Source organism: Pyxidicoccus sp. M6 (assembly GCF_055568925.1).
Window position 1 is genome coordinate 4,965,750 of record NZ_CM145714.1, and the last position, 223,943, is coordinate 5,189,692.

A 223,943-nucleotide genomic window follows, 5' to 3' on the forward strand; every position below is an offset into this window, starting at 1 on the left:
ACCACCAGGCGGGTGATGGCCTCCAGCAATTCGTCCAGCTCCAGCGTGGCGTTGAGCGAGCGCGCCACCTCGAAGAGCAGCGACAGCTCGCGCAGGCGCACCTCCAGCGCCTCCTTGAGGACCAGCTTCTCCCTCACCACCTCGAGGTCGCGGTGGGTGTCGATTTCCTCCGCCTTCATCGCGGTGAGCCGCGCCAGCATCTGGTTGAAGGCCGCGCCCAGCCGCGCCAGCTCGTCCGTGCCTCGCGCGTCCGCGCGCACCAGCAAATCACCAGCCTCCGCGCGCCCCATCGCCGCGCTCAGCTTGCGCAGGGGGCGGGTGAGGTTGAAGTGCAGCGCCAGCGCGGTGAGCACCGCCAGCAGGACGATGAACAGCACCATGGCGCCCAGCGCGCCGCGGAACATCTCCGACAGTTGCTGGTGCAGCGCCGGCTCCGCCACCCGCATCTGCAGGACGCTCGCGCCCGGCACGTCGCCCTCGGAGTGACAGCTTCCACACTCGGGCCCGCCGAGCGGCCGCACCACCTCCGTCACGCCGTTCACCGAGCGCGCCGCCTCCGGCCCGGGCGCCGTCAGCCGGCTGGCCTCCGCGTGCACATGGCCCACCTCGTCCGGCTGGCGAGACCAGCGGATGCGCCCGTCCGGCGTCAGCACCCGCGCGTCCTCCACGGAGCGGAACAGCCGCGTGTCCGAGCGCAGCACCTCGGCCACCGCCTCGTGCGCCCGCGACGCGCCCGGCGACTGCGGCAGCGTGAAGGTGGAGGCCACGAACTCCGCCAGTGCGAGCGACTCCACCTGCGTCGCGTCCTGCACCGCCACCCGCGCCTCGCGCCAGAAGTGGCCCATACCCACCAGGGCCACCACCAGGCCCGGCAGGGCAATGCTCCACAGGAGCTTCCTGCCAACAGTGTCGGGACCCAGGGGCATGCGCTTGTTCGCAGCTCGCTGCAACGGTGGCTTAAACTTGTTTCACGAAGTTCCTACGGAATTGTCAATTGGCTGACGCGGACTGTCAAACGTACTTGCACAAGAATTTTCCTGTTTCGTTGGTGTTGCTTACTTGCCGCGACTCGTCACCGGAATGTTGCTGTTGTCTCCAGGAGTCCCATGTCGACCGCGTTCCTGATGTCCACGCTGCTGCCCGTTCCCCATGGCTTCGCCACCCGCGCGGGAGGCGTCTCGGAGGGGCCGTTCGCGTCGCTCAACCTGGGCTTCTCCACGGGCGACACGCGGGAGCACGTGCTGGAGAACCTGCGCCGGCTGGCCACCGCCGCCGGGGCGCCGCTGGGCGCGCTGGGCCGCGTGTCGCAGGTGCACGGCGACAGGGTGGTGGAGTCGCGGGGCGGGGAAGGGGAGGAGCTGAAGCCCGTGGAGGGCGAGGCGGACGCGCTGTGGACGGAGTCCGCGGGCGCGTGGGTGGCCGTGGGCACGGCGGACTGCGTGCCGGTGCTGCTGGTGGACCCGGACGGGCAGCGCGTGGCGGCGGTGCACTCCGGGTGGAGGGGCACGGACGCGGACATCAGCGCGCGGGCGGTGGAGGCGCTGGTGGCGAGGGGCGCGCGGCCGGAGCGGCTGCTCGCGGCGGTGGGCCCCTGCATCCAGCGCTGCTGCTACGAGGTGTCCGGCGAGCTGGGCCAGCGCTTCACCGGCCGCTTCGGCGCGGAGGTGGTGGAGTCCTCCGGCGGCTCGGTGAAGCTGGACCTGTCACGGGCGGTGCGGCTGACGCTGCTGCGAGCGGGGCTGAAGCCCGCACACGTGGACGTGCTACCGGCCTGTACCTCATGTGAGCCCGAGCGCTTCTTCTCCCACCGGCGAGACGCGGGGCGCACCGGTCGCCACCTCAACTACGTCGTCCACCGCTTCTAGGCCGCCGGCCGTTTTCTTGACGCTCTCCGACGGCCCTTCCTATCCTCGGGCAGACTCCCGTCCGAATCCGAAGAGGCCCGTGCCCGCGCGCTCCGTCATCTTCCGCCTGCTCGCCGCCGCGCCGTTGTGCGTGCTGAGCGCCTGCGCGTCCAACGCCGCCAGCCAGGCGGACGTCGGGGCGCTGAGGGCGGAGCTGCAGACCCTGCGCGAGTCGCAGGCCCGCCTCACGGAGCGTTTGCAGCGCCTCGAGGCGCACGCGGCGGTGGACAAGGCCCGCTCCGGTGACACCGCCGCCAGGGCCGCTCCTGCGAATGCGAGTCCCGCGGGAGACGGCCTGGGCGTCACGCCGGAGTTGGCGGTGGTGAAGCTCAAGCCGAAGAACGAGCCCGCGCCCAAGCTGCCCACCGCGGTGCCCGTGGTGGAGCCGGACTCGGACCAGATGGAGATGTTCATCAGCGCCGTGCCGGACGGGGCGCCTGCTGCTTCGGGTGGCGAGGCCGCCACGGTGGTCGCCTCGCGCGACGACGAGGCGGACGCGAAGGACCCGGACGTGCTGGACGTGGAGTACGACAAGGCCGTGTCGCTGCTGCGCACCGGCAACGTCGAGGGTGGCGTGGAGCGCCTGCGCCGCTTCGCGGAGGAGAATCCCCGCCACCCGCGCGCCGACAACGCGCTGTACTTCAGCGGGCTCGGGCTGATCGGCCTCAGCGAGTTCAAGGACGCCGCGCGCACCTTCGAGCGGCTCATCAAGACCTATCCCGCCGGGGATGCCATGCTGGACAGCATGCTCCGGCTCGCCGAGTGCCGGATGCGGCTCAACCAGGCCGCGGATGCCCGGGCGCTCTACACCCGCGTCGTCACCCAGTTCCCGGGGACGGCCGCCGCCACGCAGGCGGAGCAGCGGCTCGCCGCGCTCCCGCAGTGAAGGCTCTTTCGAAAGGACGTCGTGCGATGCGCTCCCGGATCCTCACCTCGCTGATGTTGAGCCTCGCCGTCGCCCCGGCCTGGAGCGCGCGCGCCCAGCAGGAGGGCAGCGAGGAGCAGGACCAGGACACCGGCAACGAGACGGAAGGCGCCGAGGTCATGGACGAGGCACCCGAGCAGCCCCGCGGCACCGCGACCGTGCCGCCGGGCGCCCCCAGGGGCCGCGAAAGCGCCCCGGGCGAGGTACACCAGGTGCAGGAGGGCGACACGCTCTGGGATTTGTCCCAGCGCTACCTGGGCAGCCCCTGGTACTGGCCCAAGGTCTGGTCCTACAACCCCGAAATCGCCAACCCGCATTGGATCTACCCGGGCAACCAGGTGCGCTTCTTCGGCTCGGGCGAGGAGGTACCCACCCAGGTGGCCACCGAAATCGCCGCCGAGGACGTGGAGGCGCCCACCGAGCTGAGCGGCGCCAACGCGGTGACGGTGACGGGGAAGATTGGCTACGACGTGTCGACCTCGCGGCCCATCACGACGCAGGGCTTCGTCACCCAGCGCGAGCTGGACGAGGCCGGCCGCATCGAGGGCTCCTCCTCCGGCGCGCTGATGCTGTCCTACCCGGACAACGCCTACGTCCGCTTCAAGAAGAAGGGCAACGCCAAGGTGGGGGACCGCTACGTCGTCTTCCACACCACCCAGGCCGTCACCCACCCGGTGACGAAGAAGAAGCTGGGTTACCTCACGGACTTCCTCGGCACCCTGCGCGTGATTCGCGTCAGTGAGAACGTCGTCACCGCCCAGGTGGTGGACACGTGGGACGGCATGGAGCGCGGCGACCTGGTGGGCCCCGTCGGCGAGCGCCTCACCGAGCGCGTGGCGCCCAAGGCCAACGCCAAGGAGGTCCAGGCCACCGTCGTCACCGCGCTGGTGCCGTACCTGACGCTGCTCGGCGAGCACCACACGGTGGTGTTGGACCGGGGCAGCGCGGACGGCGTGCAGCTCGGCAACACCTTCACCATCCTCCGCCAGGGGGACCCGTCCCTCCAGGTGCTCGGCCAGGAGGCCAAGCCGCTCACCGCGCGCGAGAAGCGCTTCCCCTGGGAGAACATCGGCACCTGCATGGTGACCGAGGTGAAGGAGCGCACCTCCAACTGCCTCCTGCTGCGCTCGATGGAGGAGCTCAACCCCGGCGACCGCGCCGTCATGCGGGTGGGCGAGCCCACCGCCAGCCGCTGAAATTCCAGGGCTTCCAAGGGCCCGGAATCCGGCAGGAAATGTGCATCCCCTCCGGCAAAGGAGGGGATGGGTGCTTGACCGGTGGCGGTCGGGTGTCTATGTGTCGCGCCCCTCCTGGGGACCCATCTTCTATATAGGTGGGAAACGGGCAGGGGACGGTATGGCGGACGCTGAGACGGACAGCCTCACGGCGGAGCAGCAGGCGTGCCTGGCGCTCTGGACCGTTCCCGGCCTGGGGCCGAGGACGCTGGCCGCCCTGCGTGTCTTCGCGGATGGAAGCCTCGCGGCGCTCGCCTCCGTCCCTGTACGGGACTGGGTGTCTCGGGCGCCGGTCTCCCCACAGGTGCGCACGCGGCTGGCGGCGGTGGACGCGCTGCCTCCGCTGGCGGAGCGGGTGCTGGAGGCCTGCCGCCGGGGGGGCATGGGCGTGGCCTTCGCCGGGCAGCCCACGTATCCGGACCGGCTGCGGGAGGTGGAGGACGCGCCGCCGTTGCTCTTCTACCGGGGGCGTCCCGGGCTGCCCCGGCGCCGGGTGGCCATGGTCGGCAGCCGCCATCCGGACCATGGCTTCCTACCTTTTGCCCGGGACTTCGCGAGGCGGGTTGCGTCGGCGGGGGTGGGGGTGGTGTCCGGGGCGGCCATCGGCGTGGACCAGGCGTGCCACTGGGGGGCGCTGGACGTGGGCGGGGAGACGTGGGCCTTCCTGGGCTCGGCCCTGGATGCGTTGGATCCGGCGCAAGCCCGCCTGCTTCCTCATGTTTTGGGGCAGGGGGGCGTGTTCTTCAGCGAGCTGCCGCCCGGGGTCCGGGCGAGCGTCACAACCTTCCCGCGCCGCAACCGACTCATCTCCGGCGCATCGGACGTGGTCCTGGTGTTGAGGGCGGGGAAGGACTCCGGGGCGCTGTACACGGCGGAGGCGGGGCGGGCGCAGGGGCGGCCGGTATTCGCGCTGCCCGGGGACGTGAGGCAGGCGGCGGCGTTGGGGTGCAACGAGTTGCTCCGGGACGGGCATGCGAGCGCATGCCTGGGTCCGGAAGATGTGTGGAGGGTGGTAGGCGTTCAGCCGGGGAAGTCGGTTGCTCCGGACCCTTCGGCCTCGTGGGACGGGCTCTCCGCGGAAGCGAAGGGCACCTATGCGGTGTTGGACCGGGTTCCCCGGACATTTGATGAGGTGCTGCTCGGCAGCACGCTTTCACCCGCGGCGCTCACCGGCGCGTTGGTGGAGTTGGAGTTGACGGGGCTGGTCATCCAGCACCCGGGCAAGCTGTACGAAAAGGTCTAGGTAGGAGAGTCATGGCCACGCGGACGAAGAAGCAGGTGGAAGAGACGGAGGCGGCGGAGGAGACGAAGTCGCCCCGCAAGGCTGCCGCCAAGAAGAAGACGGCCGCCAAGAAGAAGCCGGCGGCCAAGGCCAAGAAGACGGCGGCCCGCCGTCGCACCAAGAAGGGCGACGACGACGCGCTCCCCACCGTGGAGGCCGACGCGGAGGAGGAGGCCACGCCCCGCGGCAAGGGCCCCCACTACCTCGTGGTGGTGGAGTCTCCCGCCAAGGCGAAGACCATCAAGAAGTACCTGGGCTCCGGCTACACGGTGAAGGCCTCCGTGGGCCACGTGAAGGATTTGCCCAAGAGCAAGATGGGCGTCGACGTGGACCACGACTTCCAGCCCGAGTACGAGGTCATCAAGGGCAAGGAGAAGGTCCTCAACGAGCTCAAGAAGATGGCGAAGTCCGCCGACAAGGTCTTCCTCGCGACGGACCCCGACCGCGAGGGCGAGGCCATTGCCTGGCACATCAAGGAAGAGCTCGCGCACCCGGACGCCATGCGCGTCACCTTCAACGAAATCACGAAGAAGGCCGTCCAGGAGGCCATCGCCCAGCCGCGCGAGCTGAACCAGGACAACTACGACTCGCAGCAGACGCGCCGCATCCTCGACCGGCTCGTGGGCTACCAGATTTCCCCGCTGCTCTGGCAGAAGATCCGCCGGGGCCTGTCCGCCGGCCGCGTGCAGTCCGTGGCGGTGCGCCTCATCGTGGAGCGCGAGGCGGAAATCAAGGCGTTCGTCCCGCAGGAGTACTGGACGCTGGACGCGCTGCTGGAGGGCCCCGTGGGCCCGCCGCCCTTCAAGGCCAAGCTGTCCAAGGTGGACGGCAAGAAGGTGGAGCTGAAGGACCGCGCCACCACCGAGGGGCTCGTCGCCGAGCTGGAGAAGGCCGAGTTCGTGGTGGCCAAGGTGGACCGCCGCGAGCGCCGCCGCAACGCGCCCGCGCCGTTCATCACCTCCAAGCTGCAGCAGGAGGCCGCCAACCGGCTGTCCTTCACCGCCAAGAAGACGATGACGCTGGCCCAGAAGCTCTACGAGGGCGTGCCCCTCGGCGAGGAGGGCCAGACGGCGCTGATTACCTACATGCGTACGGACTCCACCCGTCTGTCCGACGACGCGGTGAAGTCCGTGCGCGAGTTCATCGACGGAAAGTACGGCAAGGACTTCCTGCCGGACGAGCCGGTGGTGTACCGCTCCCGGAAGAGCGCGCAGGACGCGCACGAGGCGATTCGCCCCACGTCGCTGGAGTACCCGCCCGAGCGCGTGCGTCCGTTCTTCGAGGCCATGGGCGAGACGGACATGTTCCGCCTCTACGAGCTCATCTGGAACCGCTTCGTGGCGTGCCAGATGAAGCCGGCCGTGTATGACCAGACGAGCGCGGACATCGCCGCGGGCCGGGCCACGTTCCGCGCCTCGGGCAGCACGCTGAAGTTCGCGGGCTACCTCGCGGTGTACGGCGCGGGCCTCACCCCGGAAGAGGAGGCGGAGAAGGAGAAGGCGAAGGCCGCCGGCGACGAGGGCGCGGAGGGCGCGGATGCCATCGGCGAGCTGCCCGTCCTCAACGAGGGTGAGAAGCTGGCCCTCCAGAAGCTGCTCCACGAGCAGCACTTCACCCAGCCGCCCCCGCGCTTCAGCGAGGCCACGCTGGTGAAGGAGCTGGAGGAGCGCGGCATCGGCCGTCCGTCCACCTACGCCGCCATTCTCTCCACCATCCAGGACAAGAAGTACGTGGAGAAGCTCGAGGGCCGCTTCCGTCCCACGGATTTGGGGCAGATGACCAACGAGATGCTGGTCAAGCACTTCCCCCACGAGCTGGACGTCACCTTCACCGCCACCATGGAGGAGAAGCTGGACCAGATCTCCGAGGGCGGCACGAGCTGGAAGGCCGTGCTGCACGACTTCTACGGGCCCTTCAAGGAGACGCTCGAGAAGGCGAAGGCGGAGATGCGCGACGTCAAGCGCGAGGAAATCAAGACCGACATCGCCTGCGAGAAGTGCGGCAACCCCTTCGTCATCAAGTTCGGGAAGATGGGGCACTTCCTCGCCTGCTCGAACTACCCCGACTGCAAGAACACCAAGGACTTCAAGCGGGACGCCGAGGGCAAAATCGTCATCGTGGAGGAGGAGACCACGGACGAGAAGTGCGAGAAGTGCGGCAAGCCCATGGTCATCAAGCGCGGCCGGTTCGGGCGCTTCATGGCGTGCTCCGGCTATCCGGAGTGCAAGACGTCCAAGCCCATCTCCATCGGCGTGGGGTGCCCGGAGTGCAAGCAGGGCTACCTCACCGAGCGCCGCAGCGGCCGCGGGAAGATCTTCTTCGGGTGCAACCGCTACCCGGACTGCAAGTTCGCGGCCTGGGACAGGCCCCTGGCCGAGGCATGCCCGCAGTGCGCGTCGCCGTACCTCCTGCAGAAGTTCTCCAAGCGCGACGGCGCGTACATCGCCTGCCCGAACAAGGAGTGCGACTACCGGCGCGAAGTGGTGGAGCAGGCGGGGGTTCCGGCCTCACCGGAAGCCTCCTCGGCTGCTTGAAAGCCTAGTAGTTCCAAAGGGCTGGGTCCCGTCCGTGGCTTGACACACTCGGCGGGCCCGCCCTAGAAGTCCAGGCTGCCCCCTCCTCGGGGAAAGTCCCAGTCGGTGCCCGTGAGCGACGGGCCCACCCGGGGGGACGGGCGTCGAAAGGACACCAGGCGCGATGATTCACTCGGTGAGCGAGCTGCTGCTGGACGTGACCCTTGCGGCCACGGAGGGCGGCAAGTTGGGCGTCACGGACTCCGTCATCAAGTTCTTCAAGGATGGCGGCCCGTTCATGTTCGTGAACCTGTTCTGGCTGGCGTGCTCGCTGGCCGTCGCGCTGGAGCGCATCGTCACGGTGGTGTTCCGGTACAACCTGCCGGCGCCGCCGTTCATGGAGCAGATCGCCAAGCTGGTGCGCAGCGGCAACCTGGACCGCGCGGTGAAGGTGTGCAGCATGGCGCCCAACTCGCCGCTGGCGAAGGTCATCCGCGCGGGCCTCGTCAATGCCAACCGCGGCGAGGTTGAAGTGGCCAAGGCGGTGGAAGAGGCCATCGTCGAGCACAGCCCGCACGTGTCCAAGCGGATTCCGTGGCTGTGGTCCCTCGCGAACATCGCCACGCTGGTGGGCCTCGTCGGCACCATCTTCGGCCTCATCGGCACCTTCCAGGCGCTCGGCAACGTGCCGGCGGAGCAGAAGCAGAGCCTCCTGTCGGACGGTATCTCCAAGGCGATGAACAACACCGCCTTCGCGCTCTCCATCGCGGTGCTCTGCATCGTCTTCCACCTGTTCCTCACCTCGTACGCGAAGGGGCTGGTGGAGTCGATGGAGCTCAACGCGCTGAAGCTGGAGAACCTCCTGTCGCGTCGTGGCTCGGTGGACCCGGCCACCACGGAGCTCGAGTCCCGCGCGTCGTAACGGGACGGGTGCGCGGCCATGGCGTTCCACTACTCCCGGCGCAAGCTGAAGGTCCGTGAGGAAGAGGAGACGGGCGAGCTGAACATCGTCCCGTACCTCGACATCCTCATGAACCTCATCCTGTTCATGCTGTTGTCGATTACGGGCCTGGCCACGTTCGGCATCCTGAACGTGAATGCCCCCGCCTACGGCGCGCCCAGCGCGGGCATGACGCAGGAGGGCCAGGATGAGCCGAAGCTCACGCTGTCGGTGCTCATCTCCAAGAAGGGGCACTTCATCAGCAGCCAGAACACCGTCCTCCCGCCGGTGAGTGGCCCCCCGGACGGCCCCACCATTCCCGCGTCCGCGGACGGCAGCTACGATTTCAAGGCGCTCAACGCGAAGATGGTGGAGATCAAGGCCTCGTTCCCCGACGAGACGAAGGTCATCGTCGGCGCGGACCCGGACATCCCCTACGAGTCCCTCACCCAGACGCTGGACGCCATCCGCGAGACGCAGGCGGCGCCGCACCACCTGCTGTTCCCGGACGTCACCCTCGGGGCAATCTGAGCCATGGCCGAGCCGACGACACCCGCCGCCCACAGCGACGCCGAGGAAGAGACGCTGGCGCGGCTGCGCTACCGCAAGGCCCTGGCGCGCAAGAAGCGCAAGGAGCGCGAAGCCGCGGGCGAAATCAAGGAGCTGAACATCACCGCGATGATGGACATGATGACCATCCTCCTGGTGTTCCTGCTCAAGTCCTTCGCCTCGTCCTCCGCGGCCATTACCGCGTCCGAGGACGTGCGCCCGCCCGTGTCCACCACGCGCGCCACGCCGAAGGACACCGTGGCCATCACCATCACCCCCAAGAACATCCTGGTGGGTGAGCGTGAAGTCCTGCGGCTGGTGAACGGTCAGATTCCGGCCGACAAGCTCCAGGGCCGGCTGGTGCTTCCGCTCGACGCGCAGCTGAAGAAGGAAGTGGAGAAGCTGAAGTACATCGCCGAGCGGAACCCCGCCGCGCCCTTCAGCCGGGAGCTGTCCGTCATCGCGGACAAGAAGGTTCCCTACGACATGCTGCTCACCGTGCTCTACACGGCGGGGCAGAACGAGCTGGAGAACTACCGGTTCGTCGTCCTCAAGAAGGAAGACAACTAAGGCGCTCCCGGGCGGCATGGAGAGCGCCCCTGTGTCGCGGGCGTGTGTCGGCTACCCGCTACATCGACGGCGTGGCCGCTGGCCCGCCGCGCGTCTCCAGCTCGTGCAGCGTGGCGTCCTCCTCGCAGCGGATGGCGAAGGGCAGGGCCTCCAGGCGTTCAATTGGAATCTCGAAGCCGCAGTCCACGCAGTCTCCGAAGACGCCCATGTCCATGCGGCGCAGGGCCGCGTCGATGAGCATGATTTCGCGCCGCTGCGACTCGAGCAGGCTGGACAGCGTGTAGTCCGCCAGCTCGGACTGGGCGTTCTCCTCGTATTCGGGGTCCCTCTCCTGGTCCTTGAGGGCCGTCAGCTCGCGGTGCGCGCCCGCGTTCGCCGTGAGGATTTCCCTGCGGCGGCGCTGGAGGAGCTCGCGAATCCGGTTCAGCTCGTTGCTTCGGCTCATGGCCTTGGTCTCCGGTGGTCCTTCAGCTTCGAGTTCACTTCCGCTCGCCCGGATGCAGGCCGCCCCCGAGCGGCGAACGCGAGAAACGTAGGGGTGCAACCCAGGTGGGGAAACCGCGCCTTCCGTCGGGGAGTATCGGTGGGCCGCTGGGCAGCCGTGCAGGCGTGGCGGGGCAGGCGACAGAGGGTTGACCCGGGCCGCTTTCCCTTCTGGGAAACGGCGGCCCACTGCTGCTAACAGTTCACGGACGGGCGTCAGCGCGCGCCCTTGCACGAGGAGCCGAGCCGGATGGCGGACGCGAAGCAGCAGCGGGTGACGGTGATTGGCGGAGGCCTGGCGGGCAGCGAGTGCGCATACCAGCTCGCCCGGCGCGGCGTGCCGGTGGTGCTGCGCGAGATGAAGCCGCACAAGCGCTCGCCGGCCCACAAGTCGGACCAGTTCGCGGAGCTGGTGTGCAGCAACTCGCTGCGCTCGGACAACCCGGAGAGCGCCATTGGCCTCTTGCACGCGGAGCTGCGCGCGCTGGGCTCGCTGGTGCTGGGCACCGCGGACACGCACCGGGTGCCCGCGGGCGACGCGCTGGCCGTGGACCGCGAGCGCTTCTCCGGCGCGATTACCGACTCGCTGCGGCAGATGGCCGGCGTGGAGGTGGTGGCGGGCGAGGTGGAGACGCTGCCGGAGGACGGCCCGGTGGTGGTGGCCACGGGGCCGCTCACGTCCGACGCGCTCACCCGCGAGCTGGAGCGGCACGTGGGGACGAAGCTCTACTTCTACGACTCGATTGCCCCCATCATCTCCGGGGACTCCATCGACCTGGATATCGCCTTCCGGCAGAGCCGCTACGGAAAGGGCGGCGGGGACGACTACCTCAACCTGCCGATGACGCGCGACGAGTACTACCGCTTCATCGCCGAGGTGAAGGCGGGCCAGAAGGTGGTGCCGCACGCCTTCGAGGAACCCAAGTACTTCGAAGGGTGTCTGCCGATTGAAGTGATGGCGGAGCGCGGCGACGACACGCTGGCCTACGGGCCGATGAAGCCGGTGGGCTTGAAGGACCCGCGCACGGGACAAGAGCCGTACGCGGTGGTGCAGCTGCGCATGGAGGACACGGCGGGCACGGCGTGGAACATGGTGGGCTTCCAGACGCGGCTGACGTGGGGTGAACAGAAGCGCATCTTCAGCACGTGCATCCCCGGCCTCCAGCAGGCGGAGTTCCTGCGGATGGGGCAGATCCACCGCAACACCTTCATCGACTCGCCGCGGCTGTTGTCGCGGGACTTGTCGTTGAAGTCGGAGCCGAGGTTGTACTTCGCGGGACAGATTTCCGGCGTGGAGGGCTACGTGGAGAGCGCGGCGTGCGGGTATCTGGTGGCGTTGACGCTGCACGCGAAGCTGACGGGAAGGGAGTGGGTGCCGCCTCCGGCAACCACGGCGATGGGTTCGCTGTATCGTCACGTGACGGGCGAAGCGCACCCGCCGGACTACCCGCATCAGCCGTCGAACATCATCTTCGGCCTCTTCCCGCCGCTGACGGGGCGGATGAAGAAGGCGGACAAGAGGGCAGCGTACTCGGCGCGGGCGAAGCAGGACCTTGCCGGGTGGTTGCCGCAGGCGGGCGTCCCCGTCTCGGTGACGGGGCGCCCCGAGCACGAGGAACAGAGGAGCGCATGATGCGGACGCGGCAGGGGCGACTTCTGGGTGCAGGTCTACTGGCTGCCCTCGTGGTGACGGGCGCGGGTTGCAAGAAGAGCAACGAGGGAAGCGGTGGCGCGTCGGCGCCCGCGGCCAGCAGTGGCGCGTCGGGTGGCGGCGCGGCCAGCAGTGGCGCGGCGGCGCGCGCTCCCGCTCCCAGCCGTGGTGCTCCGGAGGCGGGGCAGGGCCTGTTGCTCGCGGGGGGCCGCGCGGCGGACCTGCGCGTGACGCCGGACGGGCTGAAGGCCACGTACCTGCTGAACGGCCAGAAGCCCCAGTTGGATGGGGTGCCCCCGCAGATGCTGCTGGGCCAGCTCTATGTCGTCCCGGTGGAGGGCGGCGAGCCGCGCCTGCTGGGCGAGGGCGTCACCAACGTGCCGGGTGGGCTGCTCGTCACGAAGGACTCGAAGCACGCGCTCTACATCACCGGCTACAACGCGGCCTCGCAGTCCGGCTCGCTGAATGTCGCGGCGCTGGACGACGCGAAGGCGGAGCCCACGGTGCTGGGCACGGCGGTGAGCTACATGCTGCCCAGCCCGGACGGCACGAAGCTGGCCTTCGTGGACGCGGGCCGGCTGAAGCTGGGGCCGCTGCCCTCGGGCCCCTTCACCGAGGTGGCCGGCGAGGTGAGCACGGCGCAGTTCACCCCGGATGGGAAGACGCTGCTCATCAAGCGCCGGCTGACGGCGGCGGGAGGGCTGGCGGCGGTGTCCGTGGAGAAGCCCGAGGCGCAGCCGCGCAAGCTGGCCGACCAGGTGGGCGACTACGCGGTGTCCTCGGACGGAAAGCACGTGGCGTTCCAGGTGCGGAGCGAGTCCGTGCGCGGGCTCTATGACTTGTACCTGGCGGACGTAGCGACGCTGAAGCCGAAGCGGCTGGCGGTGGCGTCGAGCGTCTTCGCCTTCTCGCCGGACGGCAAGTGGCTGGGGCGCACGGAGAACAGCAAGCCGGACGTGCCCGGGGATTTGTATGTGGGCCCGGCGGACGGAGGCCCGGGGCGCAAGCTGGGCGAGCGCGTGGGCAGTCTGACGTTCGCCCCGGACTCGACGGCGGTGGGCTTCCTGGAGAAGTGGGACAACACGGCGAGCGCGGGGCTGATGACGGTGGCGTCGCTGCCGGACGGCGCGCCGAAGCAGGTGGGCGGGCGCGTGCCCAACTTCATCTGGGGCAGCGACGGGCGCTACGTGGCGTTCCTCTCGCGCTTCCTGAAGCCCGAGTACTCGGTGGACCTGATGCTGTACCCGCTGGGCGCGGAGAAGGCGGAGAAGGTGCACAAGGGCGTGTTTGGCTACGCGTTCATGCCGGGCAACACGCAGCTCGTGTTCCGCACCAACTGCATCCGCAACGGGCGCTCGTGTGACTTCAAGGCGCTGGGGCTTCCGCCCAACGGCGAGGCGCAGACGTGGATTCAGGGCATCTTCAGCTACAAGCTGTCCGAGGACGGTCAGCGGGTGCTCGTCTCGTACGCGCGGATGGACTCGGATACGTATGACGTGGCGGTGTACGACGTGAAGACGCAGGGGCGGAAGACGCTCGACCAGGGCGTGCAGGTGCCGGTGTCCTTCGCGGGCAAGGGCGACTCGCGTGCCGTGTACATCATCTCCCAGGGCCCCAAGGCAGGCGTGTACAGCGTGCCCGCGATGCTCGAGGCCGCGGCGCAGAAGTAGGAGTCATGGGCTCCGCTCGCGTCAGCGCAGCGCGATGTTGAACCGCACCGCGCCGTCGCTGACGCTGAAGCCCACGCGCGGCCCGAAGAGGAACAGGGTGAACAGCGCCATTCCCAGACATGCGAGCACGACCTTCCGGCCCGTCACGAGCGAGTGGAAGAAGGTCGTCTCGTAATTGATGCCCACGTAGCGAATGGCGAAGAGGAGCCCCACCGGAAGCAGCGGCGTCTCGTTGACGGTGAACCACAAGGTGGAGAGCGCCAGCAGGCGGTAGAAGGTCGCGCGGCTCAGGTGGAAGCGGTCGTCGTACGGAATGGCATTCATCGAAGGTTCCTCCGGGAGTGAGGCATTGGGTGCGAGCGCTGATTGCAGCGCCTGGGCCGATGCGGGGCTCCGTGGTTTCAGCCACTTGGCGAATGGGGCGTCCGGCGCGCGAGACACGGCGTCCTCGATGCGCGATGCGAGAGCCCCCGTGCGCTCTGGCGATGACCCTCAGAAGCGTGCAGGTCCGCGGGCGGTGTGCTTACGTCCGCCGCCCGTATGGCCACTCTCGTCTATCGCCGCTATGGCGGCTCGCTCCAGGTCGACCTTCCGTCTTTCGATGTGCTCGTGGAGGCGGTGCGCATCCCCGAGACGCAGTGGATTGCCACCGCGTGCCCGTTGGAGGGACTGAGCTGTGACCCGCGCTTCCTGACGTTCCTCGACACCGACACCAACGGCCGCATCCGTGTGGCCGAGGTGCGCGCTGCGGTGGACTGGGCGGCGAAGCAATTGAAGAACCGGAAGGGCGCGGACGAGGGCAGCTCCGTGTTGGAGCTGGACGCGCTCACCGAGGAGGCCCGGCCGCTGCGGAGCGCGGCGGAGACCATCCTCCGGACGTTGAAGGCGCCGGACCTGGCGCGCATCTCCCTGGAGCAGGTGCGGGCCAGTGAGACGGCGCTGCGCGCGGCGGGACAGAATGGGGACGGTATCGTCTCTCCCGCGCACCTGCCCGAGCGGCTGCGTCCGCTGGCGCAGGACATCATGGCCTGCTTCCCCGAGGTGAAGAACCGCGCGGGTGAGGCGGGCATCGACCCGGCCATGGTGAAGCGCTTTCGCGAGGAGCGCGCGGCGCTGCTCGGGCACGTGGATGCACGGGGGGCGGCCTTCGGTTTCGGCGACACCAGCCTGGACACGGCGAAGCGCATCCGCGAGGTGACGCCGTGGCTGGATGCGTACTTCGTGCAGTGCCGGCTGGTGGCCGCGCAGCCCGAGGCCGCGGCGAGCCTGCGCCTGCGCGCGGAGCGCGTGGAGGGCGCATTGGGAGACGTGGCCGCGTTGGGGAAGGCGGCGGGAGACCTGCCCATCGCTCCGCCCGAGCCCGCGGGCGTGCTGGAGTGGTCCCGCCTCCACCGCGGCCCCGCGTACGAGACGCTCGAGGCGTTCCGCCGCGACGTGGCGGCGCAGGTGACGGGCGACGCGCGGCGGCTCACGGACCCGGCCTGGAAGGAGATGTTGGCGAAGGCGGACGCGGTGCTGGCGTGGCAGGCGAAGCTGGACGCGAGCCCCGTGCGCAAGCTGGTGGATGCGCTCCCGAAGGTGGAGGAGGCGGACCTGGAGGCCATCGAGGCCGCGTGCGCGGCGGACCTGGCGCTCAAGCCCACGCTCGACGCCATCGTCGAGTTGGAGCGGCTGGTGCTCTACCAGCGCTGGCTGCTGGTGTTCGCGAACAACTTCATCAGCATGCCCAACATCTACCTGCCGACGCGGATGGCGCTGGTGGAGAAGGGGACGCTCATCCTCGGCGGGCGCAAGTACACGCTGTCGGTGCTGACGACGAACCGGGCGGCGCACGTGGCGCTCACGTCGCAGGGGACGACGTGCGTCCTCTACGTCCAGGTGGCCCCGAAGGACGGAGCGCCGAGCTACGAGGTGGCGGTGCCCGTCACGCGCGGGCGCAGCACGGACCTGGTGGTGGGCAAGCGCGGCATCTTCTACGACGTGGACGGCAAGGAGCACGATGCCGTGGTGACTCAAGTCATCCGCCAGCCCGTGTCACTGTGGGAGGCGATGACGATGCCCTTCACGCGCATGGGCGCGTTCATCACCAGCAAGGTGGAGGGGCTGGCGACGGCGGGCGAGAAGACGTTCGATACGACGCTGGAGAAGGGCTACACGCAGGCGGTGGCGGCACCTGCTCCCGCGCCCGGAACGCCCGCGCCCGCCGCGGCTCCGGCGGCGGGTGGCCTCGCGGGGGTGGTGGCCGCGGGCAGCATCGCGGCGGCGGCGCTGGGCTCGTCGTTCGCGTTCATCGTGACGCAGGTGAAGTCGCTGACGCTGGTGGACCTCATCTCGGCGGCGACGCTGATTGCGATTGTGGTGATGGCTCCTGCGGGACTTCTGGGGTGGCTGAAGCTGCGGCGGCGCAACCTGGCGCTGCTACTGGAGGGCTCGGGCTGGGCGCTGAATGACCGGTTGATGCTGACGCCCGCGCTGTCTTCGCTGGTGACGCGCCGGCCGAAGCTGCCCAAGGGCGCGCGAGTGGACCGGATGGACATGGTACGTCCGGAGTTGGTGCGTGCGCAGGAAGAGGACGGCGGGGCGGAGGGCCTGTCCGGCTGGGCGCGGCTGGGCATTGCGTTGGCGGTGCTGTTCGTCCTGCTCTGGCAGGTCCGCGTGCCGGTTCTTACCGCGATGTGCGGGGCACGCTGGCTGTCTGAGGACACGTGCGCGGCGGTGCTGCCGTCGTTGAGCCCGGCGCCTCCGGTGGCACCGGCTGCTACGCCCGCGGCACCGGCGACGAAATAGGCGAATGAGGGCGGCGCACGCTGCCGCTCCCTGCGCGACCGTCCGCCTCGAAACGGAGGCGGGGCGGGCTCATTCGTGCATTCACCCTCGGTGTGCCCGCCTCGCAAGCAGGGAGGCGGGTGACGTTCCGCGCGGCCGCGAATCTTGCGAGGATGGCCGGGCCCCGTAGGCTGAATACGCCATGGAGAACCTGTCCCCTCTGCTGCAGCAGTTCCGAGCCCACCTGGAGGACGAGAAGGGTGCGTCTCCGCACACGGTGCGGAACTACCTCATCGACCTGGTGGACTATGAGCGCTACCTGACGGAGCGGATGAAGCTGTCGCTCCTGGCGGGCACGCACGCGGCGATTCGCGGCTACCTGGGCACGCTGAGCACGGACCACGCACCGGCGAGCCGGGCGCGGCGGCTGGCGAGCATCAAGTCCTTCTACAAGTACCTCGTGCGGCAGAAGCTGTTACCGGCCAGTCCAGCGAAGCTGGTGAAGAGCCCGAAGCTGCCGAAGTCGCTGCCCAAGGTGCTGCCCGTGGAGGAGGTCTTCGCCATCCTCGACATGCCCGACTTGAAGACGGTGCTCGGGCTGCGGGACAAGGCGATTCTGGAGATGCTCTACGGCGGCGGCCTGCGTATCAGTGAGCTGTGCGGGCTCGACTTGCTCGACGTGGACCGGAGCGGCCGCATCGTCCGCGTCATGGGCAAGGGTAGCAAGGAGCGACTGGTGCCCGTGAATGCGCAGTCCATCCGGGCGCTGGAGGCGTACCTCGCGCGTCGGGGCGAGCTGCTGGCCACGCCGAAGCCGGCGCAGGACCCGGATGCCATGTTCCTCAACTTCCGGGGTGGGCGCCTGACGCCGAGGAGCATCGCGCGGCACCTGGACACGTACGTGCTGAAGTGCGCACTGGCTCGCAAGGTGAGCCCGCACGCGATGCGCCACTCGTTCGCCACGCACTTGCTCGGCGGAGGCGCGGACATCCGCAGCATCCAGGAGCTTCTCGGCCACTCGAGTCTGTCCACCACGCAGCGGTATACGCAGGTGACCTGGGAGCAGTTGCAGCAGGTCTACGACTCAGCGCATCCACGGGCGTGAGAAGTGGCCCGGACGACTGGAAAGACGGAAGCCTCATCCTGGCTGCCACCCAGGAAGGCGAGCACCAGCCTGTTCCAGTGAGTACAATGGCGGCGATGGCTACCGCCGATGAACTGCTGACCGATGCCTTGCGGCTCCCTTCCAAGGAGCGTGCTCGGCTTGCGCATGAGCTGTTGCTCAGCCTCGAGGGTCAGGCCGAAGAAGAGCCGGGTGCTGAATCCGAATGGGCAAAGGTCATCGAGCGCCGCGTCCACGAAGTCGTCAGCGGCAAGGTGAAGCTCGTCAGCGTCGAAGAGGCCCGTCGAAACGTCACCGAGCGGCTGGAGCGTGTGCGCAGGACGCGGTGACCTTCACGCATGCCCGTATCGCTTCATCCTGAAGCCAACGATGAGTTGGTGGTCTCCTCCGAGTGGTACGAGCGGCAGAAGCCGGGACTCGGCGCGGCCTTCGCGTCAGAAGTCTTCAGGGCCCTCGAAGTCCTGGAGGAGGAACCCGAGATGTGGCCCGAATGGCCCGGCCTCTTTCACTCGCCACCCATACGGCGCTTCGTGTTGTGGGACTTTCCCTTCGCGCTGCCCTTCGTCGTGCTGGAGAACCGAGTGGTCGTCATCGCGGTGGCGCATGTGCGCCGCCGGCCGGGGTACTGGCTCGAACGGGCGGAATCGCTGATGCCTTGACGCACCCGGCCCGTCCGTGCGCGGGAACGGTACGCGACCGGACAGCCAGGCAGTGTTCCTTGGAAATGCGGCCTCCGGCTTGTTAGGACCGGGGCCCTATGTTCCACGGCACCACCATCCTCTGCGTGCGGCGCGACGGGAAGGTCGCCATCGCCAGCGACGGCCAGGTCTCCTTCGACAAGACGGTGATGAAGAACACCGCCAAGAAGGTTCGCAGGCTCGGCGAGGGCCAGGTCCTCGCGGGCTTCGCCGGCAGCACCGCCGACGCCTTCACCCTCTTCGAGCGCTTCGAGGGCAAGCTCAAGGAGCACCAGAAGAACATGGCCCGTGCCTGCGTGGAGCTGGGCAAGGACTGGCGCACCGACCGCTTCCTTCGACGCCTGGAAGCCCTCCTCGTCGTCGCTGACCGCGAGAAGACCTTCATCCTCTCCGGCGCGGGCGACGTGATTGAACCCGACTACGGCATCGCCGCCGTGGGCTCCGGCGGGCCGTATGCGCTCGCCGCCGCGCGCGCCCTCATGACCCATACCCAGATGCCCGCCCGCGAAGTGGTGCAGCAGGCCCTCACCATCGCTGGCGAAATCGACATCTACACCAACTCGAACATCTCCATCGAAGAGCTCTAGGAGTCACCGCCGTGGCCGAACCGCGAAAGATGTCCGCCTTCACGCCCCGCGAGGTCGTCAGCGAGCTCGACCGCTACATCGTCGGGCAGAACGCCGCCAAGCGCGCCGTGGCCATCGCCCTGCGCAACCGCTGGCGCCGCCAGCAGGTGACCGATGACCTGCGCGACGAAATCCACCCGAAGAACATCATCATGATTGGCCCCACCGGCGTGGGGAAGACGGAGATTGCCCGGCGCCTCGCGAAGCTCGCGCAGGCCCCCTTCGTCAAGGTGGAGGCCTCCAAGTTCACCGAGGTCGGCTACGTCGGCCGCGACGTCGAGTCCATGATTCGCGACCTCGTCGAGGCCGCCATCTCCCTCGTCCGCGAGGAGGAGACCGAGAAGGTCCGCCCCCGCGCCGAGGAGCTCGCCGAGGACCGCCTCATGGAGTTGCTCCATGGCGGAGGCTCGCGTCCGACGTCGCCGCCGCCCTTCGGCTTCACCCCGCCGCCGCAGCCCTCGGCCAAGCCGCTCGGCGACTCCGAGCGCGAGAAGCTCCGCGCCCAACTGCGCGCCGGCACCCTGGACGACCAGTACGTCGAGGTGGAGACCACCGACTCCGCGCCCACCTTCATGCGTGGCTTCTCCGGCCAGGGCATGGAGGAGATTGGCGTCAACCTCCAGGACCTGTTCAAGAACATGCCGGGCATGAACAAGACGCGCCGCCGCCGCGTGCGCGTGCCCGAGGCGCTCCAGCTCCTGCGCCAGGAAGAGGCCGCGAAGCTCGTGGACCCGGACCGCGTGCAGCGCGAGGCCGTCCTGCGCGCCGAGTCCAGCGGCATCGTCTTCATCGACGAAATCGACAAGATTGCCAGCCGCGAGGGCGCCAAGGGCTCGGGCGGCCCGGACGTGTCGCGCGAGGGCGTGCAGCGCGACATCCTCCCCATCGTCGAGGGCTCCACCGTCACCACCAAGTACGGCATGGTGAAGACGGACCACATGCTCTTCATCGCCGCGGGCGCCTTCCACGTCTCCAAGCCCAGCGACCTCATCCCCGAGCTGCAGGGCCGCTTCCCCATCCGCGTGGAGCTGGAGCCGCTGTCCGGCGAGGACCTCGTGCGAATCCTGCGCGAGCCCAAGAACTCGCTCCTGCGCCAGTACACCGCGCTGCTCGCCACCGAGGGCGTGCGCCTGTCCTTCACCGACGACGCCGTCACGGAGCTGGCGCGCATCGCCCAGCAGGCCAACGAGCGCACGCAGAACATCGGCGCGCGGCGGCTGCACACGGTGCTCGAACGGCTGCTGGACGAGGTGTCCTTCTCCGCCACGGAGATGGGCCCGCGCGACTTCCAGGTAGATGCGGCGTATGTGCGTGAACGCCTGACCTCCATCGTCCAGGACGAGGACCTGTCGCGCTACATCCTCTAGCGCGCTATATGCGCGCTTCCAGGCCTTGAAGAAGAAGGATGACTGCCTTGTCGCAACCCCCGCCGTCCCCCGCCGCGCCGACGTCCGCCCCCTCGCCCGCCAACGACGCCATCATCCAGAAGGCGAAGCGCCACCTGCTGCAGAACTACAAGCAGCAGCCCATCGTCCTGGTGCGAGGGAAGGGGACCCGGGTGTGGGATGCGGACGGCCGCGAGTACCTGGACCTGCTCGGCGGCATCGCCACGTGTTCGCTCGGCCACTGCCACCCCGAGGTGACGGCCGCGGCCAAGGCGCAGCTCGACTCGCTGTGGCACGTCTCCAACGTCTTCTACTCGCAGCCGCAGATTGACCTGGCCGCGCAGCTCACCGAGTGGTCCGGGCTGCCGCGCGCCTTCTTCTGCAACTCGGGTGGCGAGGCCAACGAGGCGCTGCTCAAGCTGGCCCGCAAGGTGATGAAGGACCGCGGCACGCCGGAGCGCTACGAGGTCCTCTCCTTCGAGAAGAGCTTCCACGGCCGCACGCTGGCCACCGTCACCGCCACCGGCCAGCCGAAGTACCACGCCGGCTTCGAGCCGCTGCCCGCCGGCTTCCGTCACCTGCCCTACGGTGACATCGACGCCGTCCGCGCCGCCGTGGGCCCGAACACCGCCGCGATTCTGGTGGAGCCCATCCAGGGCGAGGGTGGCGTGCGCCTGGCGCCCCCGGGCTTCCTCACCGCCCTGCGCGCCCTGTGCGACGAGAAGGGGCTGCTGCTCCTCGTGGACGAGGTGCAGACGGGCATGGGCCGCACCGGCAAGCCCTTCGGCTTCATGCACGAGGGCATCCGCCCGGACGCCATCAGCCTCGCCAAGGCGCTGGGCAACGGCCTGCCCATCGGCGCCATGCTCTGCCGCGAGGAGCTGGGCGCCAGCCTCGTCCCCGGCACGCACGGCTCCACCTTCGGCGGCAACCTCGTCGCGGCGGCCGCCGCCAACGCGGTGCTGCGCATCCTCCGCCAGCCCGAGACGCTGAAGGGCGTCACCGAGAAGGGCGCGCACTTCCTCGCCCGCGCCCGCGAGCTCCAGGCGCGCCTGCCCGCCGGCCGCATCGTCGCGGTGCGCGGCCAGGGCCTGCTGCTGGGCCTGGAATTGGACCGTGACGTCGCCCCCGTCATCGCCAGCCTGCGCGAGGCCGGCCTCCTGGTGAATGCCGCCGGAGACCGCACGGTGCGCTTCGCGCCTCCCTTCGTCGTCACCACCCAGGAACTGGACGAGGGCCTGTCCATCGTCGAGCGCGTGCTGGCCGCGCTCTGACGCAACATCACCCGGAGAACCCAGGAAAACCCTGTAACGGACGTTTGACGCCCCGCGTCCGGAACCCTAGTCTGGGCACTCCCGCTGCCCAATCGCGGACCGTCCTTGTGAGCGCGCCAAACACGATCGTCGGGCTGGGGGCCCGGACGGACCACATCGCCACAGTGCCCCAACTGGACCACGCTCGCCTCCAGCTCACGGCGGAGGAGGGCGCGGTGCTCTCGCTGGTGGGCCGCGTGGAGCGCATCGACCAGGTGCTGGCGCGCTCGTCGCTCGGCGAAGCGAAGACGATTGCCGTGCTGCTGGCGCTGCGCGCCAAGGGCGCCATCGTCCCGGCCCGCGTGGTGCCCCGCAACCAGCCCGCGCCCGCGGTGGACGCGGCCCTGCTGGAGGAGGTGGACCTCGAGCCGGAGCGGAAGAAGGAAATCATCGAGCTGGAGCGCTCGCTGGACTCGATGGACCACTTCACCGTGCTGGGCGTGAAGCCGGGCGCCTTGGCGGCGGACGTGAAGCAGGCGTACTACAACGCGTCGCGGCGCTTCCACCCGGACCGCTACTTCGGGAAGAACCTGGGCAGCTTCCGCGCGCGCATGGAGCGCATCTTCCGGCGCCTCACCGACGCCCACAACGTCCTCACCGCGCCGGACAAGCTGGAGGCGTACCTCAAGGCGAACCCCGCGCTGGGGCTCGCCGTCGCGGCCGCCACGCCGCCCCCGGTGGCCCCGCGTCCGCCCGAGCCTCCGCCGCCGCTCACGCCGGAGCCGCCTCCGGTTCACGTCGCCTCCGTCCCGTCGCCGCCGCCCCGGCCCGCCCCGCCGCCCTCGCGCGTGGCGGCTCCGCCGCCGCGCCCGGCACCTCCGCCCGCGCCCGTGGCGAATGACCCGGAGGCAGAGGCTCGCCGTGCCGAGCGGCAGGCGCGGCTCGCCCGGCATCCGTACCTCGCGCGCACCGGCAAGCTGACGGAGCTGGTGGCCCGAGGAAAGGCGGCCGTCGCCCGGGGCGACTGGGAGCGCGCCTACCAGGACTTCCACCAGGTGCAGACGCTGGACCCGAAGAATCGCGAGGTCGCCGCGCTGCTGGTGGAGGCCCGCCGCCGCCACGACGCGCAGCGTGCGGCCACGGAGCTGGCCCGGGGCCGGGAGCTGGAGCAGGGCCAGGACGTCATGGGTGCGTATGCGGCGTACAAGCTCGCCAGCTCGCTGGACGACCAGAACGTCGAGGCCGCCTTCCGCGCCGCCCGGCTGGGGTATCAGCTCGGCCAGGATGCGGGAGAGGTGAAGACGCTGGCGCAGCGCGCCGTGGACCAGCAGCCGGGGCGCGTGGAGCACCATGTGCTGCTCGGAAAGGTGCTGATGGACGCTGGATCGAAGAAGCTCGCCAAGCGGGCCTTCGAGGAAGCAACGAAGCTGGACCCTGAAAACGCCGAGGCGAAGGCGGCGCTCAAGAAGCTGCGCTGGACGTTCTAGGATGAAGACGGTTGGTTCCCCATGCCTGAAGCCGAACCCCTCATAGGCATCGACCTGGGGACGACGAACAGCATCGTCGCCACCGTCCAGGACGGCCAGCCCATCGTCATCAAGAACCGCACGGGCCAGGCGCTCACCCCGTCCGTGGTGGCCGTGTCCAAGAACGGCAAGCGGCTGGTGGGGAGCATCGCCAAGCGCCAGGCGATTACGAACCCGCAGGAGACGGTGTACGCCGCGAAGCGGCTCATCGGCCGGAAGTTCTCCTCGCACGAGGTGCAGAACGCGCTGCGCTCGCTGCCGTACGAAGTGGTGGCGGGGCAGCACGACGACTTGCGCATCCGCATGGGCGGCAGGGACCTGGCGGTTCCGGAGATCAGCGCGATGATCCTCCAGGAGCTGAAGGTGGACGCGGAGGCGCACTTCGGCCGGCCCGTGAGCAAGGCCGTCATCACCGTGCCGGCGTACTTCAACGACGCCCAGCGGCAGGCCACGAAGGACGCGGGCCGCATCGCCGGGCTGGACGTGCTGCGCATCATCAACGAGCCCACCGCGGCGGCGCTGGCCTACGGCTTCGGCCGCACGGTGAACGGGCGTGTGGCGGTGCTCGATTTGGGCGGCGGCACCTTCGACGTGTCGGTGCTGGAAATCAACCAGGGCGTCTTCGACGTGGTGGCCACCGGCGGCGACACGTACCTGGGCGGAGAGGACTGGGACAACCGCATCATCGAGTGGCTGGTGTTCGGCTTCGCGAAGGAGCACGGCATCGACCTGCGCAAGGACCGCATGGCCTTGCAGCGGCTCAAGGACGCGGCGGAGAAGGCGAAGGTGGAGCTGTCCAGCGTGCGCGAGGCGCAGCTCAACCTGCCCTTCATCAGCACGCCGCCCGGAGGCGGAGCCGCGCTGCATCTCCAGTCCACGCTCACCCGCGACAAGCTGGATGACCTGACGTCGGACCTGGCCGAGCGCGTGGTGGGAATCACCACCGAGGTGTTGGGTGAGGCGGGCGTGCGCCCCTCGGAACTGAAGGAGGTCATCCTCGTCGGCGGCATGTCGCGCATGCCGAAGATCGTGGAAGCGGTGCGGGGTTACTTCCGCAAGGAGCCGTGCAAGGGCGTGCACCCGGAGGAAGTCGTCGCGCTGGGCGCGGCCATCCAGGCGCACGCGCTGGTGGCGCAGGAGAGCGAATTGCTCCTGCTGGACGTGACGCCGCAGAGCCTGGGCGTGGCGATTGCGGGCGGCTTCGTGCGGCGCATCATCCCGAAGAACACCACGGTGCCCACGTCGGCCACGGAGTCGTTCGCGACGTCGAAGGACTTCCAGCGCGTGGTGAAGATCATGGTGCTGCAGGGTGAGCATGAGCTGGCGCACCAGAACGAGCTCCTGGGCGAGTTCGTCCTCACCGGCCTGCGCGAGGCGCTGCGCGGGCAGGTGGAAATCGACGTGACGTTCGACATCAACGCGGAGGGCATCGTCTCCGTGTCCGCGAAGGACCGCGACACGGGCGGGCGCCAGTCCATCACCGTCACCGCGTCCAGCGGCCTGACGGAGGAGGAGCTGAAGCGCATCATGGACGAGCAGCGCGAGTACCTCGTGGCCGCGCGCATGTCCGAGGAGCTCAAGGCGAAGCGCGTGCAGTTGGACTCGCTGGCGCGGGATTTGGTGGACGCGCTGACGCGGGCGCGGCTCCTGCCGGGCGGTGGAGGCCTGGGGCCGGACGTGGTGCCCCGCGCGGAGCAGGCGCTGGAGCATGCGCGTCGCGTGCGTGAGAACGAGGACGTGGGAGCGCTCACCCGGGCCTGTGAGCTGTTGTCGGGCTCGCTGTCCCTGCTGCGTGGCACCAGCCAGAGCGGGATGGGCCGCTGATGAGTCCCCAGCGCGCCAATCAGCTCATCGAGGCGGGGTTGTGGCTGCGCCTCAGTGGGGACATCCGGGGCGCGCAGCGGCTGTTCGAGCGCGCGCTCCAGTTGGACCCGGGCAACACGCGCGCGAAGGAGTATCTGGACGGCGCCGCGGCCTCGTTGTCCGAGGGGAATGTGACGCCGTTCTCACCGCCTCCGGCGGACGTGGTGCCGCTGCCGGCGCAGGTGCTGGGGAAGGTGGCTCCGGCCGCTCCGTCGCTGGAGGGCGACTGGGGCGCGTGGGCGGAAGGGCAGGGGAGTCCGCAGGAAGGGGCGAGCTGGAAGACGCCCTCGCCGGTGTACCTGCCGGAGGTCCCGAGCAACAGCCGCGTGGATGTGATGGAGCTGCTCGCGCGCGAGGACGACTCCGAGGAGCCGCAGGTCTTCGCGCTGACGGACAGCGACAACGACACGCCGGAACACGGTGCTCGGAAGGGGGACACGCAGGAGTACGGCGTGCCTTCGGGCGAGGGCGAGCTGGACCTGCTGCTGCGCGGAGCGGAGGACCTGCTGGAGCTGGATGACCACTCCGGCGCGGTGGACCTGCTCTTCAAGGCGCAGGAGCTGGCGCCGGGAGACCCGCGAGTCGAGGCGCTGCGGCAGCGCAGCGAGCGGATGCTGATGGCGATGCTGGAGTCCAAGCTCGGTGACTTGGGCCGGGTGCCCCGCGTGCGCCTGCAGCCGGACGACATCATCTGGCTGAACCTGGACCACCGCGCCGGCTTCGTGCTGGCGCAGATTGACGGCGCGGTGACCTATGAAGACCTGTTCGCCCTCTCGGGGATGACGCGGCTGGATACCGCGCGCATCCTCGCTCAGCTGTTGGACGAAGGCGTCATCGTCGCGGGCTGAGGCCGCGTGCCCGGCTGTCGGGCACGCGGCACTCGCCGTGGCTACCGCACCGGCACGCCGACGGAGAAGTTGTCCGTCAGGCCCAGGTTGCTCGCGGTGCCCGTGAGCTGGCACACGTTGCCCGCGGGCGGCGTGGTCCAGTTGTAATAGACGGCGCAGTAGTCGGAGGGGCCCTCGGAGCACGAGTCATAGACGAGCTCCAGGGTGCCGCACGACGCGCTCAATCCGGCGGCATGGGTGCCCAGTTGCGTGCCGAACGAGACGAAGACCGACACCTCATACACCGTGCCCGAGCGCAGGAGGGGCAGGTTCGCGGAGCTGCCGTAGCGGTTGACGTACGTCGAGGGGAGGTAGTTCACGTTGAACGCACGGATTTCGGACACCACGGGACGGGGGATGTAGTTGCCCGTCACCTGCGCGCCGCCCGAGGCAGGGCCGCCGTCCGGGCCGGCGCCGAAGACCGACACGCTCAGGGAGAGGGACGTGGACAGGCCGCGGCTGCTCACCGTCACCGTCAACTGGCAGCCCGCCGGCTCGGGACTGGCCCACTGCGTGAACTGACTCGTCGGGGCGGAGAACCGGCTCGACGGGCAGTCGCTGGTCCACGCGTAGGTGAGCGGGTCACCGTCCAGGTCGATTGCGTCCACGGACAGGGTGATGGGCTGGTTGACGGTGGTGTTGGTTCCGGAGTTCGTCGCCGAGCGAATCATCGGGCCGATGTCCGGCTGCGGAGGCGGCGGGGTCAGGTCGAAGATGTTGATGGACACGGCCGACGTCGTGTTGGCCACGATGTCCACCGTCGCCGTGCCACTCGCCACCAGCGTCAGGGCCGTGGAGCTGCCGGCATCCGAGGACGGATCCGGCCACGGGCCTCCATCCAGTGACACCCCCGCATCCTGGGCAGGGCCCGCGTCCTGAGCAGGACCCGCATCCGAAGCAGGGCCCGCATCCGGAGCAGGACCCGCATCCGCCGAGCCGCCATCCGGAGTCACGTACGCATAGCCCTTCGCGGTCAGCGTCTGCGTGCCCACGGGCAGCACCAGCGTGCCGACGAAGGTGTCCCCGCCCGTGTACGTCAGCGTCCGGGTGATGTTGGCCGGCTGGGCCGTGATGACCATGGATTGAATCTGATACGCGGCCAGCCCCTGCACCGTGACCTGCATCGCGCCTTCGGTTCCGGGCTCCTGCGCACTGTCCTCATTGTTTCCCGCGCAGGCCACCAGCAGTGCGGCCGCACAGGCCACCGCGCTCGAGACGCGGGTGAAGCTCATCGACATGACTCCCCCTCAAGATGGGTTTGGAGGAGAATGCCGGTTATCCATGTCTGTTGCAATTGCAACAGAGGGGTGAAGACCCGCGAGAATGGGTGGGGTTTGACCTCCGCGGGCCTCCGCTCCGCTCAGCTCCGCACGACGCCGGTCCACGTCCCCTTCACCACGACCTTGCCGTGCTGGTTGCGCGACTCGGTGGTGACGATGACGAAGCCCATGCGGGCCTTCTCGTAGATGTCCGCGATGCGGCCGGTGGTCGTCATGACATCGCCGGGGCGCATGACGTCCAGGAACTCCAGTTCCTGCTCACCGTGCACGACCATCTTGATGTCGATGGCCATCTCCGGGTCCGACAGCGCGGCGCTGAAGGGGCGGATGGCGAACACGACGGCGAAGCTGGGGAAGGCAATCAGGTCATGGTACGGCCCGGCCTTCGCGAGCTGCGCGTCGAAGAGGAGCGGGCTCACGTGCGGGAGCGGCTCGCCCGGAGTGCCGGCGCCGGGCTGCGCGCCGCCGACGGCGAGGGCGAACTCGCGCATCTTCTCCGCGCCCAGGGTGTAGACGAACGGGCCGTACTCCTTGCCGATGAAGCGCTTGTCGAGGGCCATGGCGTTACTCGATGGATGCTTCGACGACGGCGCCCTTGAGGACGTCCTCGCCGCGCTGGTTGGTGGCGGAGATTTCCGCGGTGAGCCGGCCGTCCTGCACGGAGGTGACCTTGCCCTGGAAGGTGATGGTGTCGTCGGGGCGCACGGGCTTGGAGAAGCGCACGCGCACGCGGCGCACGCGGCCCGGGTCTCCCACGAAGACGGCCAGGGCCTCCACGGCCCAGCCCAGCGTGCACAGCCCCTGGAGGATGTTGCCGCCGAGCCCCACGGCCTTGGCTGCCTCGGGGTCGATGTGGATGGGGTTGAAGTCCCCGGAAGCACCCGCGTAGTAGATGGGCCGGTACCGGTCACACTCGCGCACGTGGGTGAAGGTGTCGCCTGCCTGGAAGGTGCGTGGCATCCCTCCCGTTTAGCACGCCGGGGGCCTACTCCAGGAAGGTGAACCCGTAGCTGCCCTGTCCACCATCTGGCAGGTACATCACCAGGAACGCGGTGCCGCCCGACGGCACCGTGAAGTCCACCACCGGATAGCGCCGTGTGATGAGTGGGTGCTGCAAGTCATTGGCGAGGTACACCTCCACCACCGGCAGCACGCGAGCCGACCCGCTCTCGAAGACGAGGCGGTACTGCCTGTTGCTGCTCGCGGAGAACTCGAACCAGTCCTCGTCGCGCTGGTACTCGAAGCGCCCGTAGCGGATGTCGAAGGCGTTGGGCGTCACGTGCGTGGCCGTGTCCGGGTTGTCGCCGTGGTCGTCCTCGCCCAGCTCGGTGAAGGTCACCACGTAGTTGCCGGTGGCCGCGGAGATGTCCACCGGCGAGTGGCTCACGCGCAGGAAGTAGGGCGCCGTGGTGGGCGTCTTGAAGGTCATATCCGCGCGAGGCCGGCCGTCCACCGCGTCCAGCCACACGCCGCCCTGGTCGAACGCGTCCACGCGCGGCAGCAGGCTGCCGCCCTCGGGCACCACCGTCACCGAGTAGATGCGGCCCGCCCGCGCGTCGAAGCGGTAGAAGTCCAGGTCTCCAATCGGGGTGATGCTCCGCGTGTTCGGCCGCCCGTCCGCCACCAGCGTCCGTGCGCGGGCCTGGCAGTCATCCGGCTCCGACGTGTCTCCGGCGTGCTCCGCGCAGTTGGCCTCGCTCACCAATTCACACGCGCCACTGGGCCGGGCCACGTAGCCCGAGTCGCACAGGCACCGCGCCTCGCCGCCCTCCACCACGCATTGCGTGCGGTGTGGCTCTTTGCAGGTGGACGCGGTGCAGAGCGGCTCTTCGCCGCCCGCGTCGACGACACAGCCAGCGCAGAGAAGCGCGAGCGCGAGGAGCGAGGTTCGCATGCTCAGCGCTCCTGGCGGGAGTGGGCCGCGGCCTCTTCACGCTCGGGCGAGGGCCCGTGGTCCAGCGGGTCATCCACCTGGGTGTCCTCGCGGCGCTTGCGGTACTGCTCGCGCACGTACGACACGAGCTGGTCCAGGTACGCGGAGAGGGGAGGGCACCGCACGCCCGTGCCGTCCAGCAACTCCAGCGTGTTGTGGCAGTTGTAGATGGCCAGGTGATTCACGTAGCTGATGGCCGCGCGCTGGGGTCGGGCCAGCTTCTCCAGCACGGGCAGCCGCAGCATGACGTCCGCCGCGCGCGCGGACAGGTTGAAGCGCGGCAGCTTCTTGTTGGCCTTCTCCGCGATGAGCTCGTACACGCGGCGCGCGCTCATCGGGTTCGGGTCCACCAGGTGGAACGTCCGCCCCACGGCGCGCGCGTCCTTGGACAGGCGCAGCACCGCGTCCACCACGAAGTCCACCGGCACCACGTTGAGCGGCGCCACGCCATTGCCCGGCAGCGGCAGCGGCACCACCAGCGGCGACGTGACGAGCAGGATGCCCAGGTAGTAGGGCCCCTCGAACTTGTCGATTTCCCCCGTGCGCGAGTCCCCCACCACGCTGGAGGGCCGGAAGATGGTGACGGGGAGGTTGGCCGCGGCGCGCTGCACCAGCCGCTCCGCCTGGAACTTCGTTTCCTCGTACGGGTTGCGGAAGCCCTGGCCGCGGTCCAGCTCGTCCTCGGCGATGACGCCCACCCTGTCACCGGACACGTAGCAGGTGGAGAAGTGGTTGAAGCGCGACAGGTGCGCGCAGTCCCGCGCCAGCTCCAGCATGTTGCGGGTGCCGTCCACATTCACACGCCACGCGGTGTCCTTGGGCACGCCCAGTTGCGCCACCGCCGCGAGGTGGAAGATGTCCGTCACCCGCTCGCACAGGCGCTGGTACTCCTCGCCGGACAGGCCCAGGTGCATGTCCACCACGTCGCCGGTGAGCAGCTCCACGTGGGCGCCCTTCACCTTCGCCGCGTGCTTCTGGGCGTCCTTGAGGTGCTTGGGCTGCACCAGCGCGTAGATGTGCCCCTTCGGGTCCTCCCGCGCGATGTGCTCCACCAGCCGCTTGCCGATGAACCCGGGGTAGCCGGTGATGAAGTACGTCCCGGCACCGCTGCCCTTCTTGCGCGTCTCGCTCATGCGGCGCGCAGCATACCCGCCCGTCAGCCCCGTGCGAGCATGGCCCGCCAGACGGACTCCACCTGGGCCCGGGTGGCCGCCAGGTCACCGCTGTTGTCGATGACCCACGTGGCCTGCTCCCGCTTCGAGTCCAGGGGGAGCTGGGCCGCCAGCCGGGCCTCCGCCGCCGCCGCGTCCAGTCCGTCCCGCGACATCAGCCGGGCCTTCTGCACGTCCCGGGGCACCCACACCACCGCCACGCCCTCCATCCACTCGTGCATGCCCGCCTCAATCAGCAGGGGCACGTCGTAGATGACACGGGCCACACCTCGCGCCTCCAGCGCCTGGACCTTCTCCATGAAGGCCTCGCGCACCCGGGGGTGGATGATGGCGTTGAGGGCGGCGCGCTCGTTGGCGTCCCCGAAGACGCGCGCGCCCAGCTTCACCCGGTCCAGCCGGCCATCCGGGCCCACCACGCCGGGGAAACGGGCGGCCACCTCGGCGAGGCCCGGGGTGCCGGGCTCCACCACCTCGCGGGCGAGCACGTCCGCGTCCAGCACCTCCGCGCCCAGCTCACGCAACATCCGCGTGACGGTGCTCTTGCCGGAGGCGATGCCACCCGTCAGGCCGAAGACGTGCACGGGTGGGCGCCTACTTCGCGGCCTTCTGCGTGGTGAAGGTGAACGACTGCACCGTCTTGTTGTCCTCGTTGAAGAAGATGGCCAGGCCCAGCTTCGGGTAGAGGAAGTAGGTGCGGAAGTCGTCCGTCAGCTTGCGCAGGTAGCACGGAGTGGCGGGCACCGGGCCGGAGGGGCACGCCGGGCCGTAGCTGTTCTCGATTGTTTCCTTGTCGATGACGGGCCCGGGGAACACGTCGATGCGCTCCACGAGCTGCGTGCCCGGGTCGACCTTGAACTGGGCCTGGGTGGTGCCCTTGATGGCCTCCTTGCCCAGGTAGGCGATGATCTCCTTGCCGTCCTGGGTGACGGTGCGCGAGGGCTCGCCGAACTTCTTGATGATTTCCTCACGCTTGGACACGCCGGGCTCGATGCCCTGCCACGGCTTGGCGGCGGCGGGGACAGCGAAGGCGAGCACGGCGAGCAGGGTCAGGGTTCTCATCACGATTCCTCCCTAACGGATCGGGCAGGCGGGGCTCAAGAAATCCACGGTGTTTTCAACGGATGATGCCGTCCGGCATTCAATCACGCTTCGCCTTGCCCCGTCCGGGGGGGTCTGCTAGTCGGACCCCATGCCTGCTCCTGGCTCCAGGATGTTGCTCCTGCTCGTGCTGGCCCTCGGTGGCGCGGCCGCCGCCGCCGACTTCGTCGGACCGGATAGCTGCAAGGGCTGCCACCCCGAGGCCTACGAGGCGTGGATGCAGTCCAAGCACGCCCGCGCCGAGAACTCCCTCTCCGAGCAGCAGCGCAAGGACGGGCGCTGCCTGTCCTGCCACTCGCCGGACCAGGGCGCCCAGTCCACCGCCAGCGTCACCTGCGAGACGTGCCACGGCGGCGGCCAGTACTACTCGCCCGAGTACGTGATGAAGGACTCGGAGCTCTCCCGGCTGGTGGGGCTCGTGGACCCGTCCGAGAAGCAGTGCCGCTCCTGCCACGACGCCTCCTCGCCCTCCCTCCGGCCGTTCGACTTCAAGGAGTCGCTCAAGGCCATCGACCACTGGTCCGCCGAGCGCGCCCGCCGCTCTGGTCGCACCGACGCGTCGCCCACCACCACCTCCACGGCGCCCGCGCCGGCCAGCGCCAAGAAATAGCCGCGAGATGAAGGTCCTCGACGCCCGCTTCGTCACCACCGCCGTGGAGCCCAAGGGCTACCCGCCAGGGCACACCGCGGAGGTGGCCTTCGTCGGCCGCTCCAACGTGGGCAAGTCCTCGATGATCAACGCGCTCACCGGCCGCAAGAAGCTGGTGCGTGTGTCGAACACACCGGGACGCACCCGCACGCTCAACTTCTTCGACGTGGACCTGGAGCGCAAAGGCGTGCACCACCAGGTGCGCCTGTGTGATTTGCCCGGCTACGGCTTCGCCAAGGCCAGCAAGGCGGAGAAGGCGCAGTGGGAGCAGATGATCACCACCTACCTCGAGAAGCGGCACCGCCTGGAGGCGGTGGTCAGCATCATCGACGCGGAGGTGGGGCCCACGCCGGATGACCTGGCCACGCTGGACTATCTCCAGGCCCACAACCGCCGCATCCTCGTGGTGGCCACCAAGGTGGACCGGCTCAGCAAGGCGCAGCGCAAGCCGCGCATGGTGGCGCTGTCCAAGGCCATGGACCTGCCGCTGGAGGTCATCCTTCCCTTCTCCGCCACGGAGAAACTGGGCGTGGACGAGGTCTGGAACGCGCTCCTGGGCACCTTCGGCAAGGCCACGCGCGTTCAGGACTGACCTCCCCCGCGGGCGTTGTCCTCCCTGCGCGCGAGGCGCTGTGGTAGGGACGCCGCCGTGTCTGAAAACGGCAAGGGAAATGGCAAGGACGCACAGCTCGCCCCGCGCGAGCTGCGTCAGCGGTTGATGCGGCTGTCCCCGCGGCAGCGGATGGACGCCCTCCTGGAGGCGCCGGATGCGTGGGCGGTGGTGCGCTCGCTGCCGCCGGAGGACCTCTATGTCACCATCCAGGAGGTGGGCCTGGCGGACGCGACGGAGCTGGTGCAGCTCGCGTCGCCGGGCCAGTTCCGCGCCTTCGTGGACCTGGGCGGCTGGCAGCGCGACAAGCTGGAGCCGCACCAGGTCCTCACCTGGCTGCGCGCCGCGCGCGGCGGGGTGGACGACACCGAGGAGTTCCTCCGCAAGCTGCACGCGGTGGACCTGGAGGTGCTGGAGTACCTCCTGCGCGAGTTCACCGTCGTGCACGACCTGGAGGAGAACCCGGACGTCAACCCGCCGGGCGTGACGATGGAGACGCCCGAGGGGCGCTACCTCGTCGAAATCAAGGCCGAGGGCGTGGAGATGTCCGCCGTGCGCTCGCTCCTCAATGACCTCATCGCGGAGAACCCCTTCGAGGCGGTGCGCCTGCTGGAGGCGGTGCGTTGGGAGATTCCCAGCGAGATGGAGGAGACGGCCTTCCAGTTCCGCCGCGCGCGCCTGTTGGACATGGGCTTCCCCACGCTGGAGGACGCGGTGTCGCTCTTCAGCCGCGTGGATGTGGGGCCGCCGGTGGATGTGGCGAAGGCGCCGGGCGCCGCGCTGGTGGCCACCGGCGGGCACGTGGACTACCTGGAGGCGGCCTTCCGCGGGCTGGACATGGTGGAGCGGGAGAACGCCGAGGATGAGCTGCGCGACGTGGCCAACGCGGCGCTGGTGGCGGAGCTGGCGGACCCGGGGGACTTGGACGCCGCGCGCCGCACGGGAGAGGTGGTCCACGACTACCTCTCGCTGGGGCTGGAGCACCTGACGGGCGCGGACCCGGGCCGCGCCACGGACGTGCTGCGCGACACGCCGCTGCGCCGCGTTTTCCAGGTGGGCTTCTCGCTGACGCTCCAGCTCAAGTTCCGCGCGGACCGGCTGGTGAAGTCTCCGGGCGCCATGCTGGAGGGCGTGCTGATGGTGCTGTCCGAGGAGGCCGCGGCCATCGAGGCGCTGCGGCGCAAGCGGCCGCGCCGCGCGCTGCGGGTGGAGGGCGCGGAGCCGGTGCCCTTCCGCTCCCTGCGCGAGGTGGCCGCCAGCGAGGCGCTGCTGGCCCGCGCGGAGGCGCAGGTGGCGCTGCTGCGCGGCGTGCTGGGTGGCTCCGCGGATGCCGCGCGCACGGCGGTGGCCCGCTTCGGCGTGCCGCTGGAGACGCTGGGCGTGGAGCGCCTGCTGGCCGCGGTGGTGGCCATGGCGGTGCTGGAAGAGAAGCCGGACGCGCGGCCCGTGCCGCTGGGGCGCACGGTGGAGCTGGGCCAGCGCCTCTTCGAGGGCACCCCGGAGGCGCCGCGCCTGCGTCCCTCCGCCGCCGAGCGCGCCGTGGCCGGGCTGGAGCCCGCGGTGCCACCGGAGGCCCGCGACGAGCTGCGTCGCCTGGTGGCGCTGATGCTCTGCCGCCTGCTGGACGAACTGGGCGCGGCGTGGCTCCAGGAGGGACGGTTGGATCCGATCGCCACCGCCGTTCTTCCCATGGAGAGCAGCCCGGTACCGTAGGTTTTTCAGTCCGGGGCGGCCTCGCACACGGTAGAGGCCGCCCAAGCGCTAGGAGATCCAGGCCTTTGCCCGTTGGGGTGGCTGGCATGTCCTCTGCTTCAGGCAGGGCACGCGTGATTGTGCGCGAGGCAACTGCTGGGAGGTGGAGGGAATGGTGCCGGGCGAGCAGGGGCAGCGCCGTGACTTGTGGGCTTTCTATTCGCTGACCGCGTTCGCGGCGGTGATGTACGCGGCGCCGGGTGAGTGGATTCCCGCGCTCGCGGAGCTGCGGCTGGCCCTGGTGACGTCGGGGCTGGCGGCGGGGCTGATGGCCATGCGCCGGCTGGGCAAGGCGGAGCCGCTCTACGTGGACGGCTCGCGGGGCATGGCGCTCATCGGCTTCTCCACGCTGGCGGTGGCGTCACTGGCCTGGTCGCTGAATCCGGAGGTGACGCAGGCGACGGCCATCGAGCTGCTGAAGCTCACGGCCATCTACCTCACCATCGTCAACGTCATCACCAGCCCGAAGCGGCTCGCGGTGATGTGCGGGGCCCTGGTGCTGGCGTCGGTGGTGACGTCCATCGGCGTCATCAACTGGTACATGGTGGGGGAGGACCTGGTGGAGGGCTTCCGCGCGCGGTGGGTGGGCGTGTACGCGGACCCGAACCACATGGCGATGAACCTCGGCCTCGTGGTGCCGCTGGCCGTGGCCTTCGTCGCGCGCAAGGGCAGCCCGTGGGTGTGGCGGCTGGCATGCCTCGCGGCGGCGGGGTTGGCGGTGACGGCGATTGTCTTCTCCCACTCGCGCGGCGGCTTCATCGGCCTGTCGCTGGCCATGGCGCTGTGGGCGGTGCGCGAGAAGCGCCGCATGCAGTCCGTCGTGGTGGGCTCCATCTTCGTGCTGGGCCTGCTCGTCTTCGCGCCGAAGAGCTTCTGGGAGCGCAACGAGACGGTGGCCACGTTCCACGAGGACGCGTCCGCCATGGGCCGCGTGTACGCGTGGCAGGTGGCCAGCCGCATCAGCCTGGACAAGCCGCTGCTGGGCGTGGGGCTGGGCAGCTTCCGCTACGCGTGGCCGATGTACGCGCCGCCCGAGGCGCGCCGGGCCTACGTGGCGCACAACATCTTCCTGGACGTGATTGGAGAGCTGGGCTGGGTGGGCCTGGCCTTCTTCCTCGTCTTCGCGGGAGGAGCCGCGGGCGGCGCCTTCGCGGCGTCGAAAAATTCGGAGATGGGCTGGCTGGCACGGGCGCTCTCGGCGTCCATGGTCGGCTACCTCGTGTGTGACTTGTTCTCCGGCTACATCCTGTCCGCGCACTGCTACGTCCTCTTCGGACTGGCGGCGGCGGCGCAGCGGATTGCCCGCGCGGCGGAGGCGTCCTCGGTGGCGGTGCAGAAGGTCCCGGCTCCCAGGGAGCCGGCGGTGGCGACGTGGGAGGGGTCCGGACATGCGGCGTGAGGAGGCGCGGATGGGGCAGGAGCCCCTCCGCCTGGTGCAGTTCACCCGTTCATTCCACATTGGCGGGACGGAGGTGCAGGTGCTGGAGCTGCTGCGGGGGCTGCCCTCCAGCTACCGGCTCCAGGTCTCCGTGCTGGAGGACGCGGGGCCGTTGATGGGCTCGCTCTGGAAGCTCGGCCATGCACCGGCGGCGTTCCCCCTCAAGGGCTCGGTGGCGCAGCCCAACACCGTGTACCAGGTGTACCGGATGGCTCAGTGGCTCAAGGCCCACCGCGTGGAGCTGGTGCACGTGCACGACTTCTACTCCACGCTCATCGCCGTGCCGGCCGCGAAGCTGGCGGGCGCGAAGGTCATCGTCGGCCGGTTGGATTTGTCCCACTGGCAGGGCCGGGCGCGGCGCGCGGTGCACGCGCAGCTCACGCGGATGGCGGACCACGTCATCGCCAACGCGCAGGCCATCCGCAACATGCTGGTGTCCCAGGAGGGCCTGTCCGCCTCGCGCGTCTCCGTCATCCACAACGGGCTCGACTTGCAGCGCTTCGACGCCCGCGTGCGCGAGGGCCTCAAGGGGCCGCTGCCGGACACGGGCGGCGCGCCGGTGGTGGTGCACGTGGCCAACATGAACCACCCGGTGAAGCGGCAGGAAGACTTGCTGCTCGCGCTGGCCATGCTCCGCCACGGCGGCACGACGCTGCACGCGTACCTCGTGGGTGACGGCCCGCGCCGGCCGGAGCTGGAGAAGCTGGCCGCGGAGCTGGGCGTCGGCGACACCGTCCACTTCCTCCGGCACCGCACGGACGTGCCCGCCATCTACGCGCGCGCCAGCTTCGGCGTGCTGTGCTCCAACGCGGAGGGCATGTCCAACGCCGTCATGGAGGGCATGGCCTCCGGGCTGCCCATGGTGGTGACGCGCGTGGGCGGCAACACCGACCTCGTCCGGGACGGTGAGCGCGGCCTCGTCGTCGCCCCCGAGCAGCCTGCCCAGTTGGCCCAGGCCTTTACCCAGCTCCTCTCGAATCCGGAGAAGGCGAGAAGCATGGGCCGGGCGGCCCGGGACTTCGTGGCCCGGGAATTGTCGCTGGAGAAGATGATCCGCCTGCACGACGCCCTGTACCAGCGGGTGGCCCGGGGCATCGGCGCCTGAAGAGCGCATGTCAGACCGGCGTGGATACTCCGCACGCCGTCGACGAAATCGACGGGCGGGCCCTACGTAGGGAGGGGGGACAGCTCCCTCCTACATAAGGTCCTCCCATGCACCTTGCCCTCCTGGTCCTCCTGGCTGCTGCCCCGGCAACACCTCAGACGTGGAAGTTTGAAACGGATGGCACTCCCGAGGTCCACATCAGCAATGTCGATGGCGCGGTGCGAGTGGATGCGGTAGACGGGAATAACGTGGTAATCGAGGTGGTTAGGGAAGGCCCGGACTCAGGCCGGAACAAATCCGAGGTCGAAGTCGTCCAAGAAGGCGACGTGGTGAGGGCGCAGGTGTGCTGCGGGAAGTGCGAGGAGGAGCGGCACTCCTGCAAGGGCGACGTCGGGTCGTACCGGTTCGCGGTGAAGGTGCCCCGGGGGGCGGAACTTCACGTGGGTGTCGTGAATTCCACGGTGTCGGTGGCAGGGGTGACAGGGGAGCAGGAGATTTCCGCGGTCAACGGCCGTGTGGAAGTGAACGGCTCGGAGCGAAAGCTTTCGGTCAGCTCCGTTGATGCAGAAGTGGTGTTGGCGCCGCGGAAGGTCGTGGCTAGTTCTGTGAGCACGGTGTCTGGGGACGTCCGGCTGAAGCTGCCGGCCAAGGCGGATGCGAAGGTGGAATTCAGCTCCGTCGGAGGAAGTTTCAATGGGAGTTCCGTCGCGCTCGGCTCGAAGGAGAAGAGCTACGGCGCCGGCACTCAGGAAATCGAGGTCAGCACCGTCAGTGGCTCGCTGACAGTGCAGGAATAAAAGCTTTCGAGGCCCGTCAAGCACTGGGCCCGGGGCGCTCGCCGGTGAAACTCCAAGGCGCCGGCGAGCGCTCATTTTTTCGGGAAGCCCCGGGTCGCCCTTCCTCAGGCGCCCGGGGCTTCGTCTTTTCTGGCGCCGGGGGCTTCGGCTACGCGGCGGGCGGGGAGGCGGAGGCGCCGGTGCCCCGGTGCTCGGCTCCGATGGCGTCCTTCACCTGGCTGAAGCCGTCCCGGGCGAGCAGGGCGGCGAGGCCGGGGAGGATGCGGCCCACCATGCCGGGCCCCTCGTAGATGAAGCCCGTGTAGACCTGCACCACCGACGCGCCGGCGCGCAGCTTCTCGTAGACGTCCTGCGCGGTGAAGACGCCGCCCACGCCGATGATGGGCAGCGCGCCCCCGCTGCGCAGGTACGCGCGGCGGATGACCGCGTTGGACGGCTCGCGCACGGGCGCGCCGGACAGGCCCCCCGTCTCCTTCGCCACCGGGTGCTCGAAGGGGCGGGCGATGGTGGTGTTGGTGGCGATGAGGCCCGCGAGGTTGCACGCGCGCGCCACGTCCACCACTTCATCCACGGCCTCGGGCGTGAGGTCCGGCGCAATCTTCAGGAACAGCGGCTTGCCGGGAGCCACCGACGCGAGCCGTTCCTGCACGGCGCGCAGCAGCTGGCCCAGCTGCTCCGGCTCCTGCAGCTTGCGCAGGCCCGGCGTGTTGGGTGACGAGGCATTCACCACCACGTAGTCCCCGAGCGGCGCGAGCGCGTCCACGCAGGCCACGTAGTCATCCACCGCCTGCTCCAGCGGCGTGTCCTTGTTCTTGCCGATGTTCACGCCCAGCGGGCCGGGGCGCCACGTGCGCGCGCGCAGGCGCGTGGCGGCGTCCTGGGCTCCGTGGTTGTTGAAGCCCATGCGGTTGATGACGGCCTTGTGCTCCGGGATGCGGAACAGGCGCGGCTGTGGGTTGCCGGGCTGGGGCTTCGGCGTGAGGGTGCCAATCTCCACCGCGGAGAAGCCGCAGGCGAAGAGGCCGTCCACCGCCTCGGCGTCCTTGTCCAGGCCAGCGGCCAGCGCCACCGGGTGGGCGAAGCGCAGGCCCGCGACTTCGACGGCCATGCCCGGCGTGGCGCCTCGCAGCGCCTTCGCGCGCATGGATTCACAGAGGCCGTGCGCGCGGCCGAGCTGGTGCAGCCCGGCCACGCCCAGCCGGTGCGCGCGCTCCGCGGAGAGCTGGAAGAGGAGCGAGCGGGTGAGTCCGTACATGGGCACGCTCAGGTGGCGGGGATGAACGAGGCCTGCCGGGCCCAGGCGAGCGTCTGGTCCACCTGCTCCGGCGTGAGGATGCCGTTCTGCTCGATGATTTCGATTTCGCGGCGCATGTCCGTCTCGAGCAGGTAGGGCCCGTCGGTGTTGATGGTGAACTTCACCTTGCGGTCCCAGAAGGTGCGGATGATGTGGCGCAGCTCCTCCACGCCCTCCACCGCCTTGGTGTGCAGGTTGGACGTGGGGCACAGCTCCAGGGTGATGTCGTTCTCGCGCAGCACCTTCATGGCGTGCTCGTCGTAGGCCGCGCGGATGCCGTGGCCGATGCGGTGCGGCTTGAGCTTCTCCACCACGGACATGACGCCCTCGGAGCCGGTGCCGCGCGTCTCGCCCGTGTGCACGGTGCACTTGAGTCCCGCGCGGCGCGCGCGCCCGAAGAGGTCCTCGTACTCGGCCACGCGCTCGGGGCTGAGTTCCATGGCGTTCGTCTCGGTGCCGGCCAGGTCGATGCCGTACACGCCGCGCGTGCGGTACTTGATGGCCTTGTCCACGATGATGCTGTTGAGCTTGTGGTCGAACTCGCGCGCGAGGCAGAAGATGAGGCCCATCTTCACGCCGTACTCCAGCACCGCGCGGTCCATGCCCCGCAGCGCGGCGTGGATGATGTGGTCCAAATCCAATTCGGAGTTGAGGTTGCGCTTCATCGGGTTGAAGCGCAGCTCCATCTGCGTCACGCGGCTGCCGCGGTACTCCTTGCCGATGACTTCGTAGACGGAGCGCTCAATCGCGCTGGGCGAGGACTGGATCTTCTCCGTCCACGTGTGGAGGATCTTCAGGTAGTCGTCGAGGCTCCCGACCTTGCCGGGCCGGGAGGTGATGAGCTCCACGAAGTCGAAGTAGTTCTTGACGGGGAGCTTGAAGCCCTGCTGGTGGGCGATGGACCAGAGGATGTGGGGCGCCACCGCGCCGCCCACATGGATGTGCAGGTCAATGAGTTCGCGTGCCATGGCGGCATGTATGCACAGTGCCGGGCGCGCGTAAAGGTTAGCGCCGGAGCAGGACGTACACCGCGCCGGCGCCGCCGTCCTGCGGGCGCGCGGTGGCGAACGCGAGCACCATCTGTCCGATTCGCTTCTGGCCCAGCCACTGCTTGAGGCCGTCCTTGAGCACCGGAATCTGGTCCTTCGAGTTCAAACCGCGTCCGTGAACGATGAGCACACAACGCTTCTTCGCGCGGCGGCTGTCCGACAGGAAACGCTCCACGGCGTCCTTCGCCTGCGCCGCCGTCATGCCGTGGAGGTCCAGCCGGCCCTGCACGGAGAAGTCACCCCGGCGCAGCGAGCGCAGCAGGTTCCGGTCGATGCCCGGGCCCGCGCCTTCGATGTACTCGTCGCCGGTGGTGAGCTCGAAGTCACCCTGTCCCGCGACCAATTCCGAGAGCTGCGCGAGCGCCTCGGCATTCTCGTCGATGATTTCGGGCAGGCGCGGGTTGGGCGCCGGGGCCTCTCCACGGTGGGTGATCTGCTGCACCCCGTCCATGGCCGAGTAGAAGAGGGCGGCCTCGTCGGCCTCGCTGACCTGGGCGGCCTTCTTCGCCCTGGGCGGAGCCGGCGGGGCCTTCTTCTTCGCGGCCTCGGCGGCAGTGGCGGCGGCCTTCTCCTGGGCCTCCTTCTTCTCCTGGTCCTTGATGGCCTTGATGGCGGACTTGAAGGGGTTGTTGTGGAACGCCTCTTCCTTCTTCTTCTGGCTCATGGGTGTCTCTGGGGTTTAACCCGGCGCTACAGCCCGCGCAGTCGTCGAATCTCTTCATAGGCATCCCGGACTTCCTGGAAGCGCCGGGAGGCCTGCTCGGCGGCCTGCTTGCCTTGGTGGGCGGCCTTGTCGGGATGGTACTCGGCGGCGAGCTGGCGGAAGGCGCGCTTCACCTCCGCGTCGGTGGCGTCCGGGGTGAGGCCGAGCACGGCGTAGTGCGCGTCGCCGTCACCGAGGTGCAGGGTGGCGATGGCCTGCTCGTCGTCCTCGGAGAGGCCCAGGCCCCGGGCCGCGCGGCGGAGGGCTTCCCGCTCGGAGCGCTGGAGGGCGCCGTCCACCAGCGCCAATTCGAAGAGGGCGTCGAGCAGCCGGCGGCGCTCGGAGGAGGGGAGCAATTCCCCACAGGCCCGGGCGGCGGCGTCCAGGTCCGGCGGCCGGGCGAGGAACTCCTTGAGGTGCCCGCGCACGAGGTGGAGGGACTCGGGGCCGTAGCCGAGCGCGGTATCGAAATAGCGGCGCACCTCGCGCACCTCCTCGCGGCGGACGTCGCCGTCGGCATGGGCCACCTCGATGAAGACGGCGCAGATGTCCCGGGCCAGGTCCTCGTAGGGCCCGGGCTCGCGAGGCGTTCCGAGGTGCGAGTCCTCGCGGTCCAGGTCTTGAGGCCGGTCCTCATCCCAGGTGCGGGGCGTGGGCGGGACGAAGTCTGCGAGCAGGTCCGACGTGTCGGTGAACTGGGCATGCTGATCGTCCACCCGGTGACCGATGAAGCCTCCCAGTGCGGCGAGCAGGACGATGGCGAGCGGGTGGCCGATGAGCAGCCCCACCGCGAGTCCGATAATCGCCCCGAGAACTTTTCCGGCGCCCATGTCCGAGGTTTCGCTCCCTTCCCGCCGGGGAGTTTCGCATAGAGTGCGCCGCGCTATGGCCCAGTTGATTGATGGCAAGGCAGTGGCGGCACGGGTGCGGGCGGAGGTGAAGGCGGAGGTGGACCGGCTCAAGGCGGAGCGCGGCCTCGTCCCCGGGCTCGCCGTGGTGCGCGTGGGTGAGGACCCGGCGTCCAAGGTCTACGTCGGCGGGAAGAAGAAGGCCGCCGCGGAGGTGGGCTTCAACTCGTGGGAGCACCACCGCGACGCGAGCATCACCCAGGACGAGCTGCTCGCGCTGGTGCACCAGCTCAACGAGGACCCGGCGGTGCACGGCATCCTCGTGCAGCTCCCGCTGCCCAAGCACATCGACCCGGACGTCATCATCTCCGCGGTGAAGCCGGAGAAGGACGCGGACGGCTTCCACCCGATGAACGCGGGCAACCTGCTGCTCGGCCGTCCTGCGACGCGCGCGTGCACGCCCTACGGCATCATGCGGCTGCTGGAAGAGATTGGGTGCGACCCGGCCGGCAAGCGCGCGGTGGTGGTGGGGCGCAGCAACATCGTCGGCAAGCCGATGGCGCTGATGCTCCTCCAGAAGAACGCCACCGTCACCATCGCCCACAGCAAGAGCGACGTGCGCCGCGAGGTCGAGGGCGCTGACATCGTCGTCGTCGCGGTGGGCGTGAAGGAACTGGTGAAGGGCGAGTGGATCAAGCCCGGCGCGGTGGTCATCGACGTGGGCATGAACCGTCTGCCGGACGGCAAGCTGGTGGGTGACGTGGAGTTCGCGAAGGCCGCGGAGCGCGCCGCGTACATCACCCCCGTGCCGGGCGGAGTGGGGCCGATGACGATTGCCATGCTCATCCGCAACACGCTGGAGGCGGCTCAGCGCGCAGCGAAGTGACAGCCACCGGCCCCAGGTCCGGACGTCCGCGCGTCTACTCGAACGGACAGACTGTGGGGCCGCCGTGGCTGGCACAGACGCCACGCTCGATGCACCAGCCGCCGTCGGACGTGGACCAGGCGTACATGAGCATCCCGTCGAAGCAGCCCACGTACTGCGAGGGGACGCTGCAGTAGTAGGCCGGGTCGCAGTCCGGGTACAGCTGTGCGGTGACCTGGCCGGACTCGGGGGCCTGCTGTTCACCGCCCTCCTGGGGCGCGCCGCCGCAGCCTGTGAGCAGGGCGGTAGCGCAGAGGACGGCGAGGGACGACTTCTTCAGCGAAAGACGCATCATCGTCGTGTCTCCAGTCGTGAGTCGTGGGGGCGACGATGGATTCTTGCGTGTCCTCTCGACGTGGACGCCAGCGGTGTGCGCGCTTTCCGTTATTCGTGTTGCATGTGCAATACGAGTGAGGAAGTCCGGCCGTCGATGCCGTAGCCGTCTCGCGGCACTGTTCCCTACACGGCCTGGCCGCGGAGCCAGCGCTCCAACTGGGTGCGCTTCTTCCCGCGCAGGCTGGTGCTCACGTGCATCTGGTCATGGTTCCACCGGGTGCCGAGCTTTCGGGCCACGTCCGTGAGCCAGGAGGGGAACGCAGAAGGCTGGCACGTGCCCAGCCCGAGGTCGTCACGGTTCACCTTGTCGCTGCTGAACGACGTGTTCTTCATCTGCAGCAGGTTGTCGGGGCTCGAATCGGAAACCGAGGCGTGGAACCACCTCGCCGAGCGGCTGTCGACGTCGAGGTGCGCCTGGTGGCGATAGGCGGGGCTTCCGTCGAACGCGGGCGACGAGACATGGACCTGGAACCAGAAGACCTCGAGCTCGCCGAAGCCGAGCTCCCGCGCGAGCTCCAGCGCTGGCGAACGCGCCCGCCGCGCTTCGAGCAGCGCCGTCATGCGCGAGAACAATTCATCCATCACCGGCGTGGAGCGCGCGTGCGTGCGCAGGTGCTGCAGCCGGTCCAATTGCCAATCCTGCTGTTGGACCGCCCGCTCCACGTGGGGAATGAGCGCGTCCACCGAGGACTCCGAGGCATCCGCGGCCAGCACCGCCAGCAATGCAGGAGACACCGTCTCGCATGCCACCGCCGTCGTCTGGAGCGCCTGTAGCACTCGGGGGTGGGCCGCCAGCGCCTGGAATTTGGCCTTCTTCTGCTTCGAGCCCCAGGCGTACGTCGTCTCCAGGTCGAGGAGGACTTGAAGGGCCTCGCTCCAGTCGGCGGCAATGGTGCCCGGCGGGGCCTCGCGCCGGACGTACTCGCGGAGGATGAAGGAGTGCGGCCGTGCGTCGCTCTCCATCAGCGTGAGGATGGCGCGGATGACGGGCACCGGAAGGCGTTGGCACGTTCGCGCGAAGAGCCAGATCGGCTGGTAGCGCTCCCCGATGAGCCCCACCGCGGCCCGGGCCGCGAGGTCGGGGTCCACGTCTTCCGGCAGTGCCTTCAGCACGTCCAGGACGCGTGAGTTGCGGTCCTGGTTCGGCGTCTGGAGGGCGGTCTCGATTTCCCGTGGTGTGGGGCGCTTGGGCATGTCCACGTCCTGGCGCGTTCCTGCTTCCGCGACGAGCCTCGAATCGTAGTACCCCAGGATGCCCAGGAATGGGCAGGGGGCACCTCAGGGCAGGTCGTCACCGGGCGCATTCCGCCAGGCGCGCCAGCGCGGCTCCGGGTGCCCCGCGTCACAGCCACACCCGCTTTTCGGGACTTCCGGGGCCGCTGCTCCCTCCGCGTCCAGAATCAGTCGACCCCGTCCCGCTGGGTGCCGCCGCGCGTGTACGAGCCGCCGCCGGTGTACGAGCCTCCGCCCAGCCCCGAGCCGCCGCCCATGATGGTTCCACCCGCGCCCGAGCCATGCGTGCCGGACCCGCGTGTGCCGTGCGTGCTGGCAGAGCCGCCCCGGCCCTCGCCTCCCGTGCCAGAGCCCGCGGCGCCTGACGTGCTCGCGGTGCGCGACTCGCTCGAGTCCGATGTCTGGCCCCTCACGCATCCACTGCTTGCGAGGGAGAGCGACACAACGGCTCCCAACAGCACGGCGCCTCGGATGCTCTTTGTCGTCATGACGACATGCCTCCCGACCCCGCGGGGGTCCGCGCAACGGTGGGAAGGCGCGCTCGGGACGGGTATCGCTCCCGGGGCCCTGGCATCCGATGAAGGTGGACAGAAGCTCGCGGCCGATGTCCTTGTCCTCCATGCGCGTCGGGTGGCTCAGGTCGATACGAAGCCGGCGGGACCGGACGGTGGCGGGTGGCCGCTCTACCCGGGGCCGCTCCCCGCATGCCCGTCGTGGGAGTCCGATGAATACCCACCGGTGATGGGAACGTCGGTGGCGGCGTCGCCGTGCTCCCGGGCGTCATCGTGACGGATGTCCTCGGCCATCTTCACCGCGACGGCGGCGGCGTCCTTCGCGGGGGCGCCGGCGGTGCGGCGCTCATAGGAACGCTCTGCTCGTGCGTCCCGCTCGCGCGGGTGCGTGTTCGTCAGTGATTCGCCCGGCAGCTCGACGCGCAGCTCGTGCACGGCCATGCGGATTCCCGCGGCGATGGGCAGCGCCAGGAGCGCGCCGATGATGCCCATCAGCTCACCGCCGATGTGCAGCGCGAGGATGACCACGATGGCGGGCAGTCATGGCCACGCGGCTCCCATGAGGCGGCGAGGGCTGTGCTGGGGAGCGGGCGCCGCGCCGCTCACGGCTCATGCGGCCTGGCGCCCGTCTTCAGGACTCGCAGCGGCCGGGGCACGGGCAGGTGAGGCACTGCTGTTGCTCGCAGTGTCCCTCGGAGCAGTCCGCGTCCTTCGTACACCCTTCGAGGCAGTGCGCGTCTTCGTTGGCGCAGCCCACGCACGCGAAGTCGATGGGGCACTGGCTACTGGACTGACAGACGCCGCCCGCGGGGACGCTGGGATTGTCACGGGTCCGGGACTCGCCGCAGCCGGCCATCAGACCCATGGAGAGCATGAGGAGCATGAGAGTTCGCATGGGTCGGCAGTATTTCATGGCGCATGCCATCGTCGCTTCCGACGGTATGCCGCTCGTGTGTGTCTCTGGAGACTGACACCCGGAGCCGGAAGGCTCAGATATTCGAGGTGCACGCTGATAGGTTTCGGACCCGAGCCCCGCACGGTGGGGCAGGGGAGAATCGGGACATGCCGACGCGCGAGGAGCGAATCACGGGTGGGGTGTACGGGCTGCTGATTGGCGATGCGCTCGGAGTGCCCTACGAGTTCCATGACCCGCGACAGATTCCTCCGGCCGAGGCCATCGAGTACGAGCCGCCCGCGGGCTTCCAGCGCGCGCACGACAGCGTCCCGCCCGGTACCTGGTCCGATGACGGCGCGCATGCGCTGTGCCTGCTGGATTCGCTGCTGTACCAGGGCCGATTGGATTTGGAGGACCTCGGGCGCCGGCTGGTGAACTGGTACGAGTGGGGCTACCTCGCCGTGGACGGCCAGGTGTTCGACATCGGCATCCAGACGAGCACGGCCCTCGCGCACTTCCGCGCGGGGACGCCCGCGCTGATGTCCGGGCCGAAGGGTGAGCGGGACAACGGCAATGGCTCGCTGATGCGCGTGCTGCCGCTGGCCCTCTGGCACAAGGGCGATGACGCGAAGCTCGCATCGGACGCGATGGCGCAGTCGCGGGTGACGCACGGGCACATGCGCTCGCAGGTGTGCTGCGCGCTGTATTGCCTGTGGGCCCGCCGCATCCTCGAAGGCTCAGCGGATGCATGGGCGGACGCGCTGGCCACGTTCCGCGAGCTGTACCCCGAGGGCTTCGAGGCCCGCACCGAGCTGGACACGAACATCGCGAGGCCGGACGCCGAGGAGCCGCCGGGCGCGGGCTCCGGCTACGTGGTGGATTGCCTGCGCTCCGCGCGGCAGTGCGTGGCTGCGGGGCGCGACTACGAGGCGGTGGTGAAGGCGGCCATCCGCCTGGGCCATGACACGGACACCACCGCCGCGGTTGCTGGTGGCATCGCCGGGCTCATCCACGGCGTGCAGGGCATTCCGGAGCGGTGGCGCACGGCCCTGCGTGGACAGGAGCTCCTGAAGCCGCTCATGGACAAACTGCTCGCCCGTGTCCGGGGCTGAACGGTTCAGCTCCGGAAGGCCTCACGCACGCCCTCGCGGCGCAGCGTGAAGAGCATCCACACGGCCACCGGCACGCTGACGAAGCACGCCGGCAGGGAAGGGAAGAGCGCCGTAATCGCCCCCACCGTGGCCAGGCCGTAGCCCTTGAGCCGCATCGCGCTCAGCGCGGCCCAGATGGCCAGCGAGCCGCACAGGATGGCCACCGTCACCGAGAGCACGAAGTACCACGACAGCTCGAAGACGCCGCCGGCCTGCGCCGCCTCGGCAGGCGCGAAGGGCGACGGAATCTTGAAGACGAACAGCACCACCTGCAGCACGTTGAACAGGATGGACAGCGAGCCCGCGCACAGCAGGAAGAAGGCCGGGGGCCGGATGATGTTCAGCACCTTGACGCGTGGGTCTTCCGGGGGGAGCTTGATTCCAGGACCAGTCATGAACGGGCTCGCAGGGCGCTCACAATCATCCGCGTCGCCGGGGACTTGTTGAGCGTGTAGAAGTGGATGCCGGGCACGCCGCGTGAGAGCAATTCCATGCACTGCACCGTCGCGTGCGCCACGCCGAGCTGCACCAGCGCGTCCGGCTGGTCCTTCACGCGCTCCAACTGCAGCGCCAGCCGCATGGGCACCGTGGCCCCGCACATCCGCGTGAAGCGCTGGATCTGCTCGTAGTTCGTAATCGGCATGATGCCGGGGACGATGGGCACGTTGATGCCCGCCCGCCGGGCCCGCTCCACGAAGTCGAAGTAGAACGCGTTGTCGAAGAAGAGCTGCGTCACCACGAAGTCCAGCCCCGCGTCCACCTTCTCCTTCAGATGACGCAGGTCGTCGTCGCGGGACACCGTCTCGACGTGGCCCTCCGGATAGCACGCGCCTCCGAGGCAGAAATTGAAATCCTCTTCTCGGATGAATCGCACCAGCTCCGACGCGTACTTGAAGCCGCCCTGCGGCGCCACGAAGGTCTTCTCGCCCTGCGGCGGGTCTCCGCGCAGCACCAGCACGTTGTCCAGCTTCGCGTCGGACAGCCGCTTCAGCAGCTCGCGCAACTCCTCGCGCGTGTGCCCCACGCACGTCAGGTGCGCCATGGCCTCGATGCCCGTCTCCTTCTTGATGCGGGTGACGAGCTCCACCGTCCTATCGCGCGTGCTCCCGCCCGCTCCGTACGTCACCGACACGAAGCCGGGCTGCAGGGGCGCCAGGTCCTCCAGCGTCTTGAAGAGGTTGGCCACGCCCTCGTCCGTCTTCGGCGGGAAGAACTCGAAGGAGAAGCAGGGGTTGGATGGATTCAACCGATTACGAATCTTCATGTCGCCCCCAGTGTAGACGGTCCCCGTCGGCCTTGATCGGCGAAGTCTCGCGGCTATAGTCCGCGCCGTTTTCCACACCCCTTACAGGAGAGATTGATGGCCCGGCGTACGCCACTCAACGAGGCCCACCGCAAGCTGGGTGCTCGGATGGTCGACTTCGTGGGTTGGGACATGCCGGTCCAGTACTCGTCTGTCATCGGCGAGCATGAGGCCGTGCGCAATGCCGTCGGCCTGTTCGATGTCTCCCACATGGGCGAGGTCGAGTTCCGCGGCCCCGGCGCGCTGGAGACGGTCAACGCGCTCATCTCCAACGACCTGTCGCGCATCTCGGACGGCCAGGCCGTCTACGCGGGCCTGCTCACCGAGCAGGGCACCTTCGTGGACGACATCGTCGCCTACCGCTTCAGCCCCGAGCACATCTTCATCTGCGTCAACTCCAGCAACCGCGAGAAGGACTTCGCCTGGATGAAGGAGCACGCGAAGGGCGTGAAGCCCGTGGACCGCGGTGACGACTACGCGCAGATCGCCGTGCAGGGCCCCAGGGCCTCCGGCCTCGTGCAGCGGCTGACGAAGGCGGACCTCTCCAAGGTCGGCACCTACCGCTTCACCGAGGGCGAGGTGGCGGGCGTCAAGAGCATCATCTCCCGCACCGGCTACACCGGCGAGGACGGCTTCGAGCTGTACTGCGCGCCCGACGACGCGGTGAAGCTGTGGGACGCGCTGCTCACGGAAGGGCAGCAGGACGGCGTGAAGCCGTGCGGCCTGGGCGCGCGCGACAGCCTGCGCACGGAGATGAAGTACGCGCTCTACGGCAACGACATCGACGACCAGCACACCGCGCTGGAGGCGGGCCTGGGCTGGATTGTGAAGCTCGACAAGCCCACGTTCATCGGCAAGGACGCGCTGGTGGCGCAGAAGGCCGCCGGCGTGAAGCGCAAGCTGGTGGGCTTCGAGCTGACGGGCAGCGGCATCCCCCGCCATGGCTACGCCATCCTCAAGGACGGCAAGCCGGTGGGCGAGGTGACGAGCGGCACCATGGGCCCGTCCGTGAAGAAGCCCGTCGGCATCGGCTACGTCCCCGCCGAGCTCGCCGCGGAGGGCTCCACCTTCGACGTGGACATCCGCGGGCGCCCCGTCCCCGCCGTGGTGGTCAAGACGCCGTTCTACAAGAAGCCCTGAAGCATCAGCCCCCCCTTTTTGAGGAGCAACGACATGGCCGATACGATTCCCGGCGACCTGAAGTACACCAAGGAGCACGAGTGGGCCCGCGTCCAGGGCAAGGTGGTGGTGGTGGGTGTCACCGCCCATGCCCAGGAGTCGCTGGGTGACGTGGTGTACGTGGAGCTGCCCAAGGTGGGCGCCACCGTCACCGAGGGCAAGCAGTTCGGCGTCATCGAGTCCACCAAGGCGGTGTCCGAGCTGTACTCGCCGGTGACGGGCACGGTGGTGAAGGTGAACGACGCCCTGGCGGACAACCCCTCCACCGTCAACACGGACCCCTACGGCGCGGGCTGGATTGTCGAGGTCGAGCTGTCGGACCCCAAGCAGGTGGACACGCTCCTGGACGCCACCGCGTACGCCAACCTGCTCAAGAGCGCGTAGCACGGAAACGTTGCCGCCCGGCTGTTAGTGACGGTCCTCGATTTTTTGACTCACGACTCGCACGCGAGCCCGACTGCCATGTCCTTGAATTGGAAGTACCAGGAGTCGTTCGCCGGCCGTCACAACGGACCGGACGAGCATGAGCTGAAGCAGATGCTGTCCGCGCTGGGCGTCACCTCGCTCGATGCCTTCATCGAGCAGGCCGTCCCGCCGGTCATCCGCTCCAAGGAGCCGCTCAAGCTCGCGCCGCCGCGCGGTGAGCACGAGCTGCTCGCGCAGCTGGAGGCGATTGCCGCCAGGAACCAGGTGTTCCGCTCGTACATCGGGATGGGCTACCACGACACCCACACCCCGAACGTCATCCTCCGGAACATCTTCCAGAACCCGGGCTGGTACACGCAGTACACGCCGTACCAGGCGGAGATTGCCCAGGGCCGGCTGGAGGCGCTGCTCAACTTCCAGACGCTCATCATGGACCTGACGGGCCTGGAGGTGGCCAACGCCTCGCTGCTCGACGAGGGCACCGCCGCCGCCGAGGCCATGGCGCTCGCCGTCCACCAGAAGGGTGACGGGCACGGCGCCGCCTTCTTCGTCTCCGACGCCTGCCACCCGCAGACGGTGGACGTGGTGCGCACCCGCGCCGAGCCGCTGGGCGTGGAAATCGTCGTCGGCGACCACCGCACGGTGGACCTGGGCGCGAAGAAGTACGTGGGCGCGCTGGTGCAGTACCCGGCCACGGACGGCGTGGTGCACGACTACCGCGCCTTCGGTGACAAGGTGCACGCGGCGGGCGGCCTGCTCGTCGTCGCGGCGGACCTCTTGAGCCTCACGTTGCTGACGCCTCCGGGCGAGTTCGGCGCGGACGTGGCGGTGGGCAGCGCCCAGCGCTTCGGCGTCCCCATGGGCTACGGCGGTCCGCACGCGGGCTACTTCGCGACGAAGAACGCGTACACGCGCGTCATGCCGGGCCGCATCATCGGCGTGTCCGAGGACGCGCAGGGCCGCCGCGCGCTGCGCATGGCGCTGCAGACGCGCGAGCAGCACATCCGCCGCGAGAAGGCCACGAGCAACATCTGCACCGCGCAGGTGCTGCTGGCCGTCATCGCCAGCATGTACGCCGTCTACCACGGCCCCAAGGGGCTGAAGGCCATCGCCGAGCGCGTGCACGGCCTCACCGTGGTGCTGGCGCGGGCCCTGACGAAGCTGGGCCTCAAGCCGAAGCACGAGCAGTTCTTCGACACGCTGCGCGTGGAGCTGACGCCCGCGCACGTGCGCGGGGTGCTCGCGGCCGCCGAGTCGGCGCGGATGAACTTCCGCCGCATCGACGAGAAGACGCTGGGCGTGTCGCTGGACGAGACGACGCGGCCCGCGGACGTGGAGGCCATCCTCGCGGCCTTCGCCACCGGCGTGGGCAAGGCCTCCGCTCCGTCGCTGGAGGAGGTGGGCGGTAGCGTGGAGACGCCGGTGGAGCCGGCGCTGCGCCGCACCAGCGCGTACCTCGCGCACCCCGTCTTCAACAGCTACCACTCCGAGACGGAGATGCTGCGCTACATCCGGCGGCTCGAGGCGAAGGACCTGTCCCTCACGCACTCGATGATTCCGCTGGGCAGCTGCACCATGAAGCTCAACGCCACCGCGGAGATGATTCCGGTGACGTGGCCGCAGTTCGGCAAGCTGCACCCCTTCGCGCCCACCTCGCAGGCGGCCGGCTACAAGGTCATCTTCGAGCAGCTCGAGCACATGCTCACGCAGGTGACGGGCTTCGCCGGGTGCTCGCTGCAGCCCAACGCGGGCAGCCAGGGTGAGTACGCGGGCCTGCTCGTCATCCGCGCGTACCACCAGAGCCGCGGTCAGGGTCACCGCGACGTGTGCCTGATTCCTTCGTCCGCGCACGGCACCAACCCGGCCTCCGCGGTCATGGCGGGCTACAAGGTCGTCGTGACGAAGTGCGACGAGGACGGCAACATCGACCTCGCGGACCTGCGCGCCAAGGCGGACGAGCACAAGGACAAGCTCGCGGCGCTGATGGTGACGTACCCCTCCACGCACGGCGTGTTCGAGGAGGACATCAAGGAGATCTGCTCCATCATCCACGAGCGCGGCGGCCAGGTGTACATGGACGGCGCCAACCTCAACGCGCAGGTGGGCCTCACCTCGCCGGGCTCCATCGGCGCGGACGTCTGCCACATCAACCTGCACAAGACGTTCTGCATCCCCCACGGCGGTGGCGGCCCGGGCATGGGCCCCATCTGCGTGGCGAGCCACCTGGTGAAGTTCCTCCCCGGCCACCCCGTGATTCAGATGGGCGGCTCGGAGGCCATCGGCGCCATCTCCGCCGCGCCGTGGGGCAGCGCCAGCATCCTGCTCATCTCGTGGATGTACATGACGATGATGGGCGGCGAGGGCCTCACCCAGGCCACGAAGCTGGCCATCCTCAACGCCAACTACATCGCCGAGCGGCTCCAGCCGCACTACCCGGTGCTGTACCGCGGCAAGCGCGGCAAGGTGGCGCACGAGTGCATCGTCGACCTGCGCCCGCTGAAGAAGACCTCCGGCGTGGAGGTGGAGGACGTGGCCAAGCGCCTCATGGACTACGGCTTCCACGCGCCCACCGTGTCCTTCCCCGTCGCCGGCACGCTGATGATCGAGCCGACGGAGTCTGAGTCCAAGGCGGAGCTGGACCGCTTCTGCGACGCGATGATTGCCATCCGTCAGGAGATTCGGGACATCGAGGAGGGGCGGATGCCGAAGGACAACAACGTCCTGAAGAACGCCCCCCACACCGCGCGCGTGCTGACCGCGCCGGAGTGGAACCGGCCCTACTCGCGCGAGCTGGCCGTCTTCCCGGCCCCGTGGGTGCGCGAGAACAAGTTCTGGCCGTCCGTGGGCCGCCTGAACAACGTGCTCGGTGACCGCAAGCTGGTGTGCTCGTGCCCGCCCATCGAGGACTACATGACGCCGGAGACGAAGGCCGCAGTGGCCTGACGCTCCTGAGCGCCTGAGGTACCGGGGCCGTCTCCCTTCGCGGGGAGGCGGCCCTTGTGTTTTCCACGCTCGAGTCTTCGCCAGCCCGCCTGCTCCGCGGCCGTGCGGACGGTGAGTCGTCCCCGTGCCTGGGCGACGGGCGGGATGTGACGCCTCCTTCCGCCAATGTCCATCGTCTGGTGGGTGACGGTTTGGGTGGACGAAGGAGCAACGTGTGGACCGCATCCCTCCCGACGCAGCGGAGGACACCCGGCTTTCGAGCAGCACGCCCTACCTGGACCAGATCCTCGACGGAGGCTGGTTGCGTGGGGGGCTCTACATCCTCACCGGGCCGCCGGGCACCGGGAAGACGACGCTCGCCAACCAGATGTGCTTCAACCTGGCGAAGAAGGGTGAGCCGTCCGTCTACGTGACGATGCTGACGGAGTCGCACGGGCGGATGGTGCTGCACCTGCGCTCGCTGGACTTCTTCGACGCGGAGGTGGTGGGCACGCGCGTGCACTACGTCAGCGGCGTGGACGCGCTGAGGACGGGCGGCGCGCATGGGCTGTTGGAGCTGCTCACCCAGGTGATGCGGGACAAGGCCGCGCGGCTGCTCGTCATCGACGGCTTCTCCGTGGTGCGCGAGCACATCCGCGCGCACGTGGCGCAGCGCGAGTTCCTCCAGGCATTGTCCATGCGCGCGAGCCTCCTGGGCTGCACCACCTTCCTGCTCAGCTCGGAGGAGGGGCGGGGCGCGGACGTCGAGCACGTCATGGCGGACGGCATCCTCTCCCTCAACATGGAGCGCGTGGGGCTCAAGGCCGCGCGGAGCCTGGAGGTGGTGAAGCTCCGCGGCAGCAACAACCTGCCGGGCCGGCACACCTTCACCATCGACGGGCACGGCGTGTCCGTCTTCCCGCGCTACGAGGTCCTCAACCCGAACAACTCCGAGAAGGTGGCGGACCCGGACCGGCGCTCGCGGTGGGGCATTCCGGGGCTGGATGCGCTGTGCGGCGGAGGGCTCGTCACGCTGTCGTCCACGTTGGTGCTGGGCAGCCCGGGCTGCGGCAAGACGCTGCTGGGGCTGCACTTCCTGGTGGAGGGCGCGAGCCACGGCGAGAAGGGCCTGTACTTCGGCTTCGCGGAGCGGAGCGCGCAGCTGTTGCGCAAGGCGGACGCGGTGGGGCTGCCGCTGCGCGAGTTGGTGGAAGCCGGCACGCTGCGCCTCGAAGCGCGCGCCCCGGTGGAGACGCTGCCGGACGCCATGGCGCAGGAGCTCATCGAGCTGGTGGACGAGCACCACTTCCAGCGCGTCTTCCTGGACGGGCTGGAGCCCTTCGCCCGCGAGTCCATGGACCCGGAGCGCGCTCCGCGCTTCATCGCCGCGTTGCTCAACGCGCTGCGAGACAGGGAGGTCACCGTGCTGTTGACCCAGCATCCCACCGAGCTGCTGGGGACGGAGCTGCACTCCCCCATGCGCGGCGTGGAGACGCTCTGCGACAACATCCTCTTCCTGCGCTTCTTCGAGCAGGACGACTGCCTGCACCGGCGCATCTCCGTGCTGACGATGCGCGACAGCGCGCATGACCCACGCCTGCGTGAGGTGTTCATCTCCTCGCGGGGCTTCGAGGTGCGGGAGCCGGGAAGGAAGCAGCCATGAGCCGCATCCTCGTCGTGGAGGACGAAGACATCCTCGCGGCCACCCTGTGCGAGGTGCTGGAGGACGAGGGCTACGAGGCCCTGTACGCCCGCAACGGCCTGGACGCGCTGCGGCTCCTATCGGAGAAGGGGCCGGACCTGGTGCTGCTGGACCTGATGATGCCGCTGATGGACGGCATGGCCTTCCTCACGGCGAAGGCGCTCGACGGGGGCATCCAGCACGTACCGGTGGTGGTGATGACGTCCGCGTCCCGCTCGGTGCTCCAGGGGCACGGCGTGGCGGGTTTCCTCGCCAAGCCCTTCAAGCTGGAGACGCTGCTCGACATCATCACCGGAGCGCTCGACAAGGGCAGGGCGCGCGGGCGGGGAGGGTAGGGCTACGCGCGCGCCGGCTCCACATGGACCACCACGTCCACCACCTGCGGGTAGGCGTCCTGCAGGCGTGTCTCCACCTGGTCCGCCACCTCGTGGGCCTGCGCGGTGGACAACTGCGGGTCCACCTCGATTTTGAGGTCCACGTAGACGCTCTCCTCCATGCCGCGGCTGCGCACGTCGCGGCAGGAGCGCACGCCCGTCACCTCCATCGTCCTGCGCGCCACCTCCACCGGGTCCAACCGCGCGGTGTCGGAGAGGATGCCCACCGAGTGCCGGACGATGCCGTACGCCACCCACGCCACGAAGACCATGACGCCCAGGGCGATGACGCCGTCCGCGCGCGGGTAACCCAGCCACACCAGCAACAGCGATACGAGCACGGACAGGGTGACGTAGACGTCGGACATCGTGTGGCTCGCGTCCGCCATCAGCAGAGAGCTCTTGTACTTGCGCCCGTAGTACCCCTCCACCCGCGTCACCGCGAGATTGACGACGAGGGTGAAGACCATGACGCCCGCCATGGTGGCCGTCACCTGCGGGTGCTTGTCGTGCAGCAGCGAGTCGAGCGCCATGCGCCCCAGCTCCAGCATGCCGATGCCAATCATGGCGCCGATGCCCAGCGACGCGAGCGCCTCGAACTTGCCGTGGCCGTAGGGGTGGTCCTCGTCCGCCGGGCGCGACGCCACGCCCATGGCCACGAGGCCCAGCACGTTGGAGCCGCCGTCGATGAACGAGTGCAGCCCGTCCGCCGTCACCGCCGCGGACTGGCTGATGAGGCCGAAGGCGAGCTTGGCGGCGGCCACCACCCAGTTGGCACCGAGGATGGCGAGCAGCACGAGGCGCACCTTCCGGTTGCGCTGCTGCATGGCGAGGCTGCGGTCTGTGACGGGCGTTTCCACGGCGCGGCAAGCTACCGGGAAGCACGCCCGGCCGCGAGAACGTCGTGCGTCCGGCGGAGCGCCCAGGTGCGCGCGTCAGTTCGGCTGGCGGAACAGCCGCATGCGCGGGCCGCCGCCCATCTCCATGAAGAAGCCGAACTGGAACTTCACCTCCGAGTCCTGGCTCAGCAGGCCCGGCGGCGGGTTGGGGAAGGGCTGCGCGCGCTTGAAGGAGGACACGGCCTCCAGGTCCAGGAAGTCCAGGCCGCTGCTCTTGTCCACCTGCACGTCCTTGAGCTGGCCCTTCTCGTCCAGCGTAATCGTCAGCAGCGTGTACCGGTCCTTCCCCGAGTACGTCGCGCCCGTCGGGTCCCTCCGGCGGAGCTGCTCGTTGGGGTTCCAGTGCATGCCCACGCTCTGCTTCACGCGGTTGAAGAAGCTGGCGTACTTCCACTCGCGGGTGTTGAGGAGCGTCTCGTCGCCCTCGTCCGCGTCCAGGTGGTCATTGGGCGCGGCGCCCACCACCCTGTCCATGGCGGCGCGCGAGGGCTGCAGCGCGGCCATGCCCGGACTGCCCATGCGCCCCGCGGAGCCGGCTTCCTCGGAGCCCGCGCCCGGCTGAATCTTCAGGCGCTTCGAGTTGCCCGTCAGCTCGTCGCTCTCGTTCTGCTGGTTCACCGAAATGCCCGGCCCCCGGGTGTTGGGGTCCGTCTTCACGGCGACTTCGTTCTTCCGGCGCGCGTCGGGAATCTCGAGGGAGGGCTTCTTCTGGGCCTCGGCCATGGGCTTCTCGTCGTTGCCCATTCCGTTGTTGCCAGTCATTCGCGGTGCCTGGTCCTGGCGCGAGTCCGCGCCCTCCTGGGCCTGCGGCGCCGTCCGCTGCGGCATGGCGTTGCGGTAGAAGGGCGTCTGCTCGCGGGCGCGCGTCTCCTTGTTGACGCGGTTGTCGCTCTCCGCGAGGTACTTCGCGTTCGGGTCCACCTGGTCGTTGCCCGGCGCGACGTCCACCACCTGTCCCTTGGGCTTGTCCTCGGGCTTCTTCTCCTCTTCCTTCTTCTCCTTGACCTTGGCGCGCTCGGACACCTGCGGCTTCGCGCGCGGGTCCATCTGGCCGCGATTCTTCGCCCACTGGTCGGCGGAGAGGGGACGGACGGCCACGGAGGTGGGCTTCGAGGGCCGCTTCTCCTTGGAGGACGGCGCGAGGCTGCCCGTGAGCAGCACGGCGCCCACGTAGACGGCGTGCAGCAGGAGGGCGAGCGCCACCGCGGCGACCATGCGCCACGGGGAGCCCTGCCGCTTCCGGCGGCGCCAGTCTGTAGGAGAAGAACCCGTGCTCACGGCGCGATGATAAACCTCCGGGCCGGCGGCTTACTCCCGTCCCGTTCGCGGCAGAACAGGCGGGCAGGGGAGGAGATTCGCGAGACGTGCACTGGTACGCATGAGCCGCCCCCCTCCAGGCATCAATAGATGGGGGCCACCTCGGCGCCGTTGAAGTAGTGACGGAGGATGTCCTGGTAGCGCTGCCCGGCCTCCGCCCGACCGATGGCGCCTGTCTGGCACATCCCTACTCCGTGCCCCCACCCGCCGCCACGGAAAAGCCAGCCGGTAATCTGGCCCTCGGCGTCCCGCTCGGCTTGCACCACCGCCATGCTGCTGTTCAGCATCCCGAAGAGGCGGCGGATGTTCAGCTCTCCGCGAATCTGCGTGGCCCCCTGCTCGCCGGAGAGCGTCAGCACCCGGGCCCGCCCGGACACGCCGCGCTCGGAGAAGGCCAGGGCCTGCACCCGGCCGATGCCCAGGTGGCGGGTGAGGGCGTTGACCTGCTCGGCCGTGAAGCGCTTCTCCCAGCGGAACTTGCTCGGCTGCGCGAAGCTGGACAGCCGGCAGGCGGCGGGGAGGTCGGTGGCCGCGAGCCACTCCTCCAGGTGCGCCGGCAGGGGGTAGTGGCCCGCGTTGGGCAGCACGTCCGGGCGGCCGCGCAGGCTGGGGTCCGGCGGGCCGCCCCACACCACGTCGTTGTCCTCGGTGTGGCCGCCGCAGACGGCGCTGTAGACGGAGTCCACCAGCCGCCCCCCATCATGGCTGAAGAGGGCCTCGCCCCGGGTGGCCTCCACGGCGGCGGTGGTGCTGGCCACCTCGCCGGTGCGCCCGCGGTACACGGCGCAGTGCTGCTCCGAACAGAGAAGGTACGGGTCCGCGAGGTGTTTGATTCCCACCTTCGCCAGCAGCTCGCCCCGCGCGGTGACGGCCTGCGCCTTGAGCGCCTCCGGGTGGGCGCGCGCGAAGATTTCCGAGGGCACCAGCCCCTTGAGCAGGTCCTCCAGCGGCACGACATTGACCACGGCCAGCGTGCCGGCGCGGTCCACCACGAGCTGGAGAGCGCCCCGGAAGGTGCGGTCCTCGAAGCCGTGGAAGTCGTAGCCGACGCCGTATTCGACCTGGCGCACGTCGAAGCCCGCGCCGTCCGGCGTCTCGGCGTCCAGCTTGTCCTGCGCGAGGCCCACCACCACGCCGGCCTCGTCGCGCAGCTCGAGGATGGCGCTCGCCGGGGTGCGCACCTCCTCGAAGAGGGACGTCCTGACGCCGTAGCCGCGCAGCAGCTCCGCCTGCTTGCGGCTCGCGGCCTCGGGGGTGAGCGCTTCGTCCACGAGGAGCAGGTAGCGCCGGTTGTCGATGACCTTGCCGGCGATGCCGTACACCGCGCCGAGCACGTGCGCGCGCACCGCGATTCCACGCGCCTTCCATTCCTCCATGGCCGCGCTCAGGCCCTCGCGGTCATTGATGCGGAACTCACCGAGCTGCACGCGCGCGGTGAGCACCGCGGGCTCGCCCTGCGTCACGCGCACCGTCCACCGCGTGCCGGCCGCGGCGTCCAGCACCTTGTCGACGGGGCCTCCGAAGCGGAGCTTCATGCGGCCTCGCGAGGAGAACGTCACCTCGCGTCGGCCCTCCATCAGGCGGATGGGGATGCGCGGCTCGCCGCCGCGGAAGTCGAGCCGCTTGAGGTCCCCGGGGCCTGGCAGTCCCTGGGCGAGCGGGTCCTCGGCCTCCAGGCCGGGCAGGGCAGGGCTCGCGGCGACGCCACCGTCGGTGCCCGTGCCGCTCCGCTCGTTCTCGGAGGCTTCCGGGTGGGGAGCGCCATCGCCCATCCCTCCGCGCGCATCCTCGGAGGTCGCCGTGCCTCCATCCGGAGAAACGCCTGCCTGCCCGCCCGCGGGGGAGGGGACACGTCCGGGCGCGGGCTTCGGGCTGGCGCACGCGGCGAGCAGGAGGGCGGCTAGGAGCAGCGGGACGGCGAGTCGCACGGAGGGCGCCACCGTAGCCGCGGGCCCGGTGGGCTGTCACGGCCGGATGGCCACCGGGGCGCCGGGATAGCCCGGACATGGCGTGAATACAACGCCCCCGCCCCCGCGTTGCCCTGGCTCATGCGAATTCGACGAGCTCTCCTGAAGAAGACCCCGACGGCCGCCCTGGCCGCGAGCCTGCTCATGCTCGGCGCGACCGCGCACGCCGACGGCGGGCTGTTCCCCCTTCCCGACCTCCAGCCGGGCAACCCGTCCGCTCCGGCGCCCGACACCACGGCCCCCGCCGCCCCGGGCGCGCCCACGACCGACCCCAGCGTGGAGCCGCCCCTCGGCGTGCAGCCCGTGCCCAACACGCCCGTGGAGTCGCTGCCCGCGCACGCGGACCACGCGAACATCGCCGAGCCGGGCCCCCAGCCGGGCACCAAGGCCTCCGCGCTGGCGCCCGCCGCCACGTCCAACTTCAGCCGTGAGTGGGTGGTGAGCTCCTCCGGCAACGACTCCGGCGACGGCAGCGCCGCGCAGCCCTTCCGCACCATCGCGAAGGCCATCTCCCAGGCCAACCCCGGCGAGGTCATCCGCGTCCTCGCGGGCACCTACAACGAGCGCATCATCCTCGGTGACAACGCGAAGCCCGGCACCCCGGAGGCGAAAATCACGCTCCAGGGCGAGGGCCGTCCGCGCCTCACCCCCGGCAACGGCGGAGGCGCGCTCGTGCAGGTGCGCCGTCCCAACTGGGTCATCGACGGCTTCGACCTCGACATCCAGGGACAGGCCTTCTTCGGCGTCACCTTCGAGGGCAACGTGCAGGGCTCGGTGCTGGCCAACTCGGAGCTGCACCATGGCGGCGGCGGAGCCGGCGTGACGACGTTCGGCAACGCCACCGGTGCCACCATCGAGAACAACCACATCCACGACTTCGTGCGGACCACCGGCAACAAGGACTCGCACGGCGTCGTGGTGCAGCCGACGTCGCACGACATCACCGTGCGCAACAACGACATCCACGACAACTCGGGTGACTCCGTGCAGTGCCTGGGGCCCGAGGGCTTCAGCTCGCTGCCCCCCGCGGACGGCCTGGTGGTGGAGAACAACCACTTCTACGCCAACCGTGAGAATGCGGTGGACATCAAGACGTGCCACAACGTCGTCGTCCGCAACAACCGCATGCACCAGTTCCGCCCGACGTCCACGGCGAAGGGTGACGTGGTGGTGGTCCACTACTCCGCGAAGAACGTGACGGTGGAGGACAACGAAATCTACGACAGCGCCAAGGGCATCTCCGTGGGCGGCAACCGCGAGGGGCCCATGCCCAGCGGCATCGTCATCCGCCGCAACCGCGTGCACGACATCACCAACGTGGGCGGCGGCGAGGGCACCGGCATCCGCCTGGAGAACTCCAGCAACACGGTGGTGGTCAACAACACGATTGCGCGCGTGGCCACGGCCTTCATCATCGGCCACGGCACCGGCGGGCCCACGCAGGCCCCGGTGGTGCAGAACAACATCGTGGACGCCGCGCCCCTCGCGATGGACCTGGGCGGCCAGGCCCCGGGCATGAAGATGGCGGCCAACCTCTTCCCGGCCGGCGCGCAGTTCAAGAAGAACGGGACGCTCGAGGGGCTGGACGCGTTCAAGTCCGCCACCGGTGACACCTCGTCCGCGGCCGGCGCGTCGGATTTGGGCGAGGCCTTCGCCCCCGGCACCGCGGCGGTGGACAAGGGCACCGACGTGGGCCTGCCCTTCTGCGGCGCGAGCCCGGACATCGGCGCGGTGGAGCTGGGCTGCTGACGGCGGTCCGCCCCACGCCCCGAAAATCAGGGGCCGGAAATGACAAGGCCCGATGCGGAGCTGATTCCGCATCGGGCCTTTGTCTTTGAGGCGCCACCCGGATTCGAACCGGGGAATGAAGGTTTTGCAGACCTTTGCCTTACCACTTGGCTATGGCGCCGAGAGGATGGGGTCGGCTTTATACGCAGCCGGCCACCGCCCGGTCAAGGATGCAACAGCAGCATGGACGCATTGCGTTCCGTTACCATGACGCCCGCAAAAAGGTTCCACCCCGGGTGCGCGTCGGCCCCCCGAAGAGAGAGGTGTCCTGGAGACGCTGCACGGGCATGGGCTGTACCTGGAAGCGCATGACGCATTCCGCCGCACGGTGCGGGCAGTGGTGGACAAGGAGGTCCTCCCCTTCGCGGCGGAGTGAGAGGAGCGCGAGGAGTTCCCTCGGGAGCTCTTCACGCGCTTCGGCGAGCTGGGGTTCCTCGGGCTGAAGTACCCGGTGGAGTCCGGGGGCTCGGCGGCCGGAGAGCTCTACGAGGCGGTCCTCCTGGAGGAGCTGGGGCGCTGCGGCTCTGGCTGCGTGTCCGCGGGCCTCGCGGCGCAGTTCACGATTTCGACAGGCCCCATCCACCTCTTCGGCACGGACGCGCAGAAGCGCCGCTGGCTCGCCCCCGCCATCCGCGGCGAGAAGATTGGCGCGCTCGGAATCACCGAGCCGGATGCCGGCTCGGACGTGGCCGGCCTGCGCACCACCGCGCGGCGCGACGGTGACTTCTACGTCATCAACGGCTCCAAGACGTACATCACCAACGGCGTGCGCGCGGACTTCGTGGTGCTGGCCGTGAAGACGGACCCGGACAAGGGCCACAAGGGCCTGTCCATGCTGGTGGTGGAGAAGGGCACGCCGGGCTTCAGCGTGGGCCGCAAGCTGAAGAAGGTGGGCTGGCGCGCCTCGAATACGGCGGAGCTCTTCTTCGAGGACCGCCGCGTGCCGGCGGAGAACCTGCTCGGCGTGGAGGGGCAGGGCTTCTCGCAAATCATGGGCAACTTCCAGTGGGAGCGCCTGTCCCTCGCCCTCGGCGCGGTGGGCGCCACTGGCGCGACGCGCGCCTGGGCCCCATCGGCGGCGGCACCAGCGAGGTGATGAACGAAATCATCGCCAAGCAGCTCGGGCTCTGATTGTAGGCGGGGCTCGCCTACAGTGGGTGGCGCGGTGCGGTAGGGCCGCGCCGCCCAGGTGGAGCAGGCGGCCGAGCGGGACGGAAGAGGTCCCCGGCGCTCCGGGTTCCCGGAGAAGACCCCGCGGAGGTCTTCGTGGAGCCCACCATCGTCTGTGCCGAGCTGTACATGCGCCTGGGTGACGACGAAGTGCTCGTCCTCGACTGTCGTGAGCCTTCTGATTGGGAACGCTATGGGCTGCACATTCCCGGCGCGCTGCGGATGACGCCCACGGAAGTCGCTCGCGAGCTCCACATGCTCCCGGATGACGAGCTCATCGTCCTCTGTGGATGCGCCCCGGACGGGCGGGACACCCGCCGCGTCTGCCGCCTGCTGCGCATGCGCGGGCGCGAGGCCGTGTGCCTCGAAGGCGGGCTCGGCGCCTGGGTGACGGGGGGCTACCCCACCGAGCGCCATACCGCGCCCCAGGTCGCCCTCCACCGCTGACGTGGGGTGGAGGATGCGGCGCGTCGACAAAGGGTGTATGGAGCGGCCGACTTCACCCTCCACTGGAGACATGCCCCCATGGCCAGGCTTCGCGCGGCGCTGATTGGCGCCACTGGGCTCGCTGGACAGCAGTTCATCGCGGCCTTGAAGAACCACCCGTTCATCGAGCTGACCGGCCTCGCCGCGTCGCCCCGCTCGGCGGGCAAAGCCTATGGGGACGCCCTGAAGACGGCCAATGGCATGACGGCATGGTTCGTCAACGAGCCGCTGTCCCCCGAGATTGCCCGCATGCCCGTGGTCAGCGGCGACGCGCTCCAGGCCAAGGACTACGACCTGGTCTTCTCCGCCGTCGAGGCGGACGTCGCGCGCGAGCTGGAGCCGAAGCTCGCGAAGGACATCCCCGTCTTCTCCTCCGCCAGCGCCTTTCGCTACGACGAGGACGTCCCGCTCCTCATCCCGCCCGTCAACGCCTCGCATGCGCCGCTCGTGAGGGAGCAGCAGAAGCGCCGCGGCTGGAAGGGCTACATCGTCCCGAGCCCCAACTGCACCACCACCGGCCTCGCCGTGACGCTGGCCCCGCTCGTCGAGCGCTTCGGCGTGAAGGCCGTGCTGATGACCAGCCTGCAGGCCATGTCCGGCGCCGGCCGCTCGCCGGGCGTCATTGGCCTGGACATCCTCGACAACGTCATCCCCTACATCCCCAAGGAAGAGCACAAGGTGGAGGTGGAGACGAAGAAGATCCTCGGCGCGCTCAAGCCCGACGGCGCGGCGCTCACGCCCCATGACGTCCGGGTGTCCTGCACGTGCACTCGCGTGGCCGTCATGGAGGGCCACACCGAGTCCGTCTTCGTGTCGCTCGGAGCGAAGGCCACCGTCGCCGAGGTGGTCCAGGCGATGCGCGAGTGGAAGGGGGCCGAGGTGGCTCGCGGCCTGCCGTCCGCTCCTCCGCGCTGGATTGAGGTGCTGGATGATCCGTTCCGCCCGCAGCCCCGCCTGGACCGCGACACCCACGGCGGCATGGCCACCACGGTGGGCCGCGTGCGCGAGGACGGCGTGCTGGAGAACGGCTTCAAGTACGTGCTCGTCTCCCACAACACCAAGATGGGGGCCGCGCGCGGGGCCATCCTCGTGGCGGAGCAGCTTCGGGCCCAGGGGTTGCTGGGCTGACCCCGAAGCGCGAGGCACCCTCGACTCAGATTGAGGGTGCCATTGCCGGCTCGAACCACTACTGTGCGCGCCCGCGGACGCGCTAGATTCTTCTAGAGGAGATTTCTCATGGCCTATGTCGTCGCCGAGCCTTGCATCAAGTGCAAGTACACCGACTGTGTCGAGGTGTGCCCGGTCAACTGCTTCTACGAAGGTGCCAACTTCCTGGTCATCCACCCGGACGAGTGCATCGACTGTGGCGCTTGCGAGCCCGTGTGCCCCACCAAGGCCATCTTCCCGGAGACCGAGCTCCCCGCGAAGTGGACGGAGTACAAGGCGCTGAACGCTGACTTCTCCGCGAAGTGGCCCAACATCGCCGAGAAGAAGGACTCGCTGCCCGAGGCTGAAGAGTACAAGGACAAGCAGGACAAGCGCTCCCTGCTCGAGGCGAAGCCCGGCAAGTAGGCCGCCCGCCACTGCGTGTCCCTGGAAGGCCCTCCCGCCCCACGGCGCGAGGGCCTTCGTCGTTGCGGGTTCCATCATTCCGCGCGCAGCGAGCGCAGCCGGAGCCCGCGCGCCTCCAGCGCGTCCCGCAGCCGCGCCAGCTCTCCGGTGGGAATCGGCCCTCGCCGGCCCTGGATGCGCAGCGCCACCTCGCGGGGGCCTGTGCGCTCCACCTCCACCGTGGCGTCCAGCGAGCCGCGCAGGCTCAGGCTCAGCGCCGGCCGCTGCGACTTCACGAAGACCTCGATGCGCTCGATGAGCTCCAGGGCGGCGTCCGCGTGCGTGGAGGGAGTCACCGCCTCGGTGCTGGCCGCGCCGCCGCTCCCCGTTGCTTCGATGCCTGCGACTCTGGATTCTGGGGCGGGGACCTCCGCCGCGCGGCGGCCCGTGTCGGGTGTCACGGTGACGGACGCGGGGCGCGATTCGGGTGGCGGCGTCTCACGGGCCAGCTCGCGCTTGATGAGGTCGGCGAGCCGGTGCTCGGTGCGCTCCTGTGCCTGGGTGCCGGCGTCGCTTCGCACCGAGCCCAGCCGCTGCGCCTCCGCGTGCATCGCCTGCCGCGTTCGTCCGAGGTTCTCCGCGCTGCTGGCCAGTGCCCCGCGCGAGGTGGCGAGGACGGGGCCCGAGGCTCTCGCCGTCAGTGGCGCGGAAGCCCGCGCGCCCGTGGGTCCAGGGCCTCGGGTGGACACCGTGCCGGGGCGGAGCGGGGGAGCGGTTTCGCGGGCAGGAGCCCGAGCGGACCTGGCCGGCGGACTTGCGTCCCTGCTCCGTTTCGCATCCGCCTCCTGAAGTGCCTTCTGGAACCGGGCCCCGTCCGGCGCCTGCTTCTCTTGCGCGGCGTTGGCTGGGGACTCTGGGGCATCGACCTTCATGGCATCCCTCGCGTGGGTGGCGCGAGGGACAGAGCAGGGGACGTGCCAGGAGCCACGCCCCGGGGAAGGCCCCGGAGGCGTGCGATGCGACGGACGGGCGTCCGGGAGCGGGATGCCGTCCTAGCGGCGTGTGCCGAACGCGCCGGGCTGCACGGGCGCCAGGCCCGTCAAATCATTGACGGCCAGGGGGCATGCCTCCAGTGCCACCGGGTCCACCAGGGTGGTCACCTGCGTCCAGTCGCGCTCCGGAAACACCAGCGCGTCGCGCATCTCGATGGAGGTGAGGCCCTTCTTGTACTCCCAGAAGCGGCCGCGCATGAGGACCTTCGTCCCGCGCAGGAGCTTGTTCAGGTCCACGTACTGCGTCTCGGCGAGCTTCGCGGTGATGTCCACCTTCATGCGCTTCTTCGGCTTGCCGAACTGGAACTCGTACTGCGTCGTGGAGGGAGGCTCCGGCTCCACCCAGACGAGGCGCGCCACCATGTACGGCTTCTCCGGCTCCTCGCCCTTCTTGAGGCGCTTCTTCTTGGGCTTCTCCAGCTTCACGTCGACGACCTCGAGGCCGGAGAAGGCCAGCTCGTGGTCCAGGTAGTTGTCGCGGAAGAGCGCTTCGGAGGTGGAGGCGGCCACGGACGTGGCGCGCTCCACGTCCTCCTTGTAGCGCTCGCGCAGCACCGGCAGGGTGAGCAGGAAGCTGTCCAGCGGCTTCACGCCGTCCGACAGGAAGCGCAGCTTGCCCATGTCGATTGCGGGGTAGTACGGCGCCAGCGCCTGCGCGGTGCCGAGCCACTCGGGGGACAGCTTCTGGTCGATGAGCACCCGCCGCACCATCGCGACGAAGAAGGCGTTGCCGGGGAATCGCCCGTTGACGAGCTGGGTGTTCAGCGCCTGCACCAGCGCCGGCTCCAGCATGAAGTTCTCGTCGCGCTTGTGGAACAGCGCCCCCGACTCGCCGAGCAGCGTGAACATGGCGCCCACCACCTGCGCGCAGTTGGCGTCCTGGGTGCCCTCGCGCAGGGCCTTGTACATGCGCGTCTTGACGAAGCGCTTGTCCAGGTCCTCCTCGCGGAAGACGGGGGCCTGACCGTTGCCGAAGAAGAGCTCCGGCTGGGCGGCGGCGGGTAGGGCCAGCAGGCTCAGGGCGAGTGCGAACAGTGGGGCGGAACGCATGACGTGCCGGAGCCTATCACGAGGCCTCCACCGGCAGGGGCTCCCCCTCCGGCGCAGGCGAGGCCTGGAGCACCAGCGCGGCGGCGGCCAGCTCCAGCACCGCGGCCACGGCGAAGAGGCGGTGCCCGCCCAGCCAGTCATAGACGGCTCCGGAGGTGGCGTAGCCCACCAGCCCGCCCACGCCGAACGTGACGGCGGCGAACAGCGCCTGTCCGGACGCGCGCAGCTCCGGCGGCACGCGCCGCGCGAGGAAGGCGACGCAGGCCACGTAGAAGGCGCCGAACGTCAACCCATGCAGCGGCGCGAGCGCCAACAGCACGCCCGCGGACGACGTCAGCGCCATGCCGCCCCAGCGCAGCGCGCTCACCGCGAAGGCGAAGCCCAGCACGTGGCGCGGCGCGAGGCCTCCCGCGAGCCGCGGGTACAGCGCCATGACGACGACCTCCGCCAGCACGCCCGCGCCCGCCGTCAGCCCCACCACGGAGGGAGTCAACCCCAGCGACATGACGTGGATGGAAAGCGAGCCATGGTAGGGCGCGCACGCCAGCCAGTGCAGGCACGTGGCCGCCAGCAGCCAGCGGATCTCCGCGTGGCGCAGCAGCCGCAGCCCCGCGAGCGGGTGCGGACGCGGCCCGGGCACGGCGGTGTCCCGCAGCGTGAGCGTCCACGGGATGAGCAGGAACAGCAGCACGAGCGGCGCCACCACCAGCGTGCGGTCCACCCGCGTCACCCACAGCCCGAACACCACGCTGGAGGCGATGAAGCCCAGCGAGCCGAACAGCCGCAGGTGCGCGTAGCTGTAGCCGGTGCGCGCCACGTGGTGCATCGCCAGGCTGTCGATGAGCGGCGGGAACGAGGACACGAAGGCGCCGTACGTCACCAGCGTGGCCACCAGCGCGGGGAAGCTCCGCGCCACCAGCAGGAGGGAGAAGGCGAGCGTCGCGCCGCACGCCAAGCCGGTGAGCACGCGGGCGGCACGACCTGTACGGTCGGCCAGGTGCCCCCATACCGGCGGGGCGACCAGGGACAGCAGCGGACCAATGGACAGCAGCAGCCCCACCCGCGTCGCGGAGAGCGACAGCGATTTGAGGTACGCGGGCAGGAAGGGCAGGACGATTCCTACCGTCGCGTAATAGAGGAAATAGAAGCCGGCCAGGGATACTCGGGCGGCTGCCGGATGCTGGCCTGGCATGGGGACCCGCACCTTGCCATGCCCGGGGGCTTTTTCCGTCTGTTGACGCACCGGGGATTTGTGTACCTTGCCCCCGACATGGCCACCCCCACGGATACCACCGCCGCGCCCGTTACCATCACCCAGATTCAGGGTGAGGCGGAACTGATGCAGGCGCTCGCCATCCGCGAAGTGGTGTTCATCGAGGAGCAGCACGTCCCCGAGGGCATCGAGCGCGACGCGGAGGACGCCAATGCCTACCACATCATCGCCAACCAGGGCGGGCATGCCATTGGCACCGGCCGTCTGGTGATGCTGCCGCAGGCTCCCGCCAACCAGTCCGGCAAGTGGGGGCAGATTGGCCGCATGGCCGTGCTCCAGGCGCACCGCAAGGCGCGCGTCGGCTCCATGCTGCTGACCCACCTGGAGGACGAGGCGCGCAAGCGCGGCTGCACGGGCATCATGCTGCACGCGCAGCTCTACGCGCTCGAGTTCTACAAGAAGCACGGCTACGAGCCGGTGGGCGCCGTCTTCCAGGAGGCCGGCATCGACCACCTGGAGATGCACAAGCGCCTGTAACCGCCATCACCGCCTCGGTGGTTTCGGGGCGGGAGGCTGGGCGTGGCGAGGGTCCTCGGGCCACGAGTGCCGCGGGTACTTGCGGCACAGCTCCTTGCGGATGGCCGGGTAGTGCCGCTCCCAGAAGCCGGCCAGGTCCGTCGTCACCTGCACCGCGCGCATGTTGGGCGCCAGCAGGTGCAGGACGAGCGGCACGCGCCCCGCGCACACGTTGGGCCCCTGGGCCATGCCGAAGAAGTCCTGCAGGCGCGACTCCACCCAGGGCGGCTTGCCGGGCTCGTAGTGCACCTTCACGCCGCGCCCGCCGGGCAGCGTCACGCGCTCCGGGGCATGGCTGGCCAGGAGCCGCTGCTGCTCGGAGGTGAGGCGCGCGTAGAGCGCGTCCAGGAGTGACACGCCCTCCAGGTCCTTGAAGCTGCGCGCGTCGGAGCACAGCGAGGCCAGCGCGTCGCGCAGGAAGGCGTCGTCCACGGTGGGGAACTTCGCCTCGGGGAAGGCCTGGGCGAGCAGGGCCACGCGCGTGCGCCACTGCTCCAGGGCCTCCGGGTCCGCGAACTTCCCTGGCCCCGCGGCGAGCGCCGCCTCGACGAGGACGCGCGCGGCCTCCTCGGAGGGTGGGGCGGGGGTGCGCGTCTCCTCCAGCACGAGGTTGCCGTAGGACAGGCGCGTGAGGCGCTCCACGCGGCGGGCCTCGGCGTTCCACTGGAGGGTGTCCACCTCTTCGAGCGCGTCCGGGTAGAGGTCCAACAGCCACTCGGGCTCCACGGCGCTGGCGAGCCGCACGACGGCGCCACGGCCCGGCCGCTCCTCGGCGTCCACGGCCACCATGAGGTCTGCGTCCTGCACCACGCTCATCTCGGAGAGCGAGACGGTGCCACCGCCGAACAGGAGCAGCTCGGGAGCGCGGGGACGGCGCCGGCGGGCCACGCGGTCCGGGTAGCCGGCGAGCACGCTGAGCATCAGCGCCTGCTCGACATCCTCGGGGCGCTGGGGGCGCTCGCCCTGGTTGCGCACCGCGCGCCGGAGCTGCTTCTGCACGCGGTCCACGGACTGCACCGCGCCGGCTTCGAGCGAGAGCGAATGCAGCCGCCCGGAGGCGAAGCTCGCGCGCTCGGCGTCGCGGAAGCGCTCGAGCAGCTCCAGCAGGTCGGACGGGCCGCTGACGACAGCGGCGCCACGGCTGCCGCTGCCCAGGTTGGCGCGGGCCTCACGGCGGATGTCGCGCTCACCCATGAGGGCCGCGAGTGTCGCGGCTTCGTTGCCCACGCCGCGGCGCTCGCCCTCGACGATGACGCGCGCCTGGCGCGGGTGGACGGGGAAGCGCAGGAGCCGCTGGCCCACGTCCGTGACGAGCCCCTTCGCATTCACCGCGCCCAGCCGGCGCAGCAGCGACTCCGCCGCTTCGAGCGAGGCGGGAGGCGGCGCCTCGAAGAAGGGGAAGGCGCCGAGGTCGGTGATGCCGGAGGCGCGCAGGGAGAGCACCGTCTCCGCCAGGTCCATGCGGCGGATTTCGGGGGCCTCCTGCTCGGGGCGGCCGTCGAAGTCGTGCTGGGTGTAGAGGCGCAGGCAGTGGCCCGCGCGGGTGCGGCCGGCGCGGCCCGCGCGCTGAATCGCGGAGGCGCGGCTGACCTTGGACAGCTTGAGCTGCGGCAGGCCGGACCACGGCGAGTGGCTCGCCACGCGCGCGAGCCCGGTGTCGATGACCACGGCCACGCCGTCGATGGTGACGGACGTCTCGGCGACGTTGGTGGAGAGGATGATTTTCCGGCGCGAGCTGCGGCGCACGGCGCGGTCCTGCTCGGCGGGGGAGAGGTCTCCGTGGAGCGGGAGGACGTCGGCGCCGTGGCGCTCGGCGAACTCGGCGCAGATGTCTCGCGCGCGGCGGATTTCTCCGGCGCCGGGGAGGAAGACGAGCACGTCGCCGTCGAGCCCGTTGGCGAACACGCGCTTGATGCCGGAGAGCACCTGCTGGTCGAGGTACCGGTCATCCTGCGCGGGGAGGTACTCCACGCTCACGTCGAAGCGGCGCCCTTCCGAGCGCAGAGAGGGACAACCTCCGAGGTACTGCCGGATGGGCTCGGCCTCCAGGGTCGCGGACATGACGACGACCTTGAGGTCCGGGCGCGACGTCTCCTGGAGGCGGCGCAGCATCGCGAGCGAGATGTCCGCGGACAGGTGCCGCTCGTGGAACTCGTCGAGGACGACGATGCCCACGTCCTTGAGCTTCGGGTCCGTCAGCAGGCGGCGGCCGAGCACGCCCTCGGTGACGAAGGACAGACGCGTCTTCGCGCCGCGCACGTCCTCGAAGCGGACCTGGTAGCCGACGGTTTCTCCGACGCGCTCGCCAATCTCCTCGGAGACGCGCTGCGCGGCGAGCCGGGTGGGGAGCCGGCGCGGCTGGAGGACGACAATCTCCTTGCCGCCTCCGAGCCCGGCCTCCAGCAGCGCCCGAGGCACGCGCGTCGTCTTGCCGGCGCCAGGAGGGGCCTCGAGCACGAGCGAGCGAGTACCCCGCAGCGTGGAGACGACCTCCGGCAGGAGAGGGTCGATGGGAAGGGCGACGTCCGCCATGGCCGGGTTCCTCTAACGGCGCGGTCCGAGGACCGCTCAGGGTGTCTCGGAGCCGGAGGCGTCCGGAGCAGGTGTCGCCTTCTTCTTCCGCACGCGAGGCGCCTGTGCCTCCGCGCTCGCGGCGGGAGCCGGTGCTTCTCCCTCGGAAGCAATGGGAGCGGCCTCCGCCTTCTTGCGTCCCTTCCGGGCGCCGCGAGGCTCGGCCTGGGGCTCGCCGTTGGACTCGGCGGACGGCTGCTCCTGAGTCGCTACCGGTTCCTCGGCGCGGGCTTCTGGCAGGGCGTCCGTGGCCGGGGGAGGGGACTCCGAGGGGGCCGCGGTGGAGGCGTCTCCGGCACTGACGGCGTCGGTTGCCCCTGGCGCTGGTCGCACTTCCTCGGGTTCCGTCGCAGCGGAATCACTCACGCCATCCGACGCCGCCTGCGCGGACGAATCCGCCTCTGGAGCCTCGGAGTCCATCGCGCCACCGACGCCCGCGTCCAGCGCGGCGACCTCGGCGAGCTCCGCCTCGGTGGGCTCCATGGAGTCCACGGGCTCCTCGCCGAAGCCGACCAGGGCCTCTTCGGCCGTCGGTCCCAGCCCGCGTCCGGCGCGGCGCTTGGGCTTGAGGCTCAAGCCCGCCGCCTCGTAGACGCTGGGCACGGGCACCATCGCCGCCTCGGACAGCAGCCGCGCCTGGCGCAGCGCCACGTCGAGCTTCCGGCCCAGGGCCACCAGCTCCTCGCGCAGGACGCTCTCCACCTCGGGCGTGAGCGGCGCGGGCTCGTGGCTGGAGCGCCATTCGGTAAAGGCGGTGGTCACCTTCTCCATCACCGGCCGCACCAGGGCGAAGTCGTCGCGGGCGAAGATGCGCGCGACGTACGAGCTCTTGGTGCGCCGCTCGTACGACGTCGCGTACTCGATGATGGAGTCACGCGGCGCGCGGCGGAGCTGGGGGAACTTCACGTGCGGGAACAGCGCCTCGATGACGGGCGCGCGGCTGCTCGCGGTGAAGGTGATGCCGGCGTGCAGCTTCTCCAGCGCGTCCACCCACAGGCCCTGCTGGTGGAACGCGTACTCCTCGCGGGCCTCCTCCAGCTCGGGCAGGTCCTTCACGCGGTCCAGCACGCCTGCGGAGGGCGCGCGCGTCGTGCGCACCAGCTCCAGGGCATCGGCCAGCCAGCGCTTCTCGGCCTCCAGGCCGGGCCGGCCCGCGAGCATCTCTCCCGCGGTGGCGAGCCGGGCCTCGAAGGCTTCGGCGAAGCGGATGAGCTCATACGACTCGAGCGTGGACGACATGCAGCGGGCTCCTCGGAAGGGCGGCGGGAGATACCACGAGACGTCAGCGTCCGCCGAGCAGCACCGCCATCGCTTCGCGGTGCGTGAAGTCAGGGAAGGCGGCATCGGCACCCGCCGCCATCAGGGCCTCGGGCGTGAAGGAGCCGGTACCCACGCCGATGCACTCCGCGCCAATGCCCTTGGCCGCATGCACGTCCTTGGGCGTGTCGCCGATGATGACCACGCGGCACTCCTCCACGGGCGCGCCGAGCTGCGCCGCGCCGGCCTTCGCGCCGAAGCGGATGAGCTCCGTCCGGTCCTCGGCATCGCAGCCGAAGCCGCCGAAGGCGAACTGGTCATAGATGCTTACGCGCTCCAGCTTCACGCGGGCGCCCTCGCGCACGTTGCCGGTGCCCAGGCCCACCGCGAAGCCCGTGCGCGAGCGGGCCTCCTGCACTGCCTCGCGCATGCCCGGGAACACGCGGTAGCGCTGGTCATCCACCTTGTGCACCTCCGCCGCGAGGTGGGCGAGGTACGCGGCGATGACGGCGTCGATGGCCTCCGTCGAGTCCTCCGCGCCGATGGCGTGGAGCCCCTTGCGGGCGATGGCCCGGTCCGTCATCCCGGACATGCTGAACGAGTCGCACGCATCACTCCGCCCGTGGAGCCGCTCGAAGGCGAGCTCCATGGAGCGGCGCCCGGCGCCTCCGGTGGTGACGAGGGTTCCATCGATGTCGAAGAGCAGGACGGTAGGCCGCATGGCCCCCATCTAACGGAAGCTCCGGGCCGACGCGAGCCCGGAAGTCACGGCTCGACGAGCGTGAGGCCGCGCTGGAGCGCCTCGCGAACGAGGGGCCGCTCCTCCAGGGGCAGCCGGTCCTCCAACGCCTGCCGCACCTGCTGCCCGCCCAGCCGTCCGAGCGCCACGGCCACGGCCTCGCGCACGCGGTCCTCCCGGTCCTGCAGGCGGCCGAGCAGGGTGGGGACCGCGTCGAGGCCCAGGCTGCGTCCCAGCGCCGTGGCGGCACTCGCGCGCACGTCCGCCGGCGCCCGCGCATCCTCCAGCACCTCGCGGATGGAGCCCGCGCCTCCCGTCGGGTCCACCAGCGCCAGCGACGTCAGGGCCATGGCCCGCCGCGAGGTGGGCGCCTCTCGGTCCATGACGAGCGCGGTGAGCACGGGCACCACGTCGGGGCCCAACTGACGCCAGGTCTCCTCGCGAGGCGTCCCCTGCGACGCGTCCAGCAACTCCACCACGCGAGCGCGCAGCTCCGTATTCGAGCCCGGAGCGGACGAGGAGGGCGGCTCCACGGCGCGCGTGTTCATCCGGGCCATGACGCCCGAGCCCACGAGCAGCAGCGCCGCGCCGAGCGCGCCCGGCATCCATCGCCGCCGCGAGGCGCGAGAAGGCACAGCACCAGAACGAGGGGGCAGGGATGTCGTCATGGGGGCTCCCCGGACAGGGTGACGTCCCGGGTTATATGCCGATTGCCCCTCCGGACTCGAACCCCGGTAGTAATGTCCCCGACATGGCCGGACGCGTCTTCTTCTTCCTCCAGCACGCCACGTACGAGCCGGCGTTCCAGGCCGCTTCCATGGGCATCACCGCCGCGGCGATGGGCGACGAGGTGTACGTCGTCTTCGCCTTCGATGCGCTGCGGCAGCTCGTCAGCGGGGCCTTCGGGCTGCCGCGGGGAGAGCAGGAGCAGGCGGAGCTGGCGCGCGCGGAGGGCCTCGGCGTCCCTTCACCCGCGCGCATGCTGGAGGAGGCGCGGCAGCTTGGCGCGAAGCTGATCGCCTGCGACACCACCGTGCGCATCTGCGGCTTTGTCCCGGAAGAGCTGGAAGGCACGCTGGACGAGGTGATGGGACTGGCCTCGCTGTGGCGGCTCACGCAGGGGGCTCGCACCCTCGCGCTGTAGTGCGCATGCCCTCCAGACGGACGTGCATGTCGTCCACACGGCGGTGATGGGCGCCTTCGCTCGGAGCACATCGGCTGACGCTGTAACGTCGCAGTAGCATCCGAACGAGCGGGCACCCATCCGTCGACGCTGTAGCCTCCGGCGGGAATGACTTGGTACGCTGTCGTCACGCCGTACCCCCCGAAGCCCCCGGCCGCGCGGAAGCTCCGCGACCCCATCAGCACAGAAGGAAATCCATCCCCTATGCGCGCCAAGTTGACCCTCCTGAGCGCCCTGGCCTTTGGCACCGTCACGGCTGCCCTCGCCACGGCCTGCCAGACCTACGACTTCGAGCCGGTGGAGCCGCTCGCCATCGCGCAGACGACGGTCGAAGAGACCATCCAGGCCCGCAGCCGCAAGCCGAACATCATGCTGCTGGTGGACACGTCCGGCTCCATGACGGACCCGGTGAACCCGGCGGATCCCGACTGCAAGCTGCCCAATTCGACGGACATCTGTGGTGAGTCGGACCCCTGCAACACCGCCATCTGCCCCACGCGCTGGACGGAGCTGCAGGCCGCGGTGCCGCGGTTCCTCGAGGACAGCGGCAAGTTCGTCCGCTTCGGCCTGACGACCTATCCCGACACGCGCGGCGAGGACGGGCTCGCGGCGTCCTGCAGGGCGGCTTCGTCGACCTCCGTGCGCAAGGACCTGCCGACGGTGGATGACGACGCGTCGCTCCTGGACCACGCCAGGTCCATCGACACCATCATCCAGGGCATTCCCAACGCGGGAACCGGACGTCCCAAGGGTGGCACTCCGACGAGCACCAGCCTGCGCTTCGTGAAGGACCTGTCCGGCCTCCAGGCCACTGACCGCCAGCAGTTCGTCGTGCTGCTCACGGACGGTCTGCCCAACTGCAACGAGGAAAACATCTACGGGCCCGCCGACTCGCTCTGCCGGTGCACCCAGACGAGCTGCACGCAGTCGGGGAAGCGGGGCTGCCTGGACATGGATGCCTCCGTGACGGCGGTGCGCGACCTGGCCTCCAAGAACATCACCACCATCGTCATCGGCTTCGGCGCGGAGACGGCCTCGGGTGATGGCCCGGCGGTGCTGGACGCCATGGCGCGCGCCGGTGGCTTCGCCCGCACCTGTGAGGCGGGTGAGACGTCCTGCGGCCCCAATGATCCGTGCGACCCGGTGACGCGCCTGTGCTCGCGCACCTTCTACCAGGCGGGCAACCAGACGGAGCTGGCCCAGGCTCTCGAGGCCATCAGCAAGAAGGTCGTCAACCCGGAGCCCTGCCTCATCAAGCTGGACCCCTCGCAGCTCCCCTCGGACCCCAAGCTCATCGTCGTCTACATCGACGGCGAGCGCACCCTCACGGGTGACAACACCTGGACGCTGGACAGCCGGGGCGTGCTGTTCAACGGCTCGTCCTGCGAGCGCATCAAGGCGTCCAGCCCGGACTCGCCCATCGACATCGAGATCCGGGCAATCCGCCAGCGCTAGACTGGCGGCCCGCGGGGCGGCTTTACCCGGCGCGGGGCGAGGATTATAGGTCCGTCGCTCCCCGGTAGGGCCGCTCCGCACATGAAAGCCACCATCCTCTCGCGCTCCGCCTCCATTCCGTCCACTCGACGCCTCGTCGAGGTGGGGCGCGCCCGGGGACACCGGATGCGGGTGCTCAACCCGCTCCGGGTGCAGATGCACCTCGACGGTGGCAGCGCCACCCTCTATTACGACCGCAAGAAGCTGGCGCCCACGGACGTCGTCCTGCCGCGCATCGCCCAGTCCATCAGCACGTATGGGCTCGCGGTGGTGAACCAGTTCGGGCTGGCGCGCGTGCCGCTCGTCAACCACGCGCAGGCCATTGCCCAGTCGCGCAACAAGATGCGCTCGCTGCAGCTCTTGTCCGCGCACGGCATCGGCATTCCCGCCACGGTGATGGCGCGCGACGCGGCCCACCTCAAGGAGATGGTCGGCCTGGTGGGCGGCGTGCCGGTGCTCGTGAAGCTGCTGCAGGGGCAGGAGAAGCACGGCGTCATGGTGTGCGAGAGCCTCCAGTCCCTGGAGGCCGCGCTCGAGGCGGTGCTGGGCCTGGGGCACAACCTCGTCATGCAGGAGTACGTGAAGAGCTCCGGCCAGGACGTGCGGGTGCTCGTGGTGGGCGGGCAGGCGGTGGCCGCGGTGCGCCGCAAGCCGCGCGCCGGCCGGCTGGCCCACACCCTCAACAAGGGCGCGCGCCTGGAGGCCATCGAGCCGTCCCCGGGCCAGCGCGCCACCGCGGAGAAGGCCACCCGCCTCGTGGGGCTGGAGGTGGCGGCGGTGGACATGCTGGACGTGCAGGGCCAGCCCAAGGTCTTCGAGGTGAACAGCTCTCCCGCGCTTCCGGAGATGGAAGCCGCCACGGGCATGGACCTGGCCACTCTCATCATCGAGCGAGCGGAGGCGCTGGCGGCCGGCGATGCGCCGGTGTCCCTGCCGGATCTGACGCCGCCGGCGGTGTTGCCGGTTCCACCGGTTCCTCCGGCTTCGGCTCCGGGCCGGAAGGGGAACGGCCGCCCGAAGGCGAGCGCGGGTGGCGGTTGAAGAGAAAGGGCGGCACCCCCGTCGCAGGGCGTGATAGGCAACACCCGATTCCAGGAGACGACTTCATGCTGCGCATCCATCGCTTCACTTCCGTGGCCGCCGTCATGGCCGTGCTGGCCGGGGCGGCCCCGGCGCTCGCCGAGGACGTGGACCCCACCAGCCTCTATGAGGTCAGCACCGAGGGCTCCTCCACGCAGGTGAAGGCGGGGGAGAAGGGCGTCTTCGTTCTCTCCATCAAGACGAAGCCGGGCGCCCACGTCTCCGAGGAGGCCCCGCTGAAGCTGGAGGTGAAGGGCACCCAGGTGGCGCCGGCGAAGGAGAAGCTGACCCGCGACGACTCGGTGTCGAAGAAGGCCGCCGGCCAGGAGTTCGTGGATCCGCGCTTCGAGGTGCCGTTCACCACGACGGCCGCCGGCAAGGGCAGCGTGGACGCGAAGCTCCTGTTCTTCATCTGCACCGAGAAGATCTGCGCCCGTCAGCAGAAGACGGTGTCCCTGCCCGTCGAGGTCCTCTAGGTGGCCATGCGAGAGCGTCCTCCCCGGGGTCGTGATGCGCGCGGTGGTGGCGAGCGCGGTGGTGCACGTGGGGAGCGGGGAGGGGAGCGTGAGGACCGCCGCGGCGCGGATGGGCGAGAAGACCGCCGCGGCGCGGGTGGGCGCGAGGACCGGCGCGGGAGCTCCGAGTCGCAGCAGCGTTTCGTCTACGGGGTGAATCCCGTCCTTGAGGCCCTGAGGGCGAAGCCGGAAGAGGTGGAGCGCCTCTATCTGGTGGAGGGCCAGCTCGGCGCCCGCGCGGCGGGAGAGCTGCTCAGCCGGGCGCGCGACGCCGGCATCCGCGTGGAGAAGGTGACGCGTGAGCGCCTGGCCTCGCTGGCCGAGGGCGGCGTGCACCAGGGCGTGGTGGTGGAGCTGCGCGGCTACACGTACGCGGAGCTGGCGGACGTGCTCGAGGCCGCGAAGGCCAGCGGGCGGCCTCCGCTGGTGGTGGTGCTGGACGGCATCCAGGACCCGCACAACCTGGGCGCCATCATCCGCTCGGCGCACGCGCTGGGCGCGCACGGCGTGGTGATTGCCAAGGACCGGGCGGTGCAGGTGACGGGCACCGTGGCCAAGGCCTCGGCGGGAGCGGTGGAGCACACCCTCATCGCCCGTGTGGTGAATGTCTCCCGGGCCCTGGAGGAGCTGAAGGAAGCCGGCCTGTGGGTGGCGGCGGCGGACGTGGACGCCACCGAGCCCATGTGGAGAGCCCGGCTGGACGGGCCCCTGGCCCTGGTCGTGGGGGCCGAGGGGGCAGGCGTCCGGGAAGGCGTCCTGAAGCACTGCGACTTCCGGCTCAGGATTCCGATGACTGGTCAGGTCGGTTCACTGAATGCGTCCGTTTCGGCGGGCATTCTGCTATACGAGGTCGCCCGCCAGCGGGGCAGTACGCCCGTTCGGTAGCCGGCGCCCGGGATCAATGTCCTTGACTTGGGCGAAGGGGACTTCTAAAAGGGCGCCCCTCTCAAGGCGGTGCCGGGTGGTCGACGGTTCCGCTGTAGTCGGGGTCGGGCGAGTGGGTGGTGGCAACCGGATGCGTGCCGGTGTAGCTCAGTCGGTAGAGCAACTGATTTGTAATCAGTAGGTCGCGGGTTCAAGTCCCGCCGCCGGCCAAGCAGGACGGGGCCGCGGATGAGGGCCCGGGACAGCAGTCGCAGGTGCTGTAGCAGCAGGTGACAAACGAATATGGAGGGATACCCAAGCGGCCAAAGGGAGCAGACTGTAAATCTGCCGGCGCACGCCTTCGGTGGTTCGAATCCACCTCCCTCCACTCGGCAATGCGGGAATAGCTCAGTTGGTAGAGCGTCAGCCTTCCAAGCTGAATGTCGTGGGTTCGAATCCCATTTCCCGCTCCAACCGTTGTAGTCCACAGCATCGCCAAGCCCTGATAGCTCAGTTGGCAGAGCGCATCCTTGGTAAGGATGAGGTCACCAGTTCAATCCTGGTTCAGGGCTCCATTTATTTAGAGGAGTGTCATGGCCAAGGAGAAGTTCGAGCGTAACAAGCCCCACGTGAACATCGGCACGATCGGACACGTGGACCACGGCAAGACGTCGCTGACGGCCGCCATCACGAAGGTGCTGGCGAAGACGGGCGGCGCCACGTTCATGGCGTACGACCAGATCGACAAGGCGCCGGAGGAGCGTGAGCGCGGAATTACCATCTCCACCGCGCACGTGGAGTACCAGACGAAGAACCGGCACTACGCCCACGTCGACTGCCCGGGCCACGCCGACTACGTCAAGAACATGATTACCGGCGCGGCGCAGATGGACGGCGCCATCCTGGTGGTGTCCGCGGCCGACGGCCCGATGCCCCAGACGCGTGAGCACATCCTCCTGGCCCGCCAGGTCGGCGTGCCCTACATCGTCGTCTTCCTGAACAAGGTGGACATGCTGGACGACCCCGAGCTGCGCGAGCTCGTGGAGATGGAGGTCCGGGACCTGCTGAAGAAGTACGAGTTCCCCGGCGACACCATCCCCATCATCCCCGGCTCGGCGCTCAAGGCGCTCGAGGGTGACACCAGCGACATCGGCGAGCCGTCCATCCTGAAGCTGATGGAGGCGGTGGACAGCTACATCCCCACCCCGGTGCGCGCCACCGACAAGCCCTTCCTGATGCCGGTGGAGGACGTGTTCTCCATCGCCGGCCGTGGCACCGTGGCCACCGGCCGCGTGGAGCGCGGCAAGATCAAGGTGGGCGAGGAGGTCGAGGTGGTCGGCCTGCGTCCCACGCAGAAGACGGTGGTGACGGGCGTGGAGATGTTCCGCAAGCTGCTGGACGAGGGCATGGCGGGCGACAACATCGGCGCGCTGGTGCGCGGCCTGAAGCGTGAGGACCTGGAGCGTGGCCAGGTGCTGGCCAAGCCGGGCAGCATCACTCCGCACACCAAGTTCAAGGCGCAGATCTACGTGCTGTCGAAGGAGGAGGGTGGCCGTCACACCCCGTTCTTCAAGGGCTACCGTCCCCAGTTCTACTTCCGCACCACGGACGTGACGGGCACGGTGAAGCTGCCGGACAACGTGGAGATGGTGATGCCGGGCGACAACATCGCCATCGAGGTGGAGCTCATCACCCCGGTGGCCATGGAGAAGGAGCTCCGCTTCGCTGTCCGTGAGGGCGGCCGTACCGTGGGCGCCGGCGTCGTGGCCGAGATCATCGAGTAACTTGCCTGGGCGGCCCTGGGGCTGCCGGGCTCAACAGTCCCGATTCTGAGGGGAGGGCTCCTTCATGGTAGCCTTCCCCTCTCGTATCTGGTGAGGTAGGTCATGCCGAAGGGCAATCGTTCCATCATTTCGCTCGAGTGCACTGTGTGCAAGGAGCGGAACTACACGACCACGAAGAACAAGCGGAAGAGCCAGGACAAGCTCGAGCTGAGCAAGTTCTGCCCTCGTTGCCGCAAGCATCAGGACCACAAGGAAGGTAAGGTCTAGGTCGGTAGTTCCAGGGAAGGTTCTAGGCCAGTAGCTCCAACGGTAGAGCAGCGGTCTCCAAATCCGCGTGTTGGGGGTTCGAATCCCTCCTGGCCTGCCAACTCTCAGTGGGAGCGGGGCCCCCGGTACCTGGAGGTACCGGGGGTTCCTGTGTTTTCGCAGTCCCACGTTTCGCATCCGCAGTACCCCGTGAGGCACCATGGCGACGGCATCAGAGGCCAGCCAGCAGGCTAACCGCTCGGCGATGGACCCGAAGCGGCTCGTGGTCATCTTCTATCTCCTCGCCGGCATCATCCTGGCCCTCTTCCTGGAGCGCGTCTTCGGGTTGCTGTGGGCTCGGTTCGGCTGGGGCGACCCCATCCTCATCGAGGGCATGGACTGGAAGGTGTCCACGCTGATTGGCTACCTGCTCGCCGTGGGTATTGCCGTCGGTGCGTACTTCCATCCGCGCACCCACGCGCTCTCCATCGACGTGGCCTCGGAGTTGATGAAGGTCACCTGGCCTACCTGGTCGGAGACCCGGACGTCGACCATGGCCGTGGTCGTCGCCTCGCTCGTGGCCGCGGTCCTTCTCTTCTTCATCGACACCATCGCGTACAACTTGATGGTGGAGTGGCTGCCCGCCGTGTGGGGGAAGCTGTAATGGCGATGAAATGGTACGTGGTCCACACCTACTCGAACTTCGAGAACCAGGCGAAGAAGAGCCTGGAGGAGAAGATCCGTCTCGAGGGGCTCCAGGACCAGTTCGGCGAAATCCTGATTCCAATGGAGCAGGTCGTCGAGATGGTGAAGGGCGAGAAGAAGACGTCTCGCCGCAAGTTCTTCCCCGGCTACATCTTCGTACAGATGGAGCTGAATGACCGGACGCTCCACCTGGTGAAGAACACGCCGAAGATTACGGGTTTCCCCGGGACGGCGCAGAACCAGAACCCGCTGCCCATCTCCGACCAGGAGGTGGCCCGGCTCACGTCGCAGATCTCCGAGGGCACGCTCAAGCCGAAGCCCAAGGTGCAGTTCGACGAGGGCGACACGGTGCGCGTCATCGACGGCCCGTTCGCCAACTTCAACGGCACCGTCGAGGAGGTCAACGCGGAGAAGGGCCGTGTGAAGGTGCTGGTGAGCATCTTCGGCCGCGCCACCCCCGTGGAACTGGACTTCATGCAGGTGGAGAAGACCACCGGCTAGCTCAGCTGTTGTTCGCGGCGCGTCCTCGGTGTAGGACGCGCCGCGTTCGTTTTTCCGCGCCCGTGAAGGGCACGGAACCATGGGTGGGAGGGCCTTCCCGTCTGGAGGCCCGTTGGTACCACCCCCTCGAAAGGCAGTCGTCAGCCGATGAAGAAGGTCACAGGACAGGTCAAGCTGCAGATTCCCGCCGGCAAGGCGAACCCCGCTCCGCCGATCGGCCCCGCGCTCGGTCAGCAGGGCGTGAACATCATGGAGTTCTGCAAGCAGTTCAACGCCAAGACGCAGGCGGAGGCCAAGGAAGGCCTCATCATCCCGGTCATCATCACGGTGTACCAGGACCGCTCCTTCACGTTCATCCTGAAGACGCCTCCCGCGGCCATCCTCATCAAGAAGGCGGCGGGTCTGCACACCGAGAAGAAGAAGGGCTCGGGCGCCAAGAAGCCGGGCAAGGAGAAGGTGGGGCAGATCACCCGGAAGCAGCTCGAGGAGATCGCCAAGAAGAAGATTCAGGACACCACCGCCGCGTCGCTCGAGGCCTGCATGAACACCATTGCCGGCACCGCGCGCTCCATGGGTATCGACGTCGTCGGCTAGGCCGCCGCCAACCCCCTTCACGACAAGGATTTCTGTCATGGCTCAGAATGGGAAGAAGTTCCGTGCGGCTGCCGCGCTGGTGGACCGCGAGAAGCGTTACCCGGTCTCCGAGGGCTTCGCGCTCCTGAAGAAGAGCGTCGAGGCTCGCGCCACGAAGTATGACCAGACGGTCGACGTGGCCATCAACCTGGGTGTGGACCCGAAGCACGCGGACCAGATGGTCCGTGGCGCCGTGGTGCTCCCGCACGGCACCGGCGCCACCGTGCGCGTGGCCGTGTTCGCCAAGGGCGAGCGCGCGACGGAGGCCGGCAACGCTGGCGCGGACATCGTCGGCGCCGAGGACCTCCAGAAGCGCATCGAGGAGGGCTTCCTCGACTTCGACACCGTCATCGCCACCCCGGACATGATGGGTATCGTCGGTCGCCTCGGTAAGGTGCTCGGCCCCCGCGGCCTCATGCCCAACCCGAAGGTGGGCACGGTCACCATGGATGTCGCCAAGGCCGTTCGCGACGCCAAGGGCGGTAAGGTGGACTTCCGCGCCGAGAAGGCCGGTATCGTCCACGCGAAGATGGGCAAGGCTTCCTTCGCCCAGGACAAGCTCGAGGCCAACTTCAACACCCTGGTGGACCTGGTGATGAAGCTCAAGCCGGCCACCGCCAAGGGCGTGTACCTGAAGGGCATCGCCATCTCGACCACCATGGGGCCGGGCATCAAGCTCGACACCACGGAAATCCTGGCGCGCCACCGCTAGGCGCCCTGGAGGGCAGGGAAGGGTCTGACCCCGGAAGGGGCTGTCAGACCCAGCCACTGCCTGACGTCACAGGTTCGAAAGTTCTGGATCTTTGCTGAAGCCGGGGGTATAGGCCCCCGGCTTTTGCAATTGGAGCGCCACGTCGCGAGACGCGGCAATCCGACCTGGTTCATGACAGCAGGGACCAGGGGAGAAGGTACGCATCCCGTTGGGAACCGGGCAACCGGTCGGGCCGTACTTTCCACCCCGGGTTCAAACGACCGTAAGGTCAGCCCTGCCGAGACTGAGGGTGCGGTGTGGTGCCTCTCGGAGGCCCCCTCTCGCTCTGCCACTTTGGCCCAGGCATCACGCCCGTCCCACGAGGGCGGGCCAGTAAGGAGGTGAGTCAAAGTGCTGAAGAGCGAGAAGGAAGAGATGATCAGTGAGCTCCACGAGAAGTTCTCGCGGACCAAGACGGCCATCGTCGCCGAGTTCTCCAAGGTGGATGTGGAGACGGTGACGAAGCTCCGCAAGAAGTTCCGCGAGGGCGGCGTCGAGTACAAGGTCATCAAGAACACGCTGGCGCGCCGTGCGGCGCAGGGCACGTCCGTTGCGGTCATCGCCGATGACTTCACGGGCCCCGTGGCCCTGTGCATCAGCTACGGTGATGTGGTTGCCCCGGCCAAGATCCTGACCGAGTTCACGAAGGACCTCGAGGACAAGATCAAGATCCGCACCGCCGTCGTCGACGGGAAGAAGGTCGACGTCAACGGCGTGAAGGCCCTGGCGAAGATGCCGGGTCTGCCGGAGCTGCGCGCCCAGCTGCTGGGCATGCTGAACCAGCCGGCAGGCAAGCTGGTCCGGACCATCGCGGCTCCCGGTTCCCAGCTCGCGCGGGTCATGCAGGCCCACGCGGAGAAGGCCCAGGGGTAGTTTCACTACTCCATCCGAGAAGTTTTCCTACCAACACCTCTTCGGCCGTTGCTCTCCTCCGGGCGAGCAGGCCGTTAGTCGAAACCAGAAGGACACAGTTCAATGGCTGACCTGAATGCGATTGTTGACCAGCTTTCCGCGCTGACCGTCATGGAGGCGGCGGAGCTGGTGAAGCAGCTCGAGTCCAAGTGGGGCGTCTCCGCCGCTGCCGTCGCCGTGGCCGCCGGCCCGGCCGGTGGTGGTGCCGCCGCCGCTCCCGTCGAGGAGAAGACGGAGTTCACGGTGGTGCTGGCCAACGCCGGCGCCAACAAGATCAACGTCATCAAGGAGATCCGCGCCATCACCGGCCTGGGCCTGAAGGAGGCCAAGGACCTGGTCGAGGGCGCGCCCAAGACGGTCAAGGAGGGCGTCAACAAGGACGACGCCAAGAAGATCAAGGACCAGCTCACCGCGGCTGGCGCCACCGTCGACATCAAGTAGTTCCTACAGGGGCTGCCCGGTTTTCCGGGAATTTCCAGGCAGCCTCCTGACCGGATGAGCAGGCCGGCGCTCCCAGCAAGGGGTCGCCGGCTTTGCCCATTTGACAGTTAGTAATTTCCCGGCGCCGCCGCGCGTTACTGATGTTTGCCCGCCCGAGCAGTCGTCCCCGGAGCCAGAATGCCGACGCAGATCCAGAACAATTTCCGCGTGCGGAAGACCTTCGCGAAGATCGCGAAGATCATCGACATTCCCAATCTCATCAACATCCAGAAGCAGTCCTACGAGAAGTTCCTCCAGGCGGACATCGCGCCGGAGAAGCGTGAGGACATCGGTCTTCAGGGTGTTTTCAAGTCCGTCTTTCCGATTCGCGACTTCAACGAGACCTCCTCGCTGGAGTTCGTCAGCTATCACCTGGAGAAGCCGAAGTACGACGTCGATGAGTGCCACCAGCGTGGCATGACCTACTCGGCGCCCATCAAGGTCGTCGTGCGCCTGGTCGTCTGGGACAAGGACGAGGAGACCGGCGCTCAGTCCATCCGTGACGTGAAGGAGCAGGAGGTCTACTTCGGCGAAATCCCGCTGATGACCCAGAACGGCACCTTCATCATCAACGGCACGGAGCGCGTGGTCGTCAGCCAGCTGCACCGCAGCCCGGGTGCCTTCTTCGACCACGACAAGGGCAAGAGCCACTCGTCCGGCAAGCTGCTCTACAACGCCCGCATCATTCCCTACCGCGGTTCGTGGATCGACTTCGAGTTCGACCACAAGGACCTGCTGTACGTGCGCATCGACCGGCGCCGCAAGCTGCCGGCCACGGTGCTCATCCGCGCCCTCGGCGCCGTCGGCGACACCGCGAAGAAGAACCCGCTCGAGTTCAAGGGCTCCACCGAGGAGATCCTGAACTACTACTACGCGACGGAGACCATCTACCTCCAGAGCGCGCAGGACTTCGAGAAGAGCGTCGAGCTCGAGTTGCTCCCCGGCCAGCGCGCCACGCGCGACATCAAGACCAAGACGGGCGAGCTCATCGTCAAGAAGAACCGCAAGTTCACCCGCGCCGCCATCAAGAAGCTGGAAGCGGCGAAGATGAAGACGCTCCCCATCGACGCGGACGAGCTCTTCACCAAGGTGTCCGCCTACGACGTGGTGGACGAGAACACGGGCGAGGTCATCCTCGAGTGCAACGAGGAGGTCTCCCAGGACAAGGTCGACGAGCTCCTCAAGCGCAACATCAAGGAGTTCAAGGTCCTCTTCATCGACAACCTCAACGTGGGTCCGTACCTGCGTGAGACGTTGATGCTGGACAAGATCGAGACGCCCGAGCAGGCCATCATGGAGATCTACCGGCGCCTGCGCCCGGGCGATCCTCCGACGCCCGAGACGGCCATCAACCTGTTCACCAATCTGTTCTTCAACCCCGAGCGCTACGACCTGTCCAAGGTCGGCCGCCTCAAGCTGAACTTCAAGTTCGGCCTCGAAGAGCCGCTCGACGGGCAGATCCTCACGAAGCGGGACATCCTCGAGGTGATCCGCTACCTGATCGACCTGAAGAACGGCAAGGGCACCATCGACGACATCGACCACCTGGGCAACCGCCGCGTCCGCGCGGTGGGCGAGCTGCTGGAGAACCAGTACCGCATCGGCCTGGTGCGCATGGAGCGGGCGATCAAGGAGCGCATGAGCCTCCAGGAGATCGAGACGCTCATGCCGCACGACCTCATCAACGCCAAGCCCGTCACGGCGGTCATCAAGGAGTTCTTCGGGTCCAGCCAGCTGTCGCAGTTCATGGACCAGACGAACCCCCTGTCCGAGGTGACGCACAAGCGTCGTCTGTCCGCCCTCGGGCCCGGCGGCCTCACCCGCGAGCGCGCGGGCTTCGAGGTGCGCGACGTGCACCCGACGCACTACGGCCGCATCTGCCCCATCGAGACGCCGGAAGGCCCGAACATCGGCCTCATCGCGTCGCTGTCCACCTACGCGCGCGTCAACGAGTTCGGCTTCGTGGAAACGCCGTACCGCAAGGTGGAGGCGGGCACGGTGACGACCGACGTGGCCTTCTACTCGGCGCTGGAGGAGGAGAAGCACACCATCGCCCAGGCCAACGCGGAGACGGACAAGAAGGGCAAGTTCGCCAACCCGCTGGTGTCCAGCCGCCGCGGCGGTGAGTTCGTCCAGGCTCGCGCCGAGGACGTGGACCTGATGGACGTGTCCCCGAACCAGCTGGTGTCGGTGGCCGCGTCGCTCATCCCGTTCCTGGAGAACGACGACGCGAACCGCGCGCTCATGGGCTCCAACATGCAGCGTCAGGCGGTGCCCCTGCTGCGCACCGCGGCTCCGCTGGTGGGCACGGGCATCGAGGCCATCGTCGCGCGCGACTCGGGCGTGACGTGCGTGGCCCGCCGTGACGGTGTGGTGGAGAGCGTGGACGCCGGCCGCATCGTGGTGAAGGCCGACGTGCCGGCCAACCTGAGCGACGTGACGAGCGAGGTCGACATCTACAACCTCCTCAAGTACCAGCGCTCCAACCAGAACACCTGCCTCAACCAGAAGCCCATCGTCAGCAAGGGCGACAAGGTGAGGAAGGGTGACGTCATCGCCGACGGCCCGGCCACCGAGACGGGTGAGCTGGCGCTGGGGCAGAACGTCGTCGTCGCGTTCATGCCGTGGCAGGGCTACAACTTCGAGGACTCCATCCTCATCAGCGAGCGCATCCTCAAGGACGACGTCTTCACGTCGATCCACATCGAGGAGTTCGAGTGCATCGCGCGCGACACCAAGCTGGGCAAGGAGGAGATCACCCGCGACATCCCGAACGTGGGTGAGGAGGCCCTCAAGGACCTCGACGAGAGCGGCATCATCCGCATCGGCGCCGAGGTGAAGCCCGGCGACGTGCTGGTGGGCAAGATCACCCCGAAGGGTGAGACGCAGCTGTCTCCGGAAGAGAAGCTGCTGCGCGCAATCTTCGGCGAGAAGGCCGGCGACGTGCGCGACAGCTCCCTGCGCGTGCCGCCGGGCGTGGTGGGCACCGTCATCAACGCCAAGGTGTTCAGCCGCAAGGGCGTGGAGAAGGACGAGCGCGCCAAGCAGATCGAGTCGATGGAGGAGGCGAAGCTCCTCAAGGACCAGAACGACGAGATCAAGGTCCTCCAGGACAGCGCCTTCGGCCGCATCCGCGCGCTGGTGCGCGGCAAGGAGGTCCAGGGCAAGCTCGTGGACGACAAGGGGAAGATCCTCCTGAAGAAGGGGGACATCCTCAACGACGAGCTGCTGACCACGGTGCCCTACAAGTACTGGGGTGAGATCTCCGTGGGCGACCCGCTCGACTCCCGCCTGCGCGACATCCTCCGCAACCTGGAGGAGACGAAGGAGGCCGTGAAGCTGGCCTTCGGCGAGAAGATTGCCCGCATCAAGAAGGGCGACGAGCTGCCGCCGGGCGTCATCAAGATGGTGAAGGTGTACGTCGCCATCAAGCGCAAGCTGGCCGTGGGCGACAAGATGGCCGGCCGCCACGGAAACAAGGGCGTCGTGTCCCGCATCCTCCCCGAGGAGGACATGCCGTACCTGGAGGACGGGCGTCCGGTGGACATCGTCCTCAACCCGCTCGGCGTGCCCAGCCGCATGAACATCGGGCAGATCCTCGAGACGCACCTGGGCTGGGCGGCCAAGGGCACCGGCGAGGCGCTCCAGCAGTACGTGGAGGCCAACTGGAGCTCCGCGGCCATCAAGGAGCGGCTCAAGGTCATCTACGACGACCCGAAGTTCGGCGAGTTCCTCGACTCCCTCAGCGACGAGGAGATCGTCCAGCTGTGCCGCCGCTCCAAGCGCGGCATCCACGTGGCCACGCCGGTGTTCGACGGCGCCCACGAGCTGGAGATCCACAAGCTGCTGGACGAGGGCCACCTGCCGCGCACGGGCCAGATGGTGCTCTTCGACGGGCGCACCGGTGAGCCGTTCGACCAGAACGTCACCGTGGGCGTCATGTACATGCTGAAGCTGCACCACCTGGTGGACGAGAAGATCCACGCGCGCTCCATCGGGCCCTACTCGCTCGTCACGCAGCAGCCCCTGGGCGGCAAGGCCCAGTTCGGCGGTCAGCGTCTGGGCGAGATGGAAGTCTGGGCGATGGAGGCCTACGGCGCGGCGTACACGCTGCAGGAGTTCCTCACCGTCAAGTCGGACGACGTGGTGGGCCGCACGCGCATGTACGAGGCCATCGTCAAGGGCGACAACGTCCTCGAGAGCGGCCTGCCCGAGTCGTTCAACGTGCTCCTCAAGGAGCTCCAGTCCCTGGCGCTCGACGTGGAGCTGCTGGAGAGCGCTCCGCCGGAGCGGCAGCGCAGCTTCGGCGGCGACTTCCTCGGCGGCGGTGACGGCGAGGAGCGCAGCAAGACGGGGACCGAGGCCTGATTTAGCCGGAGCGCCCGCCTGACCGGCCGCCCGCCTCTCCTGTGAAGGGGAGGGCGCGGCCGGGTCGGGGCGGGGGCCCGAATCAGCTGGCAGCCCCGGTGGGGGCCGCCCAACGAGATTTCGGAGGCAACGTGAAGGACATTTTCAACTTCTTCGAGAAGCCCAAGGACCCGCTGTCGTTCAACGCCATCCGCATCGCGCTGGCGTCGCCCGACAAGATCCGCCAGTGGTCCCATGGCGAGGTGAAGAAGCCCGAGACGATCAACTACCGCACGTTCAAGCCCGAGCGTGACGGCCTCTTCTGCGCCCGCATCTTCGGGCCGGTGAAGGACTACGAGTGCAACTGCGGCAAGTACAAGCGCATGAAGCACCGGGGCGTGGTGTGTGAGAAGTGCGGCGTCGAGGTCATCCAGTCCAAGGTGCGCCGTGAGCGCCTGGGCCACATCACCCTGGCCACGCCGGTGGCCCACATCTGGTTCCTCAAGTCGCTGCCGAGCCGAATCGGCAACCTGCTCGACATCACCCTGAAGGAGCTGGAGAAGGTCCTCTACTGCGAGAGCTACATCGTCCTCGACCCGAAGGCGACGCCGCTGCAGCGCGGCGAGCTCATCAGCGAGGAGAAGATGCACCGGCTCTACCAGGAGCACGGTGAGGACTCCTTCACCGCGGGCATGGGCGGCGAGGCCGTCCGCGAGATGCTCAAGGCGCTGGACGTGGACAAGCTCTCCGAGGAGCTCCGCAAGGACATGCGGGAGACCTCCAGCGAGGCCAAGCGGAAGAAGTACGCCAAGCGACTGAAGGTGGCCGAGGCCTTCCGCATCTCCGGCAACAAGCCCGAGTGGATGATGCTGGACGTGATTCCGGTGATTCCGCCGGACCTGCGCCCGCTCGTTCCCCTCGACGGTGGCCGCTTCGCGACCTCCGACCTGAACGACCTGTACCGCCGCGTCATCAACCGGAACAACCGCCTCAAGCGGCTCCAGGAGCTGAACGCGCCGGACATCATCATCCGCAACGAGAAGCGGATGCTCCAGGAGGCCGTGGACGCGCTGTTCGACAACGGCCGCCGCGGGAAGACCATCACCGGCCCCAACAAGCGGCCGCTGAAGTCCCTCTCGGACATGCTCAAGGGCAAGCAGGGCCGGTTCCGCCAGAACCTGCTCGGCAAGCGCGTGGACTACTCGGGCCGCTCCGTCATCGTGGTGGGCCCCGAGCTGCGCCTGCACCAGTGCGGCCTGCCGAAGATCATGGCCCTCGAGCTGTTCAAGCCGTTCATCTACAACAAGCTCGAAGAGAAGGGCTACGTCACCACCATCAAGTCCGCGAAGAAGATGGTGGAGAAGGAGCGTCCCGAGGTCTGGGACATCCTCGAGGACGTCATCCGCGAGCACCCGGTGCTCCTCAACCGCGCGCCCACGCTGCACCGCCTGGGCATGCAGGCCTTCGAGCCCGTCCTGATTGAAGGCAAGGCCATCCAGCTCCACCCGCTGGTGTGCGCCGCCTTCAACGCGGACTTCGACGGCGACCAGATGGCCGTGCACGTGCCGCTCTCCATCGAGGCTCAGATGGAGGCCCGCGTGCTGATGATGTCCACCAACAACATCCTCAGCCCCGCGAACGGCAAGCCCATCATCGTCCCGACGCAGGACATGGTGCTCGGCATCTACTACATGACCCGCGCCCGCGAGTTCGCCAACGGCGAGGGCCGCATCTTCTCGTCCCCGGACGAGGTGCGCGCCGCGTACGACCACGGCGAGGTGCACCTGCAGGCGAAGGTCGTCTGCCGCATCGACGGCAAGCGCAAGGAGACCACTGTCGGCCGCGTCCTCCTGTGGGAGGTGGTGCCGCGCAAGGTGGGCTTCGACGCCATCAACAAGGTGCTCGACAAGAAGTCGCTCGGCGGCCTCATCGACCTCTGCTACCGCCTCACCGGCGAGAAGGAGACGGTGCTGCTGGCCGACCGCGTCCGCAGCCTCGGCTACTACAACGCCACCCGCGCCGGCATCTCCATCGCGCTCAAGGACATGATCATCCCTGCGAAGAAGCAGGAGTTCCTGGACTACGCGCGCAAGGAGGTCTCCGAAATCGAGAACCAGTACCTCGAGGGCCTCATCACCGACGGTGAGCGCTACAACAAGGTCATCGATATCTGGGCCGAGGTGACGGAGAAGGTCGCCCAGGAGATGATGCAGCAGATCTCCGGCGAGGAGACGACGGGCGAGAAGGACGGCAAGAAGGAGACGCGCAAGCAGCCGTCGTTCAACCCCATCTACATCATGGCCGACTCGGGTGCGCGTGGTAGCGCCCAGCAGATCCGCCAGCTGGCGGGTATGCGCGGCCTGATGGCGAAGCCGTCCGGCGAAATCATCGAGACGCCCATCACGGCCAACTTCCGTGAAGGCCTCTCCGTGCTGCAGTACTTCATCTCCACGCACGGCGCGCGCAAGGGCCTGGCGGACACGGCGCTCAAGACGGCCAACTCCGGTTACCTCACCCGCCGTCTCGTCGACGTGGCGCAGGACGCCATCATCAACGAGTACGACTGCGGCACCATGGACGGCCTCTTCATCGGCGCCCTGGTGGAGGGCGGCGAAATCATCGAGCCGCTCGGCGAGCGCATCCTGGGCCGCGTGGCCCTGGACGACATCCTCGACCCCGTCACGGGCGAGGTGCTGGTGCGCGCCAACGAGGAGATCGACGAGGACCGCGTCCGCCGCATCGAGAACAGCGGCCTGGACAAGGTGAAGATCCGCTCGGTGCTCACGTGCCAGGCCAAGCGCGGCATCTGCGTGGAGTGCTACGGCCGTGACCTGGCCCGCGGCCGCAAGGTGTCCGTGGGTGAGGCGGTCGGCGTCATCGCGGCGCAGTCCATCGGCGAGCCGGGTACCCAGCTCACGATGCGCACCTTCCACATCGGTGGTGCGGCGACGCGGCGCGCGGAGCAGTCCAGCCTGGAGAACCGCTACGCGGGTACCGTGAAGTTCGCGGGCCTCATCACCGTGCAGAAGACGGACGGCACGCTGGTGGCCATGAACCGCAACGGCGAGCTCGTCGTGGTGGACGACTCGGGCCGCGAGCGCGAGCGCTACCAGGTCATCTACGGCGCCCGCATCCTCGTGAAGGAGACCCAGCGCATCGAGGCGGGCACGCTCCTGGCCGAGTGGGACCCGTTCGCCATTCCGCTGCTCACCGAGGTCGGTGGTGTCGTGCGGTACGAGGACATCATCGAAGGCGTCACCATGTCCGAGACGCTGGACGAGGTGACGGGCCTGTCCCGCAAGACGGTCATCGAGTCGAAGGACCCGGAGGCGCGTCCGCGCGTCACCATCCGCGACGCCAATGGCAACGTGAAGGACCTGCCCAGCTCCAGGAACCCGGCGAGCTACTTCCTGCCGCAGGGCTCCATCATCACCGTCAACGACGGCGATGAAATCCACCCGGGCGAGGTCATCGCCAAGGTGCCGCGCGAGACGACGAAGACCAAGGACATCACGGGCGGTCTGCCCCGCGTGGCCGAGCTCTTCGAGGCGCGCAAGCCGAAGGACGCGGCGGCGATTGCGGAAATCGACGGCGTGGTGTCGTTCGGCAAGGACACCAAGGGCAAGCGCAAGCTCATCATCACCCCCGAGGTGAATGGCGAGCAGCGCACCGACCTGGCCAAGGAGTACCTCATCTCCAAGGGCAAGAACATCAGCGTCCACTCCGGCGACCGCGTGAAGGCCGGCGAGGCGATGATGGACGGCGCGGCCAACCCGCACGACATCCTCAAGGTGCTCGGCGAGAAGGAGCTGGCGCGCTACCTGGTGGACGAGGTGCAGGAGGTCTACCGACTCCAGGGCGTGAAGATCAACGACAAGCACATCGAGACCATCGTGCGGCAGATGCTGCGCCGCGTGCGCGTCACCGACGTGGGCGACACCAACTTCCTCGTCGACGAGCAGGTCGAGAAGTGGGTGTTCGAGGAGGAGAACGAGAAGGTCATGTCCGAGGGCAAGCGTCCCGCCGTGGGCGAGCCGCTGCTGCTCGGCATCACCAAGGCCTCGCTCTCCACCGAGTCGTTCATCTCGGCGTCGTCCTTCCAGGAGACCACCAAGGTGCTCACCGAGGCCGCCATCAACGGCAAGGTGGACTACCTGCGCGGCCTCAAGGAGAACGTCATCATGGGCCGGCTCATCCCCGCCGGCACGGGCCTGCCGAACTACAAGCACCTCGACATCGAGGTCGCCAACCCCATCGACGAGGTCAACGAGATGGAGGCCGCCCTCGCCGCCACGCACGGCGACGGCCCCCTCACGCCGCCTCCGGCCCGCCCGGAAGGCACCCAGACGACCGGCGCCGCCTAGTGCCCGCCCGGCCGCCTGAAGGGGCGTCCCGCTGAATCCTGCCGCCGTCCCGGTATTCGTACCGGGGCGGCGGTTTTCTTTTTGTCCGGCCTTTCCCGAATTGTCCTCCGGTCGACTTGACGTTCATGGCGCGGTGCGTTAAATCTGGCGCATCGCTGGATGACGCAGTTGGCTACCGCCCGGTGTCACCGGGAAATCAAAGGGGAGGACGGTATGACCGCGAAGAACGAGACGACCGAGACGAAGACCGAGACCACGCCCGCCACCGAGGCTGCGAAGAGCGGGATTGCGCAGAACGTCGAGACGTTCCTGAAGACGCAGCTCGCCGTGGCGCAGAAGCGCTTCGAGGAGCTGGAGGGTGAGGCCCAGAAGGCGGTGAAGACGCAGCTCGCCGTGGCGCAGAAGCGCTTCGGGGAGCTGGAGGGTGAAGCCCAGAAGGCCGTGAAGACGCTGGAGACGCGCGGCCAGGAGGCGGCGAAGGAGGCCCAGGCGCTGTGGGCGAAGCTGCAGGCCGGTGAGCTGCTGGCGGATCCGCGCGTGAAGGAGCTGCGCGGGAAGGTGGACGCCGCGGGCACCGAGCTGCGCAAGCGCCTGGACGGGCTGCAGACCAAGGTGGTGGAGGCGGTGGGCGTGGCCAGCCAGGCCCAGCTCAAGGACCTCAACAAGGAGCTGGCCAAGCTGTCGCGCAAGGTGGATGCGCTGCTGAAGCCGGTGCGCCGGGTGGGTGGCTCCAAGGCCGCCAACGGCGCCTCGTCGTCGCCGCGCGCCTGAAAACGCCCGGCATTTGACGGTGTGTGTTACCTCCCTTTTCCATGAGTGGATACAGGGAAGGGGAGGTGCGTCATCGTCGTTCCCTTCACGTCGGGGGTGTGCTTACTTCGGCCGTTCCTCGACCCTTCGGGCCTGGGCGGCCCGGCGGAACACTCCCGGAGAGACCCATGGACAACAAGCCCGAGGCCCCCCGAGAGAAGAACCCTGTCGCGGAGACCTTCGAGAAGCTCTGGAGCCAGGCCCTGCTGGCGGTGAACACGGCCGAGGAAGAAGCCTCCCGCGCCGTGCAACGCGTGGCGGCGGTGGCCGGCTGGAGCCAGGAAGAAGTGAAGCGGCAGGCCCGTGAGTTCAGCGAGCGCCTCGCCGGACACCGCAAGGATTTGGAGCACAACGTCGAAGAGCGTGTGCGCCTGGCGCTCACCCGCCTGAAGCTGCCGCGCCGCGAGGAGCTGGCGTCGTTTGGCTCCCGGCTGGACAAGCTCGCCGAGCGCATCCAGGAACTGGAGCAGCGGAAGTGAAGGCCCCCGCCCTCTCGGGCGGGAGGTCTCTGGGTACGCGGTTCTTCGATCATCTCCACGCCCTCAGCTCTGGCTGTTCCCGGCTCCCGCTGCTGGCGGGGGTGGCGCTCGTCGTGTCCGCGCGCCTGGTGCCGCTGTTGGATCAGCGCCAGGTGCAGCCGGTGGTGCCGGAGGTGGTGGCGGCGGAGGCGGCGCCGCCCGAGGCGGAGCTCATCGACGCGGTGCTGGCGCGGCGGGCTCCGGACCTCGGGCTCACGCTGCGCCGGCAGCTCGGGCAGGCCATCGCGGAGGAGGCTCGGAGCACGGGGTATGATCCGCTGCTGATCCTGGCGCTCATCGACGTGGAGTCCGACTTCGAGGAGGAGGCCATCTCCGAGAAGGGCGCCAAGGGGCTGATGCAGATCAAGCCCAGCACGCTGCACTTCCTCGCGGAGAAGGAGGGCCTGCGCCTGTCCCGCGAGGAGGTGACGGCGGATCCCGCCCTCTGTGTGCGGTTGGGCATCCGCTACCTGCGCTCGCTGCAGGAGCGCTTCGGCGGGGATTTGGACCTGGCCCTGATGGCCTACAACGCCGGGCCCACCCGCATCCGCACCGCCATCAAGGAGGGCGACCTGGACCGCTTCCGGCGCTATCCCCGGTTGGTGCGGCGGGACTTCCGGCGCTTCCGCGAGGGCCATGGCCTGGGCGGAGACTGGTCCCTGGCGCAGCGGGAATTGCCGGACGAGCCCGTCCAGCCGTCTCCCTAGCCGAGCCGGCTCCCTGGCTCCTCGCCGGGCAGGTGAATCTCCGGGCGGCCCGGCCGCTCCAACCCGGCACGCGCATGCCTTGTTCCGCTGCCCGGGGTGCGCTAAGCGTTGCAAGTGCCCGGGACTGTTGGAGATTCCGAGGAGAGACCCGCATGAATCGCCTGCTTCGGAGCGCCGCTCTTGCCGCCGTGCTGGCCGTGGCTCCCACGGGAGCCCTCGCCGGCTCCGTGTACCTCAACGGCGTGAAGATTGACGGTGTCACCAACCAGAAGTTCGAGAAGGCCACCGTCCGCATCGACGAGGCCGGCAACATCTACATCGACGCGCCCGGCTATGCGGCCCGCGTGACGACGGTGACGCCAGCCGCGCCCGCGGCTCCCACGCCCCAGGCCGGGGCTCCCACGGCGGCGCCCCAGGCGGTGGCTCCTACGGCTCCGTATCCGGGCTCCGTGGCCCCCGCGTCTGGCGCCGCCCCGGCTCAGTACCCGGGCTCCGTGGCCCCCGCGTCTGGCGCCGCCCCGGCTCAGTACCCGGGCTCCGTGGCCCCCGCGTCTGGCACGGCCCCCGCGCAGTACCCCGCGGCGTCGGGTGCCGCGGCCGCACCTGGCGCGGTGGCTCCGGCGACGGCCCCGGTGGCCCCCGCGCCCGCGGTGCCGGGGCGCATCACCCAGCGCTACTGGCTGGTGACGGAGCAGTCGGTGCCGGGCATGGCCGAGTACGACATCGACGTCTTCGTCAACTCCAAGTGGCTGCGGAAGCTGCGCGGCAACGAGGACCAGGTGGTGGCGGACATCACCCGCAACCTCCAGCCCGGAGCGAACACGGTGACGCTGATTGCCCGGAAGGTCTCCTCCGGGAGCCGGCGTAGCAATTCGCCCGCGCACACGTTCCGGGTCATCATTGGCGAGGGCAACGAGGGCGGGGGCAACGTGATGATCGACAACCCGCTCATCCACTTCCAGAAGACGGCCGCGGACACCCAGGACGCCACCCAGGAGTTCACCCTCACCACGCGCTGAAGGCCGCGGGCGACGGGTAACGGAGACACCATCGTGTTCAACCTCGACGAGCGCTACCGGGGCCTGCCCGCCACGCGGGAGCAGATACTGGCGCTGCACATCTCCCTCAATACGCCGCACGTGGCCATTCCGGGCAAGCAGGCCGGCCCGGCGCAGGCCTTCGTCGTGGGCATCCGCGGAGGGCAGGGCGCCGCCGTCTTCGTCTACCTGTACCTGGCCGAGGCCGCCGACTGCGCGGTGTACCTCTCCGGCCGCCGCAACATGACGGGCGACGAGTACCGCGAGGACGAGGGGGACGCGCTGGCCTTCGTGGAGTCGCTCGGCTTCATGATGGATGACGCCAACTGGCGCGCCGCGCCGCCCACCCAGCAGGACGAGTGGCTCAAGACGCTGCCCGTGTTCTTCAAGGACCCCAAGCTCGTGCCCGCCGTGGTGGCGCGCGCCGAGGAGAAGAAGAACGTCACCACCACCCTGGGCCGCTTCCTCGCCGCCTTCTGAGTTCCCCCGTTCCTCCCTCCGCAAGAGAATCCACCGCCCCCATGTCCCGCCTCGCCCTCGCGTCCTGCTCGCTCGCGCTCCTGCTGGTCTCCGCCGGCTGTGCCCACACCCCCTCGGAGAAGGAGCGCCGCAGCGCGGAGATCCACTATGACCTGGCCATCCAGGCGCAGCAGCAGGGCAGCATGCAGGACGCCGTGCGCGAATTGAAGCTGTCGCTGGAGAACGACCCGGACTACCCGGAGGCCAACAACGCCATGGGCATCCTGCTGCACCTGGCGTTCCGCCGGCCGGAGGAGGCCGTGGGCCACTACGAGCGCGCCCTGAAGGTGCGCCCGTCCTTCTCCGAGGCCCGCAACAACCTGGCCAACGTGCACCTGGACCAGGGCCGCTACGACGAGGCCATCAAGCTCTACGAGCAGGTCCTCAACGACATGCTCTACCCGACGCCCTTCATCGCCCAGGGCAACATGGGCTGGGCCTACTACAAGAAGGGTGAAACGCAGCGCGCCCTGGAGAGCATCAAGGCGGCGGTGACGACCAACCCGTCCTTCTGCATGGGCTACAAGAATCTGGGTCTCATCTACGACGAGACGGGCCAGACGGACGATGCGTGCCGCAACTTCACCCGCTACCGGGAGAGCTGCCCGGAGGTGGCGGACGCGTACATGCGTGAGGGCGTGTGCGCGGCGAAGCAGGGCCAGGCGGACGTGGCGAAGCAGGCCTTCGCCGGGTGCGAGGCGAAGGCAAAGCCCGCTGAACAACAGCTCAAGGATGACTGCCGGAGGTTGCTGGAAAAGCTCTAGCCGGTTGGCTATCTGGACGCCTGTGGACCACGTCGAATTCGGCAAGTACCTCAGCCAGCAGAGAGAGCTTCGGGGCCTGTCGCGCGATGACGTCGCGCGGGAGACGAAGATTCCTCCCACCCTCATCGCGGCCCTGGAGGCCGGACAGGTGGAGCGGCTGCCCTCGCGCATCTTCGTGGTGAACTACATCAAGGCGTACGCGAGCGTCATCGGCATGTCCCCCGAGGAGGCGGTGCTCCGCTACGAGGAGGTGGACAAGTCGGTGCCGGCGCCGTCGCCGGCGCAGCTCGAGCAGGAGCGGCGCAAGCGGGCGTACATGGGCTTGTCGGTGGCGGTGGTGGTCCTGCTGCTGGGCGTGTACCTGTTCCTCGTGCTGAGCGGGAAGCTTCCCTCTCCGCTCGCGCGTTGAATCCATCCTATGGAGCGTTTCGACGACGACGCGCTCGTGCTGTCCACCATGGACTACGGGGAGACGGACCGTCTCGTCACCCTGCTGACGCGTGAGCACGGGAAGCTGACGGCCTTCGCCGCCGGGGCGCGCAAGAGCAAGCGCCGCTTCGCGGGCGCGCTGGAGCCCTTCATGCGGCTTCGCGTGCACATCGTCGAGACGCGCGGCAGCACCGTGCGGCTGGACTCGGCGGACATCGTCTCGGGCTACTACGCGGCGCGGGAGGACCTGTCCCTCATCGCCCGCGCGCTGTACGCGGTGGAGCTGTGCCGCGAGCTGACCCGCGACCACGAGCCGCACCCGGAGCTCTTCGTGCTGCTGGAGGAGTACCTCGCGCGCCTGGACGCGAAGGAGGCGGGCCCCACGTCGCTGCTCGCCTTCGAGCTGAACGCGCTGGCGCATGCGGGGCTGATGCCGCGCTTCGACTCGTGCTCGTTGTGCGGCGGCGAGCCTGGCGAGCGCCCCCGCTTCGACCAGGCCCACGGCGGCGCGGTGTGCGAGCCGTGCGGTAGCCGGGCCCGCGAGTCGGTGGCGGTGCCGGTGGCGCTGCTGTCCGGCCTGCGCGCCTTGCAGGAGGGCCAGCGCACGCCGCTGCCCGCGGACCTGCGCGCGCGGGCGCGGAGCCTGCTCAACGTGTTCATCTCCCACCACCTCGGCCGGCGCCTCAAGAGCGTGGACTTCATGGCCCAGGTGGGCCTCGACTGACGACGAACGGCGTTCGCGGAGGAGCCATGAGCGAGGGGACGGTGCCGCCGCTGGACGTGGTGTGCTTCGGCGAGACGTTGGTGGACTTCCTCCCGTCGGCCCCGGGTCAGCGCGTGCGCGACGTGCCCGCGTGGCACCCGGCCACGGGCGGCTCTCCGGCCAATGTCGCGGTGGGACTGGCTCGGCTGGGCCTGAGGCCGGCGATTCTGGGCGTGGTGGGCTCGGATGAGTTCGGCCACTTCCTGCGCGAGCGCCTCGCCTCCGAGGGCGTGGACGTGAGTCACCTGCGCCAGACGGACGAGGCCCGCACCGGGCTGGTGTTCATCTCGCTGGACGCGCGCGGGGAGCGCAGCTTCACGTACTTCCGCACGCGCTCGGCGGAGTTCCTGCTCGGCGACGCGGACGTGGACCCGGGTTTCCTGCTGCGAGCGAAGGCCGTGCACTGCGGCTCCAATTCGTTACACAGGCAGGAGGCTCGCGAGGCCACGGTGCGCATGATGACGCTGGCGCGCGACGCGGGCCGCATCGTGAGCTGCGACCCCAACCTGCGCCTGCACGCGTGGGAGGACCCGCGCGAGCTGAAGGGGCTCCTCGGGCGGATGCTGCCGCTGTGCACCGTGGTGAAGCTCTCCGAGGAGGAGATTGGCTTCGCCACCGGGACGGACGCGCCGGAGGAGGCACTGGCTCGGCTGTCCGCGCTCGGGGTGCTGCTGCCGGTGGTGACGCTGGGCGAGCGGGGCGCGGTGCTGCTCTGGAAGGGCGAGCGCATCCACGTGCCCGCGCCGCGCGTGACGGTGCTGGACACCACGGGCGCCGGAGATGGCTTCGTGGCGGCGCTGCTGCACGGACTGGTGCGGTGGTACGGCGACGCGCGGACACTGGCGTCGGCCTCGCGCGAGGAATTGACGGCGCTGACCACCTTCGCCTGCGACGTGGGCTCGCGGGTGGTGCAGCGCTTCGGCGCGGTGGACGGACTGCCGCGCGCGGAGGAACTGGCGGCGGTCATGCCCTCGCGCCCGCCCACGTCCCGCTGAGGGAGACGGGCGGGCTGCGAGTCCCCGAGGCTATTCGGGGGTGATGCGCGCGACGACGCTGCTCGCCTGGCCGTAGTCCGTCACCGGGCCCGCGCCGAAGTCCACGGTGCCTGACAGTCGGCCCCAGAGGACGGCGTCACGCGTGCCCGCGGCGGCGACGCGGAAGGCGGCCTGGCTGTTGGAGTCGCCGAAGCCACGGCTCCAGAGCGCCTGTCCGGAGCGGCTCAGCTTCGCCACGAAGATGTCGTCGCCACCGGCGCTCACCAGCGGGCCGGCGCCGAAGTCCACCGTGCCCTGGAAGGCGCCGGTGACGAGCACGTTGCCCGCTGGGTCCAGCGCCACGTCGAAGCCCCAATCGTCGCCAGGGCCGCCGAAGCCCTGGCTCCAGCGGTGGTTGCCGGCGCCGTCCAGCGAGACGGCGAACACGTCCATGCCCGAGGCCACGAGTGAGCTTCCGCCGAAGTTCACCTTGCCCTGGAAGGCGCCCGCGCCCACGAGGTTGCCCGCGGCGTCCGCGGCGATGCGCCACGTCGTCTGATTCTGGTGCGCGCCGAAGCTCTTCGCCCACTGCGGCTCGCCGCGACGGTCCAGCTTGAGCACGTACGCGTTGAAGCCGGCGTCGGAGACCAGCGTGCTGCTACCGAAGCGGATGGCATTCATGAAGCCGCCGCTCACGAAGACGTTGCCCCGGCCGTCGACGGCGAGCGCGCCCAGGCCGCTCGTGCCCGCGTCGTAGGCCGTGTGCCACTCCGCGCGGCCGTGCGAGTCGAGGCGCGCCACGAACTGGTCCGAAGCGCCCTCCGCCTGCACGGGCCCGTCACCGAAGTCGATGACGCCGGCGAAGTAGCCGGTGATGAACACGTCACCACCGGGGCCCACGGCGAGGCCGCCAATCTGCTGCTGCCCTCCGTCGCCGAAGCAGCGGCTCCAGAGGTGCCCACCGTTGGCGTCGAGCTTCGCCACGAAGGCGCGCGGGTTGCCCGGCGCGCCGGGGCAGGGGAGGGCGCCACCGCCGAAGTCGAGCTCGCCCCAGAAGTCACCGCTGATGACGACGTTGCCCGCGGCGTCCACCGCGATGCTGGTGGCCTGCTGATAGTTGAAGTCCCCGAAGCGCTTGCTCCAGAGGAGCTGGCCGTGCGGGTCGAAGCGCGCCACCACGACGTCGCTGTTGGACGTGCCCAGAATCGCGGCGTGCCCGTCCGGCTGCACGGCGAGGTCGCCAAAGCCGTCGATGCCGCTGAATGGCGTGCTCCATACGCGGGCACCCGGGAGCTCGGAGGACTGTTGTTGGGAGGGCGCCTCCCGAGGCGCGTCAGCTTCAGGCGCGGGGCCCGCACAGCCCGTGGCGGCGGCTGCGAGGAGGACCGCGGAACCCAGGAAACGAGAGGTCTTGTGCATGGCGGGAACCCTAGGAAAGCCTGGATATCGCGTGCAAGGACGCGAGAGGGTGGTTCCGTCATCTCGTGCACGACGCGGGTTCGGTGCTCGCTGCGCGCGTGGGTTCGGCTCACTCCGCGAGTCCGGCGCTCGCCGTGCGCGTGGGGCCGCTCACCCGCCGCATGCTGACGAACTCCCAGTTCGCGGACCGCAGCGGCCTCTCGCCGAGCGCGCTGCGCTTGAGGATTGCGGTCCGGCGCCACTGAGCCAGTCGAAACTTCAGCACATGGGTCATTCCAGGTGTGCAGGCAGACGCGCAACGGGGCTCGTCCCGAGGGGCCCGGGGATGGAAGGATGGGAGCCATGGCCGCCCAGCCCGCTCCACGCCCCGCTCCCGAGGATGAGGCCCCGGCTCCCGCCTCGCTGTCGCTGCTGAGCATCCCCGGCGACACACCCGAGGACGCGGACACGTACTGGCTGCGCGAGGTGTACCAGGGGGACCGCGTCCCGCAACTCACCCTGCGCGCCGTGCTGCTGGGCAGCGTCATCGGCGCCGCCACCTGCGCCACCAACCTCTACGCGAGCCTCAAGCTGTCCGTGGCCTTTCCCATCGCCATCACGGCCGCGCTGCTCGCGCATGCGTCGCACGGGGCGCTGCGCAGGCTCGCGCCCGGTGTCTCGGGGGCTCCGCTGTCTCCGCTGGAGACGTGCTGCGCGCAGGCGGTGGCGTCGTCCGCGGGCTATGCCACCGGTGGCGCGCTCATCTCCGTGCAGGGCGCGTGGCTGCTGACCACCGGGAGTCATCCTCCGGGGTGGGCGCTGCTCGCGTGGACCCTGCTCCTGTCGGCGCTGGGCGTCTTCTTCGCGGTGCCGCTCAAGCGCCGGCTCGTGGACCATGAGCAGCTTCCGTTCGCCACGGGCACCGCTGCCGCCGTCACCATCCGCGCGCTGCACTCACCCGGCGGCGAGGCCCGGCCGGGCACGCGCCTGCTCGGCCTCGGCGGACTGGTGGCGGGGCTCGTCACCCTGGGCCGCGAGGGGCTTGGACGCATTCCGTATTCATTCCCATTCGCCGGTGCGCTGGGGGGCATGCCGCTGGAGCGCCTCGGCTTCGCGCTGGATACGAGCCTTCTTCCGATTGGCGGTGGCGCGCTGCTCGGACTGCGCCTCACCGCTTCGTGGTTTCTGGGCGCGGTGCTCATCCACGGCATCGTGGCTCCGCGCGTGTTCGCGGCGGGGTTGCTTCCTGCCGATGGAGATTTCCTCGGGTGGAGTCTCTGGCCCGGCGCGGCCGCGCTGACCACCGCGTCGTTGCTGCACTTCATCCTGGACGGCCAGGTGCTGGGGCGCGCGTTGCGAGGTCTCTTCTCCGGCCGTCGCGCGGCTCCGCACCCGGTGGATGCGTTGCAGGTTCCGGGACGCTGGGTACTCGCGGGTGTGGCCGTGCTGACTCCCGCCATCCTCGCGCTGGCGCACTCCGCCTTCGGTGTGCCGTTGCCGCATGCGGCGCTCGCGGTGGCGCTCTCGTTCGTGCTGTGCCTCATCGCCTGCCGCGTCACCGGTGAGACGGATGCCACTCCGGTGGGGCCGCTCCAGCAGGTGACGCAGGTCACCTTCGGTGTGTTGCTGCCTCGCAACGTCGAGGCCAACCTCGCCACCGCGGGCATCACCGTCAATGCGGCGTCCTCCGCCGCGGACCTGCTCAGCGACCTCAAGACGGGGCACCTGCTCGGAGCCCATCCGCGACGGCTGTTCCTCGCGCAGTTGTTCGGCTGTGTGGTGGGAGCGGCGGCCATCGTTCCGCTGTTCTTCCTGCTCGTGCCGGACCGCTCCGTGCTGGGCAGCGCGCGCTTCCCCGCGCCCGTTGCCGAAGTGACGGCGGGCATGGCGAAGGTGCTGTCCACGGGTCTCGGCAGCCTGGAGCCCTCCACGCGGATGGCCATGCTGTGGGCCGCGTTGCTCGCCGCGGTCCTCACCCTGGCGGAGCGGCTGCTGCCCGAGCGTGCGCGACAGTGGGTGCCGTCGCCCCTGGGCATGGGTCTGGCCTGTCTGGTGTCGGCCTCCACCTCGTTGGGTTTCTTCCTGGGCGCACTTTGCGCGGCCGTGACGCGACGCGTGCGTCCCTCCTCGGAGGGTGGAGTGGTGACGTTCGCCGCGGGCCTCATCGCGGGTGAAGGCCTGGTGGGCGTCGGCATCGTCCTGGTCCGAGCGCTCTGGTAACCTGGGACTCCGCCCATGCGCTGTCCGGTCTGCCACCGACGCGTCGCCACTGGAGCGGCGTGTCCTGTGCACGGTCAGCGGCCCTCGCCCGGACCTTCCGTCGAGCCGCTGCCGCTCGCGGACGTGCCCGGACTGACAGGTGCGGCCATGCTGGGCCGGGGCGGCTTCTCCCACGTCTTCACCGCGTACCGCGACGAGGACGGACGCGAGGTGGCCCTCAAGCTCGGCCTCGGGCCGCACCATGAGCGCTTCGCTCGCGAGGCCGCGGCGCTGCGGCGTGTAGGCCCGCCCACCGCACCCGAGCTGCTTCAACATGGCACCACGCGCGGCCGGCCGTTCCTGGTGCTGGAGCACCTGCGTGGGCAGACGCTCGCCGCGTGGATGGCCGCGCTGCCCGGGACGGGGGCTGCGTCCGTGTCGCACGTGCGGGAACTACTTAGTGGCCTGTGCGCAGCCGTGGAGCGCGTCCACGCCATGGGGCTGGCCCACCGCGACCTCAAGCCGGAGAACATCTTCCTGCGCGAAGGCGGTGCGCTCAGCCTGCTCGACTTCGGCCTCGCGCGGTTTCTCGATGAGCCCGGGGACAGTGCCGCGCCGGATGTGGAGGCTCCGGGCTTCACGCCCGTGGGCCAGCGCCTGGGCACGCCCATCTACATGTCGCCCGAGCTGTGCCTGGACGCGCGTGAAGCGGGGACCGCCGCGGACATCTACGCGCTCGGTGTTCTCCTGTTCGAGCTGCTCACGGGAGCTCCGCCCTTCACCGGAGGCTCGGAGGAAATCCGCCACGGGCACGTGAGCCTTCGGCCACCGCGAGTCTCGGAGCGCGCGAGCGTGCCGGTCGCGCTCGATGAGGTGCTGCGCAGGTGTCTCGCCAAGTCACCCACGGAGCGCTTCGCGCGGGCCTCCGAAGTGCTCGCCGCCTTCGATGCCGCCTGTCGCGAGGAGGCTCCCGAGACGGGGACTGTTCCGTCAGTCGTCACTCCCGTGGCGGTGCTTCCTGCCTCGGCGACGGGGTTTCGGCCCGTGGCGTTGCTCGGCGTGCATGCGAGCCTGGCCGTGGATTCACTGCTCGCGATGGTCGAGCCACATGGAGGCTCGCTCGCGCGGGTCCATTCGCGTGGCTATGTCGTCGCCTTCTCCGAGTCGCACTCCGCCGAAGCGAACCTGCGGGCCGGGGCGCTCGTCGCGAGGCGTTTGGTGGAGGAGGGCAGGGCTGGCGCGGTCCTCCACCTCGCGGAGCTGTACGTGTACCCGGGGGCCACGACCACGCGTGTCGCGGGTTCGGCGCTCGAAGCCCTCGGGGACTGGTGGCCCGAGGACCTCGCGGTCGGAGAGGCCGGTGTCACTCCCGCTGCCGCCTCGCGCCTCGGGCCCGGTGCGACGGAGCCCGCGGTTGCTGGAGCCTCGAGTCATGGCGACGAGAGCCTGCGCCTGCGCCTCCATGACGGTGGTGCTTCCACGTCCTCATCCGAAGCACCTCCGCTGTCGGGCCGCGACGCCATGGTGGATGCGCTGGCCGCGGAGGCCGCGCGGTGTCTCGACGAGGAGGTGCCCGGCCTCTGTGTCCTCGCGGGTGAGGTGGGCCACGGCAAGTCACGGCTCATCGACGCGCTGGCGGCGCGGTTCGAAAGGGAAGGGCGCGCGTGGGTGGTGCGCGTGCAGGCGCCATCGCCGGATGCCGTGAAGCAGGAGCCGCTGCACGACGCGCTGATGTCCTCCCTCGCGAACATGCCGTCCTGGGCGGACAGCGGAGCGGCGCATGGAGGCTCACCTGTTTCAGTCGCGCCTGCCTTCGTGTCATTGAGGCCGTCGGCGGCCGCGAGCATCAATGGACGTGAAGCCCTGCCCCCGCTGCTTCGTCCCCGTGGCGCTCCGCCTCTCGCGGATGCGCGTCATTTCATCGCGCGTGTTCTCGCCGAAGAGCTCCACCACCGTGCGCGGCAGGCACCCCTCGTGGTGCTGGTGGACGATGGTCACCTCGCGGACCCCATCAGCCTCGATGCACTGGAGGTAGCCACCCTCGCCGGCACCCAGGCGCCGCTGTGGATCTGCATCGCCGCGCGCCCCGCGCTGCTGGGCCTGCGTCCGCACCTCGGCGAGCGCAGTGCCCGCGTCTCGCACCACGCGCTGCCTCCGCTGTCGCCCGAAGCGAGCCGCGCGCTCCTGCTGCGATTGCTGCGACCCGCTGAGCACATTCCCGAGCCTGTGCTCGCGCGACTGGAACAGCTCGCGCAGGGCGTTCCGCTCTCCCTCGTGGAGTTGGCCGGTGCGCTCCGGGCAGCAGGGGCGCTGCGCACGTCTCCCGGTGGCGGCTGGTACGTCGCTCCCGACGCGTTGTTGGACGTCTCCATCACGCCCCTCTTCGAGCGCCTCGCCGCGCGCGCACTCGCCGGTCTTCCCGAGGCACATCGCGTGCTCGCGAGGCTGTGCGCCGTGCTCGGCACGGAGGTGGAGGTGGCTCGCGTGGACGCGGCGCTGCACCACCTCGAGCCCAACGAGGAGACCGAGCGCGTGCTCTCCCTCGATGCGGGCATGGGGCTCCAGCGGCTCGCGCGCGCGGGGCTGCTCCGCCCCACCGGTCCGGGACGCTTCTCCTTCCGGCACCCGCTCCTGCGCGAAGCCCTGGAGGCACTGCTTCCTCCACTCGCCCGTCGTGCCCTGCACGCCGCCGCGCTCCGTGCCACACCCACCGAGGGCCTGGCCGAGCGCCGCCGCCGCGCGCACCACGCCGCCGCCTGCGGCGCTCACGAGGAAGCCACCGCCACGTTCCTCGCCCTGGCCGAGGAGGCCCGCCGCGCCCACCTCTCCGTCGAGGCCGAGCAGCACTACACCCGCGCGCTCGCGCTGCTCCCCGAGGGGGACGGAGAGCGTCGCGCTCGTGCGCTCGCGGGACGTGGGCGCGTGCGGCACCGGCTGCAGCGCTTTCGCGAAGGCCTCGCGGACCTGGCCGCCGCGCGTGTGCTGGCCGAGTCACGCAAGGACGTGGCCCTTCAAGTCGACCTGCTGCTGGAGGAGGCCACCGCGCGCGACTGGATGGAGGACGTGGAGGGCTCCACCGTCTGCACTCGCGAGGCGCTGGAGCGAATCGAGCAGCTCGATGACCCGCGCCTCTCCCTGCGCTGCACCCTGGCCCGAGGTCGGCTGCACGTGCGTCAGGGAGAGTGGGGCGCGGCGGCGCGCGTCCTCTCCTCGGCGGTGGAGGGCGCGGAGCGTGCCCGGGACCACGAGACACTGGTCGTCTCCGGCGCACTGCTCGGCTCGGCGCTGACCTTCCTCGACCGCACGGAGGAGGCCGCCGAGCGATTCAATGAAGCGATGACCCGCTGCGAGGAGGCCGGCGATGCGCTCCACCTCGCCGCCACGCTCATCAACCGCGTGCTGCTCTGGCTGCGGCTGGGAGACGTGGGCCGCATGGAGCAGGACCTCCGGCGCGCCATGGCTGTGGGCCGAGAGCTGGGCCACGCGCAGGTGGAGCGCTGGTCCACCTTCAACCTCGCGGAGGTGCTCTACATGCGAGGCCGCCTCGAAGAAGCACTGCCGCTCGCCCGCCGCGTCCACGAGCTGGGCGTGCGCTTCTTCCGCGAGCACCCCGTCCCCGTGGACGCGCTGCTCCTCGCGCGCATCGGCGCGGCGAGCGGCGACCTCGCCGAGGCCGAGCGGCAGCTCCGGTGGATTGAGTCGCACTGCCCCCCGGAGTCCCTGCCGCCCACCGCCGTCATGCGCAGGCTCGTGGAGCTCCAGGTGCGTGAGGCCTCGTCCGGAGTCGCGGCTCCGGATTCACAGGCCTGGCAGGCGCTCGCGGAGGATGCGGACACCTACGCCTCGGAGGATGAGAAGGCGGAAATCCTCCTCCAGGCCGCCCGGAGCGCGCTCCAGTCCGGACGCGCCGGGGCGGCCCGGACCTGGCTGGAGCGGGCCGAGCGCGCCGTGGAGGGCGCTCCCCTGTGGCGTCCCCGCCTGGAGTCATTGAGGGCCTCGCTGTGGGCCGTGTAGCGCGAAACGTCACAACTCCCCGCGCTTGTGACGTTCCGCGCTACAGCCGGCCGGGGCTCAGCGAGGTGTTCCCGGTGAGTCGAGGTTTTCCGGAGGCTGGCTCGGCACGTGCTTGCTCCAGGACATCCCGTCATCTCCCACCGTTCCGATTGGAGGAAAGCTCCATGGCCCTTCGTCCGTGCCGCCCGCTGCCAGTCAGTCTCTGTCTGCTGGTCCTCGCCCTCGCTGGTTGTGGCCCCGCGCTTCACGAGGAGGATGAGTCCCCGGCGCCCTCCTCGCAGGCTGCGGAAATCCGCATCGCCAACTCGCTGACCACGGACGCGCTGGTCCTCAACGCCATCTCCACCAACCCGACGGCGAACGGGCTGCTGGCGTCGAGCGCGCTCACCACACTCTTCGGGCCCACGGTGTCCTCGGGAAACCCGTACGTCAGCCTGCAGCTCCATGACCCGGACGCGCAGAAGTTCATGGAGTACCTGGTGGGGTGCGCGCTGGCGGACGGCGACACCCTGGACTGGTACGACCCGCGTCCCGCGTCCGCCGGCCCGAAGAAGTGGAACGGCAAGGCGGGCCTGTGCCCCGCGTGGAAGTTCTTCGCGCCGAGCCCCGAGTGCAAGCGCATGGTGTCCGCGTGCATCCTCGCGCGGAACAACGCGCTGGGCCGCCGCGTGGAGCTGTCCATTCGCGGCGAGCACTGGACGGGGCCGGGTGTCTTCACGATGGAGCCGGTGACGCGTCCGGCCGAGCAGGACCCGAATCCGGCGGTGGCGCTGACCAGCTTCACGGCGTGCTCCACGCCGCAGACCGGCGCGGCGCGCAACTGCGGCTGGAAGGCGGACGCCATCGGCTCGTGCGTGCCGGGCGCGACGGTGTGGGTGGGCGCGGGGGGACAGACTTCCTGCCCCGGCCTGCCGTTGGGCTCCAGCTCGGGCGCACAGAAGGTGCTGCGCGTGTGCAGCGGCATCGTCGGGTGTGACCACCTGGGGGCCCGCTACGTCACCGCGGCCGTCGGAAGCTGCGCGGGCGTGTCGTCGGCACCGGCGGCTTCCTTCACGTGCCCCAGCTCGGGCTGGTTCAGTGTGATGACCGCTCCCTTCTACTCGTTGTTTGCGTCGGGCACGGCGACGGTGGCGGTGAGCTCGAGCGCCGGTGCGCAGTACAACCTGTCCGAGCAGCAGGTGTACGGCATGCGCGAGGGCGCCTTCTACGGCAACGTGTTCGACCCGGCGGCGCTCCACCCGAAGGCCAACGTGTACGTGAGCCGCGAGGGCGACACCTTCAAGGTGAATGGCGACGACGTCGTCATCCAGGGCGCCATCTACCGTCAGATGTTCTCCTGCTACGACCCGAGCTGGTCCTCGGGGGCGGCCTACTCCGCCAACCGCGTCTGCGCGCTGCCGTCTTCCGGCGAGAACTGCGCCGCCACGGTGACGGGGCCGTGCTGGAATCCGAGCAACCCCTCCACGGCGATGTGCGCCACGGAGGATGGCCCCGACGTGTCGGGCGATGGCGACTTCGAGCAGTGCAAGGACCCCGCGGGCAACGTCTGGGAGGAGCCGGTGACGACCTTCCTCAACTCCCCATGCGACACGGTGCAGATGTCCACGGGCACGCGGACGTGCATGCGGAAATAGCGGAGTACCTCCACGGAGCGCACGGTGCCAGGCGGCGAAGAGTCACTCTACGGTGAAGAGCTGGGCGCGGGAGCCCTGGTGGGGCAGTGGGTGGTGGAACGCGTCCACTACCGGGGGCCCGTGTCCACGCTCTACCGTGCGAAGGACTCGCGCACCGGTGCGCCCGCGGCGTTGAAGGTGTTGCACGCGCTGCCGGCCAGCGCCACCACCGCGCTGCGCCGCTTCCGCCGTGAAGCGGCCACGCTCCAGCGCCTGAGCCACCCGCACATCGTCGAGGTGCTCGGGTACGGGGAGCTGCCGGACGGACGCGCCTTCATCGCCATGGAGTGGCTGGAGGGGCGGGACCTCGCGGCGGACCTCGCCGCGCGAGGCCCGCTGTCCGCGGACGAGGCGCTGGAGGTGCTGGAGCAGGTGGGCGCCGCGCTGCGGGCCGCGCACGGTGCGGGCGTGGTGCACCGGGACTTGAAGGTACAGAACGTGGTGCGCCTCTCCGCGAGGGGCGAGGCGCTCCACGTGAAGCTGGTGGATTTCGGCGTGGCCAAGGGGCTGACGCCGGATGCACCGGGCGCGTCCACGCTCACGCATACCGGCGTGGCGCTGGGTACGCCGCTGTCCATGGCGCCCGAGCAGATTCGCGGGGAGCCGCCCGATGAGCGCACGGACCTGTATGCGCTGGGCGTGCTCCTGTTCCAGCTCGTGACGGGACAGCCTCCGTTCCAGGGGGCCACGCGGCACGAGGTGGAGGAGCAGCATCTGCACGCACCTCCGCCGCGTCCCGGTGAGCGGGCTCCCGTGCCTGCCGCGCTGGACGCGGTGGTGCTGCGATGTCTGGGCAAGCGGCGCGAGGACCGCTACCCGGATGTGGATGCGTTCCTGGAGGAGCTGCGCGTCGCGGTGCGCGGCGGGCGGGCACCGGCGAAGGCGGGGCACGCGGTGGCGCTGTACGCGGAGGCCCGGCTCATGGGCGCGCCGGATGCGGCGGCGCTGGAGCGATTGGACGCGCTGCTGGAGCGCACGGGCCAGGCGGCGCGAGAGGCGGGCCTGGATGTGCGGGTGGAGGGAAGCGGCTGTCTCCTGGCGATGGCGAGGCTTCCGGAAGACGAGGCCCGCGAGCGGGAGTCGCGCGAGCGCGTGCTGTCGTCAGCGTTGGAGCTGGTGTTGGAGGTGGATGCCTCCAGCGACGCGGACTCCGTGACATTGGCGGTCACCGTCCACGTGGCGCAGCTGTCCGGCGGAGAGGGGCAGGGCGCGGGGCTGCTGCACGTGCCCGGCTGGCTGACGGAGTTGCCGGGCACGGGGCTCGTGGCGACAGAGGCGGCGCTGAGGGGCCTGGAGCCGGGCTTCCTCACGGAGCCCGACGCCGGACAGGGCAGGGCGCGCATCCTCGCGCGCCGGTGAATCAACCGGACGCGTGCTTCCTCACGGCGCGCGGAGCCTGTGCCGGCCCTGGACGCGGCGGACGCGTCAATCACTCACACGGGGGGCCGAGCGCCGTGGGCCTCGGGGGAACGGAATGCCACGGTCCACCTGGCGGATTGCCTTGGGAGCCGAGGACCTTGCGAGTAGCCTGACCGTGCGCGGAGTGGACCGCCTACGAGGCACTTCATGGAGTCCGACGACCTCAATCCGGCAAGCCGGCCCCCGGGGCTGTCCATCGGCCGGTGGCGCTTGCTGGAGCAGTGCGGCCAGGGCACCTACGGCATTGTCTACCGGGCCGAGAGCTTGGAGGAGCCTGGGGGCGTCGTGGCCCTCAAGCTGGCCGTGTATCCCGGCGATGCCCGCTTCGTACGTGAGGCGGAGCTGCTCTCCCGCGTCCACCATCCCGCTGTTCCGCGCCTCTTCGACCACGGACAGTGGCAGCCCCGCGAAGGCGTGTCCTACGCCTGGCTCGTCATGGAGTGGATCGAGGGAGTGTCCCTTTATGACTGGGCCGTGGCGCAGCGCCCGTCGTCACGGCAGGTGCTCAACGTCCTTGCCCGGCTGGCGCGGGCATTGGAGGCCACCCATGCCGCAGGCGGCGTCCACCGGGATGTGAAAGGCGACAATGTCCGCGTGCGACGTGCGGACGGACAGCCCTTCCTCATGGACTTCGGCGCGGGACACCACCTGGGGGCCTCCACGCTGACGTGGCAGCCGTTTCCTCCCGGCACGCCCATCTACCGCGCTCCCGAGGCCTGGCACTTCGTGATGCGTCCCGGCAAGCCTCCCGTCGTCCCGTATGCGCCTGGCTTCTCCGATGACGTCTTCGCCCTGGGCGTCACTGCCTACCGGCTCGTCTCCGGCAAGTACCCGCCCTCGGCGTATCCGCGTGCCGACGACGCCAGGCTTTGGCTCCCGGAGAACCTGGCGCTCTGGACCGCCAGCACGGGCAACGCCCGCTGCGTTCCGGAGCTGAGTGCATTGGTGTTCCGGATGCTCTCGCTCCGACCGGAGGCGCGTGGCAGTGCGAGGGAGGTGGCCGAAGCGCTGGAGCAGGCCGCATGGACGGCGGGACCTGAAGCGGATGTGCCTCTCTTCACCGGGGAGGAGGCGAGGCCCGCGGGCCTCTTTCCTCCGGTCCAGCGCGTCACGGTGCAGCCACCTCCTCGCATGGCGAGGCGGCCCTGGTTCGTGGCGGCCAGCCTCGGTGCATCCCTGGCCCTGGGCGCGGCAGTGCTGGTGAGCACCCGGCCCGTCGAGCCGTCCGAGCAGACACACCTCGCGGACGGGGAAGAGTCGAAGGATGGAGGCACGGTCGCCGTCGGAGACACCGCGCTGACGGCCCCAATCGAGCCCGCGCGAGCCCTCTCCATGTTGTCGGTCATTCGGGCTGAGTTGCCGCCGAAGCCCTTCCAAAGGCAGCGCAGACCCGATGGTGACGGACGGTGTCCCGGCAAGGGAATGGTCGCAATCAACGGCGGCTGCTGGGTGAAGTTGCCTGTGGAGCTGAAGGACTGCGAAGCCACGGATGGCTTTGCGTACAAGGGCGCGTGCTACGTCCCCGTCTGGGCACCGCAACGTCCTTCCACCTCGGGGCCCACGAATCGCGACGACGCGCCATAGCCGGTAGGGCCGAGGTGGGGAAGGCCGTGTCCCCGAGGCTTCGTTCCCCGGGAAGGAGGAGAGCCCCAGCTCCGATTGCCGGTGAGACCCCAGACACAGGTGACGCTGGATGGCCTCAACACAGTGGCCGAGGACCTCCAGGAAGGCGCCCAGGTCCGAGCCTCGTACACCCTGAACGACGCCGGGGACGCCCAGGCCGTGCGCATCGACGCGACGACACAAGGGAACACCTCGGGGACCGGGACCTCCACCCAGGAATCGCAACAATGGTAGCAACAGTAATCAAATAACCACGGCTTCATGTCAGTGAGTCTCGTCCGTGATAGATCCGGCCTCCTCTCACGAGGAGGTCTCACATGCATCAGCGTCTGGTCGTCATCCTGGGCTGTCTGGGACTTGGCGTGCTCATGGGGTGTGGTTCGACCGCGGAGGAGCAGGCGCGAGCTCCGGGGGACACCGTGTTCCGGGCCCCGCTCTCCGACGAAGACCCTCCGCCGCGAGAGTGTGGAGAGGACGGCGTCTGTGACGAGGGCGAGACCCCTGAGAAGTGTCCGCTCGACTGCGATGGCCCCGACCCGTTCTGCGGAGATGGCCTCTGCGGCGTCACCGAGTCGCATCAGTCCTGCCCCCTGGACTGTGACGCTCCAGCCCCCTTCTGTGGAGACGGCCTCTGCGATGGCTCCGAGTCGCACCGGGTCTGTCCGGTGGACTGTGATGCGCCTGCGCCGGGAGTCTGCGGAAACGATGGTGTCTGCGACGAAGGTGAGTCGCACGAGACCTGTCCACTCGACTGTGATGGGCCCGCATAGCGAGCCCCGAGGGGAACACGGCAGCACCACGCGCGCTCCTGAGGCATCCCCTCATTTTGCAAGCTGGCGAGGAAGCGGCAGGTCGGCTGGTTCGTGCGAAGAGTAGGGCAGCCTCGCCACTACGTACTGGGTGAGAACATCACCCATCAACGAAAAGAAGGTGCACGCCTTCCTCGACGGACTCTTCGGGGACGACCTGCATGCCAAGAGAGTCTTGTCGCTGTCGCTGGCGACGCTGGGCGTGGTCCATGCGGCCAGCCTGTCGGTGTACGCCATCGGCCAGGCGCTGGCGATGGCCCGTGTCACCCAGGGCAAGCATGGGGTGAAGCAGGTCGACCGGCTGCTGTCCAACACGGGCATCGACGTCTGGCACCTCTTCGCCCTGTGGGGGCCCTACGTGCTGGGGCAGCGCACCGAGGCCGTGGTGTCACTGGACTGGACGGACTTCGAGGCCGATGACCAGACGACGCTGGTGGCCGCGCTCAAGACGAAGCATGGCCGCTCGACGCCCCTGGTGTGGCTGACGGTGCAGAAGTCCGCCCTCAAAGGGCTGCGCAACGACGTGGAGGACTCCGTGCTCCTGCGCCTGCGCGAGCTCATCGCCCCCGAGGTGAAGGTGACGATTCTGGCCGACCGAGGCTTTGCCGACCAGAAGCTCTATGCCCTGCTGGAGCAGTTGGGCTTCGAGTACGTCATTCGGTTCCGGCAGTGCATCACCGTCACCCGCCGGGACGGCGAGCGCCGCACGGCGGCCGAATGGGTGCCCGCCTCGGGCCGTGCCTGCCGACTGTCTGCCGCGCGCGTCACCGCCGATGAGGCGCCTGTGGGCGCGGTGGTGCTTGTGAAGAAGAAGGGCATGAAGGAGCCCTGGTGTCTGGCCACCAGCCTGAGTGCGGCGGCGGCCTCCCAAATCGTAGCGCTCTACAGTCGCCGCTTCCGCACCGAGGAGAGTTTCCGCGACATCAAGGACTTGCGTTTCGGTATGGGCTTGTCCGCCATGAGCATTGCCGAGCCGGAGCGGCGCGACCGGCTGCTGTTGGTGTGTGCGCTGGCTCTCGCGCTGCTGACGCTGCTGGGGGCTGCCGGTGAACGGCTGGGCATGGAGCGCTATCTCAAAGCCAATACGTCCAAGAGCCGTACCTACTCTCTCTTCCGCCAGGGCTGTTTCTACTATCAGGCCCTGCCCATGATGCCCGAGGCCCAGTTACGACCTCTGATGGAACTCTTCGGCCAGCTCGTTTGCGAGCAACCCGTTTTCCGCGAAACCTTCGGTGTCATATGAGGGGATGCCTCAGGGGCCGAGGAGGAGTTCCGGCTGGCCCTGCTGGAGTGGGCTCACCGGTACAACGAGCACTGGCTACTGGAGCGCCACGACTTCCTCTCGCCGAGTCAGGCCCGGCGGGAGCTGATGCAGAAGAAAGCGGCCTGATTATGACCAACCTGGTGTCTCGACAATCCGGTGCGGTACAGGGGCCGGCTCTATGAGGACGCGCAGCTCACGCGTCCGTACAAGGGCGGGGGAGAGACGGACATCGTCCCGGAGCTCGACCTGCTCGTCGTCAGGCCGGTGGAGGGCGGCTACCAGTATTCGGAGGTGGCCAACGTCAAGGTCCCGGACCCGAAGCTCGCCACCGACATGCGGGCGGACGCGGCCAACCAGAACCGGCTGGCGCTGGAGGCGCTGCGTGCCCATCAGGAAGGACGTCCCGCCCGGGTCGAGACGAAGTCCGGAGAGACGCTCCATGGCCAGGTGACGGACATCACCGGCGTGGATGCGCGCACGGGCGCCGAGGTGCACCTCACGGGGCGCATCGAGGCGGACCCACGCGGCGTCACCGAGCAGACCATCCTCCCCCGGCTCGAGAAGCAGCCCCCCGGGCCCGCGGACCTGGCCTTCACACAGAGGGACATCAACGTGGTCATGAACCTGTTGCGTGAGCGCCAGCTCATGCGGACTCCGGAGTACTGACGCGATGGGTGTCATCTATTCGCCGCTCATCCTCTTCGCCCCGGTCCGGTCCGATGGCACCCGGCGGGACTTCCCACCGCTGCCTCCCGGCGTCACCGCGCGCATCGAGGAAGGCTCCCGCATCCTGATGTTCGGGCTGCGCATGGGAGAGATGCTCGGGCTGGACGTCGAGGAGCTCTCCCAGGTCCTCCGCGAGGTGGAGAGTGCTCCACTGCATCGCGGGCGCGGGCTGTTCATCGCGACGGATGTCTCGCTGCTGCTCGAGGTCTACGCGCGAATCCGCGACGGGTTGCGCGAGGCCATCGATGACGTGGGACAACCCCGGGGCCCTATGGGCGCTCGCCTGGCGGCCTCCCCCGATATCGGCCGGTACTCGGACGGCGGCCTGTTCACGCGCTTCCGCGGTGTCCCGCTGCGTGACTTGCGGGAGTGGCTGGAGGAACTGTGCCGCTTCCTGGCGTTCGCCCAGGAACACCAGCTCCTCGTGCGCCAGGGCGAGCCGCCGGACCCGGACATTGGGGACGACGGGGAGCCTGACTGAGGCCGCCAGGCGGCGCCGCCCCGGCGTGCGGGAGCGGGCACTCGCATCACGCCCGAGCCGCTCTGCGCCGGAGCGGCACGCGTCCCCAGCCTGGTGACAGCCCGCTACCGTCTCTCCCGTGAAGCCAGCACCTGCATCGTCGAGTGCTCGCGGGAGACCCGGGAGGGCCCGGGCTTCGACACGCCCGGTTCCGATGAGACGCTGAGGTAGCGGCGTGGAGTCGCTGCTGTTCACCCGCCGCCTTGCGCCTTGAACACGGTGATTCGTTCAAGGAGCGTGCCCTGGGCATTACGGTCGAGCGCTTGAAGACTCATGCGAGCGCTCTCGATGATGTGCTCGGCATGGCGGTAGAACTCTCGCGGCCTGGCCAGGAAGAGCGGCCAGATGACATCGAGCGCTTCCTCCGACACGGCGAGCGATGTCTCCCATTGCCCGGACAGGTACTGGGGCTCGCCCAGGTCGACGAGGTACAGCGCCAGGGTGGGGAGGAACTCGTCCGGTCTTTCCGTCGCGAGCCGGCGACAGATGGCCACCGCCTCGGCCAGCGACGCATGGGCCTCGCTCTTCCCATGTGCGCACTGCAGCGTGCCCAGATATCTCAGGCACTGCGCCAGCGTGGGCAGGAACACGTCCGGCTGCGCCGCCGCCAGCTTGCGAAGGATTGCCACCGCCTCCGCTCTGGACGTGAGTTCCGCCGTCCACTGTTGGAGCTGGCTCTGCCGGTCGCCAAGAAGTCTCAAGCTCCCGGCCAGCCTGGGGAGGAACACGTTCGGATTCACCGCTGCGAGCTGACGACAGATGGCTACCGCTTCGGCTGCGGAAGCGAGCGCCGCATCCCGTTGCTCCAGCTCGCTCTGTCGCCGGCTCAATGTCGCCAGGCTGTCGGCGAGAGCGGGCAGGCTCGCCTCGGGCTCAATCGCCGCCTGTTGGCGGTGGTGCTCGACCTCCTTCCGAGCCGAGTCGAGTTCCTCCTCCTGCGTCCGCTTGAGCTCGCTCTGCCACGTGTCCATGGCCCGTGAGCGTGCCGACCGGCGCCAGCCTCGTCAACGTGACGGGAGCGGACGCACGCGACCGGGGCGTGCGTCCGCGCCGATAGGCTCACGTGGCACCCTCAACATGGCTTCTATCCCGCCTACACGCCGCCCCTGGACGAACCCGTCCCCCCTGTGGCTCCATCATCTCGAGCTCGCGGGCGCGGTCTCGCATCTGCACCGCGAGCTCGAAGTCGAGGTCCCCGGCTGCCGCGCGCATCGCGGTGCGCGGCTTGTCGATCACCTTGCGCAGCGCCTCGATGTCGTCGAGCGCCGTGCCGTCGAGCGCGGCCATGACCGGCGACGGCATGCCCTTGCCCTCGTCCCTCTCCGTCCAATGTGGCAGGTGAGTGCCGCCGTCGCGAAGCAGTTGGGTCTGCAATCGCTGCCGGTACAGGGGCTCGAGAGTAGTGCTCCAGGGCCTTCTCCCGGCCCACCGCAGCCGAACGCTGCCGGGTCACTGGAATATGCTCACGCCCTCCATGACCCAGACACCTCCGCCGAATCCCTCTCAGCAGCTCCTGGAGCACATCTCCAGCTATTGGATTTCCCAGATCATCGGTGTGGTCGCGCGACTTCGCCTCGCGGACCTGCTCGCGAGTGGTCCTCTTTCGAGCGATGCGCTGGCGCCGCGGGTGGGAGCCAACCCGGATGGGCTGTACCGCCTGATGCGCGCGGGGGTGGTCGCAAGCCTCTTCACGGAGGTGTCCTCCCGCACGTTCACGCTCACCCCGCTGGGGGCCTGCCTCCGTACGGAGGTGCCCGGCTCGATGCATGACATGGCCATCATGATGACCGCCCCAGGCCATTGGCGGCCCTGGGGAGACCTCTTCACTGCCGTGCGGACAGGGCGCTCCACGGCCCGCGGCGCTCTGGGGACCAACCTCTGGGAGTACTACGAGAAGAACCCGGAGGAGGCTTCGCACTTCGACCGTGCGATGGGCAGCTTCTCCAACTTCGTCGCCACGGAAGTGGCACGCCTCCACGACTTCTCACCCTATGCCCGCGTGGCCGATGTGGGGGGCAGCCAGGGCGTGTTGCTCGCCGCCGTGCTCCGTGCCCATCCCTCCTGCCGAGGCATCCTCTTCGACCTTCCGCACGTCATCGACGGAGCCCGGGCCCGTGTGGAGGCCGAGGGGCTGAGCCAGCGGATGGACCTGGTGGCGGGGAGCTTCTTCGAGCCAGTCATTCCCGCCGCGGAGGCCTATCTCCTCAAGCACATCCTTCATGACTGGGACGACGCCTCGTCAACCGCCATCCTCCGGCAGATTCATCGCGCCGCACTGCCGGGAGCCCGGCTGCTCGTGGTCGAGATGGTGCTGCCGGACAGCGGGGAGCCTTCGCGCGCGGCCCTCATCGACCTCAACATGTTCGTGCTCGCGGATGGACGCGAGCGCACGGCCCGTGAGTACGAGACGCTGCTCGCCAGCACCGGCTGGGCGCTGGAGCGCATCACTCCCTCCCCGAGCAGCGTGAGCCTCATCGAGGCACGCAAGCGCTGAAGCTGCGCTCGATCACGGCTTGATGCCGTGCCTGCGCAGCAGCCGGTACAGATGGACGCGGTCCATGCCGGCGGTGACGGCGGCCTGGGCCACCTTGCCCTGGTGCTTCTCCAGCAGCGCGCGCAGGTACCGGCGCTCGAAGTCATCCACCACGCGGCGGCGCTGGTCCGCGTACGGCTGCGACGGGTCCACCTCCAGCGGGCCCGCGGGCAGGGCCTCCTCCTCGGAGAGCTCCACCGCCTCCTCGAACACGAGGCACCGCTCCAGGTAGTTGCGCAGCTCGCGCACGTTGCCCGGCCACGCCGCGTGCCGCAGCCTCGCGATGAAGTCCGGCGTGCGCAGCGTCGCCGTCCGCTCGGGGTCCGCGCCCAGCGAGTCGAGGATGCCCTCCACCAGCATCGGCAAATCCTCCGGACGCTGACGGAGCGGCGGCAGTGAAATCCGCAGCACCGCGAGCCGGAAGAACAAATCCGAGCGGAACCGTCCCGCGTTCACCTCCGCGCGCACGTCGCGATGCGTGGCGGCGATGAGGCGCACGTCCACCGGCTGGTGCGTGTTGCTGCCCACGCGTCGAATCTCCCGGTTCTCCAGCACGCGCAGGAGCTTCGGTTGAAGCTCCGCGGGCAGCTCGCCAATCTCGTCCAGGAACACCGTGCCGCCCACGGCCTCCTCGAAGGCGCCCACGCGGCGGTGCAGCGCGCCGGTGAAGGCGCCCTTCTCGTGGCCGAACAGCTCGCTCTCCAGCAGGTGCGCGGGAATGGCGCCGCAGTCCACCACCAGGAAGGGCGCGTCCTTGCGGCGGCTCGCCTGATGAATGGCCAGGGCCGCCTGGCTCTTGCCGGTGCCCGTCTCACCCTCCAGCAGCACCGTCACGTCACGCGCCGCCGCGCGCTCCATCATCGCGAAGCATCCGCGCATCGCCACCGACGCGCCCACCAGCGTGCCGAAGCGCGTGCTCTCCGAGAGGGGCAGCCGGTTGCTCTCCGCGCTGAAGTCGAAGCGCAGCACCACGCGCCCCAGCCGCAGCAGGCTGCCGCTGCGCAGCACGCCCTCCACCACCTGCACGCCGTCCACGATGACGCCGTTGAGGCTGTCCAGGTCCTTCACCTGGGGCCCGCGCGGGCCGATGCGCACCTCGCAGTGGAAGCGCGACACTGTCGGGTCATCCAGCGCGAAGTCGTTGAGCGGATGCGAGCCCACCGAGCACGTGTCCCCGGTGGACTCCCACATCGTTCCCGCTCCGGGGCCTTCCGCCACGGTGAGCCGGAAGCGGCGCACGGTGGAGGCGTCATATGCCCGGCGGCCGTGCTCGTACGGGAGCGTCACGTGGAGCTCGGCGTCTCCTCCCTCCGCGGCCTCCTTCGTCCAGGGGGACTCGCCCTTTGCGTCGTCCGTCGAGGTGGAGGGTGGCCGGGGGCGGTCCAGTGCTGACATGAAATTCAAGATATCACGGAGCTGACGTGTACCGCCCCCCACAATCGGACCCCGGTACGACGGGCCCGGCCGCCCACGCTCCGTGTCCCCTCTGCAACTCCGTGGCGCTGGTACCCCCGTCACCCGGCCGTCATGGCGCGTGGATGACGACCTCCGCCTCCGGGTGCTGCGAGGAGGCGCCGTCCAGCAGCGAGGCCGGAATCCCGCGCAGGTGCTTGTCGAAGAAGGCGAGGACGTAGTCCCTCGCGAGGAGGGGCGCGCGCGCCGCGTCGAGCGTCCCGAGCTGATAGTCCCCTGCGTCCGACTTCGGAGCGTAGTGCCGCAGCACCGGCAGGGCGAGCCCCAGGTCGGTGAAGGAGAAGTGTCCCGCGCCCTCGAAGCTCACGTCGTAGCCGATGGCGCGGAGGTGCTCGAAGAAGCGGGCGCGGCTGGCGTCGATGGAGGCCTCCTCGCTGTTCATCACCAGGAACGGGACGTGGACCTCGCCGTCCAGGTCGCCGAAGAACGTCCCGTCCATGTTGAGCCCCGCCTTGACGCGCGTGTCCGTGCGGCAGGCCTCGCCCGCCGTGGAGCCACCGAACGAGTGGCCGAACATTCCCACCCGCGTCAAATCGAGCCGGCCGGTGAAGCGCCCCTGCGCATCGGCCTCATCGAGCTTCGCGAGCTGGTCGAGCACGAACCGCGCATCCGCCGTCCAGAGGTCCTGCACGCGCCGGTTCAGCTCGGGCTTCGCAGGTGAAATCTCGACGACGTCACTCACCACGTGGCCATCCGGGAACACCAGCGGACCGCTGCTGTGCGGATGGGAGAGGGCGGCCACCACGTACCCCCGGCTGGCCAGCTCCTCCGCGACAACGGAGCTGAGCGCGCTCACAGAGCCATAGCCATGCGACAGCACCACCACGGGGAATCGGTCCGAGCCCTCGGGCAGGGCCGCGCCGCGCACGGAGTGGGCGAGGACGAAGCCGAAGACCTGGGACGACAGTCCTCCCACCGTGGCGAACAGCTCGCCTTCGAGCGGCTGGAGGAAGTACGGCGCGGGCTGGGCCTGGGGCCGCGCCACGGCGGGATACCAGAGGCGCACCTTCAGCTCACGCCAGTCTCCCGGCTCGGGCGTCAGTGGCTCCTCGCGGGAGGTGTCCGTCCACGCGTATTCGAGCGTGCCCACCGCGAAGGCGCCTGTCGTCTCCGGGAGCCGCACCACGACGTGCTGCGCGTCGAACACCCCATCCTGCGCGGAGAGCTCGCTCCCGCTCCGGGTCTTCCCACGGAAGACGACGCGGGCGGTCTCCGCCGTCAGCACCCTCGCCTGTTTCAGCGCGGGAAGGGAGAAGGTGAAGATGGCATCGAGGCGGCCATCACCATCCACGTCGCGCGAGGGCGCCGTCCCCACGGCGGAGACCTTCGCCTCCTCCTTCGAGTCCCACAGCGTGGCCTCCGCCGGGTCCACGTCGCTCGCGTCGAGTCCTTCCGCGCCGAGCACTGCTACGTCGAGGTTCCCGGTGCCCGACAGGTCCACCGCATTGGGGTACACGCCGGGGAGCACGTCGAGCGAGGCATTGTCGACCCGGACGTGCGTGGGAAGGGTGGGCGAATCATCCCGTGGCTTCGGGTCGTCCTCGTCACAACCCGTTCCCGCGAGCAGCCCCCATGTCAGCACCAACGCAGTGCTGACTCCCTCGATGTGCCGACGCCTCGACCCCCACGTACGCATGTTCCCTCCGAGACTCATGGACGCGCAGGGAACACCGGAGCCGGCGCAATGTGTCACCGGCGCGTGCGCGAAAACGCGGCGCGGCGCGTTCCGTCACGAGGACGTCACCGACTCGCGCGGCATCGGGAGGATCTGCTTCACTCCCGCTGCCCCCGCAGCCCGCACCCCTGAGAGGAAGACCGATGAGCTCGCAGCTTCTGAAGTCCTGTCTCGTGATGCTGATGGCCGTGGCCACCGCGTGTGGTGGCGTCGCTGAATCCCCCGAGGCCCCGGAGTCACCGCTGGGCGAGAGCACGCAGGCCGTGCTCTACCCGCCGCCCGCGCCGGCCAGCGGCAACATCCTGGACAGCACCACGTACATGGGCCGGGTCAACGTCCCTGGCTCCATCCAGACGCAGTTCACCTCAGTGCCGCAGTACTTCTCCTTCAGCTTCATCGTGGGCGGGACGTCCAGCGTGAAGCTCGAAGTCACCCACCTGGGCACCAGCATGTACCTGGACACGGGCCTCTTCCTGTACGGCCCGCGTCAGGCGAACGGCAGCTTCGGCACCACGCTGCGGGCCCAGGATGACGACTCCGGCTACGGCCAGCTCAGCCGCATCTCCTCCGTGTCGCTCGCGGCCGGCGAGTACCTCGTCGTCGTGAGCAGCGGCTCCGGCGTGGGCAAGCAGTTCCGCCTCCAGACGGACTGCCTCGCCGGTGCCTGCGTGGTGACGCCCGCGCCGTCTGGCTACGCGCTGCCTCTGCAGGAGGAGCCGCTGACGCCGGCGCTCCAGCGGACGATGGACGAGGACGTCTACTGGGGTTGCGAGGGCGCCTGCAACGGCTGGCTGAACGCCTACCACTTCGCGTGGCCGTACACGGGCCAGCCCACGCTGGAGATGGCCATGCGCACCGTGGAGACCTTCGCCCGCGTCCAGGACCAAGGCTACTACTACATCGGTTCCGTTCCGTACTCGGGGCTGGAGCCGAGGCTGCTCCCCATCTTCTCCACGTACGACGTGCCGGAGCAGATTCTCGCCACGTACAGCAACGGGACGGAGAGTGTGTTGGTGGCGCTCTACGCCAGCCCGGTGCAGGGCTCGGACTTCAACCTCTTCGTCATCCTGTTCCCCCAGTCATACAAGGTGCTCGTCCTGGAGCAGGAGCACTTCTGGTGAGCTGAGCCCCACGTGAAGCGTGCCCGTCCTCACGCGGCCGGCGGCCTCCATTCAATCCACCGCAGGTCGCGCACGAAGACGGTGTAGAGGACGGGCACCAGCAGCAGGGTCAGCACGGTGGCCACGGTGAGGCCGCCAATCTGCGCGTAGCAGAGCGGCTGCCACAGCGGGCCGCCGTGCATGGCCAGGGGAATCAGGCCCAGCACGGTGGCGCCCACCGTGACGAGCACCGGCCGCAGCCGCATCAGCCCCGCGTCGAGCAGCGCCTCGCGCAGGGGCTCGCCGCGCTCCTGTGCCTCCTCGATGTAGTCGAAGAGCACGATGATGTGGCTGACGATGACGCCCATCAGGCTGATGACGCCGAGGAAGGCCATGAAGCTGAACGGCGCGCCCATGACGGCCAGCGACACCAGCGCGGCCACGGCGCCGAAGGGCAGGGCGGCGTAGACGACCAGCGGCTTGATGGCGTTCTTGAACTGGACGACCAGCGCCACGTAGATGGAGACGATGAGCATGAGCAGCACCACCGCCATGCTCGAGAAGCTCTTCACCTGCTCCTCGGCCTCGCCGCCTACGTCCAGCGAATAGCCCGGGGGCAGGCTCTGGCGCAGCTTCTCCAGTTCCGGCTTCGCGGCCTTCATCACCTCGGACGCGAGTACGCCGTGCTGGGGGAAGGTGGACACGGTGATGGTGCGGAACTGGTTGCGGCGGCGAATCTTCTCCGTCTGGAGCGAGTACGCCACGCGCGACACCTGGCGCAGCGGCACCTTCTGCGTGCTGGTGCGCGAGCTGACATACAGGTTCTCGATGTCGCCCAGCCGGGCCCGCTCCTCGGCGCGCAGGCGCGCGACGATGTCGATTTGATGCGTGCCCTCGCGGAGCTGGCCCACGGTGACGCCATTCATGGCGATGGCGGAGGACGTGGCCACGTCCAGGTTGGTGACCCCGGCGAGGTTGGCGCGGTCCGGGTCCACCTCCAGCTTCACGGAGAACGTGTCGCTGCCCCAGTCGTCGCGGGTGCGCGTCGAGCCCGGCGTGGCGCGGAGGATGGCCTTGGCCTTCTCGGCGATGGCGCGCAGCTGGCCGATGTCCTCGCCGGAGATGCGCAGGGACACGGGGATGCCCACCGGCTTGCCCGTCTCCAGCTCGCGCACGTCGATGCGGGCACCGGGGATGGTGCGGGACAGGCGCTCCTGCAGCAGGGGCACCAGCTCGCGCGTGTGCTCCTTGTTCTTCACCTGGACGACGAGCTGCGCGTAGTTGAGCTGCTGCTGCTCCGGCGCCACGGAGAACCAGAAGCGCGGGCCGCCGCCTCCCGCGAACTCCGTCACCGACTCGAGCACCTCGGAGGGCTTGCCGTCCTCGCCCGGGTGCTCCCTGCCGAACTCCGCGGAGACCTCCTCGATGACCCGGGCCGCCTCGCGCGCGGTGTCCCGCGTGGCCGCGAGGGTGGCGTCCTCGGGGAGCCACACGTCCACGTAGGACAGGTACGAGAGGTCCTTCGGGAAGAAGGCGGAGCGGACCCGGCCACCCGCCACGCCGCCGAGCACGAGGAGCACCAGCGACACCGCGAGCACGGTGCGCCGGTGGTCGATGGCCCAGCCCACGACCTGGTAGTAGCGGCGCGCGAAGCCGCGTGAGCGGCGCTCCTCTCGGGTGGGCTCGCGGAAGTCCGGCGCGCGGAGGATGGCGGAGCCCAGCAGGGGGATGAAGGTCATCGACACGATGCGCGACGCCACGAGCGACAGCGTGAGGACGATGGGCAGCGTCTTGATGAAGCGCCCCGTGTCACCCGGCAGCGAGAGGAAGGGCAGGTACGCGGCGATGTTGGTGATGGTGGCGAAGAGGATGGCGGTGGCCAGCTTCGTCGGCCCCAGCCACGCCGCCACGCGCGGCTTCCACCCCTGTGTGAGCGAGTGCTTGATGGCGTCACTGGCCACCACCGGGTCATCCACCAGCAGGCCCAGCGCGATGATGAGCGACGCGATGGAGATCTGCTGGAGGTCCACGCCGAACGCGTGCATCAGCCCGAAGGTCATCGCCAGGGTGATGGGGATGGACAGGGCCAGCAGCAGCGCCGTCCGCCACTCCCAGAAGCCCACCAGCGCGACGAGCACCACCAGGATGATGGCCTCGTAGAGCGAGGACATGAACAGGCTGACGTTCTCCCGCACCTGCAGCGGCTGGTCCGATGTGCGGCGGATGACGAGGTCCTCGGGCAGCAGCTTCTCGACGTGCGCCAACTCCGCGTCCACGGCGGTTCCGAACTCGGAGATTTGGGCTCCCGGCCGCATGTTGATGGCCAGGGTGATGGCGCGCGAGCGGATGAAGTGGCCCTGCGCATCGCGCACGTGCAGGTAGTTGAGGAAGCGCGCGGGGCTCTGGTAGTCGCGCCGCACGTCCACCAAATCCCGCAGGTACACCGGGGCGCCGTTGGCGCTCGTGGTGGCCACGATGTCGCCGAGCTGCGTCTCGCTGCTCAGCTCGCCGGACGGGTCGATGGTGACGGACTTGCCGCCGACCTCCACGATGCCGCCGGGCGCGGTGATGTTGCGCGCGGCGAGGAGGTTGGCGAGCCCCGACTGCTGCAGGCCGTACGACGCGAGCCGCTCCTGCGAGTACTCCAGGAAGATGCGCTCCGGCAGCACGCCGGTGCGAGTCACCTTCGAGACGATGGGCAGCCGCTGGAGGTGGCGCTGGAGCGTGTCGGTGAAGTCGTCGAGCTGGCGGTAGCTGTACCGGTCTCCCGCGCTCTCCTCCAGGCGGGCCCGCGCGTCGGCGGGGGCGCGCACGACGATGGGACGCCAGACGTCCGGGTGCAGCTCGGAGAGGCTCAGGTGGTCCTGCGCGAAGCCGCGGAGGCTCGCCAGGAGCGCCTCGTCGGTGAGGGACGTCGCCACGTCCACGCCGATGAAGCCGGGGCTCTGGATGAGCCGGGCGTCGCGCGAGTCGGAGAGGCTCTCGAAGAAGCGCCGCGCCTCGTCGCCCAGGCGTTGCATGGAGGTGGCGTTGATGTCGGGCGGGAAGCTGACCACCACCGTGGCGCGTGGCCCGGAGGAGGGCGCGGAGGCACGCACCGCCTCGATGGCGCGCGAGAGGGAGCGAGAGCGCAGCTCCAGCTCCACGTCGTTGACCTTGGGGCTGGCCACCGTGAGCATCAGCGTCGCGGTGTCGCCGAAGTCCTTGAGGAAGTTCACCGGCCCGGCGCCGCTCGGCAAATCGCGGATGCTGTTGAGCCGGCCCTGGATGTCGTCGAACTCGCGGGCCCGGTCCGTCACGTCCTCCTTCAGCGTGACGTAGACGACGGACAGGCTGGTGCGGCTGATGGACTCCACCTTCTCGACGGAGGCGTTCTCGGCGATCTTCTGCTCGATTTTGCGCGTGACGAGCTGCTCTATCTTCTCCGCCTCGGCGCCGGGCCAGATGCAGGTGGCCACGGCCACGCGGACCGCGATGACCGGGTCCTTCGCCTTCGGCATCTTCAGGTAGCCGTAGACACCCCACACCATGGTGAAGAGGAGGAACACCCACGCCACCTGGCGCGTCTCGGTGAAGTAGCGCGCGGTGTTGTGTGTCTTCTGGACCATCTCCTCGTCACGGGCGCGCTCCTTCGCCTCGTGCGAGCCGTGGCCCTCTTCGTGCGGAGCGCTCATGGAATCACCTCGACCGCCTCACCGTCGGACAGGAGGCTGGCGCCGGTGACGATGATTCGCTCGCCGGCCTTCAGGCCCTTGCGCACGGGGATGATGGAGCCCAGGTACTCGCCCAGCTCCACGTTCCGGAGGCGGGCCACGGGCTTCTCGCCCGCGTCGTCGAGGACGAAGACGGCGAAGCCCTTCGGATTCTTCGGCGAGCGCACCACCGCGGACAGGGGGATGAGGAGCTGCTCGGGCGAGGGCGCGCCGTCATGGTGCAGGGCCAGCGCCGCCACCATGCCCGGCTTCAGGCGCTGGTCCGCGTTGGGGATGGAGACCTCCACCGCGAAGACGCGGCTCTTCGGGTCCGCCGACGGGGCGATGCGGGAGATGCGTCCCTCGAAGGTTTCATCCTGGAAGGCCGCCGTGCGGACGGCCTGGGGAGCGCCCAGCCGCACGCTCGGCAGCAGGGTGTCCGGGACGCCGAACACCACGCGGACGCTGCGCGTCTCCGCGACGGAGAAGGCGACGGTGCCGGGCGCGGCGAGGGCGCCGACCTCGATGGCGCGCTTGAGGACCACGCCCTCCAGCGGCGAGCGCAGCGTCGCGTCGGCGAGGGCGGTGCGGGCTTCATCGACGCGGGCGAGGGCCGCGGCGGCGGCACCGGCGGCGCTGTCCCGCTGCGTGCGGGCCGTGTCGAGCTGCGCGGGAGTGGCCACCTCCTGCGCGACGAGCTTGCTGGTGCGGTCGAAGTTGATGCGCGCCTGCTCCTCGGCGGCGTGGGCCTGGGCGAGCGCGGCCTGGGCCTCGGCCAGCTTCTGCGCGAAGTCCGTCTTGCGCAGCGCGGCCAGCTCCATGCCGTCCTTCACCACGTCGCCTTCCTGCACGAGGCGCAGGGTTCCGTCCGCGTCGCGGACCCGGGCGATGCCGTCGACATAGCCGCCGACCTTGAACGCCAGCTCCACGCGCGTCGCGGGTTGGATCTCCGCGGAGAAGCGCGCATCGGAGCGCGTCTCGGCCGTGCCGACGGCGGCCACCTTCACCGCCGTAGCGGGCTGGGGCGGGGGCGGCGTACGGCCGCATGCGAACAGGACGAGGGACGCGGCCGCGAGGACGGCGGCCTGGGACGACTTCCACATGGAACGTGCTCCGGGGTGGGGCGGGCGACGAAGAGGGCGCCCCGGCGACCTGGCTCACGCCACTCCCGATGCGGCGGCATGGGAAGGGAGCCTGCCGTCACGGGGGGACAACACTGCTCGGGCGGAGGACTTCACCGCCCGCCGCCCGGCATCCGGCGAAAAGGCCGGTGCCAGGCGAGGCGAGACATTCAGCTCAGAGGACGACGAGCAGACCCAGCGAGGCGTTGGGGTAGACCTTGCGCAGCTCGAGGTTGCCCGCGCGCACGTCCAGCTCGCGCACGTCCGTGAAGGTGAAGCCCGGGCCCACGCGGGCGGACAGGCCGATGCGGCCGTTGCCCGGCTGCCACATCAGGCCGGCGGCGGGCTCCAGGAACGCCGTCGTCGTGGCGGCCTCCGAGGGGCCGTTGCCGGAGCGGCCCACGAACTCCTCCATGCCCACCGTCAGGCCCACGAACGGCTTCAGCGTGTTGCCCGCGAACGCGCCCAGCGTGTAGCGGCCGTCCACGCCCACCGCGTAGTTCAGCTTCACCTCGCTGGCGCCCACGCCGTCGAAGCGCGCCTTCGTGCCCAGCGAGTTGCCCCACTGGCCGGCGCGGCCCATCAGGCCGAAGGAGAACGGGCCCGTCAACGACGGCGCGATGTCCAGGCGGATGCCGTACATGGAGCCGTCCAGCGCGGGCGGCGACACCTCCAGCAGCACCGCGCCCTGGCGCTCGCGCTCCCGGGCAGGAATCTGCTCGCCGTTGTCGTCCGCGAACGCGGGCGCGGCCAGCAGGGGAACCGCCATCAGGACAGCCTTGGACACAGCATTCAGGGACGTGACGCTCATCGTTTGCCTCCAGGCTTTAGTCATTCGACTAAATTAGCTACACGACTAACTAAGGCCGCTGACGCGTGTTGTCAAGCTCGGCTGACCGGCTGCTCTTGCGGGCCTACATCGTCTGACCTATTGGAACTGCATGGCCCGTCCACGCAGCGGAACGAAGACGCCTGCTTCATCGCCGGAACCGGATGCCCGGGAGCGGCTCATCACCGCGGGGTTCCGCGTGCTCTCCGAGCGTGGCTACGACGCGACGACGGTGAAGGAGGTGGCGAAGGAGGCCGGCGTCAACCAGGGCCTGGTGCACTACTACTTCGGCAGCAAGGACGCGCTGCTGCTCGCCGTCGCGAAGGAGGCGCGGCAGCAGTACATCGACGAGCTGAAGCGGCTGCGCGCGGAGACGCCGTCCGAGCAACTCGCCGCCGCGAGCTTCGCCTGGGGAGAGAAGCTGCTCCAGCAGACGCCCGAGCAGTTTCGCGTGCGCTACGAGCTGTTCGCCATGGGGCTGCACAACAAGGAATTGAAGCCCGCGGTGGCGGAGATGCTCGGGTGCGTGGACGAGGAGGTGGCGCTCACCGTGGCCGCCGTCCGCAATGGCGAGGGCGCGAAGCCCGAGCCGCTGGACCACCACTACGCGGCCATCATCAAGGCGTGCCTGGATGGGCTGTCACTGCACCACCTGCTGGACGAGAGCTTCGACCCCGGGCCTGTGTACGCGCTGCTGAGACGAATCGTGCTGGAGAGCCAGGGGATGACGGATGAGAAGAAGCCCCCGGCTCGTAAGTCCAAGGTGCAGGCGCGGCGGGGGCGGGTGCCTTCACCTCGTCGCCGTACGCCGCGCGCGCCGCGTTCCCGCTGACGCTCAGAGCGTCGTGGTCTGCCCGGGTGTGAGGAAGCGCACGCGCTTGTCGCTGGCGAAGGCGGCGCGGACCTCGCTCTCCGGCGAGAGCTCCTCGAAGGTGCCGTAGTGCATGGGGATGATGAGGGACGGGCGGAAGTATTTCTTCACCGCGAGCGCCGCCGTCTTCGGATTCAGCCCCCAGCGTCCACCGCCGGTGGTGAGCAGGATGATGTCCGGGTGGTACAGCTCCTGGATGAGGGCCATGTCGCCGAAGAGCCACGTGTCGCCCGTGTGGTACAGCGAGCGCCCGTCGGCGAAGGTCACCACGTAGCCGAGCGGACGCCCACCCGGGTCCGTCGAGTGCATCGCCGGCACCGCGTGCACCGTGACGTCACCGAGCTGGAACGAGCCGCCCGCGTTGACGCTGTGCTGCTGGGCCTCGGGAATCTTCATCGCGCGCAGGTGCTCGCCGGTGCTGACCACGAGCGCACCGCTGAGGCGGGCCAGCTCGGGCACGTCCGGAGCGTGGTCTCCGTGTGCGTGCGTCACCAGGATGGCCGCGGGCTTCTCCTCGGCCCGTCCGAAGCGGGCCAGGTCCTTCCACTCGGCCGGCGTCTTCGGGTTCTCCGCGAGCCACGGGTCGATGAGCAGCCGCGTGCCTCCAGGGGACACAATCTCGAACGCCGCGTGCCCGAGCCACGTCACTCGTGGACCCGTGGTGCCGCGTGGCTGTGTGCTGCCTTCGGAGGGCTTCGGAGCCTGCGCGAAGACAGGGGCGGTCAGCAGACACGCGGCCAGGAGCAGCGCGCCGCGAACAGGGATGCCAGTCATTGTCACTCCTCGTCGGGGAAGAAGGCCGCGCGTTGGCGGGCCACGACGGGAGGAATAGAGGCGCGGGGACGGGGGGCGCTTGGGCGTTATTGACGTGCGGCGCACTCAATGTTTGTGACGGTGGTGCAGGTCCGACACGTGCGGGTGCTCGTGCGTGACGGGCTCGTGGTGGTGCGGATGGCTGTGGGGCTTCGAGGTATCGGTGCCCGGCGGATGCGGGTGCTGGTGGTGTTCGTCGTGGACGTGCACGTGCTCGTGGTCCAGCGTCTGGTGCGTATGCGTGTGGCTGTGCCGCTCACGCAGCAGCAGGACGACGCCCGCGGCCATCAGCACGCCGGCCAGTACGTCCAGCGGGCGCGGGTGCTCGCCGAGGAGGGGCACCGCCACCAGCGCGCCGACGAAGGGCGCGGTGGCGAAGTACGCGGCCTCGCGAGCCGCGCCCAGCAACCGCAGTGCATACGCGTCGAGGACGATGGACAGTCCATAGCTGGCGGAGCCGAGCAGCAGCGCCGCGCCCAGTACGCCCAGGGAGGGGAAGGGCTGCCCGGTGAGCCACGCGAGCACGAAGGTACACGCGCCGGACCCGAGCGCCTTGGTGCGCACGAGCGCCACCGGGTCCTTCAGGGACAACCGCTGGGTGAGGTTGTTGTCCACGGCCCAGGACAGGCACGCTCCGGCGAGGGCGAGCACGCCCAGCGCGTCGCCGTGCAGGTCACCCTCCTGGAAGCCCAGCACCGCGGCGCCGGACATGATGAACGCGGCGGCCAGCGCGCCGGCTCGGCCCAGGTGCTCACCGAAGACGAGCAGCGCGAGGAGGATGGTGAACGGCCCTTCGAGGTTGAGCAGCAGCGAGGCCGCGACGCCCGAGAGCCGTTGCAGGCCCACCAGCATCAACACCGGGCCCAGCACGCCGCCGCAGAGGATGACGCCCAGGAGCAGCGGCACGTCCTTGCGCCCCAGGCGCGCCTCCTGCACAGCGTGAGTGCGGCGCAGCCGGCGCACGACTCCGACGAGAGCGAGCCCCAGGCCGCCGCCCAGGTAGAGGAGCGAGGCCAGCACGAGCGGCGTACTGGAGGGCAGCAGCAGCTTGGCCACGGGGGCGCTGAGGCCGAAGAGCGTGGCCGCGCCCAGTCCCAGCACCGCACCCTTCACCGCGGGAGACATCGGCACGGGGTCTCCTCAGTGACTCATGGCCTGGGCGTACTGGCCCGGCGTGAGTCCGACGATGCGCTTGAAGTGGCGGTTGAGCTGGCTCTGGTCGTAGAGCCCCACCTCGGCGGCGACGGCTCCGGCGGCCATGCCCTGGGACAACAGCGTCCGTGCCCGTGCGACGCGCAGGTGTGTGACGTAGTCATGGGGCGGCAGGCCGAACTCGGCGCGGAACACGCGCAGCAGGTGGAAGCGATTCAGGCCCACGCTGCTCGCGAGCGCATCCAGGCCCACGTTCTCCGTGAAGCGCGAGCAGAGGAAGTCCCGGGCCCGCAGCGCCGCGGGCCGATGCCGCGGGCACGTTGCCGACGGAGCGCGCTCCGCGTACTCGGTGAGCAGCGCGTCGAGCGTCTCCGCCAGCAGCGACTCGCACTCCAGCCGGTCCGAGGAACGCCGTGCGAGCGCCGCATGCAGGGCCAGCGCGGCGGCTTCGCAGCGTCCCGTACCCTGGCTCAACGCGGAGCGCAGGTGGGGCGAAGCGGGGAGGCCGAGGTGCCTCGCGGCCTCGTCCACGAGCCGGGGCGCGAAGGCCACGGACTGCGCGGTGACGGGCGCGTGCACGAGGACATCGCGGTGGACCTCGCCCGGCTCCTTGAGCTTGAGCTGCCGCCCCGGTCCATGTGTCCAGACGCGCTTGCGGTACCAGAAGTCGAAGGCCCCCGCGTGCGTCACGGTGATGGCGTACTGGATGGAGTGGCCGGACCACAGCCGAGGGTCCTCCTCCACGCGCACCACCTGCACGTCCGGAAGCAGGGGCGGGCGCCAGAGGGAGACGGTGGGGACGGGAGCACTGCGCATGTCCGCCAAGGGTAAACAATTTCCAATCTCCAGGCGCGCTGGCCATGCTTGTGTGCCCCCTCCACGGAGGCACGACACATGGCGACACGGGGCAAGCGAAGCGCCGCGCGCAAGAGCAGCAAGCCGGGGCTGACGTTCGATGCGGTCCGCGAGCTGGCCCTGGCGCTGCCCGGCGTCGAGGAGGGAACGTCCTATGGCACACCCTCCTTCAAGGTGAACAAGAAGTTCATCGCGAGGCTGCACCCGGACGGAGCGTCCCTCGTCCTCAAGGTGGACCCCGAGGCCCGCGAAGTCCTCACCCGCGCCGAGCCGGAGACCTTCTTCTTCACCGAACACTACGCCGGCTACCCCGAGTACCTCCTCGTCCGCCTCTCGAAGGTCCGCCGGGAGATGCTCGCGAAGCTCATTGAAGAGGCCTGGAGGAAGTCCGCTTCCCGACGGCACCTGGAGGCGCGGGAGAAGCCCGTTGGATAGGCCACGCCTGTCGTCATGACGACACCATCTGTCGCCGTGAATGGAAGGAACTCCGCACCCGACACGTGATAACGACGCGAGAAGGCGCCAGGGCCGGCATATGCTGGCCTGTCTGACCGGAAGCGGAGGCAGGACATGGCTGGAGCGACAGGTGGCCAGAGGGAAGGCGGCGGGCGCATCAACACCCCTCCAGAGGGGGCCTTGAAGGCGGTGCGGTCGCTCGTGGAGCTGGAGGAGACGGAGCGCGCGACGCAGCTCTACGAGGAGCTCGGCGCCGCGCAGCGCGAGCGCCTGAGGCGCGAGGCCGCCCAGCGTCCGGTCAAGGAGCGTCGCGGGCTGGTGGAGGTGCTGCGGCGCGCGAGGGACTTCCTCGGCGCGGCCCGGCTGATGGACGGAGACGGCGAGGATGCCACCGTCGCGGACCTCTACTTCCAGAGCGGCCAGTACCTGGAGGCCGCCGAGGCCTACCTGCGCGCCGGAGATTCCGTGCGTGCCGCCGCTTCCTTCGAGCGCGCCGGAGCCCTGGAGCGGGCGCTGGAGGTGTACCGCGGCCTGGGCGCGCGCGAGTCCATGGCGCAGTGCCTGGTGCGGCTGGGCCGGCCCTTCGAGGCGGCGGACCTCTACCGCGAGGTGGGCCAGACGCACGCCGAGGTGGAAGCGCTGGGCGGCGTGAAGCCGGAGGACGCACGCTTCGTGGAGGCGGTGGTGCGTGTCAGCACGCTGCTGGACACGGAGGGCTTCACCCACCGCGCGCTCGCGGTGGTGGCGGACGCGCTGAGCAGCTCGGAGGAGGCGCGCTCGGACGAGTCGCTGGTGACGGAGAAGGCCCGGCTCTTGCGCCGCATGGGCATGGAGGCCGAGGCCGAGGCCATGCTGCTGCGCCGGGCCGCGGGTGCGTCCGCTCCGGCTGCCAACGGCTACCGCTTCCTCAAGGCCATCCCCATCTTCGGCGAGCTGTCGCTGGAGGACATGAAGGACCTCTACCGGCTGGCCCGGCAGGTGGTCATCGCGCCGGGCACGGTGCTGCTGGAGAAGGGCACGCCGGGCACGGGGCTCTTCGTGCTGATGGACGGCACGGTGGAGGTCTTCAGCGGTCCCGAGGAGGACGCGCGGCACCTCAACACGCTGGGGCCCGGCGCGTACCTCGGGGAGATTTCGCTGGTGCAGGACGCGCCCGTCTCCGCGCACGTGCGCGCCCGGACGTCCGTGCGGGCGCTGCGCATCAGCCGCTCCGACTTCGAGCACTTCCTCGACACGCATGAGTCGGCCGCGCTGCGCATCTACCGGCTCTTCACGCAGAACCTCGCCGCGCGCGTGCGCGCCCTGAGCACGTGAGCCGAGGGCTCATTTGCCGATGACGTTCTTGAACAGGTCCTGGACCATGGTGTCCATGCCCGCGTCCAGCATCTGCTGCAGCGTCACCAGTCCGTCCTCCGACATGCGGTTGAACGCCTCCACATGGGCCGGGTCGAGGATGGGAAGCATGGCCTTCACGTAGTCTACGAGCGCGGTGTGAAGGTTCGTGTTCCGGACCGAGAACTCCTGGGCGTTGTAGACGAAGGTCGAGTCGAGCCACGTGTTCAGCGAAGGCTCCGCGCCCGGCGCTGCCCGGGACTTCACGTCCTTCGCCAGCCGATTCATTTCGCCCAATCCGCCGGGAGGCGCGTTGCCTCCGTAGGGCGCATCCAGGCTCACGGGCGCGTCGGACAGCAACATGCTGGCGAGCACGTCGTTGATGGCGCTTGCCATGTGCTGTTTGCCATCCGGCGTGACGAGCGCGGCCAGCGACTCCAGCGTGACGCCTGCCTTGGGGCGGTCGAACGGGCCATACCGGCCATCCACCGCGTCGAAGATGTTCGCCTTGATGAGGAAGTGGCTGTTGTTCTCCGGAGAGCCCGGTTTGGCCCCTCCGGAAGGCATTCCCGGCGTGGTGGCGAGCGCGTCGTAGAGCCGGCCGCGCCACTCCCGGGATAGCGCCCCATCGAGGGTTCCCGGGGGCAGCGCCGCCTTCAGCTTCTCCAGCAGCGTGCCGGCGGCCTGGTATTCCTTGATGCGGGCCTTCTGGACCGCTGGGTCGGAGGTACCGGTGATGGCCGTCAGCATCGCCGGGCTGTTGAGCTGTATCGAGGAGGAGAGCAATGGCTGGGTGCCCAGGCGCGTTCCGGTGAAGACACTGCCCGCGGTGTCGACCCCTGCCATCAGGTTCGGATTGTCGATGATGGAGAAGCCGAAGTCCGAGGAGTGCACGCCGGTACTGCGGGAGAAGTCCGCGCCGGAGAGGTCGGAGTACTCGAAGGAGACATTCGCGACGCGGCCCTCGAAGTGGGCCCCCTTCAGGTTGACGCTGATGAGCTCCGTATTCACGACGCCCTGCTTGAAGACGGCCCCACTCATGTTGGCCAGCAGGAACAGGGTGTCCGTGCGCTTGTCCGGGAACGCACTCTTGAGGAGTCCGGACAGCTCGCCTCCCGCGGACATGTCCAGCGGGAAGTTGAAGACCACGTTGCTCAGGTCGAAGGGAGGTGTCTTCCCCTTCAGGAAGTCCACCAGCGCCGCCGGAGAATCGAGCGTGACGGTGCGGGCTACGCCGCCCGCCGAGACAGGCGCGGTGGGAGTCACCGGCGGCGGCGTGGGCGTATCCGTCTGCTCGAAGGTCCGCTGACCGGAGAGCGCCACGAAGGACGTGCCCGAGCGGGTATTGGCTGAAGGCGTGTAGGCCAGCGTGGACTCGCCGCCCAGGTTCGGCCCCTTGCTCCGGGGCCGCCCATCGAAGCCGTCTGTCTTGCCCGGCTTCACGGTGGTGGTCTGCTGCTCGGCGGCCTTCCGCGCGGCCTCGCGTTTCGCGGCCTCCTCGGCCTGACGGGCGGCGAGCTCGGCGGCAAGGCGCGCGGCCTCGGCGGCGCGATTCGGTTGGATGGTGTTGTTCCCCATGCTGTCCCCCTCTGTGAGTGAGACACGGTGTCGCTCCGTGCCCACCCTGATTGTCGGAGGACCCACGCGAAGGAGTGAATTAAGCCGGATTAAATCCGCGCCGCTGCTACAAGGGCCCCTCTCTTCGTTCGAGGCCGAGATGGACTTCGCTTCACTCCCGCTTGCTCCGCCCCTGCTCCAGGTCCTGGAGGAGCTGGAGTTCAAGACCGCCACGCCCATCCAGGCGCAGAGCATTCCCGTGCTGCTCCAGGGGAAGGACCTGGTGGGCCAGGCGCGGACGGGGAGTGGGAAGACAGCGGCCTTCGCGCTGCCGGTACTCCAGAAGGTGCGGCTCCAGGACCGGAGGCTCCAGGCGATGGTGCTCTGCCCCACGCGCGAGCTGTGCGCGCAGGTGGCGGGCGAAATCCGCCGGCTGGCCCGCAGGCTGCCGGGGCTTCAGGTGCTGGTGCTCGCGGGAGGCCAGCCCATCCGCCCGCAGGTGGACGCGCTGGAGAAGGGCGCGCACATCGCCGTGGGCACGCCGGGGCGGGTGATGGATTTGCTGGACCGCGAGGTGCTGGAGACGCGGCGGCTCGCCACGGTGGTGTTGGACGAGGCGGACCGGATGCTCGACATGGGCTTCCACGAGGACATGGAGCACATCCTCGCCGCCACGCCGCCGACGCGGCAGACGGTGCTCTTCTCGGCGACGTTTCCGCCGGACATCGAGGAGCTGAGCCGCACCTTCCAGAAGAACCCCGTGCGCGTGACGGTGGAGGAGGCCGGCACCGGGCCGGACATCCAGCAGCTCCGTTACGACTGCGAGGTGGAGGAGAAGCCGGAGCTGCTGCTGCGAATCCTGCGGCACTACCAGCCGGGCTCCGCCATCGTCTTCTGCAATCACAAGATTGAAGTCACCAAGCTGACGAAGACGCTCACCGAGGCGGGCGTGAGCGCGGACGGTCTCCAGGGGGATTTGGAGCAGTTCGAGCGGGACCGCGTCATGGCGAAGTTCCGCAATGGCAGCACACGGGTGCTCATCGCCACGGATGTCGCGGGGCGCGGCATCGACGTGGAAGCGCTGGACGCGGTCATCAACTTCGATTTGCCGCAGCAGCCGGAGCCCTACGTGCATCGCATCGGTCGCACGGGGCGGGCGGGCAGGGCAGGGCTGGCGATGGCCATTGTCACGCCGCGCGACACGCGCAAGCTGGAGGACATCGAGCACTCCACGGGCGTGAAGCTGGAGCGAGGGGACGTGGAGGCACTGCCGTCCGCGGACCCGCGCAACGCGGTGAAGCTGGAGGCCGCGTGGGAGACGCTGTGCATCTCCGCGGGACGCAAGGACAAGATGCGGCCCGGAGACATCCTCGGCGCGCTGACGGGAGAGGCCGGAGGGCTGAATGCCTCCGACGTGGGGAAGATTGAAATCCAGGACCGCCTGTCCTACGTCGCCGTCGCGAAGCGCGTCGCGAGGGTGGCGTTCCAGCGGCTGACGGAAGGACGCATCAAGGGCCGCAAGGCGCGCATCGAGCGGGTGAAGTAGCGCGGCCCAGCTGACGCGCGACGCACCGGGCCGTGCGACGCGCCTCCGTCGAAGGCCGGTGCCCTCCCCGTGGGGTAGGGCGCTTTCCGGGCATGGATCATTGGCGTGAGCGGTGCCGGGGGCTAACATGCGCGCCCGCCATGGCAATGCAGGGTGGCGCCGGAGAAGATCCCGACCGGGGGCGGCGCATCGGAAAGTATGAGATCCTCACCCGCCTCTCGATGGGCGGCATGGCCGAGCTGTTCCTTGCGTTCACCTCGGGGCCCGGCGGCTTCCGCAAGTTCGTCGCGGTGAAGCAGATCCTCCCCGACATCAAGAAGGACGAGCAGTTCGTCAAGATGTTCCTCGACGAGGCGCGCATCACCGCGGCCTTCTCGCACGCGAACATCGGACAGGTGTTCGACCTGGGCGAGGATGGCGGCGAGCTGTACCTCGCCATGGAGTTCCTGCCGGGGCAGAACCTCGAGCAGGTGGTGAAGGCCACCGCGCGGCAGGGCTACGCGCTGCCCATGGGCTTCATCGGGCGCGTCATCCGCGATGCCTGCCTCGGTCTGCACTACGCGCATCACTTCACGGACCCGTCGGGTCGGCCCGCGGTGGTGGTGCACCGCGACGTGTCTCCGAAGAACGTGATGATCACCTACGACGGCGTCGTGAAGGTGATCGACTTCGGCATCGCCAAGGCGCGCGGGCGGCTGGGGCGCACGCAGGTGGGCATGGTGAAGGGGACCAGCGGCTACATGTCCCCGGAGCAGGTGCGCAACGCGCCCCTGGACGGCCGCAGTGACTTGTTCTCCGTGGGCGTGATGCTGCACGAGATGCTCAGCGGCCAGCGCCTCTTCAACGGCCCGCACGAGGCCGCGGTGATGTTGCAGATTGTCGAGGGCGACATCCCGGCTCCGCGAAGCATCAACCCCGACGTGCCCGAGGCCCTGGAGGCCGTGGCCCTGCGTGCCCTGGCGCGGGACGCGGCCCAGCGCTTCACCAGCGGCCGGGAGATGGCACGCGCGATCGAAGCGGCGCTCGGGCCGGAGCTGTTCGACGAGGACGGCGTCACCGCGGTGATGGGCGACCTGTTCGCGGACAAGCGGCAGAAGACGCGTACGCTCCTGGAGCTCGCCAGCAGCGCGGAGGACGCGCGCGTCAGCGAGGTGGCCGGCGCCCTCCAGCAGGATGACGGCGCGGACAGCGCGCCCACTTCGCAGGTGCAGGCGAAGCGCACGCGCCTGGCGCCCTCGGGCCCCGCCGCGAGCTCCACGCCCACTCGCGCCGCCGGCAGCGGCCCCAAGCCCGTGCCGCAGCGGCGCCCCGCGGAGTCCGGCTCGGCCACGCGCATCAACCCCGCCAGCGGCAGCGGCCCCAAGCCGGTGCCGCAGCGCCGGAACACCGAGTCCGCCGCCACGTCCGTCTCGCCCGCCACGCGCACGCCCCGTCCCGCGCAGGACGCGGCGCAGGCCACGCGCACGCCCCGGCCCCGTCCTCCGCCCCGTCAGGAGGCCGCGGAGGCCGAGGCCCCGGAGTCGCTCGACGAGCCGAGTGACCTGCAGACGCAGCGCTTCCGCTCCCGGCCTCCGCGCCCGGGCGCGCGCGCTGCGCGTCCTGCCCCGCGCGCCGAAACGCCCGTGGAGACGCCGGCCGCGCGCCCGGCCTCGCGCTGGCTGGGCCGACTCTTCCTGCTCGCGCTGCTCGGTGGACTGGGCTGGCTCGCGACGCTGCCCATGGTCCGTGCGCAGTTCGTCCCCGCCTACGAGTCCGCCAGGGCCTGGGTGAAGGCGGAGCTGAACCCCGCGCCACCGGTGGACCCCGCCGCCAGCGCGGACTGGCCGCCGCAGCAGAAGGCCGGCCCTCCGCCGGGCTTCCCTCGGGGCATGGAGGAGAAGCCCGCCGTGGCCGAGGCTCCCCCGGTGGAGGCCGAGCCCCCGGCGCCCGAGCCCGCCCCCGTGCCCGTGGAGGAGCCGAAGAGCACGAAGACGCCCGGCCGGAAGGCCAAGGACGGAGCCACCGCCTCGCGGGACTCCTCCAGTGCAGACACGGGCAAGACGGCGAAGCGCCCGCGCGCTTCGTCCGGAGCGCCGGCCGCCGAGCCCGTCACCACGGTGACGCAGAACCCGGAGGACCTGGGTGAGGTGCTGGACACCAGCACGCCCAAGGGGGCGGCCAAGGCGGGGCTCGGGTGGATGACGCTCTACACCGTGCCCCGGGCGGCGGTGTTCGACGGGGCCACCCAGCTGGGCACCACGCCGCTGCAGAAGATGCCGCTCCCGGTGGGCACCTACCGCCTGCGCGTGGTCGACCCCACGGACGTGGGGGCACCGAGCCGGCTCCTGTCCGCGCCCGTCAAGCCGGGCGAGGTGACGAAAATCCAGATTCGACTGGCGGACCTCCCTCTGTACAAGGAGTGATGCCGTCCTTGACGCTCCGGAACCCCGTCACTAGGGTCCGCGCGTTTCTCCTTCGACGCACTGCGAGAAGGACTCGTCACCCATGTATTTCCAAGACCTCATCCTGACGCTGCAGAAGCACTGGGCCGACCAGGGCTGCATCATCGCCCAGCCCTATGACCTCGAGGTCGGCGCCGGCACCATGGCCCCCACCACCTTCCTCCGCGCGCTCGGTCCCGAGCCCTGGAACGTGGCCTACGTGCAGCCCTCCCGCCGCCCCGCGGACGGTCGCTTCGGCGAGAACCCCAACCGCCTGTTCCAGCACCACCAGTTCCAGGTCATCCTCAAGCCCGCGCCGAAGAACGTGCAGGAGCTCTACCTGGAGTCGATGAAGAAGGTGGGCATCGATCCGCTGGAGCATGATTTGCGCTTCGTGGAGGACGACTGGGAGTCGCCCACGCTGGGCGCCTGGGGACTGGGCTGGGAGGTCTGGTGTGACGGGCAGGAGGTCACCCAGTTCACCTACTTCCAGCAGTGCGGCGGCTTCGACTGCAAGCCCGTCGCCGCGGAGCTGACGTACGGCCTGGAGCGGCTCTGCACGTACCTGCAGGGCGTGGAGAACGTCTTCGACCTGGAGTGGGTCAAGGGCGTGAAGTACCGCGAGGTCTTCCACCCCAACGAGGTGGAGATGAGCAAGTACGCGCTCCACGAGTCGGACCCGCAGATGCTCTTCGCGCTGTTCGACGCGTACGAGAAGGAGTGCAAGCGCCTCATCGAGCGGCACCTCCCGCTGCCCGCGTATGACTACGCGCTGAAGTGCTCGCACGCGTTCAACCTGCTGGACGCGCGCGGCGCCATCTCCGTCACCGAACGCGCCAACTTCATCAAGCGCGTGCGCGACAACGCGCGCCTGTGCGCGGAGGGCTACCTCCAGATGCGCGAGCGGCTGGGCTTCCCGCTGCTCAAGACGCAGTGGACGGTGGGCGAGCAGCCCCCGGTCCTCGAGGGCAAGCCCGCGAGCGACTACTGGAAGACGGTGCAGCTCAACAAGCCCGTGGAGAAGAAGGACAAGGCGGAGGTGACCCGTGGCGCGTGACCTGCTCCTGGAAGTGGGCGCCGAGGAGATTCCGGCGTCGTTCATCGTGCCGGCGCTGGAGGACCTCCAGCGCGTGCTCGCCGAGCGCATGGCCGAAGCCCGCCTGAAGCATGGTGAGGTGCGCGTGTTCGGCACCCCGCGGCGCCTGGCGGTGTGGGTGAAGGGCGTGGCGGACGCGGGCGAGGACATCGTGAAGGAGGTGCTCGGCCCCAGCGCCAAGGCGGCCTTCGACGCGCAGGGCAAGCCCACCAAGGCGGCCGAGAAGTTCGCCGAGGGGCTCAAGCTGACGGTGGACAAGCTGGGCCGCTCCACCACGCCGAAGGGCGAGTACGTCTCCGCGCGCGTGGAGGAGAAGGGCCGCCCGGCGGCGGACATCCTCCAGGACGCGCTGCACACGGCGGTGCACTCCATCAACTTCAAGAAGTCCATGCGCTGGGGTGACGTGGACCAGTCCTTCGCGCGCCCGGTGCAGTGGCTGGTGGCGCTCCTGGGCAACGACGTGCTGCCCGTCGTCTTCGGCGACGTGAAGAGCGGCCGCACCACGTATGGCCACCGCTTTCTCTCGGGCGGCGCCATCGAGCTGAAGTCTCCCGCGGACTACGAGGCGGCGCTGGAGAAGGCGCACGTGGTGCCGGACGTGGCGAAGCGCCGCGCGCAGCTGGTGGAGAAGCTGTCCGCGGCGGCGAAGAAGGCCGGCGGCCGAATCATGGAGGACCCGGCGCTCGTGGACCAGGTGACGAACCTGGTGGAGCTGCCCAACCCTGTGGTGGGCTCCTTCGAGGAGCGCCACCTGGACCTGCCTCCGGAAGTGCTGGTGCAGGAGATGAAGAGCCACCAGCGCTACTTCTCGCTGGTGGACGGCAACGGGAAGCTGCTGCCCCGCTTCATCGCCGTGTCCAACACGCCGGTCCGCGACGAGCAGCTCAGCCTGCGCGGCTACGAGCGCGTGCTGCGCTCGCGCCTCGCGGACGGCCGCTTCTTCTTCGACGAGGACCGGAAGACGCCGCTGGCGGACCGCGTGGAGAAGCTGGGCCGCGTCGTGTGGCAGGGACAGCTCGGCACGTACCTGGAGAAGGTGGAGCGCTTCCGCACGCTGGCCATGTGGCTGGCCCAGCAGACCGGCAGGGCGGGGGAGAGCGCGACGATTGAGCGCGCCGCGACGCTCGCCAAGGCGGACCTCGTCACCGGCATGGTGGGCGAGTTCCCCGAGCTCCAGGGCGTCATGGGCCGCGAGTACGCGCGCGCCGGCGGCGAGCCGGAGGCGGTGGCGCTGGCCGTCTTCGAGCACTACCTGCCGCGCGGCGCCGAGGACGCGCTGCCCACGAAGGACGCGGGCGCGCTCATCGGCATCGCGGACCGGTTGGACTCGCTCACCGGCATCTTCGCCATCGGCAAGGCGCCCACCGGCGCGGCGGACCCGTTCGCCCTGCGGCGCGCGTGCATCGCCATCATCCGCCTGGTGCTGGGCCGCGGCTACCGCTTCAGCCTGTCCGCCGCGGTGGACGAGGCCCTGCGGCTGCACGGGCCGAAGATTGCCAACGTCAAGCGCAAGGCCGGCGAGCCCGCCCCGCGCGAGCAGGTGCTGGAGTTCTTCCGCGGCCGCCTCAAGGCGCTGTGGGGCGAGCAGCACCGCACGGACGTGGTGGAGGCGGTGCTGGCCGCGGGCTTCGACGACCTCGTCGCCGCGCAGAAGCGCCTGGAGGCGCTGAGCCTCATCGTCGGCCGGGCGGACTTCCAGCCGCTCGCCGCGGCCTTCAAGCGCGTGGCCAACATCGTGGAGAAGCAGGGCAAGGACGTGAAGGGCGGGCAGATCAACCCGCAGAAGCTGGTGGACGAGCCGGAGCGCCACCTGCACACCGCCTTCACCCAGGCCCGCAACACGGTGACGGGGCTCGTCCAGGCGGATGACTTCGCCGGCGCCCTGCGCGAAATCACCGGCCTCAAGCCCGCCGTGGACACCTTCTTCGACAAGGTCATGGTCATGGCCGAGGACAAGGAACTGCGGGAGAACCGCATCCGGCTCCTCACGGAGATTGGCGCCCTGTTCAACCAGGTGGCCGACTTCTCGAAGATCCAGGCCGAGGTCGCCGCCGCGGCCTGAAGCGGCTGTCCCTGGCTGGCTGCCCTCCGGGGGATGGAGCACACCTCCGGAGGGTGTGGGCGCGTCCTGAAGGGCAGGGCAGGCACCCCGGGGGAGTGGTGGCGTCCGCTGGCGAGCGGCCGGGAATGACGGGCCGTGTTTCCGGTTGCCCGGGGGGAGGCCCCTTCCTACACTCCGCCCCCCTCTGATGCGCGCCTATCTCCTCACCGCCGCGCTGCTGCTCGTGTCGTGCGATACCACGCCCGAGCCGCGGCCTCCGCCGTCCTCCCGCCTCGTCTACCCGAGTGGCCTCGCCTTCTGGCGCCCCGAGGGGGGTCCGTCCACCAACGGGTACCTCTACGTGGCGAGCGCCAACTTCGACAAGTGCTACGACTCCGGCGCCGTGTCCGCGCTGGACCTCGATGCGCTGGGCGTCCGCCCGTTCGGGACACCCTTCACGCAGCCCGTCGAGGTGGACAATGCGACGCTCATCACGAACCTGGGCGTCGGCGCCCAGTCGTACGTGCAGATTGAGAGCTTCTCGGGTGAGATGGCGCTCTGGGGGCCGCCGGGCCGCACTCCGCGGCTTTTCGTCCCGGCCCGCGCCGAGGGCAGCTACCTGCACGCCATCGACGTGGGGGCGGACGGCCTCGGCCTGACCTGCGCGCAGGGCGGCACCACCCGCGACTGCCGCGCGGGCGCGCTGTCCCTCGTCGACGTCCCGGGGGCCGACGGCAACATCCCGTCGGCGCCGAGCCCCATCGGCGTCACCGTGGAGCGCACCAACCCGGACTCCCGCGTGTGGGTGACGAGCTCGGAAATCGTGGGCCCGGAGGAGTCGAGCCAGGAGGGCCAGTTCCAGAACTACCTCGTCAACCTCCCCGCCGCGGAGCCCACCCTGGACTCCCTGGGCGTGGACGACTTCGTGGCGCTGGGCACCAACGGCCGGCTCGCCGGCGCCGCGCATGCGACGGCCCTCGGAGGCCGGTACGTGTACGTCTCCGGCCGCAACTCCTCGTCCACTCAGCTCGGTGCGCTGGCCGCGCGCTTCATCCTGCGGCTGGTGGACCGGAACACGGCCGGCCGCGTGCTGGATAGTGACGTGGAGCTCGTCTTCGCCGTGCGCGAGGCGCGCGGCGTGGCGGTGGTGCAGCGCCCCAAGGCGGACGACCCGACGGTGCTGGACCCGAACCGCGAGCGCGTCTACCTGCTGGCCCGCGGACCGGACACGCTGCTGGTGCTGGACGTGGAGAACGCGCTTGCGGACACCCCGACGATTCGCGTCGTCACCGCGGCGCCGCTCCCCGAGGGCTCCAGCGAGCTGGAGGTCATTCCCCGCGCCGTGGGCCGTGGCAACATCGTCGCCGTGACCGGTGCGGGTGACGAGGCCGTCGCCCTCTACGACGAGGAGGTGGGCCAGCTCGTCGCGCAGGTGCTGGTGGGAGACCAGGACCCGAGCCAGCCGGCCCAGCCCTTCGGCCTGGCGGCGGACGTGCGCGGCAACGCGGCCCGCCTCTTCGCCAGCACCTTCGGCGACGGCCGCGTCGCCATCATCGACATTCCCGACCTCGACCGGCCGCAGGATGCGCGGCTGGTGGCACGGCTCGGCGCCAAGCAACTGCGCGACCCGCGCCAGGGCACCAGCGTGTGCAGTACGGAGACCACCCCTTGAAGCGCAGCGCACTCTTCCCTCGCGGCAGCCTCGCCGTCCTCCTCGCCTGCGCCGGGCTTTCCGGCGCCTGCTCCGACACCGAGACCGACACCGGCGTCGCCGGCCTGTCGGGCACGTACGACCTGGTCCTCTCCAACGACCTGGTCTTCGTGACGTCCTCGGATGACGACGTCCTGAAGGTGTTGGACATCTCGGCCAACCCGCGCGACTTCGTCCCCGCGCCCAACCCGCTCCAGGCACTGGCCATCCCCGTACTGGACCGGCCGGACTCGCTCACCCGCGACATGGGCTTCACCGACGAGGCCGACACGGCGGGCCCGTATGTCTATGCGCGCAGCTCCGGCTCCACGGAGATCTCCGTGGTGGCGGCGGATCGCAGCCGCCTCGTGGAGGTGGAGCGCCTCCACACGGGCGCGCTCGTCACCGCCTTCGCCGCGCGCGCGCCGGCCGGGGATGGCGCCCCCAGCGTGCTCTATTACGCGCTGCAGACGCCGCCATCGGTGCCCGGAGGGCAGACGCCCCCGTGCACCAACGGAGTCGTCATGCGCCAGGAACTGCCCGGCCCGGACGTGCTCGCCGCGGGCGAGGGTACGGGCACGGTGCCGGACCCCGTGCCGGTGTTCTGCCTCAACCCGCTCGAGTCCGCGTCGGCGCTGCTGGTGATGCCGCAGGCCGGCCAGTTCGTGCTCGCCACGCGCAGCACCACCAACCTGCCTCCGTCTCTCCCCGGGCGCACGCTGCTGCTCACGGAGGCCGCCGCGGGCGGGCTCGCGAGCGTCGCCGTGGACCTGTCGCCCGGCTTCGAGGGCTCTCCGGTGCGCATGCTCGCCACGCACCCGCAGGTGACGCGCGTCAAGGACAACCCGGATACGCCGGTCGACGAGACGCAGAAGCTCACCGCCGGCCAGTTCATCTACGGCGTGCGCGATGAGTCGTCGTGCGGAGCGGCCGCGCAGTGCTCGGGCGTGCTGGCGGTGGAGTCCGCCACCGGCGCGCGTGCCACGGACCACAGCGGCGCGCCCATGTTCCCCATCAACGTGGCCGGGCTTCCCACGGGACTGGCCATCGTCCCCCAGGCCCAGGTGGTCCTGCGGTACACCAACGGCTCCGAGGGCGTTGCCGTGGTGCCACTGCTGGGAATCCTCCCGTCGTCCTCCGGCACCATCACCCTGTTCAATGCCAGCGAGCGGCGCGTGTTCGACCTGAACCCGGACGGCGCCAGTTCCACCGTGAACCTCCGCAACCCGGCGGAGACGGACGTGGCGGAGTCCCGCGGCTTCACCGACCTCGCCTCGGTGGTGAGCGTCACCCAGACGGTGAAGTACGCGAATCCCACGGACCCCACGCACGTGGTCGAGCGCAACACGCTCCTCGATGGCTCGGTTCCCGGCGCCACCTACCGTATCGTCTTCCAGGGCGTGTTCCCGTCGATGTCGGCGCTGGAACGCGACCTGTCGCAGCCCACGCTCTTCGAGGTGGACCAGCCCACGGACCCGCGTCAGCGGGTGGCCATCGGCGACATCATCGAGCTGGAGAGCAGCGACGCGGTTTGCGCCACGGACCTGCTGGTGGGGGACGTGCAGCCTGCCAGCACCGCTGGCCGTGTGCGCCTGACGCTCGACCCGGCCACCCCCATCCCAGACCCATGCGCCAGCCTGCCGCGCTTCAGCGTGCGGGCCGGCGGGGACCAGCCCTTCATCCTCGTCGACGCCTTCGGGGGGCTGCTGGTGCGGGACCTCGTCGGCAACACGGATGGGTACGCGATTCCCACCAACTACTCCTTCCATCCGTCCGGCTTCCTGTCGGACACCGTCACCGTGGACGATGATCCGGTCAATGCTCCCCCGGCCTGGACGTTGCCGACCTTCCCCGCGACCCCGCCGGACATCGTCATCCGTCTGACCGGGTCCGGCCTGGGCGACCGCCTCGTCCGCGATGACCGCTTCGTGGTGACGCTCGAGTCCGGCGTCCGGACCTACACCTTCGGTGTGAAGAACAATTCCACGACCGTGCCCCTGACTTTCTACACCCTGCCCGGGCCGGTAGGCGCACGGCCGGGCGACTACCTGGCCTACATCGCCTACCCGTCCGCGGACGGCATCCTTCAGGTCAACATGGAGGGGCTGTTCGACAACGTACTGAACGACGTGGGCCTCAATATCTTCCAGTAACTGGGCTCGCTGTGGGGGGCTCTGCTATCGTCCGGGACATCCTGAATCACCCGAGTCAAGACCGATGATCGATCAGAACTCCCGCCCCGCCCGCAAGGTCGGCATCGCCGACCACCTGTGGGAGACGTACGAAGAGATGGCCCAGCAGATGGGCTCGGATCGCGATGCGCTGATCAACCAGGCGCTCTTCATGTTCGCGCGCCTCAACGGCTTCATCGAGGTGAAGGCCCGCGGTGAGGCTCCCGTGGCGGTCGCTTCCGCCGCGCCCCCCGCCCGCCCGGCCCCGGTGGCCGCCGCGCCCGCTCCGGCCCGGGGCTCGCCCCCGGTGCTGGCGCCCGCGCCCCGTCCCGAGCCCGCCCCGCAGCCGGCCCGGCCCGCCGGCCGCGGCGCCGTCCCCGCCGAGGACCGCGGCGCCGCCTCCAACGGCCTGGACAATGATCCGGTCCGTCGCGAGGTCGCCGAGCGCGTCCTGGAGACGGCCGCGGAGCTCGAGCGCCTCATCAAGGGCAAGAACGAGCCGCCCCCGCCCGCCGACGACATGGTCGAGGAGGAGGAGCCGCTTCCCGAGCCCGAGGACCCGGCCATGGAGGACGAGGCCCCCGAGGAGGCCGAGGAGGAGCCCGCCGAGGAGGCCGAGGAGGAGGAGGCTGGCGCGCTGTACCTCGTCACGGAGGCCGGAGACCAGGAGCGCATCGTGAAGGAGCGCTTCGTCATCGGCCGCGGCAAGCACTGCGACTTCGTCATCAACTCCGGCAAGGTGTCCCGCGAGCACGCCGTCATCGTCCACGAGGGGAATGACTGGATCATCGAGGACCTCGGGTCCTCCAACGGCACCTGGTTCAACAAGCAGCGCATCAAGCGCCGGAAGATTGAAGACGGGGACGAGTACTTCATCTGCAGCGAGAAGATCCGCCTCGTCCTGAGCTGAACGCCGCCCTCCCTCCAGGGCTTCTGGCTGTTCGACAATTGACGGGCCCCGGGCTCGCTGGTTTGATACCGGACGCCTGACCGCGAAGGGGACAGGCTGCGGATGACGCCTGTTCAAGTCGCGCTGTGGACGGTCCTTGGAGTGGCCCTGGTGATCTCGGTGGTGACGGATGTGCTGCGCCGGGAAATCCTGGATGCCGTCACGTACCCGCTGATGGCGGTGGCGCTCGGCGTGCGCCTCGTCACCGAGGGCCTCGGGGACCTGGAGCACGGCGTGCTCAGCGGGCTGGTGGCGGGGGTGGGGCTGGCGGTGCTGCTCCTGCCGGCGGCCCTTCGCGGGCGGATGGGGTGGGGTGACGTGAAGTTGATGGGCGGGGTGGGGGCGGTGCTGGGGTTCCCGGCGGTGCTGGCGGCCGCGGCCTTCATCTCACTGGTGGGCGCGCTCCAGGCGGTGGTGACGCTGCTCTGGCAGGGCGCGGTATGGGAGACGTTGGCGGCGGTGGTGCGCCGGTGGGCGGCGCGGGTGCGCCTGGCGAGCGCGGACGCGCGGCCGGGTCCGGAGCAACACATTCCCTACGGAGTCGCCATCGCGCTCGGCACGTTCTGGGCGCTGTGGTGGCAGCACGGAAGCTGAAGCTTGGCCTGGCTCGGACACTGGAAGAGGACACGGACGATGTTCACACGCTTCACGCATGCCGCGGCGCTGAGCGCCCTCATCGCCCTGGTGGCCAGCGGCAGCGCCCTGGCGCAGGAGGGCAGCAGCGTCAGCCTCGGCGTCGGCTCCCAGAAGGTAATCACCGTTCCCGGGCTGAGCCGCGTCGCGCTGGGTGACCCGACCATCGCCGAGGTGAAGACGCTCGGCTCCGGGCAGCTGCTCATCACCGGCCTCGGCGAGGGCAAGACGACGCTCCTCGTGTGGAAGACGTCCGGCCAGCGCGTCAGCTACCTCGTCGCCGTCCGCAAGCAGGACCCCAACGAGGTCATCTCCGAAATCAAGCGCCTCCTCGGTGAAATCGAGGGCGTCTCCGTGCGCATGGTGGGTGACCGCATCTACCTGGACGGTCAGGCCTACACCACGCAGGACGCGGACCGCATCAACGAGGTGGTGAGCCTCTACCCGAACGTGAAGTCGTTCGTGAAGATTGCTCCCAACGCCAAGAAGCTGGTGGCGCAGAACCTCAACGCGGCCTTCCAGAAGGCCGGCCTCAAGAACGTCCAGGCCAACGTGGTGGGCGCCACCATCTTCCTGGAGGGCTCCGTGGAGAGCCAGCAGGACCTCCAGAAGGCGGAGCTCATCACCAAGGCCATCGGCGAGAAGGTGGAGAACCTGCTCGTCGTCGGCATCAAGCGGATGATTCTCTCCGAGGTCCAGTTCGTCGAAATCCGCCGCAACAGCCGCGACCGCTACGGCATCCGCTACCCCACGGACATCACCGGCTCCGCGTCCGCCACCGCGACGATAGCCCAGCAGCTCTTCCCCGGCACCGCCGGCCAGGGCGTGGCGAGCCTCGGCATCAACGCGGGCTCGGAGTTCTCCATCGGCTTCCAGGGCAATGACGGCTACGGCCGCCTGCTCGCGCAGCCCAAGCTGGTGTGCGCCAGCGGCGAGAAGGCCGAGTTCCTGGCCGGCGGCGAGGTGCCGATTCCGCTCATCACCAACAACCAGTTCGCGGTGGAGTACAAGAAGTACGGCGTCATCCTGAACCTGCGTCCCACCGCGGACCGCAACGGCAACATCCAGACGGAAATCGAGGCGGAGGCCTCGGAAATCGACGCCTCGGTGTCGGTGTCCTTCGGTGGCTCGTCCGCCATCCCCGGCTTCCGCACCCGCAAGGTGAAGACCAACGTCACCGTGCGCCATGGGGAGACCATCGTCCTGTCCGGCGTGTTCAGCCACGACGAGCAGAAGTCCGTCTCCAAGATTCCCGGCCTGGGTCACATCCCCATTGTCGGCGAGCTCTTCAAGAGCCGCGGCTTCGACTCGACCAAGCGCGAGCTGGTCATCTTCGTCACCCCGCGCATCGTCAACCCGGACTCGGACAAGGTCCGCACCATCATCGAGGACGTGAAGAGCCGCTACAAGCAGGCCCGCTCCGAGGTGAACTTCAACATCTTCGACTGACGCGGACGCCGCGTCCCTGGCGTGTCACGGGCCGGGCTCTCCCTACTTGCCAGGGAGGGTACCGGCCCGTCGCCTTGCGGGCAGGCATGCGGCGGCGGCTGGAGCTTTGAGGACGAAGGTGCGCTTGCTAGCATCCGCCCCCACCATGTTTCTCATCACCCTCGCGGAAAAGGGCGGCGGGACCGAGCAGCGCGAGTACGACAAGAACGAAGTCACGATTGGACGCCTGCCCGGCAACGACATCGTCCTCGCGAAGGGAAATGTCTCCAAGTACCACTCGCGCATCGTCGCCAAGGACGGGAAGTTCATCATCGTGGACATGAAGTCCACGAACGGCACCTTCGTGAACGGCAAGAAGATTGCCGCGCCGCAAGTCCTCAAGCCGACCGACCAGGTCTCCATCGGAGACTACATCCTCAACGTCGAGGCCCTGGAGGACGAGGGGCCGGCGATGACGCGCGCCGGGGCCCCGGAGGACGAGGGCTACGACGACGGTGAGGGGCAGTACGCGGAGGAGGAGCCATACGAGGAGGAGGAGGAGCCGTACGAGGAGGAGCCTCCCGCCCCCGCGCCCGCGGCCGGCCGCATGCCGGCGTCCATGGCCTCCGCCATGGCGAAGAACAAGAAGAAGGTCGACCCGCGCATCGAGCGCTACACGCGGCTCCAGAAGGAGATCCACGACCGGCTCATCGAGTACCTCGATTTGCGCCGCATGGACATGGACCGGCTCGGGGACGACGAGCTGTGGCGCCGCACCGAAAAGGCCATCCGCGACATCATCGACCAGATGGAGGCGGACGGAGAGCTCCCGGAGGACATAGACCGGGAGGAGCTGCTCACCGACGTCATCAACGAGGCGCTGGGCCTGGGGCCCCTCGAGGCGTTCCTCGCGTCGGATGAAATCAGCGAGATCATGGTCAACCACGCCAACCAGATCTACATCGAGCGCAAGGGCAAGCTGACGCTGGCGGAGAAGACGTTCTCCTCCAACCAGGCGGTGCTCGGCGTCATCGAGCGAATCGTCGCGCCCATCGGCCGGCGTATCGACGAGTCCAGCCCGCTGGTGGACGCGCGCCTCAAGGACGGCAGCCGCGTCAACGCCATCATCCCGCCGCTGGCGCTCAAGGGCCCCTGCATCACCATCCGCAAGTTCAAGAAGGACTCGCTGAAGATCCAGGACCTGGTGAAGTACAAGACGCTCACCGCGCAGATGGCCGAGTTCCTGGAGATGTGCGTGAAGGCGCGGCGCAACATCGTCATCTCCGGCGGCACGGGCTCCGGGAAGACGACGACGCTGAACATCATCAGCTCGTTCATCCCGGACGGTGAGCGCATCATCACCGTGGAGGACGCGGCGGAGCTGCAGCTGCCTCAGGACCACTGGGTGCAGTTGGAGAGCCGCCCGCCCAACCTGGAAGGCAAGGGCGCCATCACCATCCGTGATTTGGTGAAGAACTGCCTGCGCATGCGGCCGGACCGCATCGTCGTGGGCGAGTGCCGCTCCGGCGAGACGCTGGACATGCTCCAGGCGATGAACACGGGCCACGACGGCTCGCTCACCACGCTTCACGCCAACACGCCGCGCGACGCCATTGCCCGCCTGGAGACGATGGTGCTCATGTCCGGCATGGAGCTGCCGGTGAAGGCCATCCGCGAGCAGATTGCGAGCGCGGTGCACATGATTGTCCAGCAGACGCGCTTCAGCGACGGCACCCGGAAGATCTGCTTCATCACCGAGGTGTCGGGCATGGAGGTGGACATCGTCACCCTCCAGGACATCTTCTATTACAAGCAGGATGGCTTCACGGACGACCACAAGGTCCGGGGCCGCTTCGTCGCGTCGGGTTTCGTACCGAAGTTCTACGACGAGCTGCAGCGCAAGGGCATCCCCGTCAACATGAGCATCTTCCGGGAGGATTGACGCGTCATGCCCACCCTGGTCGTCCGTCTCCCCGACGGCTCCGAGAACGAATACGAAGTCACGGGCGAGCTGAAGCTGGGCCGTCTGGCGACCAATGACATCGTCCTCACCGAGGGCGGTGTGTCGCGCACGCACGCCAAGGTCTACGAGGACGGCGGCACCGTCTTCATCGAGGACACGGGCAGCGCCAACGGCACCTTCGTGGACGGCGAGCGCATTGGTGACGCCACGCCGCTCACGCCGCAGTCCGAGGTGGTGCTCGGCGACTACACGCTGCGCCTCAAGGCCGCGGCCGCTCCGTCGCGCTCCGGCCCGCGCCGCGCCGCGAAGTCCGCGCCGCCTCCCGTCGAGGAGATGCCGGTGGGCGCGGAGGGCAGCGGCGCGCGCGCCACCCGGGCGTTGCCGAGCATCAAGCGGCCCCCGCCCGGAGCGCCTCCGCCGAAGCGGCCCGCGAGGCCCGCGAAGCCGGCCGGTGCTCCGCCGGAAGCGGGCGGTGGTGGCGGCGCGGGGCCCATGCTGAAGGGGCTGGTGGGGCCGTGGGCGGGGCGGACGTATCCGCTCAAGGGCAAGGTGCTGGTGGGGCGGCAGCCTCCGGCGCTGGTGCTGCTGGAGGATGACTCGGTCAGCCGGCGTCACGCGGAGCTGGAGGCGACGGCGTCCGGCGTGACGGTGAGGGATTTGGGCAGCGCCAATGGGACGTTGCTCAACGGCGAGCCGCTGGGCCAGGAGCCCGTGGAGTTGCAGCCGGGGGACCAGCTCCAGTTCGGCGTGGTGGAGCTGTCCTTCGAGGCCGAGGAAGTGGCCCTGGCCGCGCCGACGCGGCGGGGCGGCGGGCCCATCCCCACGCGGCGCGGTGGGGCCGCGGCACCAGCGGAGATGACGGAAGGCGCGCCTGCGGGCCGCAAGAAGCTGGTGGTGGTGGCCGCCGGCGTGGTGGGCCTGCTGGTGGTGGCGGCGTTGGTGAAGGTGGCCATGCCGGGCCCGGCGCCGGTCGACACGGTGCAGAACCCCGCGAGCGCCGCGGCGGACCCCGCGGAGCAGATCCAGGAGCTGCTCAGCGAGTGCCGCTCCTACGCGTCCAACGAGCTGGGCTCGCCCAACTGGGCCCGCGCCGAGGAGTCGTGCACGAAGGCGTTGGACCTGGACCCCATCCACCCCGAGGCCAACACCCTCATCCGGCGCATCCGGCTGGAGAAGGAGGCCTTCGAGGCCTTCTCCGCGGGCGAGAAGGCGCTCACGCGCCTCAAGCCGGAGGAGGCGCTCGAGTCCTTCAGCAAGATTCCGAAGGAGAGCGAGTACTTCCGCCGCGGCAAGACGAAGGCGCGCGAGGCGGCCGAGCAGGTGACGAAGCGGGCGCTGGACGACTGCAAGCGCTACCTGGGCAACTCGCAGTGGAGCGCCGCGGTGCCGCGCTGCGACCAGTACATGGCCGTCTGGTGCCAGAGCCAGGCCAGGGAGGACCTGCAGCCGCCACTGGGCTACTCGCTGCGGCTGGAGGGCCGGCTGCGCCGCAACGAGTGGCGGCCGAAGGACTCGCTCTTCGTGCGCTTCCTCGTCGCGCGCTACAAGCTGGACCCCAACGCGGCGCCGTGGGTGTGCCCGGTGACGGAAATCATCGGCTCGGACGAGGCCGCCACCGACCCGCGCTCCATCGTGGACGCGGCGGTGAAGAAGCGCTTCACCAACAAGCTGATGCAGGCGGCGATGATGGACTACTGGGCCGGCCGCGGCAGCGAGGCGCTGGCCACCCTGCAGAAGGTGCGCTCCAACTACGAGGCCTCGCAGTTCCACGCCCAGACGGACGAGCTGATTCGCGTCATGTCCACGGTGGACCAGCTCTTCAAGAACGGCGAGACGTTCCTCGCCGGGGACGACCCGGAGAAGGCCGCCGAGCCCTTCCGCGAGGCGCTGCAGGTGGACAAGGAGCTGATGCTGGAGCTGGCCGAGTCCAAGCCGTCCTTCTACCGGCGCAACATCCTCCAGGACATGGCGGAGAAGTCCTACCAGCGGGGTAGGGAGTGGGCGGACCGCCAGGACCGGCGCCGCGCGTGCAGAATCTGGAAGCTGGGCTTCAGCTTCTACGCGGGCAATCCGGACCTGAACAAGGCGGCGGCCTTCTGCTCGGGCCTCGCCGCAGATGCCATGCGGGAGGCCGGCGGCTGCCCGGACCTCGCGGCCGTGCTGGACTACGCCGTCAAGGGCGACGGGATGGAGGAGAAGGTCGCGGAGAAGAAGAAGGAGCTGGGCTGCCCCTGACGCGACATGGACAGGGGCGGACGGGCGCGCTAGGGACGGGGCCATGGCCGACACCAGCCCCTCGCGCTCCGCGCCCACCCTGGTCCTCATCGACGCGTCCGGCTTCATCTTCCGCGCCTACCACGCGATTCCGCCCCTCACGACGAGCAAGGGCGTGCCCACCAACGCAGTGCTGGGCTTCACGCGCATGGTGCTCAAGGGGCTGCGGGAGCTGAACCCCACGCACGTGGCGCTCGCCTTCGACAAGGAGAGCCGCACGGAGCGGCAGAAGATTGACCCCAACTACAAGGCCAACCGCGAGGGCCCGCCCGAGGACCTCGTGCCGCAGTTCGGCCTCATCCGCCGCGTGGTGGAGGCGCTCAACCTGCCCGTGCTGGAGATGGCCGGCTGGGAGGCGGACGACGTCATCGGCACGCTGGCGCAGAAGGCCAAGGCCGAGGGCTTCTGCGTGCAGGTCGTCACCGGCGACAAGGACTTCGTGCAGATTGTCGAGCCGGACGTGCGCCTGTTCGACCCGATGAAGGAGACGCACACCGGGCCGGACGAGGTGAAGGCGAAGCTCGGAATCGAGCCCCGGCAGATGCGGGACTACCTGGCCCTCATCGGCGACGCGGTGGACAACGTCGCCAAGGTGCCGGGCATCGGCCCGAAGACGGCCACGGAGCTCATCCAGCAGTTCGGCGACGTGGAGACGCTGCTGTCCCGGCTGGACGAGGTGAAGAAGCCGAAGATTCGCGACGCCATCGCCGCGCACCGCGAGAGCCTGCTGCGCGCCAAGCAGCTCGTCACCTTCAAGACGGACCTGCCGCTGGACGTGAAGGTGGTGGACCTGGCGCGCAAGCCGGTGGACACGGCGAAGGCCCGCGAGCTCTTCACCGAGCTGGAGTTCTACGCGCTCCTCAAGGAACTGCCGCAGCAGGGGCTGCCGGAGGCCGCGCCGAAGGAGAAGCCCGCGCCGCTGGCCGCCGCGCACAAGCTGGTGGGCACCGACGCGGAGCTGAAGGCGCTGGCGGACGCGGTGCGCGCGGCGGGCTCCGTCAGCCTCATCCCCGCGTACGAGGGCCTGCCCTTCGCCGCGAAGCTGGTGGGTCTGGGCGTCGCGCTGCCGGACGCGAGCACGTACTACGTGCCGCTGCGCCATGGCGTGCTCGGCGTCACGCAGGTGAAGCCGGAGTCCTTCACGGCCGCGTTCAAGGCCGTGCTGGAGGATGGGGCGGTGAAGAAGGGCGGGCACGACCTCAAGGCCCTCACCCTGGTGCTGGCCAATGACGGCATGGCCCTGCGCGGCGGGCACGACGACGTGGAGCTGCTCAGCTACCTGCTCAACCCGTCGCGCCGCGAGCACGCGCTGGCGGACCTGACGCGCGAGCGCCTGCAGACGGAGCTTCCCGCGCTGCCTCCCGCGGCGGAGGGGAAGCGGGGCAAGAAGGACAAGGCGCTGGCGGACCACACGGTGGAGGAGGTGGCCTCCAGCTTCGCCTTGCGCGCGGAGGCCGCGCGGCGCCTGGCGCCGGAGCTGTGGAAGGAGTTGGAGACGGCGGGGCTGGCGGCGCTGGCGCGCGACATGGAGTTGCCGCTGCTGCCCATCCTCGCGGAGATGGAGCGGCGGGGCGTGAAGCTGGACACCGCCGAGCTGTCTCGCATCTCCGTGAAGGTGGACGCGGCCGTCGACGCGCAGGTGAAGGAGGTCTACAAACACGCCGGGCGCGAGTTCAACATCGGCTCCAACCCGCAGCTCGTGGAGGTGCTCTTCTCGCCGCAGCCGCAGGGCCTGGGGCTGCCCATCATCAAGAAGGGCAAGACGGGCCCGTCCGCGGACATGGAGGTGCTGGAGAAGCTCTCCGAGGAGCACCCGCTGCCGGGCGCCATCATCGAGTACCGCAGCCTGTCCAAGCTGAAGAGCACGTACCTGGACACGCTGCCCACGCTGGTGGCGGCCGACGGGCGCATCCACACCACCTACCACCAGGCGGCCACCGCGACGGGGCGCCTGTCGTCCACGGACCCCAACCTCCAGAACATCCCCGTGCGCACCGAGCTGGGCCGCGAAATCCGCCGCGCCTTCGTGGCCGCGGAAGGGCACCAGCTGGTCAGCGCGGACTACAGCCAGGTGGAGCTGCGGCTGCTCGCGCACATCGCCGAGGACCCGGTGCTCATCGACGCCTTCAACCACGACGAGGACATCCACACCCGCACCGCGGCGGAGGTCTTCGGCGTGAAGCCGGAGCAGGTGGACCGCGAGCAGCGGCGGCGCGCGAAGATGGTGAACTTCGGCATCGCCTACGGCCTGTCTCCGCACGGCCTGTCCGCGCGCCTCGGCATCCCGCAGGAAGAGGCGCGCGACATCATCGAGCGCTACTTCGCCCGCTACGCCGGCATCTACCGCTACCTGCGCGAGACGGTGGATACGGCGCGCAAGACGGGCTACGTGGAGACGCTCTACGGGCGCCGCCGGTACATGCCGGACCTGAGCTCGAAGAACCGCGGCGTGGCGCAGGCCGCCGAGCGCGCCGCCATCAACATGCCGATTCAGGGCACCGCCGCGGACCTCATCAAGAAGGCAATGCTCGCGGTGGACGCGGCGCTGAAGACCGAGGGGCTGAAGACCGTCATGCTGTTGCAGGTGCATGACGAATTGCTCTTCGAGGCGCCGGACGCCGAGGTGGAGCGGGTGAAGGCCCTGGCGGTGAAGGGCATGTCCTCGGTGGCGTCGCTGAAGGTGCCGCTCAAGGTGGACGTGGGCGCGGGCCGGAGCTGGGCGGACGCGCACTGACGCGCGGGGCGCGGGGCCGCAAAGAAGTGCGGGAGGAGCGCCCACCCCCGTAGGCGCCCCTCCCGCGTCCCTGCACCCCACCCGAAGCTCCAGCACCCCCACAAAAAGTGCCGACCCGTCCGACCGGCGAGTCGCGCGGACCCCCATCCGCGCGTCTTGCCAGCGGCTCGCGATGCGCGCTCACCACTCCCCAGTGGGAACACGCTCCCCAAAGGCGCGCCACGGGCCCCCACCCACGGCACGCTCCCTCCCGCCGGCCTCGGACACTCCCCAATATGGGCGCGTCAAGCCGGACGGGTCGGCAAACCCGACCAACCCCTTCCTCAGTGCATCGCCGGACGACCGTCCTTCGCGTCCGGCGTCGTGCGTTTCACTCGCGACGGCCGCTCGAAGTACTCGACCACCAGACCTCCAAAGCTCACCCGGGGGCCGTCCGCGCGCGGATCCTTGAGCCGCTGCAGCAAGGCCACCGCCGAGTCCACCGCCTCGTCCACCGCGCGGTTGATGCGCTCGCGCTCCCAGTCCCCGCCGCCCAGCACCTCCGCGGCGTCCACCAGGCAGCGCCGCAGCGCCGCGAATTCCTCGTACAGGGCGCGCGCGCCGCGCTCCGGCGACAGGCGCAGCACCGCCCGCGTGCGGCTCCAGGGGCTGGACTCCTCGCCCTCCAGTGTCCGCCCCACCTCGCGGATGAAGGGCTCCACCAGCCCGTCCAACTGTCCGAGCGGGGCCGCCGGATTGTCCGCCTCATGCGTGGCCAGCCGCATCCGGCGCCACAGCGCCGCGATGCGATCCGGCTGCTGGCGGAAGAACCGCGCCAGCACCGCCGCCTTACGTCCCCGCTCGTTCATGTCCAGTGCCTTCCGCATCGCGACGGAAGGCAATAGCAAGTCGGTTGCCAAGGCCCCGAGGACACCATTTCCGAGGGAAATCAGCCGCTTGGCCGTACCCCCAGGGCAGGCAGAGGAGCATGCAGCAGGTAAATTCTTCCGGGAGCCTGACTGTAGGGGTGTCAGAAAGACATGAGGGGCCCGGCCCCATGAGGGGAGCGCCCGCGTAGGTGCTCACGGGCTTGGGGAGTAGGGCCCATCGGGAAGCGCGGCGGCGGACGGCCCGCGGCTCTTCTCAGTGCAGGGTGGGCTTCGGGGGGCGGGGCGCCGTGGGGACCTCGGACTCGCCGGAGGTCTCCTCGGGCGCCTCGGCCGCCGACTCGTCGCCCACCAGGGGCAGCTCGTGGGGGCCGCTGACGGCCTCCTGTGTGTCGTGTGACTCCATCGCGTCCGGCTCGCTGGAGGCGGTACCGGTACCGGCGGGCCATTCGGGCCAGGTCAGGCTCGGTGCGGGGCTGGTGGCGTCCTGGCCGGGGAGCCCGCCCTGGAGCGCAGAGGCTCGCGCCGCCAGCACCCGCAGCGCGGCATCCTCCGCGGCGTCCTGGGCAGCCATCTCCGCCAGGCGCGCCTCCTTCTGCTGGCGCCTGCGCACGTACGCGGCGACGCACAGCGCGGAGGCCGCCAGCCACAGCAGGGCGGAGCTGGTGGTGAGGGGCAGCCAGCCGTAGCGCGCCGCCAGCCCCTCGCGCCAGTCCGTCTCCTCCACCAGGAGTGACGTGCGGAAGGCCTTGCCGAAGGCCTGCTCGAAGGGCTCGCCCTCGCGCACGCCGTCCACCAGCACGCCCATGGCCTGCGAGCCGAACTTCGCGGACAGGTGCGCCACGAAGGCGGCGCTCTGCGCGTATGCAATCTCAACGTCCGACGGGTGGTCCGGCCAGTCGTCGTGCAGGTCCTCGAAGTGGAAGACGCGCTCCTGCGTCACCGCGCGGAAGAGGGCGGAGTAGTGCGTCAGCGAATACCGCTCGCCGGTGACGTTCTGCGCCAGTCCCTCCTGGAACCAGCGCGGCCACTCCTTCGCGAGCTGGCCCAGCGCCACGTGCGCCATTTCGTGCCGCAGCGTCTGCTGCCCGTCCGGCTCGTGGAGGCTCAGTGCGTTCAGCAGGATGATTTGATGCGCCGGGTAGGCCAGCGCCACCGCCCAACCGGGAGGCTTGCCACCGGGTAGCGCCAGGGCCTCGAACTCCGCGCGGCCCACGCCCAGGCGGATTTCGGTGATGCCCGGCCAGTCGCGCCCGAGGATGGCGCCAAAGCTGTCGCGGATGCCTTCAATCTGCCCCGCCAGCTCCTTCGCGGCCACCGTGGCCGCAGCCGAGTGGAGGATGCGGAAGCGCTTCGTCGTCACCTCGCCGCTGACGAGGGCCGGGCGCTCGTGCGGCACCAGCGTGGCGTCGTTGATCACCAGGTCGCGCGAGTGCGCGTCGTGAAAGTCCACCGGCTCCTGGGCCAGGGCTTGGGGTGCGGCCAGCAGCAGCGGAATCAGGAGGAGCAGGTGGCGCATGTGCGGCGGCCTCACGTTTGCCCAGACATAACAGCCTCGACCCGCGCCGCATCAACCCCTACCACCTTCACCCGCTTGCGGCGCGATGCGTCACCAGCGATGAGCGTCACCTGCCGGCGGGGCACGCCGAGCTGCTTCGCGAGGAACTCCAGCAGGGCCGCGTTGGCCTCGCCGTCCACGGGGGGCGCGGCGAGCTGCACCTTCAGGAGGCCGTCGTGCTCGCCCACCACGCGGGTGCGCGAGGCGCGCGGCTGGACGAGCACCGCCAGCTCCACGCCGTCCGCCACGGCCTTCAGCCAGGGTGGCGCCACGGGCTATTCGCCGATGTTGGCCTTCTTCTGGGAGAGGTAGGCCACGTTGTCCTCCACGCGTGCGTAGTCGCGGTCCGCGAAGGAGGGGCCCTTGAACGTCTCCAGCAGCTTCTGGTGCGCGTCCAGCACCGAGCGCACCTGGGACTCGAACTGGGTGCGCTGACGCTTCAGCTCGTTGATGTCCTCCACCACCTGCACCAGCCGCTGGTGGGCGCCGTGGACAATCTTCTCCGCCTGGTGCTCCGCGTCCGCGATGATGATTTCCGCTTCCTTCTTCGCGGCGGCCTTCAGGTCCTCGCTGATGCGCTGCGCGGTGACCATCGTCTCCTGGAGGGTGCGCTCGCGCTCCTGGTGCTGCTCGAGCTTGAGCTGCGTGCGCTTCAACTCCTCCTTGAGCGCGATGTTCTCCTTCACCACCTCCTCGAACTCGCCGGCGATCAGCTCGAGGTGCGCTTCCACCTCGCGGCGCGAGAAGCCGCGCAGGGCCGTTTCGAACCGCTTCTGCCGGATGTCGAGCGGGGTGATCTTCATGGCCCCGCATTCTAACGCAGGGAAGTGACTTCTCCAGGAAACGGCCCCGGCCGGCCGGGGCGGCAACACGTCCGCTGGTGCACACGCGCCCGCCTGGAAGGGGGGCAGGCAGGCGTCAGTGGGGGGCCGGGTGCGGGGGCTCCCACTGGGAGGCCACGGTGCGCGCGGCATTCTGCACCGGGGCGGTGAGCCGCGCGTCCAGCGCCGCGTCCTGCACCGTGCGCCGCGCGGTGACGGTGCGCTGGAAGATGAGCCCGTTGAGGGCCTGAATCTTGAGCGCGTCCGGCATGCGCGGGTGGCGCACCACGTTGCCGAGGATTTCCTCCGCGCGCGGGTGCTGGAAGAGCGCCACCGCGCGGAGCGCCGCCTGCTGGATTCGCGGGTTGGCGTCCCACAGCAGCGCGGCCAGCGAGTCCAGGGCGCGCGAGTCCCCCAGCAGCGCCACGTCTTCAATCGCAATCGCCCGGACCTCCTCCGGCGCCGGCTTCACGGCCCACAGCAGGGCGCGCAGCAGGGCGGCGTCCTCCGGGCCGGTGGCATGGGGGCTCTCGGAGGCGGGCGGGGGCGGCGGAGGCGGGGTGGGGGCCTCGGAGGAGGGCGCGGGCTGCTCGCGCGCCGGGGCGGGCTTCGCCGGGGCGGCGGGACGGGGGCGGGCCGGGGCCTGGGCCCGCGCGGCGGTGGCCGCGAGCAGGAGTCCGGCGAGGAGCAGGGGACGCATAGGCCCCCGTTCTACCCCGAAAACCCCCTGCCGGAAGGGGCGGCCCGGCGCGGCGAGGGAGAGTTTTTCTTGACGCGATCTCCGATCGTGGGACCTTGGCGGTGCTACAGGCGTGTTGCAACAGGAGCAAGGGCTGATGAGCGCGGCGGTCGCGAACTGGCAGACGCTGGAGAACGTCGAGGTGGAGTGCACCCACTGCGGCATCCGGATGACCCTGCAGAATGGGAGCCGGGTGCGGTACTTCCGGTGTTCCGGGTGCCACCGCTGGGTGTCCAGCACCTATTCCGAGGTCTTCCGCGCGGACGCGAAGGTGCGCACCCACCCGGTGAAGGACACCGGCGCCCAGGACGAGCGCTTCCTCGAGGTGAAGGACCGGCTGGACCGCTGGCTGAACGCGCTGGAGGACCAGGACCCGTACCGGCTGCTCGGCGTGTCCCCGCTGGACTCCGAGGAGACGGTGCGCGCGCGCTACCACGCGCTGGCCATGGAGCGGCACCCGGACCGCGGCGGCTCCACGGAGAAGATGCGCGAGCTGAACGCGGCCTACGAGAAGATTCTCCGCCACCGCGCGCGCAAGCGTCAGGAGGCGCTGGCCTCGGGCGCCCCGGTGCGCACCGCCTCCGAGCTGCCCGCCCGCAGCAGGTAGGTCCAGAAGAGGGCCCCCAGCGACAGTCCCAGCGCGGCCTTCACCCAGGTGGGGAAGAGGCTGCCCGGGGACACGTAGCCCTCCACCACGCCGATGCAGGCCAGGAAGGGCGCGCAGCCGAGCACCAGCTTCACGGCCTCGCGCCCCCGCAGCGCCAGGGCCTGGCCGCGTGGCAGCTCGCCCGGGTCGATGAGCGCCTGGCCCACCATGAGGCCCGCGGCCCCGGCGATGACGATGATGGACAGCTCCACCGGGCCGTGCGCGGCGATGAAGTCCAGGAAGCCTCGCGTCATGCCCTCGCGGACGCACAGCGCGCTGATGGCGCCGATGTGCACGCCGTTGTTCACCAGCATGTAGAGCGTCCCCAGTCCGCCCAGCATGCCCAGGGCGAAGGTGACGATGGTGACGGTGAGGTTGTTGGTGGCGATGCCGGACGCCACCGAGTTGGGCGGCGCCACCGAGAGGATGTCGTCCGTCCACATGCGGCCCTGCGCCACGTACTGACGCACGCCTGGGGGCACCAGCAGCTCCGCGCCGCGCGGCTCCAGCAGCACCACCAGCGCGCCCAGCAGCAGCCCCAGGCAGAACACCGCGGCGCTGGCGCCCACGAAGCGCAGCTCGCGGCGCAGGGTGACGGGGAAGTCGCGCCGGAAGAAGTCGCGCACCGCGGGCCAGCGCTCGCGCGACGGCTGGTAGATGGCCGCGTAGGCCTGTCCGCAGAGCTGGTTGAGGAAGCGATGCGCGTCCGTGCCCGGGTAGAACGTCTGGGTGTGCGCCAGGTCCGCCGCCGCGCGGCGGTAGAGCGTGTCCAGCGTGCGCAGCTCCTCCAGCTTCAGGGCCCCGGACTTCTGACGGGCCAGCAGTGACTGGAGCGCGTCCCAGTCCGGGCGGCGCTTCGCGACGAAGGCGGGCAGCGGGAGGGCCACGTCAGACCTCCGCCCGGGCGCGGGCGCGCAGGAAGGCCTCCGTGCGCTCCGGGGACGCGAGCACCGCGGCCCGCGCGTCGTCGGACAGTCCGCCCACCCGGTCCACCAGCTTCTCGCCCATCCGCCGCCGCACGTCCGGCTGCAGGCCCTCCGCGCGCGACAGGAAGGCCAGCACCAGCTCCACCTCCTCCGGCGTCAGCGCGCGGGTGGCGCCCTCCGCGCCCGTGGCGGCGGGAGTGGCGGGGGACGCGGCGGTGTACTTGTCCAGGTCGATGCGCTCCTCACGCACCAGCAGCGTGCCGGCGAGCAAATCCCCCAGGCGCCGGTGCTGGCGCGTGAGCAGCATGGAGATGCAGCCGGCGGCGTACATCATGGGCAGGAAGTCCACCGCGCGGCAGAGGTTGCGCACCGCGCTCTCGTAGAGGCCCACCGGCGAGCCGTCCGCCCTCACCACGCGGATGCCCAGCGCGCGCTTGCCCACCGTCTGTCCGTGGAAGAAGACCTCGCCCACCGTCCAGTACAGCCATTGCGTGGCGAAGAGCCCCACCACCAGCAGCGTGCGCGCCAGCCCCGACAGCGCCTGCAGCGCGCCCAGCACGTCCGACACCACCAGCGTGAAGGCGAAGTAGGCCACCAGCCAGAAGAAGAACAGCAGGCTCGCGTCCACGAGCCACGCGAGGCACCGGTAGCCGATGCCGGCCACGGGCAGGGTGAGCGCCACGCGCTCGGGCGTGGCGACGTCCAGGTGGGGTGACGAGGCGGTGTGCATGTGGGCGCAGCAGCATACACGCCTGTGCCCCAGCCCTCGCGGGCGGGCGACCTGGCGCGTCATGTCTCGGTTTACTTGGATTCCAGGTTGTTGTAGGATGTGGACCGGTAAACGGCGGGCCCGGTACCGGGGGGCGGCGCTATCTCATACTGAACGCCAGGACCTGTCTGGTGTTGGACAGCGATGACGAACCGACGTCGGAAGCCCCTGGATCCCTCTCCGATTCATGCACACCAGACACTCCCGCCGGGGCTGGTTCGCGTCTGCGCTTTCCCGGTGTTAGGGTTTCATGCCGTAGGACGATGAAGTGGGCCGCGAGGAGGTGGCCCGGAAGGACGTTGGACGTAGTCGAAAGTCGAAAGCAGTCAGGAGTCGAGTCTTGTATCGGTAGACCGACCCCGAAGTGATTCAGCGGACGTGCTCGTTCTTCTCAGGCTTCTCCCCGCTGGCACCGGAGTTTCGGAGTCGGCTGTGGTCAACAGGTAGTTCCAGAAGTTTTTCGCCATGGCGGCTGGGGGGCCTTCGCATGGCAACATCCAATCAAGCAGCGATTCGTGTATCAATTCTCGAGGGACCGTGGGCGGCCTGGCAGGGGCTCGCCGAGGGTCTCCGCGGAGAGGGCGTGCAGGTATCCTCGGTGACGAGGGACGTGCGCCTCTTCCTCGATGGCCTGGGGACTGACCCGCCGCAGGTGGCGGTGATGGACGTGGAGGGAGACAGCGAAGCCGCTGTCGGCTGCTCCGTCACGGAGGGCATCAACCTCCTGCGGGAGGCGCGCAAGCGTCGCCTGGAGGTCCGGATGCTGCTCCTCTCCGCGGTGAGCCAACCCGAAATCATCTCGCAGTGCTTCGACGAGGGCGCCTCCGGCTACCTCTTCCGCGCGGGGCTCGGCACCACGGCCGTGGCCTCCGCCATCCAGTCGCTCGTGCGAGGTGAGCGGTTGTTCCCCGTGCAGCTCCTGCGCAACGACTTCGAGCACCCGCCCGTGACGTCTCCCACGGCCAGCGTGCTGCTCGCGCTCACGCAGCGCGAGCGCGAGGTGTTGGCGTACGTGGCGGGAGGCGCGGACAATCTCAAGATTGCCGCGCATCTCCAAATCGCCGAGCGCACCGTGAAGTCCCACGTCACGCAGCTCTACCGGAAGCTGGGCGCGGAGAACCGCACGCAGCTCGCCCTGCGCGCGTGCCACCTGGGCGTCCGCCCGCCGCCGGACCTCTGACCGGAGGCCGGCCCACCCTCTCCGCGCTTCACGCGAGGAGAGGGAGTCTCATGAAGTCGTAGGCAGAAAAAGCCACGCCCCCGAGCCCTGGCGCGAAGCCGGGCTCCGGGGGCGTGATGTTTCTGCTTCCGCTCGTCAGTTCTTCAGCTGCGCCTGCTCCTCCATCTTCTTGCGGAGGCTCAGGGGGCGCATGTCCGTCCAGACCTGCTTGATGTACTCCAGGCACTCGGCCTTCGGACCCTGCTTGCCCGCGTCCTTCCAGCCGAGCGCGTTCTCACGGTCCGCCGGCCAGATGGAGTACTGCTCTTCGTGGTTCACGACGACCTTGTAGAGGGTCGTGTCTTCGCGCTCGTCCGCCATGGTGTTCGACTCCTGGGAGTGGGGGGATTGTGTTCACAACCCCGAAAAAGGCGTCAAGCAGGGTAGGCCGGCGGCGCCACGGACACCAGCGACCGCCGATCACACCCGCTGTGAAGGTCTCCGGGGCCCTTGCGCTCAGCTCGCGGCGCGCAGGGCCTCGCGCTCCTTGGCCTCGTAGAGGGCCTGGATGTTGGCGCCGCCGAAGCCGCGCGCGGCCTGCCGCTGGATGACCTCGAAGAAGAGCGTGCGGCGCGCGTGCTGCGTGCGGGTGAAGACCTGGAGCAGGTGTCCCCACGCGTCGCGGTCCATGAGGATGTTGCGCTCCTGCAGCGCCTCGCGGCGGAAGCCGCCGAGGTCGCCGAGCCGCGACTCCAGCGCCTCGTAGTAGCCCGGCGGCGCGTCCAGAATCTTCATGCCGCCGCGGCTCAGCACGTCCACCGCGTGGGTGATGTCCGGCGACAGGAAGGCCAGGTGCTGCACGCCCGAGCCGCCATGCGCCACGAGGAAGTCCTCGAGCTGCCCGCGGCGCACGCCGGTGTACGGCTCCTGCATCGGGAAGCAGATGCGTCCGCCGGCGGTCTGCACCACCCGCGAGTTCATCCCGCTGTACTCCGTGCGCACGTTCTCCTCGTGCGTCTGCTCGAAGCCCAGCACGTCCCGGTAGAAGTCCACCGCGGGCAGCAGCGTGCCGCGCTCCAGGCACAGCGCCACGTGGTCCAGCGCGGTGAAGAGCTCCTCGCCCATCGGCGGCGTCTCCAGCGGCAGGTAGACGTCCGGCAGGAAGCCGCCCGCCGCGCCGTCGCGCTGGATGAACGAGTGCACCAGGTCACCCGGGCCGGCGATGGTCGCCTTCACCACGCGGCCGCCCGAGCCCTCGTACGTGACGGGCGCCATCACCGGCTTCGCGCCCCGGCGCACCGCCTCGGCGAAGGCCCCGGCCGCGTCCGGCGTGGCGAAGGCCACGTCCTTCACGCCGTCACCATGCGCCCGCACGTACTCCGCCACCGGCCCCGTCGACCCGAGCGCCGACGTGACGACGACTCGCGAGCTGCCCTGCTTCAACACGACGGAACGGCGTCCCTCCAGCCCGCTCTCCGGCGCCGCATGGGCCACCATCCGGAAGCCCAACGCGTGGCAGAAGAAGTACGCCGACAGCATCGCGTCACCAACGTACAGCTCCACATGATCCACGCTCGTGAATTCCACTCGAAGCTCCAATCCTGTTGGCGTGGCCGTCCATCGTCTTCCGGGGCGGCGGCACTTTCTGCCACTGGATGCAGTGATACATCCCTAGCATGAATCGCAGGTCTGACGGGAGCTTCGTGCATTTACGGCGGAAAGTTTGAAGCCGAGAATTCCTCGCTCCCCAAGAAACCCTATAGGTCACGGGTACTTACGAGGAGGGGCGCGCACGGGCCGATCTACCGCCTCATGACGCGTTCCGCCACACGGGTGTATTTGTCACGTGATTGAGAGCACCGGAATGCGCTCCTGACGGGGCGGTTCAGGGCGGAATCCACGCGCGCGAGACCTCATGAAACCGCGGCTCGCGAGCCACGGCTCTCCGTGTCGAGGTGTCAGGTGGAGGACGGAAGGCGTCCCCGGCACCGCGGAATCCGGCGCACCGGATTCCGAAGGCATTCACCCGTCGAGGGTGCGCGTCGCGCTCAGGGCTCGAGCTGGCCGCGAATCTCTCCGCCGTTGAAGTTCACGGTGTGGATGTTGACGTAGAGGTTGCCGTCGTTGAACGCGTCCTTCTCGTCGTCGTTCAGCGTCTTGGTCCCGGTGAAGATGCCGTTGACGTTGTCGGTGGTGGTGATCTCCAGGTTGAAGACGATGGGCCCGTTCTGTCCCCGGGCGGCGTTGTGCACGTGGGCGGCGCTGCCGGAGACGGGGAACAGGTCACTGCTCAGGTTGGTGAAGGTCCCGACGACCTTCAATTCATCGCCATCCAGCTCCGCGGTGACGGTGCCGGTGGCTCCGGTCGTGGTGGGCGGCACCTCCTGGTCTCCCGAGAGAGTGGCTTCCGCCTCCGTGTTGCCACACCCGGCGAGCCACAGGGCGCAGGCCACCAGGGCCGGTATGGCGAGACGTGTCAGCATGGGCTTCCGCATCGTGACGCTCCTGTCCCCACGTCCCGGCGAGGCCCGGCGCGGGGTACCGGACGCGGGGTGGGGCACGCTGCCGCGCCCCTCACGCGAGGCCAATCGGCCCGCGCGGCGGGGGCACAGACGGGGAGTGAACAAGCCTCGCGGCCCGCTTCGGTATCTGTCGGGCTGTGGCGTGCCGGTGACAGTTCGCCTGGGGACGCGGATACTCGCGCCATGCGCCTCCTCTCCCGAATCGTCACCGGCCTCGTGCTGCTGCTGGGCACCGCGTGGGCTGCGCTCGCCCTGGCCCTGACGGGCGCGGGGCCGGAAGGGGCGCACCTCGTGAGGGCGCTGCTGGCGCTGGTGCTGGGCGGGGTGGCCGTGGCCGTGTGGCGGCGGAGCTCGAAGCGGGCGGCGGTGGCCGTGGTGGTGGTGGGCTGCGTTGCCGTCTTCGGCTGGGTGCGGACGGTGCAGCCGTCGAATCAGCGCGACTGGGCGCCGGACCTGGCGCGCGCGGCGCGGGCGGAGGTGGACGGCACGCGCGTGACGATTCACGACGTGCGCGACTTCCGCTACCGGAGCACCACCGACTGGGACGCGAGCTGGTACACGGCCACGTACGACACGCGCGAGCTGACGGGGGCGTGGTTCATCGTGGAGCCGTTCTCCGGCTTCTGGGGCGCGGCGCACACCATGGTGAGCTTCGGCTTCGCGGACGGGCGCTACGTCGTCTTCTCCGTGGAGGTGCGGCGCGAGAAAGGCGAGACGTACTCCGCGCTGGGCGGCCTGTTCCGCCAGTTCGAGCTCATCTACGTGGTGGGGGACGAGCGGGACCTCATCCAGCTCCGCTCCAACCACCGCAAGGACGAGGTGTACCTGTACCCGGCGGACGCGTCGAAGGAGCGCATTACCGCCTTCTTCATGGACATGGTGGCGCGGATGAACGCGCTGCACGGGCAGCCGGAGTTCTACGACACGCTCACCAGCAACTGCACCACCAACCTCGTGCGCCACGTGGAGAAGGTGAGCGCGGTGGACGTGCCGTATGACCACCGGACGCTGCTGCCCGCGTACTCGGATTCGCTCGCGTACGAGCTGGGCCTCATCGAGAAGGACGCGCCGTTGGAGGTGGTGCGCACCCGGCACCTCATCAACGCGCGGGCGATGGCGGCCAACGGGCTGCTGGACTTCTCGCGGCGCATCCGCGAGTCGCGCGCCACCGCCGCGTCAACGCCGTGAGCCGCTCGCGGCCGTACCGGCCTCGAAGTGCTTGTCGTAGTGCTGCTGGAGGACGGCGAAGTAGCCGCGCTCCTCCCAGAGCTCCGCCAGCAGCCGGTCCGTCAGGGACTTCACCTCGGCGCTCTCCGCCGCGTCGGGCGAGCGGGGGCCCCGGTTCTTCGGGTTGAAGAAGGCGCGGGTGGCCTCGGCCATCAGCACGCGGCTGCTCGCGAAGAGCCGGCGCAGGATTTGGTTGACGGGGCGCGAGTCCACCTCCGCGCACGCGGCGACCATGGCGTCGTAGACCTTCCCCGGCACGTTGCCCTCCAGCGACTTCGCGTCGAGGTGTCCGCGCGCCACCGCATGGGTGAGCAGGAAGCCGTGGTGCAGGGAAGCGGAGGCCATGTCCACGCAGTCCTTCACCCACAGCACGAAGAAGACCTTCTTGAAGAGCCACTGCGCGGGGAGGAGCACCACGCCCTTGAGGAAGCTCATCAGGTGGCCGCCCAGCGTGCCGCTCACGTGCGAGCCCGCGAGCACCCGCACCGCCTTGTCCGGCGTGGGCAGGCCGTGCTCCCCGAGAATCTGCCGGACCATTCCCTCGCGCACCTGGCCCAGGGCGTAGTCGTCCAGGAAGGGCACGGGGATGAGCGGCGTGAGACCGGAGGCGACGGCGAGAAAGGCCACGCGGCCCGCCAGGGGCGGCAGGTCGTTCTTCGAGGTGGGGCTCGGCTTCGGCTCGGTCATGCCCTGTTCATATGCCAATCTCCTCCATCCATTGCGCGGGCCCGGTGCCTGTCCGGCTGGACGCCGGGCCGGCTGCTGGATGGAGAACGCTCAGGCCTTCCGCGAGCCGCCCGCATGCGGCAGCAGCAGGGAATAGAGCGTGCTCATCACCGGCGTGGGCACGCCCCGGGTCCGGCCTCGCCGAGCCACCGTGCCCTGGAGGTACTCGACCTCCAGCGGCTTGCCGGCCTCGAAGTCCACCATCATCGAGGGGCGCATGTCGGCCTGGAGTCCTTCCATGAAGGCCGCCACGTCCTCGGCGCGGGTGGTGGTGGCCACGCCCTCGGCGTTGGCGACGCGGAGCACCTCGGCCGCGGCCTCCTGGAACTGCTCGCGGAATGACGGCCCCGCATTCCTGAGCGGGCCCAGGGGAAGGCGGGCCGCGGTGCAGAAGCCGGACATGGGCGCGAGGAACGCGAGCTTCTCCCAGAGCGGCTTGCGTGCATCCGCCACCGCCTCCACGTTGAGCCCCGCGCCGGACAGCGTGTCGCGCAGCGTCTGGACGCGCGCGGAGACGCGGGACGTGTCGCCGAACACCTCGCCGAGGATGATGCGGTGGAGCGTGCCCGTCTGGGAGATGACGCCCGGCTCGGAGATGGCGGTGGAGATGTACGTGGTGCCGCCGATGACCGGAGCCGCGCCCACGGCGGCGGCGACCTCGCCGGGACTGTCCACGCCGTTCTGCAGCGTGAGGATGGCGGCGGTGGTGCCGCCCAGGACGGGCCGGTCCGACGCGGCGGCCAGCGTCTTCACCGTGGGAAGCACGGAGGGGACGTCGTAGTTCTTCACCGCGAGGACGATGACGTCCACGGGGCCCACGCGGGCCGGGTCCTCCTCGGCGCGCACGGGGACGGTGAAGTCTCCCTCCGCGCTCCGGATGCTCAGCCCGCGCTCCCTCATGGCACGCAGGTGCGCGCCTCGCGCGAGGAACGTCACGTCCTGGCCGGCGTGCACCAGCCGCGCGCCGTAGTAGCCGCCCACTCCACCTGAACCGACGATGGCGAATCGCATGGCGCGCACCTTAACGGCGCGCCCCGCTCTCGGCTGGGGCGTGTGAGGCCTTCCGTTGAGTGCTCGGAAGTCCGGCATGCCTGGTGCGCCATGCTCTTGGGGCGGAGCGAAGCGCACGCTGTTCACCTCGCACGCCGCGCGCACCGCATGCCCGGTGATGGGTGCGGTGCGGGGTCCGGCATGCTCAGCGCACTTGAATCGCGGGCGCCGCGGCCTGCTGCCACGCGAGCGCCTCGGGCGCGGGCATCGCATCGATTGCGGGCGCGGAACGGTGCTTCGCGAGGAACGCGGCGGCGCTCTCCGGGCTCGCGCACGCGCCGAGGATGTGCTCCGGAATCATGAACGCATTCGCGATGGCATCCGCCACGCGCTGCTCCTGGCTGCCGGCCACGAGCACCTCCACCACGTGCGGCGGAGGCGGCTGCAGCAGCGCGTTGCTCCAGTACGTCGCCGGAGCCGCCGCGGCCCACGACTTCTCCTCCGCCGCGCGGCAGAAGCCCTCGTCGAACGGGCGCTCCGACTCCAGCGCCTCGACGATGCTCGCCGCCAGGGCGAACGCGGACGCCGACGCCGCGTTGGCGCCCTGGCCCGCGACGGGGTCGTTCGTCACGTGCGTGTCGCCCACGGCCATGACGAAGCGGCCGTTTGTCAGCGGGGCCCAGCCCCGGCGCACCATCGGCGTGAAGGAACCCTGCAGCCAGTCCATGGGCCCCAGGAGGCCGAACTCCGCCGGATTCACGCGCTCGTACGTGGCCGGCGCGAAGCGGCGCAGCCGGTCCATCAGCAGCAGCTCGAAGGCGCGCGGGTCCGCGTCGTACCGCTGCGTGCTCAGCACCGCCAGCTCACCTTCTGGGCGTGCCTCCACGAGGAGGCTCGGAACGCGGCCGTGGCGCGAGACGACCTGCGCCTCGAAAATCTCACCCTGGCCGGGAATCAGGTTCGCGTGCATCCCAACCGGGTCCTGCATCCGCACGCCCTTGAGCAGCGCGGCGAACAAGAGGCGCGGGGGCTTCGTGTGCGGCGACAGCTCGGGGATGCGCGGGAAGAGCGCCGTCAGCCCGTTGCGGCCCGTGGCCACCACCACCAGCTCATGCTGCGTGGACAGCGTCTCCAGCGCCGCCGTGTCCACGGAGCGCACCTCCAGCTTGCCCCCGCGCGCGACGAAGTCCTCGGCCAGCCTCGGCTGGTACAGGCGGTAGTCGACGAAAATCGACGGGCTCTCCAGGGTGCCCCGCATCCCGAAGGACTGCGGCCCGTTCACGTGGATGCTCACCTGGTACATGTCCGCCTGCGGCCCGCCCCAGTGGTCCACGCCCAGCTCCCGCTCCCGGGCGCGCGTGGGCGAGTGGTGCGCCACCGTGTTCGGCAGCCGGCCCAGGCGCAGCTTCGCCGGGTCCTGCTCCGCGTACATCGTCACGGAGATGCCGTGGGACAGCAGCTTCAGTCCGAGGTGCAGGCCGGCCGTGCCGGCGCCAACGATGCCGATGCTCGCCATGTGTCTCTCCTCCGCGTCCCGCTTGCCGAAGTGGCTATGTCGGGATGGACCCCCCCAGGGACATGGGGTACCCGGACTTCCCGGGAAGGTCGGTGCTCATAGCACAATACGGATGGAGACTTTCAAATGGGTCACATTTGAATGTTGATAATTTTTGGAGAGCTTCGAATTTCCTCTCTACGCGGATGAGCTGGAGCCGGGTTGGGGAGACGTGGCGGAAGCGCCTACAGTCGGGGGGGATGAGCGTGTCCCTGGACATCGTGCTGGAAGTGGGCGACCTGGCGGCCACCTCCGCGGACGCTGTGGTCTTCAAGTACGCGCAGCGGCTCTACGGCGCGGCGGGAGCGGCGGCGGAGCGGCTCCGGGGCGTGGGCGTGCCGCCATCGCAGCTGGAGGTCCAACCCGGCGATTACCGCTTCGTGGAGACGCGCGGGAGCCTCGGCTCGCCGCTGGCGCTCTTCGTGGGCACGGTGCGGCTGGGGGACTTCGGCTACCACGAGATTCGCCAGTTCACCGTGCGCGCGCTGAAGGCGCTGGAGTCCCACTCGGGACTGAAGCACGTGGCGGGCACGGTGCACGGGCCCAACTACGGGCTCGACGAGGACGAGGCGGTGCTCGCCTTCGTCGGCGGCCTCGTCGAGGCCTTCCAGCGCGGCTCCGGGCCGCAGGCGCTGGAGCGCTTCACGGTGGTGGAGTTGAACGCGCAGCGCGCCAACCGGCTGCGCAAGGCGATGGAGCGCGGCCTCAGCGGCACGCCCGGCGTGACGGCGCTGAAGGGCGGGGGCTTCCGCGTGCAGCGGATGAATGCCTTCGTCCAGGCGCCGCCCATGGCCACGGCGGGCACGGTGTCCATGGCGAAGCCGCACGCCTTCGTGGCCATGCCCTTCGCGCCGGAGCTGGAGGACACGTACCACTACGGCATCCAGGGGCCGGTGAAGGCGGCGGGCCTGTTGTGCGAGCGCGTGGACCAGGCCGTGTTCGACGGCCCCATCATCCAGCGCATCCGCGAGCGCATCGACACGGCGAAGGTCGTCATCGCCGACCTGTCCATGGCCAACCCCAACGTGTACCTGGAAGTGGGCTACGCGTGGGGCAAGGGACGGCCCACCATCATGCTGGTGCGCGACGTGCGGGAGCTTCGCTTCGACGTGGCCTCGTACCGCTGCATCGTCTACCGCAACATCCGGGATTTGGAGACGCTGCTCACCCGCGAGTTGGAGCGGCTGGGCTGACGCTCACCACCCGCGCGCCGCCACGGCCCATGTGGCGTGCAACGCGCCTGCGCGCAGCACGTGCAGCCGCTCGTGCAGGTTGACGGAGGGGCAGACGTGGTTGGGCACCACGCGCACGCGCTCGCCCACGCGCGGGCGCCACGCGGTGGCGGAGAGGTCCAGCAGGCCGTGTTCCTCGGACAGCCCGCGCACCAGCACCTCCGGTCTGTCCAGCAGGGCGCCGTAGCCTCCCTCGGGCGCGAAGCCTTCCTCCTTGGCCAGCGCCTTGGAGCCCGCGTCGATGACGGCCTGCCCGGGCACGGCGGTGCTGACCACGGTGGCGAGCACGGAGTACGCGCACTCGCTCCACGCGCACGCGCCCACCGAGGCGGAGTTGCGGTCATTGAGCACGTTGATGCCCGGGCGAATCTCCGTGAGCCCGGCCACCTCGTGTGAGCGCCACAGCATGGGCGTGGAGCCGCCGCTCACGGTGTCGGGCCTCAGGCCCGCGGCGCCGAGCGCATCCACGAGGGCGCCCAGGCGCGTGGACTGCTCGCGCACCGCGGGGCCCTGCTCGGCCAGCGGTGAGCGCACGTGGCCCGGGTAGAAGAGGATGCCGCGGTACTCCACACCACGCGCGGAGGCCACGGCGCGCGCGAGGGCCACGGCGTCCTCGGGAGACTGCACGCCCACGCGGCGCATGCCCAGGTCCACCTCCACCAGCACGCCCACCGTGCGGCCCGCTTCGTCGGCGGCGCGGCCCAGTCCCTCCAGTGCCTCGCGCGAGTCGAGCGCCACGGTGAGCCGCACGCGGCGGGGCAGGGCCATGAGGCGCCCGAGCCGGCCGGCGCCCACCGGCGGGTAGGCCAGCAGCACGTCGTCTGCGACGGTGGACATGACCTCCGCCTCGCGCGGCGTGGCCACCGTGACACCCACCGCGCCGGCCTCGAGCTGGAGCGCGGTGAGCTCCACCGTCTTGTGCGTCTTCGTGTGGGGACGCCAACGCAGGCCGTGCTCGCGCGCGTACGCGGCCACGCGCCGGAGGTTGGCCTCCACGCGGTCCAGGTCCACGAGGGCGGCGGGGGTGACGAGCGAGTCCAGCGCGGTGGCGTCCATGCCGCGCATGGTACACACGCGGCTCCATGCCCGCCGAGACCGCCGCTGAAACGCTTTCAACCCGGGAGCTCAACCGCGCCACGCTCGCACGCCAGTTGCTGCTGGAGCGGGAGAAAGTCCCCGTGCTGCGCGCGGTGGAGCGGCTGGTGGCGCTCCAGGCCCAGCAGGCGAAGCCGCCCTTCGTCGGGCTCTGGTCCCGCGTCGAGGGCTTCCGGCGCGAGGACCTCACGCGGCTCCTCCAGAAGCGCGAGGTCGTCCGCGCCACGCTCATGCGGGGCACGCTGCACCTCACCAGTGCGAAGGACTACCTGACGCTGCGCTCCGCCTTCAGCCCCTTGCTGGAGGGCTCCGTGCACACGGTGCTGCGCGAGCGCGCGAAGGGGCTGGACATCGAGCCCCTCGTGGCCGCCGCGCGCGAGTACCTGGAGGATGAGCCGCGCACCTTCGAGGAGGTGCGCGACCACCTGCTGGAGCACAATCCGAAGGCCGACGAGCGGGCCATGGGCTTCCTCGTGCGGATGTACCTGCCGTTGGTCCAGGTCCCCACGGATGCGGAGTGGGGCTTCCCACCCGCCACGGACTTTGCGCTCGCGGAGTCCTGGCTGGGCGAGCCGCTGGGCACCGCTCCGGCGCTGGACACGCTGGTGCTGCGCTACCTCGCCGCCTTCGGCCCCGCCTCCGTGGCGGACGTGCAGGCATGGACGGGCCTCAAGGGCCTGAAGGACGTCTTCGCGTCGCTGAAGCCGAAGCTGCGCACCTTCCGCGACGAGAAGGGCCGCGAGCTGTTCGACCTGCCCAAGGCCCCACGCCCGCCGGAGGACACGCCCGCGCCTCCGCGCTTCCTTCCCGACTTCGACAGCCTCGTGCTCGGCCATGACGACCGCGCACGCCTGGTGGCGGATGTGCACCGGCCGCGGCTCATCACGAAGAACCTGCGCATTCCCGCCACGTTCCTCGTGGATGGCTTCGTCACGGGCACATGGAAGGTGGAGCGGAAGAAGGCCGCCGCGGCCCTCGTCGTCGAGCCCTTCGAGCCGCTGACGAAGAAGACGCGCGACGCGCTGGCCGGGGAGGGGGAGGGGCTGCTCCGCTTCATCGAACCCGAGGCCCGGGCGTTCGAGGTCCGCTTCGCCTGAACGGCCGCAAGGCGTGCGGCATGTACCTGGGATTGTTCACCTTTTCCACCACCCCATTGCAGTCCGCGGGGAGCGGGGCTAGTCATGCCGCGAAACGCCGAGTCCCGCCGTCAGCGGGAGCGGGGGACCCAGGTTCGTTGGGGCGAATCGCTCGGCACCGAGCGAAGGGCATGTTCCCAGCCCGAGTCCGTCAGCTAACCCCGCAGGCGTCGAGGAGAACACGATGTCTTCCGACCCCAGCAGTCACGGGCCGGGCTCGCCAACGTCCGCGGGCTCGGCCACTCCCGTTTCCCCTCCGTCGTCCCCTGGCATCCGTGCGCACGGAACAGGCGCCCGGCTGGCGCCGCTCGCTCTCGGCGCGCTTGGCATCGTCTACGGCGACATCGGCACCAGCCCGCTGTACGCGCTGCGCGACTGCTTCAGCGGTGAGCACGGCATCGCTCCGACGCCGGAGAACGTCCTCGGCGTGCTCAGCCTGGTCTTCTGGAGCCTCATCATCGTCATCTCCGTGAAGTACCTCGGCTTCGTCATGCGCGCCGACAACCGCGGCGAGGGCGGCATCCTCGCGCTGCTGGCGCTGGTGGTGCAGCGCGGAGGCCACGAGGGCAGCGGAGCCCGGCGCTACGTGCTGCTGACGCTCGGCCTCTTCGGCGCCGCGCTGCTCTACGGTGACGGCATCATCACCCCGGCCGTGTCGGTGCTCTCCGCGGTGGAGGGGCTCTCGGTGGCCACGCCGCTGTTCAATCCGTACGTGCTGCCCATTGCCCTGGTCATCCTGCTCGCGCTCTTCCTCGTGCAGAGCAAGGGCACGGGCGGCATCGGCCGTGTGTTCGGTCCGCTGATGGTGGTGTGGTTCACCGTCATCGCGGTGCTGGGCGTGCACGAGCTGCTGCGCAACCTCTCCGTGCTCCAGGCCGTGGTGCCCACGCACGCGGTGCGCTTCTTCATACAGAACGGGTGGCACGGCTTCCTGGTGCTGGGCGCGGTGTTCCTCGTCGTCACCGGCGGCGAGGCGCTCTACGCGGACATGGGCCACTTCGGCTACCGGCCCATCCGCCTGGCGTGGTTCGCCGTGGTGCTGCCGGCGCTGTTGCTCAACTACTTCGGGCAGGGCGCGCTGCTCCTGAGAGAGCCGTCCGCCGCCACCAACCCCTTCTTCCACCTCGCCCCCGACTGGGCCCTGTATCCGCTGGTGGCGCTGGCCACGGCGGCCACCGTCATCGCGTCGCAGGCGCTCATCTCCGGAGTCTTCAGTCTCACGCGGCAGGCCATCCAGCTCGGCTACTGGCCGCGCCTCGAGGTGGTGCACACCTCCGCCGAGGAGCAGGGGCAGATCTACCTGCCGGGCGTCAACATCGCCCTGCTGCTGGGCGTGGTGGCGGTGGTGCTGGGCTTCCGCTCCTCCGGCGCCCTCACCGCCGCGTACGGCATCGCCGTGACGGCCACCATGGGCATCACCACCTGCCTGGCCTATGTCGTCGCGCGCGAGCGGTGGGGCGTGCGGCGCGCCATCGCGGTGCCGCTGGGCGCGGCCTTCCTGGCGGTGGACCTGGCCTTCTTCGGCGCCAACTTCATCAAGGTGGCCCATGGCGGCTGGCTGCCGCTGACGTTGGGCGTCATCCTCTTCTCGCTGATGACCACGTGGAAGCGCGGGCGCGAGCTGCTGGGACAGAAGCTGCGCGCGGGCTCGCTCGGCCTGCGGGACTTGCTGGAGAGCTTCGGGGACAACGCGCCGCACCGCGTGCCGGGCACGGCCATCTTCATGACGGGCAACCCGGAGGTCGCTCCCCCCGCGATGCTCCACAACCTGAAGCACAACAAGGTGCTGCACGAGCAGACCCTGCTGCTCACCATCGCCACCGAGGACGTCCCGCACGTTCCGTCCTCGGAGCGGGTGACGGTGGAGAGCCTGCCCCTGGGCATACGCCGCATCACCGCGCGCTACGGCTTCATGGATGACCCGTCCATTCCGGACATCCTCAAGCGCTGCCGCGATGCGGGCCTGCCCTTCAACGTCATGAGCACCAGCTTCTTCCTCGGGCGCGAGACCATCATCATCGGCAAGCACCCGGGCATGGCGCGCTGGCGCGAGGCGGTCTTCCTCTGGATGAGCCGCAACGCCCGCTCGGCGACGGCGTTCTTCCGGATTCCGCCCAACCGCGTGGTGGAGCTGGGCGCGCAGGTGGAGCTGTAGCCACGCGCGGCGAGGTGGCGGCAGGTACGGCCCGCCACCTCGCACGGCCTCACGGCATCAGCTCGCCGGGCGGACCTTCACGCGCATGTAGCGGCCGTCTTCCTTCTCCTTGACGACCTCGATGGTGGTGCCCGTGGGCGGCACCTTCACGCCCTGCCAGTACGTCTCCTCGAACCAGTAGGGCTTCAAGTCGTTGAAGACGGGCTCGGCCGTCAGCGACGGCACGTCCACGCGTGGGCCCCACGGCGTCTTGAGCGACAGGGCCTGCGTGGGGCTCAGGCCGAACGTCGCGTCGCGCACCTGGATGAAGGTGTCCCAGTACCAGCCGGTGCCGTCCAGCGTTGCCTCCGGGCGTGCGTCCACCGGGAGGATGCGGCCCTCGCCCGGATGCAGGCTGACCTGGTTGTCGTTGATGCGGGTGTTCCAGTACGTGATGAGCAGGCCCGGCTCGTAGGGGTAGTGCTCGACGTAGTCGTAGAGCTCCATGTCGCCGTACGGGAAGTGGTAGGGGCCCGTCTGCAGGCCCTCGTCAAAGAGGCGGTACTGCCGGTACTCGGCCAGGTAGTAGTGGTCGAAGAAGATGTGCTGCCCGTCGTGCTGCTGGAAGCCGGAGATCTCCCATCCGTTGGGCATCTTCTCCGCGCCATCGGAGAACACCGTGCGCCCGTCCGCGGTGATGCTCAGCGCATCCACCTGGAAGCCGGGGCGCACCTCGGCGCCGTCCGTCCAGTAGCGGAAGCGGAGCTGGATGGTGCGGCCCGCGTACGGCGTCAAATCGAACGTGACGGGCACCCAGCCGCCGGACGCGCCGGTGATGCCGTTGCCGAAGTTCTGCCCGTTGGGGTCCGTCGTGGTGGTGATGGTGCTCGGGAGGTTGTCGAAGCGCGTGCCGTCCGTGGAGACGGAGACGTAGGCGTAGTCCCAGTCCTGCTCGATGTCGAACCACGTCTGGAACTGCAGCGAGATGCCGCGGGCCCGAGGCAGGCGCACCGTGCGCACCATGGAGCGGTCCAGGTCGTCACCGTCGCCGCTGTACCAGGCGTGGCTGCCCGCGAAGGGCTGCACCGTTGGGTGGTCCACCACCTGCGGGGGCAGGGTGACGAGCAGCGCCTGCGCTTCCTTCGTGTTGAACTCCGCGGGGCCCAGCTTGTGGCTGGAGCGCTTGCCGGCCTTCGCCTCGTCGTAGTTCAGCCAGCCGAGCTGCAGCTTGTCCCACGCCCACAGGTCACCCGGGCGCGTGCCGGTGTCCACCGTCCCGTCCCCGAGGTACGAGCCGTGGCCCATGATGGTCCAGAAGGCCGAGTCGTTCCCCCAGCCCGAGTTGGTGTCGTAGTGGTCCGGCAGCCCGAGGTCATGGCCGAACTCGTGCGCGAAGACGCCCAGGCCCCCGTTCTCCGGCTGCATCGTGTAGTCGCCCACCCACTTGTCCACCGCGCCGAAGCGGGTGCCGCCGTTGGGGTTGTACGTGGGTCCGTTGCCGCCGTTGCCGCCGCCGCTGGAGTACGCGAACGAGCGATGGCTCCACATGGCGTTCTGTCCCTGCGCGCCGCCGCCCGTCTCCTCGCCCTCGCCGGCGTGGACGATTTGGAAGTGGTCGATGTAGCCGTCCGGCTCGTCGAAGTTGCCGTCGTGGTCGTAGTCGTACCGGTCCCACGTGTCGAAGGTGTCCAGGTACGCCTTGATTTGCTCCGGCGTCTTCCCGGCGGCGAGCTGGCTCTCCGTCCACGCGTTGATGGCATCGGCGACGAGCGGCCAGGCGCCCGTGGTCGTGCAGATGCGGCGGCCGCACAGGTCGTGGCCGTAGCGCGCGCTGTTGTACGGGACGCGCACCCAGTCGTGCACCACGCCGTCCACCGTGTACCGGCCGGAGGACTGCGTCCAGTAGTAGGTGGCCACCGAGTCCACGCTCGGGCCCTGACCGAAGTAGAGCTGCTCGTAGTGCGCGCGGTTGTAGTCCGCCTGCCAGATGCTGGAGTTGTCGACAGTGCGGTCCGGCTCCACCAGCTGGTTGTGGAGCGGACCCGGCACGTCACCGCCGGGGTTGGTCTCCGGGTTGCCGTAGACGGGGTGGACCTGGTCGCCGTACTCGACGAGGACCACGAAGATGTGGTCCGTGCGCTCCAATTCCAGCTCCACGTAGCGGCCCCTCGTCACCTCGTGGACGCGGCCCTGCGCGCGGCCCTCCACCTTGTCCTTGAGGGCCTGCGCCCGGAGCTTCCGCTGCCGCTCGCCCTGCGCGTGGGGCACGTCGTCCGACTCGCCCCGTCGTATGAGGGACATCACGCCGCCGGGGGTAATCGTCTCCACTTCCTTGTACGGGTTCTTCGCCCAGGCGGCGGGCGACACCGTGAGGGCCACGAGGCCCCACTTCAGCCACTGCGTTCCAGACTTCATGGTCGGGGTGCTCACCTGACGGTGCCGGCCGGCCCTGCACGCTCACGGCTTCCGTCGAGGCAGCACCATACCCGGTGTCCCCTGTATTGATGCAACCCGGTTGTACTGGGTTCTGGAGTGCACCTCGCGGCGCAATGAAATTGAACGCGGGCGCGACTTCGTGGCCACTGGCCCGTTCAAATAAAAGGCCCGCCGCGAACCCGGTGTGCACCGTGTCCACAGCGGGCCTTCGGGCCCTGCGTCACGTCTCGGGCGCGTTACTGCGGCGCGGGGGCGGACACCTTCTTCGCGGGCGGCTGGTACTTGATGCCCAGCGCGTTGAAGACGAAGGAGTAGACGTCCACGACCTCCTCGATGCGGGCGTTGAGCGGGGTGCCGGAGCCGTGGCCCGTCTCCGCGTTGGCGCGCAGGAGGATGGGCGTCTTCGCGGCGTTGGCCTCCTGCATGCGCGCCACCATCTTCCGCGAGTGGAACGGGTCCACGCGCGGGTCATTGGCGCCGGTGGTGAAGAGCACCGTCGGGTACTTCGTCCCGTCCTTCACGTTGTGCAGCGGCGAGTACGCGCGCAGCGCCTTGAACTGCTCCGGGTCCTTCACCGTGCCGTACTCGGTGATGTTGAACTGGCCGTTGGGCGTCAGCTCCACCCGCAGCATGTCGTAGATGCCCACCTGGGCCACGACGGCGCCGTACATCTCCGGGTGCTGCGTGACGGCCGCGCCCATCAGCAGGCCGCCGTTGCTGCCGCCCTGGATGGCCAGCTTCTTCGGCTGCGTGTACTTCTGGTCCACCAGCAGCTTGGCGCACGCGTAGAAGTCGTCGAAGACGTTCTGCTTCTTCGTCAGCGAGCCCTCGGCATGCCACTTCTCGCCGAACTCCGAGCCGCCGCGCAGGTTCGCAATCGCATACACGCCGCCCTGCTCCAACCACAGGCCCGTCAGCGGGCTGAAGCCCGGGCTGATGGAGACGTTGAAGCCGCCGTAGCCCGTGAGCAGCGCCGGATTCTTGCCGTCCAGCTTCGTGCCCTTCTTCTTCAGGATGGTGAGCGGCACCTTGGTGCCGTCCTTGGACGTGGCCTCGGCGCGCACCACCTCCACGTCGCTCAAATCCAGGGGCGACGTGCGCGCCAGCGCCGTCTTCGTCACCGTGTTGTCCTGGGCCGAGTACCGGTACCAGGCCATGGGCTGCACGAAGCTGGTGTTGACGAGCAGCACGTCATCCCCATTGCCCGCGGCCACCAGCCCGCCCACCGACGACACCGGCAGCGTGGGCACCAGGCCCAGCGACTGGCCCTTCAGGTCCACCATGCGCAACTGCGACGGGCCGCCGAGCTGCTCGTTGATGTACAGCCGCGTCTTCGCCGGGAAGATGCCCTGGATGCTGGCCTCGCCCTCGGGCACCAGCACCGTGGCCTTGTCCAGCGTGGGCGTGGCCAGCGGCAGCCGCAGCACCTTGCCGCGCGGCGCGTCCTTGCGGCTCACGAGGTACAGCGCGCCGTCCTTGCCGAACGTCGCCCGGATGACGCGGTCCTCGAACTTCGACACCTGCGTCCACTGCCCGGACGGGCCGCGCAGGTAGACCATGTACTCGCCGCCGTCGCCGTTGGCGACCACCGCGACGGTGTGCTTGCCGTCCTCGGACGTATCCAGCTCCGACATGGCGATGCGCGGGAAGTCCTTGCCCAGCGCGTAGGTGTCCTTCTCCGTCGGCGTGCCGAGCTGGTGGAAGTACACCTGCTGGAAGAAGTCACGGTCCGCGGCGGGGCGCTCGTCGCCGCGCGGGTAGCGCGTGTAGAAGTAGCCCGTGCCGTCCGCGTTCCACGCGAGGCTGCCGCCCGCGGTGCCGCCATTCACGTGTGGCACCATTTCGTTGGGCAGCGCCTTGCCGGTGGCCACGTCGTAGACGGTGACGTCACCGCTCTCCGTGCCGCCCTTGGACATGGAGACGGCCACCTTCTTGCCGTCGAGCGTGGGGACGTACCAGTCGATGGTGGTGTGGCCGGACGGGTCCACCACCATGGGGTCCACGAGCACGCGCTCCTTGGACGTGTCATCCACCGAGCCCAGCACCACCAGGAAGGACTGCTGCTTGGGCGGCTGGTTCTTCACGGCGAAGAGGGTGCCGCCGGCCTCCTGCAGCGCGCCATAGGCGGGCGACTTCCAGGACAGCAGCTCGGAGATGCGCTGGCGCAGGCCCTCGCGGCCGGGGAGCTTGTCCAGCAGGCCGCGCGTGTAGGCGTTCTGCCCGTCGGTCCACTCCTTCACCTTCGGGTCGTTGGAGGCCTCCAGCCACTGGTAGAAGTCCTTCACCTCCGTGCCGTGGTAGGTGTCGACCTTCTCCTGTTTCTGCGTCGCGGGGGGCTTCGCGGCGCCCTTGGGCGCGGCGGTGGCGGCCAGCGGCAGCATCAGCGCCGCCGCCGTCAATGCGCTCTTCAGCTTCACGGTTCACCTCGTGGGTGGGGAAGTCGCGCCGCAGCCTGCCACGTCCTCCGCCCCGTGGCGCCGCTTCCCCGTCATGGGAATGCTGCCGCCGCCCGGATGTTCGGGCGTGGCCCGAGCGTCCAGGCGGCTTGTGTGCGGCGCGTCAACCCCGCCCACGCCCGGTGTACGGAGGACTTCAGCGCAGGGGCAGCTCCACGAGCGCCGCCGCGAAGCGGTCGAACGCCTCGCTGGAGGGCAGGGCGGTGCCCTCATCCATGTTGCCCAGCATCAGCGCGAAGACGACGCGTGGGTGCTGGCTGTCGCCGGGCCGGTCCACCACGCCCACGAAGCAGCGCTGTCCGGACAGCGTGCCCGTCTTCGCGCGGATGCGGCCGGCGGTGCTCGGCGTGACGGGGCGGGTGGCGAGCGTGCCGTCCTGGCCGGCCACGGGCAGGCTGTCCAGCAGCGCGTTGCCATAGGGCTCGCGCAGGCTGGTGAAGAGGACGCGCACCATGCCTCGCGCGGTGGCCATGTTGTAGCGGGACAGGCCGCTGCCATCGACGGGGCGCAAGTCCCTCGCGGGGATGCCGCGGCGGGTCAGCTCCGTGGCCATGGCGGAGCGCAGCGCCGGGTACGACTCCGCGCCGGTGCGCTCGCGGGTGAAGCGCAGGCCCAGCCGCTCCGCGTAGAGGTTGAGGGACTCCTTGTTGGTGGCCTTCACCAGCTCCGCCAGCGGAGGGCTGACGAGCGTGACGAGCGGCTCCGGCGTGGCCGGGCGCAGTGGGCCGGGGGCCTCCAGCGTCATCGGCAACCGCCGCACGCCGCGCTTCAGGAGGGCCTCCTCCACGCACGCCGAGAAGAGGACCTGCGGCTCGTCCACGGAGAGCTTCACGGTGGCGGTGCGCGGGCACTGGTTGGCGGGCGAGCGCCACACGCAGCGCACGCCCGGGCCGCCGCGCTGGCGCACGCAGGAGAGGTTGGCGCGCTCGGCGTTCATGTCCACGCTGACCACGGCGGGCAGGGACGCGAAGGCGGGCGTGAGCTGCACGGAGGGCGGCTGCGCGCAGTCCGCGCCGTCCGCGCGGGACAGCGACAGGTCCACCACGTTCTCCCGGAAGACGAAGGCGGTGGGCGCGGCGCTGTATGCGTACGCGGCGTCGTCCCACGCCCAGCCGGGGCCGAAGGGAAGGTCCGAGTCGTCGGTGCCTCGCACGCGCACCTGTCCGCGCCACTGCTGGATGCCACGCGCCTGCACGGCGTCCGCCACCTGGTCGCACGCGAGCGCCGTCTCCGGGAAGCGCCACGAGCCCAGCGACGGGTCACCCGATGCCTCCACCACCACGTCCCCCAGGAAGAGGCCATCCACCTGCGTGCCTTCCAGGGACACCGGCGTCTGGTAGCGGAAGTCCGGCCCCAGCGCGGATAGCACCGACGCGGTGGAGACCACCTTCATCGTGGACGCGGGCAACAGGCGCATGTGCTCGCGGTGGTGAAAGAGCGGCTCGCCCGTCTGCGCATCCACCACGTAGGCGCTTGCCAGCGCGCCCTCGTCTTCAATCGTGTTGAAGAGGGACTCCGCGAGGGAGGGGAAGGTGTGGCCCTCCGGACGCTTCGCGCGGAAGCAACCGGCGAGCGAGAGGGAGGCCAGCAGCAGCGGGACGAGGAGGACGCGGCGAATCACGGCGGCCACCGTATCGCCGGGACTTCACGGTGTCATGCGGACCCGCGCCTGGGGCGCGAAGACACCCAGGGCCGGCCGTTCGGTATGCGACCCACCAGCACGCATGTCCCGGAGGGCGAGGTGGCGCGGTAATGGCCGTCGTTAGAGTCGGAGCACCATGTCCGATATGCGAAAGCCTCCCTTTTCGAGTGATGCCCTGGATGCAGCCGCCGAGGCGGACGTCGCGGCGATTGGCCGCATCGATGCCGTGAAGACGGTGCTTCGGTTGTTGCTGGAGACCACGGGACTGCGGATTGGCGTGGTGGCGCGCGTCACTGCGGATTCCTGGACCTGCTGCGCGGTGCTGGACGAGGCGAACTTCGGACTGCACGCCGGGGACACGGTGGAAGTCGCCACGACATTTTGAAGTGTCGTCCGCGGCGCGGTCGCGCCGCTCCTCATCCGGAATGCGAGCACGGACCCGCGCTTCGCCAGCCATCCGGCGCCGAAGCTCTACGGCGTCGGGAGCTACATCGCCGTGCCCCTGCACCGGAAGGACGGCGCCTTCTTCGGCGTGCTGTGCGCGCTGGACCCGCATCCGGCCGACCTGTCCGAGGACAAGCTGGAGGTCTTCCGGCACCTCGGCGACCTGGTCGGCCATCAGCTCGAGCAGCAGGACGAGCTGGGGCGGCGCGATGAGCAGCTCATGGGCGCGCGCGAGGCCGCGCAGCTTCGCGAGCAGCTCCTCGGCATCGTCAGCCATGACCTGCGCAATCCGCTCAACGCCATCACCCTGTCGGCCGCCACGATGATGCGCCGCACGGACCTGGATGACCTGGCCCGCCGGGGCCTGAGTCGCATCCTCGATTCCGCGGACCGGGCCAACCGGCTCATCCGGGACCTGCTCGACTTCACCCAGGCCCGCATGGGCCAGCCGCTTCCGGTGAAGCGCCGAACGGTGGACCTCCATGCGCTCATGCAGCAGGTGGTGGACGAGGTGTCGCTGGCCACGCCCGGGCGTCAGCTCGACGTGAAGACAGAGGGTGACGCACTGGGCTCGTGGGACCCGGACCGCATCGCGCAGGTCCTCACCAACCTGCTCACCAATGCCTTGCAGTACAGCCCGCCCGGGGCGCCCATCCTGGTGAAGACGGTAGGGCATGTCGACGAAGTCATCCTCTCCGTCTGCAACGAGGGCCCACCCATTCCCGCGCAGGTGCTGCCCAATCTCTTCGAGCCGATGACTCGCGGCACGGCGGACGGCGGCGAGCGCCGCAGCATCGGCCTGGGCCTGTACATCGTGGACCAGATTGTCCGCGCCCACGGCGGCAGCGTGGAGGTGGTGTCCACCGAGGGGGAGGGCACCACGTTCCGCATCCGGCTGCCGCGTCACCGGGAGTAGGGACCCTCCAGGTGTCAGGGCTCGCTGTCGAGGCGGACCTTCGCGGGCCGCACCTGGAGCCGCTCGAAGAGGAGGGCGAAGTCCTCTCGGGAGATGCCCAGGCGCTCGAGCCAGAGGCGGAAGTACCGGTCCAACGCCTCGCGCCTCGGGTGCGTCTTCCGGTGGTGCAGCAGGAAGTCCTTGTAGTTCTGCACCTTGTCCGCGCGCAGCATGGCGGCCACGTCCGGAAGCGGCCCGAGCGCAATCTCATCCACGGACTTCACGTCGCGATGTGACAGGTACGCATTGGCGATGTTCCGGTACTCCATGGCCAGCGCGAGCACCTGGGGTGACTCGGAGACTTCGTGCAGGCGGGGAAAACACTCGGCGAGAGCCTCATCCCCCTGCACGAGCGGGTGGAGGCACCACGCGCGCCTCGCGGCGTCACTGGCGTTGAAGTGTCTCAGCACCGCGAGGCCTTCGTCGATGTGGCTCATGTAGTCGACGCCGCTGCGGACGGCGCGGCGGTCGCCGTAGTACCGCTCGATGGCGCGGTACTCCCGCGTGGTGGTGAAGCGCGCCGCCACGACATGGGGCACGCCGCGCTTCGTGAAGTACGCCTCCAGGTCGCAGTCCGGCGCGGTGACGAAGGGGAGGTCGGTCTCCGTGAGGTAGCGCGAGAGGTGCCCCTGGCCCCGATGGGGCGCCAGCACGTAGACGGACTGGCGCCGTGTCCCTTCGGCGTCGTCGAAGGTCGTGCACGCGCCCCAGGCCGTGCCTCGCGGGTCCGCGACGGGCGTGATTGCGCCGGTCCAGGTGTACCCGTCCATGAGCAACTGCACGGCGCGACGCTCGAAGTATCGCGACGCACCCTCGAGGTCGGGAGCGTCCATGTCGAAGCGGAGCGCGGCGGCGGGCATGCCGGAAGGTTGTGCGCGGCGGCGGGGTGGAAGCAACCCTCGGCTCGGCGGCCGTGTGTCTCCGAGTGAGCGAATGCCTGCATGACGCACCGGGACCTCGCGCCGCGAGGCGGTCCGCCAGCGCATCCTCGTCCTGATGGCGGGGGCGAGGTCATGAGCGCGAACCAGGCTGGCGTCGGGGGCACCGCGGCCCTCGGTACGTCCGCGCGCGTCGGGCTCGCCGCGCTCGTGCTCCTGCTGGCGGGCCGGGCCCACGCGGACGAGCCTGCTCTCGAGTGGGGCCGGTTCGAGCTCCGCTTCGATGGCTACATCCGCGCGGGTATCGGCACCAGCCGTGGTGGTGCAACGCAGGCTGCGTTCGGTGTGCCCGGAGCCCGTGCGAAGTACCGGCTCGGCAATGAGCCGGAGACCTACTTCGAGCTGAGCGTGGACGGGCGCTACCTGCTCGGTGACGGTCAGGAGCCGGACGCGCCATCCATCCAGGGCTACTTCACGGCGGGCGACTATGCGCCCATGGGGAAGAGCAACGAGCTGGGCCTGGACGAGGTCATCCAGGCCTACCTCACGTTCGCCGACTTCTGGCCCGGTGTCCGGGTGTGGCTCGGGCGGCGCTACTACGACCGCAAGGACACCCACCTGATTGATTATTTCTGGCTCAACCCCGGCCAGGGAGCGCACGCCGGCCTTGGCACGGACTGGCTCCTGCCGGGGGGCCTCTTGCTACGGGCCGCCGTCTTCCGATTGGAGGACCGGGACGCTCCGGAGGGCGGAGTCCTCAACAGCACCACGTTCGACGTGCGCCTCGCCGGGCTCCGCACCAACCCGGGCGGAGTACTCACGCTCTGGGCGCACTACGCGCTCCGGCACGCGAATGACTCTCCAGCGTTTCCAGCGCGGAATGGCTTCGGCTTCGGGTTCTGGCATGACCAGGACAAGGTCTTCGGCCTGGACAAGGTCAAGAACACGGTGGCCGTGTTCCATCAGCACGGCGCCGCGTGGCCCCAGAGCCAGGTCAATGCTCGTCCCATCCGGGAAGACCTGGGCTATGACCTGGTGCGCGCCCGTGTCTGGGAAATCAATGACAGTCTCTTGCTGGAGCCGTTCTGGCGGTGGTCGCTCCAGTGGGCGCTGGTGTTGCGCTGGGAGGACCGGGGGCGCGGCGGGGACGACACGGTGCGCTGGTTCAGCACGGGTGCGCGGCCGCTGTACTACCTGACCGAGTACGTGCACGTGGGGCTGGAGCTCGGGTACGACCACGTGGACAACGGGCCGTTGGACAGACGCGGAGGGCTCACCAAGGCGACCGCGCTGCTCCAGCTCTCCCGGGGACGGGGCTATTTCACGCGTCCCGTGCTCCGGCTGTTCGCGACGGGCGCGTGGTGGAGCAGCGCGTTCCGCGGGCTCATCGGCACTGCTCCGGATGGGGCTCCTTATGGGAATGGCACGTGGGGCTGGACGGTGGGCTCCCAGCTGGAGGCGTGGTGGTAGTCGCTCGCGTCACGCGGGTAACCGCCCACCGTGAAGTCGAGCACCCGCTCCCACAGCGCGTGGAACTGCGGCTCCTGGAATTTCGAGCCGGACTTGAGCCAGCTGATGTACTGCTCGGGCTGGTCGAAGTGGCCCATGACGTCCAGGTGGTCGGCCGCCACGGCGTGGAAGAGCTGTCCCCAGATTTGCGAGCGGCTCGGGACGATGCCGTCGCTCCAGGCCTCGAACGTCTTGCCGAGCGCCTCCTGGAGCAACTGGTTCTGTGCGGCCGTGCGCTCGGGAACCTTCAGCGTCGGGGAGAGGGGCGCGCTCAGCGCATACAGGGACGTGAAGATGCCGTAGATGAACGAGTCCGGGGGAAGCAGCAGGCGCAGGGACAGTCGGCGGAGCAGGCTGGGTGGAGGTGCTCCCGTGACGATGGAGCCGTAGCGCACGCCCTCCCGGTCCGGCGTGTCCCGGTTGAAGGCCTCCACCCCGGTTGGCGTGAGGTCTCGGATGAGCTCCTGGTTCTCTCCAATCTTGCCGAAGAAGTCATTGAGCGCCTCGCGCTCGTTCTCGGAGAGCACCGCGAGCAGCCTGGCGACCTCCGTGAAGAGGTTGGGAGGGATGCCCATCGAGTCACCCAGCCGGGTGAGCTTGTACAGCACCTGGAGCACGGCGGTCCTGAGCGGCATGGCCTTGCGGTGCAGCGCCAGGTACGTGAAGAGCCACAGGTAGCGGAGCAGCGCCTTGCCCACGTCGCCCTGAGTGAAGACGGTCGCCATGGGCGTGCCGTGATGCGGAGTGGAAATCGTCACCACCGTGCGCACGCGCTTCACGAAGGCCGGAGCCTCCGCCGCCATGCGCGGCGAGACGACGCACCTCGCGTCCAGTCCCCCCGTGGAGTGCCCGACGAGGTGGAGCACCGCGCCGTCCTCCGTCTCCGTCTTCGCCATCTCCTGGAGCACGGTGCGCGCACGCGCCACGAGCCCCGAGGTGGGCGAGGAGCGCACGCTGATGACCTCCGCGTCGAGGTTGCGGGCCCTGAGGCGCTGTTGGAGCAGCGAGGGGACGTGCTGGAAATAGGCGATTCGCTCCTGCTCCTGGTCACCCACCTGGGTGAAGCCGAAGAAGCCGGGGATGAGATAGACGCGGTGCCTCGTGGCCATGCGGCGAATCTTGCTTGGGGGCGGAGACGGGCGGCCTCGTCCTCCGGGGTAGGGACTTGGGCTGAATTGAGCTTTCGGCACCGCTCCGAGGGCCCCTGACAGCCCTGTCCCCAGTCGCCAGTCGGAGTGGAGCCAGACAGATTTCCCACTCGGTGCTTCGGGAAATCTGTCTGGCGTTGGCTCAGGCCCGGCGAACCCGGGTGCCGAACTCCTGCAGGCGCTCCACCACGTAGGCGGGATTGAGCAGCCCTTCAGGGTGGTAGAGCCCCGGCGCCACCGGCGGTCCGCCCGCGAGGCCGAGCAACCGCTCCACCGCGAGCGCCACGCCCCGCGCGCTCATCCCCGAGTGCACGTCCGCGTCGACGAGCTCGTGGCGCACGCGTCCCGTCGTTCCGTCCTCCCACTCGCCGGTGATTTCGATGATGACCTCGTGCGAGAGGGGCTTTCCGGTGGGGCGCACGGCGAAGTCGAGGCGGATGTTCTTCGCCTCGGTCGCGGCGGCGAGGCTCACCACGTCGAGCAGCGGATAGGCCCGGCCGCGCCACTTCGTTCCGTCCACACCGGTGAAGTCGCGGCTCGTGTCGTCGCCCTGGGCCCAGAGGAACTTCCCGTCCTCGAGCAGCAGCGGGCTCGGCAGGGTCTTCATGACGCGGTCCGTGTCGCCCTGCGCCGCTGGGCCGCCCACGTCGGCTTCATCGAACACCGCGCTGATTTCAATGGCATCCACGCGGCGGAATTCCCGGGCGAAGTGGAGCGTCGCCAGCGTTACCGTCCCGCCCAGGAAGTGGCCCAGCATGAGCACCGCCGAGCGGGTGGGGTGCTGGATGTGGAGCGCCACCTCGGGCCCGATGTCGAACACGAAGTCCGAGAAGGACACGTAGGGCACGCCCTTCGCCTGGGCGTACCTCATCGAATTGAGGGTGTCGTCCTTCAGCAGCACGACCACCGCGCTGAAGGATGCGCTCTCGGGAAGACCCAGGTCCCGGCGCTCCAAGTCGATGCTCACCGCCTCCGCATTCCCCAGCTCCCTGGCGAGCGCCTGGGCCTTGCCCAGGTTCCGCACGCCCAGGGTGAGGGGCAGTTCGGGTTGAAGCTTGCGAAGCGTCTTCGCGGCCCGGCTGCCGACGACGCCGGAGCCGCCGATGATGAGGACGGGATGCTGCCTGTTCGAGGACATGACGAATGCGCTCCTCTGGTCCGTGGGACCAGGGCTGTGTCTACGGTGGATGGGTGACGGAGGTGGGGGCTTGCGGCGGCAAAGACAGACGTCGCCGAGGTCAGTCGGGGACTACGCGCGACGGATGCGGGTGCCGAACTCTTCCAGACGGCGGAGCATGTACTCCGGATCGAGGAGGACGTGGGGCAGGTAGAGCCCCGGCGGCACGGGCGCGCCGCCCGCGAGACCGAGCAGCCGCTCCACGGCGACCGCGACGCCCAGCGCCGTCACGGGGGCCTGGCCCGCAGGATGGACGAGGTCGTAGCGGACGCGGCCGTGCGTCCCATCGTGCTTCTGCCCGGTGAGCTCGATGACGATTTCCGTCGAGAAGGGCTCGCCGCGCCGGCGCGCCTCGGATTCGCCCACCACGAGGTCGAAGCGGATGGACTTCGCGTCGGTCGCCGTCGCGAGGCTGAGGACGTCGAGCGGTGAGTAGGCCTGGCCCTGGAGCTCGCGTCCGTCCACGCCGATGAAGGTGCGCGTCGCCTCCGGCCCGTTGACCCAGCGCCACTTGCCATTCTGGAGAACGAGCACGCTCGGGGCGGCCTTCGTCAGCCGATCGAAGTCGACATACGCCGCCGGGCCGCCCAGGTCCTGCTCGTCGAGGACGGCCATGAGGTCGATGGAGTCGAGTGTCTTGAATTCACGCGCGAAGTGGAGGGCCGGCAGCACGACTGCTCCGGCGAGGTAGCTGCTGTCCATGAGGATGGGAGCGCTCGCGGGCTGGTGCACGTAGAGGCCTACCTCAGGACCCACCTCGAAGAGGCCCGTGGAGATGCTCAGGTACGGCAGCCCCTTCGCCTGGGCGTAGCGCATGGAGTTGAGGGTGTCGTCCTTGAGGAACATGACCACCGCGCTGTAGGCCCGGCCCTCGGGCTGGCCCAAGTCCCTGCGCTCCAGGTCGACGCGCACCGCGTCGGCGTTGCCGATGCTCTTGGCGACGGCGTTGGCCCTGGCGAGGTCTCTGCCGCCGATGGTGATGGGCAGCGTCGGATGGAGCCGGCGAAGTGTCCTGGCGGCCTGCGAGCCGACGATTCCGGAGCCTCCAACGATGAGGACGGGTCTCTGCGTGGGTGCGGACATGGCGGATGCGCTCCTCTGCCGGGTGGGGCAGGGCGGGTGTGGATTGGCGCTTCCCTACGATTAGTAAGTTACCAATGGTAGGTTCGCCATGTTTTCTTGGAGGCCACCGCGAAGGGGCATTACGAAACGCCCGGAACCATGAGTGAGACCCCGGCGAAGAAGCTGACGAAGGCGCAGCGGCGCGAGCAGCTGCTCGACATCGCGCATGCCATCGTTCGGGAAGAGGGGACGGACGCGTTGACGCTCGGCTACCTGGCCGAGCGGGCGGGGGTGAGCAAGCCCATCGCCTACGAGCACTTCAAGACGCGCTCGGGCCTGCTGATTGCGCTGTACGAGCAGATCGACGCCCAGCAGGTCCTGGCGCTGCTGGACGCGCTGAAGCGCACGCGGAAGCGGCTGGAGGACGTGGCGCGGGTGATGAGCGCCGCGTACATGCAGTGCTACACGGGGGCGGGGCCGGAGTGGCACGCCATCGCGGCGGCGTTGCGCGGCGACGGGGAGATGGAGGCCGTCCACTCGAAGCTGCTCGACAGCTACGTGGCGCTCTACTGCGATGCGCTCGCGCCGTACTCGGACCTGAAGAAGGATGAGCTCCACCTGCGCTGCGTGGGCATCATCGGCGCGGCGGAGGCGATCTCCCGCGACATGCTCCGGGGCCGCTTCGATGAAGCCACTGCCGCCGCGACGCTGGCTTCGCTCATCGTGAGCTGGCTCTCCAAGAAGGTGTAGCTGCCTGGGCAAGAGCAGAGAAGCGTTCTCCATCTCCGGGCTCTTCTCTGGATGCTGCCGAGCTCTATCCGTCTGGTCTGGGCCTTGGTCAGGCGCTCTTGGTCAGATCACGACGCCTGTATTGAATCAACCGGGTGGTTCAATTAATACAGGGATATATTGTTTTTCGTTATTTTCTGGCATGGAAAGACGTGCCAAGGAAGTCAGGGCCGGGGACTTTGCATGTTGCTGCGGTGGCTATTCCTCCTTGTGTTGGTGGTCCTGCCGGGGTGCAGTGGCACCAGTAGGGTCGTGCGCCTGAACACGGGCCGGGGCTCGCCCGTTGTCCACGTTCCTCGCTCGGAAAGAGCCGCCGCGCCGGTGGAGTTGGACGAGGACGACGTGAAGGAGGCTGTGGCGCAGTTGGCCCGGACCGTTCGTCTGTCCCAACGTCCCCAGGAGGAGGCCCGTCGCCTGTTCGGGGTGGACCCTCGGAGCGGTTCGTATCTCTTCGACGTGGGGAGCGGGCGCATTACCCCGCTCAGGCCCGGTGAGCACCTGGCCCTTGAGCTACCCCAGACCGAAGTCGAGCTGACGCGTGCGTATCTGCGCTGGTGTGACCGGACCGGGCGCGGAGGGGACTGTCTGGGCCTGCTGAAGGATGGTCCCTCCGTCACGGGAGATGCACGTTTCACCCTTGCCCTGGCTCTGGCGAAGGGCGCGGTAATGGACGAGCTATGGGATGCCGTGAAGGACATGGCCCACCCGGAGGCGTTGATGCAAGCGGCCTTATGGACGGCCGCCACCTACGCACTCCTCTGGACGGTGCCGGAGCCAGCGACCAAGGGCGTGGCGGCGGTGCTCACGGCGTCGCTCATCGTCTACGTGGGAGTGGACACCTTCTGGGGGCTCATTCAGGGCTTCCGGCAGTTGATGGCGGAAAGCGACCGGGCGGTGACGTTCGATGAGCTGCGCGATGCGGGGGAGCGCTTCGGGAAGGTGATGGGCCGGAACGCGGCGCGGGCGTTCGTGATGCTGGCGACCGCGGCCATCGGAAGCACGGCGGCCACGCTGGGGACGACGGTGCGGGGGTTGCCTGGAGCTGCCCAGGCCGCGGTGAGGGCCGAAGCGCAAGCCGGCGTGGTGTACACTGCGGTGGGGCAGGTCGAGACGGTTGCCATCGCTGCGGACGGTTTCGCGTTCGGTCTCGCGCCGGGTGCTGTAGCCATGTCATCGAATGGAACACGCGGCGGCGGGAGAGCCTCCTCTGGATACCAGGAATGGCAGACACACCGGGGCATGACGAAGGCGCGAGGGAGCGCGGGCCCAAACAAGGAATGGCACCACATCGTCGAGCAAACCGAGGGGAACGTTCGTCAGTTTGGGCCCGAGGCCATTCACAATACAGAAAACGTTGTTGCCCTCGACAAGACGCTGCATGATCTTGTGAGTGCATTCTACTCGCGGAAGGTCAACTACATCACCGGTTCCTTGGATTTGACCGTACGAGAGTGGCTGAGTGCGAAGCCATATGCAGCTCAGCGGGACTTTGGACTGCTTGCCATTGAAAACATAAAGAGGGGCGTTTGGAGATGAAGCTGGAAGCCCTCGTAAAGCAATTTGCTGAGAACGTCGCAGCACAGACGGACGCCATCTTCACGCCGGGCGCCGATCCGGAAGACAAGCACGGGGACCTTTATATCGCTGCCTTCAAAGAGCTTCGCAAGCATGGGGACATGGGCCGTGATGCGCTTGCTGCACTGTTTACGCATCCTCGAGCTGACGTCCGGATGGCGGCTGCCGCTTTCTTGCTCCGCTATCGAACTGCTGAAGCCAAAGCCATCTTGGAGGAAGTGGCGAAGGGTGAAGGTTTCATCGCCTTTGGAGCGGGACAGGCTCTGAAGCGCTGGGAGGAGGGTACCTGGGCCCTCGACCCGGAGTAGCAGTCAGGACGTCGCGGGGGCGTCTTCCCCCGAAGGAGGGATTCGTTGCTCCTTCTCACCTGACAGGATGCGCGGCATTCGAGCTGCCCATCGACTGGTGGACGCGAACCTGCGCGACCCGGGGGACACGCTCGTGGGCCGAATCGTCTCTGCGCAGGTGCGGACGGGGAGGTTCGTCACCGTGGCGCACGCACCCCGGCAGCGCGTGGCCACGGCGGACGTCACGATTGGCGGTCAGCTCATCCGGGCCGGAGAGGGTGTCCTCATCCAGCTCGACTCGGCCAACCGCGACGAGACGGCCTTCCCGCGGCCGGACCGGCTGGACCTCCAGCGCAAGCCGCACCGGAACCTCGCCTTCGGGCACGGTAGCCCGTGGCTCACGCGCGCGTGGGCGCCCTCCGCGTCGCCATGGACGCGATGACGGCGAGCAGCTCCACGGGCTCAATCGGCTTGGGCACGTGGGTGTTGAACCCGGCGAGCAGCGCGCGCGTCCGGTCCTCCATGCGGGTGAAGGCCGTGAGGGCCACCGCGGGAATGTCGCTGCCCTCTTCTGGGGACAGGGCGCGCACCCGGGAGATGAAGCGGTAGCCGTCCTCCTCGGGCATCCCGATGTCGGAGACGAGCACGTCGTAGGCCTCGCGCCGCAGCACGGAGAGTGCCTCCTCGGACGAGCCGGCCGTGGTGACGAGGCCGCCACACGTCTCCAGGAGGCTGCGCAACAGCTCCCGCGTGTCCTCCTCGTCGTCGACGATGAGCAGCCGGAGCCCCGTGAGCTGCGGAGGACGGGGGACGTCCTGTGCCAGCAGCGGTCCTCGCAGCGACGGCGGGACCAGCACCTCACGCCTCATCGTCACGGCCTGGGGGAGGGTGACGACGAAGGTGGCGCCCTTGCCCTCGCCCTCGCTCGACGCGGAGACGGTGCCTCCGTGCAGCTCGACGAGGTTGCGGACGATGGACAGCCCCAACCCGAGCCCACCCGTCTTGCGCGTGGTGCTGCCGTCGGCCTGGCGGAACCGCTCGAAGACGTGGGGGAGGAACCGCGGGGAGATGCCCTGGCCCGTGTCCGCGACGGTAATCTCCACCGAGGAGTCGCGCCGCTCCACCAGCACCTGGACGCGGCCACCCTTCGGGGTGAACTTCACCGCGTTGGACAGCAGGTTCCACACCACCTGCTGTAGCCGGCTCGCGTCGCCCATGACGCTTCCGGCCGAGTCCAGCGCGGCCTGGATGCGGATGCCCTTCGCCTCGGCTGCGGGCCGCAGCGATTCGAGCGCCGCCTCGACGACCTGGCTCACCTCGACGGCCAACACCTCCAGCTTCAGCTTGCCCGTCATGACGCGGCTCACGTCGAGCAGGTCCTCGATGAGCTGCCCCTGCGCGCGCGCATTGCGCTCCACCGTGGCGAGCGCCCGCTCCCGCTTCTCCAGAGGCAGCGCTCCCGAGCGCAGCAGTTGCACCCAGCCCAGCACCGCCGTCAGCGGCGTGCGCAGCTCGTGCGAGACGGTGGCGAGGAACTCGTCCTTGAGCTGGTTGGCCTCCTCCGCCTCCTCGCGCGCCGAGCGCTCTCGCGCGAGCAGCCGCTCCCGCTCCGCCTCCGCGAGGCGCTGCTCCGTCACGTCCTGCAGCGTGCCGACGATGCGGTCCGGCTGCCCGTGCGCGTCGAAGTGGGGCTTCACCATGGCGAGGATGGACCGCTCGACGCCGTCCCACCCTTGCACGCGGCACTCCAGCCGCGCCGCGCCCGAGCCCGGGTGCAGCGCCCGCTCGATGAGGGGCCTCGCCCCTTCCACGTCCTCGGGGAGGATGCGCGAGACGGCCTCCGCCACCGTGGGCGCCCGGCCTGGGGGCAGACCGATGAGCTGGAGCGCCCGCTCGTCCCACTCCATGACTCCGTGCGCGTATTGCAGCTCGACGACGCCGAGCTGCCCGGCCTCGAGCGCCATGCGCAGGCGCTCCTCGCTGGCGCGGAGCGCGGCCTCGGCCTGGGCCCGCCGGGCCACCTCGGCCTCGGCCTGCGCGCGTGCGGCCTGCTCGCGGGCGAAGGTCTCCCGCTCGGCGCGCTTCTCCTGCTCCACGGCGAGCTGGGTGGCCAGCTCGCGCGCGAGGTCCTCGAAGAACTGGTGGTAGGTGTCGTCGAAGCGGAGCCGGGGGCTGATGCCCAGGACGACCACGCCGCGCAGGTCATCCGCGCCCGTGCGCCGCATGGGCAGGGCGAGCGCCTTCTCGGTGGGCTCGGGCCAGGGGCCGAAGTGGCGGCCCCCGAGGAGCGCCTCCACCGAGTCGAGCATCACCGGTGCGTTCGTCTCCACGGCCCCGCGCGCTGCCTCGGTGATGCGCGCGAGGCCCGCGGCGCCGAATTCCTGGAGGCCTTCGAGCCCCGTGCTCGCCGTGAGCTCCAGCCGCTGGGTGTCCTTGTTCCAGTGGTAGATGAGCGCGAAGGGGATGTCCTTCGCGTTGCCGGCCAGTGCCTGGATGGCCCCTGTCGTCGCGCTTCCCGGCGAGTCGACCCGGGGCGCGACGGCGCGAAGTGTCTCCAGCCGGCGCTCGCTCAACACCACTTCGGTGACTTCGAAGACGGGCTGGAGGATGCCGGCGATGGCGCCTTCGTCGTCGCGGAGCGGGCTGAAGTCGAAGGTGAAGTAGGCCTCCTCGTTGAAGCCATGGCGGGTGAGGAGGAAGAAGGTCTTCTCGACCTGGATGACCTCGCCCGTCTCCAGGACCTTGCGCATCCAGGGGTGGATGACGGGGTAGGTGTCGGGCCAGCACTCGCGGTAGGTGGCGCCGAAGTACCTCGGGTGCCGCGGGCCCATGATGACGGCGTAGCCGCCGTTGTAGAGCTGCACCAGCTCGTCCCCCCAGAAGATGATGGCGGGGGCTGGCATCTCCAGAATCATGGAGACGTACGTCCTCAGGCTCCGCGGCCAGGCCTCGATGGGACCGAGCTTCGTGCAACTCCAGTCGTGGGCGCGGAGCAGGGCGCCCAGCTCGCCACCGGGTGCTGTCTCGAGAGGGGAGGAGGGGTGTTTCACGCGGAGGGTCTTCTGCCAGGGCGGGCTGTGCTGTCCAGCGACGCAGCCTGCCCTGCGCAGCGAGGACGCGCCCGGCTGAAGTGAGGCGGAGCAGGGGTGCGGGCCCCTGAAGTGCCGCTAGCGTCTGGACGTGAACAGCGTGGTTTCGTGACGTGCCCTCACAGGTCGCCGCCCAGGGTGCCGACGAGGCGGATGTGCCCCCTGCCAGCCTGGCTGCATGTGGCGTCGATGCTGACGCTCCACTTCGGCACCTCCGAGTTCCAGATGACGCGGCCCGTCCACGCGGTACGTCACGCGAGTCCTCGGGGGCAGGGCCGGAGGAGCAGAAGCCGTCCTGAGCGCAGAGGCTGGGCAGGAATGCGCTCTGCTCTCTCTGGCTTTGCAAGCAGAGGTGACCTGGGCGAGTCGGGCAGCTATTTGAGAGCGCCCGCCTCGGTCTCCTCGTCGGGACTGAATGGAGGACAAGCCCTCGTGCGATTCGCCACCAGTTGGGGCAGCTCCTGACCATTCTTGCCGGTGGCGTAGAGCACGAAGGTATCCGTTCCATCGGCATACCGGCCGTAATAGATGCGGATGCCCGCCGCGCCGGGTTGTACCAGGGGCGCGTCAAAGGCACTTCGGTCCAGGGCGTGCGAGCGGACAGCTCCGGGGGCGGCTCCAGCACGAAAGCGGGCGATGAGCTCCCGGGCATTGTCCCCGCTGATGAGATGCGGACTCTCCGGTGTTGCTGGAGGCGGGGCCGCCGAAGTCACCCACGGAAGGCTGCTCAGGACCACAGCCAGTGCGGCCACCAATCCCACTCCCATGAGACGTTTCCCACCCACCTGCGAAGGCATCTTGCTCTCCCTTGTTCAGGTGCGGCCGCGAGCCTATCCGGGGGAGTCCCACGAAGTGGAACGCATGATAGGAATTGCCTGATATAGAGTGGGAGCGACCGACGACGGCGGTCGTTCGAGCACAATGAACTGGGGGCACCCGTGACACTCCGTATTCCCTTCTCGGGCCAGCTGTGCCGTGGCCATGCGCTGGTCCTCTTCGTAGTGCTCTGCGCGTGGCAACCCGCCAGCGCCGGCAGCACGAAGATGGCGAAGTCCCCGGATGGAGGCGCGCCTCCACCCACCGCCACCACGGAGCCGCCGCTCACGATTCCGAAGGGCTGGAAGGGCTTTGCCAAGACGCCGCCCGAATCGTCCCGGCGTGTCTTCACCGACGACCCTGCCTTCAAGGTGACCATTCATACCAAACTGGCTGGTATCGCCGGACGGTGCTCCGAAGCCTTCTCCGCGGCCCAGTGGTACCAGGACATCCTCATGCAGCCGGCGGCCAAGGCGCACTTCGACAACTGTGCCTTCAGCGAGGGCGTCGGCTTCATCCACGAGATGCTCGACAAGGTGGAGAAGAATCAGGACTTCGTCGGCACGGATGAATTGACGGACGAGCGCGCCGAGCAGGTCATGCTGCTGCTCGGCCGCGCTGCGCACGGCATCCAGGACTTCTATTCTCATAGTAACTACGTCGAGCTCATGGCGGAGCAGGGCAAGCCCTTCTCCGCAGCGCTCGTCATCCCGCTCTGGACCGAAGCTGGCGCAAAACGGCTCGAAGCCATTCCGGGTCTGGTCAGCGGCACGTTTGGTAATACACCCAAGCGATGCCCGCCGGGCATTCTCGACCACACGGCCATGAACAAGGATGGGCCCGAGTCCGCCTCCGGGAAGAAGATGCTCGTGGCCTGGGACAAGACGGCGCATCGCGCGGCGCTCCAACTGGCCGAGCTGGCGACGCAGCAGTTCCTGCGGGATGCCTATGCGAAATGGCCTCGGCTGCGCGACAAGTGCAAGAGCACTGTCAAGTACGTCGTCTTCCCACCCGAGAAGCGGTAGCCGTCGCCATATGCCCGGTGACATGCCCCGTTTCGTCCTCGCGCTCGTCCTGCTCCTGGCCGGGCGCGGGCTGGCGCAGACGCCCGCCTGCCGGTTGGACTCGTCGCTGCAGGCGGACGTCCAGGCCGCGATGCAGCGAATCCGCGCGGAGTGGCCTGCCTCCGCTCCGGCGCTGCCCTTCAAGGACGTGGTCATCAACGGGCCGCGCTCCGAGGGCTCGCTGGTCATCGAGCTGATTCGCGATGTCGACGCAAATCCCAGCCGGTGCCCCCGAACTCCGGGCGTGAAGCCGGGGCTGCCAGATGCCTACAGCGTGGCGGGCCTGTGCGAACCCAAGGAAAAGGGCGCGGTGCTGCGTTGCTCCGCGGAGGGGCTCGCGGCGGTCAGCGCCGAGGACCGGAGGCGGGGAGTCCTCAGCTTCGGGCTCATCTACGTACTCGCCCACGAGATGTCTCACATCGCGCACGGGGACGCGGGTCGCTTCCTCCCCGCGGCCACGCCCATCGACCTTCGTCTGGACGCCAAGGAAACATGGCGCTCCTTTGGCCAGAGCTGTGGCCTGCGCGATGAGCGGGACCCACGTCTCGCCCAGGAGTTCCGCGCGGACGAGGACGCCGCGCGCATCCTCCTCCCGATTGCCCGGGAGGCCGCCGCTACGGAGAAGAAGACGGACCTTGGCGCGGGCGTGGCGTTGGGCATGTTGAGGCTGTGGGTGGCCTCGACGCGTCTGCGGGAGTGGGAGAAGCACCTGAACCAGGGTGCCGCCCTCCCGCGTTCAGTCGACGAGTCCCCCTTACCGGCGGGACCGGAAATCGTGTCGTGGGCCGTGGACCGGGCCATGTGTGACATGCTTGAGGCGAAGCGGGGCCGTGCACTGCTCCCGCTCTTCACGAGCACCCATCCCCTGGAGGCTGAGCGGCTGGCGCTCGTGTCGACCCAATTGGCAACGCTCATGCCGGGACCGCCCCGGCCAGTGGGGGAGGGCTGGAGCAGCAATCCCTCAACATCCTCGAAGGGATGGGACACGCCAACCTCGTCATCGACCTGATGCAGGCCGAGTTCATGCGGGACTTCGGCATCCGCTTCTGCAAGCGCGTGGACCGGGATGAGCGGCCAGATTGTGCCGGGGTCCCCAGGCAGGCTCCCGTCCCAAAGCAGGAGTGTCCGGCCTTCTCCGCCCGACGCATGTCCGCCAAGCCTTCGGGAGGAAGTCGGCAGGTCAGGCTTACGGAACACGAGGGGAAGTGGCGGGTCGGCGAGCAGGTGACGTTCGCGCTTCCATTGTTGGCAGGTGGAGTGCTCGTGGGCCTCGCGAGCCCACCTGCGCTGGGTATCGCGAGTGGGAGTGGCTCCATGACGGTGCATGCGCTGCCCTGCACGCCGCGCCATGCGGTTGACCAAGGGCAGGTCCAGCAGGTGCTGTGTGATTCACCGCTTGGAGTGCTGGAGACACGCGGTGCTGTTCCGGTCCGATTCGATGCGCTCGAGGACATCTCGTTCAACGGTGAGGCGATTCCACCGATGGACCCGCGCGGAAGCTGGCTCGGAGAGGCGGCCGGGCACACTTTCGCGGCTGTCCATTTCCCTGGCTCCGGAAGTTCCACGACGGTGGAGCTTCGGGAAACGGACGCGGTCACTGCCATGCCGTGGAAGAACTCGTGTGATGTTCTCGCATTCGGGATGGGCATCTTCCAGGGCGCGCCTTCGGGCAAGCTCTTCGGCGCGACGCTGAGTTCCAAGGTCATTCAGCGCACCGCGCGCTTCGATGTAGACCTGACGAGGGCCGAGTCCTTCACCGCCCATTCGGGGGAACCGCCGGTCATCACCTGCGGTTACTCCCGGCCGCTGGACCGCATGCTCTGCTTTGATCGCGGCGGAGCGCTCTTCGATCCTTTCGTGGGCAGAAAGCCACTTGCACGGGTCTTGGGGGCGACAGCACTTCGTAGCGCCAGACGGGTCGCGGGGCAGATGTGCTCGACGCCTGGAAGTACGTATGTGTTGGCCATGGCGCTGGAGGGAGTCGAGCCTGGGAGCGAAGTCCATGCGGTGGGGATGCGGAAGCAGGCTCAGACCCTGGTGTCACGGGATGGCAGGCCGGACGCGACGCTCACTTGTGGTGGGGAGCGAGCGACCCTGGTCCTCAGGGACAGTGAGGGCTCGGAGGTGTTGTTGCTCCCCTGAGTCTGGGGCGGATTCGAAAGCTACCTGGCGATGAAAGCCAAGGCGCTCCGGTGACGCCAATATGATGAGGGTTCCGTCGCGCCTGTAGCACGAAGGCCCGCTGGCTCATGAAAGGGACTCCCCCGGACCCGCGATGCGAGGGTTTCCCGGCGGGAAACCCTGGCAGCCCCGCGGAATGGCTACTCCGTGACGACGGTCAGGAGTTGCTGCGTCTGAGTGCCCAGGTTGTGCACCCAGATGCGGCGGCCCCAGCAGGACCAGTGGAACGTGTAGTACTGGTTCTGCTGCACGGTGAACCACTGGTCGTGCTCCGGCTTGCCCGTGGTGCACCAGATGTGGACGTCGGTGGGCTCGAAGGTCGCGCCGTAGCCGGTGATGCTGACCTTGGTCTCCAGGCCGTACCAGGATGGGAAGCCGCGCGTCTCGCCCGGCAGGAGGGTGCCCGTCTCACCGGCGGTCTGCGTGGCCAGCGGCGTGGCCTCGTCCACGGGCACCACCTGAGCCTCGTTCTGCTCCCCCATCTCCGCGCCGCCACAGCCAGCGAGCACGGCGAGCAGCGACGAATGCACCATCATCTTCTTGAACATGGAATCCCCCTGCGAATGCAGTCGAATGGAGTGACGAGACGCGAGGTCTCGCGGCCACGCGAACGCGCGGCCCGGGGACGGAGTGCATCGGGCCTTTGCCGGACGCCTTCGCCGTCCCGCTCGCAATACGAATGGCGGGGGAATTCCTGGTCGCGAGATTCTTGGGGCGCGCTCGCTTCCGCGGCTTCTTCAGAACCGGCCGGAGACTCCGCCCATGAACCCGCCACGCGGCGTGGTGCCGAAAGCGGGCACCACGGACATGCGGTCTTTCGTCAGCGAGAAGTGCGAGTCGGGCGACCGGTCCACGCTCCCCGACAGCTCGTAGCCCATCACCGCGCCCACCGTGGGCATGGCCAACAAGCCGACGACGCCCAGCGAGTCGTTGGCCGCCGCCACCAGGACGAGCCCCGAGCCCGTGCCGATGATGGCGCCCAGCAGCGTGCTGAAGAACCCGCCCCGGCCCTTCATCAAGCTGCCCGAGGTCCACGTTCCAATCGCCGAACCGAGCGCCATGCCGGACAGGCCCATGATGGCCGCCGTCGAGCAGTCCGTCTCGAACAGGTCGCACTCCGTCGTCACCACTCCGAGCGCGAAGCCGCCCGTTCCCATCAACAACATGCCCGTGCCTCCGGCCAGCGTCTCCAGCAGGATGCGCGGCGCGGTCGGCATTCCTCTCGAGGCCTGCATGACCTCGGGCTCCCCGGCCTCCGGGACGAAGGGCTCCGGCTCCACCTGCTCGGGCGCGGGCACGAGCGGCGGCGCGGCCACCGAGTCATCCGCGGGCACCGGCGAAACGGTGTCCTGCGCGAACGCCCATCCGGGCAGGAGCACACACACCAGCACGAAGGAGAGGAAACGGGACATGCGGGAAACCTACTCCGAAAGCGCATTCCCGGAGCAGGGGCCGTCCAGCGACAGGGAGTGCCTTGACGGCGAGTCGCGGTCCCCCCATCCTGCCGCGCCCCATGCCTGTCCTTCGTGGTGCTGTCACCTTCTCGCGCTTCCGGGCTGAACCGGCGAAGGAAGCGCCCTCTGATATCAAGCGCTGGCTCACGCGCGGCCTCAAGGCGCACGCGTTCGAGCCCATCGACCGCAAGTCCGAGGAGGAACGCGCGGCCGGCTTCGTGGAGCTGGAGAACGCCGACTCCATCGAGTTCCCCACCAGCCGCCTCTTCTACGGCGAGTACGCGCTCTTCGCCTTCCGCATCGACTCCATCAAGGTGCCCGCCGCCGCCATGAAGGCCGAGCTCACCAAGTGGGCCGCTGCCTTCGAGAAGGAGAATGACCGTCCGCCCAGCCGCGGCGAGAAGACGGCCTTCAAGGCCGAGGTCCGCCAGATGCTGCGCAACCGCGCCACGCCCCGCACCGCCGTGCTCGACGTGAGCTGGAACCTGAAGACGCAGCAGGTGCAGGTCTGGGCCGCCTCGCGCAAGACGGTGGACGAAATCACGGTGGCGCTGGAGAGCGCGCTCGGCGTGAAGTTCATCGGCATGACGCCCGCGGACCAGGCGCGCACCGAGGGACTCGACGAGGCCTCGCTGGGGCCCACGGCGGAGCTGATTGGCATGGACCTGCCGGCGACGGCGGTGGAGGAGGTGTCCCATGGCGAAGCGTGAGCAGGCTCGGGCTGAAGCGGCCTTCATGCGGGGTGAGACGGGCGTCGACGGCGTCGCCACCGAGGAGAAGCAGGACGAGGCCGAAGTCGAGAAGGGCAAGGCCCGCGAAGCGCTCCTGCGCGGCCGGGCCTACCTGGGCCGCGAGTTCCTCACGTGGCTCCTCTGGCGCTCCGAGTCCGGCGACGTGCTCATCGAGCACGAGGGCGAGGGCGTCACCGTGCTCTTCATGGGCCGGGTGGTGCTGCGCGGCGTGGCCGGCGACGTCACCGAGATGAGCGCCAAGGGCACCCTGGCGCCGTACTCCGAGCAGGTGAAGCACTCGCTGGACCGGGGCCTGCTGGTGGCCCAGGCGCGGCTGCGGTTCACCAATGGCGAGAAGGAGTACGAAGTCACGCTGGACTCCGAGTTCCTCGACGTGCGCGCGGCGAAGCTGCCGGCGCTGATGAGCGAGGAGGAGGACGACCAGATTTCAGAGCGCCTGTTCCTCATCGAGCAGCTCTCCGCGATGATTGACGCGCTGGTGATTGAGTACCTCGCCATCCGCGCGGGCAAGGCCTGGAGCAAGCAGGTGGTGCCGGCGATGAAGTCGTGGATGCGCGGCGAGGAGAAGGGCGCCGACGCGCTCTCCAAGGCCTCCCGCGCCAAGGGCCGCGAGGCCCGGGCCGCTCGGGCCTGATTCAGCGCGACGCCACGGGTGCGCGGCTTCGCCCGCGCACCCACGCGAGCGCGAGCCCGGGCACCAGCACCATGCCCGCGAAGAGGGCGAGGAACGACTCCCACTCCGCAGCGGTGGCGCCCAGGGCCGCATACGTGGCGGCCACGCCGAGGTTGGACAGCGCGCACACCGTGAAGAAGCTCCGCCGGGACATGCGGCTGGTGCCCGCGAAGACGACGGAGGCCTCCGCCAGCACCGGCACCGCGCGGAACACCAGCAGGAACCACGGGCCCAGCCGCTCATAGGCGCGCGCCAGCCGCAGCACCTCCGCTTCACCGGCCATGCGCCGCAGGGCCGACGTGCCCGCTCGCGCGCCCAGGCCGTAGCCCAGCGCGCAGCACGCCATCATCCCCAGCCAGTTGGTGGCCAGTCCGCCCCAGAAGCCCAGCAGCCCTCCGGCCGCGGTGCTCACGAGACTGGAGGGCACGGGCAGGAGGATGTCTCCGGCCAGCAGCCCGCCCAGCACCAGCGATACCTGCCACGCCGGAGGCCGCGCGGCGAGGAACCGCTGCGCCACCGAGTCCACGTCCGCGCCGAAGAGGGCGAAGGGCACCAGCACGAGCGCCAGCAGCAGCGCGCAGAAGGCCACCCAGCCCGCGATGGCGCGCGCTCGTTCCGGGCTCGGAGGCGTCAATCCCCGCGTGGGCTCAAGCATCCGCGACGGGGAGCCGGGCCGCGGCGGACATCAGCGACTGCTCGCGCTCGGCGGGAATCTCTCCCGCCGTCATGAAGGCGATGCCCACCACCGCGCGCACCTGGCCGGTGGCGTCCAGCACGGGCAGCGCCACCGCCGCGCGCGCGTCCACCGCCTTCGCGCCCGGCTTGATGCGCCCGCTGTCATCCTCCTTCAGGTTGCAGGTCTGCACCGGCGCCTTGCGCACCTGGGCCAGCCCCGCCATGCCCTTGCCGTACGGCACGTGGCGGACGGCGTCCAACACGGGCGGTGGGATGTTGAGCGCGGCGACCAGCTCCAAATCGGTGCCACGCTGAAGGTGGACGGTGCCCGCGGACGCGCCGTGCTCGGCGGCGAAGGACTCCAGCCACGCCTGATACGAGAGGGGGTTCACGCTCATGGCGTGCCGGATTGTGCGCCCCCGTTCGCGAGCCGGTCAACGCACCGGCCCGGCAAGCATGTGGCAGTCGACGTTGCCCTTGGATTCACGGCCCGCCGCGGATGCCGAAGATGGGCACCCACCACGGCTGCACGCCGCGCATCCGCACGAGGCCGCCGCCGGCGGTGAGCTCGATGAAATCGCCGTCGTCCAGCTCGAAGTGCCCCGCGAGCGCCAGGCCGCCGTAGGTGGCCGTCGCGTTCCGGTCCGAGATGACGAGCCGGTGCACGCCGTAGAAGGGCACCACGCCCACCACCGTGTCGTCGAGGTGCAGGCCGATGGACGCGGAGGCCTCCACTCCCACCACGCTGCCCGGGCCTCCCAGCGTGCCGATGCCGAAGTCGGTGGCCCCGCGCAACATCACCGCGGGCGCCACGCTCACGCCACCGAATTGCAAATAGTGGGACAGGCCCATGGACAGGCCATAGCCGGGCAGGGGGACGGGGCAGGTGGCCTCGATTGCGGAGCAGCCCAGCTCGCCCTGGAAGCCCACGTGCACGTCGGTGCTGCCTCCGATTGGAATGAGCACGTCCACGTCGTAGGCGACGCTCCACTGAGGGGAGGAGAAGGGCTCGCGGTTGCCCCGGAAGTCCTCCGGCGCCTGGATGGGCACGCTCAGCCGGGGGCCGGAGCGAAGGCCCAGCCGCTTCGTCACGTGGTCCGGAGGGCCGGGCACCAGCTGGATGCCCATGGGGCTCATCGTGGTGGGCGCGCAGCCGGCCAGCACCGCCAGCACGGCGCCCAGCATCCCTGTCGCGAGTCTCACGGCGGCTCCCTTTCCCGCTCGGGCGGGACGGGTCCCACGATAGCCCGGGCGGGCGCACATCCGCTCGGGCCTGACTGTTCAACCCGTGCCAATCCGGAGGAGGACGGTAGGTGTCGCCACCGGAGCGGGGCAGGATGCGAGCCGGCGCCGCCTGGTGGCGCCGGCCTCTCCCATGCTCGAGCTCCTCCTGGAATCCGGTCGATGAAGGCGCGTCCGTTACGCTTCCACCTCGCGTTGCTCGCCCTCGGGTTGCTCGTCCCCATCGTCATCTTCACGGCGGCGGTGTTGGACCGCTTCGCCGCCTCGCAGCGCACCGCCCGTGAGCAGGGCATGCGCGAGACGGCCCGGGCACTGGCGTTGGCCCTGGACCGCGAGCTGGGACAGTCCATCCGCGCGCTGGAGGTGCTCTCCCATTCCGAGCCGCTGGCGCGGGGCGACCTGAAGACCTTCTACGCGACGTGCAAGTCCGTCGTCCGCTCGCGGCAGCCGTGGACGTCGCTGGCGCTGATGGACACGGAGGGACGGACGCTCTTCACCACCGACACGCCCTATGGTGAGAGTGTGTCGAGCGAGGTGGACCGTCCCTACCTGCGCCAGGTGCTGGAGACGGGGCGGCCGGTCATCTCGGACTATCCGTTCAAGCGCATGCAGGGGCCGCCCACGGTGGTGGTGGCCATGCCGGTGCGGAATGAGGAGCGCGTCACCGGCATCCTGCTGGCGCACTACTCGATGCAGCACTTCGACCGGCTCTGGTCCGACCAGCGCATTCCCCGCGAGTGGGTGGGCACGGTGGTGGACGAGGAAGGCGTCATCCTCTCGCGCAGCCGCGGCGCGGAGCGCTTCGTCGGCATGTCGGCGCACGCGTCCTTCATCGCGAGCATGCGCGCCGCGGGCAGTGAGGGCTTCTTCCCCTCGGTGACGGTGGATGGGATGGAGGCGTACTCGGCGGTGTCCCGCTCGCAGGTGGTTCCCTGGACGATGGTGTTCTCCGCGCCTCGGGAGGTCATCTCCGCGCCCGTGAAGCGCTCCACGCTGGTGCTCATGGTGGCGGGGCTGGTCTGCTGTGCCGTCGCCGCGGGCTGGGCCACGTTGATGGGCCGCCGTATCACCCACCCGCTGAGGGCCCTGGCCCGCGCGGCCACGGACAGCGCGGCGACACCCGCCGCCTTCGCCCGGCTGGACACCACCGCCATCTCCGAGATGGAGGAGGTGCGTGTGGCGCTCGCGCGCACCACCGCGCTGGTGGCCGAGCGGGAAGAGGCCCTGCGCGCGAAGATGCGCGAGGCCGAGGCCGCGCGCGCAGAGGCCGAGGCCGCCAACCGCGCGAAGGACCAGTTCCTGGCCATGCTGGGGCACGAGCTGCGCAACCCGCTGTCCGCCATCACCAGCGGCGTGAAGGTGCTCTCCGTGGCCCGCGACGAGACGCGGCGCGAGCGCACGCGGGCCCTGGTGGAGCGGCAGGCCTTCCACCTGGCGCGGTTGGTGGATGACCTGCTCGACGTGGCCCGCGTCAGCAGCGGCCGCATCACCCTCCAGAAGGGCCCCATGGACCTGGGCGAGTGCGTGCGCCGCGCCATCGCCGCGCTGGAGTCCTCGGGGCGGACGCAGGAGCACCAGGTCGTCGTCGACGTGCAGCCGGCGCCGATGGAGGGCGACGAGAATCGCCTGTATCAGGTGGTCACCAACCTGGTGTCCAACGCGCTGAAGTACACGCCGGCCGGAGGCCGCGTCACCGTGCGCACGCGCGCGGAGGCGGAGCAGGTGGTGCTGGAGGTCTCCGACACCGGCGTGGGCCTCGCGCCGGAGGTGCTGCCGCGCGTCTTCGATTTGTTCTTCCAGGCCGACCACACCCTGGATCGCTCGCAGGGCGGGCTGGGCGTGGGCCTCACGTTGGTGAAGCGCCTGGTGGCATTGCACGGCGGCACCGTGGTGGCACGGAGCGAGGGAATCGCGCACGGGAGCACCTTCACGGTGGTCCTGCCGCGCGGCGCGTCGAGGGAGGCGCCCCAGTCCCGCGCCGGCACGGCCGGCCCGGTGGCCCGGCGGCGCATCCTGCTGGTGGAGGACCACGCCGACAGCCGCCAGCTTGTGCGCGAGCTGCTGGAAGAGGACGGGCACACCGTCTACGAGGCGGAGGACGGCCCGACGGGTCTGGAGAAGGCGCGCGAGCTGCGGCCCGACGTCGTCCTGTTGGACATCGGCCTGCCGGGGCTGGATGGCTACGCGGTGGCCCGGGCCCTGCGCGAGTCCGAGGCGGGGCGCGGGCCGAAGCTCATCGCCCTGACGGGGTACGGGCTGAAGGAGGACCGGGCTCGCGCCATGCAGGCCGGCTTCGACGAGCACGTGGTGAAGCCCGTGGACATCGTCCGCCTGCGCGAGGTGCTGTCCGCCTCCGAGGCCCAGGTGGGCGCGGCGTCCTGAAAATGGCCTCCCGAAAATAGATGTCCGGAGGCCCTCCGGTGGGACGTTGAGGGCCTGAAGCACCCGGCAGCGGGTGTGACACGAGGAGTCATCCGATGAGTGAGTTCGTCTATCTGTTCCGGTCCACCGAGGCGGAGCAGCGAGAGGCCATGGGGACGCCCGAGCGCGCGCAGCGGAGTCTGCAGACGTGGCTGGCGTGGATTCGGGAATTGGAAGCGAAGGGGCACCTGAAGGACCCGGGGCAACCGCTCGACCGGGCGGGTGCGGTGGTCCGCGGCAAGCAGAAGGTCGTCACCGATGGCCCGTACGCCGAGACGAAGGACCTGGTCCTGGGCTTCATCGTCATCGAGGCGAAGGACCTGGAGCAGGCCGTGGAGCTGGCGAAGGGCTGTCCCATCGTCGAAGGGGGCGGCTCGGTGGAGGTGCGCGCGGTGATGAAGGGGATGCTGTCATGATGCTCCGCTACGCTCGCGCGACATAGGCTGTTGCCGTGGCGTCCCTGCTGGAATTGAACGAGCACTTCTTCCGGCGCGAGGCGGGGCGGATGGTCGCCGCCCTGACCCGCATCTTCGGCGTGCACAACCTGGGGCTGGCGGAGGACGTGGTGCAGGACGCCTTCTGCCGGGCGATGGAGGTGTGGAAGACGCGCGGCATCCCGGAGAACCCGTCCGCGTGGCTCATGTTGGCGGCGAAGAACCGGGCGCTGGACATCGTGCGGCGCGAGCGGACGGCGCGCACCTTCGCTCCGGAGCTGGGGCGGTTGCTCGAAACGGAGTGGACGCTCGCGCCGCTGATTGACGAGGCGTTCGCCGCGAACACGATTCGCGATGAGCAGCTCCGGATGATGTTCTCATGCTGCCACCCGAGGCTGCCGGAGGAGGCGCGGCTCGCGCTCATCCTCAACATCCTGTGTGGCTTTGGTGCGCCGGAGATTGCGAGCGCGTTCCTCACGGGCCGGGCGGCCATCGAGAAGCGAGTCTCGCGCGGGAAGAAGGTGCTCGCGGGCTCTCGGAAGTTGTTTGATTTGGCGGATGCGGAGTTCTCCTCGCGCCTGGAGACGGTCCGCCGTGCGCTGTACATGCTGTTCAACGAGGGCTACCACGGCGCGTCCGCGAAGGGCGCGGTGCGGGCGGAGCTGTGTGAGGAGGCAATTCGGCTGACGGCGTTGCTGCTGGAGCATCCGCCGGCCGCGACGCCCACCACGTATGCGCTCGCGGCGCTGATGTGTCTCCATGCGGCTCGGCTTCCGGCGCGGATTGATTCGGCGGGTGAGTTGAGCGCGCTGGTGGACCAGGACCGGTCGCGCTGGGATGCACGGCGAATCGAGGAAGGGCTCGCGCTCTTCGAGCGCTCGGCGTCGGGGGAGGAGATGACGCCGTATCACCTGGAGGCGGCGATTGCCGTGGTCCACGCGAGCGCGCGCAGCCTGGAGGAGACGGACTGGGGTGCCATCGTTTCGCTGTACGACAGGCTGATGGACGTCGCTCCGTCGCCGGTGGTCGCGCTCAATCGAGCCATCGCCATCGGCGAGCGAGACGGGGCCGAGCGCGGGCTCGAAGCGCTTCAGGCGATTGAGGACCGCGAGCGGTTGGACAGCTACCCGTTCTTCCCCGCGGCACTGGGGGAAATGGAGCTTCGCCTCGGGCATCGTGACGCGGCGCGGAAGCACTTCCGGGCGGCGCTCGCGCTGGCGCGGAATGAGACGGAGCGGCGGTTCCTGGAGAAGCGACTGCGGGACTGCGCGAACGCGTAGGGCTCCAGGATGGAGCGATTGCGCCAATCCGGTGCGCCAGTCTGGAGCACTCGATGCTCCAGGTTGTGCTCAACCGCCCGGTGTCACGAGGGCGCATCGATGGCATCCAGGGTGCAGACCGGGCGTGGTCTGTCCTGCTCCGGAGGCTCGAATGATTGTTCCTGACCCGTTGCCGCTGTTCACGAGGATGACGCGCCTGGGCGCGCTGGTGGCCGTGGCCGGCGTGACGCTGTGGTGGGTGCGGAAGCATCGCCGAAAGGGCTCGCGGTCCGAACGCCAGACGGCCACGGCGTCGACCATCAGCCGAGGCACGTTGAAGCGAGTGGACACGAAGCCCGCGACGGAATCGCCGGGCCGAACCGAGCGTAATGGCAAGCCGCGTCCTGCGAAGGTGGCGGTCGGAGCCTGAAACGAGCTCGGCTTGTTATCCTCGGTCGCTGACAAGAAAGGTCGAGGGGCTCGCGGGCATGGAAGACGCTGAACGGAAGCAGCAGGAAGCGGCCCGGGCCAGGTCGGTCGAGTTCTGGCGACGGCACGACGAGATGGAAGCGAGGCTCACGCGTCCCGTGAGTGAGCGCATGCTCGACCTCGCGGGTGTCTCGGCGGGGATGCAGGTCCTCGACGTGGCCGCAGGACGTGGTGAGCCCGCCCTGCCCGCGGCCCACCGCGTGGGGCCGCATGGACGCGTGCTGGCGGCGGACCCGGCGGAGGGCGTGCTGCAAATCGCACGCGAGAGGGCACACCGGGAAGGCCTGACGAACGTCGAGTTCCTCGTGGCCGATGCCGAATCGCTTCAGGTGGGGGAGGGGGCCTTCGATGTGGCAACCCTGCGGTGGGGCTTGATGTACATGCGTGAGCCGGAGCGGGCGCTCCAGTGCATCCACCGCGCGCTGAAGCCTGGTGGCGCGTTCGTCATCGCCTCCTGGGCCGAGCCGTCTCGCGTCCCCTGGGCCTCGCTGGGCCGGAGGATGCTCGAACGCTACCGGGAGGTGTCTCTGCCCATCCCGGGCTCGAATGGACCCGGAGTGTTTCGTCACGCGGACAGTGCCACCCTGGACGCGGCCCTGCGAAGGCCGTGGGCGTGCCCTGACGCGAAGAGCAGGTGCGCTCCCCCGCCTGGCTGCCTTCCAGAGCTTCCTCCGGAAGAGCGTCACGGCGTGCTGGAGCGTCACATGCCGGAGCCGCTCCATCTACATGGTCAGCAGGAGGCACTGCATACCCCTCACTCCAGACCCTCCTGCACCTGGAAGGACACACCCATGAACAGCGACAAGGTCATCGAGAAGACCGAGCAGCAGGAGGAGCAGAAGAAGGCGGAGAAGAAGCTCACCATCCGCACCGGCATTCGTGGCGGGCTCGCGGTCCGCTTGATGATCGACTGACGAGACTTCGGGGAGCCCGAGCGTCCCTCGGGCTCCTCGGAGCCGCTCCCTTCCTTCTTCTCCCTCCACTCATGTGACGCCATGCCTCACGAGCTCGATTCGACCCTTGCCCGACTGATCGCCCCGATGACTCCGGAGGAATTCTTCGCGGAGTACTACGACAAGAAGACGCTGATCGTCCCCGGCTCGAAGGACAAGTTCGCGGGCATCTACACCGAGAAGACCTGGCGGAGCCTTCCCATGCGGGAAACCACCGCCGCCTTCGACACCGTCGTCAATGGGACTCCCGCCTCCAAGGCGATTCCCATCCAGCCCTCCCAGGTCCAGGACATGTACGAGGCGGGCCTCGTGACGGTGGGCCGCGTGGACCACCTCCCCGAAATCGCCGCGCTGATGGACGGACTGCGCGCGAGCCTGCAATTTCCCTCCGGCAAGAACTCCTTCGTGGACAAGGTGCTCTGTTTCGCCTCCAGGGACGACATCGGCTACCGGATGCACTGGGACGTCCACCACAACTTCATCCTGCAAGTCGACGGGCACAAGCACTGGCACTACGGCCTCACGCCCGCCGTCGAGGCTCCCCACAATGGCGCCTACGTCGTGGGGCCCGGCGAGGTCGCCGGCGTCTACGATGACCAGCCCGTGGTGATGCCGAACCTCGCCGAGCTCCATGAAGTCACGCTCGGCCCCGGCGACTTCCTCTACATGCCTCCCGGTGTCTGGCATGCGCCACGCGCGGTGGGCCACACCCTGCACCTGTCCGTGGCCATGGGGCACCGGCCCATCTTCAAGCTCATCGTCGACGTGCTGAAGGAGGAGTTCGGCAAGAAGGCCCGGTGGCGCCGGGGCTTCCCACTCAACACCGGCGCGGAGCGTACGTCCGGCGCCGTCCCCGAGCACGTCAAGGAGCTCTTCGAGCAGTGCATCGCGGACCTGCGGGACTCGCTGGGCAAGATGGACCTGAGTGTCTTCCACCGCGAGTGGAGCGCCGAGGTGGGCGAGCACCACCACCGCGCCCCGTCCGTTCCTCCCGCCCCGGTGGAGCGCCAGGAGCGCCTGCGGCGCGCCACCGCCGTGCCCGTCCGCTACTGCCTCGCGCCCTCCGAGGAGGCCCGTGGAGAGACGGACGTCTATGTCTACGCGGGAGACCGCACGCACCTGGCCCTGCCCGAGTCCGCGCTCACCTTCGTCGAGAAGTTCGCTACGCAGACGGAGTTCGTCGCGGAGCGCGCGCTCGGGTGGGACCGGGACTTCGACTGGCCCCAGGTGCAGGACGTGCTCACCCAGTTCGTGGCACGCGGCATCCTCGTCCGGGCTCCGGCCTGACCTGGCCCGCGCTCAGAGCGTCCTTGTGAATTTGTAGCTGCTGGAAGCGCGCTGGAAGCCAAGCGACTCGTAGAACCGGTGGGCGTTCTCGCGGTCGGCGCGGGAGCGCAGGGTGAGCAGCCGGCAGTGCTGTTCTCGCGCCCACTGCTCCGCGCGCGCCATCAGGGCCCGGCCACAGCCGGCTCCCCGGTGGGCCGCGTCGACGACGAGCGCGGTGACCTCAGCAGCGCGCGGTGTGTGCAGGGCGGGGCGCTCCTGGACGTGGAGCCAGCCAATGGGAGCGCCGTCTTCCTTCAACGCCACGAACAGCCCCTGACCGGGGCTCTGGCTCAGGTGGGCGAAGCGCTCCTCGAGCTCGGCGCGGGAGGCGGGATAGCCGAGCTGGCCACACAGGTCCATCAGCAGGGGAACGTCCTCGGCGCGGACGGGACGGATGGAGCAGGCGTTCATGGGCCGTACCTTGAACGCGATGGCGCAGGAGGCAAGGGGGAGCCATGCACGAAGGTACTTTCCTCAACTCGCTTCGCGCGGTGCGCGTCGACGGTGGCCCGGCCATGCGGCTGATGGCCCTGCTGGGCGTGCTCGTGACGGGAGCCTGGCTGGGTTGGTTCCTGCTGGCGAAGGTGACGGTCTACGAGCCCTCCACCCAGTCCCAGCTCGAGGTCAGCGGCGCGGCCGGTCCCGTCGAAGCCGCCGTCGAGGGTCAGGTCGTCTCCGCCGGGCTCACGCTCAGCCGCCAGGTGCGCAAGGGCGAGGTGCTGGTGGAGCTCGACTCCACGGCCCTGCGCCTTCAGCTCGCGGAGGAGCAGGCCCGCCTCCAGGCGCTGGACTCCCGCGAGCAGGTGCTCGAAGAGGCCATCGCCACCGCCAGGTCCAGCGCGCGCGGAGAGGTGAGGATGTCCACGCTGGACCGGGACGCGGCGCGCGCGGAGAAGGAGCGCGCCCGCCTCCAGGCCCAGCTCGCCGATGACGAGGCCCAGCGCGTCGCCGGCCTCCGGGCGCGTGGCGTCGTGAGCGAGGCGGAGGCGAACCGGCTCCTCTCCGAGTCCCGGCAGAGTGAAGCCTCCGCCGAGGCCCGGAGGCTGATGACGGAGCGCGCGACGCTCGACATCCGCGCCCGGTCCGACTCCCAGCGCGAGCGACTGCTGCACCTCCAGGACGAGCTGGCCACCCTGCGCGGAGAGCGCGAGGTCCGGACCACCACGGTGCAGCGGTTGGAGCACCTCATCTCGCTCCACCAGATTCGAGCGCTCCAGGACGGGACGCTCGGAGAGATTTCCCCGCTGCATGTGGGGGAGACGGTCAAGGTGGGGCAGGTGGTGGCCTCCATCGTCCCGCGCGAGGACGTGAAGGTCATCGCGCAGTTCTCCCCGAAGGCGGCGCTCGGGCGCGTCCAGGTGGGGCAGCGCGCCCGTGTCCACCTGGATGGCTTTCCCTGGACGCAGTACGGCGGCTTGACGGCCACCGTCTCCGCGGTGGCGGCGCAGGCCCGCGACGGCTCCATCCGGGTCGAGCTGGCGATTCCCCCCGGCCGCGGCTCCAGGCTCCCTCGCGAGCATGGCCTCCCCGGCACGGTGGAGGTCGAGGTGGAGCGCATCTCCCCGGCCCTCCTCGTGCTGCGCGCCGCGGGACGGCTGCTGGAGCCACAGACCCCAGGAGACACCCGCTGATGAACGCATCCCGAAGAAGGCTCCTGGTCCCCGAGGTGGTCCAGACGTCCAACATGGACTGCGGCCCCGCGACGCTGAAGTGCCTCTGTGAGGGCTTTGGCATCCCCGTCAGCTATGGCCGGCTGCGCGAGGCCTGCCAGACCGACCTGGATGGGACGTCCATCGACACGATGGAGGACGTGGCCGTCCGGCTGGGCCTGGACGCCGAGCAGGTGCTGATGCCTGTGGACCATCTGCTGCTGCCCTCCGCGAAGGCCCTGCCCGCCATCCTGGTGATGCGGCTGCCCAACAGCACCGCCCACTTCGTGGTCGTGTGGCGGCGCCAGGGGCCGCTCGTGCAGATGATGGACCCCGCGGCCGGCCGGCGCTGGATGCCCGTGAAGCAGTTGCTGCGCGAGCTCTACATCCACGCCATGAACGTCCCGGGCGATACGTGGCGCGGCTGGGCCAGCGGCCCCGAGTTCCGCGCCGCCCTCCAGGAGCACCTCGTGAGCCTGGGCCTGCCGTCCGACGAGGCCCGGTGTCTCATCGACTCCCGGCTGACGCAGCCCGGCTGGCGCCCCATCGCGGAGCTGGATGCGGCGACGCGGATGCTCCAGGAACTGCTGCGCGGCGGCGCCGTGCGGCCAGGGGCCTCGGCCATCCAGTTGCTCGACTCCGTGCTCGAGCACGTGGGCGCGTCCGACGCGCCGCTCGACGTCATCCCCCACCTGTACTGGTCGGCGCGGCCCGCTGGAGTGGAGGACTCTGACGAAGACCCTGTCACGGTGCGCGGCGCCGTGCTGGTGCGCATCCGTGGCGTGAGGCGCGGCGCGGAAGGGACTGGCGCAGAGCCCACGCAGCCCCTGGGGCGCGAGCTCGCCGCGGCGCTCCAGCATCAGCCCGAGCGCCCCATGCGCCAGCTCTGGGGCTTCCTACGCGCCGATGGTCACTTCAGGCCCTGGCCCGTGCTGGCGGGCCTGCTGTTCGCCGCACTGGCGGCGGTGCTGGAGGCCCTGCTGTTCCGTGGGGTGTTCGCGCTGACGAGCACCTTCGTCCTGCCCTGGCAGCGCATGGCGGGCATTGGCGTCTTCATGCTGCTGGGGCTGGGCCTGCTGTTCGTCGAGCTGCCCACCGCGTGGAAGGTCCGCCAGGTCGGGCGCCACCTGGAGCTGCTGCTGCGCGTGGAGTTCCTGCGCAAGCTGCCCTACCTGGGGGACCGCTACTTCCAGAGCCGCCTGAGCTCCGACATGGCGCATCGCGGACACGAGCTCTACCGGCTCCGGCTGCTCCCCGAACTGGGCGAGCGGGCCCTGCGCACGTTGCTGGAGCTGGCGGTCACCACCGTGGGCATCATCCTGCTGGCGCCGGGGAGCGTCCTGCCCGCGCTGCTGCTGTGCCTCGCGATGGTGCTGCTCCCGGTGCTGGCCTCGCCCTTCCTGTCGCAGGCCGACATGCGCATGCGGACGCACAGCGGCGCGCTCGCGCGCTTCTACCTGGACAGCCTCGTGGGGCTGGTCACCATCAAGACCCACAGCGCGGAGCGCTCGGTGCGCAGAGAGCACGAGGGACTGCTCGTCCACTGGATGGAGGCGGGCCTGCGCTTCCATGGCGCGGTGGCTTTGTTCGAGGGCCTGGGCACGCTGCTCGGCTTCGGGCTCGCGGCGTGGCTGCTGCTGCACCACGTCCCCGGTGGCCCGGAGAGTGGCACGGCCCTGTTGCTCGTCTACTGGCTGCTCAACGTGGCCATGCTCGGCCGCGAGCTCCTCTCGGTGGCGCTGGAGTACCCCGCCCAGCGCAACACCACGCTGCGCCTGCTCGAGCCGCTGGGCTCGCCCATCGCTCCGGATGCGAAGCGGCCCCTGGTCTCCGCGGAGGACACCCCACGCGAGCCCGGTGGCGCCCTCGGGGTCTCCATCGAGATGGATGACGTCACCGTCTCCGCGTCGGGCCACACCCTGCTGGAGGACATCGAGCTGTCCATCCAGCCCGGTGAGCATGTCGCCATCGTCGGCCCGTCCGGTGCGGGCAAGTCGACGCTCGCGGGAGTGCTGCTCGGCTGGCACCAGGCCTCGGCCGGGAGCGTCACCGTCGATGGCGCGCCGCTCGAGGGCGCCCGCGTCGAGTGGCTGCGGCAGCACATCGCGTGGGTGGACCCGGCGGCGCAGCTCTGGAACCGGCCGCTGCTGGACAACCTGACCTATGGGGCTTCGGACGCCTCGGGCGCGCTGCACGAGGAGACGCTCTCGCAGGCGGACCTGGTGGGCATCCTCAAGGCGCTCCCCGACGGACTGCAGACCGTGCTCGGCGAGGGCGGCGGACTGGTATCGGGAGGGGAGGGACAGCGCCTGCGCTTCGGGCGCGCGCTGTACCGTCCCAGGGCACGGCTGGTGATTCTGGACGAGCCCTTCCGGGGCCTGGACCGCGTGCAGCGCCAGACGCTCCTGGCCCGTGCGCGCGCCTTCTGGAAGGACGCCACACTGGTGTGCATCACCCACGACGTGAGTGAGACGCGCGCGTTCCCACGGGTGCTGGTCGTGGAGGACAAGCACCTCGTCGAGGACGGGGCGCCCGAGGTGCTCGCGAGCCCGGGGACGCGCTACCGGGCGCTGCTGGAGGCGGAAGACGAGGCGCGCGAGACCTTGTGGGGCGGCACGACGTGGCGGCGCGTCTGGTTGGCCGGCGGGAAGGGCCAGGCCCGGGCGCAGGAGCAGCGGACATGACGGAGACCTGGGACACCCTGGCCTGGTCCGGGCCGCAGCTCGGTGAGGCGCTCCCCACGCTCGCCGGGGCCAGCGGGCTCTCGCACCGGACGTCGTCGCCCGTTCCCCCGCCGCCGCTGGCGCTGCTCGGGGACTCGTCGGAGGCCTGGAACACCTGGCTCGAGGATGCGGCGGGCTGGCTCGGGCTGGAGGCGGAGGCGGTGGGCGCCATCTATCCCGAGGTGGCGCGGATGCTGTCCGGAGCGGGCCCCGCGCTGGTGCGCATCGCCGAGGAGGGCCCGCCCCGGTTCCTGCTCCTGGTGAAGAGCCACGGCCAGGACATGGAGCTGCTCGCGCCGGGCCTGCGGCGGGTGCGCGTCCCGCTGCGCCGGGTGCACGAGGCACTCTGCCAGGAGCAGGAGGCCACGCGGGATGGCTACATCCGCCGATTGCTCGACACGGCCCACGTCGCCGAGGGCGAGCAGGAGCGGGTGCGCTCGGCGCTGCTCCTCCACCAGCTCCGCGCGCGGTGGATTGGCGGGTGCTGGCTGCTGCGATATCCCCCGAGCGCTTCCTTCTGGAGCCAGGTGAAGCAGCACCGGTTGCACATCCGGTTCGCCCTGTTCATCCTGGCGCAGCTCGCCGCCTACGGTGGGTGGCTGCTGTCGTGGTGGATGATTGGACGCGGCGCGCTCGAGGGGCAGCTCGACCACGGCTGGCTGCTGGGCTGGGGGTTGCTGCTGCTGACGCTGGTGCCTCTGCGCATGTTCGGTGCGTGGACGGCGGGGCGCTTGTCCCTGGAAGGCGCGGGGTTGCTCAAGCGGCGCCTGCTCGCGGGAGCCCTGTTCCTGGAGCCGGATGAGATTCGCCAGGAGGGCGCGGGTCAGCTCCTCAGCCGGGTCATCGAGTCGGAGGCGATGGAGTCCATGGCCTCGGGCGGAGGGGTTCAGGCGCTGCTGGCGGTGCTGGAGCTGCTCCTGGCGGCCGGAGTCCTCGCCGCGGGCGCGAGCGGCCCGTGGCACCTGGGGCTGCTGGCCGTGACGCTGGGCGGCGCCGTGGCGCTTGGCACGGGGTACTGGAAGCTGCGGCGGGAGTGGACCTCGCAGCGCCTGCGGCTCACCCACGAGCTGAGCGAGCGCATGCAGGGCCACCGCACGCGCCTGGTCCAGGAGAGCCTGGAGCAGTGGCACCACGGGGAGGACGCGGCCCTGGAGCGCTACCAGGACGTGTCGCGGCGCATGGACCGGCGGCTGGTGATGCTGACCACCTTCGTGCCTCGGGCGTGGCTCCTCCTGGGGCTGATGGGGATGCTCCCGGCCCTGCTCGGCCGCGATGTCCCGGCGCCGCTGCTCGCGGTGAGCGTCGGAGGCGTGCTGCTCGCGCGTCAGGGACTCCAGCGTGCCGGGCTGGGGTTGTCACGGGTGGCGGGCGCGGCGATTGCGTGGAAGGCAGTGGACCGCATGTTCCAGGCGGCCTCGCGCGTCCAGGGCGAGCAGTCGCCGGGGCTGCTCGCCGCGCGTGGGCCCCGCGCCGACCCTGCTGGAGCGCCGGCGACGGTCATCGAGATGCAGGGGCTGACGTACCGCCACCCCGGGCGCAGCCGGCCCGTGTTGCAGGGAGTGGACCTGAGCCTCAAGAAGGGGGACCGGGTGTTGCTGGAGGGGCCGTCGGGCTGTGGCAAGTCGACCCTGGCGGCCGTGCTCTCCGGCGTGCGGGCACCGGAGGAGGGGCTGCTCCTGTCGCACGGGTTGGACCGGGTGACGCTCGGGGCGCGCGGCTGGCGGCGGCGCGTGGTGTCCGCGCCGCAGTTCCACGAGAACCACGTGCTCAGCGCGCCCTTCGCCTTCAACCTGCTCATGGGCCGGGGTTGGCCCGCGGGTCAGGCGGAGCTGCTCGAAGCGGAGGAAATCTGCCGCGAGCTGGAATTGGGCGGCCTGCTGGACCGCATGCCCGGAGGCATCCTCCAGGTGGTGGGAGAGACGGGCTGGCAGCTCTCCCATGGCGAGCGCAGCCGACTGTTCATCGGCAGGGCCCTGTTACAGAAGGCGGACCTGGTCATCCTGGACGAGAGCTTCGCCGCGCTGGACCCCATCACCCTCAAGCGAGTCATGGAGTGCGTGCTGCGGCGCGCGTCCACGCTCATGGTGATTGCGCATCCGTGATGGCCGTTCCCCCGACCAAGCACCGTCAGGGGGACGGTTTCGGAAGCAGCGGTAGCCGCCCCTCGACGAGCGCCGCGAGCTTCCCGAGGGACATCCGCCAGCCAGTCTCATTGTCGGCGGGTGACAGCGCTGGCGGCAGGTTGTCGTGTACGGCGAGGACCTCGGTGCCGCCATCCACGTCGGCGAGCGTGAAGGTAATCGTCATCTCGCCGAGCATCCCGGGATGGGTCGTCTCGAACTCGACCACCTGGACCACCTGCTCGTCCGGCACGAGCTTCACGAAGCGGCCGTGGTACGTGTCCGTGTGCGCGGTCGTCTTCCCGGTCCCCGTCGGCGCGTCATACGTAAGCGAAATCCGGAACGCGCCACCTTCACGAGGCTCGAAGGTGTGCACGTGGCTGGTCATGTCGTCCGGCACCATCCACGTCGCAACGGCGCGTGCATCCAGGAGCGCGCGATAGACGCTCGCGCGGGGCGCATTCATGCGGAGACTGATGCGGGTCGAGGCCATGCACGAACATTAAGGACAAAATGGCCCTCGGGTCATGAGAACCCGACAAGGACAACCGAAGAGCTGTGTTCCGCTGGGCTCCCTCCATGGCACCGTGCATGAGGGGCCCGTATCTCATTTGTTGCCGTTGGCGACAGGCAGAGCCCGGTAGTCGGGCTTGTTGTCCATGGGCGAGGGGCTGATGCAGTCAAGCGGCTGCGCTGTCTCCAGGTTCCAGCTGCAGGCCCGGGCGCTGCTGACGGCAATCAGTTCCTCGGCGCCGGTGACAAACTTGAGGGCCAGGATGGGTTCCGAGTGCTGGCGAGGCATGAGTGTGGGGGGAGAATTGGCTGCATGAGACAGATTCCACATGGCCACCATGCCGGTATTCAAGCCGGCGGCAAGGCGTGTTCCATCTGGGCTGAAGGAGATGGCAATGACCTGCTCCGAGGGTGACGTGGCGGGACTCCGCAGCGTCCATAGCACCTTCAGGGTGGAGGGCTCCCAAAGCCAGAGATCACCCAGGCCGCTTGCCGTGACGCAAAACCGCCCGTCGGGACTGAAGGCAGCTGCCGTCAGCTCCCTCGCGTTGAGCAGTTCCTTCGGTGGCTTCACCATGCTGAAGCTCCTCAGGTCCTGGAGTGTCACCTCACCGTGGTCCATTCGGAGCACGAAGCGCTTGTCTGGGCTCACGACAGACGCGACTCCCCGGGCGCCTCCTTCTGATGAGAGCTTATCCACCAGGGCCGAGAAGGAATCCGTGGACAGCTTCAGACTGCGAGCGCGCTCTTCCTTGAGCCGCTCGGTCACGGCCACGAGAACCGTCAGCTCCTCCTGCTTCTTCGTGAGCTCATCCTCCTGCCGGATGGAGAGCCGCTGATACGTCAACCCTGCACCGATGAGGCTCGTGGCGAGGCCTATCGCGGTTGCCATCACATTGAAGCGCTTCGCTCTCCTCTCCGTTCTTTGGCGGGACTCCTCCGCCATCAGATCCTGCTTGGGCAGGTGATACAGCGCTGCCGCCACGGTCGCGACGGCTTCCTGGAACTGCGGATTGCCGAGCGACAGCTCCGAGCGGCCGGCGGCATGCCGTACGTCGCACCAGATTGGCTCCTCGCGAAACAACCCCTGGAGCAATGAGGGCAGCGCCGTGGTGGCCCGGAAGTCGAAGTCCCGCGCGGCCTTGTCCCAAACGATGTCTCCCTCCACCAGCACGATGAGAATCCGGCTGGCGCCATTCCTTCCAATCCAGGCGTTCAACTCCCACTGGACCCACTGGGAGCGGGCCGAATCAGGCGAGGCGAGCAGAAGGAAGTACTCCGAGCTGCCGAGAGCCTGACCCAACATCGATGTGGTCTGCTCGTTGGCGATGTTCATTACCGCCGAATCAAAGATCCGTATCATCCGCGCCTGGGCGCGAGGCCGGATGAACTGCTCCAAGCCTTGTCGCAGAGCCCTCGCGGCCTCGTGATTCTGACGGGCGTAGCAGAGGAAGGTGTCGTAGCGCTCCCGGGTTACGAGAAGCGGTGCTGGCTTTCGGACCTCGTCGAGGAAGGCCCGCTCAGCGGGGTTGAGCTGCTGTTCCAGCCGGTGCTTCCAGCGCTCCGCGTCTGCTGCCAAGGGCAGGTCCCGGGGAAGCTGCTCAGGACTGCGCCCGCCGCGCTCCCATGCCTGTACATGGCCGCGCAGTCGTTGGCGCCACAGCAGGAACTCGCGGTCCTCGTCCAGCCAGCTCCGAAGCCTTCCCCAGCGCAACAGAGCCACGTCGGCAAGCTGCACCTGCTCCTCGCCCGGAGCAGTACCGGCCTCGATGATGACCAGCCGCTTGCTGGCGAGCTCCCGTGCCAGCCGCTGCCCGGTCGCGTCGGCCTCGCGAAGAGGAATGCGGGCCCGCGTGTCCTCGCCGCCCTCATCCTTGGAGGCGAGCCGGACCAGGCGTGTGAAGAGCTGGCGAGCCGACGCCTGCTCCAGGACGCCAAGGCCCGCGAAGGTGTCCTCCGCCCTCCGGAGCAGCGTGTCCTCGGCGCTCCCCGCGCGCTCATGCAGGGCGTTCGTGCCTCCCTCGTAGAGGGAGAGGATGCGCTGGCGCTGCTCCTCCGGAACCAGGATTCGGGTAAGCGGAACGTCGGGCGCCAGCAGCCGGGTCAGGCTCTCCCAGACCTCGGTGTGCGAAATCTTCAGTCGGTGCCGGTCTCCGAAGGGCGCGAGCAGTTCCTCGTAACCGTAGTAGGCCACGTAGGGAACGGCCACGTCCCGCCAGTAGGCCTCCTGCTGGTCCGAGGGAAGCCTCGAAAGGAAGGGGTTGAAGCGCCGCTGGGCGAGCCCCCAGCGCTGCTCCAGCTTGTCCTTCTCCGAGCCGTCGATGCGCGTGGGGACGGGGAAGATGTCCAACGGGCGCCGGCCGCGCTGATCCTGCACGGAGGCTGCCACCGCGGCGGCGCCGTCGATGCCCTGGTTGTTGAGCGTGAAGCAGACGACGAGGGCATCCGGGAGCTGCACGGTGCAGATGCCCGAGGTGTCGCTGACGCCCGTGCGGCTGTCGATGAGCACGTAGTCATATTCCGCGCGCATCTGCTCCCGCAGGGCCTCGATGAACGCTCCTCCGGCGAGCCGCTCGTAGAAGCTCTTCCAGTCGAAGGCGTTGACACGCGTGGAATACGTTGCGCTCTGCCGCCCGGCGGGGATGAAGTCCAGGGTGCCGGGTTTGGGGAATTCCCACTGCAGAGAGCTGGCGTAGCGGAGGATGTTGGCCTGCTCGCGAATCCACTTCAGGTCGGGCGAGCTGTCGCCAAGCGAGGCCGCCTCCGTGGCGTAGTCGAAGACGAGGTCGATGACGCCTTCAGATTGGCCCAGGTCCTTGTCTACCAGGAATGGGTGGAAGTATCGGTGGAGCCCCGGTGCCTCCAGGTCCCAGTCCACGGCGAGCACTCGCTTGCCACTGCTGGCCAGCACCCAGGCCACGTTGGCCATGGCCATGGAGCGCCCGGTGCCGCCCTTGTATGAGTAGAAGGTGATGATACGCCCTGGAGGCACTGCCGAGGTCATGGGGTGCCTCCGACAGGTCCCTGGAGCACGGGCTTCGCCGGGCTGCCGGGAATGCTCAGCGCCTTGGCGTACTCGAATGCGCGAGAGCGCAGACGCGTCAACGTCACGCTCAGGGATTTCTCCAGCTCAGGCAGGGACCGGACCCCGTCAACGAAGTAGTCACTGGTGTGGCCCTTGAAGAAAAAGGTCCCCCGGACCGTAGTGCGCAACGTCTCGAGTTTCTCCCGGGTGTCCTCGTCATCAAGGTTCCATGGGATGACGAGGGCGGTGTTCCAGAAGTTCTGCTTGTCGAAGTCCCGCATCCATTGGCGGTACCGCTCCAACTGCAGGGTCCACGAGTCCACGATGAGCACGACGAGCCGCGACTGCTTCTGCGCTTCCTCGATGTGGACCATCAGGTTCTGGTCCAGGGGCAGGGCGTCGTACTGGAGCCCCTCGGAGGAGGCAGCGTTCTGTGCGAGCAACCCCACTGGCGTGGGGGCGGGTGGGCGGTACGGCATCCACTCCCGGCCCCCACTCTCGCCGTAGCACTCGACCTGGCTCCGGCCCGCCTGCGGCATCTCCTCGGGCCGTCCGGCAATGAAGAAGAACTGCACGTTGCGGGGACCGCTCTGGGGCGCTTGAGCTGGCTGGTCCACCTCGAAGGCGTTGCGCAACAGGTCCAGGCGCGGAAGATGGGGCAGTTCGGCGGCGGGGGTCTTCGCCGCTTCGATGAGCTTGTCCGAAAAACGGATGAGGAAATCTTGATAGTCGTCCTTGTGACGGCCGAGCTGCATCAGATACCGCAGACCATGTCTGGCATAGGTCTCTCCGAAGTCTTGGTGGGCGTACTGGATGCCCTCGGCCACCGCCGGTAGCGGGGTTGACGGCTTCAGCGGAATCCAAAGGACGGGCACGATGAGCGGGGGCCGGCGGGTGCCAGGGGACGCGGTCCTCAGCGTGGCGTCGATGCGCGACGCGAACAGCTGCCATTCCTTCCCGCACCAGGGGCGCGAGAAGTAGTGCGGGGAATAGATGGCCACGAACGTGCGCGCCGTGCGCAGCGCCTCGCCCAGTTCATGGCGCCACTCGGTTCCCGGCTCGATGCCGGCCTCATCGAGGAACCCGGTCTTCTCCTGGTCGAGCCCGGCTCGGGCATGGATGGTGGTGGAGAGATCCTGGAAGAAATTCAGCAGGTAGGCGTCCTTGTTGGCCCGCGCATAGCTGAAGAAGAAGAAGGGACCGCTCCTCGCGGGCGTTGGCTGGCCGATGGGTATGGAGCCCGTCATTGGTCGCCCCCTGTCGACGCATGGTGGAACGGCGGTGTCCCATGTCGTGGCATGGCAACCGCCGAGGCCCTGAAAGATAGCCGAGGCACACAGAGGAAATGAGTGGGTGGGATGCCACCCAGGTCGTCCTCATCCAGTCCAGCCCGAAGAAGGATTGGGTGGGTCGAACGCAGTCACCTGGTTGGTCATGCCCTGGGCTCGATGACGGTGGGAAGGGGCCGCACGGAGCGACGTCTCGCTCAGGGAGGCGATGTCACGGGCCTGCTGCCGGACGGAGAGCGCAAGGGTATCGGGCCCATGGCGGCAGAGCGTCGGCGGGTGACAGTGCTCGCGGAAGGTCATCGTGTACGGCGAGGACCTCGGGGCTCCCGTCCACCTCGATGAGCGTGAAGGTAATCGTCATCTCGCCGCGCATCGCGGGGGCCTCTGTTTCGAACTCAACAACCTGGACCACCTGCTCGTCCGGCACGAGCTTCACGAAGCGGCCGTGGTACGTGTCCGTCTGAGCGGTTGTCTTTCCAGTTCCCGTCGGCGCGTCGTACGTGAGCGAAATCCGGAACGTGCCACCTTCGCGCGGCTCGAAGGCATGCACGTGGCTGGTCATGTCGTCCGGCACCATCCACGTCGCGACGGCGCGAGCATCCAGGAGCGCGCGATAGACGCGTGCGCGGGGTGCAGCCACCCGGCGGCTGATGTGGGTCGAGCTCATGCCCGAAGAAAATGAGGGTGGGCGGAAGCCCGTCGGGAGTGACTGGAGCAGGAGCGCGAAAATCTTATGCATGGCTCGCCGGCTCACGGGCGCTAGCCAGCTGTGGCATCCCTGGCCGAGTGTGAAAAGTTCAGCTAGCACCCGGGAGGCAATGTCCGAGACCTCCTCCATCCTCCCGAGGCAGTTGCAGTCCCCGCTCCCGGCGCGTCTGCGGGATGCCGCCAACCTGCTGGCCTCGCTCACGCCCGGGGTCCTCTTCGGCGTGGCCCTGGCGTTGCTCTCCCGTCAGCCAGGCTTCGACTGGCTCATCGAGCCCTCCCGGCACCCCTGGGAGCTGTGGGTGATAGCACTGATGGGCACGGTGGCGACGGCGGCGGGCGTGGCGGACTGGCGCTACCACCGCACGGCGGGCATCCGCGTGGGGCCCAACGAGCACCGGGCGGAGCTGCTCGCGCTGGCGGGCGGTGGACTGCCCCTGTTCCTCCTGATGTGCGCCGCCTCGGTGGCTCGGCGCCCGCAGGTGTTCCTGTTGCCCGTCCTCGTGGTGCTGCTGTGGACGGTGGTCCTCATCTGCTACGACGAGTTCGTCTTTCATCGGCGGCGCTGTGACAGACACGAGGCCCTGCTGCACCGCACGCTGCTGGCGGGGCATGCCACCGCCTTCCTCGCCTGGGCGCACTTCTGCTTCGTCCGCGAGGGCTTCCATGGCTGAGGCCCTTGCCACCTTCCTGCCCGCCTCGCTGCGGCGGGGCGCGGCGCTACTGGAGCGCGCGGCGCGGCTATATGACGCTCCCGGCTCGCCCCTGCCCCGGGAGGCCATGGGTGCATGGCGCGGAGGCTTCCATGGGGGCGCGGCGTGGATGGCCGGGGCAATGGCACTGGTGCGGGGCCGGCCCGTGCGCGCCCCGCCGCGCGGCGCCTGGACGTGGGGCCTGGAGAAGTACGCCGCCGCGCTCCTGACGGCCCTGGTGACCTGGGCCCTGGCGGTGGGCATGGGGTTGCCGCACGCCGTGGGACTGGTGCTCGCGGTGCCCGCCTTCTATGCCGTGGAGGTGCAGGGGCTGTTCCTCTTCCCCATGGCCATCGACGGCGCCTCGCAGCCATGGCGGACAGCGCGCGCGATGCTGCGGGACGCGGGAGGCACGCTGAGCGCCATGTGCACGGTGGGGGTGCTGGCCGCGGTGATGCTGTTGGGCGGGCTGGCCGGGCGTGGGCAGGTGCGCTGCTGGTGCCTGGGGTGCCTGGCGGTGGTGCTCTGGTACGAGGACCTGCGGGCATGAGTCTCGCGGGGCTCCTGGCGCTCGCGTTGGACGCCGTGCGCGTCCACGCGGTGGGGCGCGAGCAGGGCCTGTGGGTGAAGCGCCGCCGCGTCGGCATGGGGGTGGTGATTGCCGCTGGCAATGTCTTCCTGCGCCAGTCGCGCAGCCGCATCCGCATGTTCGTTTCACGCGCGCGCTGGCGGGACTGGGAGCTGGCGTCCTTCCGCCTCCTGCATCCGGGCCACGTCGCCGAGCCCCGAGGGAAGGCTGCCGTCGCGCTCGAGGCACTGCCCGGGGAAGGGCTGGACCGGCTCGCTGCGCGGGGAGGGCTCACCCTCGAGGTGGCCGAAGCCGCGGCCCGCGAGCTGCGTCGGGCCCATGCGCTGGTGCATCCCGGCACCGCGGAGCCGTGGTCGCACGGGGACGCGCACCTGAAGAACGTCCTCTATGACGCGGCCGGCGGGCGCGCCTGGCTCATCGACTTCGAGACGCGGCACGAAGCGGGCATGACTCCCGAGGCGCGCCACGCGGATGACCTGCTCGTCTTCCTGCTGGACCTGGCGGGTCGCGTACCCGAGGCCGAGGAGCTCTCGCGGGCGTTTCTTCGCGCGTATGCCCACGAGGATGTGCTGCGCGCCCTGCTCGCCCGGCTACGGCCACCCCGGGGGATGGAGCGGGTGCTGTGGCTGAGCCGCTCCGGGCACCTGCCCCAGGCGCGGCTCATGCGCTGGCTGGAGCAACTCCGCGAGGAATTGCTCCGCCTGACGCGGCCTCTGGCGTAGCTCAGGCGCGGTCCTGGAAGAAAGTGAAC

The 223,943-nt window shown here is 69.4% G+C and carries 197 protein-coding genes, 6 tRNA genes and 1 riboswitch (1 of these 204 only partly in view); of the genes, 125 read left to right on the plus strand and 78 right to left on the minus strand.

Annotated features, from left to right (window positions below):
• Positions 1-926: the 5' portion of a GGDEF domain-containing protein gene (locus tag ACVTJA_RS19690; protein ID WP_465838206.1), read on the minus strand. Its footprint begins 1,012 nt before the window's first position; 926 of the gene's 1,938 nt are visible here — the first part of the coding sequence; the start codon lies at positions 924-926; its stop codon lies beyond the left edge, outside the window.
• Positions 927-1,106: 180 nt separating this feature from the next.
• Between ACVTJA_RS19690 and pgeF the strand changes: the two genes are divergently transcribed.
• From pgeF to ACVTJA_RS19730, 8 genes are all read left to right on the plus strand, one after another.
• Positions 1,107-1,865: a peptidoglycan editing factor PgeF gene (pgeF, locus tag ACVTJA_RS19695; RefSeq protein WP_465838207.1), complete on the plus strand. Its 759-nt coding sequence runs from the start codon at positions 1,107-1,109 to the stop codon at positions 1,863-1,865.
• Between the two features lie 79 nt (positions 1,866-1,944).
• The gene (locus ACVTJA_RS19700; protein WP_465838209.1) at positions 1,945-2,790 is read left to right on the plus strand and encodes a tetratricopeptide repeat protein; all 846 of its coding nucleotides are present in this window, start codon (positions 1,945-1,947) and stop codon (positions 2,788-2,790) included.
• A 26-nt stretch (positions 2,791-2,816) separates the two neighbouring features.
• Complete coding sequence (locus ACVTJA_RS19705; RefSeq protein WP_465838211.1) at positions 2,817-4,025, plus strand: LysM peptidoglycan-binding domain-containing protein; 1,209 nt, start codon at positions 2,817-2,819, stop codon at positions 4,023-4,025.
• A 160-nt stretch (positions 4,026-4,185) separates the two neighbouring features.
• Positions 4,186-5,307, plus strand: coding sequence for a DNA-processing protein DprA (locus tag ACVTJA_RS19710; protein ID WP_465838213.1), 1,122 nt, complete (start codon positions 4,186-4,188; stop codon positions 5,305-5,307).
• Positions 5,308-5,318: 11 nt separating this feature from the next.
• Entirely contained in the window at positions 5,319-7,880 is a 2,562-nt protein-coding gene (gene topA, locus ACVTJA_RS19715; RefSeq protein WP_465838214.1) for a type I DNA topoisomerase, read from the plus strand.
• Between the two features lie 163 nt (positions 7,881-8,043).
• Positions 8,044-8,781, plus strand: coding sequence for a MotA/TolQ/ExbB proton channel family protein (locus ACVTJA_RS19720; protein ID WP_465838215.1), 738 nt, complete (start codon positions 8,044-8,046; stop codon positions 8,779-8,781).
• An 18-nt stretch (positions 8,782-8,799) separates the two neighbouring features.
• Complete coding sequence (locus tag ACVTJA_RS19725; protein ID WP_465838217.1) at positions 8,800-9,330, plus strand: ExbD/TolR family protein; 531 nt, start codon at positions 8,800-8,802, stop codon at positions 9,328-9,330.
• A gap of 3 nt (positions 9,331-9,333) precedes the next feature.
• On the plus strand, positions 9,334-9,918 hold the full coding sequence (locus ACVTJA_RS19730; protein ID WP_465838219.1) for an ExbD/TolR family protein: 585 nt from the start codon (positions 9,334-9,336) through the stop codon (positions 9,916-9,918).
• Positions 9,919-9,976: 58 nt separating this feature from the next.
• On the opposite strand, the gene ACVTJA_RS19735 is transcribed toward ACVTJA_RS19730, so the two are convergent.
• On the minus strand, positions 9,977-10,363 hold the full coding sequence (locus tag ACVTJA_RS19735; protein WP_465838220.1) for a TraR/DksA family transcriptional regulator: 387 nt from the start codon (positions 10,361-10,363) through the stop codon (positions 9,977-9,979).
• Positions 10,364-10,651: 288 nt separating this feature from the next.
• Between ACVTJA_RS19735 and trmFO the strand changes: the two genes are divergently transcribed.
• Together trmFO and ACVTJA_RS19745 are read left to right on the plus strand one after the other, a co-directional pair.
• Positions 10,652-12,034, plus strand: a complete 1,383-nt coding sequence (gene trmFO, locus ACVTJA_RS19740; RefSeq protein ID WP_465838222.1) for a methylenetetrahydrofolate--tRNA-(uracil(54)-C(5))-methyltransferase (FADH(2)-oxidizing) TrmFO — start codon at positions 10,652-10,654, stop codon at positions 12,032-12,034.
• Positions 12,031-13,722 carry a gliding motility protein gene (locus ACVTJA_RS19745; RefSeq protein ID WP_465838224.1) on the plus strand — a complete coding sequence of 564 codons (1,692 nt, stop codon included), beginning with the start codon at positions 12,031-12,033 and terminating at the stop codon, positions 13,720-13,722. Before trmFO ends, ACVTJA_RS19745 begins: the two co-directional genes overlap by 4 nt.
• Positions 13,723-13,743: 21 nt before the next feature.
• On the opposite strand, the gene ACVTJA_RS19750 is transcribed toward ACVTJA_RS19745, so the two are convergent.
• Positions 13,744-14,046, minus strand: a complete 303-nt coding sequence (locus ACVTJA_RS19750; protein ID WP_465838225.1) for a hypothetical protein — start codon at positions 14,044-14,046, stop codon at positions 13,744-13,746.
• A 216-nt stretch (positions 14,047-14,262) separates the two neighbouring features.
• Between ACVTJA_RS19750 and ACVTJA_RS19755 the strand changes: the two genes are divergently transcribed.
• The 10 genes from ACVTJA_RS19755 (at position 14,263) to ACVTJA_RS19800 (ending at position 25,810) form a co-directional block, all read left to right on the plus strand.
• Positions 14,263-16,509 carry a kinesin gene (locus ACVTJA_RS19755; RefSeq protein ID WP_465838227.1) on the plus strand — a complete coding sequence of 749 codons (2,247 nt, stop codon included), beginning with the start codon at positions 14,263-14,265 and terminating at the stop codon, positions 16,507-16,509.
• A gap of 181 nt (positions 16,510-16,690) precedes the next feature.
• Positions 16,691-17,593: a tyrosine recombinase XerC gene (locus tag ACVTJA_RS19760; protein ID WP_465838228.1), complete on the plus strand. Its 903-nt coding sequence runs from the start codon at positions 16,691-16,693 to the stop codon at positions 17,591-17,593.
• A gap of 95 nt (positions 17,594-17,688) precedes the next feature.
• Positions 17,689-17,940, plus strand: a complete 252-nt coding sequence (locus ACVTJA_RS19765; protein ID WP_465838230.1) for an addiction module protein — start codon at positions 17,689-17,691, stop codon at positions 17,938-17,940.
• Positions 17,941-17,949: 9 nt separating this feature from the next.
• Complete coding sequence (locus ACVTJA_RS19770; RefSeq protein ID WP_465838231.1) at positions 17,950-18,270, plus strand: hypothetical protein; 321 nt, start codon at positions 17,950-17,952, stop codon at positions 18,268-18,270.
• Between the two features lie 98 nt (positions 18,271-18,368).
• A complete protein-coding gene (hslV, locus tag ACVTJA_RS19775; protein ID WP_465838233.1) occupies positions 18,369-18,896 on the plus strand; it encodes an ATP-dependent protease subunit HslV in 528 nt (175 codons plus the stop codon).
• 11 nt (positions 18,897-18,907) lie between these two features.
• Positions 18,908-20,302, plus strand: a complete 1,395-nt coding sequence (gene hslU / locus ACVTJA_RS19780; protein WP_465838234.1) for an ATP-dependent protease ATPase subunit HslU — start codon at positions 18,908-18,910, stop codon at positions 20,300-20,302.
• Between the two features lie 38 nt (positions 20,303-20,340).
• A complete protein-coding gene (locus tag ACVTJA_RS19785) occupies positions 20,341-21,594 on the plus strand; it encodes an aspartate aminotransferase family protein (RefSeq protein WP_465838236.1) in 1,254 nt (417 codons plus the stop codon).
• A gap of 107 nt (positions 21,595-21,701) precedes the next feature.
• Positions 21,702-23,060, plus strand: coding sequence for a J domain-containing protein (locus tag ACVTJA_RS19790; RefSeq protein WP_465838238.1), 1,359 nt, complete (start codon positions 21,702-21,704; stop codon positions 23,058-23,060).
• Positions 23,061-23,081: 21 nt separating this feature from the next.
• Positions 23,082-24,923 carry a molecular chaperone DnaK gene (gene dnaK, locus ACVTJA_RS19795; protein WP_465838240.1) on the plus strand — a complete coding sequence of 614 codons (1,842 nt, stop codon included), beginning with the start codon at positions 23,082-23,084 and terminating at the stop codon, positions 24,921-24,923.
• Positions 24,923-25,810 carry a hypothetical protein gene (locus tag ACVTJA_RS19800; RefSeq protein WP_465838242.1) on the plus strand — a complete coding sequence of 296 codons (888 nt, stop codon included), beginning with the start codon at positions 24,923-24,925 and terminating at the stop codon, positions 25,808-25,810. The genes dnaK and ACVTJA_RS19800 overlap by 1 nt, the downstream gene beginning before the upstream one ends.
• A 41-nt stretch (positions 25,811-25,851) precedes the next feature.
• Here ACVTJA_RS19800 and ACVTJA_RS19805 read toward each other — a convergent pair whose 3' ends face one another.
• The 7 genes from ACVTJA_RS19805 to ACVTJA_RS19835 form a co-directional block, all read right to left on the minus strand.
• Positions 25,852-27,081 carry a hypothetical protein gene (locus tag ACVTJA_RS19805; protein ID WP_465838244.1) on the minus strand — a complete coding sequence of 410 codons (1,230 nt, stop codon included), beginning with the start codon at positions 27,079-27,081 and terminating at the stop codon, positions 25,852-25,854.
• 128 nt (positions 27,082-27,209) lie between these two features.
• Complete coding sequence (locus ACVTJA_RS19810) at positions 27,210-27,689, minus strand: FAS1-like dehydratase domain-containing protein (RefSeq protein ID WP_465838246.1); 480 nt, start codon at positions 27,687-27,689, stop codon at positions 27,210-27,212.
• Positions 27,690-27,693: 4 nt separating this feature from the next.
• On the minus strand, positions 27,694-28,089 hold the full coding sequence (locus ACVTJA_RS19815) for a MaoC family dehydratase (protein ID WP_465838248.1): 396 nt from the start codon (positions 28,087-28,089) through the stop codon (positions 27,694-27,696).
• Between the two features lie 25 nt (positions 28,090-28,114).
• Complete coding sequence (locus ACVTJA_RS19820; RefSeq protein WP_465838249.1) at positions 28,115-29,023, minus strand: hypothetical protein; 909 nt, start codon at positions 29,021-29,023, stop codon at positions 28,115-28,117.
• A 2-nt stretch (positions 29,024-29,025) separates the two neighbouring features.
• Positions 29,026-30,195, minus strand: coding sequence for an SDR family oxidoreductase (locus tag ACVTJA_RS19825; RefSeq protein WP_465838251.1), 1,170 nt, complete (start codon positions 30,193-30,195; stop codon positions 29,026-29,028).
• A 23-nt stretch (positions 30,196-30,218) separates the two neighbouring features.
• Complete coding sequence (coaE, locus tag ACVTJA_RS19830) at positions 30,219-30,815, minus strand: dephospho-CoA kinase (RefSeq protein WP_465838253.1); 597 nt, start codon at positions 30,813-30,815, stop codon at positions 30,219-30,221.
• Between the two features lie 10 nt (positions 30,816-30,825).
• Positions 30,826-31,293, minus strand: coding sequence for a hypothetical protein (locus ACVTJA_RS19835; protein WP_465838255.1), 468 nt, complete (start codon positions 31,291-31,293; stop codon positions 30,826-30,828).
• Positions 31,294-31,444: 151 nt separating this feature from the next.
• Here ACVTJA_RS19835 and ACVTJA_RS19840 point away from each other — a divergent pair, with 151 nt between their 5' ends.
• The 6 genes from ACVTJA_RS19840 to ACVTJA_RS19865 all read left to right on the plus strand — a co-directional run bounded on the left by ACVTJA_RS19840 (position 31,445) and on the right by ACVTJA_RS19865 (position 37,683).
• Positions 31,445-31,942 carry a cytochrome c3 family protein gene (locus ACVTJA_RS19840; RefSeq protein ID WP_465838257.1) on the plus strand — a complete coding sequence of 166 codons (498 nt, stop codon included), beginning with the start codon at positions 31,445-31,447 and terminating at the stop codon, positions 31,940-31,942.
• Positions 31,943-31,949: 7 nt separating this feature from the next.
• Positions 31,950-32,573 (plus strand): ribosome biogenesis GTP-binding protein YihA/YsxC, encoded by a 624-nt coding sequence (gene yihA, locus ACVTJA_RS19845; RefSeq protein ID WP_465838259.1) that lies wholly within the window; start codon positions 31,950-31,952, stop codon positions 32,571-32,573.
• A 57-nt stretch (positions 32,574-32,630) separates the two neighbouring features.
• The gene (locus tag ACVTJA_RS19850) at positions 32,631-34,304 is read left to right on the plus strand and encodes a DUF6178 family protein (RefSeq protein ID WP_465838261.1); all 1,674 of its coding nucleotides are present in this window, start codon (positions 32,631-32,633) and stop codon (positions 34,302-34,304) included.
• A 151-nt stretch (positions 34,305-34,455) separates the two neighbouring features.
• Complete coding sequence (exoJ, locus tag ACVTJA_RS19855; RefSeq protein ID WP_465838263.1) at positions 34,456-35,742, plus strand: spore coat polysaccharide polymerase ExoJ; 1,287 nt, start codon at positions 34,456-34,458, stop codon at positions 35,740-35,742.
• The gene (exoK, locus tag ACVTJA_RS19860) at positions 35,732-36,886 is read left to right on the plus strand and encodes a spore coat polysaccharide biosynthesis glycosyltransferase ExoK (RefSeq protein ID WP_465838265.1); all 1,155 of its coding nucleotides are present in this window, start codon (positions 35,732-35,734) and stop codon (positions 36,884-36,886) included. Before exoJ ends, exoK begins: the two co-directional genes overlap by 11 nt.
• A gap of 107 nt (positions 36,887-36,993) precedes the next feature.
• Positions 36,994-37,683: a DUF4097 family beta strand repeat-containing protein gene (locus tag ACVTJA_RS19865; protein ID WP_465838267.1), complete on the plus strand. Its 690-nt coding sequence runs from the start codon at positions 36,994-36,996 to the stop codon at positions 37,681-37,683.
• A gap of 148 nt (positions 37,684-37,831) precedes the next feature.
• On the opposite strand, the gene ACVTJA_RS19870 is transcribed toward ACVTJA_RS19865, so the two are convergent.
• The 4 genes from ACVTJA_RS19870 to ACVTJA_RS19885 are packed head-to-tail and all read right to left on the minus strand — an operon-like array spanning position 37,832 to position 41,559.
• On the minus strand, positions 37,832-38,938 hold the full coding sequence (locus tag ACVTJA_RS19870) for a quinone-dependent dihydroorotate dehydrogenase (protein WP_465838269.1): 1,107 nt from the start codon (positions 38,936-38,938) through the stop codon (positions 37,832-37,834).
• An 8-nt stretch (positions 38,939-38,946) separates the two neighbouring features.
• Positions 38,947-39,945: an amidohydrolase family protein gene (locus ACVTJA_RS19875; protein ID WP_465838271.1), complete on the minus strand. Its 999-nt coding sequence runs from the start codon at positions 39,943-39,945 to the stop codon at positions 38,947-38,949.
• A gap of 37 nt (positions 39,946-39,982) precedes the next feature.
• A complete protein-coding gene (locus ACVTJA_RS19880) occupies positions 39,983-40,690 on the minus strand; it encodes a Smr/MutS family protein (protein WP_465838273.1) in 708 nt (235 codons plus the stop codon).
• A gap of 26 nt (positions 40,691-40,716) precedes the next feature.
• Positions 40,717-41,559, minus strand: coding sequence for a TerB family tellurite resistance protein (locus ACVTJA_RS19885; protein ID WP_465838274.1), 843 nt, complete (start codon positions 41,557-41,559; stop codon positions 40,717-40,719).
• A 55-nt stretch (positions 41,560-41,614) separates the two neighbouring features.
• Here ACVTJA_RS19885 and folD point away from each other — a divergent pair, with 55 nt between their 5' ends.
• Positions 41,615-42,463: a bifunctional methylenetetrahydrofolate dehydrogenase/methenyltetrahydrofolate cyclohydrolase FolD gene (folD, locus tag ACVTJA_RS19890; protein ID WP_465840451.1), complete on the plus strand. Its 849-nt coding sequence runs from the start codon at positions 41,615-41,617 to the stop codon at positions 42,461-42,463.
• A gap of 34 nt (positions 42,464-42,497) precedes the next feature.
• Here folD and ACVTJA_RS19895 read toward each other — a convergent pair whose 3' ends face one another.
• The 5 genes from ACVTJA_RS19895 to ACVTJA_RS19915 form a co-directional block, all read right to left on the minus strand.
• Positions 42,498-42,797: a hypothetical protein gene (locus ACVTJA_RS19895; RefSeq protein ID WP_465838276.1), complete on the minus strand. Its 300-nt coding sequence runs from the start codon at positions 42,795-42,797 to the stop codon at positions 42,498-42,500.
• Positions 42,798-42,961: 164 nt separating this feature from the next.
• Positions 42,962-44,032, minus strand: a complete 1,071-nt coding sequence (locus ACVTJA_RS19900; RefSeq protein WP_465838277.1) for a hypothetical protein — start codon at positions 44,030-44,032, stop codon at positions 42,962-42,964.
• Between the two features lie 206 nt (positions 44,033-44,238).
• Positions 44,239-44,484, minus strand: a complete 246-nt coding sequence (locus tag ACVTJA_RS19905) for a hypothetical protein (RefSeq protein ID WP_465838279.1) — start codon at positions 44,482-44,484, stop codon at positions 44,239-44,241.
• 270 nt (positions 44,485-44,754) lie between these two features.
• Positions 44,755-45,111, minus strand: coding sequence for a hypothetical protein (locus tag ACVTJA_RS19910; protein ID WP_465838281.1), 357 nt, complete (start codon positions 45,109-45,111; stop codon positions 44,755-44,757).
• 103 nt (positions 45,112-45,214) lie between these two features.
• On the minus strand, positions 45,215-45,478 hold the full coding sequence (locus ACVTJA_RS19915; protein ID WP_465838283.1) for a hypothetical protein: 264 nt from the start codon (positions 45,476-45,478) through the stop codon (positions 45,215-45,217).
• A 167-nt stretch (positions 45,479-45,645) separates the two neighbouring features.
• Here ACVTJA_RS19915 and ACVTJA_RS19920 point away from each other — a divergent pair, with 167 nt between their 5' ends.
• Positions 45,646-46,590 (plus strand): ADP-ribosylglycohydrolase family protein, encoded by a 945-nt coding sequence (locus ACVTJA_RS19920; protein ID WP_465838284.1) that lies wholly within the window; start codon positions 45,646-45,648, stop codon positions 46,588-46,590.
• A 5-nt stretch (positions 46,591-46,595) separates the two neighbouring features.
• On the opposite strand, the gene ACVTJA_RS19925 is transcribed toward ACVTJA_RS19920, so the two are convergent.
• Together ACVTJA_RS19925 and metF are read right to left on the minus strand one after the other, a co-directional pair.
• Positions 46,596-47,024 carry a hypothetical protein gene (locus tag ACVTJA_RS19925; protein WP_465838286.1) on the minus strand — a complete coding sequence of 143 codons (429 nt, stop codon included), beginning with the start codon at positions 47,022-47,024 and terminating at the stop codon, positions 46,596-46,598.
• Positions 47,021-47,893 carry a methylenetetrahydrofolate reductase [NAD(P)H] gene (gene metF / locus ACVTJA_RS19930; protein ID WP_465838288.1) on the minus strand — a complete coding sequence of 291 codons (873 nt, stop codon included), beginning with the start codon at positions 47,891-47,893 and terminating at the stop codon, positions 47,021-47,023. Before metF ends, ACVTJA_RS19925 begins: the two co-directional genes overlap by 4 nt.
• A 96-nt stretch (positions 47,894-47,989) precedes the next feature.
• On the opposite strand from metF, the gene gcvT reads away from it, so the two are divergent.
• The 5 genes from gcvT to ACVTJA_RS19955 all read left to right on the plus strand — a co-directional run bounded on the left by gcvT (position 47,990) and on the right by ACVTJA_RS19955 (position 54,496).
• A complete protein-coding gene (gcvT, locus tag ACVTJA_RS19935) occupies positions 47,990-49,072 on the plus strand; it encodes a glycine cleavage system aminomethyltransferase GcvT (protein WP_465838290.1) in 1,083 nt (360 codons plus the stop codon).
• A 33-nt stretch (positions 49,073-49,105) separates the two neighbouring features.
• Entirely contained in the window at positions 49,106-49,495 is a 390-nt protein-coding gene (gene gcvH, locus ACVTJA_RS19940) for a glycine cleavage system protein GcvH (RefSeq protein ID WP_465838292.1), read from the plus strand.
• Positions 49,496-49,573: 78 nt separating this feature from the next.
• The gene (gene gcvP / locus ACVTJA_RS19945; protein WP_465838293.1) at positions 49,574-52,480 is read left to right on the plus strand and encodes an aminomethyl-transferring glycine dehydrogenase; all 2,907 of its coding nucleotides are present in this window, start codon (positions 49,574-49,576) and stop codon (positions 52,478-52,480) included.
• A 214-nt stretch (positions 52,481-52,694) separates the two neighbouring features.
• Positions 52,695-54,122 (plus strand): ATPase domain-containing protein, encoded by a 1,428-nt coding sequence (locus ACVTJA_RS19950; RefSeq protein WP_465838295.1) that lies wholly within the window; start codon positions 52,695-52,697, stop codon positions 54,120-54,122.
• Positions 54,119-54,496 carry a response regulator gene (locus ACVTJA_RS19955; RefSeq protein ID WP_465838297.1) on the plus strand — a complete coding sequence of 126 codons (378 nt, stop codon included), beginning with the start codon at positions 54,119-54,121 and terminating at the stop codon, positions 54,494-54,496. Before ACVTJA_RS19950 ends, ACVTJA_RS19955 begins: the two co-directional genes overlap by 4 nt.
• 2 nt (positions 54,497-54,498) lie before the next feature.
• Here ACVTJA_RS19955 and ACVTJA_RS19960 read toward each other — a convergent pair whose 3' ends face one another.
• The 3 genes from ACVTJA_RS19960 to ACVTJA_RS19970 all read right to left on the minus strand — a co-directional run bounded on the left by ACVTJA_RS19960 (position 54,499) and on the right by ACVTJA_RS19970 (position 58,523).
• Positions 54,499-55,395, minus strand: a complete 897-nt coding sequence (locus ACVTJA_RS19960) for a cation diffusion facilitator family transporter (RefSeq protein WP_465838299.1) — start codon at positions 55,393-55,395, stop codon at positions 54,499-54,501.
• Positions 55,396-55,470: 75 nt separating this feature from the next.
• Positions 55,471-56,712: a TonB family protein gene (locus ACVTJA_RS19965; protein ID WP_465838301.1), complete on the minus strand. Its 1,242-nt coding sequence runs from the start codon at positions 56,710-56,712 to the stop codon at positions 55,471-55,473.
• A 122-nt stretch (positions 56,713-56,834) separates the two neighbouring features.
• Entirely contained in the window at positions 56,835-58,523 is a 1,689-nt protein-coding gene (locus ACVTJA_RS19970; protein ID WP_465840453.1) for a SpoIID/LytB domain-containing protein, read from the minus strand.
• Between the two features lie 276 nt (positions 58,524-58,799).
• On the opposite strand from ACVTJA_RS19970, the gene ACVTJA_RS19975 reads away from it, so the two are divergent.
• Complete coding sequence (locus tag ACVTJA_RS19975; RefSeq protein ID WP_465838303.1) at positions 58,800-60,467, plus strand: right-handed parallel beta-helix repeat-containing protein; 1,668 nt, start codon at positions 58,800-58,802, stop codon at positions 60,465-60,467.
• A gap of 88 nt (positions 60,468-60,555) precedes the next feature.
• On the opposite strand, the gene ACVTJA_RS19980 is transcribed toward ACVTJA_RS19975, so the two are convergent.
• Positions 60,556-60,627, minus strand: a tRNA-Cys gene (locus ACVTJA_RS19980).
• Between the two features lie 318 nt (positions 60,628-60,945).
• Between ACVTJA_RS19980 and ACVTJA_RS19985 the strand changes: the two genes are divergently transcribed.
• The 5 genes from ACVTJA_RS19985 (at position 60,946) to fdxA (ending at position 63,734) form a co-directional block, all read left to right on the plus strand.
• Positions 60,946-61,602, plus strand: a complete 657-nt coding sequence (locus tag ACVTJA_RS19985) for an acyl-CoA dehydrogenase family protein (protein WP_465840455.1) — start codon at positions 60,946-60,948, stop codon at positions 61,600-61,602.
• A complete protein-coding gene (locus ACVTJA_RS19990; RefSeq protein ID WP_465840457.1) occupies positions 61,578-61,637 on the plus strand; it encodes a hypothetical protein in 60 nt (19 codons plus the stop codon). Before ACVTJA_RS19985 ends, ACVTJA_RS19990 begins: the two co-directional genes overlap by 25 nt.
• Positions 61,638-61,772: 135 nt before the next feature.
• The gene (locus ACVTJA_RS19995) at positions 61,773-62,123 is read left to right on the plus strand and encodes a rhodanese-like domain-containing protein (RefSeq protein ID WP_465838304.1); all 351 of its coding nucleotides are present in this window, start codon (positions 61,773-61,775) and stop codon (positions 62,121-62,123) included.
• Between the two features lie 78 nt (positions 62,124-62,201).
• The gene (asd, locus tag ACVTJA_RS20000; protein WP_465838306.1) at positions 62,202-63,290 is read left to right on the plus strand and encodes an aspartate-semialdehyde dehydrogenase; all 1,089 of its coding nucleotides are present in this window, start codon (positions 62,202-62,204) and stop codon (positions 63,288-63,290) included.
• A gap of 108 nt (positions 63,291-63,398) precedes the next feature.
• Positions 63,399-63,734 carry a ferredoxin FdxA gene (gene fdxA / locus ACVTJA_RS20005; RefSeq protein ID WP_465838308.1) on the plus strand — a complete coding sequence of 112 codons (336 nt, stop codon included), beginning with the start codon at positions 63,399-63,401 and terminating at the stop codon, positions 63,732-63,734.
• A gap of 74 nt (positions 63,735-63,808) precedes the next feature.
• On the opposite strand, the gene ACVTJA_RS20010 is transcribed toward fdxA, so the two are convergent.
• From ACVTJA_RS20010 to ACVTJA_RS20020, 3 genes are all read right to left on the minus strand, one after another.
• Positions 63,809-64,324: a hypothetical protein gene (locus ACVTJA_RS20010; protein ID WP_465838310.1), complete on the minus strand. Its 516-nt coding sequence runs from the start codon at positions 64,322-64,324 to the stop codon at positions 63,809-63,811.
• 441 nt (positions 64,325-64,765) lie between these two features.
• Positions 64,766-65,815, minus strand: coding sequence for a hypothetical protein (locus tag ACVTJA_RS20015; protein ID WP_465838312.1), 1,050 nt, complete (start codon positions 65,813-65,815; stop codon positions 64,766-64,768).
• Between the two features lie 16 nt (positions 65,816-65,831).
• Positions 65,832-67,007: an MFS transporter gene (locus ACVTJA_RS20020; protein WP_465838314.1), complete on the minus strand. Its 1,176-nt coding sequence runs from the start codon at positions 67,005-67,007 to the stop codon at positions 65,832-65,834.
• A 78-nt stretch (positions 67,008-67,085) separates the two neighbouring features.
• Here ACVTJA_RS20020 and ACVTJA_RS20025 point away from each other — a divergent pair, with 78 nt between their 5' ends.
• Positions 67,086-67,565: a GNAT family N-acetyltransferase gene (locus ACVTJA_RS20025; protein ID WP_465838316.1), complete on the plus strand. Its 480-nt coding sequence runs from the start codon at positions 67,086-67,088 to the stop codon at positions 67,563-67,565.
• 6 nt (positions 67,566-67,571) lie between these two features.
• Here the strand turns inward: ACVTJA_RS20025 and hrpB are convergent, their stop codons facing one another.
• Genes hrpB through ACVTJA_RS20045 form a run of 4 tightly spaced genes read right to left on the minus strand, consistent with a single transcriptional unit; the run spans position 67,572 to position 72,776 of the window.
• Positions 67,572-70,136, minus strand: a complete 2,565-nt coding sequence (gene hrpB, locus ACVTJA_RS20030) for an ATP-dependent helicase HrpB (protein WP_465838318.1) — start codon at positions 70,134-70,136, stop codon at positions 67,572-67,574.
• Positions 70,137-70,172: 36 nt separating this feature from the next.
• Positions 70,173-71,414 carry a prolipoprotein diacylglyceryl transferase gene (locus ACVTJA_RS20035; protein ID WP_465838320.1) on the minus strand — a complete coding sequence of 414 codons (1,242 nt, stop codon included), beginning with the start codon at positions 71,412-71,414 and terminating at the stop codon, positions 70,173-70,175.
• Between the two features lie 43 nt (positions 71,415-71,457).
• Entirely contained in the window at positions 71,458-72,162 is a 705-nt protein-coding gene (locus ACVTJA_RS20040) for an HAD family hydrolase (protein WP_465838322.1), read from the minus strand.
• 35 nt (positions 72,163-72,197) lie between these two features.
• Complete coding sequence (locus ACVTJA_RS20045; RefSeq protein ID WP_465838324.1) at positions 72,198-72,776, minus strand: HEAT repeat domain-containing protein; 579 nt, start codon at positions 72,774-72,776, stop codon at positions 72,198-72,200.
• 146 nt (positions 72,777-72,922) lie between these two features.
• On the opposite strand from ACVTJA_RS20045, the gene ACVTJA_RS20050 reads away from it, so the two are divergent.
• From ACVTJA_RS20050 to ACVTJA_RS20190, 29 genes are all read left to right on the plus strand, one after another.
• Positions 72,923-73,315: a DsrE family protein gene (locus ACVTJA_RS20050; protein ID WP_465838326.1), complete on the plus strand. Its 393-nt coding sequence runs from the start codon at positions 72,923-72,925 to the stop codon at positions 73,313-73,315.
• 243 nt (positions 73,316-73,558) lie between these two features.
• Positions 73,559-74,809: an adventurous gliding motility lipoprotein CglB gene (cglB, locus tag ACVTJA_RS20055; protein WP_465838328.1), complete on the plus strand. Its 1,251-nt coding sequence runs from the start codon at positions 73,559-73,561 to the stop codon at positions 74,807-74,809.
• 81 nt (positions 74,810-74,890) lie between these two features.
• The gene (locus ACVTJA_RS20060) at positions 74,891-75,889 is read left to right on the plus strand and encodes an ATP-grasp domain-containing protein (protein ID WP_465838330.1); all 999 of its coding nucleotides are present in this window, start codon (positions 74,891-74,893) and stop codon (positions 75,887-75,889) included.
• A gap of 65 nt (positions 75,890-75,954) precedes the next feature.
• Positions 75,955-76,404 carry a hypothetical protein gene (locus ACVTJA_RS20065; RefSeq protein WP_465838332.1) on the plus strand — a complete coding sequence of 150 codons (450 nt, stop codon included), beginning with the start codon at positions 75,955-75,957 and terminating at the stop codon, positions 76,402-76,404.
• 6 nt (positions 76,405-76,410) lie between these two features.
• The gene (rlmB, locus tag ACVTJA_RS20070; protein ID WP_465838334.1) at positions 76,411-77,328 is read left to right on the plus strand and encodes a 23S rRNA (guanosine(2251)-2'-O)-methyltransferase RlmB; all 918 of its coding nucleotides are present in this window, start codon (positions 76,411-76,413) and stop codon (positions 77,326-77,328) included.
• A gap of 136 nt (positions 77,329-77,464) precedes the next feature.
• Positions 77,465-77,537 (plus strand) — tRNA-Thr (locus tag ACVTJA_RS20075).
• A gap of 75 nt (positions 77,538-77,612) precedes the next feature.
• Positions 77,613-77,695: transfer RNA gene (locus tag ACVTJA_RS20080), tRNA-Tyr, on the plus strand.
• Between the two features lie 9 nt (positions 77,696-77,704).
• A tRNA-Gly gene (locus tag ACVTJA_RS20085) sits at positions 77,705-77,780 on the plus strand.
• 26 nt (positions 77,781-77,806) lie between these two features.
• A tRNA-Thr gene (locus ACVTJA_RS20090) sits at positions 77,807-77,882 on the plus strand.
• A gap of 18 nt (positions 77,883-77,900) precedes the next feature.
• Complete coding sequence (tuf, locus tag ACVTJA_RS20095) at positions 77,901-79,091, plus strand: elongation factor Tu (protein WP_465838336.1); 1,191 nt, start codon at positions 77,901-77,903, stop codon at positions 79,089-79,091.
• A 102-nt stretch (positions 79,092-79,193) separates the two neighbouring features.
• Positions 79,194-79,358 carry a 50S ribosomal protein L33 gene (rpmG, locus tag ACVTJA_RS20100; protein WP_011553120.1) on the plus strand — a complete coding sequence of 55 codons (165 nt, stop codon included), beginning with the start codon at positions 79,194-79,196 and terminating at the stop codon, positions 79,356-79,358.
• Positions 79,359-79,382: 24 nt separating this feature from the next.
• Positions 79,383-79,458: transfer RNA gene (locus ACVTJA_RS20105), tRNA-Trp, on the plus strand.
• A 99-nt stretch (positions 79,459-79,557) separates the two neighbouring features.
• Positions 79,558-80,001, plus strand: a complete 444-nt coding sequence (gene secE / locus ACVTJA_RS20110) for a preprotein translocase subunit SecE (RefSeq protein ID WP_465838339.1) — start codon at positions 79,558-79,560, stop codon at positions 79,999-80,001.
• On the plus strand, positions 80,001-80,543 hold the full coding sequence (gene nusG, locus ACVTJA_RS20115; protein ID WP_169350808.1) for a transcription termination/antitermination protein NusG: 543 nt from the start codon (positions 80,001-80,003) through the stop codon (positions 80,541-80,543). Before secE ends, nusG begins: the two co-directional genes overlap by 1 nt.
• Positions 80,544-80,690: 147 nt before the next feature.
• Complete coding sequence (gene rplK, locus ACVTJA_RS20120; RefSeq protein WP_044186078.1) at positions 80,691-81,137, plus strand: 50S ribosomal protein L11; 447 nt, start codon at positions 80,691-80,693, stop codon at positions 81,135-81,137.
• Between the two features lie 37 nt (positions 81,138-81,174).
• Positions 81,175-81,888: a 50S ribosomal protein L1 gene (rplA, locus tag ACVTJA_RS20125; protein ID WP_465838341.1), complete on the plus strand. Its 714-nt coding sequence runs from the start codon at positions 81,175-81,177 to the stop codon at positions 81,886-81,888.
• Positions 81,889-82,278: 390 nt separating this feature from the next.
• Complete coding sequence (rplJ, locus tag ACVTJA_RS20130; RefSeq protein WP_465838343.1) at positions 82,279-82,800, plus strand: 50S ribosomal protein L10; 522 nt, start codon at positions 82,279-82,281, stop codon at positions 82,798-82,800.
• Between the two features lie 102 nt (positions 82,801-82,902).
• A complete protein-coding gene (rplL, locus tag ACVTJA_RS20135; protein WP_465838345.1) occupies positions 82,903-83,280 on the plus strand; it encodes a 50S ribosomal protein L7/L12 in 378 nt (125 codons plus the stop codon).
• A gap of 177 nt (positions 83,281-83,457) precedes the next feature.
• Positions 83,458-87,687 carry a DNA-directed RNA polymerase subunit beta gene (gene rpoB, locus ACVTJA_RS20140; RefSeq protein WP_465838347.1) on the plus strand — a complete coding sequence of 1,410 codons (4,230 nt, stop codon included), beginning with the start codon at positions 83,458-83,460 and terminating at the stop codon, positions 87,685-87,687.
• Positions 87,688-87,818: 131 nt separating this feature from the next.
• Positions 87,819-92,030: a DNA-directed RNA polymerase subunit beta' gene (gene rpoC / locus ACVTJA_RS20145; protein ID WP_465838349.1), complete on the plus strand. Its 4,212-nt coding sequence runs from the start codon at positions 87,819-87,821 to the stop codon at positions 92,028-92,030.
• Positions 92,031-92,243: 213 nt separating this feature from the next.
• Positions 92,244-92,801, plus strand: coding sequence for a hypothetical protein (locus ACVTJA_RS20150; RefSeq protein WP_465838351.1), 558 nt, complete (start codon positions 92,244-92,246; stop codon positions 92,799-92,801).
• Between the two features lie 167 nt (positions 92,802-92,968).
• The gene (locus tag ACVTJA_RS20155) at positions 92,969-93,319 is read left to right on the plus strand and encodes a phasin family protein (RefSeq protein WP_465838353.1); all 351 of its coding nucleotides are present in this window, start codon (positions 92,969-92,971) and stop codon (positions 93,317-93,319) included.
• Positions 93,316-94,065, plus strand: coding sequence for a lytic transglycosylase domain-containing protein (locus tag ACVTJA_RS20160; protein ID WP_465838355.1), 750 nt, complete (start codon positions 93,316-93,318; stop codon positions 94,063-94,065). Before ACVTJA_RS20155 ends, ACVTJA_RS20160 begins: the two co-directional genes overlap by 4 nt.
• Positions 94,066-94,217: 152 nt before the next feature.
• Positions 94,218-95,084 carry a hypothetical protein gene (locus ACVTJA_RS20165; RefSeq protein ID WP_465838357.1) on the plus strand — a complete coding sequence of 289 codons (867 nt, stop codon included), beginning with the start codon at positions 94,218-94,220 and terminating at the stop codon, positions 95,082-95,084.
• Positions 95,085-95,117: 33 nt separating this feature from the next.
• Entirely contained in the window at positions 95,118-95,582 is a 465-nt protein-coding gene (locus ACVTJA_RS20170) for a social motility and stimulation tgl protein (RefSeq protein ID WP_465838358.1), read from the plus strand.
• Between the two features lie 41 nt (positions 95,583-95,623).
• On the plus strand, positions 95,624-96,385 hold the full coding sequence (gene tgl, locus ACVTJA_RS20175; RefSeq protein ID WP_465838360.1) for a social motility TPR repeat lipoprotein Tgl: 762 nt from the start codon (positions 95,624-95,626) through the stop codon (positions 96,383-96,385).
• 22 nt (positions 96,386-96,407) lie between these two features.
• A complete protein-coding gene (locus ACVTJA_RS20180; RefSeq protein WP_465838362.1) occupies positions 96,408-96,794 on the plus strand; it encodes a helix-turn-helix domain-containing protein in 387 nt (128 codons plus the stop codon).
• 9 nt (positions 96,795-96,803) lie between these two features.
• On the plus strand, positions 96,804-97,538 hold the full coding sequence (gene recO / locus ACVTJA_RS20185) for a DNA repair protein RecO (RefSeq protein ID WP_465838364.1): 735 nt from the start codon (positions 96,804-96,806) through the stop codon (positions 97,536-97,538).
• A 26-nt stretch (positions 97,539-97,564) separates the two neighbouring features.
• On the plus strand, positions 97,565-98,572 hold the full coding sequence (locus ACVTJA_RS20190) for a carbohydrate kinase family protein (RefSeq protein WP_465838366.1): 1,008 nt from the start codon (positions 97,565-97,567) through the stop codon (positions 98,570-98,572).
• Between the two features lie 30 nt (positions 98,573-98,602).
• On the opposite strand, the gene ACVTJA_RS20195 is transcribed toward ACVTJA_RS20190, so the two are convergent.
• Positions 98,603-99,970: a hypothetical protein gene (locus ACVTJA_RS20195; protein WP_465838367.1), complete on the minus strand. Its 1,368-nt coding sequence runs from the start codon at positions 99,968-99,970 to the stop codon at positions 98,603-98,605.
• A gap of 342 nt (positions 99,971-100,312) precedes the next feature.
• Between ACVTJA_RS20195 and ACVTJA_RS20200 the strand changes: the two genes are divergently transcribed.
• The gene (locus tag ACVTJA_RS20200; RefSeq protein WP_465838369.1) at positions 100,313-102,169 is read left to right on the plus strand and encodes an OPT family oligopeptide transporter; all 1,857 of its coding nucleotides are present in this window, start codon (positions 100,313-100,315) and stop codon (positions 102,167-102,169) included.
• Positions 102,170-102,243: 74 nt separating this feature from the next.
• Here the strand turns inward: ACVTJA_RS20200 and ACVTJA_RS20205 are convergent, their stop codons facing one another.
• Complete coding sequence (locus tag ACVTJA_RS20205; protein WP_465840781.1) at positions 102,244-102,390, minus strand: hypothetical protein; 147 nt, start codon at positions 102,388-102,390, stop codon at positions 102,244-102,246.
• Here ACVTJA_RS20205 and ACVTJA_RS20210 point away from each other — a divergent pair.
• The 8 genes from ACVTJA_RS20210 (at position 102,320) to ACVTJA_RS20245 (ending at position 114,157) form a co-directional block, all read left to right on the plus strand.
• Positions 102,320-106,162 carry a serine/threonine-protein kinase gene (locus tag ACVTJA_RS20210; protein WP_465840458.1) on the plus strand — a complete coding sequence of 1,281 codons (3,843 nt, stop codon included), beginning with the start codon at positions 102,320-102,322 and terminating at the stop codon, positions 106,160-106,162. The two genes, ACVTJA_RS20205 and ACVTJA_RS20210, sit on opposite strands and share 71 nt — an antisense overlap.
• A 164-nt stretch (positions 106,163-106,326) precedes the next feature.
• Positions 106,327-107,796 carry a hypothetical protein gene (locus ACVTJA_RS20215; protein WP_465838370.1) on the plus strand — a complete coding sequence of 490 codons (1,470 nt, stop codon included), beginning with the start codon at positions 106,327-106,329 and terminating at the stop codon, positions 107,794-107,796.
• A gap of 24 nt (positions 107,797-107,820) precedes the next feature.
• The gene (locus ACVTJA_RS20220; RefSeq protein WP_465838372.1) at positions 107,821-109,194 is read left to right on the plus strand and encodes a serine/threonine-protein kinase; all 1,374 of its coding nucleotides are present in this window, start codon (positions 107,821-107,823) and stop codon (positions 109,192-109,194) included.
• Positions 109,195-109,401: 207 nt separating this feature from the next.
• A complete protein-coding gene (locus tag ACVTJA_RS20225; RefSeq protein WP_465838374.1) occupies positions 109,402-110,838 on the plus strand; it encodes a serine/threonine protein kinase in 1,437 nt (478 codons plus the stop codon).
• 75 nt (positions 110,839-110,913) lie between these two features.
• Positions 110,914-111,111 (plus strand): hypothetical protein, encoded by a 198-nt coding sequence (locus tag ACVTJA_RS20230; protein WP_465838376.1) that lies wholly within the window; start codon positions 110,914-110,916, stop codon positions 111,109-111,111.
• Between the two features lie 666 nt (positions 111,112-111,777).
• Complete coding sequence (locus tag ACVTJA_RS20235) at positions 111,778-112,929, plus strand: IS4 family transposase (protein ID WP_465838378.1); 1,152 nt, start codon at positions 111,778-111,780, stop codon at positions 112,927-112,929.
• Positions 112,930-113,106: 177 nt separating this feature from the next.
• Complete coding sequence (locus ACVTJA_RS20240) at positions 113,107-113,616, plus strand: hypothetical protein (RefSeq protein ID WP_465838380.1); 510 nt, start codon at positions 113,107-113,109, stop codon at positions 113,614-113,616.
• Positions 113,617-113,620: 4 nt separating this feature from the next.
• Positions 113,621-114,157 (plus strand): hypothetical protein, encoded by a 537-nt coding sequence (locus ACVTJA_RS20245; RefSeq protein WP_465838382.1) that lies wholly within the window; start codon positions 113,621-113,623, stop codon positions 114,155-114,157.
• A 230-nt stretch (positions 114,158-114,387) separates the two neighbouring features.
• Here ACVTJA_RS20245 and ACVTJA_RS20250 read toward each other — a convergent pair whose 3' ends face one another.
• Complete coding sequence (locus ACVTJA_RS20250; RefSeq protein WP_465838383.1) at positions 114,388-115,167, minus strand: hypothetical protein; 780 nt, start codon at positions 115,165-115,167, stop codon at positions 114,388-114,390.
• 88 nt (positions 115,168-115,255) lie between these two features.
• On the minus strand, positions 115,256-115,498 hold the full coding sequence (locus ACVTJA_RS20255) for a hypothetical protein (RefSeq protein ID WP_465838385.1): 243 nt from the start codon (positions 115,496-115,498) through the stop codon (positions 115,256-115,258).
• 172 nt (positions 115,499-115,670) lie between these two features.
• On the opposite strand from ACVTJA_RS20255, the gene ACVTJA_RS20260 reads away from it, so the two are divergent.
• On the plus strand, positions 115,671-116,690 hold the full coding sequence (locus tag ACVTJA_RS20260; RefSeq protein ID WP_465838387.1) for a methyltransferase: 1,020 nt from the start codon (positions 115,671-115,673) through the stop codon (positions 116,688-116,690).
• A gap of 12 nt (positions 116,691-116,702) precedes the next feature.
• Here ACVTJA_RS20260 and ACVTJA_RS20265 read toward each other — a convergent pair whose 3' ends face one another.
• Both ACVTJA_RS20265 and ACVTJA_RS20270 read right to left on the minus strand, forming a co-directional pair.
• On the minus strand, positions 116,703-118,124 hold the full coding sequence (locus ACVTJA_RS20265; RefSeq protein WP_465838389.1) for a sigma 54-interacting transcriptional regulator: 1,422 nt from the start codon (positions 118,122-118,124) through the stop codon (positions 116,703-116,705).
• Between the two features lie 130 nt (positions 118,125-118,254).
• Positions 118,255-119,784, minus strand: a complete 1,530-nt coding sequence (locus ACVTJA_RS20270) for an alpha/beta hydrolase family protein (RefSeq protein WP_465840460.1) — start codon at positions 119,782-119,784, stop codon at positions 118,255-118,257.
• A 236-nt stretch (positions 119,785-120,020) separates the two neighbouring features.
• Here ACVTJA_RS20270 and ACVTJA_RS20275 point away from each other — a divergent pair, with 236 nt between their 5' ends.
• Positions 120,021-120,998, plus strand: coding sequence for a hypothetical protein (locus ACVTJA_RS20275; RefSeq protein WP_465838391.1), 978 nt, complete (start codon positions 120,021-120,023; stop codon positions 120,996-120,998).
• Positions 120,999-121,027: 29 nt separating this feature from the next.
• On the opposite strand, the gene ACVTJA_RS20280 is transcribed toward ACVTJA_RS20275, so the two are convergent.
• From ACVTJA_RS20280 to ACVTJA_RS20290, 3 genes are all read right to left on the minus strand, one after another.
• A complete protein-coding gene (locus ACVTJA_RS20280) occupies positions 121,028-124,651 on the minus strand; it encodes an efflux RND transporter permease subunit (protein ID WP_465838393.1) in 3,624 nt (1,207 codons plus the stop codon).
• Positions 124,648-125,772, minus strand: a complete 1,125-nt coding sequence (locus tag ACVTJA_RS20285; RefSeq protein ID WP_465838395.1) for an efflux RND transporter periplasmic adaptor subunit — start codon at positions 125,770-125,772, stop codon at positions 124,648-124,650. Before ACVTJA_RS20285 ends, ACVTJA_RS20280 begins: the two co-directional genes overlap by 4 nt.
• 193 nt (positions 125,773-125,965) lie before the next feature.
• Positions 125,966-126,601 carry a hypothetical protein gene (locus ACVTJA_RS20290; RefSeq protein ID WP_465838396.1) on the minus strand — a complete coding sequence of 212 codons (636 nt, stop codon included), beginning with the start codon at positions 126,599-126,601 and terminating at the stop codon, positions 125,966-125,968.
• A gap of 130 nt (positions 126,602-126,731) precedes the next feature.
• Between ACVTJA_RS20290 and ACVTJA_RS20295 the strand changes: the two genes are divergently transcribed.
• Positions 126,732-127,451, plus strand: a complete 720-nt coding sequence (locus tag ACVTJA_RS20295; protein WP_465838398.1) for a TetR/AcrR family transcriptional regulator — start codon at positions 126,732-126,734, stop codon at positions 127,449-127,451.
• Positions 127,452-127,454: 3 nt separating this feature from the next.
• Here the strand turns inward: ACVTJA_RS20295 and ACVTJA_RS20300 are convergent, their stop codons facing one another.
• The 3 genes from ACVTJA_RS20300 to ACVTJA_RS20310 form a co-directional block, all read right to left on the minus strand.
• Entirely contained in the window at positions 127,455-128,264 is an 810-nt protein-coding gene (locus ACVTJA_RS20300; protein ID WP_465838400.1) for a metal-dependent hydrolase, read from the minus strand.
• A 105-nt stretch (positions 128,265-128,369) separates the two neighbouring features.
• A complete protein-coding gene (locus ACVTJA_RS20305) occupies positions 128,370-129,428 on the minus strand; it encodes a DMT family transporter (protein WP_465840462.1) in 1,059 nt (352 codons plus the stop codon).
• 15 nt (positions 129,429-129,443) lie between these two features.
• On the minus strand, positions 129,444-130,271 hold the full coding sequence (locus ACVTJA_RS20310) for a helix-turn-helix transcriptional regulator (RefSeq protein ID WP_465838402.1): 828 nt from the start codon (positions 130,269-130,271) through the stop codon (positions 129,444-129,446).
• A gap of 78 nt (positions 130,272-130,349) precedes the next feature.
• On the opposite strand from ACVTJA_RS20310, the gene ACVTJA_RS20315 reads away from it, so the two are divergent.
• Positions 130,350-130,745, plus strand: coding sequence for an MmcQ/YjbR family DNA-binding protein (locus tag ACVTJA_RS20315; protein WP_465838403.1), 396 nt, complete (start codon positions 130,350-130,352; stop codon positions 130,743-130,745).
• 135 nt (positions 130,746-130,880) lie between these two features.
• A complete protein-coding gene (locus tag ACVTJA_RS20320) occupies positions 130,881-132,080 on the plus strand; it encodes a cyclic nucleotide-binding domain-containing protein (protein WP_465838405.1) in 1,200 nt (399 codons plus the stop codon).
• A 9-nt stretch (positions 132,081-132,089) separates the two neighbouring features.
• Here ACVTJA_RS20320 and ACVTJA_RS20325 read toward each other — a convergent pair whose 3' ends face one another.
• Positions 132,090-133,676 (minus strand): pentapeptide repeat-containing protein, encoded by a 1,587-nt coding sequence (locus tag ACVTJA_RS20325; protein WP_465838407.1) that lies wholly within the window; start codon positions 133,674-133,676, stop codon positions 132,090-132,092.
• Between the two features lie 139 nt (positions 133,677-133,815).
• On the opposite strand from ACVTJA_RS20325, the gene dbpA reads away from it, so the two are divergent.
• From dbpA to polA, 12 genes are all read left to right on the plus strand, one after another.
• Positions 133,816-135,201 (plus strand): ATP-dependent RNA helicase DbpA, encoded by a 1,386-nt coding sequence (dbpA, locus tag ACVTJA_RS20330; protein ID WP_465838409.1) that lies wholly within the window; start codon positions 133,816-133,818, stop codon positions 135,199-135,201.
• Positions 135,202-135,341: 140 nt separating this feature from the next.
• Complete coding sequence (locus tag ACVTJA_RS20335; protein ID WP_465838410.1) at positions 135,342-137,603, plus strand: serine/threonine-protein kinase; 2,262 nt, start codon at positions 135,342-135,344, stop codon at positions 137,601-137,603.
• 82 nt (positions 137,604-137,685) lie between these two features.
• Positions 137,686-138,678, plus strand: coding sequence for a glycine--tRNA ligase subunit alpha (gene glyQ, locus ACVTJA_RS20340; protein WP_465838412.1), 993 nt, complete (start codon positions 137,686-137,688; stop codon positions 138,676-138,678).
• Entirely contained in the window at positions 138,668-140,779 is a 2,112-nt protein-coding gene (gene glyS, locus ACVTJA_RS20345) for a glycine--tRNA ligase subunit beta (protein WP_465838414.1), read from the plus strand. The genes glyQ and glyS overlap by 11 nt, the downstream gene beginning before the upstream one ends.
• 187 nt (positions 140,780-140,966) lie before the next feature.
• Positions 140,967-142,430, plus strand: coding sequence for a YncE family protein (locus ACVTJA_RS20350; RefSeq protein ID WP_465838416.1), 1,464 nt, complete (start codon positions 140,967-140,969; stop codon positions 142,428-142,430).
• Positions 142,427-144,601 carry a hypothetical protein gene (locus tag ACVTJA_RS20355; RefSeq protein ID WP_465838418.1) on the plus strand — a complete coding sequence of 725 codons (2,175 nt, stop codon included), beginning with the start codon at positions 142,427-142,429 and terminating at the stop codon, positions 144,599-144,601. Before ACVTJA_RS20350 ends, ACVTJA_RS20355 begins: the two co-directional genes overlap by 4 nt.
• 64 nt (positions 144,602-144,665) lie before the next feature.
• Positions 144,666-145,529: an FHA domain-containing protein gene (locus ACVTJA_RS20360; protein ID WP_465838420.1), complete on the plus strand. Its 864-nt coding sequence runs from the start codon at positions 144,666-144,668 to the stop codon at positions 145,527-145,529.
• 102 nt (positions 145,530-145,631) lie between these two features.
• Complete coding sequence (locus ACVTJA_RS20365) at positions 145,632-146,162, plus strand: A24 family peptidase (RefSeq protein WP_465838422.1); 531 nt, start codon at positions 145,632-145,634, stop codon at positions 146,160-146,162.
• 39 nt (positions 146,163-146,201) lie between these two features.
• Positions 146,202-147,650, plus strand: a complete 1,449-nt coding sequence (locus ACVTJA_RS20370; protein ID WP_465838424.1) for a type II and III secretion system protein family protein — start codon at positions 146,202-146,204, stop codon at positions 147,648-147,650.
• Positions 147,651-147,795: 145 nt separating this feature from the next.
• Positions 147,796-149,571, plus strand: coding sequence for an ATPase, T2SS/T4P/T4SS family (locus tag ACVTJA_RS20375; RefSeq protein WP_465838426.1), 1,776 nt, complete (start codon positions 147,796-147,798; stop codon positions 149,569-149,571).
• Positions 149,572-149,577: 6 nt separating this feature from the next.
• Complete coding sequence (locus ACVTJA_RS20380; protein WP_465838428.1) at positions 149,578-151,827, plus strand: FHA domain-containing protein; 2,250 nt, start codon at positions 149,578-149,580, stop codon at positions 151,825-151,827.
• A 43-nt stretch (positions 151,828-151,870) separates the two neighbouring features.
• A complete protein-coding gene (gene polA, locus ACVTJA_RS20385; protein WP_465838430.1) occupies positions 151,871-154,600 on the plus strand; it encodes a DNA polymerase I in 2,730 nt (909 codons plus the stop codon).
• A 323-nt stretch (positions 154,601-154,923) separates the two neighbouring features.
• On the opposite strand, the gene ACVTJA_RS20390 is transcribed toward polA, so the two are convergent.
• The 5 genes from ACVTJA_RS20390 to ACVTJA_RS20410 all read right to left on the minus strand — a co-directional run bounded on the left by ACVTJA_RS20390 (position 154,924) and on the right by ACVTJA_RS20410 (position 158,545).
• On the minus strand, positions 154,924-155,466 hold the full coding sequence (locus tag ACVTJA_RS20390; RefSeq protein WP_465840464.1) for a hypothetical protein: 543 nt from the start codon (positions 155,464-155,466) through the stop codon (positions 154,924-154,926).
• Positions 155,467-155,722: 256 nt separating this feature from the next.
• Positions 155,723-156,985 carry a peptidase MA family metallohydrolase gene (locus tag ACVTJA_RS20395; protein ID WP_465838432.1) on the minus strand — a complete coding sequence of 421 codons (1,263 nt, stop codon included), beginning with the start codon at positions 156,983-156,985 and terminating at the stop codon, positions 155,723-155,725.
• A gap of 11 nt (positions 156,986-156,996) precedes the next feature.
• Entirely contained in the window at positions 156,997-157,296 is a 300-nt protein-coding gene (locus ACVTJA_RS20400; protein WP_465838434.1) for a DUF167 domain-containing protein, read from the minus strand.
• A 3-nt stretch (positions 157,297-157,299) separates the two neighbouring features.
• A complete protein-coding gene (locus ACVTJA_RS20405; RefSeq protein ID WP_465838435.1) occupies positions 157,300-157,827 on the minus strand; it encodes a DivIVA domain-containing protein in 528 nt (175 codons plus the stop codon).
• A 115-nt stretch (positions 157,828-157,942) separates the two neighbouring features.
• On the minus strand, positions 157,943-158,545 hold the full coding sequence (locus ACVTJA_RS20410) for a HEAT repeat domain-containing protein (protein WP_465838436.1): 603 nt from the start codon (positions 158,543-158,545) through the stop codon (positions 157,943-157,945).
• Positions 158,546-158,681: 136 nt separating this feature from the next.
• Between ACVTJA_RS20410 and ACVTJA_RS20415 the strand changes: the two genes are divergently transcribed.
• Positions 158,682-159,191, plus strand: coding sequence for a J domain-containing protein (locus tag ACVTJA_RS20415; protein WP_465838438.1), 510 nt, complete (start codon positions 158,682-158,684; stop codon positions 159,189-159,191).
• Here the strand turns inward: ACVTJA_RS20415 and ACVTJA_RS20420 are convergent.
• Both ACVTJA_RS20420 and ACVTJA_RS20425 read right to left on the minus strand, forming a co-directional pair.
• Positions 159,125-160,117 carry a stage II sporulation protein M gene (locus ACVTJA_RS20420; protein ID WP_465838440.1) on the minus strand — a complete coding sequence of 331 codons (993 nt, stop codon included), beginning with the start codon at positions 160,115-160,117 and terminating at the stop codon, positions 159,125-159,127. The genes ACVTJA_RS20415 and ACVTJA_RS20420 overlap by 67 nt on opposite strands.
• Before the next feature lies 1 nt (position 160,118).
• Positions 160,119-160,886 carry an RDD family protein gene (locus ACVTJA_RS20425; RefSeq protein WP_465838442.1) on the minus strand — a complete coding sequence of 256 codons (768 nt, stop codon included), beginning with the start codon at positions 160,884-160,886 and terminating at the stop codon, positions 160,119-160,121.
• A 526-nt stretch (positions 160,887-161,412) separates the two neighbouring features.
• On the opposite strand from ACVTJA_RS20425, the gene fruA reads away from it, so the two are divergent.
• Entirely contained in the window at positions 161,413-162,105 is a 693-nt protein-coding gene (fruA, locus tag ACVTJA_RS20430; RefSeq protein WP_206728757.1) for a response regulator transcription factor FruA, read from the plus strand.
• A gap of 135 nt (positions 162,106-162,240) precedes the next feature.
• Here fruA and ACVTJA_RS20435 read toward each other — a convergent pair whose 3' ends face one another.
• From ACVTJA_RS20435 to ACVTJA_RS20445, 3 genes are all read right to left on the minus strand, one after another.
• Positions 162,241-162,465 (minus strand): MbtH family protein, encoded by a 225-nt coding sequence (locus ACVTJA_RS20435; RefSeq protein WP_465838444.1) that lies wholly within the window; start codon positions 162,463-162,465, stop codon positions 162,241-162,243.
• A 135-nt stretch (positions 162,466-162,600) separates the two neighbouring features.
• On the minus strand, positions 162,601-163,671 hold the full coding sequence (gene hppD, locus ACVTJA_RS20440; protein ID WP_465838446.1) for a 4-hydroxyphenylpyruvate dioxygenase: 1,071 nt from the start codon (positions 163,669-163,671) through the stop codon (positions 162,601-162,603).
• Between the two features lie 461 nt (positions 163,672-164,132).
• The gene (locus tag ACVTJA_RS20445; protein WP_465838447.1) at positions 164,133-164,579 is read right to left on the minus strand and encodes a CHRD domain-containing protein; all 447 of its coding nucleotides are present in this window, start codon (positions 164,577-164,579) and stop codon (positions 164,133-164,135) included.
• Positions 164,580-164,789: 210 nt separating this feature from the next.
• On the opposite strand from ACVTJA_RS20445, the gene ACVTJA_RS20450 reads away from it, so the two are divergent.
• Positions 164,790-165,794, plus strand: a complete 1,005-nt coding sequence (locus ACVTJA_RS20450) for an Lnb N-terminal periplasmic domain-containing protein (RefSeq protein ID WP_465838449.1) — start codon at positions 164,790-164,792, stop codon at positions 165,792-165,794.
• Here ACVTJA_RS20450 and ACVTJA_RS20455 read toward each other — a convergent pair.
• The 3 genes from ACVTJA_RS20455 to ACVTJA_RS20465 all read right to left on the minus strand — a co-directional run bounded on the left by ACVTJA_RS20455 (position 165,783) and on the right by ACVTJA_RS20465 (position 169,065).
• Positions 165,783-166,520 (minus strand): hypothetical protein, encoded by a 738-nt coding sequence (locus tag ACVTJA_RS20455; protein ID WP_465838451.1) that lies wholly within the window; start codon positions 166,518-166,520, stop codon positions 165,783-165,785. The two genes, ACVTJA_RS20450 and ACVTJA_RS20455, sit on opposite strands and share 12 nt — an antisense overlap.
• 90 nt (positions 166,521-166,610) lie before the next feature.
• Positions 166,611-167,570 carry a ketopantoate reductase family protein gene (locus ACVTJA_RS20460; protein WP_465838453.1) on the minus strand — a complete coding sequence of 320 codons (960 nt, stop codon included), beginning with the start codon at positions 167,568-167,570 and terminating at the stop codon, positions 166,611-166,613.
• Positions 167,571-167,754: 184 nt separating this feature from the next.
• Positions 167,755-169,065, minus strand: a complete 1,311-nt coding sequence (locus ACVTJA_RS20465; protein WP_465838454.1) for a styrene monooxygenase/indole monooxygenase family protein — start codon at positions 169,063-169,065, stop codon at positions 167,755-167,757.
• A gap of 239 nt (positions 169,066-169,304) precedes the next feature.
• Here ACVTJA_RS20465 and ACVTJA_RS20470 point away from each other — a divergent pair, with 239 nt between their 5' ends.
• A complete protein-coding gene (locus tag ACVTJA_RS20470) occupies positions 169,305-170,297 on the plus strand; it encodes a hypothetical protein (protein WP_465838456.1) in 993 nt (330 codons plus the stop codon).
• A gap of 3 nt (positions 170,298-170,300) precedes the next feature.
• Here ACVTJA_RS20470 and ACVTJA_RS20475 read toward each other — a convergent pair whose 3' ends face one another.
• On the minus strand, positions 170,301-171,401 hold the full coding sequence (locus ACVTJA_RS20475) for a D-TA family PLP-dependent enzyme (protein WP_465838458.1): 1,101 nt from the start codon (positions 171,399-171,401) through the stop codon (positions 170,301-170,303).
• Between the two features lie 17 nt (positions 171,402-171,418).
• On the opposite strand from ACVTJA_RS20475, the gene ACVTJA_RS20480 reads away from it, so the two are divergent.
• Positions 171,419-172,528: a winged helix DNA-binding domain-containing protein gene (locus ACVTJA_RS20480; RefSeq protein ID WP_465838460.1), complete on the plus strand. Its 1,110-nt coding sequence runs from the start codon at positions 171,419-171,421 to the stop codon at positions 172,526-172,528.
• Between the two features lie 85 nt (positions 172,529-172,613).
• Positions 172,614-172,752: riboswitch (cyclic di-AMP (ydaO/yuaA leader) on the plus strand.
• Positions 172,752-174,722: a potassium transporter Kup gene (locus ACVTJA_RS20485; protein WP_465838462.1), complete on the plus strand. Its 1,971-nt coding sequence runs from the start codon at positions 172,752-172,754 to the stop codon at positions 174,720-174,722. Its footprint overlaps the riboswitch before it by 1 nt.
• Before the next feature lie 57 nt (positions 174,723-174,779).
• Here the strand turns inward: ACVTJA_RS20485 and ACVTJA_RS20490 are convergent, their stop codons facing one another.
• The 3 genes from ACVTJA_RS20490 to dacB all read right to left on the minus strand — a co-directional run bounded on the left by ACVTJA_RS20490 (position 174,780) and on the right by dacB (position 181,211).
• A complete protein-coding gene (locus ACVTJA_RS20490; protein ID WP_465838464.1) occupies positions 174,780-177,116 on the minus strand; it encodes an immune inhibitor A domain-containing protein in 2,337 nt (778 codons plus the stop codon).
• A 257-nt stretch (positions 177,117-177,373) separates the two neighbouring features.
• Positions 177,374-179,554 (minus strand): prolyl oligopeptidase family serine peptidase, encoded by a 2,181-nt coding sequence (locus tag ACVTJA_RS20495; protein WP_465838466.1) that lies wholly within the window; start codon positions 179,552-179,554, stop codon positions 177,374-177,376.
• A 175-nt stretch (positions 179,555-179,729) separates the two neighbouring features.
• Positions 179,730-181,211, minus strand: a complete 1,482-nt coding sequence (dacB, locus tag ACVTJA_RS20500) for a D-alanyl-D-alanine carboxypeptidase/D-alanyl-D-alanine endopeptidase (protein ID WP_465840466.1) — start codon at positions 181,209-181,211, stop codon at positions 179,730-179,732.
• 160 nt (positions 181,212-181,371) lie between these two features.
• Here dacB and ACVTJA_RS20505 point away from each other — a divergent pair, with 160 nt between their 5' ends.
• Positions 181,372-181,620, plus strand: coding sequence for a hypothetical protein (locus ACVTJA_RS20505; RefSeq protein WP_465838468.1), 249 nt, complete (start codon positions 181,372-181,374; stop codon positions 181,618-181,620).
• Between the two features lie 33 nt (positions 181,621-181,653).
• Entirely contained in the window at positions 181,654-182,595 is a 942-nt protein-coding gene (locus ACVTJA_RS20510; RefSeq protein WP_465840468.1) for a GAF domain-containing sensor histidine kinase, read from the plus strand.
• 14 nt (positions 182,596-182,609) lie between these two features.
• On the opposite strand, the gene ACVTJA_RS20515 is transcribed toward ACVTJA_RS20510, so the two are convergent.
• A complete protein-coding gene (locus ACVTJA_RS20515) occupies positions 182,610-183,494 on the minus strand; it encodes a hypothetical protein (protein ID WP_465838470.1) in 885 nt (294 codons plus the stop codon).
• A 153-nt stretch (positions 183,495-183,647) separates the two neighbouring features.
• On the opposite strand from ACVTJA_RS20515, the gene ACVTJA_RS20520 reads away from it, so the two are divergent.
• On the plus strand, positions 183,648-184,982 hold the full coding sequence (locus ACVTJA_RS20520; RefSeq protein ID WP_465838472.1) for a carbohydrate porin: 1,335 nt from the start codon (positions 183,648-183,650) through the stop codon (positions 184,980-184,982).
• Here ACVTJA_RS20520 and ACVTJA_RS20525 read toward each other — a convergent pair.
• The 3 genes from ACVTJA_RS20525 to ACVTJA_RS20535 all read right to left on the minus strand — a co-directional run bounded on the left by ACVTJA_RS20525 (position 184,925) and on the right by ACVTJA_RS20535 (position 188,429).
• Complete coding sequence (locus tag ACVTJA_RS20525) at positions 184,925-186,130, minus strand: esterase/lipase family protein (RefSeq protein ID WP_465838474.1); 1,206 nt, start codon at positions 186,128-186,130, stop codon at positions 184,925-184,927. The two genes, ACVTJA_RS20520 and ACVTJA_RS20525, sit on opposite strands and share 58 nt — an antisense overlap.
• Before the next feature lie 181 nt (positions 186,131-186,311).
• A complete protein-coding gene (locus ACVTJA_RS20530; RefSeq protein WP_465838476.1) occupies positions 186,312-187,307 on the minus strand; it encodes an NAD(P)-dependent oxidoreductase in 996 nt (331 codons plus the stop codon).
• Positions 187,308-187,418: 111 nt separating this feature from the next.
• The gene (locus ACVTJA_RS20535; RefSeq protein WP_465838478.1) at positions 187,419-188,429 is read right to left on the minus strand and encodes a saccharopine dehydrogenase family protein; all 1,011 of its coding nucleotides are present in this window, start codon (positions 188,427-188,429) and stop codon (positions 187,419-187,421) included.
• A gap of 138 nt (positions 188,430-188,567) precedes the next feature.
• Between ACVTJA_RS20535 and ACVTJA_RS20540 the strand changes: the two genes are divergently transcribed.
• The 4 genes from ACVTJA_RS20540 to ACVTJA_RS20555 all read left to right on the plus strand — a co-directional run bounded on the left by ACVTJA_RS20540 (position 188,568) and on the right by ACVTJA_RS20555 (position 191,501).
• Complete coding sequence (locus ACVTJA_RS20540) at positions 188,568-189,158, plus strand: TetR/AcrR family transcriptional regulator (RefSeq protein ID WP_465838479.1); 591 nt, start codon at positions 188,568-188,570, stop codon at positions 189,156-189,158.
• Positions 189,159-189,380: 222 nt separating this feature from the next.
• Positions 189,381-190,733 carry a SitA5 family polymorphic toxin gene (sitA5, locus tag ACVTJA_RS20545; RefSeq protein ID WP_465838481.1) on the plus strand — a complete coding sequence of 451 codons (1,353 nt, stop codon included), beginning with the start codon at positions 189,381-189,383 and terminating at the stop codon, positions 190,731-190,733.
• A complete protein-coding gene (locus ACVTJA_RS20550; protein ID WP_465838483.1) occupies positions 190,730-191,080 on the plus strand; it encodes a DUF2019 domain-containing protein in 351 nt (116 codons plus the stop codon). Before sitA5 ends, ACVTJA_RS20550 begins: the two co-directional genes overlap by 4 nt.
• Before the next feature lie 67 nt (positions 191,081-191,147).
• Positions 191,148-191,501 carry a cytochrome P450 gene (locus ACVTJA_RS20555; protein WP_465838485.1) on the plus strand — a complete coding sequence of 118 codons (354 nt, stop codon included), beginning with the start codon at positions 191,148-191,150 and terminating at the stop codon, positions 191,499-191,501.
• Here ACVTJA_RS20555 and ACVTJA_RS20560 read toward each other — a convergent pair.
• Both ACVTJA_RS20560 and ACVTJA_RS20565 read right to left on the minus strand, forming a co-directional pair.
• The gene (locus ACVTJA_RS20560; RefSeq protein WP_465838487.1) at positions 191,458-194,109 is read right to left on the minus strand and encodes a hybrid sensor histidine kinase/response regulator; all 2,652 of its coding nucleotides are present in this window, start codon (positions 194,107-194,109) and stop codon (positions 191,458-191,460) included. The genes ACVTJA_RS20555 and ACVTJA_RS20560 overlap by 44 nt on opposite strands.
• 413 nt (positions 194,110-194,522) lie before the next feature.
• A complete protein-coding gene (locus tag ACVTJA_RS20565; protein WP_465838489.1) occupies positions 194,523-194,945 on the minus strand; it encodes a hypothetical protein in 423 nt (140 codons plus the stop codon).
• A 141-nt stretch (positions 194,946-195,086) separates the two neighbouring features.
• Between ACVTJA_RS20565 and ACVTJA_RS20570 the strand changes: the two genes are divergently transcribed.
• From ACVTJA_RS20570 to ACVTJA_RS20580, 3 genes are read left to right on the plus strand one after another with little or no spacing between them, the layout of a single operon-like run.
• A complete protein-coding gene (locus ACVTJA_RS20570; protein ID WP_465838491.1) occupies positions 195,087-195,989 on the plus strand; it encodes a hypothetical protein in 903 nt (300 codons plus the stop codon).
• 22 nt (positions 195,990-196,011) lie between these two features.
• Positions 196,012-197,037, plus strand: coding sequence for a hypothetical protein (locus ACVTJA_RS20575; protein ID WP_465838492.1), 1,026 nt, complete (start codon positions 196,012-196,014; stop codon positions 197,035-197,037).
• A complete protein-coding gene (locus ACVTJA_RS20580; RefSeq protein ID WP_465838494.1) occupies positions 197,007-198,170 on the plus strand; it encodes a hypothetical protein in 1,164 nt (387 codons plus the stop codon). Before ACVTJA_RS20575 ends, ACVTJA_RS20580 begins: the two co-directional genes overlap by 31 nt.
• Before the next feature lie 179 nt (positions 198,171-198,349).
• Here ACVTJA_RS20580 and ACVTJA_RS20585 read toward each other — a convergent pair whose 3' ends face one another.
• Both ACVTJA_RS20585 and ACVTJA_RS20590 read right to left on the minus strand, forming a co-directional pair.
• Positions 198,350-198,757: a hypothetical protein gene (locus ACVTJA_RS20585; protein WP_465838495.1), complete on the minus strand. Its 408-nt coding sequence runs from the start codon at positions 198,755-198,757 to the stop codon at positions 198,350-198,352.
• 189 nt (positions 198,758-198,946) lie between these two features.
• The gene (locus ACVTJA_RS20590; protein WP_465838498.1) at positions 198,947-199,621 is read right to left on the minus strand and encodes a hypothetical protein; all 675 of its coding nucleotides are present in this window, start codon (positions 199,619-199,621) and stop codon (positions 198,947-198,949) included.
• A gap of 101 nt (positions 199,622-199,722) precedes the next feature.
• Between ACVTJA_RS20590 and rdgC the strand changes: the two genes are divergently transcribed.
• Positions 199,723-200,373 carry a recombination-associated protein RdgC gene (gene rdgC / locus ACVTJA_RS20595; RefSeq protein ID WP_465838500.1) on the plus strand — a complete coding sequence of 217 codons (651 nt, stop codon included), beginning with the start codon at positions 199,723-199,725 and terminating at the stop codon, positions 200,371-200,373.
• A complete protein-coding gene (locus ACVTJA_RS20600; protein WP_465838501.1) occupies positions 200,360-201,049 on the plus strand; it encodes a hypothetical protein in 690 nt (229 codons plus the stop codon). Before rdgC ends, ACVTJA_RS20600 begins: the two co-directional genes overlap by 14 nt.
• Position 201,050: 1 nt before the next feature.
• On the opposite strand, the gene ACVTJA_RS20605 is transcribed toward ACVTJA_RS20600, so the two are convergent.
• The 3 genes from ACVTJA_RS20605 to ACVTJA_RS20615 all read right to left on the minus strand — a co-directional run bounded on the left by ACVTJA_RS20605 (position 201,051) and on the right by ACVTJA_RS20615 (position 202,966).
• Positions 201,051-201,722: a VTT domain-containing protein gene (locus tag ACVTJA_RS20605; RefSeq protein WP_465838503.1), complete on the minus strand. Its 672-nt coding sequence runs from the start codon at positions 201,720-201,722 to the stop codon at positions 201,051-201,053.
• 13 nt (positions 201,723-201,735) lie between these two features.
• Positions 201,736-202,161 carry a GAF domain-containing protein gene (locus ACVTJA_RS20610; protein WP_465838505.1) on the minus strand — a complete coding sequence of 142 codons (426 nt, stop codon included), beginning with the start codon at positions 202,159-202,161 and terminating at the stop codon, positions 201,736-201,738.
• Positions 202,162-202,246: 85 nt separating this feature from the next.
• Complete coding sequence (locus tag ACVTJA_RS20615; protein WP_465838507.1) at positions 202,247-202,966, minus strand: hypothetical protein; 720 nt, start codon at positions 202,964-202,966, stop codon at positions 202,247-202,249.
• A gap of 201 nt (positions 202,967-203,167) precedes the next feature.
• Between ACVTJA_RS20615 and ACVTJA_RS20620 the strand changes: the two genes are divergently transcribed.
• The 6 genes from ACVTJA_RS20620 (at position 203,168) to ACVTJA_RS20645 (ending at position 209,848) form a co-directional block, all read left to right on the plus strand.
• A complete protein-coding gene (locus ACVTJA_RS20620) occupies positions 203,168-205,387 on the plus strand; it encodes a hybrid sensor histidine kinase/response regulator (RefSeq protein ID WP_465838508.1) in 2,220 nt (739 codons plus the stop codon).
• A gap of 95 nt (positions 205,388-205,482) precedes the next feature.
• Positions 205,483-205,842, plus strand: a complete 360-nt coding sequence (locus ACVTJA_RS20625) for a YciI family protein (protein ID WP_465838510.1) — start codon at positions 205,483-205,485, stop codon at positions 205,840-205,842.
• A gap of 35 nt (positions 205,843-205,877) precedes the next feature.
• Positions 205,878-207,140, plus strand: a complete 1,263-nt coding sequence (locus ACVTJA_RS20630) for an RNA polymerase sigma factor (RefSeq protein WP_465838511.1) — start codon at positions 205,878-205,880, stop codon at positions 207,138-207,140.
• Positions 207,141-207,291: 151 nt separating this feature from the next.
• The gene (locus ACVTJA_RS20635) at positions 207,292-207,549 is read left to right on the plus strand and encodes a hypothetical protein (protein ID WP_465838513.1); all 258 of its coding nucleotides are present in this window, start codon (positions 207,292-207,294) and stop codon (positions 207,547-207,549) included.
• Between the two features lie 58 nt (positions 207,550-207,607).
• Positions 207,608-208,522, plus strand: a complete 915-nt coding sequence (locus ACVTJA_RS20640; RefSeq protein WP_465838515.1) for a class I SAM-dependent methyltransferase — start codon at positions 207,608-207,610, stop codon at positions 208,520-208,522.
• A 126-nt stretch (positions 208,523-208,648) separates the two neighbouring features.
• On the plus strand, positions 208,649-209,848 hold the full coding sequence (locus ACVTJA_RS20645) for a JmjC domain-containing protein (protein WP_465838517.1): 1,200 nt from the start codon (positions 208,649-208,651) through the stop codon (positions 209,846-209,848).
• Positions 209,849-209,860: 12 nt separating this feature from the next.
• Here the strand turns inward: ACVTJA_RS20645 and ACVTJA_RS20650 are convergent, their stop codons facing one another.
• On the minus strand, positions 209,861-210,298 hold the full coding sequence (locus tag ACVTJA_RS20650) for a GNAT family N-acetyltransferase (protein ID WP_465838519.1): 438 nt from the start codon (positions 210,296-210,298) through the stop codon (positions 209,861-209,863).
• Between the two features lie 44 nt (positions 210,299-210,342).
• On the opposite strand from ACVTJA_RS20650, the gene ACVTJA_RS20655 reads away from it, so the two are divergent.
• From ACVTJA_RS20655 to ACVTJA_RS20665, 3 genes are read left to right on the plus strand one after another with little or no spacing between them, the layout of a single operon-like run.
• Positions 210,343-211,518, plus strand: a complete 1,176-nt coding sequence (locus ACVTJA_RS20655) for an HlyD family secretion protein (protein ID WP_465838520.1) — start codon at positions 210,343-210,345, stop codon at positions 211,516-211,518.
• Positions 211,518-214,220 (plus strand): ATP-binding cassette domain-containing protein, encoded by a 2,703-nt coding sequence (locus tag ACVTJA_RS20660; RefSeq protein ID WP_465838521.1) that lies wholly within the window; start codon positions 211,518-211,520, stop codon positions 214,218-214,220. Before ACVTJA_RS20655 ends, ACVTJA_RS20660 begins: the two co-directional genes overlap by 1 nt.
• A complete protein-coding gene (locus ACVTJA_RS20665; protein ID WP_465838522.1) occupies positions 214,217-216,361 on the plus strand; it encodes an ATP-binding cassette domain-containing protein in 2,145 nt (714 codons plus the stop codon). The genes ACVTJA_RS20660 and ACVTJA_RS20665 overlap by 4 nt, the downstream gene beginning before the upstream one ends.
• 25 nt (positions 216,362-216,386) lie before the next feature.
• Here ACVTJA_RS20665 and ACVTJA_RS20670 read toward each other — a convergent pair whose 3' ends face one another.
• From ACVTJA_RS20670 to ACVTJA_RS20685, 4 genes are all read right to left on the minus strand, one after another.
• Complete coding sequence (locus tag ACVTJA_RS20670; RefSeq protein ID WP_465838523.1) at positions 216,387-216,845, minus strand: SRPBCC family protein; 459 nt, start codon at positions 216,843-216,845, stop codon at positions 216,387-216,389.
• A 141-nt stretch (positions 216,846-216,986) separates the two neighbouring features.
• On the minus strand, positions 216,987-219,896 hold the full coding sequence (locus ACVTJA_RS20675) for a KGGVGR-motif variant AAA ATPase (protein WP_465838524.1): 2,910 nt from the start codon (positions 219,894-219,896) through the stop codon (positions 216,987-216,989).
• Positions 219,893-221,164, minus strand: a complete 1,272-nt coding sequence (locus ACVTJA_RS20680; protein WP_465838525.1) for a TIR-like protein FxsC — start codon at positions 221,162-221,164, stop codon at positions 219,893-219,895. Before ACVTJA_RS20680 ends, ACVTJA_RS20675 begins: the two co-directional genes overlap by 4 nt.
• Before the next feature lie 253 nt (positions 221,165-221,417).
• Entirely contained in the window at positions 221,418-221,873 is a 456-nt protein-coding gene (locus ACVTJA_RS20685; RefSeq protein ID WP_465838526.1) for an SRPBCC domain-containing protein, read from the minus strand.
• A 151-nt stretch (positions 221,874-222,024) separates the two neighbouring features.
• Here ACVTJA_RS20685 and ACVTJA_RS20690 point away from each other — a divergent pair, with 151 nt between their 5' ends.
• From ACVTJA_RS20690 to ACVTJA_RS20700, 3 genes are read left to right on the plus strand one after another with little or no spacing between them, the layout of a single operon-like run.
• A complete protein-coding gene (locus ACVTJA_RS20690; protein WP_465838527.1) occupies positions 222,025-222,585 on the plus strand; it encodes a hypothetical protein in 561 nt (186 codons plus the stop codon).
• Positions 222,578-223,153, plus strand: coding sequence for a hypothetical protein (locus ACVTJA_RS20695; RefSeq protein ID WP_465838528.1), 576 nt, complete (start codon positions 222,578-222,580; stop codon positions 223,151-223,153). The genes ACVTJA_RS20690 and ACVTJA_RS20695 overlap by 8 nt, the downstream gene beginning before the upstream one ends.
• Positions 223,150-223,914: a BUD32 family EKC/KEOPS complex subunit gene (locus tag ACVTJA_RS20700; RefSeq protein ID WP_465838529.1), complete on the plus strand. Its 765-nt coding sequence runs from the start codon at positions 223,150-223,152 to the stop codon at positions 223,912-223,914. Before ACVTJA_RS20695 ends, ACVTJA_RS20700 begins: the two co-directional genes overlap by 4 nt.
• Positions 223,915-223,943: the final 29 nt, after the last annotated feature.

Excerpts from the sequence above, each read along its gene's own strand:
- ACVTJA_RS20310 (WP_465838402.1), bottom strand. The coding sequence starts at position 130,271 with ATGCGCAGTGCTCCCGTCCCCACCGTCTCCCTCTGGCGCCCGCCCCTG.
- ACVTJA_RS20065 (WP_465838332.1), top strand. The coding sequence starts at position 75,955 with ATGCTGCGCATCCATCGCTTCACTTCCGTGGCCGCCGTCATGGCCGTG.
- ACVTJA_RS20020 (WP_465838314.1), bottom strand. The coding sequence starts at position 67,007 with ATGCCAGGCCAGCATCCGGCAGCCGCCCGAGTATCCCTGGCCGGCTTC.
- ACVTJA_RS20455 (WP_465838451.1), bottom strand. The coding sequence starts at position 166,520 with ATGACCGAGCCGAAGCCGAGCCCCACCTCGAAGAACGACCTGCCGCCC.
- ACVTJA_RS20335 (WP_465838410.1), top strand. The coding sequence starts at position 135,342 with ATGGCAATGCAGGGTGGCGCCGGAGAAGATCCCGACCGGGGGCGGCGC.
- ACVTJA_RS19745 (WP_465838224.1), top strand. The coding sequence starts at position 12,031 with ATGATGCGGACGCGGCAGGGGCGACTTCTGGGTGCAGGTCTACTGGCT.
- ACVTJA_RS20590 (WP_465838498.1), bottom strand. The coding sequence starts at position 199,621 with ATGTCCCGTTTCCTCTCCTTCGTGCTGGTGTGTGTGCTCCTGCCCGGA.
- ACVTJA_RS20655 (WP_465838520.1), top strand. The coding sequence starts at position 210,343 with ATGCACGAAGGTACTTTCCTCAACTCGCTTCGCGCGGTGCGCGTCGAC.
- fdxA (WP_465838308.1), top strand. The coding sequence starts at position 63,399 with ATGGCCTATGTCGTCGCCGAGCCTTGCATCAAGTGCAAGTACACCGAC.
- ACVTJA_RS20465 (WP_465838454.1), bottom strand. The coding sequence starts at position 169,065 with ATGGCGAGCATCGGCATCGTTGGCGCCGGCACGGCCGGCCTGCACCTC.
- rlmB (WP_465838334.1), top strand. The coding sequence starts at position 76,411 with ATGCGAGAGCGTCCTCCCCGGGGTCGTGATGCGCGCGGTGGTGGCGAG.
- ACVTJA_RS20620 (WP_465838508.1), top strand. The coding sequence starts at position 203,168 with ATGAAGGCGCGTCCGTTACGCTTCCACCTCGCGTTGCTCGCCCTCGGG.
- metF (WP_465838288.1), bottom strand. The coding sequence starts at position 47,893 with ATGAAGATTCGTAATCGGTTGAATCCATCCAACCCCTGCTTCTCCTTC.
- ACVTJA_RS20365 (WP_465838422.1), top strand. The coding sequence starts at position 145,632 with ATGACGCCTGTTCAAGTCGCGCTGTGGACGGTCCTTGGAGTGGCCCTG.
- ACVTJA_RS19755 (WP_465838227.1), top strand. The coding sequence starts at position 14,263 with ATGGCCACTCTCGTCTATCGCCGCTATGGCGGCTCGCTCCAGGTCGAC.
- ACVTJA_RS20645 (WP_465838517.1), top strand. The coding sequence starts at position 208,649 with ATGACTCCGGAGGAATTCTTCGCGGAGTACTACGACAAGAAGACGCTG.
- ACVTJA_RS20360 (WP_465838420.1), top strand. The coding sequence starts at position 144,666 with ATGATCGATCAGAACTCCCGCCCCGCCCGCAAGGTCGGCATCGCCGAC.
- ACVTJA_RS20565 (WP_465838489.1), bottom strand. The coding sequence starts at position 194,945 with ATGCCTTCGCAGGTGGGTGGGAAACGTCTCATGGGAGTGGGATTGGTG.
- ACVTJA_RS20690 (WP_465838527.1), top strand. The coding sequence starts at position 222,025 with ATGTCCGAGACCTCCTCCATCCTCCCGAGGCAGTTGCAGTCCCCGCTC.
- ACVTJA_RS20530 (WP_465838476.1), bottom strand. The coding sequence starts at position 187,307 with ATGTCCTCGAACAGGCAGCATCCCGTCCTCATCATCGGCGGCTCCGGC.
- recO (WP_465838364.1), top strand. The coding sequence starts at position 96,804 with ATGGAGCGTTTCGACGACGACGCGCTCGTGCTGTCCACCATGGACTAC.
- ACVTJA_RS20695 (WP_465838528.1), top strand. The coding sequence starts at position 222,578 with ATGGCTGAGGCCCTTGCCACCTTCCTGCCCGCCTCGCTGCGGCGGGGC.
- ACVTJA_RS20050 (WP_465838326.1), top strand. The coding sequence starts at position 72,923 with ATGGCCGGACGCGTCTTCTTCTTCCTCCAGCACGCCACGTACGAGCCG.
- ACVTJA_RS20190 (WP_465838366.1), top strand. The coding sequence starts at position 97,565 with ATGAGCGAGGGGACGGTGCCGCCGCTGGACGTGGTGTGCTTCGGCGAG.
- ACVTJA_RS20485 (WP_465838462.1), top strand. The coding sequence starts at position 172,752 with ATGTCTTCCGACCCCAGCAGTCACGGGCCGGGCTCGCCAACGTCCGCG.
- ACVTJA_RS20315 (WP_465838403.1), top strand. The coding sequence starts at position 130,350 with ATGGCGACACGGGGCAAGCGAAGCGCCGCGCGCAAGAGCAGCAAGCCG.
- ACVTJA_RS20450 (WP_465838449.1), top strand. The coding sequence starts at position 164,790 with ATGCGCCTCCTCTCCCGAATCGTCACCGGCCTCGTGCTGCTGCTGGGC.
- ACVTJA_RS20395 (WP_465838432.1), bottom strand. The coding sequence starts at position 156,985 with ATGCGCCACCTGCTCCTCCTGATTCCGCTGCTGCTGGCCGCACCCCAA.
- ACVTJA_RS20215 (WP_465838370.1), top strand. The coding sequence starts at position 106,327 with ATGGCCCTTCGTCCGTGCCGCCCGCTGCCAGTCAGTCTCTGTCTGCTG.
- ACVTJA_RS20610 (WP_465838505.1), bottom strand. The coding sequence starts at position 202,161 with ATGAGCGTGAACCCCCTCTCGTATCAGGCGTGGCTGGAGTCCTTCGCC.
- ACVTJA_RS20225 (WP_465838374.1), top strand. The coding sequence starts at position 109,402 with ATGGAGTCCGACGACCTCAATCCGGCAAGCCGGCCCCCGGGGCTGTCC.
- hslV (WP_465838233.1), top strand. The coding sequence starts at position 18,369 with ATGTTCCACGGCACCACCATCCTCTGCGTGCGGCGCGACGGGAAGGTC.
- ACVTJA_RS19735 (WP_465838220.1), bottom strand. The coding sequence starts at position 10,363 with ATGAGCCGAAGCAACGAGCTGAACCGGATTCGCGAGCTCCTCCAGCGC.
- ACVTJA_RS20520 (WP_465838472.1), top strand. The coding sequence starts at position 183,648 with ATGAGCGCGAACCAGGCTGGCGTCGGGGGCACCGCGGCCCTCGGTACG.
- ACVTJA_RS19885 (WP_465838274.1), bottom strand. The coding sequence starts at position 41,559 with ATGGGCGCCGGAAAAGTTCTCGGGGCGATTATCGGACTCGCGGTGGGG.
- ACVTJA_RS19900 (WP_465838277.1), bottom strand. The coding sequence starts at position 44,032 with ATGCCCAAGCGCCCCACACCACGGGAAATCGAGACCGCCCTCCAGACG.
- ACVTJA_RS20295 (WP_465838398.1), top strand. The coding sequence starts at position 126,732 with ATGGCCCGTCCACGCAGCGGAACGAAGACGCCTGCTTCATCGCCGGAA.
- ACVTJA_RS20200 (WP_465838369.1), top strand. The coding sequence starts at position 100,313 with ATGGCCGCCCAGCCCGCTCCACGCCCCGCTCCCGAGGATGAGGCCCCG.
- ACVTJA_RS20525 (WP_465838474.1), bottom strand. The coding sequence starts at position 186,130 with ATGGCCACGAGGCACCGCGTCTATCTCATCCCCGGCTTCTTCGGCTTC.
- ACVTJA_RS19880 (WP_465838273.1), bottom strand. The coding sequence starts at position 40,690 with ATGAGCCAGAAGAAGAAGGAAGAGGCGTTCCACAACAACCCCTTCAAG.
- gcvP (WP_465838293.1), top strand. The coding sequence starts at position 49,574 with ATGTCCTTGAATTGGAAGTACCAGGAGTCGTTCGCCGGCCGTCACAAC.
- ACVTJA_RS20490 (WP_465838464.1), bottom strand. The coding sequence starts at position 177,116 with ATGAAGTCTGGAACGCAGTGGCTGAAGTGGGGCCTCGTGGCCCTCACG.
- ACVTJA_RS20585 (WP_465838495.1), bottom strand. The coding sequence starts at position 198,757 with ATGTTCAAGAAGATGATGGTGCATTCGTCGCTGCTCGCCGTGCTCGCT.
- ACVTJA_RS20265 (WP_465838389.1), bottom strand. The coding sequence starts at position 118,124 with ATGTCAGCACTGGACCGCCCCCGGCCACCCTCCACCTCGACGGACGAC.
- ACVTJA_RS19840 (WP_465838257.1), top strand. The coding sequence starts at position 31,445 with ATGTTGCTCCTGCTCGTGCTGGCCCTCGGTGGCGCGGCCGCCGCCGCC.
- rpmG (WP_011553120.1), top strand. The coding sequence starts at position 79,194 with ATGCCGAAGGGCAATCGTTCCATCATTTCGCTCGAGTGCACTGTGTGC.
- ACVTJA_RS19975 (WP_465838303.1), top strand. The coding sequence starts at position 58,800 with ATGCGAATTCGACGAGCTCTCCTGAAGAAGACCCCGACGGCCGCCCTG.
- ACVTJA_RS20700 (WP_465838529.1), top strand. The coding sequence starts at position 223,150 with ATGAGTCTCGCGGGGCTCCTGGCGCTCGCGTTGGACGCCGTGCGCGTC.
- ACVTJA_RS19770 (WP_465838231.1), top strand. The coding sequence starts at position 17,950 with ATGCCCGTATCGCTTCATCCTGAAGCCAACGATGAGTTGGTGGTCTCC.
- ACVTJA_RS20555 (WP_465838485.1), top strand. The coding sequence starts at position 191,148 with ATGCGCGGCATTCGAGCTGCCCATCGACTGGTGGACGCGAACCTGCGC.
- fruA (WP_206728757.1), top strand. The coding sequence starts at position 161,413 with ATGGCAACATCCAATCAAGCAGCGATTCGTGTATCAATTCTCGAGGGA.
- ACVTJA_RS19820 (WP_465838249.1), bottom strand. The coding sequence starts at position 29,023 with ATGCGAACCTCGCTCCTCGCGCTCGCGCTTCTCTGCGCTGGCTGTGTC.
- ACVTJA_RS20445 (WP_465838447.1), bottom strand. The coding sequence starts at position 164,579 with ATGCGGAAGCCCATGCTGACACGTCTCGCCATACCGGCCCTGGTGGCC.
- ACVTJA_RS20255 (WP_465838385.1), bottom strand. The coding sequence starts at position 115,498 with ATGCCGTCGCCGGTCATGGCCGCGCTCGACGGCACGGCGCTCGACGAC.
- ACVTJA_RS20415 (WP_465838438.1), top strand. The coding sequence starts at position 158,682 with ATGAGCGCGGCGGTCGCGAACTGGCAGACGCTGGAGAACGTCGAGGTG.
- tgl (WP_465838360.1), top strand. The coding sequence starts at position 95,624 with ATGTCCCGCCTCGCCCTCGCGTCCTGCTCGCTCGCGCTCCTGCTGGTC.
- ACVTJA_RS20290 (WP_465838396.1), bottom strand. The coding sequence starts at position 126,601 with ATGAGCGTCACGTCCCTGAATGCTGTGTCCAAGGCTGTCCTGATGGCG.
- nusG (WP_169350808.1), top strand. The coding sequence starts at position 80,001 with ATGGCGATGAAATGGTACGTGGTCCACACCTACTCGAACTTCGAGAAC.
- ACVTJA_RS19925 (WP_465838286.1), bottom strand. The coding sequence starts at position 47,024 with ATGACTGGTCCTGGAATCAAGCTCCCCCCGGAAGACCCACGCGTCAAG.
- ACVTJA_RS19805 (WP_465838244.1), bottom strand. The coding sequence starts at position 27,081 with ATGAGCTTCACCCGCGTCTCGAGCGCGGTGGCCTGTGCGGCCGCACTG.
- ACVTJA_RS19970 (WP_465840453.1), bottom strand. The coding sequence starts at position 58,523 with ATGGGCGATGGCGCTCCCCACCCGGAAGCCTCCGAGAACGAGCGGAGC.
- ACVTJA_RS20010 (WP_465838310.1), bottom strand. The coding sequence starts at position 64,324 with ATGCACGCGGAGGCGCAGCGGCTGGGCTCGGTGCGAAGCGACGCCGGC.
- ACVTJA_RS19915 (WP_465838283.1), bottom strand. The coding sequence starts at position 45,478 with ATGCGAACTCTCATGCTCCTCATGCTCTCCATGGGTCTGATGGCCGGC.
- ACVTJA_RS20150 (WP_465838351.1), top strand. The coding sequence starts at position 92,244 with ATGACCGCGAAGAACGAGACGACCGAGACGAAGACCGAGACCACGCCC.
- ACVTJA_RS19760 (WP_465838228.1), top strand. The coding sequence starts at position 16,691 with ATGGAGAACCTGTCCCCTCTGCTGCAGCAGTTCCGAGCCCACCTGGAG.
- ACVTJA_RS20195 (WP_465838367.1), bottom strand. The coding sequence starts at position 99,970 with ATGCACAAGACCTCTCGTTTCCTGGGTTCCGCGGTCCTCCTCGCAGCC.
- ACVTJA_RS20370 (WP_465838424.1), top strand. The coding sequence starts at position 146,202 with ATGTTCACACGCTTCACGCATGCCGCGGCGCTGAGCGCCCTCATCGCC.
- ACVTJA_RS19730 (WP_465838219.1), top strand. The coding sequence starts at position 9,334 with ATGGCCGAGCCGACGACACCCGCCGCCCACAGCGACGCCGAGGAAGAG.
- polA (WP_465838430.1), top strand. The coding sequence starts at position 151,871 with ATGGCCGACACCAGCCCCTCGCGCTCCGCGCCCACCCTGGTCCTCATC.
- ACVTJA_RS20285 (WP_465838395.1), bottom strand. The coding sequence starts at position 125,772 with ATGTGGAAGTCGTCCCAGGCCGCCGTCCTCGCGGCCGCGTCCCTCGTC.
- dnaK (WP_465838240.1), top strand. The coding sequence starts at position 23,082 with ATGCCTGAAGCCGAACCCCTCATAGGCATCGACCTGGGGACGACGAAC.
- ACVTJA_RS20245 (WP_465838382.1), top strand. The coding sequence starts at position 113,621 with ATGGGTGTCATCTATTCGCCGCTCATCCTCTTCGCCCCGGTCCGGTCC.
- ACVTJA_RS20035 (WP_465838320.1), bottom strand. The coding sequence starts at position 71,414 with ATGTCGTCCACGCTCGAGTCGTATGAGCTCATCCGCTTCGCCGAAGCC.
- ACVTJA_RS20535 (WP_465838478.1), bottom strand. The coding sequence starts at position 188,429 with ATGTCCGCACCCACGCAGAGACCCGTCCTCATCGTTGGAGGCTCCGGA.
- ACVTJA_RS20685 (WP_465838526.1), bottom strand. The coding sequence starts at position 221,873 with ATGAGCTCGACCCACATCAGCCGCCGGGTGGCTGCACCCCGCGCACGC.
- ACVTJA_RS19810 (WP_465838246.1), bottom strand. The coding sequence starts at position 27,689 with ATGGCCCTCGACAAGCGCTTCATCGGCAAGGAGTACGGCCCGTTCGTC.
- rplK (WP_044186078.1), top strand. The coding sequence starts at position 80,691 with ATGAAGAAGGTCACAGGACAGGTCAAGCTGCAGATTCCCGCCGGCAAG.
- hrpB (WP_465838318.1), bottom strand. The coding sequence starts at position 70,136 with ATGGCGGACGTCGCCCTTCCCATCGACCCTCTCCTGCCGGAGGTCGTC.
- ACVTJA_RS20480 (WP_465838460.1), top strand. The coding sequence starts at position 171,419 with ATGCCCGCCGAGACCGCCGCTGAAACGCTTTCAACCCGGGAGCTCAAC.
- ACVTJA_RS19725 (WP_465838217.1), top strand. The coding sequence starts at position 8,800 with ATGGCGTTCCACTACTCCCGGCGCAAGCTGAAGGTCCGTGAGGAAGAG.
- ACVTJA_RS19815 (WP_465838248.1), bottom strand. The coding sequence starts at position 28,089 with ATGCCACGCACCTTCCAGGCAGGCGACACCTTCACCCACGTGCGCGAG.
- ACVTJA_RS19895 (WP_465838276.1), bottom strand. The coding sequence starts at position 42,797 with ATGATGCGTCTTTCGCTGAAGAAGTCGTCCCTCGCCGTCCTCTGCGCT.
- tuf (WP_465838336.1), top strand. The coding sequence starts at position 77,901 with ATGGCCAAGGAGAAGTTCGAGCGTAACAAGCCCCACGTGAACATCGGC.
- ACVTJA_RS19865 (WP_465838267.1), top strand. The coding sequence starts at position 36,994 with ATGCACCTTGCCCTCCTGGTCCTCCTGGCTGCTGCCCCGGCAACACCT.
- ACVTJA_RS20505 (WP_465838468.1), top strand. The coding sequence starts at position 181,372 with ATGTCCGATATGCGAAAGCCTCCCTTTTCGAGTGATGCCCTGGATGCA.
- ACVTJA_RS20305 (WP_465840462.1), bottom strand. The coding sequence starts at position 129,428 with ATGTCTCCCGCGGTGAAGGGTGCGGTGCTGGGACTGGGCGCGGCCACG.
- ACVTJA_RS20165 (WP_465838357.1), top strand. The coding sequence starts at position 94,218 with ATGAATCGCCTGCTTCGGAGCGCCGCTCTTGCCGCCGTGCTGGCCGTG.
- ACVTJA_RS20515 (WP_465838470.1), bottom strand. The coding sequence starts at position 183,494 with ATGCCCGCCGCCGCGCTCCGCTTCGACATGGACGCTCCCGACCTCGAG.
- ACVTJA_RS20665 (WP_465838522.1), top strand. The coding sequence starts at position 214,217 with ATGACGGAGACCTGGGACACCCTGGCCTGGTCCGGGCCGCAGCTCGGT.
- sitA5 (WP_465838481.1), top strand. The coding sequence starts at position 189,381 with ATGTTGCTGCGGTGGCTATTCCTCCTTGTGTTGGTGGTCCTGCCGGGG.
- secE (WP_465838339.1), top strand. The coding sequence starts at position 79,558 with ATGGCGACGGCATCAGAGGCCAGCCAGCAGGCTAACCGCTCGGCGATG.
- ACVTJA_RS19920 (WP_465838284.1), top strand. The coding sequence starts at position 45,646 with ATGCCGACGCGCGAGGAGCGAATCACGGGTGGGGTGTACGGGCTGCTG.
- cglB (WP_465838328.1), top strand. The coding sequence starts at position 73,559 with ATGCGCGCCAAGTTGACCCTCCTGAGCGCCCTGGCCTTTGGCACCGTC.
- ACVTJA_RS20435 (WP_465838444.1), bottom strand. The coding sequence starts at position 162,465 with ATGGCGGACGAGCGCGAAGACACGACCCTCTACAAGGTCGTCGTGAAC.
- ACVTJA_RS19705 (WP_465838211.1), top strand. The coding sequence starts at position 2,817 with ATGCGCTCCCGGATCCTCACCTCGCTGATGTTGAGCCTCGCCGTCGCC.
- ACVTJA_RS20470 (WP_465838456.1), top strand. The coding sequence starts at position 169,305 with ATGAGCGTGTCCCTGGACATCGTGCTGGAAGTGGGCGACCTGGCGGCC.
- folD (WP_465840451.1), top strand. The coding sequence starts at position 41,615 with ATGGCCCAGTTGATTGATGGCAAGGCAGTGGCGGCACGGGTGCGGGCG.
- ACVTJA_RS20390 (WP_465840464.1), bottom strand. The coding sequence starts at position 155,466 with ATGCGGAAGGCACTGGACATGAACGAGCGGGGACGTAAGGCGGCGGTG.
- ACVTJA_RS20325 (WP_465838407.1), bottom strand. The coding sequence starts at position 133,676 with ATGGGGAACAACACCATCCAACCGAATCGCGCCGCCGAGGCCGCGCGC.
- ACVTJA_RS20350 (WP_465838416.1), top strand. The coding sequence starts at position 140,967 with ATGCGCGCCTATCTCCTCACCGCCGCGCTGCTGCTCGTGTCGTGCGAT.
- ACVTJA_RS20670 (WP_465838523.1), bottom strand. The coding sequence starts at position 216,845 with ATGAATGCGCCCCGCGCGAGCGTCTATCGCGCGCTCCTGGATGCACGC.
- ACVTJA_RS20405 (WP_465838435.1), bottom strand. The coding sequence starts at position 157,827 with ATGAAGATCACCCCGCTCGACATCCGGCAGAAGCGGTTCGAAACGGCC.
- exoJ (WP_465838263.1), top strand. The coding sequence starts at position 34,456 with ATGGTGCCGGGCGAGCAGGGGCAGCGCCGTGACTTGTGGGCTTTCTAT.
- ACVTJA_RS20375 (WP_465838426.1), top strand. The coding sequence starts at position 147,796 with ATGTTTCTCATCACCCTCGCGGAAAAGGGCGGCGGGACCGAGCAGCGC.
- ACVTJA_RS20650 (WP_465838519.1), bottom strand. The coding sequence starts at position 210,298 with ATGAACGCCTGCTCCATCCGTCCCGTCCGCGCCGAGGACGTTCCCCTG.
- ACVTJA_RS20680 (WP_465838525.1), bottom strand. The coding sequence starts at position 221,164 with ATGACGGGCTCCATACCCATCGGCCAGCCAACGCCCGCGAGGAGCGGT.
- ACVTJA_RS20410 (WP_465838436.1), bottom strand. The coding sequence starts at position 158,545 with ATGCGTCCCCTGCTCCTCGCCGGACTCCTGCTCGCGGCCACCGCCGCG.
- ACVTJA_RS20380 (WP_465838428.1), top strand. The coding sequence starts at position 149,578 with ATGCCCACCCTGGTCGTCCGTCTCCCCGACGGCTCCGAGAACGAATAC.
- ACVTJA_RS20280 (WP_465838393.1), bottom strand. The coding sequence starts at position 124,651 with ATGAGCGCTCCGCACGAAGAGGGCCACGGCTCGCACGAGGCGAAGGAG.
- ACVTJA_RS20045 (WP_465838324.1), bottom strand. The coding sequence starts at position 72,776 with ATGCCGGGCGCGCTCGGCGCGGCGCTGCTGCTCGTGGGCTCGGGCGTC.
- ACVTJA_RS20575 (WP_465838492.1), top strand. The coding sequence starts at position 196,012 with ATGCCCCGTTTCGTCCTCGCGCTCGTCCTGCTCCTGGCCGGGCGCGGG.
- ACVTJA_RS20425 (WP_465838442.1), bottom strand. The coding sequence starts at position 160,886 with ATGCACACCGCCTCGTCACCCCACCTGGACGTCGCCACGCCCGAGCGC.
- ACVTJA_RS20660 (WP_465838521.1), top strand. The coding sequence starts at position 211,518 with ATGAACGCATCCCGAAGAAGGCTCCTGGTCCCCGAGGTGGTCCAGACG.
- ACVTJA_RS20635 (WP_465838513.1), top strand. The coding sequence starts at position 207,292 with ATGATTGTTCCTGACCCGTTGCCGCTGTTCACGAGGATGACGCGCCTG.
- ACVTJA_RS19750 (WP_465838225.1), bottom strand. The coding sequence starts at position 14,046 with ATGAATGCCATTCCGTACGACGACCGCTTCCACCTGAGCCGCGCGACC.
- glyQ (WP_465838412.1), top strand. The coding sequence starts at position 137,686 with ATGTATTTCCAAGACCTCATCCTGACGCTGCAGAAGCACTGGGCCGAC.
- ACVTJA_RS20040 (WP_465838322.1), bottom strand. The coding sequence starts at position 72,162 with ATGGGGGCCATGCGGCCTACCGTCCTGCTCTTCGACATCGATGGAACC.
- trmFO (WP_465838222.1), top strand. The coding sequence starts at position 10,652 with ATGGCGGACGCGAAGCAGCAGCGGGTGACGGTGATTGGCGGAGGCCTG.
- ACVTJA_RS20675 (WP_465838524.1), bottom strand. The coding sequence starts at position 219,896 with ATGACCTCGGCAGTGCCTCCAGGGCGTATCATCACCTTCTACTCATAC.
- rpoB (WP_465838347.1), top strand. The coding sequence starts at position 83,458 with ATGCCGACGCAGATCCAGAACAATTTCCGCGTGCGGAAGACCTTCGCG.
- gcvH (WP_465838292.1), top strand. The coding sequence starts at position 49,106 with ATGGCCGATACGATTCCCGGCGACCTGAAGTACACCAAGGAGCACGAG.
- ACVTJA_RS19710 (WP_465838213.1), top strand. The coding sequence starts at position 4,186 with ATGGCGGACGCTGAGACGGACAGCCTCACGGCGGAGCAGCAGGCGTGC.
- ACVTJA_RS19875 (WP_465838271.1), bottom strand. The coding sequence starts at position 39,945 with ATGGCACGCGAACTCATTGACCTGCACATCCATGTGGGCGGCGCGGTG.
- ACVTJA_RS20015 (WP_465838312.1), bottom strand. The coding sequence starts at position 65,815 with ATGCGTTCCGCCCCACTGTTCGCACTCGCCCTGAGCCTGCTGGCCCTA.
- ACVTJA_RS20155 (WP_465838353.1), top strand. The coding sequence starts at position 92,969 with ATGGACAACAAGCCCGAGGCCCCCCGAGAGAAGAACCCTGTCGCGGAG.
- dbpA (WP_465838409.1), top strand. The coding sequence starts at position 133,816 with ATGGACTTCGCTTCACTCCCGCTTGCTCCGCCCCTGCTCCAGGTCCTG.
- gcvT (WP_465838290.1), top strand. The coding sequence starts at position 47,990 with ATGGCCCGGCGTACGCCACTCAACGAGGCCCACCGCAAGCTGGGTGCT.
- ACVTJA_RS20320 (WP_465838405.1), top strand. The coding sequence starts at position 130,881 with ATGGCTGGAGCGACAGGTGGCCAGAGGGAAGGCGGCGGGCGCATCAAC.
- ACVTJA_RS19720 (WP_465838215.1), top strand. The coding sequence starts at position 8,044 with ATGATTCACTCGGTGAGCGAGCTGCTGCTGGACGTGACCCTTGCGGCC.
- ACVTJA_RS19800 (WP_465838242.1), top strand. The coding sequence starts at position 24,923 with ATGAGTCCCCAGCGCGCCAATCAGCTCATCGAGGCGGGGTTGTGGCTG.
- ACVTJA_RS20060 (WP_465838330.1), top strand. The coding sequence starts at position 74,891 with ATGAAAGCCACCATCCTCTCGCGCTCCGCCTCCATTCCGTCCACTCGA.
- topA (WP_465838214.1), top strand. The coding sequence starts at position 5,319 with ATGGCCACGCGGACGAAGAAGCAGGTGGAAGAGACGGAGGCGGCGGAG.
- pgeF (WP_465838207.1), top strand. The coding sequence starts at position 1,107 with ATGTCGACCGCGTTCCTGATGTCCACGCTGCTGCCCGTTCCCCATGGC.
- exoK (WP_465838265.1), top strand. The coding sequence starts at position 35,732 with ATGCGGCGTGAGGAGGCGCGGATGGGGCAGGAGCCCCTCCGCCTGGTG.
- rplL (WP_465838345.1), top strand. The coding sequence starts at position 82,903 with ATGGCTGACCTGAATGCGATTGTTGACCAGCTTTCCGCGCTGACCGTC.
- ACVTJA_RS20025 (WP_465838316.1), top strand. The coding sequence starts at position 67,086 with ATGGCCACCCCCACGGATACCACCGCCGCGCCCGTTACCATCACCCAG.
- ACVTJA_RS20460 (WP_465838453.1), bottom strand. The coding sequence starts at position 167,570 with ATGCGATTCGCCATCGTCGGTTCAGGTGGAGTGGGCGGCTACTACGGC.
- ACVTJA_RS20260 (WP_465838387.1), top strand. The coding sequence starts at position 115,671 with ATGACCCAGACACCTCCGCCGAATCCCTCTCAGCAGCTCCTGGAGCAC.
- ACVTJA_RS19870 (WP_465838269.1), bottom strand. The coding sequence starts at position 38,938 with ATGTACGGACTCACCCGCTCGCTCCTCTTCCAGCTCTCCGCGGAGCGC.
- ACVTJA_RS19765 (WP_465838230.1), top strand. The coding sequence starts at position 17,689 with ATGGCTACCGCCGATGAACTGCTGACCGATGCCTTGCGGCTCCCTTCC.
- ACVTJA_RS20580 (WP_465838494.1), top strand. The coding sequence starts at position 197,007 with ATGGGACACGCCAACCTCGTCATCGACCTGATGCAGGCCGAGTTCATG.
- ACVTJA_RS20625 (WP_465838510.1), top strand. The coding sequence starts at position 205,483 with ATGAGTGAGTTCGTCTATCTGTTCCGGTCCACCGAGGCGGAGCAGCGA.
- yihA (WP_465838259.1), top strand. The coding sequence starts at position 31,950 with ATGAAGGTCCTCGACGCCCGCTTCGTCACCACCGCCGTGGAGCCCAAG.
- ACVTJA_RS20250 (WP_465838383.1), bottom strand. The coding sequence starts at position 115,167 with ATGGACACGTGGCAGAGCGAGCTCAAGCGGACGCAGGAGGAGGAACTC.
- ACVTJA_RS20640 (WP_465838515.1), top strand. The coding sequence starts at position 207,608 with ATGGAAGACGCTGAACGGAAGCAGCAGGAAGCGGCCCGGGCCAGGTCG.
- ACVTJA_RS20300 (WP_465838400.1), bottom strand. The coding sequence starts at position 128,264 with ATGACTGGCATCCCTGTTCGCGGCGCGCTGCTCCTGGCCGCGTGTCTG.
- ACVTJA_RS20540 (WP_465838479.1), top strand. The coding sequence starts at position 188,568 with ATGAGTGAGACCCCGGCGAAGAAGCTGACGAAGGCGCAGCGGCGCGAG.
- ACVTJA_RS20275 (WP_465838391.1), top strand. The coding sequence starts at position 120,021 with ATGAGCTCGCAGCTTCTGAAGTCCTGTCTCGTGATGCTGATGGCCGTG.
- ACVTJA_RS20550 (WP_465838483.1), top strand. The coding sequence starts at position 190,730 with ATGAAGCTGGAAGCCCTCGTAAAGCAATTTGCTGAGAACGTCGCAGCA.
- rdgC (WP_465838500.1), top strand. The coding sequence starts at position 199,723 with ATGCCTGTCCTTCGTGGTGCTGTCACCTTCTCGCGCTTCCGGGCTGAA.
- ACVTJA_RS19825 (WP_465838251.1), bottom strand. The coding sequence starts at position 30,195 with ATGAGCGAGACGCGCAAGAAGGGCAGCGGTGCCGGGACGTACTTCATC.
- ACVTJA_RS20600 (WP_465838501.1), top strand. The coding sequence starts at position 200,360 with ATGGCGAAGCGTGAGCAGGCTCGGGCTGAAGCGGCCTTCATGCGGGGT.
- ACVTJA_RS19785 (WP_465838236.1), top strand. The coding sequence starts at position 20,341 with ATGACTGCCTTGTCGCAACCCCCGCCGTCCCCCGCCGCGCCGACGTCC.
- ACVTJA_RS19835 (WP_465838255.1), bottom strand. The coding sequence starts at position 31,293 with ATGAGAACCCTGACCCTGCTCGCCGTGCTCGCCTTCGCTGTCCCCGCC.
- rplA (WP_465838341.1), top strand. The coding sequence starts at position 81,175 with ATGGCTCAGAATGGGAAGAAGTTCCGTGCGGCTGCCGCGCTGGTGGAC.
- ACVTJA_RS19955 (WP_465838297.1), top strand. The coding sequence starts at position 54,119 with ATGAGCCGCATCCTCGTCGTGGAGGACGAAGACATCCTCGCGGCCACC.
- asd (WP_465838306.1), top strand. The coding sequence starts at position 62,202 with ATGGCCAGGCTTCGCGCGGCGCTGATTGGCGCCACTGGGCTCGCTGGA.
- ACVTJA_RS20475 (WP_465838458.1), bottom strand. The coding sequence starts at position 171,401 with ATGCGCGGCATGGACGCCACCGCGCTGGACTCGCTCGTCACCCCCGCC.